The organism is Kamptonema formosum PCC 10802, from assembly GCF_000332335.1.
Lineage (GTDB): Bacteria > Cyanobacteriota > Cyanobacteriia > Cyanobacteriales > Oscillatoriaceae > Oscillatoria.
Genome location: NZ_KB235948.1, coordinates 675,512 through 869,782 on the forward strand (window position 1 = coordinate 675,512; position 194,271 = coordinate 869,782).

Annotated in this window: 170 protein-coding genes and 3 pseudogenes; 65 read left to right on the top strand and 108 right to left on the bottom strand. The window is 54.8% G+C overall.

What is annotated here, in order from left to right:
* Positions 1-135 carry a hypothetical protein gene (locus OSC10802_RS55405; RefSeq protein WP_017715296.1) on the bottom strand — a complete coding sequence of 45 codons (135 nt, stop codon included), beginning with the start codon at positions 133-135 and terminating at the stop codon, positions 1-3.
* A gap of 282 nt (positions 136-417) precedes the next feature.
* Here OSC10802_RS55405 and recQ point away from each other — a divergent pair, with 282 nt between their 5' ends.
* The 9 genes from recQ to OSC10802_RS38480 all read left to right on the top strand — a co-directional run bounded on the left by recQ (position 418) and on the right by OSC10802_RS38480 (position 12,287).
* The gene (recQ, locus tag OSC10802_RS0102960; protein WP_017715297.1) at positions 418-2,592 is read left to right on the top strand and encodes a DNA helicase RecQ; all 2,175 of its coding nucleotides are present in this window, start codon (positions 418-420) and stop codon (positions 2,590-2,592) included.
* A gap of 658 nt (positions 2,593-3,250) precedes the next feature.
* Positions 3,251-5,254: an AMP-binding protein gene (locus tag OSC10802_RS0102965; protein ID WP_026098118.1), complete on the top strand. Its 2,004-nt coding sequence runs from the start codon at positions 3,251-3,253 to the stop codon at positions 5,252-5,254.
* A 35-nt stretch (positions 5,255-5,289) separates the two neighbouring features.
* On the top strand, positions 5,290-5,739 hold the full coding sequence (locus OSC10802_RS0102970; RefSeq protein WP_017715299.1) for a YlqD family protein: 450 nt from the start codon (positions 5,290-5,292) through the stop codon (positions 5,737-5,739).
* Between the two features lie 235 nt (positions 5,740-5,974).
* Entirely contained in the window at positions 5,975-7,258 is a 1,284-nt protein-coding gene (locus tag OSC10802_RS0102975; protein WP_017715300.1) for a dihydrolipoamide acetyltransferase family protein, read from the top strand.
* Between the two features lie 227 nt (positions 7,259-7,485).
* On the top strand, positions 7,486-8,205 hold the full coding sequence (locus OSC10802_RS0102980; RefSeq protein ID WP_017715301.1) for an ROK family protein: 720 nt from the start codon (positions 7,486-7,488) through the stop codon (positions 8,203-8,205).
* 141 nt (positions 8,206-8,346) lie between these two features.
* Positions 8,347-9,345, top strand: coding sequence for a zinc-dependent alcohol dehydrogenase family protein (locus tag OSC10802_RS0102985; protein ID WP_017715302.1), 999 nt, complete (start codon positions 8,347-8,349; stop codon positions 9,343-9,345).
* Positions 9,346-9,735: 390 nt separating this feature from the next.
* A complete protein-coding gene (locus tag OSC10802_RS53985) occupies positions 9,736-10,011 on the top strand; it encodes a recombinase family protein (protein ID WP_232731606.1) in 276 nt (91 codons plus the stop codon).
* Positions 10,012-10,261: 250 nt separating this feature from the next.
* Complete coding sequence (locus tag OSC10802_RS38475; RefSeq protein WP_369797052.1) at positions 10,262-10,969, top strand: zinc ribbon domain-containing protein; 708 nt, start codon at positions 10,262-10,264, stop codon at positions 10,967-10,969.
* Positions 10,970-10,994: 25 nt separating this feature from the next.
* Positions 10,995-12,287, top strand: coding sequence for an ATP-binding protein (locus OSC10802_RS38480; RefSeq protein WP_017715304.1), 1,293 nt, complete (start codon positions 10,995-10,997; stop codon positions 12,285-12,287).
* A gap of 53 nt (positions 12,288-12,340) precedes the next feature.
* Here the strand turns inward: OSC10802_RS38480 and ilvN are convergent, their stop codons facing one another.
* A complete protein-coding gene (gene ilvN / locus OSC10802_RS0103000) occupies positions 12,341-12,862 on the bottom strand; it encodes an acetolactate synthase small subunit (protein WP_017715305.1) in 522 nt (173 codons plus the stop codon).
* A gap of 187 nt (positions 12,863-13,049) precedes the next feature.
* Between ilvN and OSC10802_RS0103005 the strand changes: the two genes are divergently transcribed.
* Positions 13,050-13,397 (top strand): BON domain-containing protein, encoded by a 348-nt coding sequence (locus tag OSC10802_RS0103005; protein ID WP_026098119.1) that lies wholly within the window; start codon positions 13,050-13,052, stop codon positions 13,395-13,397.
* 184 nt (positions 13,398-13,581) lie between these two features.
* Here the strand turns inward: OSC10802_RS0103005 and OSC10802_RS38485 are convergent, their stop codons facing one another.
* Together OSC10802_RS38485 and OSC10802_RS0103015 are read right to left on the bottom strand one after the other, a co-directional pair.
* On the bottom strand, positions 13,582-14,985 hold the full coding sequence (locus OSC10802_RS38485; protein WP_017715307.1) for a cation:proton antiporter: 1,404 nt from the start codon (positions 14,983-14,985) through the stop codon (positions 13,582-13,584).
* A gap of 209 nt (positions 14,986-15,194) precedes the next feature.
* Entirely contained in the window at positions 15,195-16,007 is an 813-nt protein-coding gene (locus OSC10802_RS0103015) for a carbon-nitrogen hydrolase family protein (protein WP_017715308.1), read from the bottom strand.
* Between the two features lie 95 nt (positions 16,008-16,102).
* Between OSC10802_RS0103015 and OSC10802_RS0103020 the strand changes: the two genes are divergently transcribed.
* The 3 genes from OSC10802_RS0103020 (at position 16,103) to OSC10802_RS0103035 (ending at position 17,407) form a co-directional block, all read left to right on the top strand.
* Positions 16,103-16,348, top strand: coding sequence for a hypothetical protein (locus OSC10802_RS0103020; protein ID WP_155967351.1), 246 nt, complete (start codon positions 16,103-16,105; stop codon positions 16,346-16,348).
* Positions 16,345-16,740 carry a nuclear transport factor 2 family protein gene (locus tag OSC10802_RS0103025; RefSeq protein WP_017715310.1) on the top strand — a complete coding sequence of 132 codons (396 nt, stop codon included), beginning with the start codon at positions 16,345-16,347 and terminating at the stop codon, positions 16,738-16,740. Before OSC10802_RS0103020 ends, OSC10802_RS0103025 begins: the two co-directional genes overlap by 4 nt.
* Positions 16,741-17,146: 406 nt before the next feature.
* Positions 17,147-17,407, top strand: a complete 261-nt coding sequence (locus OSC10802_RS0103035) for a nucleotidyltransferase family protein (protein WP_369797053.1) — start codon at positions 17,147-17,149, stop codon at positions 17,405-17,407.
* Positions 17,408-17,512: 105 nt separating this feature from the next.
* Here OSC10802_RS0103035 and OSC10802_RS48690 read toward each other — a convergent pair whose 3' ends face one another.
* Entirely contained in the window at positions 17,513-17,680 is a 168-nt protein-coding gene (locus OSC10802_RS48690) for a hypothetical protein (RefSeq protein ID WP_155967352.1), read from the bottom strand.
* A gap of 79 nt (positions 17,681-17,759) precedes the next feature.
* On the opposite strand from OSC10802_RS48690, the gene OSC10802_RS48695 reads away from it, so the two are divergent.
* Positions 17,760-17,957: a hypothetical protein gene (locus OSC10802_RS48695; RefSeq protein ID WP_017715313.1), complete on the top strand. Its 198-nt coding sequence runs from the start codon at positions 17,760-17,762 to the stop codon at positions 17,955-17,957.
* Positions 17,958-18,074: 117 nt separating this feature from the next.
* On the opposite strand, the gene OSC10802_RS0103045 is transcribed toward OSC10802_RS48695, so the two are convergent.
* Entirely contained in the window at positions 18,075-18,710 is a 636-nt protein-coding gene (locus tag OSC10802_RS0103045; RefSeq protein WP_017715314.1) for a hypothetical protein, read from the bottom strand.
* Between the two features lie 409 nt (positions 18,711-19,119).
* On the opposite strand from OSC10802_RS0103045, the gene OSC10802_RS0103050 reads away from it, so the two are divergent.
* The 3 genes from OSC10802_RS0103050 to OSC10802_RS0103060 all read left to right on the top strand — a co-directional run bounded on the left by OSC10802_RS0103050 (position 19,120) and on the right by OSC10802_RS0103060 (position 21,997).
* Positions 19,120-20,337 carry a M20 metallopeptidase family protein gene (locus OSC10802_RS0103050; RefSeq protein ID WP_017715315.1) on the top strand — a complete coding sequence of 406 codons (1,218 nt, stop codon included), beginning with the start codon at positions 19,120-19,122 and terminating at the stop codon, positions 20,335-20,337.
* A 109-nt stretch (positions 20,338-20,446) separates the two neighbouring features.
* Positions 20,447-21,046: a MiaE family protein gene (locus OSC10802_RS0103055; RefSeq protein ID WP_044170360.1), complete on the top strand. Its 600-nt coding sequence runs from the start codon at positions 20,447-20,449 to the stop codon at positions 21,044-21,046.
* Between the two features lie 465 nt (positions 21,047-21,511).
* Positions 21,512-21,997 carry a GNAT family N-acetyltransferase gene (locus OSC10802_RS0103060; protein WP_017715317.1) on the top strand — a complete coding sequence of 162 codons (486 nt, stop codon included), beginning with the start codon at positions 21,512-21,514 and terminating at the stop codon, positions 21,995-21,997.
* 172 nt (positions 21,998-22,169) lie between these two features.
* On the opposite strand, the gene OSC10802_RS0103065 is transcribed toward OSC10802_RS0103060, so the two are convergent.
* From OSC10802_RS0103065 to OSC10802_RS0103085, 5 genes are all read right to left on the bottom strand, one after another.
* Complete coding sequence (locus OSC10802_RS0103065; protein WP_017715318.1) at positions 22,170-22,913, bottom strand: Uma2 family endonuclease; 744 nt, start codon at positions 22,911-22,913, stop codon at positions 22,170-22,172.
* A 275-nt stretch (positions 22,914-23,188) separates the two neighbouring features.
* Positions 23,189-23,383: a heavy-metal-associated domain-containing protein gene (locus OSC10802_RS0103070; protein ID WP_017715319.1), complete on the bottom strand. Its 195-nt coding sequence runs from the start codon at positions 23,381-23,383 to the stop codon at positions 23,189-23,191.
* A 260-nt stretch (positions 23,384-23,643) separates the two neighbouring features.
* Positions 23,644-24,366: an ABC transporter ATP-binding protein gene (locus OSC10802_RS0103075; RefSeq protein WP_017715320.1), complete on the bottom strand. Its 723-nt coding sequence runs from the start codon at positions 24,364-24,366 to the stop codon at positions 23,644-23,646.
* 9 nt (positions 24,367-24,375) lie between these two features.
* Entirely contained in the window at positions 24,376-25,227 is an 852-nt protein-coding gene (locus OSC10802_RS0103080; protein ID WP_017715321.1) for an ABC transporter ATP-binding protein, read from the bottom strand.
* The gene (locus OSC10802_RS0103085; protein WP_017715322.1) at positions 25,224-26,171 is read right to left on the bottom strand and encodes a branched-chain amino acid ABC transporter permease; all 948 of its coding nucleotides are present in this window, start codon (positions 26,169-26,171) and stop codon (positions 25,224-25,226) included. Before OSC10802_RS0103085 ends, OSC10802_RS0103080 begins: the two co-directional genes overlap by 4 nt.
* Positions 26,172-26,224: 53 nt before the next feature.
* Between OSC10802_RS0103085 and OSC10802_RS0103090 the strand changes: the two genes are divergently transcribed.
* On the top strand, positions 26,225-26,536 hold the full coding sequence (locus tag OSC10802_RS0103090; protein WP_017715323.1) for a Uma2 family endonuclease: 312 nt from the start codon (positions 26,225-26,227) through the stop codon (positions 26,534-26,536).
* A gap of 21 nt (positions 26,537-26,557) precedes the next feature.
* Here the strand turns inward: OSC10802_RS0103090 and OSC10802_RS0103095 are convergent, their stop codons facing one another.
* The 8 genes from OSC10802_RS0103095 to OSC10802_RS48700 all read right to left on the bottom strand — a co-directional run bounded on the left by OSC10802_RS0103095 (position 26,558) and on the right by OSC10802_RS48700 (position 35,390).
* Positions 26,558-27,508, bottom strand: coding sequence for a branched-chain amino acid ABC transporter permease (locus OSC10802_RS0103095; protein ID WP_017715324.1), 951 nt, complete (start codon positions 27,506-27,508; stop codon positions 26,558-26,560).
* A gap of 350 nt (positions 27,509-27,858) precedes the next feature.
* Positions 27,859-29,010 (bottom strand): ABC transporter substrate-binding protein, encoded by a 1,152-nt coding sequence (locus OSC10802_RS0103100; protein ID WP_044170363.1) that lies wholly within the window; start codon positions 29,008-29,010, stop codon positions 27,859-27,861.
* A gap of 209 nt (positions 29,011-29,219) precedes the next feature.
* Positions 29,220-30,440, bottom strand: coding sequence for an ABC transporter substrate-binding protein (locus tag OSC10802_RS0103105; protein WP_017715326.1), 1,221 nt, complete (start codon positions 30,438-30,440; stop codon positions 29,220-29,222).
* A gap of 87 nt (positions 30,441-30,527) precedes the next feature.
* On the bottom strand, positions 30,528-32,102 hold the full coding sequence (gene trpE / locus OSC10802_RS0103110) for an anthranilate synthase component I (RefSeq protein ID WP_017715327.1): 1,575 nt from the start codon (positions 32,100-32,102) through the stop codon (positions 30,528-30,530).
* A 122-nt stretch (positions 32,103-32,224) separates the two neighbouring features.
* Positions 32,225-32,347 carry a hypothetical protein gene (locus tag OSC10802_RS55410; protein WP_255349113.1) on the bottom strand — a complete coding sequence of 41 codons (123 nt, stop codon included), beginning with the start codon at positions 32,345-32,347 and terminating at the stop codon, positions 32,225-32,227.
* 43 nt (positions 32,348-32,390) lie between these two features.
* Positions 32,391-32,819, bottom strand: coding sequence for a photosystem I reaction center subunit II PsaD (locus OSC10802_RS0103115; RefSeq protein WP_017715328.1), 429 nt, complete (start codon positions 32,817-32,819; stop codon positions 32,391-32,393).
* Positions 32,820-33,062: 243 nt separating this feature from the next.
* Positions 33,063-35,090, bottom strand: a complete 2,028-nt coding sequence (locus OSC10802_RS0103120; protein WP_017715329.1) for a DICT sensory domain-containing protein — start codon at positions 35,088-35,090, stop codon at positions 33,063-33,065.
* A 63-nt stretch (positions 35,091-35,153) separates the two neighbouring features.
* Complete coding sequence (locus OSC10802_RS48700; protein WP_198525052.1) at positions 35,154-35,390, bottom strand: hypothetical protein; 237 nt, start codon at positions 35,388-35,390, stop codon at positions 35,154-35,156.
* A 210-nt stretch (positions 35,391-35,600) separates the two neighbouring features.
* Between OSC10802_RS48700 and OSC10802_RS0103125 the strand changes: the two genes are divergently transcribed.
* The gene (locus tag OSC10802_RS0103125; protein ID WP_017715330.1) at positions 35,601-35,798 is read left to right on the top strand and encodes a hypothetical protein; all 198 of its coding nucleotides are present in this window, start codon (positions 35,601-35,603) and stop codon (positions 35,796-35,798) included.
* Positions 35,799-35,857: 59 nt separating this feature from the next.
* Entirely contained in the window at positions 35,858-36,331 is a 474-nt protein-coding gene (locus OSC10802_RS48705; protein ID WP_017715331.1) for a hypothetical protein, read from the top strand.
* A 312-nt stretch (positions 36,332-36,643) separates the two neighbouring features.
* Here the strand turns inward: OSC10802_RS48705 and OSC10802_RS48710 are convergent, their stop codons facing one another.
* Complete coding sequence (locus OSC10802_RS48710) at positions 36,644-37,153, bottom strand: ribosomal eL19 family protein (RefSeq protein ID WP_155967356.1); 510 nt, start codon at positions 37,151-37,153, stop codon at positions 36,644-36,646.
* A gap of 76 nt (positions 37,154-37,229) precedes the next feature.
* Between OSC10802_RS48710 and OSC10802_RS0103135 the strand changes: the two genes are divergently transcribed.
* The gene (locus OSC10802_RS0103135; RefSeq protein ID WP_017715332.1) at positions 37,230-37,823 is read left to right on the top strand and encodes an IS607 family transposase; all 594 of its coding nucleotides are present in this window, start codon (positions 37,230-37,232) and stop codon (positions 37,821-37,823) included.
* A 152-nt stretch (positions 37,824-37,975) separates the two neighbouring features.
* Positions 37,976-38,118: pseudogene (locus OSC10802_RS56305) on the top strand (RNA-guided endonuclease TnpB family protein); the annotation flags it as partial.
* Between the two features lie 256 nt (positions 38,119-38,374).
* On the opposite strand, the gene OSC10802_RS0103140 reads toward OSC10802_RS56305, so the two are convergent.
* Positions 38,375-40,204 (bottom strand): ABC transporter ATP-binding protein, encoded by a 1,830-nt coding sequence (locus tag OSC10802_RS0103140; protein WP_017715333.1) that lies wholly within the window; start codon positions 40,202-40,204, stop codon positions 38,375-38,377.
* Positions 40,205-40,865: 661 nt separating this feature from the next.
* Positions 40,866-41,003 (bottom strand): hypothetical protein, encoded by a 138-nt coding sequence (locus tag OSC10802_RS52550; protein WP_017715335.1) that lies wholly within the window; start codon positions 41,001-41,003, stop codon positions 40,866-40,868.
* 170 nt (positions 41,004-41,173) lie between these two features.
* On the opposite strand from OSC10802_RS52550, the gene rimO reads away from it, so the two are divergent.
* Together rimO and OSC10802_RS0103160 are read left to right on the top strand one after the other, a co-directional pair.
* On the top strand, positions 41,174-42,514 hold the full coding sequence (rimO, locus tag OSC10802_RS0103155) for a 30S ribosomal protein S12 methylthiotransferase RimO (protein ID WP_017715336.1): 1,341 nt from the start codon (positions 41,174-41,176) through the stop codon (positions 42,512-42,514).
* A gap of 412 nt (positions 42,515-42,926) precedes the next feature.
* Positions 42,927-44,375: a DEAD/DEAH box helicase gene (locus OSC10802_RS0103160; protein WP_017715337.1), complete on the top strand. Its 1,449-nt coding sequence runs from the start codon at positions 42,927-42,929 to the stop codon at positions 44,373-44,375.
* Between the two features lie 323 nt (positions 44,376-44,698).
* Here the strand turns inward: OSC10802_RS0103160 and OSC10802_RS0103165 are convergent, their stop codons facing one another.
* Positions 44,699-45,268 carry a hypothetical protein gene (locus tag OSC10802_RS0103165; RefSeq protein WP_017715338.1) on the bottom strand — a complete coding sequence of 190 codons (570 nt, stop codon included), beginning with the start codon at positions 45,266-45,268 and terminating at the stop codon, positions 44,699-44,701.
* 387 nt (positions 45,269-45,655) lie between these two features.
* Positions 45,656-45,922 carry a hypothetical protein gene (locus OSC10802_RS0103170; RefSeq protein ID WP_017715339.1) on the bottom strand — a complete coding sequence of 89 codons (267 nt, stop codon included), beginning with the start codon at positions 45,920-45,922 and terminating at the stop codon, positions 45,656-45,658.
* Positions 45,923-46,140: 218 nt separating this feature from the next.
* Here OSC10802_RS0103170 and OSC10802_RS48715 point away from each other — a divergent pair, with 218 nt between their 5' ends.
* Together OSC10802_RS48715 and OSC10802_RS0103180 are read left to right on the top strand one after the other, a co-directional pair.
* The gene (locus OSC10802_RS48715; RefSeq protein ID WP_155967357.1) at positions 46,141-46,281 is read left to right on the top strand and encodes a hypothetical protein; all 141 of its coding nucleotides are present in this window, start codon (positions 46,141-46,143) and stop codon (positions 46,279-46,281) included.
* Positions 46,282-46,488: 207 nt separating this feature from the next.
* Positions 46,489-47,004: a helix-turn-helix domain-containing protein gene (locus OSC10802_RS0103180; RefSeq protein ID WP_017715341.1), complete on the top strand. Its 516-nt coding sequence runs from the start codon at positions 46,489-46,491 to the stop codon at positions 47,002-47,004.
* On the opposite strand, the gene OSC10802_RS53990 is transcribed toward OSC10802_RS0103180, so the two are convergent.
* The 4 genes from OSC10802_RS53990 to OSC10802_RS48720 form a co-directional block, all read right to left on the bottom strand.
* Positions 46,957-47,205, bottom strand: a complete 249-nt coding sequence (locus OSC10802_RS53990; protein ID WP_232731608.1) for a hypothetical protein — start codon at positions 47,203-47,205, stop codon at positions 46,957-46,959. The genes OSC10802_RS0103180 and OSC10802_RS53990 overlap by 48 nt on opposite strands.
* A 46-nt stretch (positions 47,206-47,251) precedes the next feature.
* Positions 47,252-47,998, bottom strand: coding sequence for a PEP-CTERM sorting domain-containing protein (locus OSC10802_RS0103185; protein WP_017715342.1), 747 nt, complete (start codon positions 47,996-47,998; stop codon positions 47,252-47,254).
* A gap of 762 nt (positions 47,999-48,760) precedes the next feature.
* Positions 48,761-49,765 (bottom strand): DUF928 domain-containing protein, encoded by a 1,005-nt coding sequence (locus tag OSC10802_RS43890; RefSeq protein ID WP_017715345.1) that lies wholly within the window; start codon positions 49,763-49,765, stop codon positions 48,761-48,763.
* Between the two features lie 327 nt (positions 49,766-50,092).
* Positions 50,093-50,548: a hypothetical protein gene (locus OSC10802_RS48720; protein WP_155967358.1), complete on the bottom strand. Its 456-nt coding sequence runs from the start codon at positions 50,546-50,548 to the stop codon at positions 50,093-50,095.
* Between the two features lie 222 nt (positions 50,549-50,770).
* Between OSC10802_RS48720 and OSC10802_RS38505 the strand changes: the two genes are divergently transcribed.
* The 4 genes from OSC10802_RS38505 (at position 50,771) to OSC10802_RS0103225 (ending at position 53,735) form a co-directional block, all read left to right on the top strand.
* Positions 50,771-51,916: a MinD/ParA family ATP-binding protein gene (locus tag OSC10802_RS38505; protein WP_017715347.1), complete on the top strand. Its 1,146-nt coding sequence runs from the start codon at positions 50,771-50,773 to the stop codon at positions 51,914-51,916.
* On the top strand, positions 51,871-52,149 hold the full coding sequence (locus OSC10802_RS0103215) for a hypothetical protein (protein ID WP_017715348.1): 279 nt from the start codon (positions 51,871-51,873) through the stop codon (positions 52,147-52,149). Before OSC10802_RS38505 ends, OSC10802_RS0103215 begins: the two co-directional genes overlap by 46 nt.
* 475 nt (positions 52,150-52,624) lie before the next feature.
* Entirely contained in the window at positions 52,625-53,386 is a 762-nt protein-coding gene (locus OSC10802_RS0103220; protein ID WP_017715349.1) for a MinD/ParA family ATP-binding protein, read from the top strand.
* Positions 53,387-53,408: 22 nt separating this feature from the next.
* Positions 53,409-53,735: a FeoC-like transcriptional regulator gene (locus OSC10802_RS0103225; protein ID WP_017715350.1), complete on the top strand. Its 327-nt coding sequence runs from the start codon at positions 53,409-53,411 to the stop codon at positions 53,733-53,735.
* A gap of 84 nt (positions 53,736-53,819) precedes the next feature.
* On the opposite strand, the gene OSC10802_RS43895 is transcribed toward OSC10802_RS0103225, so the two are convergent.
* From OSC10802_RS43895 to nifJ, 34 genes and pseudogenes are all read right to left on the bottom strand, one after another.
* Positions 53,820-55,685 carry a SpoIIE family protein phosphatase gene (locus OSC10802_RS43895; RefSeq protein ID WP_052334290.1) on the bottom strand — a complete coding sequence of 622 codons (1,866 nt, stop codon included), beginning with the start codon at positions 55,683-55,685 and terminating at the stop codon, positions 53,820-53,822.
* Between the two features lie 117 nt (positions 55,686-55,802).
* On the bottom strand, positions 55,803-56,228 hold the full coding sequence (locus OSC10802_RS0103235; RefSeq protein ID WP_017715351.1) for an ATP-binding protein: 426 nt from the start codon (positions 56,226-56,228) through the stop codon (positions 55,803-55,805).
* A 61-nt stretch (positions 56,229-56,289) separates the two neighbouring features.
* The gene (locus OSC10802_RS48725; RefSeq protein WP_155967359.1) at positions 56,290-56,532 is read right to left on the bottom strand and encodes a hypothetical protein; all 243 of its coding nucleotides are present in this window, start codon (positions 56,530-56,532) and stop codon (positions 56,290-56,292) included.
* Between the two features lie 288 nt (positions 56,533-56,820).
* Positions 56,821-57,288 (bottom strand): ATP-binding protein, encoded by a 468-nt coding sequence (locus OSC10802_RS0103245; protein ID WP_017715353.1) that lies wholly within the window; start codon positions 57,286-57,288, stop codon positions 56,821-56,823.
* A gap of 99 nt (positions 57,289-57,387) precedes the next feature.
* Positions 57,388-57,705: an STAS domain-containing protein gene (locus OSC10802_RS0103250; protein WP_017715354.1), complete on the bottom strand. Its 318-nt coding sequence runs from the start codon at positions 57,703-57,705 to the stop codon at positions 57,388-57,390.
* A 107-nt stretch (positions 57,706-57,812) separates the two neighbouring features.
* Entirely contained in the window at positions 57,813-59,930 is a 2,118-nt protein-coding gene (gene glgX, locus OSC10802_RS0103255) for a glycogen debranching protein GlgX (protein WP_017715355.1), read from the bottom strand.
* An 83-nt stretch (positions 59,931-60,013) separates the two neighbouring features.
* Entirely contained in the window at positions 60,014-60,352 is a 339-nt protein-coding gene (locus OSC10802_RS0103260; protein ID WP_017715356.1) for an STAS domain-containing protein, read from the bottom strand.
* 134 nt (positions 60,353-60,486) lie between these two features.
* On the bottom strand, positions 60,487-62,301 hold the full coding sequence (locus OSC10802_RS0103265) for an AGE family epimerase/isomerase (RefSeq protein WP_017715357.1): 1,815 nt from the start codon (positions 62,299-62,301) through the stop codon (positions 60,487-60,489).
* A gap of 84 nt (positions 62,302-62,385) precedes the next feature.
* Positions 62,386-63,123, bottom strand: coding sequence for a TMEM175 family protein (locus OSC10802_RS38515; protein WP_155967360.1), 738 nt, complete (start codon positions 63,121-63,123; stop codon positions 62,386-62,388).
* A 57-nt stretch (positions 63,124-63,180) separates the two neighbouring features.
* Positions 63,181-63,621, bottom strand: a complete 441-nt coding sequence (locus OSC10802_RS0103275; protein WP_017715359.1) for a VOC family protein — start codon at positions 63,619-63,621, stop codon at positions 63,181-63,183.
* A 33-nt stretch (positions 63,622-63,654) separates the two neighbouring features.
* Entirely contained in the window at positions 63,655-64,224 is a 570-nt protein-coding gene (locus OSC10802_RS0103280; protein WP_017715360.1) for a DJ-1/PfpI family protein, read from the bottom strand.
* Between the two features lie 62 nt (positions 64,225-64,286).
* Positions 64,287-65,270 (bottom strand): zinc-binding dehydrogenase, encoded by a 984-nt coding sequence (locus OSC10802_RS0103285; protein WP_017715361.1) that lies wholly within the window; start codon positions 65,268-65,270, stop codon positions 64,287-64,289.
* 362 nt (positions 65,271-65,632) lie between these two features.
* Positions 65,633-65,872: a putative antibiotic biosynthesis monooxygenase gene (locus tag OSC10802_RS43900; protein ID WP_017715362.1), complete on the bottom strand. Its 240-nt coding sequence runs from the start codon at positions 65,870-65,872 to the stop codon at positions 65,633-65,635.
* Positions 65,873-66,023: 151 nt separating this feature from the next.
* Positions 66,024-66,323 (bottom strand): putative quinol monooxygenase, encoded by a 300-nt coding sequence (locus tag OSC10802_RS0103295; RefSeq protein WP_017715363.1) that lies wholly within the window; start codon positions 66,321-66,323, stop codon positions 66,024-66,026.
* Between the two features lie 133 nt (positions 66,324-66,456).
* Positions 66,457-66,849: a nuclear transport factor 2 family protein gene (locus tag OSC10802_RS0103300; protein WP_026098124.1), complete on the bottom strand. Its 393-nt coding sequence runs from the start codon at positions 66,847-66,849 to the stop codon at positions 66,457-66,459.
* A gap of 220 nt (positions 66,850-67,069) precedes the next feature.
* Positions 67,070-68,614: a GMC family oxidoreductase gene (locus tag OSC10802_RS0103305; RefSeq protein WP_017715365.1), complete on the bottom strand. Its 1,545-nt coding sequence runs from the start codon at positions 68,612-68,614 to the stop codon at positions 67,070-67,072.
* A 245-nt stretch (positions 68,615-68,859) separates the two neighbouring features.
* Positions 68,860-70,011, bottom strand: a complete 1,152-nt coding sequence (locus tag OSC10802_RS0103310) for an aldo/keto reductase (protein ID WP_017715367.1) — start codon at positions 70,009-70,011, stop codon at positions 68,860-68,862.
* A 59-nt stretch (positions 70,012-70,070) separates the two neighbouring features.
* Positions 70,071-70,511: a hypothetical protein gene (locus OSC10802_RS0103315; RefSeq protein ID WP_017715368.1), complete on the bottom strand. Its 441-nt coding sequence runs from the start codon at positions 70,509-70,511 to the stop codon at positions 70,071-70,073.
* A gap of 543 nt (positions 70,512-71,054) precedes the next feature.
* Positions 71,055-71,819, bottom strand: a complete 765-nt coding sequence (locus OSC10802_RS0103325) for an NHL repeat-containing protein (RefSeq protein WP_155967361.1) — start codon at positions 71,817-71,819, stop codon at positions 71,055-71,057.
* A 178-nt stretch (positions 71,820-71,997) separates the two neighbouring features.
* Positions 71,998-72,219 carry a hypothetical protein gene (locus OSC10802_RS0103330; protein ID WP_017715371.1) on the bottom strand — a complete coding sequence of 74 codons (222 nt, stop codon included), beginning with the start codon at positions 72,217-72,219 and terminating at the stop codon, positions 71,998-72,000.
* A 1,057-nt stretch (positions 72,220-73,276) separates the two neighbouring features.
* Positions 73,277-74,353 (bottom strand): hypothetical protein, encoded by a 1,077-nt coding sequence (locus OSC10802_RS0103350; protein ID WP_017715373.1) that lies wholly within the window; start codon positions 74,351-74,353, stop codon positions 73,277-73,279.
* A 94-nt stretch (positions 74,354-74,447) separates the two neighbouring features.
* The gene (locus OSC10802_RS0103355; protein WP_017715374.1) at positions 74,448-74,738 is read right to left on the bottom strand and encodes a YciI family protein; all 291 of its coding nucleotides are present in this window, start codon (positions 74,736-74,738) and stop codon (positions 74,448-74,450) included.
* 404 nt (positions 74,739-75,142) lie between these two features.
* Positions 75,143-75,394 carry a hypothetical protein gene (locus tag OSC10802_RS0103360; protein ID WP_017715375.1) on the bottom strand — a complete coding sequence of 84 codons (252 nt, stop codon included), beginning with the start codon at positions 75,392-75,394 and terminating at the stop codon, positions 75,143-75,145.
* A complete protein-coding gene (locus tag OSC10802_RS43905; protein ID WP_017715376.1) occupies positions 75,364-76,584 on the bottom strand; it encodes a nuclear transport factor 2 family protein in 1,221 nt (406 codons plus the stop codon). Before OSC10802_RS43905 ends, OSC10802_RS0103360 begins: the two co-directional genes overlap by 31 nt.
* A 174-nt stretch (positions 76,585-76,758) precedes the next feature.
* Complete coding sequence (locus OSC10802_RS0103375) at positions 76,759-78,465, bottom strand: thiamine pyrophosphate-binding protein (protein WP_017715378.1); 1,707 nt, start codon at positions 78,463-78,465, stop codon at positions 76,759-76,761.
* Positions 78,466-78,932: 467 nt separating this feature from the next.
* Positions 78,933-79,760: a type 1 glutamine amidotransferase domain-containing protein gene (locus OSC10802_RS0103380; protein WP_017715379.1), complete on the bottom strand. Its 828-nt coding sequence runs from the start codon at positions 79,758-79,760 to the stop codon at positions 78,933-78,935.
* 46 nt (positions 79,761-79,806) lie between these two features.
* Positions 79,807-79,968, bottom strand: a pseudogene (locus OSC10802_RS45755) (RNA-guided endonuclease TnpB family protein); the annotation flags it as partial.
* A gap of 406 nt (positions 79,969-80,374) precedes the next feature.
* Positions 80,375-82,234 carry an iron uptake porin gene (locus tag OSC10802_RS0103395; RefSeq protein WP_017715382.1) on the bottom strand — a complete coding sequence of 620 codons (1,860 nt, stop codon included), beginning with the start codon at positions 82,232-82,234 and terminating at the stop codon, positions 80,375-80,377.
* 978 nt (positions 82,235-83,212) lie between these two features.
* A complete protein-coding gene (locus OSC10802_RS0103405; RefSeq protein WP_026098125.1) occupies positions 83,213-85,471 on the bottom strand; it encodes a 6-phosphofructokinase in 2,259 nt (752 codons plus the stop codon).
* A 19-nt stretch (positions 85,472-85,490) separates the two neighbouring features.
* Positions 85,491-85,652: a hypothetical protein gene (locus OSC10802_RS48730; protein ID WP_017715385.1), complete on the bottom strand. Its 162-nt coding sequence runs from the start codon at positions 85,650-85,652 to the stop codon at positions 85,491-85,493.
* Between the two features lie 347 nt (positions 85,653-85,999).
* Positions 86,000-87,286 (bottom strand): serpin family protein, encoded by a 1,287-nt coding sequence (locus tag OSC10802_RS0103415; RefSeq protein ID WP_017715386.1) that lies wholly within the window; start codon positions 87,284-87,286, stop codon positions 86,000-86,002.
* Between the two features lie 167 nt (positions 87,287-87,453).
* Positions 87,454-88,674, bottom strand: coding sequence for an ATP-dependent 6-phosphofructokinase (locus tag OSC10802_RS0103420; protein WP_017715387.1), 1,221 nt, complete (start codon positions 88,672-88,674; stop codon positions 87,454-87,456).
* 244 nt (positions 88,675-88,918) lie between these two features.
* Positions 88,919-89,929, bottom strand: a complete 1,011-nt coding sequence (locus OSC10802_RS0103425; protein ID WP_017715388.1) for a dihydroorotate dehydrogenase-like protein — start codon at positions 89,927-89,929, stop codon at positions 88,919-88,921.
* Between the two features lie 333 nt (positions 89,930-90,262).
* On the bottom strand, positions 90,263-93,808 hold the full coding sequence (nifJ, locus tag OSC10802_RS0103430; RefSeq protein WP_017715389.1) for a pyruvate:ferredoxin (flavodoxin) oxidoreductase: 3,546 nt from the start codon (positions 93,806-93,808) through the stop codon (positions 90,263-90,265).
* Positions 93,809-93,855: 47 nt separating this feature from the next.
* Here nifJ and OSC10802_RS53995 point away from each other — a divergent pair, with 47 nt between their 5' ends.
* From OSC10802_RS53995 to OSC10802_RS0103445, 3 genes are all read left to right on the top strand, one after another.
* Entirely contained in the window at positions 93,856-94,224 is a 369-nt protein-coding gene (locus tag OSC10802_RS53995) for a hypothetical protein (RefSeq protein WP_017715390.1), read from the top strand.
* A gap of 538 nt (positions 94,225-94,762) precedes the next feature.
* On the top strand, positions 94,763-100,105 hold the full coding sequence (locus tag OSC10802_RS43910; RefSeq protein ID WP_017715391.1) for a PAS domain S-box protein: 5,343 nt from the start codon (positions 94,763-94,765) through the stop codon (positions 100,103-100,105).
* Positions 100,106-100,203: 98 nt separating this feature from the next.
* On the top strand, positions 100,204-101,343 hold the full coding sequence (locus tag OSC10802_RS0103445; RefSeq protein ID WP_017715392.1) for an ATP-binding protein: 1,140 nt from the start codon (positions 100,204-100,206) through the stop codon (positions 101,341-101,343).
* 87 nt (positions 101,344-101,430) lie between these two features.
* Here OSC10802_RS0103445 and OSC10802_RS0103450 read toward each other — a convergent pair whose 3' ends face one another.
* The 20 genes from OSC10802_RS0103450 to hypE form a co-directional block, all read right to left on the bottom strand.
* Positions 101,431-101,754 carry a HypC/HybG/HupF family hydrogenase formation chaperone gene (locus tag OSC10802_RS0103450; RefSeq protein WP_017715393.1) on the bottom strand — a complete coding sequence of 108 codons (324 nt, stop codon included), beginning with the start codon at positions 101,752-101,754 and terminating at the stop codon, positions 101,431-101,433.
* Positions 101,755-101,953: 199 nt separating this feature from the next.
* On the bottom strand, positions 101,954-104,422 hold the full coding sequence (gene hypF / locus OSC10802_RS0103460; RefSeq protein ID WP_017715394.1) for a carbamoyltransferase HypF: 2,469 nt from the start codon (positions 104,420-104,422) through the stop codon (positions 101,954-101,956).
* A 17-nt stretch (positions 104,423-104,439) separates the two neighbouring features.
* Positions 104,440-104,910 (bottom strand): hypothetical protein, encoded by a 471-nt coding sequence (locus OSC10802_RS0103465; protein ID WP_017715395.1) that lies wholly within the window; start codon positions 104,908-104,910, stop codon positions 104,440-104,442.
* Between the two features lie 139 nt (positions 104,911-105,049).
* Positions 105,050-105,412: an SH3 domain-containing protein gene (locus OSC10802_RS0103470; RefSeq protein WP_232731609.1), complete on the bottom strand. Its 363-nt coding sequence runs from the start codon at positions 105,410-105,412 to the stop codon at positions 105,050-105,052.
* A 236-nt stretch (positions 105,413-105,648) separates the two neighbouring features.
* The gene (locus OSC10802_RS0103475; protein ID WP_026098129.1) at positions 105,649-108,393 is read right to left on the bottom strand and encodes a bifunctional acetate--CoA ligase family protein/GNAT family N-acetyltransferase; all 2,745 of its coding nucleotides are present in this window, start codon (positions 108,391-108,393) and stop codon (positions 105,649-105,651) included.
* Positions 108,394-108,438: 45 nt separating this feature from the next.
* Positions 108,439-109,380 (bottom strand): hydrogenase nickel incorporation protein HypB, encoded by a 942-nt coding sequence (gene hypB / locus OSC10802_RS0103480; protein WP_017715398.1) that lies wholly within the window; start codon positions 109,378-109,380, stop codon positions 108,439-108,441.
* A gap of 2 nt (positions 109,381-109,382) precedes the next feature.
* A complete protein-coding gene (gene hypA / locus OSC10802_RS0103485; RefSeq protein ID WP_026098130.1) occupies positions 109,383-109,724 on the bottom strand; it encodes a hydrogenase maturation nickel metallochaperone HypA in 342 nt (113 codons plus the stop codon).
* Positions 109,725-109,883: 159 nt separating this feature from the next.
* Complete coding sequence (locus tag OSC10802_RS38535) at positions 109,884-110,153, bottom strand: VOC family protein (protein ID WP_232731610.1); 270 nt, start codon at positions 110,151-110,153, stop codon at positions 109,884-109,886.
* Between the two features lie 180 nt (positions 110,154-110,333).
* Positions 110,334-110,873 (bottom strand): hydrogenase maturation protease, encoded by a 540-nt coding sequence (locus tag OSC10802_RS0103495; RefSeq protein WP_017715400.1) that lies wholly within the window; start codon positions 110,871-110,873, stop codon positions 110,334-110,336.
* 20 nt (positions 110,874-110,893) lie between these two features.
* Entirely contained in the window at positions 110,894-112,090 is a 1,197-nt protein-coding gene (locus tag OSC10802_RS0103500) for a SpoIIE family protein phosphatase (protein WP_017715401.1), read from the bottom strand.
* Positions 112,091-112,135: 45 nt separating this feature from the next.
* The gene (locus OSC10802_RS0103505; protein WP_017715402.1) at positions 112,136-112,645 is read right to left on the bottom strand and encodes a PAS domain-containing protein; all 510 of its coding nucleotides are present in this window, start codon (positions 112,643-112,645) and stop codon (positions 112,136-112,138) included.
* A gap of 18 nt (positions 112,646-112,663) precedes the next feature.
* Positions 112,664-112,918, bottom strand: a complete 255-nt coding sequence (locus tag OSC10802_RS0103510; RefSeq protein WP_026098133.1) for a (2Fe-2S) ferredoxin domain-containing protein — start codon at positions 112,916-112,918, stop codon at positions 112,664-112,666.
* A gap of 384 nt (positions 112,919-113,302) precedes the next feature.
* Complete coding sequence (locus OSC10802_RS0103515) at positions 113,303-114,727, bottom strand: Ni/Fe hydrogenase subunit alpha (protein ID WP_017715405.1); 1,425 nt, start codon at positions 114,725-114,727, stop codon at positions 113,303-113,305.
* A 134-nt stretch (positions 114,728-114,861) separates the two neighbouring features.
* Positions 114,862-115,440 carry a thermonuclease family protein gene (locus tag OSC10802_RS0103520; RefSeq protein ID WP_017715406.1) on the bottom strand — a complete coding sequence of 193 codons (579 nt, stop codon included), beginning with the start codon at positions 115,438-115,440 and terminating at the stop codon, positions 114,862-114,864.
* An 84-nt stretch (positions 115,441-115,524) separates the two neighbouring features.
* Entirely contained in the window at positions 115,525-116,073 is a 549-nt protein-coding gene (locus OSC10802_RS0103525; protein ID WP_017715407.1) for an NADH-quinone oxidoreductase subunit B family protein, read from the bottom strand.
* Complete coding sequence (gene hoxU, locus OSC10802_RS0103530; protein WP_017715408.1) at positions 116,061-116,777, bottom strand: bidirectional hydrogenase complex protein HoxU; 717 nt, start codon at positions 116,775-116,777, stop codon at positions 116,061-116,063. Before hoxU ends, OSC10802_RS0103525 begins: the two co-directional genes overlap by 13 nt.
* Before the next feature lie 88 nt (positions 116,778-116,865).
* Positions 116,866-118,503 carry a NuoF family protein gene (locus OSC10802_RS0103535; RefSeq protein ID WP_017715409.1) on the bottom strand — a complete coding sequence of 546 codons (1,638 nt, stop codon included), beginning with the start codon at positions 118,501-118,503 and terminating at the stop codon, positions 116,866-116,868.
* A 176-nt stretch (positions 118,504-118,679) separates the two neighbouring features.
* The gene (gene hoxE, locus OSC10802_RS0103540) at positions 118,680-119,246 is read right to left on the bottom strand and encodes a bidirectional hydrogenase complex protein HoxE (RefSeq protein WP_017715410.1); all 567 of its coding nucleotides are present in this window, start codon (positions 119,244-119,246) and stop codon (positions 118,680-118,682) included.
* A 1,551-nt stretch (positions 119,247-120,797) separates the two neighbouring features.
* Positions 120,798-121,100 carry a Calvin cycle protein CP12 gene (locus OSC10802_RS0103545; protein ID WP_017715411.1) on the bottom strand — a complete coding sequence of 101 codons (303 nt, stop codon included), beginning with the start codon at positions 121,098-121,100 and terminating at the stop codon, positions 120,798-120,800.
* A gap of 186 nt (positions 121,101-121,286) precedes the next feature.
* Positions 121,287-122,339, bottom strand: coding sequence for a hydrogenase expression/formation protein HypE (gene hypE, locus OSC10802_RS0103550; protein ID WP_017715412.1), 1,053 nt, complete (start codon positions 122,337-122,339; stop codon positions 121,287-121,289).
* A gap of 355 nt (positions 122,340-122,694) precedes the next feature.
* Here hypE and OSC10802_RS0103555 point away from each other — a divergent pair, with 355 nt between their 5' ends.
* Together OSC10802_RS0103555 and OSC10802_RS0103560 are read left to right on the top strand one after the other, a co-directional pair.
* The gene (locus OSC10802_RS0103555; protein WP_017715413.1) at positions 122,695-124,122 is read left to right on the top strand and encodes an MBOAT family O-acyltransferase; all 1,428 of its coding nucleotides are present in this window, start codon (positions 122,695-122,697) and stop codon (positions 124,120-124,122) included.
* A gap of 99 nt (positions 124,123-124,221) precedes the next feature.
* Positions 124,222-125,145, top strand: coding sequence for an SGNH/GDSL hydrolase family protein (locus OSC10802_RS0103560; protein ID WP_232731611.1), 924 nt, complete (start codon positions 124,222-124,224; stop codon positions 125,143-125,145).
* A 482-nt stretch (positions 125,146-125,627) separates the two neighbouring features.
* Here the strand turns inward: OSC10802_RS0103560 and hypD are convergent, their stop codons facing one another.
* Positions 125,628-126,761 carry a hydrogenase formation protein HypD gene (gene hypD, locus OSC10802_RS0103565; protein WP_017715415.1) on the bottom strand — a complete coding sequence of 378 codons (1,134 nt, stop codon included), beginning with the start codon at positions 126,759-126,761 and terminating at the stop codon, positions 125,628-125,630.
* Positions 126,762-127,086: 325 nt separating this feature from the next.
* Between hypD and pflB the strand changes: the two genes are divergently transcribed.
* The 3 genes from pflB (at position 127,087) to adhE (ending at position 133,753) form a co-directional block, all read left to right on the top strand.
* A complete protein-coding gene (gene pflB, locus OSC10802_RS0103575; protein WP_017715417.1) occupies positions 127,087-129,315 on the top strand; it encodes a formate C-acetyltransferase in 2,229 nt (742 codons plus the stop codon).
* Positions 129,316-129,658: 343 nt separating this feature from the next.
* Positions 129,659-130,471, top strand: coding sequence for a pyruvate formate-lyase-activating protein (gene pflA, locus OSC10802_RS0103580; RefSeq protein WP_017715418.1), 813 nt, complete (start codon positions 129,659-129,661; stop codon positions 130,469-130,471).
* Positions 130,472-131,062: 591 nt separating this feature from the next.
* The gene (gene adhE, locus OSC10802_RS38540) at positions 131,063-133,753 is read left to right on the top strand and encodes a bifunctional acetaldehyde-CoA/alcohol dehydrogenase (RefSeq protein ID WP_017715420.1); all 2,691 of its coding nucleotides are present in this window, start codon (positions 131,063-131,065) and stop codon (positions 133,751-133,753) included.
* A gap of 298 nt (positions 133,754-134,051) precedes the next feature.
* On the opposite strand, the gene OSC10802_RS0103600 is transcribed toward adhE, so the two are convergent.
* Positions 134,052-134,531 (bottom strand): cupin domain-containing protein, encoded by a 480-nt coding sequence (locus tag OSC10802_RS0103600; RefSeq protein ID WP_017715422.1) that lies wholly within the window; start codon positions 134,529-134,531, stop codon positions 134,052-134,054.
* A 405-nt stretch (positions 134,532-134,936) separates the two neighbouring features.
* Here OSC10802_RS0103600 and OSC10802_RS0103605 point away from each other — a divergent pair, with 405 nt between their 5' ends.
* From OSC10802_RS0103605 to pckA, 3 genes are all read left to right on the top strand, one after another.
* Positions 134,937-135,278: a HepT-like ribonuclease domain-containing protein gene (locus OSC10802_RS0103605; RefSeq protein WP_017715423.1), complete on the top strand. Its 342-nt coding sequence runs from the start codon at positions 134,937-134,939 to the stop codon at positions 135,276-135,278.
* Positions 135,279-135,435: 157 nt separating this feature from the next.
* On the top strand, positions 135,436-136,017 hold the full coding sequence (locus tag OSC10802_RS0103610; protein ID WP_017715424.1) for an NADPH-dependent FMN reductase: 582 nt from the start codon (positions 135,436-135,438) through the stop codon (positions 136,015-136,017).
* Positions 136,018-136,602: 585 nt separating this feature from the next.
* Positions 136,603-138,303: a phosphoenolpyruvate carboxykinase (ATP) gene (gene pckA, locus OSC10802_RS0103615; RefSeq protein ID WP_017715425.1), complete on the top strand. Its 1,701-nt coding sequence runs from the start codon at positions 136,603-136,605 to the stop codon at positions 138,301-138,303.
* A 180-nt stretch (positions 138,304-138,483) separates the two neighbouring features.
* On the opposite strand, the gene OSC10802_RS48735 is transcribed toward pckA, so the two are convergent.
* Positions 138,484-138,660 carry a hypothetical protein gene (locus tag OSC10802_RS48735; protein WP_017715426.1) on the bottom strand — a complete coding sequence of 59 codons (177 nt, stop codon included), beginning with the start codon at positions 138,658-138,660 and terminating at the stop codon, positions 138,484-138,486.
* 250 nt (positions 138,661-138,910) lie between these two features.
* Between OSC10802_RS48735 and gap the strand changes: the two genes are divergently transcribed.
* On the top strand, positions 138,911-139,933 hold the full coding sequence (gene gap, locus OSC10802_RS0103625) for a type I glyceraldehyde-3-phosphate dehydrogenase (protein ID WP_017715427.1): 1,023 nt from the start codon (positions 138,911-138,913) through the stop codon (positions 139,931-139,933).
* A 412-nt stretch (positions 139,934-140,345) separates the two neighbouring features.
* Here the strand turns inward: gap and OSC10802_RS0103635 are convergent, their stop codons facing one another.
* A complete protein-coding gene (locus OSC10802_RS0103635; protein ID WP_017715429.1) occupies positions 140,346-141,341 on the bottom strand; it encodes an NAD-dependent epimerase/dehydratase family protein in 996 nt (331 codons plus the stop codon).
* 224 nt (positions 141,342-141,565) lie between these two features.
* Complete coding sequence (gene hemE / locus OSC10802_RS0103640) at positions 141,566-142,630, bottom strand: uroporphyrinogen decarboxylase (protein WP_026098136.1); 1,065 nt, start codon at positions 142,628-142,630, stop codon at positions 141,566-141,568.
* A gap of 33 nt (positions 142,631-142,663) precedes the next feature.
* Here hemE and OSC10802_RS55415 point away from each other — a divergent pair, with 33 nt between their 5' ends.
* From OSC10802_RS55415 to OSC10802_RS0103655, 4 genes are all read left to right on the top strand, one after another.
* A complete protein-coding gene (locus tag OSC10802_RS55415; RefSeq protein ID WP_255349114.1) occupies positions 142,664-142,795 on the top strand; it encodes a hypothetical protein in 132 nt (43 codons plus the stop codon).
* Between the two features lie 47 nt (positions 142,796-142,842).
* Entirely contained in the window at positions 142,843-143,049 is a 207-nt protein-coding gene (locus OSC10802_RS0103645; RefSeq protein WP_017715431.1) for a type II toxin-antitoxin system HicB family antitoxin, read from the top strand.
* On the top strand, positions 143,039-143,260 hold the full coding sequence (locus OSC10802_RS45760) for a type II toxin-antitoxin system HicA family toxin (protein WP_071593268.1): 222 nt from the start codon (positions 143,039-143,041) through the stop codon (positions 143,258-143,260). The genes OSC10802_RS0103645 and OSC10802_RS45760 overlap by 11 nt, the downstream gene beginning before the upstream one ends.
* A gap of 177 nt (positions 143,261-143,437) precedes the next feature.
* A complete protein-coding gene (locus OSC10802_RS0103655) occupies positions 143,438-144,214 on the top strand; it encodes an MBL fold metallo-hydrolase (RefSeq protein ID WP_017715432.1) in 777 nt (258 codons plus the stop codon).
* Positions 144,215-144,305: 91 nt separating this feature from the next.
* Here OSC10802_RS0103655 and OSC10802_RS0103660 read toward each other — a convergent pair whose 3' ends face one another.
* The 5 genes from OSC10802_RS0103660 to OSC10802_RS0103685 all read right to left on the bottom strand — a co-directional run bounded on the left by OSC10802_RS0103660 (position 144,306) and on the right by OSC10802_RS0103685 (position 154,074).
* The gene (locus OSC10802_RS0103660; RefSeq protein WP_017715433.1) at positions 144,306-145,391 is read right to left on the bottom strand and encodes a hybrid sensor histidine kinase/response regulator; all 1,086 of its coding nucleotides are present in this window, start codon (positions 145,389-145,391) and stop codon (positions 144,306-144,308) included.
* Positions 145,392-145,635: 244 nt separating this feature from the next.
* The gene (locus tag OSC10802_RS43915; protein ID WP_026098137.1) at positions 145,636-149,712 is read right to left on the bottom strand and encodes a PAS domain S-box protein; all 4,077 of its coding nucleotides are present in this window, start codon (positions 149,710-149,712) and stop codon (positions 145,636-145,638) included.
* Positions 149,713-150,519: 807 nt separating this feature from the next.
* On the bottom strand, positions 150,520-151,437 hold the full coding sequence (locus tag OSC10802_RS0103675; protein ID WP_017715436.1) for a S66 peptidase family protein: 918 nt from the start codon (positions 151,435-151,437) through the stop codon (positions 150,520-150,522).
* Between the two features lie 273 nt (positions 151,438-151,710).
* Entirely contained in the window at positions 151,711-152,721 is a 1,011-nt protein-coding gene (locus OSC10802_RS38550; RefSeq protein ID WP_232731612.1) for a HEAT repeat domain-containing protein, read from the bottom strand.
* A gap of 255 nt (positions 152,722-152,976) precedes the next feature.
* The gene (locus OSC10802_RS0103685) at positions 152,977-154,074 is read right to left on the bottom strand and encodes a DMT family transporter (protein WP_017715438.1); all 1,098 of its coding nucleotides are present in this window, start codon (positions 154,072-154,074) and stop codon (positions 152,977-152,979) included.
* 312 nt (positions 154,075-154,386) lie between these two features.
* On the opposite strand from OSC10802_RS0103685, the gene sppA reads away from it, so the two are divergent.
* Together sppA and aroH are read left to right on the top strand one after the other, a co-directional pair.
* A complete protein-coding gene (sppA, locus tag OSC10802_RS0103690) occupies positions 154,387-155,202 on the top strand; it encodes a signal peptide peptidase SppA (protein ID WP_017715439.1) in 816 nt (271 codons plus the stop codon).
* 122 nt (positions 155,203-155,324) lie between these two features.
* On the top strand, positions 155,325-155,738 hold the full coding sequence (aroH, locus tag OSC10802_RS38555; protein ID WP_198525054.1) for a chorismate mutase: 414 nt from the start codon (positions 155,325-155,327) through the stop codon (positions 155,736-155,738).
* Between the two features lie 271 nt (positions 155,739-156,009).
* Here aroH and OSC10802_RS54000 read toward each other — a convergent pair whose 3' ends face one another.
* Entirely contained in the window at positions 156,010-156,246 is a 237-nt protein-coding gene (locus OSC10802_RS54000; RefSeq protein WP_017715441.1) for a pentapeptide repeat-containing protein, read from the bottom strand.
* Between the two features lie 33 nt (positions 156,247-156,279).
* Positions 156,280-156,438: pseudogene (locus OSC10802_RS56310) on the bottom strand (pentapeptide repeat-containing protein); the annotation flags it as partial.
* A gap of 177 nt (positions 156,439-156,615) precedes the next feature.
* Between OSC10802_RS56310 and OSC10802_RS48740 the strand changes: the two are divergent.
* Entirely contained in the window at positions 156,616-156,810 is a 195-nt protein-coding gene (locus OSC10802_RS48740) for a hypothetical protein (RefSeq protein WP_155967363.1), read from the top strand.
* Positions 156,811-157,156: 346 nt separating this feature from the next.
* Here OSC10802_RS48740 and crtR read toward each other — a convergent pair whose 3' ends face one another.
* On the bottom strand, positions 157,157-158,071 hold the full coding sequence (gene crtR, locus OSC10802_RS0103705) for a beta-carotene hydroxylase (RefSeq protein ID WP_017715442.1): 915 nt from the start codon (positions 158,069-158,071) through the stop codon (positions 157,157-157,159).
* A gap of 682 nt (positions 158,072-158,753) precedes the next feature.
* Between crtR and OSC10802_RS38565 the strand changes: the two genes are divergently transcribed.
* Positions 158,754-160,997, top strand: coding sequence for a GAF domain-containing protein (locus OSC10802_RS38565; RefSeq protein WP_017715443.1), 2,244 nt, complete (start codon positions 158,754-158,756; stop codon positions 160,995-160,997).
* A 345-nt stretch (positions 160,998-161,342) separates the two neighbouring features.
* On the opposite strand, the gene OSC10802_RS38570 is transcribed toward OSC10802_RS38565, so the two are convergent.
* Positions 161,343-161,618, bottom strand: a complete 276-nt coding sequence (locus OSC10802_RS38570) for a hypothetical protein (RefSeq protein ID WP_044169946.1) — start codon at positions 161,616-161,618, stop codon at positions 161,343-161,345.
* 133 nt (positions 161,619-161,751) lie between these two features.
* Between OSC10802_RS38570 and OSC10802_RS0103720 the strand changes: the two genes are divergently transcribed.
* Entirely contained in the window at positions 161,752-165,060 is a 3,309-nt protein-coding gene (locus tag OSC10802_RS0103720) for a hypothetical protein (protein ID WP_017715445.1), read from the top strand.
* Positions 165,061-165,212: 152 nt separating this feature from the next.
* A complete protein-coding gene (locus OSC10802_RS0103725) occupies positions 165,213-166,784 on the top strand; it encodes an MBOAT family O-acyltransferase (protein WP_017715446.1) in 1,572 nt (523 codons plus the stop codon).
* A gap of 381 nt (positions 166,785-167,165) precedes the next feature.
* Here OSC10802_RS0103725 and OSC10802_RS54005 read toward each other — a convergent pair whose 3' ends face one another.
* Together OSC10802_RS54005 and OSC10802_RS38580 are read right to left on the bottom strand one after the other, a co-directional pair.
* Positions 167,166-167,492 carry a DUF433 domain-containing protein gene (locus OSC10802_RS54005; RefSeq protein ID WP_232731613.1) on the bottom strand — a complete coding sequence of 109 codons (327 nt, stop codon included), beginning with the start codon at positions 167,490-167,492 and terminating at the stop codon, positions 167,166-167,168.
* Positions 167,493-167,599: 107 nt separating this feature from the next.
* Positions 167,600-169,219 (bottom strand): pentapeptide repeat-containing protein, encoded by a 1,620-nt coding sequence (locus OSC10802_RS38580; protein WP_017715447.1) that lies wholly within the window; start codon positions 169,217-169,219, stop codon positions 167,600-167,602.
* A gap of 14 nt (positions 169,220-169,233) precedes the next feature.
* Here OSC10802_RS38580 and OSC10802_RS48745 point away from each other — a divergent pair, with 14 nt between their 5' ends.
* Complete coding sequence (locus tag OSC10802_RS48745; protein ID WP_155967364.1) at positions 169,234-169,494, top strand: hypothetical protein; 261 nt, start codon at positions 169,234-169,236, stop codon at positions 169,492-169,494.
* A gap of 181 nt (positions 169,495-169,675) precedes the next feature.
* Here the strand turns inward: OSC10802_RS48745 and OSC10802_RS0103745 are convergent, their stop codons facing one another.
* Together OSC10802_RS0103745 and OSC10802_RS0103750 are read right to left on the bottom strand one after the other, a co-directional pair.
* A complete protein-coding gene (locus OSC10802_RS0103745) occupies positions 169,676-169,882 on the bottom strand; it encodes an acetyltransferase (RefSeq protein ID WP_232731614.1) in 207 nt (68 codons plus the stop codon).
* Positions 169,883-170,136: 254 nt separating this feature from the next.
* The gene (locus OSC10802_RS0103750; RefSeq protein WP_017715449.1) at positions 170,137-170,961 is read right to left on the bottom strand and encodes a sulfurtransferase; all 825 of its coding nucleotides are present in this window, start codon (positions 170,959-170,961) and stop codon (positions 170,137-170,139) included.
* Between the two features lie 230 nt (positions 170,962-171,191).
* Here OSC10802_RS0103750 and OSC10802_RS0103755 point away from each other — a divergent pair, with 230 nt between their 5' ends.
* Positions 171,192-172,079, top strand: a complete 888-nt coding sequence (locus tag OSC10802_RS0103755) for a hypothetical protein (protein WP_017715450.1) — start codon at positions 171,192-171,194, stop codon at positions 172,077-172,079.
* A 179-nt stretch (positions 172,080-172,258) separates the two neighbouring features.
* Here OSC10802_RS0103755 and OSC10802_RS0103760 read toward each other — a convergent pair whose 3' ends face one another.
* Complete coding sequence (locus OSC10802_RS0103760; RefSeq protein ID WP_026098139.1) at positions 172,259-173,407, bottom strand: hypothetical protein; 1,149 nt, start codon at positions 173,405-173,407, stop codon at positions 172,259-172,261.
* 218 nt (positions 173,408-173,625) lie between these two features.
* Between OSC10802_RS0103760 and OSC10802_RS38585 the strand changes: the two genes are divergently transcribed.
* From OSC10802_RS38585 to OSC10802_RS47365, 4 genes are all read left to right on the top strand, one after another.
* Complete coding sequence (locus tag OSC10802_RS38585; protein WP_044170395.1) at positions 173,626-174,540, top strand: tRNA (5-methylaminomethyl-2-thiouridine)(34)-methyltransferase MnmD; 915 nt, start codon at positions 173,626-173,628, stop codon at positions 174,538-174,540.
* A 278-nt stretch (positions 174,541-174,818) separates the two neighbouring features.
* Positions 174,819-175,850 carry a response regulator gene (locus OSC10802_RS38590; RefSeq protein ID WP_082218235.1) on the top strand — a complete coding sequence of 344 codons (1,032 nt, stop codon included), beginning with the start codon at positions 174,819-174,821 and terminating at the stop codon, positions 175,848-175,850.
* A gap of 169 nt (positions 175,851-176,019) precedes the next feature.
* The gene (gene glmU, locus OSC10802_RS0103780) at positions 176,020-177,405 is read left to right on the top strand and encodes a bifunctional UDP-N-acetylglucosamine diphosphorylase/glucosamine-1-phosphate N-acetyltransferase GlmU (RefSeq protein WP_017715454.1); all 1,386 of its coding nucleotides are present in this window, start codon (positions 176,020-176,022) and stop codon (positions 177,403-177,405) included.
* Between the two features lie 529 nt (positions 177,406-177,934).
* Positions 177,935-179,701, top strand: a complete 1,767-nt coding sequence (locus OSC10802_RS47365; RefSeq protein WP_017715455.1) for an SUMF1/EgtB/PvdO family nonheme iron enzyme — start codon at positions 177,935-177,937, stop codon at positions 179,699-179,701.
* A 378-nt stretch (positions 179,702-180,079) separates the two neighbouring features.
* Here OSC10802_RS47365 and OSC10802_RS0103790 read toward each other — a convergent pair whose 3' ends face one another.
* Entirely contained in the window at positions 180,080-180,673 is a 594-nt protein-coding gene (locus OSC10802_RS0103790; RefSeq protein ID WP_017715456.1) for a COP23 domain-containing protein, read from the bottom strand.
* Positions 180,674-180,946: 273 nt separating this feature from the next.
* On the opposite strand from OSC10802_RS0103790, the gene OSC10802_RS48750 reads away from it, so the two are divergent.
* Positions 180,947-181,114 carry a hypothetical protein gene (locus OSC10802_RS48750; RefSeq protein WP_017715457.1) on the top strand — a complete coding sequence of 56 codons (168 nt, stop codon included), beginning with the start codon at positions 180,947-180,949 and terminating at the stop codon, positions 181,112-181,114.
* A 277-nt stretch (positions 181,115-181,391) separates the two neighbouring features.
* Here the strand turns inward: OSC10802_RS48750 and OSC10802_RS0103800 are convergent, their stop codons facing one another.
* A complete protein-coding gene (locus tag OSC10802_RS0103800) occupies positions 181,392-182,345 on the bottom strand; it encodes an isoaspartyl peptidase/L-asparaginase (protein ID WP_017715458.1) in 954 nt (317 codons plus the stop codon).
* Between the two features lie 214 nt (positions 182,346-182,559).
* Entirely contained in the window at positions 182,560-182,727 is a 168-nt protein-coding gene (locus OSC10802_RS45780; RefSeq protein ID WP_071593270.1) for a DUF2256 domain-containing protein, read from the bottom strand.
* Positions 182,728-182,975: 248 nt separating this feature from the next.
* On the opposite strand from OSC10802_RS45780, the gene OSC10802_RS0103805 reads away from it, so the two are divergent.
* The 3 genes from OSC10802_RS0103805 (at position 182,976) to OSC10802_RS0103815 (ending at position 186,050) form a co-directional block, all read left to right on the top strand.
* Positions 182,976-183,830 carry an RNA methyltransferase gene (locus tag OSC10802_RS0103805; protein ID WP_017715459.1) on the top strand — a complete coding sequence of 285 codons (855 nt, stop codon included), beginning with the start codon at positions 182,976-182,978 and terminating at the stop codon, positions 183,828-183,830.
* A 180-nt stretch (positions 183,831-184,010) separates the two neighbouring features.
* On the top strand, positions 184,011-184,208 hold the full coding sequence (locus tag OSC10802_RS0103810) for a hypothetical protein (RefSeq protein WP_017715460.1): 198 nt from the start codon (positions 184,011-184,013) through the stop codon (positions 184,206-184,208).
* 276 nt (positions 184,209-184,484) lie between these two features.
* Positions 184,485-186,050, top strand: a complete 1,566-nt coding sequence (locus tag OSC10802_RS0103815; protein ID WP_232731615.1) for a serine hydrolase — start codon at positions 184,485-184,487, stop codon at positions 186,048-186,050.
* Positions 186,051-186,156: 106 nt separating this feature from the next.
* Here the strand turns inward: OSC10802_RS0103815 and obgE are convergent, their stop codons facing one another.
* Together obgE and OSC10802_RS0103825 are read right to left on the bottom strand one after the other, a co-directional pair.
* Positions 186,157-187,176, bottom strand: a complete 1,020-nt coding sequence (gene obgE / locus OSC10802_RS0103820) for a GTPase ObgE (RefSeq protein WP_017715462.1) — start codon at positions 187,174-187,176, stop codon at positions 186,157-186,159.
* Between the two features lie 128 nt (positions 187,177-187,304).
* The gene (locus tag OSC10802_RS0103825; protein WP_017715463.1) at positions 187,305-188,018 is read right to left on the bottom strand and encodes a Mo-dependent nitrogenase C-terminal domain-containing protein; all 714 of its coding nucleotides are present in this window, start codon (positions 188,016-188,018) and stop codon (positions 187,305-187,307) included.
* Between the two features lie 406 nt (positions 188,019-188,424).
* Here OSC10802_RS0103825 and OSC10802_RS0103835 point away from each other — a divergent pair, with 406 nt between their 5' ends.
* Entirely contained in the window at positions 188,425-188,793 is a 369-nt protein-coding gene (locus OSC10802_RS0103835; protein ID WP_017715465.1) for an EamA family transporter, read from the top strand.
* 77 nt (positions 188,794-188,870) lie between these two features.
* On the opposite strand, the gene OSC10802_RS0103840 is transcribed toward OSC10802_RS0103835, so the two are convergent.
* Positions 188,871-189,974: a class I SAM-dependent methyltransferase gene (locus OSC10802_RS0103840; RefSeq protein ID WP_052334291.1), complete on the bottom strand. Its 1,104-nt coding sequence runs from the start codon at positions 189,972-189,974 to the stop codon at positions 188,871-188,873.
* A gap of 439 nt (positions 189,975-190,413) precedes the next feature.
* Positions 190,414-190,713, bottom strand: coding sequence for a 30S ribosomal protein PSRP-3 (locus OSC10802_RS0103850; RefSeq protein ID WP_017715468.1), 300 nt, complete (start codon positions 190,711-190,713; stop codon positions 190,414-190,416).
* A gap of 194 nt (positions 190,714-190,907) precedes the next feature.
* Between OSC10802_RS0103850 and OSC10802_RS0103855 the strand changes: the two genes are divergently transcribed.
* Complete coding sequence (locus OSC10802_RS0103855; RefSeq protein WP_017715469.1) at positions 190,908-191,771, top strand: TIGR01548 family HAD-type hydrolase; 864 nt, start codon at positions 190,908-190,910, stop codon at positions 191,769-191,771.
* A gap of 1,932 nt (positions 191,772-193,703) precedes the next feature.
* Positions 193,704-194,271, top strand: a 568-nt coding sequence (locus OSC10802_RS54010; RefSeq protein WP_232731616.1) for a hypothetical protein, incomplete at its 3' end; no start/stop codon positions are given.

A 194,271-nucleotide genomic window follows, 5' to 3' on the forward strand; every position in this document is an offset into this window, starting at 1 on the left:
TCACCCAACATTTTGCCCTAAGCGCAAGCGGAACGCAACAGCGTCCAGCGCCTGCAGCCAGTAAACCCCTCTCGCTGCGGAGTGCTGGGGAGAATTGTAGCTCCTGAACCGCCCTGCTGATATAGCCTTTCTCATATTAGTGAGGTACTGGGGAACCCGGTTTCTTTAAGAAACCGGGTTTCTGGGCCACAGTTCACCCAGCCGAGAAACGCTATAAACTAGGGGATATCTGCGTTAATATGGGGGTTTAGCCAATCCAACTGCCTCTAAAATCCAAGCCATCGGACTCAGACATTAAGCGGCTATTATAACATAAATATGCCCGCCGGTCGGGGGACAGCTGAAATAAAATTTTCTTGGGTGTGGCTGACCAAAAGCAGATAAAATAGGTGGGAGATAAACGAGTAATTCAGGGCAATGTCAGGAAACTTCCCGCCAGCGGCGCGAGAGCCGTCCTCTCTAGAGCAAGCACTCAAACAGTTTTTTGGCTACGACAGCTTCCGTCCGGGCCAGCAGCAAATCGTAGAAGACGCTCTGAACAGCCGGGATTTGCTGATTGTCATGCCCACCGGCGGGGGCAAGTCGCTGTGCTTTCAGCTGCCGGCGCTGCTAAAACCGGGCCTGACGGTAGTGGTGTCGCCGCTGATTGCCCTGATGCAAGACCAAGTGGAAGCGCTGCGCAATAACGGCATTGGGGCGACCTTTCTCAACAGCACCCTCAACTGGCAAGCGGAACTGCGAGCCAAAGAAGCCATCCTCAACGGTCGGGTGAAACTGCTCTACGTTGCCCCGGAACGCTTGCTGAGCGAGAGATTTATGCCGTTCCTCGAACAGGTGGACGCCGAGATCGGAATTAATGGCTTCGCCATCGACGAGGCCCACTGCGTGTCCGAGTGGGGTCACGACTTCCGCCCAGAGTACCGGCAGCTGCGGCAGCTGCGCCGGCGCTACCCAAAGGTGCCGCTGATGGCACTCACCGCCACCGCCACCGCTCGCGTCCGCACTGACATTACGCAGCAGCTGGCGCTGCGGCAGCCGGTCACTCACGTCGCCAGCTTCAACCGGCCCAACCTTTACTACGAAGTCCGCCCCAAGCACCGGCAGTCCTACTCAGAACTGTTGCAGATCGTCCGGACTGCCGGCGGCAGCGGGATTGTCTACTGCCTCAGCCGCAAGAAAGTGGACGAACTGGCATTGAGATTGCGAAACAGCAAGATTTCCGCCTTACCCTACCACGCAGGGATGAGCGACGAGGAGCGCAGCGTCAATCAAACCCGCTTCATTCGCGATGACGCCCAAGTCATGGTGGCCACAATTGCCTTTGGCATGGGCATCAACAAGCCAGACGTGCGCTTTGTCGTCCACTACGACTTGCCGCGCAATTTGGAAAGCTATTACCAAGAATCGGGACGCGCCGGCAGGGATGGGGAACAGGCATTGTGCACCCTGTTTTTCAGCTACGGCGATTTGAAGACCATTGAGTACCTTATCGACCAAAAACCGGACCCGCAAGAGCAGCGTATCGCCCGCCAGCAGCTGCGCCGCATGATTGACTACGCCGAAGGGACGGACTGCCGGCGCACCATCCAGCTGAGCTATTTCGGAGAGCAATTTCCTGGAAACTGCGGCAACTGCGATAACTGCCGGTATCCCAAGCCGGTAGAAGACAGGACCGTTGAGGCGCAGAAGTTTCTCTCCTGTGTGGCCAGGTGCGGGGAGCGGTTTGGGGTGACACACATTATCGACGTGCTGCGCGGCTGTAAAAATCAAAAAATTCAGCAGTACGAACACCACAACCTGTCTACTTACGGGATTGGCAAAGACAGGAGCGAGGACGACTGGAAGACGCTGGGGCGGACGCTGCTGCACCAGGGTTTGGTGGATGAAACCAGCGACGGCTACCGAGTTCTGAAGCTCAATGAGCGCAGCTGGGAAGTGATGCGCAAACAGCGCACCGTTTTGGTCGCCCGCACCTTGGCGGAAACCGCCATCCGGACAGAACGCTCCCTGCGCTCCGCTGAGGTGGAGATGCTGTTCGACCGGCTGCGAGCGCTGCGCAAAGAAATCGCCGACGAGCAATCCTTACCCCCCTATATGGTGTTTCAAGATTCCACCCTGCGGCTGATGGCGCAGCAACGGCCCCAAACCCTGGAGAAATTTGGCCAACTTAACGGCGTCGTCAATTACAAAGTGACTCAGTATGGCGAGCGGTTTGTTGCCGAAATCCGGGCTTACTGCCAAGAGCAGGGGGCGTCTGGAGGCCCGGCGGACAATCTGCCCTCCGACAGCCAGCAGCTGACACTCCAGCTGCACCGGCAAGGTTTGAGTCCGGCAGAAATTGCCCAAAAACGGCAGCTCAGCCCCAGCACCATTATCGAACACCTGACCCAGCTGATTGAGATGAAGCTGCCGGTGGATTTAAACCAGCTGGTGCCCTTTGAGCGCCAGGAGGTGATTTTGCAAGCTATCGAAACAGTGGGGGCTGAGTCCCTGAAGCCGATTTTTGAATATCTGGGAGAAAGCTACAGCTATGATGAAATCAAACTGGTGCGGGCTTGGGTGCGCAGCGGAAATGACACCTTGGGCTTTTGAGCAATAAATTCAACGTAAAAATTCACTCCGGGCCGCCGGCACGGCGAGCGAGAGGTTAGGCTTTTAATCTGCTTAGAGGAGGGGCGGTTGCGACAGACATAGCTAAAAAAAAAAGGCTATGTATGGTGCGGTGGGATAGAGATAAATAGCGCAAATTAAATGCAGAGTAGCCGCTTGCTGCGGCGTCAGCAGTGGGGTGAGGTCCCCTTGGGGACAGCACCCGACTGGCTGAGTGGAGCGGGGCAGGTGAGCTTTCTGCTTAAATTTATTTATGTCGTTTCAATCCCGTTTCCGGGATTCAGCTGGCCAAAGCTCTTCTCCTCCTGCAACCTGCTGAAATCATTGTCTCATTCATTTGGGCTTCTTTGCACAACCGGGATGCTCCCCGCAGCAACACCCCAACAGACCGGCAGGCAATCCGCGCTCCTGAGGAATCTCCGCCCCACCACCGCGCTTGCTGAAAGCGGGGAAGGCGGTTTTAAGGAAGGCGGGTTTTACCGGGGAAGCCGGTTTGGTCTCGTGCGGAAGGTTTTTCCTGACACCTCACACCTCACACGGGCCCAGAAAAAAGAGCCCGGTAAGAAAACTGTCCCGAGACTGGCACATTCAGTCCCCAATATCTCTGACACTAGACTTGTAGCGACATTTCCTCTTACGCATGAACCGCCCACCCTCTTCCAATGCCTACAACCCCACCAGTCAAGAACGAGCCGACTTGGCGCGGATGGTCGATTACAGCTCAGTGCAGTCGCTAGCGGAAATTTGGCCTCTGGCGAAAGAGCGCTTTGGCAGCGTGATTGCCCTGCAAGACCCGCACGCCAAGCCGCCGGTGCAGCTGACCTACGCGGCGCTGGCAGAGCAGATCCAGCAGTTTGCCGGCGGGCTGCAGGCACTGGGGTTGCAACCGCACAACGGGGACACCCCCCCGCGCGTCGCCCTGTTTTCTGACAACAGCCCCCGCTGGTTTATCGCCGATCAGGGGATTATCGCCGCCGGCGCTGCAGATGCGGTGCGCTCCTCACAAGCCGACAGGGATGAGCTGCTGTACATCCTGGAAAATAGCGGCAGCACCGGCTTGGTGGTGGAAAACCTGGCGGCGCTGAAAAAACTGCGCCCGCGCCTGGACGACCTGCCGGTGGAGTGGGTGGTGCTGCTGTCCGACGAACAGCCCCCCGATGAAGCCCTGCCGGTGCGCAACTTCTCCCAAGTGATGGCTCAAGGCGCTGGCAAATTCCAGCCGCCGCCACCGCCAAACCGGCAAACCCTGGCCACCCTGCTCTACACCTCCGGCACCACCGGCAAACCCAAAGGCGTCTCCCTCACCCACGGCAACCTGCTGCACCAGATCTCCACCTTGGGTGCCGTGATTCAGCCGCAACCGGGAGATCGAGCCCTCACCCTCCTCCCGACCTGGCACACCCTGGGGCGCACCGCCGAATACTTTCTCCTCTGCGCTGGCTGCACCCAGATATACACCAACATCCGCTACATCAAGCGAGACTTCAAAGACTTCAAACCCCAGTACCTGGTGGCGGTCCCCCGCCTGTGGGAGTCCATCTATGAAGGCGTCCAGAAACAGTTCCGCGAACAGCCCGAAAATAAGCAGCGCTTGGTAAAAACCTTCCTGAATCTCAGCCAGCGCTATATCGAAAACAAGCGCACCTGGCAGCAGCTGCAGTTGCAGCCCCAACCAAGCGCCCTTCCCGAAAGGCTGCTGGCGGGCATACAAGCCGCAGCCCTGTGGCCAATTCACGCCCTGGCAGGACGCCTGGTTTACTCGAAAATCCGGCAGGCGACCGGCGGCGAGCTCAAGTACGCCATCTGCGGCGGCGGCTCCTTGGCCATGCACTTGGAAAATTTCTTTGAGATTGTCGGGCTGCAACTGCTGGTGGGCTACGGCTTGACAGAAACCTCGCCGGTGCTGAGCGCACGGCGTTACTGGCACAACCTGCGGGGCTCCTCTGGCAAACCGATTCCCGGCACCGAAATCAAAATAGTCGATCTGGAAACCCGCAAAGAGCTTCCTGCCGGCCAGCGCGGCCTGGTTCTGGCGCGCGGACCCCAGCTGATGGCGGGCTACTATCAAAATTCGGAAGCCACGGCTAAGGCAATTGATAAAGATGGGTGGTTTGACACCGGCGACTTGGGCTGGGTGACGGCAGCGAACGATCTGGTGCTCACCGGGCGGGCGAAAGACACGATTGTGCTCACCAATGGGGAAAACATCGAGCCCCAGCCCATTGAAGACGCCTGCGCCCGCAGCCCTTATATTGACCAGATTGTGCTGGTAGGGCAAGATCAGAAAGCCCTCGGCGCACTGATTGTGCCCAATTTAGACGCCCTGCAAAAGTGGGCGGCGACCCAGAACATGCAGTTGCGCCTGCCGGCACCGATTGCCAGCCCGCCGGCGATGGTCCCAGGCCAAGCCGAAATGCCGGCGGCAGACCTCGATAGCAAGCCCGTCCAAGATTTGTTCCGGCAAGAATTGAATCGGGAGGTGCAAAACCGCCCCGGATACCGGCCCGACGACCGCATTGGCCCCTTCCGCCTGATTTTGGAGCCCTTTTCCACAGACAATGGCATGCTGACGCAAACCCTGAAAATCAAGCGACCTGTCGTGATGGAACGCTACCGCGATATGATCGACGGGATGTTTTCTTGATCCGGAAATTTTAAGCCAGAGCGAGAGCAAAGCTTATGGATATACCCACCTCCAAATTGTTCTTGAAACGATCCATTACGGTAAAAGCCGTCGTCACTCCCCGCTGGAAAGAAGAAGCTCAGCAGCAACTGCAAGCCCAAATCAACCAAATTGACAGTCAGCTGCAGCAGATGGAAATGCAGGCGCAGCGGATGATATCGGACATTCAAAGGCAAAGTCTGCAGCCCCCCGGACCTCAGGTGCTGCAGCAAATTGAGAATATTCAAGTCCAGGTGAATCAAAGGAAAAGTGAGCTGCTAGAGCAGAAAAATCAGATCCTGCAACAGCTGCAGCAAGTGCAGGTGCTGCAGCTGGAACAAGAGGTGAACCAGGGCCAGATTGAAAGCCTTTTCAGCATCGATCGGGGAGAAAACCTGGTAGAAAAGATGCAGGTAGAAATTCTGCTGCGGGATGGGGTGCTAGAGGAAATTCGCGGCGACCTTTAGGGACGATGCCTTCCGCCAGCGGGCCCGCACCGCCGGCCCTCAGGCGCGCGGGAAGGGTCCCGGGACTTGCAAAAACCGAGTTTGAGCGCGCTCACGGCGCTCTCGGGGCGCTTTCCTTGCGTCCAGAAACCTGGGAGCGGTGCCCGGCAAGTCCAAGGGCGCGAAATGCCCAGAACGGGATATAATGAAATGTTGCCTTGATGTAGTTTAATTTGTCGATTCGGATCGCCACGCTATGATTCACGAAGTTTTCATGCCCGCCCTCAGTTCCACGATGACCGAAGGCAAGATTGTGTCCTGGGAAAAGTCCCCAGGAGACAAGATTGAAAAAGGCGAAACAGTCGTGGTGGTCGAGTCGGACAAGGCAGACATGGATGTAGAGTCCTTTTATGAGGGCTATCTGGCTACGATCGTCGTGCCCGCCGGCGAAACGGCTGCTGTTGGCGCTGCTATCGCTCTGGTGGCGGAAACGGAAGCGGAAATAGAAACGGCCAAGCAGCAAGCGGCAGCGGCCAGCCAGCCGGCAGCCGAAAAGCCCGCCCCCGCCCCAGCCGCCCCAGAAGCCGCGCCCCAAGCCGCCCCCCAAGAAACCGCCAGCCGCCAGAATGGCAGGCTTGTCGTCTCTCCCCGCGCCAAGAAGCTGGCCAAGGAACTGGGGGTCGATTTGACCGGCCTGAAAGGCAGTGGCCCATCGGGGCGGATTGTCGCTGAGGATGTGGAAGCAGCAGCAGGGAAGGCCAAACCGCCCGCCGCCGCAGCGCCCGCACCGGCAGTGACGCCAGTGGCGCAACCAGTACCGGCAGCGCCGATCAAACCGGCACCGGCAGCACCGGCTGCAGTGCCGGCAGGTCAGGTGGTGCCCCTCAACACCCTGCAACAGGCTGTGGTGCGGAATATGGTGGCCAGTTTGCAGGTGCCGGCCTTCCGCGTCGCCTACACCATCACCACGGACAGCCTGGACAAGCTTTACAAGCAAGTGAAGTCTAAGGGCGTCACGATGACGGCACTGCTGGCTAAAGCAGTGGCAATCACCCTGCAAAAACACCCGCTGCTCAACGCCCGCTATACTGAACACGGGATTGAGTATCCCGCTGCGATTAATATCTCTATCGCAGTGGCGATGGAGGGCGGCGGGCTGATTACGCCGGTGTTGCAAAATGCCGACCGGGTTGATATCTACTCCCTGTCTCGCACTTGGAAGGATTTGGTTGAGCGCTCCCGCGTTAAGCAGCTGCAGCCGGCAGAGTATACCACAGGCACCTTCACTCTGTCAAATCTGGGGATGTATGGGGTGGACCGGTTTGACGCGATCTTGCCGCCCGGACAGGGATCTATCCTGGCGATCGGGGCGTCGCGGCCTCAAGTGGTGGCCACGGAAGACGGCATGCTGGGCGTGCGCCGGCAAATGCAGGTGAATATCACCTGCGATCACCGGGTTATCTACGGTGCCGATGCCGCTGCTTTCTTGCAGGATTTGGCGAAGTTGATAGAAACTGAGGCTCAATCTCTGACTCTTTAGGAAGAACTTGATGCTTGCCGGTGCGAGCAACTCCCAAAAAAACCCGGTTTCTTTGAGAAACCGGGTTCCTGAGTCGAAACCCGGTTTTTTTGAGAGACCGGATTTCTGGCAAAGGTTTCACCTAGAAGTTAGAACTGCTAGACTGATAAGGGACTGCCGAACTCCTCACTGTAAAACCGAACGTGTGAAGTCCTGATTGCAAACCTTTAACTACCTTTTCTACTGAAATGGTTAAAACCGATAAAGCTATGCGAACCTTATCCGTTGATATCGGCGGGAGTGGCATCAAGGCTCTTGTTCTGGACGCTGCAGGCGAGCCGGTGACGGAACGCAGCCGTGTGGATACGCCGCAACCCCCCAAACCGGAGGCCGTGATTGCGGCGATCGCAGATTTGGCAGCCGGTCTTGGGGAGTTTGACCGCGCCTCTGCCGGCTTTCCTGGCGTGGTGCGCCTCGGTGTTATTTATACGGCGGTGAATTTAGACCCGGACTGGGTGGGGTTTGATTTGGCAAAGGCGCTTCAAGAACGCTTGAATGTGCCGGTGCGGGTGGCAAATGATGCCGACATGCAGGGTATGGGGGCAATTTCTGGCAAGGGGGTTGAGCTGACAATCACTCTGGGCACCGGCTTTGGCTCGGGACTGTTTGTGGATGGGAAACTTGTGCCCAATCTGGAAATGGGTCACCACCCGTTTCGCAAGGGGGAAACCTATGAGCAGCAGCTGGGGCGGGCGGCTCTCGATGAGGCCGGCAGTAAAAAATGGAACAGCCGGCTTGAAAAGGCGATTGCCTCTCTCCAGCGCCTGTTCAATCCCGATTTTATTTATATCGGCGGCGGTGAGGCGAAAAAGGTGACTCTGGAACTGCCGGAAAATGTCAAGATTGTGCCGAATGTTAGCGGTCTGTTGGGCGGGATTGCTCTCTGGCAGGATGCGCGGGAAAGTTGAACCGCTAATCTGAATTTTGGATTTGGGATTTTGGATGCCAGGATGTGGCAAGAAACCGGGTTTCTTTGAGAAACCCGGTTTATACGCTCTCACAACTCAAATAGAAACGCTATATCAGGTAGTGCGAGAGGAAATGCAGCGATGAAAGCAGTGGTGATGACGGCAGCCGGCAACCCCGATGTCCTGCAAGTCCAGGAGGTGCCAGAACCGGCAATTGAAAAAGATACAGAAATAGTGGTGCGCTTGCGGGCTGCCGGTGTTAACCCTATCGATACGAAATTGCGCAAGCGGGGCACTTTTTATCCGGAGAGGACACCGGCAGTTTTGGGCTGCGACGGAGCCGGTGTGGTGGAAGCCACCGGCTCCGGGGTGACGCAGTTTCGCACGGGCGATGAGGTGTATTTCTGCAATGGCGGGCTGGGCGGACCGGCAGGCAATTATGCTGAATTCGCCGTCGTCGATGAGCGCTTTGCCGCGAGAAAACCGGCGTCTCTGAGCTTTGCGGAAGCTGCTGCTGCGCCGCTGGTGCTGATTACCGCTTGGGAGTCTCTCTATGACCGGGGAAGGCTGCAAGCTGGGCAAAAGGTGCTGGTTCATGCGGGTGCCGGTGGGGTGGGCCATGTGGCGGTTCAGCTGGCAAAACTGCAAGGTGCGGGGGTTTGCGCGACGGTTGGCTCCGAGGAAAAAGCTGAGTTTGTCCGCCAGTTGGGCGCGGAGTTGCCGATTTTGTACAAGCAAACGGATTTCGCACAAGCGGTTTTGGACTGGACTGGCGGAGAGGGGGTGGACCTGGGATTCGACACGGTGGGGGGAGAGACGTTTTACAAAACTGTCCCGGCGGTGCGGGTGTATGGAGATTTGGTGACGATTTTAGAGCCTGAACCCGATAAGGGAAATTTGAAAGCGGCTCGCATGCGCAACCTGCGAATCAGCCTGGAACTGATGCTGACGCCGATGCTGCAAGGGCTGGTGGAATACCAGCAGGAGCAGGCAAAAATACTGCAGCAGTGCGCCCGGATGATTGATGAGGGCCGGTTGAAGATTCACCTGAGCAAAATCTTCCCTTTGGCAGAGGCAGCCGAGGCTCACAAGCTGCTAGAAACTGGTTCGGTGACGGGTAAGATTGCTCTGACGATCTAGGTTTCCCACTCTTCGAGGAGGAAGCGTCGAGAAATAGGGTGCGTTCCCCTGGAACGCAGCCAAAGAGTTCCGTGATGATGGCTGTACCTGCTGGTATCAAACGTTGCAAGCAGCAGGGGTTGAGCCGGCAGCGCTCCTTCTCAGCCACACTGCTATTAACACAGTGCGTGAGGAGTGTCAAGGCTTTGATCGGGAAAGGTTGATCGACAGTGGCTCAATTGCTAACAGCCGCCAAAGTATGCTAACCTCTGCTCATGGCATACATTCCTCTCAGAAAAGCGGTCGAGTTTCTGGGATTGCACCCAAACACGCGCTCGAAAATATGCAGATGAAGGCAAAATCAAAAGCATCCGCACCCCAAATGGACAGCGCCTCTTTGACGCCGAATCATTGGGAGGGGATACAGCTAAAGCTGCCACTGTTTGCTACTGCCGAGTCAGCTCGGCCAAACAGCGAGACGATAGCGAAGCGGGACGCTATCGCGTCCTTCTCGCCCGCCAAGTCCAGTTCATGCGAGATCGCTATCCCCAAGCCGAAATCATCCAAGACATCGGATCGGGACTCAACTTCAAGCGAAAAGGACTGCAATCCCTACTGGTCAGACTTATGCGCGGCGATCAGCTCACGGTTGTGGTTGCCTGCCGTGACCGACTGTGCGGGTTTTGATTCGAGCTGTTCGAGTTCATGGTTCAACAAAACGGTGGGGGGCTCCTGGTTCTCGACCCATCTGCTCATTGCCGGGAATCCGAGCTCACAGCCGCAGCGTAGCGGCTCCGTTTGGAGCATCTTCTCGCCATCCTTCACGTCTGCCGCTTCGCTCAAGCAAGCTACAGCTGCAGGATGCAGGGGCGATTGCGCTACCGCTTGGCTATCTCGCAAGATCCGAATCTTCCTGAGCCCTGAACAGAAAGCGCTCTTGAAGCAATGGTTTGGCGTGTCCCGATATGTCTGCAACGCCACTATCAAGCACCTTCAGGAGCCAGGGACGAAAGCCAACTGGATGGCCGTTGCCCCCATTATTTTGGGGGCGCTGCCTGAATGGGCCTTTTTTTCCGAATCATCCTGCGGATGGATTGGCAATGACGCCAACTTGCGGATTCAGAAGCTCTGCTTCAAGCTAGATCGTCTTATCTCAAAAATTAGCAAGGCAAAATCGGCTCAGAAGCGGCGCTTGAAGAAGGCCGCCGATCGCATTCGGTGCAAAGTAGAGCACTTGGTGAAAGAACTGCATCACAAGACCGCTCGATTTCTGGTTGAGAACTTTGACGTGATTCTCCTGCCGGGCTTTGAATCCTCTCAAATGGCAGGCAAGTCACGGCGCAAAATAAAGTCAAAAACCGTGCGGCAGCTGCTGACTCTATCGCATTACCAGTTCAAGAAGCACTTGGAGTGGAAGGCTTGGGAGATGGGCAAAATTACCCTAACTGATATCAATAAAGCTTACACCTCAAAGACTGTCTCGTGGACTGGCGAAATCGTCAATCTCGGCGGATTGAGAACCATCAGATCGAAAATTGATGGGCGAGTCATGAATCGGGATCTAAATGGCGAGCGTGGGATCTTCCTGCGGGCATTGGTTGATACGCCTTGGTTGAGAGATGCTCTCAACTTATGTATTTGTTAGCATTTGTTAGCAAAAAAGTATCGGAGTGAAAGACTGCGCCATTATTATGCTTTCCCCCAGCGGACATACAGTCAGCTGGAATACCGGCGCTGAGCTTCTTACCGGCTATCTCGCCGAAGAGATTACTGGCCAGCACTTTTCCTGTTTCTATCTGGCGGAGGACGTGGAGCGTGGCAACCCCGAGCGAGCGCTGCTCTTGGCGGCAGAGAGCGGCCAGTTTGAGCAAATCACGTTTGCCAATCCGGCGGCTGCTAGAATGCTAGGCTGTGAGGTGGCAGAACTGATTGACCAGCCTTTGCGCGAGCTCGCTCACCTCTCGCACGCTGACGTCACCGGACCGGACCCGCCAGAAAGTTCTGTTTGCGGTGCCGAGATGTTTCAGGGAGCCCCTTCGGAAGTGGCTGAGCGGGTGAGGGAAGACGTGTTTTATCGCCGCGACGGAACGAGTTTCCCCGTAGAGTTCGTCTGCACCCCGATTCAAGAACAGGGCGAACTCGTAGGCGCGGTTGTGACTTTCAAAGACATTAGCGAGCGCAAAGCGGTGGAGCGGATGAAGCAGGAGTTTGTCTCGACGGTGAGCCACGAACTGCGCACGCCCCTGACCTCGATGCGCGGTGCCCTCGGTCTGATTGCCAGCGGGTTGCTGGTTTCCCAACCGGAAAAAGCCCACCGCATGCTGGAGATTGCCGTCTCCAACACCGACCGCTTGGTGCGGCTGATCAATGACATCCTGGATTTGGAGCGCATCGAGTCGGGCAAGATTGCGATGGACAAAAAGAACTGCGACGCCGCCGACTTGATGCTCCAGGCTGCAGAAACCATGCAGCCTATGGCCCAGAAGGCGGGCGTCACCCTGTCGCTGGTGCCGGTTGGAGGGCTCCCGCAAGGGGTGCCCCTGCAGGCTGACCCCGATCGCATCCTCCAGACCTTGACAAATTTGCTGAGTAATGCTATAAAGTTTTCTCCCCCAGGGTCTACCGTTTGGCTGACTGGGGAGATGCGGGAGGGGGGAGGGGCTAACACGGATTGTGACGTAGCACGAACGGATAACAACAGGTTAATTCATTCGTGTGCCGGCTGTCCGTGCGTGCTGATCGCTGTGAGGGACCAGGGGCGGGGCATACCGGCGGACAAGCTCGATAGTATCTTTGAGCGCTTCCTGCAGGTGGATGCCTCGGATGCGCGGGATAAGGGGGGAACCGGCCTGGGGCTGGCCATTTGCCGCACCATCGTGCAGCAGCACGGCGGGCGCATCTGGGCGGAGAGTGTGCTGGGTGAGGGCAGCACGTTCTACGTCAGCTTGCCGGTGAGCGAATAGAGAGAAGCAAAAAACCTCTTCTTGGCGTTCTTGGCGTCTTGGCGGTTCGTTCTTCAAGAAATCTTCGCTTCCAAAGACTTGAGGAACTCGGTATTGACGCCCGACTCGCGGGTGAGGGCAATTTTGCCGGTGCGGGCAATCTCGCGAATGCCAAATTTATTGAGCACCTGCACAAAAGCCACCATCTTGCCCGGATCGCCCACCACTTCGATGGTTACCGATTCCTCCGAGACATCCACCACCCGCGCCCGAAAAATCTGGGCCAGTTCGACAATTTCTGAGCGGTTGGCGCTGGTGGCGTTAACCTTGAGCAGCATTAACTCGCGCTCCACGCAGGGCGTTTCCGTGATGTCCTGCACCTTGAGGACGTTAATCAGCTTGTACAGCTGCTTGGTGAGCTGCTCGATCACGCGGTCATCCCCAGGCACGACCATTGTAATCCGAGAGATGCCCACTTGCTCCGCTGGGCCAACTGCTAGGCTCTCAATGTTAAAGCCCCGACGGGCAAACAGACCGGCAATCCGGGCGAGGACCCCGGCTTCGTCTTCGACGAGAACAGAAAGGGTGTGTTTCATGGCTTGCACCAAAAGCTGCCGGTGCGGTGAGCGGCTCGGCTTTCGACCGGCATAGGGTTGTCTAAGGCTTAATTTTATCTTTAATAACCGGACGTTCAGAAGTTTCTAACCATATCATAAGGTTTATTTGCCAGAATCCAAATTACTGGTGCACCTGCTCTGTCAAACCAAATTGGAGGAATTACCGATGGGTTGGTTACAAAGACTGTTTGGCCTGGAAAAGCCCCAGACTGAACCGGCGACTGTTGAGGGTTACTCCGTGCCGGCTGAACCGCAAAAGCCCGGTATCCCGCCAGAACGGCTGGGCTTGGAAGGGGAATATGACGACAGCGGGCTGGCGAAGCGCGTCGCTCTGGCCTTCGACCAAAATCCAGACGTGGCCAACCTCGACCGCGTGTGGGTGGCTCAAACCGGCTCTAAGGTGGTTTTGAAAGGGGATGTCCCCGATCTGGAGACGCTGAACAAGCTGGTTGACATCGCCTCGGGCGTTTACGGTGCCGGCGATGTCAATACCGATGGAGTGAACGTTGGTTAGAGGTGCCGGCTGATGGGTTTTGGGTTTTTTCTCGCTCCCGGGTGCTGCCCGGGGATGCTAGACTGTTAGATTTTTAATCTGCATGTTTCCTCAAGGAGGCAGAGCCTCCAGAGCAGCGTTCCCAGGCGGAGCCTGGGAACGAGGGTGATTCTTTCTGGATGCAAAGTAAGGAGAGATTGGCGCTTTACTTTATCTGCTGGGGAAGCTCAGCGCCCTTGGGTTCTTGAAAGACGACTCGCAACAGGGGCGGCGCTACAAAGGTTGTCAGGATCACCATCATAATTATCGCCGCATTCAGGGAATCTGAGAGGACGCCACTGGCGGTGCCAACACCGGCAAACACCAGCCCCACTTCGCCTCGGGGAATCATGCCGATGCCAATGGCCAAGCGGTTAATGTTGGGCTGGCCAAACACCGCCCAGCCGGTGACGACTTTACCGAGGATGGCAACGACTATTAAGAAGGTGGCAATAATCAGCCCTTCGCGATTGCTGGGAACCGCTGGGTTGAGGACGCCGAGGTTGGTTCTGGCACCGACGCTGACAAAGAAAATCGGCACCATTATATCAGCAATCGGTCTAATTTGCTTTTCCAGTTCTTTGCGCTTGTCGGTTTCGTCGAAGACTAAGCCGGCGGCAAAAGAGCCGAGGATGGCTTCCAAGCGGATGACGGCTCCAATGTAGGAGAGGACGAAGGCGAAGATCAGTGCCGGTATGACGAGTTCGCCGCGCGTCTTGAGTTTCTCGACAATTGCGATAAAGCTTTTGTTGAAAAAATTGCCCAGCAGGATTGCGCCGAGGAGGAAAATGCTGGAGCTGAGAATCAGGTAGATGACGTTGGTGACGTCCACAACGCCTGTTTTGGCCAAGCTAGCGACGACCGCCAGAACGATGATGCCCAGCACGTCGTCGATGACTGCAGCGCCAATGATAATCTGGCCCTCTCTTGTATTCAGGCGCTGGATTTCTGAGAGAACTTTGGAGGTGATGCCAATGCTGGTTGCAGTCAGCGCCGCCCCTGCAAAAATTGCCGGCACGGCGGGGGTGCCAAAGAGGGTCATCAGACCGGCAGTGCCGGCGGCAAAGGGCACCGCCACCCCGACGACTGCGACGACAGTGGCTTGGAAGCCGACTTCTATGAGCTGTTTTAAGTTGGATTCCAGACCGATTTCAAACAGGAGGATGATTACGCCGAGTTCGGCTAAGACGGAAATCACCTCGCTCTGGGCTTGAAAGGTGGCTTCGGCTGCGGCGGGGCTCAAACCGGCAGTGGCTTGCAGGAAGCTGATAATCACGGAGCTGGAACTATCGATCCCGGCTTCGGGAAACACCAGCAGGTGCAGGGCGGAGACGCCCACCACCACACCGCCCACCAGTTCGCCCAAGACAGGGGGGAAGCCGAGGGCGTTGGAGAGCTCTCCGCCTATTTTGCTGGCTAGGTAAATTACGACTAAGCTCAGCAGCACTCCCGCCAGCACCATTGAGCTTTCAGCTGCTTCGGCGGTGGCTAGCAGGGGCGGGATGGAGCCGGCGTCTGGGAATGAAACGCTGGGCATTAAGGAAGTCACCCAGATAATCGAATCGATCATTCGTTCCGCAGTAAATCTTCTATCCCAATGTACAAGTTTATTAGTAAAAGCCTGCAGGGCAAGCTTTGTTAAAAATCTATGACAGGGATAGAGATTAGCGGGTAGGGGGTGGGGGGTAGGGGTGAGGGGTGAGGGGTTGGGTAGGGGAGTGGGGGGAATTGCCAATGCCCCATGCCCGATGCCCCCATTGCCCGCTGCCCCCATGCCCTTCAGACAAAAACCCGGTGCTGCAAGCTGGGCATCTGCCGGCGGACTTGCTCCAGGCGTGCCGGCTTAATTTCTGCGATCGCCACTCCGGGGGTGTCACCGGCATCGGCGAGGATGACGCCCCAGGGGTCGATAATCATGGCGTGGCCATGTGTCTGGCGCAGGGCGTAGTGCCGCCCGGTTTGTGCCGGTGCGATGACGTAGCAGGTGTTTTCAATGGCTCTGGCTTGCAGGAGGATTTGCCAGTGGTCTTTGCCGGTGTAGGCGGTGAAGGCGGCTGGGACAAACAGGATTTGGGCTCCTTGGTGGGAGAGGTGCCGGTACAGTTCTGGGAAGCGGACATCGTAGCACACGGAGAGCCCTATGTTGCCCAGCTGTTGAGAGGAGTAGACTTGGGGGAGTTGGGTGCCGGCTTTGACGGTGCTGGACTCTTGATAGGTGTTGCCGTCTGGCAAGTTGACGTCAAACAGGTGGACTTTCTGGTAGCGGGCGAGTTCTGCGCCGGTGGGATCGATCAGCAGGGCGGTGTTGTAGACTTTGCCGGTGTCCACCGGCACGGGGAAGCCACCGCCCAAGACGGCGATCTGGAAGCGCTGGGCCACTGTTTTGAGGAATTTTTCACTCTGAGTGGCGATGGCTTCTGCTTGGGCGATTTTCTCTTTTTCTTCGCCCATGAAGGAAAAATTCTCTGGCAAGCACACCAACTCGGCACCGCGACGCACGGCTTGATCTATGAGTTCTTCTGCCTGAACCAGGTTTTTTTCCAGGTCAGCTGTGCTGGTCATTTGGATGGCGGCGGCGAGATAGGATTTCATGGATTGAATGGACTGACGGTTGAGCGAAAGTGAGAGGGGCAGTCTCGATGTTCGAGGGTGCCTCTGATCCACAATATCTTGCTTGTTACTGTTTTATGACTGTGTTGGGGGGGAAGCTGGGACAGGGAAGCGGGGGAGAGGCGAGGGACCGGCGAGGGACCGGCGAGGGACAGGGGGGACAGGCGGGACGCCTGTCCTACGTCTTGCGGGGCGGGACAGGGGCGGGACAGGGGCGGGACCGGCGGGGGACCGGCGGGGGACCGGCGTCCCGCCGGTCCTACGTCTTTTGGGGGGTGAGGTTTTGGGTTTGGAGATATTATATTAATAATAACATAGGATGAGCGATATGTCAATAGAATTGATTCAAAAAGTTATCACAGACTACTATGCTGCCACGCGGGCAATGGATGTGGGGGCGTGGTTGGCTACGATGGCGGAAGATGTGGCGAGTTACCAGCCGGTGGGGACGCCGGCACTCCAAGGGCACGAAACGCTGCGGCTGTTTTTTACGAACATTGTCAGTGCCTTTGAAACGGTGGGGCTGACGGAAGATTTTGTCCATATTTCGGATAATGAGGTGGCGGTGAAGTGGACGGGGAGGGGGATTGGGAAAAGCGGTCAGGAGGTGAGGTTTGAAGGGATTGATTTGTTTGAGATAGATGCGCGGGGGCTGATTCAAACGGTGCGGGCTTACTGGGACCCGACTGTGCTGATGGCTGAGTTGCAGGTTTAGTTGGGAATGGCACCGGCTTGCGGGGGAAGGGTTTGGTGGGGCGGGATGGGTGGGGCGATTTTGAGGTAGAATTTGAAGAGGTTTTTTGGGGGGGAAGTGGTGAGAGATGTCTACGCGGAGGGTAACAGTGGATTTGCCGGTATCGGTGTTCAGGCAGCTGGCGGAGATGGCGAAGCTGTCAAATAAATCGGTGGAAGAAGTTGCAGCGCAGGCGATAGCGAGCAATTTGCCACGAGACTGTTGGCGAATTAACGGGGGGTTAGACCTACAGCTAGTTCCTAGGCGATTAGCCAGGTTCCTGGCGATTGAAATCGCGGCTATACAGACGAAGCCCGCCTTCGCGGGCTAAGAGTAGAGCGAGACTCTCAAAATCTGCCCGGTTTTTCCTCCTGCAAGCTTGAGCATTGTGGCAGCACACCGGCAGCAATTGCGGGCAATGGGGGTGAAGTCGTTGGAGCTGTTTGGCTCAGTGGCGCGGGATGAGGCGAATGCAGACAGTGATGTGGACTTTTTGGTGGAGTTTGACCGGCCTGTTGGGCTGGGATTTTTCGAGGGGCAGGACTATTTAGAGGAGATTTTAGGCTGTTCTGTGGATTTGGGAACTAGGGAAGCGTTGAAGGAACATTTACGAGAGCCGGTGTTGACAGTCTGTTGCCGGATCTTGTAGGGTGCGTTCCCCAAAGGGGAACGCACCCTACTTCTATTTCGCCGGCTAAGAGTAGAGGGAGACTTTCAAAATAAACCACCGGCACAGAGTGTGAAGTTGACAAGCTTACTGCAGAAGGGTGCCGGCTTTTGGGGGTGGCTTTTTTAGCGGCTGTTTGCAGGGAGCACCGGCGTGAGGGGGTGCTTTGCAGCGGGTGCCGGTGAGGGCGAACCATGAGCCATCGTTCGGTAGAGAGGCGACTGGGCGTTCTGCAAACCGAGTTCGGAACTCCATCGTTCGAGTTCAGAGGTTCATCGTTCGAGCTCGGAAGATTGCCGGTGGTGCTGGGAGCAAAGAGTTTAAAGTGACTGAGATGTTCAAATACAACAATATTGGCCCCTTGAGACATCGCAAAATCTACAATGCGCCGGCTCACCCTGTGGGCTTCACACTCATCGATATGACGGAGCTTAGCCCACCAGGCTTTGTTATCCTGTTCGGCTTTGGCAATGATTCCGGTTTTTCGACGTTGAGTTGCCACCTTACCCAAACAGCGCTTCCTGCGGCGTGACAAGTCGGCTCCGCCCTTAATGAATCGCGTGGCTACTTGCTAGCCGTTGCTGTCAAGTATAGTGCAGACTGCTAAATGTTCGTTAATGTTTAGATCCAGATCGCAGATTCTAAAACCCTAGTTTTGAGCTTGTTTTAGTGCTTTTTGTGGGCGTTCAAACTCTAGTTCAATTGGAAAGTGAAGTTCAATTCTCTGACCTTTAATAACTGCGTGAGGACAGCCGCGCTTCCACCCATCAGGAATCTGTCTGCCCCGCAACTTGAATTTAACCCAAGCCCAGGAGGAACCTGTCCAGAGTTTGAGCATTATCGTGTTGCCGGTGTACTCTTTGTGCGTTCCTGAATAGAATGTGGGTTTCCAATTCCACTGTCGGGGAGGCACAGGGGGGCGTTCCGTGAATTTTTTGCCCTTGGCTAAACTGTCAGCCTTGCGCCGCTGCCACTTCTGATAGGTTGTGTGGAAAGACTTGGCTGCGCCATAAGCTTGATTGATGCAGGCCCGACGCAGAGGCATTGGAATGCTCCAGGGCAATAAGAATTCTGGTTCTGGCCGGTCTGTTCCTACGATGGTCAATCTTTCTAGTTCAGATAAAGCACTTTTTTGGCTCAAAGCAAGTAAATGGGTTTTGTCCAAAAGCAGCAGCAAATAGAAACCCGTCACTTGGTTGTATAAGTCCTCGGTGGACTTAAACCAATCGAGCTGACGAGATTCCAGGCGCTGAATAAGGGTTTTCGTCCTTTTGCTTTGAGCCATTGATGCTTAATCAACCAGAAAAATGCTACTAGCTGCAAAGTCTAGATTTATCTCACCACTTGTCTGATTAATAGCACAGAAGTCAGCACCCTGTCAAGCCCTTACCGGCTTGCCCAGAAGAACCCCAGAAAACCAAGGGGGATAGAGGGAAAGAGAAGAGTTCATCCCACGCGCTGCGCAGCGCCGGCACAACCCCACCGGCAAACTAAGTGAGGAGCACTCTGGCGCTCGCCCTCTGCGCCTGAACCGGCTCCCTTTTTCTCCTGGTTCGCGGACAGCCGCCGGCCAGCGATAAAATGCGATCGTCTGCTGACTTTTCTGGTATAATTCCGTATTTTTGCTCTGGGCGGAAACCTTACAAAAATGTTAATTTAGATAAACTCAAGTAAATTTTGTAAACAGTTACACAATGAGCGCTCCCTCCATCACTCCAACTTCTGTTAAGCTATGTCAGCTGCGACCGGCAGTTGAAAACTTGCAACAGCGCTTAGTCGAGTGGCGCAGACACCTGCACCAGCGCCCGGAACTCGGTTTCCAAGAGCAACTGACAGCGGAGTTTGTCTCGCAAAAGTTGCAAGAATGGGGCATCGAACACCAAACCGGCATCGCCAAAACGGGCATTGTGGCCACGATTGACAGCGGCCAGCCGGGACGGGTGCTGGCCATCCGAGCGGATATGGACGCCCTGCCGATTCAGGAAGAGAACGACGTGCCCTACCGCTCCGCCCACGACGGCATCATGCACGCCTGCGGGCACGACGGACACACTGCGATCGCCCTCGGCACGGCTTGCTATCTCTCCCAGCACCGGCACACCTTCACCGGCACGGTGAAAATCATCTTCCAGCCGGCAGAAGAAGGTCCCGGCGGCGCGAAGCCGATGATTGAAGCGGGGGTGCTGAGAAATCCAAATGCAGACGCTATCATTGGCTTGCACCTGTGGAACACTATTCCCGTCGGCACTGTAGGGGTTCGCAGCGGGGCGCTGATGGCAGCCACAGAAACGTTTTACTGCACAATTCAAGGGAAAGGCGGGCACGGAGCACTTCCCCACCAAACGGTTGACTCGATTGTGGTGGCGGCGCAAGTGGTAAACGCCTTGCAAACGATAGTCTCCCGCAATGTTGCTCCGCTAGAATCGGCAGTGGTGACGGTCGGGAAATTCCACGCCGGCACAGCGGTGAATGTGATTGCCGACACAGCGGAACTCGGCGGGACGGTGAGGTATTTCAACCCAGCATTAGGGAAACTCCTGCCGCAGCGACTGGAGCAGATTATTGCCGGTGTTTGCGCCAGCCAGGGGGCGAGTTACGAGCTAAAATACAAGCCGCTCTATCCGCCGGTGCTCAACGATCCGGCAATGGCGGAACTGGTGCGCAGTGTGGCGGCATCAGTGGTCGAAACTCCCGCCGGCATTGTGCCGGAATGCCAAACAATGGGCGGCGAGGACATGTCGTTCTTTTTGCAAGAAGTGCCCGGTTGCTATTTCTTCTTGGGGTCGGCAAACCTGTCGATGAATTTAAGCTACCCCCACCACCACCCCCGCTTTGATTTTGACGAAACAGCTCTCGGCATGGGGGTGGAAATCTTTGTCCGCTGCGTGGAAAAATTTCTGCAATTAGGATAGAATAGGGAATAGGGCATTGGGCATTGGGCATTGGGCATTGGGCATTGGGCATTGCCCAATGCCCATGTCCTAAACTTACTGTTTATTGCTATAACAGCGATTTGTGACCGTGGAATCTCCGACACTTCCAACGATAAAATTCCTGAAACAGCCCAGCTCACGGGAATGGCTTGAGCAAGCGATTGCCAACCCGAACCCTATCTTGCTGGATCACTCTCACTGCGAGCGCAAGGCTGCCGGTGTGGCGCTGAATTTGATGTTTCGCTATCCTTCTAATGCGAAGATGGTGCGGGTGCTGACCGCAATTGCGCGAGAGGAGCTGGAACATTTCGAGCAAGTTAACCAGTGGCTAGAGCGGCGGGGCGTTCCTCTCGGACCCCTGCAGCCCCCTCCTTACGGTGCCGGTTTGAATGCGCAAATTCGCCGGCAAGAACCGGGGCGTCTGCTGGATTCTTTGCTGGTTGCCGGTTTGATAGAAGCTCGCAGTCACGAACGCTTGGGACTTCTGGGCACCCACTGTCCCGACCCAGAACTGGCCAAGTTTTATCGCGGTTTGATGGCGTCTGAGGCGCGTCATTACGGGGCATACTGGATTTTGGCAACGACTTACTTTGAGCGAGAGGAAGTGACTCAGCGACTGGAAGAATTAGCCACAGTAGAAAGCCAGCTGCTGGCAACTTTGCACCCGCAACCGAGAATCCACAGTTAATTTTGGATTTTGGATTTTGGATTTTGGATTTTAGATTATGATATCATCTTACCCTCGTTCCGGGGCGGGCACGGGAAACACTGGTGTCAACTTAAGCTGTGTCCCGCAGTCTCTGGGCGGTTGAAACCGCAGCTACACAGACCAAACCCGCCTGCGCGGGTTTGAAAAGTCCCGCTCTTCTCTTAAGTCCGCGAAGGCGGACTTCGTTTGTATAGCCGCGATTTCAATCGCCAGGAGCTTAAGTTGACACCAATGGCACGGGGACCCGCCCCTACAGCCTGGGAACGCAGTTTTGGAGGCTCTGCCTCCTTTCTCCAAAAAGCAGCATTATAGCGTTTCTCATATTAGTGAGGTACTGAGAAACCCGGTTTCTTTAAGAAACCGGGTTTCTGGCCATAGTTCATCCAACTGAGAACCGCTATATTAGCCTAACAGCTTATCATCTTGACAAATTCCACACAGCTGATGAAAACAGATTATCGCGATTTTGTAATTCGTTCCTGGGAGGAGGGCGATCGCGCCCGCGCTGCGGAGGTGATTCGCTCTGTCCTCGCAGAGTATGGCTTGGGCTGGGAGGCTGCCGGTGCGGATATAGACGTGCTGGAGGTGGAGAAGTTCTATCAAGCCACCGGCGGCGAATTCTGGGTGATAGAACAGCAGGGATTGCTGGTGGGCACCGGCGCTTACTATCCGGTTTCGCGGGGCGAAAATGCTGTGGAAATCCGCAAGATGTACTTGCTCCCGCAGGTGAGGGGGCAAGGGTTGGGCCGGTTTTTGCTGCAACAGCTGGAGAGTGCGGTGGCAGCGCGTGGCTTCACCCATATCTGGATTGAAACCGCCAGCGTGCTCAAAGAAGCCGTGCTGCTGTATGAAAGCAGCGGATACCAGCCGGCGACGGGCGTGGAAACTCGCCGGTGCGATCGCGTTTATGTGAAATCTCTGGTAAGTTAGAAGCGAGAGAAAAGGAGCGAGAAAAATTATTCCACGCTTCTTATAGTTTTGTGCAATTGAATGATTTACTGGCGGGAAAAATACACTCTTAACCCCTGCCAGAAACCGGGTTTCTTGTGGGGCAATTACATGTCAACTGACCCAGTAAAAGAAACCCGGTTTCTTACCCTTTTCACTCGGGCAAATCCCCAAAGCGATCTCGATAGCGCTTCAACAACTCCTCCATTTCTGCCATCTGTTGCGCGGCTTGCTCGGCTCGCTGGCGTTCCTGCTCGGCTCGCTGGCGCTCCTGCTCGGCTCGCTGGCGTTCCTGCTCGGCTCGCTGTTGCTCCTGCTCTAGAAGCTTCTCAATCTCAAGGTAGGATAAAAATGGCGTTCCGTCAGGACGGTAAATCTGTAATTCCTCGCCAGATAAATCAAACCGAATCCCCAAGCGAGGACTCCCCCATGAATCCACTGACTCAATTAAATCCAAACCGGCTTCACCGCGCAGCCAAACCCTGAGCTGGTTGTTGGCGGGATTGTAAATGTAATACTCCTCCACGCCATACCGCTCGTAAAACACCAATTTCCTATCCATCTCATCCTGCGTGTTGCTGGGAGAGAGAATTTCAAACACAACTTGGGGGGCTACGTTACCTTCTTCCCACTGCTTGTAGGAGAGGCGTTTTCCCTTGGGGCGTCCCAACGCCACCATCACGTCGGGAGCGGTGAAAATTTTGCTGTTCCCCTGCACGGGATACCAAAACAAATCACCGGCTACGAATACGTTCGGATCGTCTGCATACAGCGATTCCAAATTCTGCTCGACCGCCACAAGCCAGCGAAATTGTTCGGTATTATTTGCCATTGGCTGTCCGTCACTGTCGGGGTAGATGACCTCTGGTTTTGTGGGAGATTCAATTTGCGAAACCATAACCAAAGAAGACCCATCGAATTGATGTTTCTATTCTAGCGCAAGGAGGAGCGATTGTGTTGTGCGGACAAAGGAGAGCTACCAAAATAGAATTCCCCCCACTAGAGCGCTTGTCGCTTAGTGGGGGGAATCCGTTATATCATGTCCGGTAGCACCGTTGTTGTGCCCTGGGTGGGGGCGGGTTTATTCATCTTCTGCATCTGTGCCAGAAATGTCTTGGCAGAACCCGCCCCTACAAGGTACGGCACACAAAACCCATGCAAGCGGACACGATATTACTCTACCGTGTGACCTGTAGCTACGATCGCCTGTTTAATTGACTCTTCCGAGACTTGAGATTCCACGGAAACAGTCTTTTGATCCAAATCCACATTCACACCGGCATCGGAGTCAACCGTTTTGATGGCTTTGGTAACGGTGTCCACACAGCCCTGACAGACCATCGAGGGGACTTTCAGTTCGAGTGCCATAAGCTAAACCTAGTTAGTGTGCTGAAAACGATTTTACATCTTAATGATACACTAAAGTTGGGGGATTGGGTATTGAGCATGGGGCATGGGGCATTGAGAATCGGCAGACCAGCGGTTGCAGTAGTTCAAGGACATGATATGATATACCGGGTACTAAAAAACCCGGTTTCTTTAAGAAACCGGGTTTCTGGCACACCGTTCTGGCAAACAGCCAGACGGGATAAATCGGAGATGGGATTTATCCCGTCTCTTCAACAGGCTCACCCCAGATACGCCTGCTTAACCCGCTCATCCTTGAGCAAGTCTTGCGCTGCGCCAGAGAGGGTGATGCCACCGGCTTCCAGAACATAGCCGCGATTGGCAATTTGCAAAGCGAGATTGGCATTTTGCTCAACCAGGAGAATCGTCACGCCGGTGGCGCGGAGATTTTCGATAATTGAGAAAATCTCGCGCACGATCGCCGGTGCCAAACCGAGACTGGGCTCATCGAGCAGTAACAATTTTGGCCGGCTCATCAGAGCGCGGGCGATCGCAAGCATTTGCTGCTCGCCGCCGCTGAGCGTTCCCGCCAGCTGGTGCCGGCGCTCTTTCAGACGCGGGAAAATCTCAAATTGGCGCTGCATATCCGCCCTCACCTCAGACGCATTCGAGCGGATGTAAGCCCCCAATTCCAAATTCACCTCGACAGTTTGCCGAGACAGGACTCGCCGCCCTTCAGGACTGTGGGCGATGCCCAATTTTACCACCTCGTGAGGTTGCCGGCGCGTGATGTCGCGCCCACTGTAAATAATTTTCCCGGCGCGCGGGGTGACGATTTTGGAAATAGCCCGCAGCGTCGTGCTTTTTCCCGCCCCGTTGGCACCAATCAGGGTAACAACCTCCCCAACATTGACCGCAATATTGATATTTTGCAGGGCTTCAATGCCGCCATAGCTGACAGAAAGGTTGGCAATCTCTAGCAGCGGTACAGGTTTTTCGTTCATCTGCGGTTCCTACTCATCTCCCAAATAGGCTTCAATCACAGCCGGGTCATTTCTCACCACAGAGGGCTCCCCCAAAGCAATCAGCTGGCCGAAATCCAAGACAGCAATGCGGTCGCACAAACCCATCACCAGGGGGACGTGATGCTCAATCAAGATAACCGTCAAATTGAATCGGTCCCGCACTTCCCGAATAAATTCACTCAGCTGGTGCTTCTCGCTGGGGTTCATACCGGCAGCCGGTTCATCGAGCAGCAAGACTTGCGGTTCTAGGGCGAGGGCGCGGGCAATTTCCAGCCGGCGCTGATCGCCGTAAGCAAAATTCTTGGCTTTTTCCTCAGCCCGATCGCGCAAGCCAACCAGTTCCAGCAACTCCAGGGCTTTCTGCTTCGTTTGTCGCTCCTCAAGGGGAGCCGGTGGCAAACCCAGCACCCCTTGCAACACCGTACTTTTAATGTGAGTGTGGCGGGCGATACTAACATTTTCCAGCGCCGAGAGTTCTCCGAACAGGCGAATATTTTGAAAGGTTCGCGCGATGCCTCTAGCGGCAATTTGGTGGGGGCGGAGCCGGGTAATTTTCTTGCCTTGATAGAGCAGCTTCCCGCTCGAAGGCTGGATTAGGCCGGTGATCGTATTAAACAGGGTTGTTTTCCCCGCGCCGTTCGGGCCAATCAGCCCAAATATCTCGTGCTTATGTACGGTGAAGGACACCTTATTCACAGCGACCAACCCCCCAAAGCGGCGAGTCAGCTCTTTCGCCTCCAGCAGGGGCGGGTTTTGCGCCGGCCCTTTCTTTTCCTCTGCTGAGGGCAATCGCTCACTCGCCCCAGCCGGGCTGTTTGTCGCGAAGTTTTCTTGGCTCATTTTTCTGCTTTAATCTGCTGTTTGTGGCTGCGATTGCGTTGTCTAAATAAATCGGGCGTTACCAAACCTTGGGGGAAAAAAATCGTTCCCAAGACGATCAGCACTCCGAAAACAATCAGGCGACCGTCCCGCAGGAATTGCGCCAGAGCGGTGGGCAAGTTTGGGGTGTCGGCGAGCCCTCGCAGCACTTCTGGAAGTGCGGTGAATGCCATCCCCCCCAAAACCGGTCCCAAAAACGTTCTGCTCCCACCAATCAGCACCGAAGTTAAGTAAACAATACTGGCGTCAAAGGTGCCTTGGCGGGCGTTCCAGGTATTGAGAAAGTGGGCGCTGAGAGCACCCACCACCCCCGCCAGGATAGCGCCCAGCGTGAATGCCAGTACCTTATAGTAAGTCGGATTGATACCCATCGCACCGGCAGCCAGCTCGTCCTCGCGAATCCCGATAAACGCTCGTCCCGCGCGGATGCGCTCCAGCCGGTAGAGGACAGCCATACTAGCCAGCAGCAAAGGAACCGCCACCCACAAATACTCGATAGGAGTTGCAAAGGGTTGGGGGATGCCGAAAATGCCAACCGCGCCGCCGGTGATCTCCAAATTGAGAGAGAGTACGCGCAGGACTTCCACAAAGGCAATCGTTGCGATCGCCAAATAAATCCCGCGCAATCGCAGTGCCGGTATCCCCACCACAACACCCAGCACACCGCAGACCGCACCGGCAGCCAGCATCTCCAAAAGCAGCAAAGTCAGGGGAAATTGACTGCCGGTGCTGGGGAAAACCTTGGTTGACAGAATTGCCGCAATGTACCCGCCCAAAGCATAGAAACCCGGACTGGCCAGAGACAGCTGCCCCGCCATCAGCGGCAAGTACAGGGACAGCCCCATGAGCGCCCCCAGCAGCATCGATACGATGAGAAAGCCGTAGGTTGACAAAAATCCATCCATAGCGATTCAGGGTACAAACTATAATAAAATTATCAGTTACTGCCAACGCTATCATGTCAGAGTACAACCCGCAACTCTACTGGCCCTCTGCGGAAGATTTACCCGATTCTGACGGCACTCCTTTGGGCAATCAACTGCAACATTTGATTCCCGGTCTGCTGGAAGCGATTCTGGCGCTCGTGTGGGCGAACCGCACCGATTGGTTTTTTGGCGCTAAAATGGGGCTTTACTATCACCCTGACAAACGCGCCATTGTCCCAGATGGCTTTCTCTCTTTGGGGGTGCCGCGTTTTATTGATGAGGAATTTGTCCCCCAAAAAGGCGTAGGACAGGCGTCTCGCCTGTCCCACCCAAAAATGACGTAGCACCGGCGTCTCGCCTGCCCACTACACCTTCTGAATCAGCTGGCGACCCAGCAAACCTTGGGGTCTGACTAACAGCATCACAAACAAAATTCCAAAGGCAACCGCATCCTTATATGCCGAGTAATCTGCCGGCACAAACGCTTCCACCAGCCCAATCGCCAAACCGCCCAGCACCGCACCGGGAATACTCCCCAAACCGCCCAGCACAATCACCGCCAAACCCTTCAGCCCAAAGGCAATCCCAAAATAGGGGCCGGCAATACTCACACTAGACCCGACCAAAGTCCCCGCCAGCCCAGCAAAGAAACTGCTGATAAAAAAAGTCAGCACAATATATAAATCCGTGTTGATGCCCAGCAAACACGCCGTGGTCGTATCTTCCGCAACAGCCTTCATCGCCTTGCCAAACTTGGTGGCGTTGATAAAATAAGTGAGGATTGCCAGACTCACCACACACACCCCAAAAATCACCACCTGCACGCTGCGGATGGGAATTGGTTTCTCCGCCGTGCCAAAATTAATCGCCGCCGGCAAATTCCCGTAAGTATTTGCTGGAAACGTGTAGCTTTCCGCGCCAACCAAATACTGGATAAGGTTGACAATAACCAGCGCCACACCCAAACTAGAAACCACCGTCAGCAGCGAGTCAGCACCCCTGCGCCGCAAAGGGCGAAAAGCAATCCGCTCAACCCCAACCCCAACCAACCCAGCCAGCGCACTGCCCAAAATCAGCGCCGGTGCGAATGGCAGCTGCACCGGCAGCGCGGCATTCGCCAGCAATCCATTAAACCCAAACTTCCCTCCCATCAGCGAGTAAGTGAAATACGCCCCCAGGGTAAAAATCGCCCCGTGAGCGAAATTAATAATCCCCAATATAGAGAATATCAGCGTGTATCCCAAGGCAAAAATGGCATAAACACTGCCAATCGACAAGCCATTTAGGAAGTTTTGCAAAAATATAGTTAGATCCATTTTACATTTTCAACCGCAAGTGAGTGCAGCGCGAGTCAAAATTAGCCCGCGCAGGCGGGCTTTGTTTGTATAGCTGCGATTTCAAGAGACTGTTGGCGTGCTTGATGTGGGGTAAGACCCCACCCCCAAGTTTCCTCGTTCCCAGCTCAAGCTGGGAGGATGAAAAACTGCGCAGATTGTGAGAGTCTCGCTCTACTCTTAGCCCGCGAAGGCGGGCTTCGTCTGTATAGCCGCGATTTCCAATCGCCAGGAACCTGGCCAACTCGCCAGAAGTCTAACCCCTCACCGATTCGCCAACAGTATTTTTCAATCGCCTGGAACCTAGCAGCTTACACCTTGACTCCCAGCCACTATTTTATCATAGCAAATTTCCCGCTCTTCCCATCCGCATCCATTTTAATCTGTGCCACATAGAACTCCTTCTGAATAACATCCCCCTCAGGGGTAAAAGCAATCTCACCCACCGGCGTCTCATACCTTCCCGCTAGCAACTGCTTGTTCAGTTCCACCCGCAGCTTATCCACCGGCATCTCAGAAATTGCCCCCTTCTCCCCCACAGCCTGCAGCGCTCCCACAAACACCTGAACAGCCGTAAAAGCTTGAGCGCTAAACTGCGGCGGGTCTTTTTTGTACTCATTCCTGTAAGCACTTCGGAACGCAGCATTAATCTCGCTCTCCCGCTCAGGACTGTAATACTGCGCAACCAGAATCCCTTCGCAGAGCTTCTCGCACACAGCAAATACATTAGAACTGTTGAACCCATTCCCCCCAACAATCAACCCCTTATAGCCCAGCTGTCGCAGCTGCTTCACCAAATTGCCCCCATTTACAGGATGACCGGCAATAATTGCCAGATCCGGTTGCCAATTGATAGCCGCCGTCGCCTGAGATTGGAAATCCGTATCCGCGCCCTGGTATTTTTGCACAGTTACCAGCTGCAGCCCCAGCTCCTTAACCGTTTTTTCAAACACCCCCGCCTCATAGACCAGCGCCTCTTGATCCTGAACATAAAACACCGCAACTTTCTTAATCTGCGGATTAATTTTCAGCGCTTGCTTAACTGCTTGAGGGACCACCATTTCCGGACCGGCAGTCACGCGAGAAACATACTCCCCAATCTCCGGAATCCCTTTGGCAATTGCAGACGGCGCGACAGCCGGCACTTTTGCCCGGTCCGCAACCGGCAAAGCGCTAAAACCCTGCTGGGAAGTTGTCGGACCGGCAATCCCCACAACTTTATCCTTAGCAATCAGCGCTTGGAAAGCATTCACCGCTCCCGCTTCATCGCCGCCGGTGTCTTGAAACACCAGTTTAATCGGCGTCCCATTTATCCCGCCGCGCTCATTAAAATACCGCTCAGCAATTTTCGCCCCAGCCACTTGTTCTTGACCGATGAGAGAGATATTGCTCGTTTGCGCCACCGCAATCCCAATAGGAATAGAAGTGACTTTGGGAGGCGTGCCGGTGTTCGCCTGACCGCAACCTGCTAGCAGAACTAACAAAAGACCCGCTCCGCCGGCTGACCTCCGTCCCCAGGCTCCGCCTGGAAACGAAGGTAAAACGAGGGGAAAACGAGGCGCAATTAGCCCGCGCAGGCGGGCTACCCTTCGGGAAGCCGCTGGCGCGTCTATGTCTGTATAGCCGCGATTTATAATCGCCAGGAAACTAGCAAGTTTGCACCTGTAATCCTGCATTTGCATCCCCTTATCCGCTACTTCAAAAAGGCAAATTTACCATTCTTTCCGTCCGCATCCACCTTCAGCTGCGCCACATAGAAATCCTTCTGGATGACTTCCCCCACCGGCGTGAAAGAAATCTCACCCAGAGGCGTATCGTACTTTCCAGCCAGCAGCTGCTTGTTCAGTTCTGTCCGCAGCTGCTCCAGCGGCATCTTGCTGACATCAGACTTCTTATCCAAAGCTTGCAGCGCCTCCACAAACACCTGAACCGCTGCGAAAGCTTGGGCGCTAAACTGCGGCGGTTCCTTCTTATACTCACTCACATAAGCTTCGCGGAACGCCTTATTAATCTCATTCGAGTGATCCGGGCTGTAAGCTTGCGCAACCAGAACCCCATCGCAGAGCGCCTTGCAGACGGCGAAAATATTAGAACTGTTCAAACCATTTCCGCCAACAATCACACCTTTATAACCCAGCTCCCGCAATTGCCGCACCAAGTTGCCGCCGTCTGCAGCCAACCCCGAAATAATCACCAAATCAGGATTCAGGTTCAGCGCGTTTGTCGCCTGGGTTTGGAAGTCCGTGTCAGTGGTTTGGAACTTCTGAACCGTTACTATTTCCAGTCCCTGATCCTTAACTGTTTGCTGAAATATTTCAGTCTCCGACTTGTTAAACGCATCGTTTTGTGCGTAGAAGACTGCAACTTTCTTAATCTGCGGGTTGAGTTTCAGCGCCGCTCTCACCGAATTGGGGGCGACGATAGACACCGGCGCGGAAACGCGAGCGATGTAATCCCCTATTTCCGGAATGCCTTTCGCCGTATTCGAGGCTCCGATCACCGGCACTTTTGCTCGCTCTGCAATCGGGTCAGCACTAAAGGCTTGCTGCGACAGGGTGGGGCCCACAATGCCAGCGACTTTACTTTGAGCGATCAGGGTTTGGAAGGCATTGATCGTGCCGGCTTCATCTCCTCCCGTATCCTGAATCACCAATTTAATCGGAGTGCCGTCAACACCGCCCTTATCATTAAAATATTTCTCAGCAATTTTAGCACCGGCTACCCCCTCCTGACCCAGCAGGGCGACGTTGCTGGTTTGCGCCAGGGCAACGCCTATGGGAATAGCCGTCTTAGAACCGGCACCTGTACCGGCAGCCGTGCTGGAACTTGTGCCGGTCTGACCCGAACCGCAGGCTCCCAGCAGCAAAGCCAAGCTAACGAATAATGCGGACGTGCGATCTGTAACTGTTTTCATAACCTATCTGCCAAATATCTGTGCACTATATTCCCTAGCCTTTTACAGAAACCCGGTTTCTTCAAGAAACCGGGTTTCTCATTTCACCTAAACTCCCTCCGGAACCGAAACCAAGCAGCGAATCGCTTCTAGCAAACCCCGGGCTTTGTTGAGGGTTTCCTCGTATTCTTTTTCGGGGTCTGAATCCGCCACCAAACCGGCACCGGCTTGGACTGAAACCGTATGCTTGTTACTGCCCTTGGCGCGAACAACCATCGTGCGAATCGCGATCGCCGTATTCAGCTGCCCTTCAAAATCGTAATAGCCGTAAGCTCCCGAATATGGGCCGCGCCGGCACCCTTCCAGCTCGTGGATAATCTCCATCGCCCGAATTTTGGGAGCGCCGCTCACCGTGCCGGCGGGGAAGCTAGCTTTCAGCAGATCCCAGGCGGTTTTCTCGGGGTCGAGCACGCCGCGCACATTGCTGACAATGTGCATGACGTGGGAGTATCGCTCGATCACCATTAATTCATCCACCCTCACCGAGCCCTTTTTGCAGACTCTCCCGAGATCGTTGCGCCCCAGATCCACCAGCATCACGTGTTCCGCCACTTCTTTGGGATCTGCCAGCAATTCTTTGGCCAGGGCTTCATCTTCTGCCGGCGTATTGCCCCGGCGGCGAGTGCCGGCAATCGGTCGCAGGGTGGCCAGTTTGGCCCCATCTGGGGTGCGGTCGGCTCTCACCATCACTTCCGGACTGGAGCCAATAATTTGCCAGTCGCCAAAGTTGAAGAAAGCCATATAAGGCGAGGGATTGATCAGGCGCAGGGAGCGGTAAAGCGCAAACGGATCGCCGGTGTACTCAGCTGCGAGTCGCTGCGAAAGAACCACTTGAAAAATATCGCCCGCTTTGATATAATCCTTTGCCTTTCGCACATTCTCGCAGAATTGCTCCTTGGAGGTGTTGCTGGTATAAACCAACTCTGGCTTTCCTGCTCCCCCGCTCCCCGGCTCCCCGGCTCCCCGGCTCTCTGGCGGCGTCCACTGCAACAGGGTGTCCTTGCTCGACAGGGGCATTTGGAGTTTGCTCACCAGGGTTTTTAGGCGCTGGCAAGCCGCCTCGTAAGCTGCAGCCGTGTCCCCACCGGCATCTCGCAAGTCGGCGTAGGAGACTGCCAAAATCTTGCGCTTCACCTGGTCAAAAATCAGCAGGCTGTCCACCTGCACCCACACCCCGTCCGGCAAATCTGTCTCAGCTAGCGGGTAAACCGGCACGCGGGGTTCAATCCAGCGAATCAGTTCGTACCCCCAGAACCCGAACAGCCCGCCCACGCCTGGGGGCAGTTGGGGGATTTGCACCGGCTGAATCGGTTTGAGGCAGTTTGCCAGAATCTCAAACGGGTTCCCCTCAAACACCTCCACCGCGCCGGTGCGGTGAGTTTGGGCTGTGCGGTTCCCCCGAGCTTCCAGAACCCAAAGCGGATCGCACCCCAGCAAACTGTAGCGCCCAATTTTCTCCCCGCCTTCTACCGATTCCAGCAGGAAGCTGTGGGGAATGCCGGCGCACACCTTGTACCAAGCCGACACCGGTGTATCCAAATCCGCTACCAGCTCCTGGCACACCGGCACAAAATTCCCCTCAAGGGCGAGCTGCGAAAATTGCGAAAAATCAGGAAAAATCATCTATCTCTCTCTTTCATCCGGTTGATTCCTGTTTTTAAACACGGGCCGCTCTCAACCTGAATCCCTTTTATCTTATTGCTTTTTGCGGGCTCTCACCCATTTTTAATCTAAACTTTAGCTTCTCAAATCCACAGGGGCGACCGGCGCTGCAACAGAGGTCGGGAGTTCACATCCGCCAGATGTCGCGCCTCCCCAAATGTAGAGACGCGACATGTCGCTTCTCCCCAAGTGTAGAGACGCGACATGTTGCTTCTCTAGATTAAGCGAGCCTGCTGGCTGTAGCGGGCGCTAGACTTCGTAAGTGCGCTGACCGCTGAACTTCACCGTTGCCGGTTGCGGGTTGCTGCCGATGTTGCGGTCTTTCTTGCCCACAGAGGCACGGCCTTCGTTCACCTTTTCGGGGAAGACGCCATCATTGGGGTGCAGGTACTGGATTTCGCCATTAGCATAAATCCGGTAAATTTTGTAGTCCTCAATTTTTGGCTTGAATTTTGTCCGCAGTTGAGCGCCCAAAGCCAGACACTGCTCCTTGCGGGCCAAGTAGAGCAGGTTTTGGCCCTGGTGCATGATGGCCGCCCCGCCGGTGGGCATTTCAAACACTTGCTCCTTGGAGCTAGTCCAAGTGATAGCGTATTTTTCTTCCACTTCAGCTTTGGTGAGCAAGCCGCCGGTGCTGCCGCCAAAAATCGGGGTTTGTCCAGTCAAGGGTTCGGTCATGGATACCTCTCGCGCGTGTAAAGCAATTTTTAAGGCATCGTATCATTCAGACCCCCCTATCTGAGCTTTTTGTCAAGAACTGTAACAGTTCTTTAGCTTTCGGCAAACTTTCGGCAAACTTTCGGCAAAATTTGCCTCCCTGTGGCCAATAAAACCCCCCCCCCTACCCCCTGCCCCTTATCCCCAGAGGGGGCCCCACCTTCCCCGCTTGGGGGGAGGGGGGAGAAAGAATTCTCACGCCGGCTAGCGGAGGGTGGCCCGCCGGCGGCCCGAACCGCCACCCCCCCGGTTGCGACCCCCGCGCGGCGGTGGTTGCGGGCCTGTTTCTCCGCTCACCTCCGCAACCGGCACAGTGAAGTGAAACTGACTGCCCTGATCCTTGCCGGCAGAGGTGGCCCAAATCTTCCCCCCCCAGCTGCTGACAATTTGCCGGCAAATGGCCAGCCCCAAGCCGGTGCCGCCTTGGGTGCGGCGCAGGGCACCTTCTTCTTGATAGAATCGGTCAAAGACGATATCGAGGCGGTCTGGGGTAATGCCGCGACCGGTATCGGCCACAAGCACTTCCACCTGCGAGCCGGTGCACTTCGCCTGGACCGTCACCAGTCCCGGAGGCTGGGTGAACTTGCAGGCATTGTCCAGCAGTTTGGCCAGCACCTCCACCAGCCACTCCCCGTCCGCCTGCACCAGCGGCAAGTCTTCGGGAACTTGGGCGGCAATCTGGATGGGCGCGGCCTCATCCGACCGGCGGGCGCGAATGCTGCTGAGGGCCAAATCCACACACTCTTGCAGCTGCAGCGGTTCTAGATTCCAGTCCACCCGCCCGCTTTCCAAGCGGGAGAGGGTGAGGAAGTCCTGCACCAGTTTCCGCAGCCGGTCGGCGTCTGCCAGAGCCGAGCTGAGCATGGCTTGGCGCAATTCTGGAGCCATGTCAGGCTCGCTGGAAAGACTTTCCAGGCAAATTTGAATCGTGGACAGAGGCGTGCGCAGTTCGTGGCCGGTGATCGCAATCAGGTTGCTGCGGGTGCGGTCGAGCGCTTCCAGCTGCTCGTTGAGTTCTTCGAGGTTGGCGTAGGCTTCGGCTTGAATAATGGCGACGCCGACTTGGGTGGCGATCGCATTCACCAGCGTCAGCTCTTCCGAGTCCCACTCGTGAGCGCACCCGCCGCAGTAGTGCAGCTCCACCATCCCCAGCAGCTGGTTTTGATACAGCACCGGCACCATCAGCCAAGAGGCTATCTCCCACTTTTGCGCCAGCGCCAAGGTGCCGGTGCCGGCAAGCAGGGAGTCTGTTTGGGCGTGCTCAACCCACACTCCCTCCCTGCGCCGCACCACTTCTTGAAACAGGGGATTGTCCTCCAGGGGCCAATTTTGGCCGGCCAGGGAGCCCGCCGAGTGGGCCAAAAACTCGTGGGCGATCGTCGCGCTTTCGTCCGTCGCTTTGCAGCGGTAAATCAGGCACCGGCACGCCAAGAGCGTCTGTCCCAGCTCTCGCACCGCCACTTGAAAAATCTCGGCAGGATTGAGCGATTGCCGAATGGTGGCGGTGATGGAATTCACCAAGCGCTCTTTGCGCTCTTGGGCGGCTAGCGAGCGGTATGTTTTGAGCAATTTGTGCTGTCCGACTTGCAGGTATGTTACCAAGCGCTGGGCGAAGGGTTCCGGATCGGCGCTGTGGAATCCAGGCGGCATTTCTATGAGGAATTGCGAGCGGGCAATTTCGATTTTCTCCGCCAGTTCGGGACGGTAGCAGAGAATCCGATCCAGCAACAGCTCCGCCGCCAAGCAGCTCACCTGCCGGTCAAACGTCCAAATTCCCTCAAACCGGCGCGCTTGATCCATCGCCGGCATATCCAGCCTCCGCTTGCCGGCGCTCCAGAAGTCGCTCACCGGCGCTGAGCGCTCTTGACAAATCAGGCAAGTTGTGTACGACCGAGCGATTGCCACCAAATGCCACTCTTGACTCAACCGGTCTTCCCGGTCGAAGGCTACTGTTTCGCAGATTTCGGAGGAGTTTTTGAAATCCGTCTCCGGTGCGGCCAGGACGTAAAGCTGATTCGTCCGCTCAGCAATCCGCCGGTAGCGGTGCGCCTCCTGCCGGTAGAAGCGCTCTCGCTGAAAGTTGGCAATCAGCAAAGGCGGATCGGACCCCGCCAGAACTTGATCTTCCATTGCGTGAGACAGAGCCGTCAGGGAAGATTTGAAATAAATTTGGGATCGCAGGTGGGGTAGGGCTTGCAGCAAGGCTTCGAGCACGGAAGTGGTTTTGCTCATCAGTCGTCTTTAGGCTTCGCCGGGGACACGGTTGGCTCTATTGAGCAATATGCTATCAGCCCACTATACAGTTTGTCGCTCCCCATGCGACAGGGAGACACCGGCTGCTTCCCCCTCCGATGCCTGAGTGCCAGGGGCAATTGAGCAGATATGCTCAAGCGGATTGCGCAACCCCCCTCGCCTTCCCAGGCGTGCCGGTGTTTTTTCGGAGAGGTGGTGCCGGTTACTGCTGCTGCGGTGCTGGGTGCGTTCCGCCTTCGTCAGCCCAGAAGTCGAGAGCGTCTGAGACATGGAACGCACCCTACTGCTTCCCAATGTAGGGTGCGTTCAGCATTCGCGAGCTTAGATGGGGGAAGGTGCGAAAACCGGAACGCACCCTGCAGCTCCTGCGGAAATGGCGATTGCCAGGCTCACACCTGAAGATAGATGAAATTTTAGGCAACTTCGCCTTATTAATATTAAAAGGATAGCTGTTCACGCAGAGCGGCAAGCTCCGTTCTAGCAAAAATTGTGACCCACTTTCAGGTTCCAGCAGAGCAAAACCCAGAGTTCTCGGCAGAATCCGCAACAGCGCCAGAACCAGATGCAGAAACCGGCTGGCTGCCAAAACCAGAACGGGCTGAAGAGCCCGACCCCGAAACCTCAGCCGGCAAAACTCTTCCTACCCTGCCACCCGAACTCGATCCAGAAGCCGCCGTCAGGGTTTGAGCGTTTGTCGCTCCCCGCCTTCTTTTCTCATTTTTATCGTTCCCAGGTCTTGCCTGAGAATGGGTTTTCAGTGGGCTGCTGCCGCTCGTTTATTAGAGTACCATTTTTCTCGTTTCCAGTGTACAGGCGATTGCCAATCTCCGGCCATCCCCGCCACCGATTCCCTTTTCGCCGGCAATCCCCGCTATCACTTCAAAGTAGAAACAAAACAGGAGGCAGAGCCTCCTTACGGACGTTCCCAGGCGGAGCCGGAGAACGAGATTAATCAGCACCGCTTCCGATACACCGGCACGCACCATAATGTTTGCCGGCTTGATATCCCCGTGCCGCAACTCCTTCTCGCGAGCAGCTTGCAGCGCTTCGCCAATCTGCCCGATCTAGCGCACCGCTTCGCTCTCCGATATGACGCTGCGATTGCTCAGGCGCTCCCACAAGTCTTCCCCTTCTACCTATTCCATTTCGATGCCAGGCAGCTGCCCCTCATAAACAGCATTTTCAATCTCTACGATATGGGGGAGCCGGCACAAAGATAGCAGCAGCGGTAACACCCAAATTTTGTCCCGGAACCAGGCAAACTGCGGGAAATTCAAACCTTCATCTTTAAGCGTCTTGATGACAGCTCGCTTCCCTGTTTTATTTTTTGCTAAATAGGGGAGCCCAATGCCACCCTACCCCAGCTGCCTGTCTATAATATCGCGACTCCCGTATAATTCCCGCCCTGCTGCCCACCCCATTACTCACAGACTCCAAAACGCTGGCATTTATTCTCGCACACCTCAGGGTGCCGGGAAGAATGCCGGTGTGTCTGACAAAAATCTACTTTCTGGATATTGACAAAGTTGCAGTTATATGGTAAAATAGAACGAGTGCGGGTTGATTCGTACAGACTGCCGGCTCAGTCGTACAGATTGCCGGTTGATTCGTACAGACTGCCGGCTCAGCCGTACCAAGTGCCGGCTCAGCCGTACCAAGTGCCGGCTCAGCCTTACAGATTGCCGGCTCAGCCGTACAGATTGCCGGTTGATTCGTACAGATGCCGGCTCAGCCGTACAGACTGCCGGCTCAGCCGTACCAAGTGCCGGCTCAGCCGTACCAAGTGCCGGCTCAGCCGTACCAAGTGCCGGCTCGTTCGTACCAAGTGCCGGCTCGTTCGTACCAAGTGCCGGCTCAGCCGTACCAAGTGCCGGCTCGTTCGTAGCAAGTGCCGGCTCGTTCGTACCCAGTGCCGGCTCGTTCGTACCAAGTGCCGGCTCGTTCGTACCCAGTGCCGGCTCGTTCGTACCAAGTGCCGGCGAGTGTCGGAAAGACTGCCGGTTGATTCGTACAGACTGCCGGTTGATCGGTAAAGGAGGCAAAATTTAATACGGGTTTCCCTAAACAAAGCCGGAGAATGTGATATAATACGGACAGCAGAGATTTGAGGAAGTCCCGTTGACCAAATATGTCAAACCGAAAGAAGCGGCAGAAGCCCTTGGAGTCCACGAGCGAACCCTCCGCCGGTGGGAGGGAGAGGGGCGAATTGAAGCCATCAGGACACCCTCAGGACAGCGCCGCTATAACATCGAGTCCTATACCACCAAATCTGGCAAGGACAACAGGAAAGTCGTCGCCTACGCCAGGGTTAGCAGCCGAGCCCAGCAGTCCGACCTCAACCGGCAAGTCGCAACGCTCAGCAGCCTCTACCCGCAAGCAGAAGTCATCGCCGAAATTGGAGGCGGGCTCAACTTCAAGCGAAAAAAGCTGCTCGCCCTACTGGAACAAATCCTGTCAGGCGATATCCGATTGGTTGTCGTTGCCCACAAAGACAGGCTGGCGAGATTCGGCTTTGACCTGTTTCGATGGCTCTGCGAGCAGAACGGGTGCGAGCTCGTGGTTCTCAACGAAACAAGTCTCAGTCCGGACCGAGAAATGGTTGAGGACATCCTTGCCATCCTCCACGGCTTCAGCTCCAGGCTCTACGGACTCCGAAAGTACAAAGCTCAGGTCAAGGAAGATCCGGATTTACCCAAGCTCGGAACTCAATAAAACCTGGAGAAAATGGCTCGCAGCCTGCCGGTACGGCTACAGCCAGGCCATCGCTTTGCAGCGGAGTGGCCTGCGCCGCACGCAAGCTGAAATTGCGCAGCGAAATAATGCCGGGCGACTTACCTTAATGGGTCAAAGAAACGCCCTGCCACATCCGGCAAAATGCGATTTTTGACGCTAGCCTGAGAGTGCGAGTCGAGATGCTAAGTTTAGAAGCAGCCGCGACACCTCTGGGTCCATCAAATTCAATGACGCCAATTTCTCTCAGGGAACCTGGTATCCAAAGTTAACCAAGGCGTAAAGGTATCAGAAACAAGTCAGCCCTTGTCATGCGGGCTTCGTCTTCCCTTGCGTGAATTTCCCATCACCGGCAATCCCCACCACCAGCTTCCTTTTCACCGGCTTTCCCCCGCCACCGGTTCAAACAAAAGAGGAGGCTGAGCCTCCTAACGGGCGTTCCCAGGCTCGGGCTGGGAACGAGAAAATTCCTTCTTCCTCCTCCTTCTTCTTCCCTCTTGGCGTTCCTTCACGGGGGCGGTTCATTATTAAACTTACCCCACCGCAAACGAGCCGGTTTCTTGCAGCGCGTGCAGCCGGTAGTAAATTCCCTTGTGGCGCAGCAACTCCTCGTGACTCCCCACTTCCGCAATCCGCCCCCGATCGAGCACCACAATCTTGTCCGCCTCCCGCACTGTACTGAGCCGGTGGGCAATAATAATCGTCGTGCGGGTGCCGAGAATACTGTTCATCGCCAGCTGAATCGAGCGCTCAGATTCATAATCTAAACTGGAAGTCGCTTCATCAAAAACCAGCACGTCTGGCTCCACCAAAAGCGCTCGCGCAATTCCCAGCCGCTGCTTCTGCCCGCCCGACAGCCGCACGCCCCGCTCCCCTATCACAGTGCAGTACCCTTTGTCAAGGTTGCGGATAAATTCATCCGCTCTGGCAATGCGGCAAGCGTCTTGCACCTGCTCGAAACTGGCATTTGGATTGCCATATTTCAGGTTATCGAGCAACGTTCCGTTGAAGATATCAACGTCTTGGTGGACGATAGCCAGCCGGCGGCGGTAGCAGGCGACATCCATCTGGCGGATGTCCGAACCATCCATGAAAATCTTGCCGCCATCGGGTTCAAAATAGCGGAACAGCAGCTTCACCAGCGTGGACTTGCCGGAACCCGACCGGCCCACCAGCGCCACCGTCTGGTACGGCTCAATCAGCAGGTTGATATCCTGCAAGACCGGGCGTGAGGAATTGTACCCAAAACTGATGTGGGAAAATTCTACTTTGCCGGTGAATTTGTAAGGCGTGAGCGCCAGTGGTTTCGGGGAAGCCGGTGTCAAATCCACCGCATCGCTGCCTGATGGGTGGCGCATAAATTCGTGGAATCGCATCATGGATGCGTACCTGCGGGCAAACATCTCCGCCAAGTTCGCGATCGGGCGCAACTCCGAATAAGCCATGCTGGCAAAACTAAACGTTGTGATAAAATGTCCGAGAGACATCACGCCGCTGACTGTCTCCAGCAGGGTAAACCCCAGCACTGCGAACAGACACACCTGAATCACCGTGGTTTGCCACATCGTCAGCACGGTGTAACTCATGTTGATGCGACCATCGATAACAGTAAACTCCCGCTCTATCCGCTGGCGCTGGCGCTTCAGTTCAGTCGCTTCTCTGGAAAAGGCTTTCACGGTTTTGATATTGGTGACAATTTCCGAGGTGCGGCTTTCGGTCTTTTCGATGTAGCGGTCTATTAATTCCTCTCGCTTTATTAACTCTGCCAAGCTTTTCAGGCTGAAGCCGAGGATAAAAAAGAACGAAACCATAAACAGCACGGCAATGCGCCATTCGATTAGCCAGACGATCGCAAAGATTCCCAGCAGCCGGCAGAGTTTGGGAATCAGCTGACCGGCGATTTCTGGGTAACTCCAGGTGTGGTTCCCCACCCCCCTGGCAATCCGCCCCGCAATCCGTCCGGCATTATTTTCCTCATAAAATTTCAGTGGCAGAGTCAGGATTTTTGCCAGAGCTTTTTGGTTGTAGTCGCGGCGGGTGCGCAGGGCAATATCCCAGTGAAACCAGAGTCCCAGCCAGGGTTGCACCGGCGCTCTCGCCACTGTGGCAAAAAAAATAAGCCCCATCAGGACTCCTAGGGAGAGGGGCTTACCGACAGTCAACCCTGTCAACTCCGCCACCGCCGCTATCAGATGTTGCGTTATGCTATCCACCGGCAAGTCTGAAAGCACGTTTAAAATCTGGCCTGTGGCGTAGGGCAGAATCAAATCCAGGATTTCAAAGGCGCAAGACGCCGCAATACTAAAAGTTGCTACCAGCCAGTACCGCCGGTAGTAGCTGACGAGATCGCGAAATTTTGTCATAAAAATTCTTTAAGCGCAGGTAGCCAAAATGGACACACCGTTTGCCAAACCCTGGGTTTGGCAGAAATCGAGTTTTTTGTCCAGCGGGTATAGCTCTACGTCAAAGCCGTTCCAAAATCCGGTTTTTCTTTCCGGAGATGATATAACCTTTTATTTTGTCCACCTACTTATCAGCTCCTCGCTGTTTTCAGTCCTGACACCGTACCTTAGCACAGGCCGGCTAGTCTGCGAGCGCCCCCATTCGGAAGTTGGCAGGAGAAACCCAGGACAAGGGAGGGGCTGCGGCTGGGGTGAATTTTAGCAAAGCAAGCCCTCATCCGCCACTCAGCCGGTTTGGGGAAAAAGGGAATCAAACCTTTGCCACTCCTTTGGGCCTTTTTCTTACTCCCCTTCTGCCCTTGTCGGAGAGGGGGCTAGGGCGTGAGGGGCTGGGGGGGATCGAGGCTCCCTCTGGGGATGGGGGGGAAGAGGGGCTTGCGGGAGCGCGGGTTGAGGGGTGAGGGGCTTGCGGGAGCGCGGGTTGAGGGGTGAGGGGCTTGCGAGCAATGAACTAGACATGATATAATATCTAAGCTCGCACGCCCCGCTTGAACCACTTTCTGGTGGCACAGGCAGGGGAGCCTGTGCCGGTCGGCGGTCAGTCAAAACAGTGTTTGCGGAATCAGACTGCGTAGGCTGACGTCAGCGCCCACACGATGAGGAGCGCTATCGCGCCCAGCACCACAATCGAGGTGATTGCGATCGCAGCGGGGCTGTCCGCCCCCTTGAATTTCATGATGCCACGGTCTAGATCGGACATAGCCCTGTTATAATTCCTCTGACAGAGAGCTACTTTACGTTAAATCATATTAATATATGGGAGTGGGGTGCCGCCGAAGGGCCAGCTAGTCAGCGCCTGAAAGGGTAAGATGAGCAGTCCCCACAATGTAAGGTAGCGCAGAGCAAGCCATCACGGATTCCAAACGCTGCATGGGCAAAAAGCCAACGATTGCCATTTCCCACCTGGGCTGTGAAAAAAATCGCATCGACACGGAACATATGCTGGGCCTGCTGGTGCGAGCGGGCTACGAGGTGGACACGAACGAAGAATTAGCGGATTACGTCATTGTTAACACTTGCAGCTTTATCCAAGCCGCACGGGAGGAGTCGGTGCGGACTCTGGTGGAGCTGGCAGAGGCCAACAAAAAAATCGTCATCGCCGGCTGCATGGCGCAGCACTTCCAAGAGCAACTGCTCGAGGAACTGCCAGAAGCAGTCGCCCTGGTGGGCACCGGCGACTACAGCAAAATCGTAGAGGTCATCGAGCGCGCTGAAGCGGGCGAGCGAGTTAAGGAGATAACACCGGAACCGACTTACATCGCCGACGAAACCACGCCCCGCTACCGCACGACAACCGAAGGGGTGGCCTACCTGCGAGTGGCGGAAGGGTGCGACTATCGCTGCGCCTTCTGCATTATCCCCCACCTGCGAGGCAACCAGCGCTCGCGCTCCATCGAGTCCATTGTGGCGGAAGCCAAACAGCTGGCCTCGGAGGGCGTTCAGGAAATTATCTTAATCTCGCAAATCACCACCAACTACGGCCTCGACCTGTACGGCGAGCCCAAGCTGGCGGAACTGCTGCGGGCCCTCGGCAAGGTGGACGTCCCCTGGATTCGCATGCACTACGCCTACCCCACAGGGCTGACTCCTAAAGTGATCGCCGCGATTCAGGAAACGCCCAACGTCCTGCCCTACCTCGATTTGCCCCTGCAGCACTCCCACCCGGACATCCTGCGGGCCATGAACCGGCCTTTCCAGGCGGGCGTGAACGACGCCATCATCGAGCGGATCGAGACGGCGATCCCCGATGCCGTTCTCAGGACAACTTTTATTGTCGGGTTTCCGGGGGAAACGGATAAACATTTTGAACATTTGCTACAATTTGTAAAGAAACATCAGTTCGACCACGCAGGAGTGTTTACATTTTCCCCGGAGGAAGGCACCCCGGCCCACAGCCTGCCCAACCAGCTGCCGCAAGACGTCATGGACGCCCGCAGGGACGCCCTGATGGAAGCGCAGCAGCCAATCTCGCTGAAGAAAAATCAAGCTGAGGTGGGCAAGGTGGTTTCGGTGCTGGTAGAGCAAGAAAATCCCGAGACGGGCGAGTTAATCGGTCGCTCGGCACGCTTCGCCCCAGAAGTGGATGGCTTGGTTTACGTTCAGGGAGAGGCTCGGCTGGGCTCTCTGGTGCCGGTGGCCATTACCGGGGCCGGTGTTTACGACCTGTACGGCCATGTGGCCACGGCGGCAGACGTCATCGGGGCCAAGTAACAGGCAAATGCGGAAAGTTTTGCGAAATTGTTGCGAGTTGCTTAACAAAAGTTTAATGTTGAGTTAATATTTCAGCAGAACGTTTGAGCGTGAGCGGAGGTCAGAAGGGGTCTAACCCCTCCAGGCATTCGCCCAAAAAAGAAAAGAGCTTTGGCCACTGCCCACTGGGCTCGCAGCCCGAGATGGGCCATAACAAATTACAGACCAGCCACTGCTCGAAAGCCGCCGCTCGCAGACAAATGATTCATTCGACACCCCCGCTGTTCAGCTCGGAGCTTGAATGGAAGCAGGTGTGATGAGCAGTGGCACAGGCACCCCGCCTGGAAGAGATCCTTTGTACAAGCGCTCAGACTGCTCGCAGTGCAGTTTGGCACGTCATGTACCGCAATGAAATAGGTTTATAGGAGATTAAATGGATTTGTCATTCAAAAACCTGGGTCTTTCTGAAGCTCGCGTCAGCCAATTAGAAAAACTGGGTTTCACCGCCCCGACAGCAATTCAAATGCAAGCGATTCCAGAGCTGCTGGCGGGACGGGATGTGGTGGGACAAGCGCAAACCGGCACCGGCAAGACGGCAGCGTTTTCCCTCCCCATTTTGGAGCGCATTGATTTCAACAAGCCGGCAGTGCAAGCCCTGATCCTGACCCCAACCCGGGAGCTGGCGCTGCAAGTGAGCAACGCCATCCGCGACTTTAGCGGCGACCGGCGCTTAGGCATTTTAGCAGTTTACGGCGGCTCAGCGATCGACCGGCAGATCCGCTCACTGCAGCGGGGCGTGCAAATTGTCGTGGGGACACCCGGGCGGATTATCGATTTGCTCGACCGGGGGAACCTGAAACTCGACCAGCTGACCTGGCTGGTGCTCGACGAAGCAGATGAAATGCTGAGCATGGGCTTTATTGATGATGTCGAGAAAATCCTCAGCCAAGCCCCATCCGACCGGCAGACGGCCTTTTTCTCGGCGACGATGGAGCCCTCGATCCGCCAGCTGGTGTCCAAGTTCCTGCGCGAGCCGGTCAACGTCAGCATCAAGCAGCAGAAAGCCACGCCGAAGCAGATCGACCAGCACGTTTATATGGTGCCGCGCGGCTGGACGAAAGCGAAAGCCCTGCAGCCGATTTTGGAACTGGAAGATCCGGAATCTGCGATTATCTTTGTGCGCACCCGGCGGGCGGCGGCTGAGCTGACGAGCGAACTGCAAGCAGCCGGTCACAGCGTGGACGAGTACCACGGCGACTTGAACCAAGCCCAGCGCGAGCGGTTGCTGAGCCGGTTCCGCCAGCAGCAAGTGCGGTGGATTGTGGCCACGGACATTGCGGCTCGCGGGCTGGACGTGGATCACCTGACGCATGTGATTAACTACGATTTGCCCGACAGCGTGGAAAGCTATGTGCACCGGATTGGGCGCACCGGGCGTGCCGGTAAAACAGGAACGGCCATTTCCCTGGTTCAGCCGTTTGACCGGCGCAAGCTGCAGCAAATTGAGCGCCATGTCCGCCAAACCCTGAAGATCAACTCGGTGCCAAGCCGGTCGCAAATCGAGTCGCGCCAGCTGGAGAAACTGCAAGCGCAAGTCCGGGCTGCCCTCACCGGCGAGCGTTTGGCCTCCTTCTTGCCGATTGTGTCTCAGCTCGGCGAGGAGTACGACGCACACGCCATCGCGGCGGCGGCCCTGCAAATGGCCTACGACCAAACCCGTCCGTCGTGGCTGCGTTCAGACGCGCCGGTGGAAGAGCTGCCGGCTTCTCCCAAGCCCAAGCTGATCAAGCGGGCTAAACCGTCTGTGGGCCAGCCTTCGATTTCGCCGAGCCCTGTCTCGCAGACTTCTGTGGGGCAAACCTCTATGTCGCAGAACGGCTAGTCCGGGGGATTTAGTGGTGTTCTGGTGGTAGTTGGGGCGTCTCACATTTGTGGGATGAACCCGGCACCCCCAACCCCCTCCCCGTGTACAGGGAGGGGGAGTAAAAGGGGTGCCACTACCGCCGGAAGTGCCGGTGATTTCCAGTGCGGATAAATTGCATAGAATAGAGACAGCGCCGGTAGCGTTTCGGCAGCGGCTGTAGTGGGTGTCCCGTCTGTGATTCTCACAGATGGTTCATCTGTTGTGTGCCGGTGCCGGTGTGCTGCCGGTGTCTGATCTGTCTGTGATTGTCACAGAAGTGCAAATATGTTGCTGACGATTTTCTAACGAGTTTCGGATACAAGATTGCTGCAAAGTTTTTCTTGAATAGGGTTATCTCTATGCAGGGGAAAAAACTGACGTATATGCCTGCCTGATTGTATCCCTACCACATAGATTGTTCCATCGAACAAACTCCGCCTACCCGTCACCTGACATTGATCTTTATCCCCCACGCGACTCAGGATGTCGCGATTATCACTGACAATCTTTCTGATGGCCTTTACGATGTCATCAACTTCCATGTCTGGATCGAGATCGGTTTGGTATTTTTTCTTGTCCCGTCGAAACCTGGGATGATGCCTGAGAAGAATGTGCCGCATGTCGTCTCTGTCCAAGAGAAATCTGACAGAACCAGCTCGAAAAGGCTGGGTTCCATAGTTTCTTAAAGCTTCGTTAAGATCGCCTTTTCTTTCGGTCGGGGGTTTTCTGACTAAAATTTGTTTGGCATCATCCTCTAAAACGGTAATATTATTTTTAGATATCTCCGGGCTGGATAGAGTTATTGCCTGAGATTGAAAATACAAGTTGTGCAAAATAAGTAAAGAGGCGGTAAGTCCCAAGAGTGCTTTCATAGCTGAAAGGTTATGATAATTAAACTAAAAGGGCTGATGTTTTGATAGGGTTGATGCCGGCGCTTCAACCCTGTGGAATTATCATTTCACCCAAAGCAGGGAGAGCGCAATTTTTTCCCCAGTGAGCCGGTTTTTAACTGCACTTTTCCCAAAAATACCACAGATTGAACCTCAGGTTCACCAGCAACCTTTGCTGACGATATGTTGTGGGAACCCGCCCCTCCTGCAGGCTGTGAGATTAGTGTGCAAATTAGATGCGGCGGGAGGGCGGGGCCAGGGGTGGGGGAGAAGTGCCGGTGTGGGGGAGAGGCGCTACAACAGGTAAGTCACGCCGACTTCGGGGCTGCAGGTGCTGAGACTGGGAAACTGTTTCTAAACCAACACACGCTAGTCTCTCATCAAACCCAAAGCAATCTGCACTGCAGTATTAATAGCAAATTTCTCACTGCTTCTATTTCCCCCTACCTTTTCACCATCCTTATCAGTTTCAGCCCACCACTCTATTTTACCATTGCTGCCAACTCCAACATGAAGACGCTCTTGTCCTTCACCGTTCTCAGGACGAGCGATAAATTCAAATGAACCGTCAGCGTTTTCCTTAGTAATCCTGATTAGATTACCATTTCCATCCGGGGCATAGCGTTTGTCTGGCATAGTGTGAAACTCCTAAAAATCAGTCAAAAATATCGGCGGGCGGCTCATGTCCACCCACTTGACTCGACCCAATGTCCTCTTTTCCAAGAAGATAACCCACTCGCTCAAAACTGACAAGCCGAAAAAAGTTGGAAAAAGTTGGATCTTTCTCAAATTGGTATAGAAAATGTGCCGACGCGGCCAAAAAGTTGGAAAAAGTTGGAAAAAGTTGGAAAAAGTTGGAAAAAGTTTGGTATAGTAACCACAGCGCTCTCACCGGCACACCTGTGGACACCCCTCAGATATTGGCTCTTCCTACGATTGGCCGGCAGCATGGAGATGGCCAGCCGGCAAAGTTGGAAACAGCTGGCTCTCTCTAAAATAGGGAGATATAGCACTAGCCAATAGCCACTTAGGGAACGGACGTAGGACAGGCGTTCCCTCCGCCCCTGTCCCTACTAGCAAGTGAGATGCCTTGTCCATTACAGAGGTGTCTATTGCTACAAAAGAGGTAGGCGCGGCAAAAAAGTTGCAAAAAGTGGGACAAAGTTTGGTATAGTAACCCCAGCGCTCTCACAGCCCCACCTATGGACATCCCTCAGATATTGCAATTTGTCGATGAAGCGGTCTGCGCCAAGACCGGCAAACATCTCAATGACTTGCAGCGGAGAATTATCACGGGAATACTGAAGGGCCAAAAGTATGCCGGCGTTGCAGAAACTTATGGGTATAGCGCCAAGCACATAAAAAAAGCCAGTCACGAGCTCTTGCGCATGCTATCTGATGTCTTTGGCGAAGACGTTAAGAAAAGAAATCTTGAATCAGTCCTAGACCGCCAAATCAATGTAAATATAACTTTTGGGACGAAAAATAACCCTCATCATAACGTTACAGGTATAGGCTACATCTACAGTTGCCCCGATTCCTCCACTTCTCCCCGAGATAAAAGTCAACCGGCAACTCCCGACTCGCACCCGGACATCCCGAAAATTAAAATAGAAACAGTTCAGAAATTGCGACACTTTGGCTTGCGCGACGAGCAAATAGCAGAGGCGCTAGAGCTCCCCTTGGAGGTAGTTAAGCAGGTGGACTTCGAGGAGTGAGAAAGCCCCAGTTGTTTCTCGCTCGCCACCGGCAGCGGAAGCGCCAAGACTTTTGTGCCGGCTTGCACTCTCACGGCGCATGCAATTTGTCCGCCGGCAGTTAAAAAAAGCCGGCTTGCCTAGAGGCAGCCAGCTTTTGGAGTGAGGAGTATGAATGCCGGCAGGATTTCTCAAGGCAGCCGGTGTGTTAAAAAGCCGCATTTTGATTTACTTTGAAGCGCTTGATATCACAATTGCCGGTGGAAAACTAGGCGTTCTGCTGAACTTTGCGACTGCGCAACCGGACCAAGATTGCGCCACCCAGCGCCAAACCGCCGAGAGTAGTGGGTTCGGGTACGGCGTCTGAACCGGCGAGCACTTTGTCACTTCCGCCACCAGCGTTCACCTGCTGGAAACGACCGGCAGCCTGCAGTGAGCCACCTTGAAAACCACTTTGGAATGAGCTTTCCACACCGGCAGCGGTGAGGTTCGCGCCGCTCAGCAAAAAGCTAACACTAGAAGATTGGCCGGCAGTCAAACCAGCTTGGGGATTGCCACCGACAAAGTTGCCAGAACCAGCGGAGCGAATGCCAACACTGAACGTATTTTGCGTTAAACCCGGTATAGAGACGCCGGTGTAAGTCTTTGTAAAGCCGCTTGAGCCTGGATTGTAAGTTGAAGCGCTGAAAGTGTATGCGCTGACGATAGTCGGCAGGTCGAACGCCACCCCAACCAGAGTTGCCGCAGTTGCCCCCAGCCCAGCTGAGCCGTTAGTGGTGTTTTTGATATCGAGGTTGAGCAGTACCTGCGCTCCCTGCTGGACAAAATTGAAGTCCAGCTTCGCTGTTGCGCCAGTGTTCTCGGTGCTGCCATACTGGGGAGCGATAGACAAGCCGAAAGCCTGTGCCGGCGCTGCAGTGAGCGCGGTTGATGCCAGGGCCATCCCGGCAGCCAGAGCGGTTGTGCCGGCGAGGGCGCGAGTGGAGAGAGCGGTTAAAAGATTACTATTTTTCATGTTCATTCCCACCCCCTAAGAGGAGAGATGCTAAACTTCTAGGAGAGATGGCTGAGTTTGTGAAACGTGCCGGTCTGTCCTTGTGGTTGACCGCTAATTTCATTGTGGCGCTCTCATACAGCAATTGTTAGCAGTTTGTCTATAGCTTTAACTAAAAATTTTTTTTGCCGGGGTTTTCTTAAAGATTGAGTGAAATCTCTCACTTTTCCGCACAATTGCGGTTGACAGCCGGCGTGCTGCATGCGTTTACCTCCCGCTCACTCCGCAAAATAACGGAAGGGAAATGGATAAACTTTTAATATATGTTAACAGGATAGTCTAGGGATAAAAAAGTTAATGGAAAATCTTTGCATGACCCCTGGGGTGGGGAGGCGCGGTCAGGGGTGGGGGGTTTCCCTGAGGCGAGAGCAAACAAGCAATTTAGGCCAGCTAGCCAGCTCGCCACAGACGCAGCCGGCAGGGAAAGAAGGTTTCAAGGCAGCAAGGCAGGAACGCTGTAATCTCCAAGCCCCCTGCAGGTGCCGGTGGCAACAGCAGGCAGGACCCGCTCGGGCAAAGGCAACCATCCGAGAAGCGGATGTACCACCGGCGGGCTACTGGCGGTGTTTTTGAGAAAGCAACCGACTCAAGTATCCCAGTGGGGAATGGCTGCAAGAGCGATCTGCCAATTGAGTTGGCAACTGCGGCAAGCGCCGGCGTGTCCAAAGAGCACATCGCTCTTAAGAGCGGAACAGTCAGTGGATAGCAATCGCCACGGAAAAACTAGGCATTCTGGCTAGCCTTGCGCCGGCGTGATGCCGCCAGAGCACCTGCGACTAAGCCCAAACCTGCCAAAGTTGCCGGTTCTGGCACTGATTGAACCGGCGGTTCAACCACCGGCTGAGCCAAATTCACAAAAGCTTCACTGCCACCGTTTGCAAAGCCCTGGACGTGGAAACCGACGCGCAGGTTGCTGCCGGCCAAATCATCAAAGACATTCTGCAGGGTTTTTCCTTGGCTCACATTGAACACAGCATAAAGGGCAGCCCTGTCGCGCCCTTGCGCCTTGTCTAATTTTGCTTTCAGGTCTGCGGACAGCTCAACCCGCTGAATCCATCCCTTTACGAAAGGATTTTCCGAATTCTCTTGAGGAGCGCAAATCACGCTGAAGCCCCACTGGTACTTCTTGCCAATTTCTAGAGGCTTTGACGCCGATCCAGCCGGCATGCCGATGCTCACAATACCTGGACGATAGCCGTCAATTGTGAGAGCGGTTGAGTAAACTTGATTTTCGGCTTCGTCTTTGAGAGTCAGCTCCGCTTTGGCTGCGAAAGTTGCGAGAAGATAAAAGAAGAATGTCGGATACCCGGAGCCCGTCAGCCCACCGGTTTTGTTTATTCTGTCTGGCACCAGGGCGGTTACGGGTGTCGCGCCGGTGAGGCAAAGGCAGGATACCCGCAGCAGATCGCCAATCGCGTCAAACAGGTGTTTAAAGTCGAGATTGACCTGGCCAAAAAGGAGCGCGAGGTGGCTGAGATCGCTGAGTCGGAATCCTTCAGGGAATTGCAGCGAAAAGCTCGCGAACTTCGGGCGCGGGAACGCCAAGATTCTCAAACCGGCGTCGCCCCACCGGCAGGCGAACCCGCCAGCCACCAGCACGCCGGCGCAGCTGATGATTAGTTCGGGCAGCTGCGCCAAAAAGGCAAGCAACTGCGGGCGAAAAACGCACCGGCACCCGCAAACCCGCCCTCCCCTATTGCGCCGGCTGCCGGTGCCCCCAACCAGCACAGCTCGCCGCAGCCACCGGCTTCTGAGAGTGCGGAGGACGATTACTTGCAGCAGTTGCGCTCAAAAGCGAAAAAGTTGAAGCATAGAGAAGATAAATCTGGCGATTGAATCTGCTCGGGTGCGCTGTGAGCGCACCCGAGCGCTTGGGACACTTGAATTGCCGAGCTGCAGGCCGGTTATTGTTTTGTGAAACCGCGCCAAGACGCGCCTGAGCGCCAAGGAGAGAGAAGGCAGAGGATTTCACAAAAGAATTACAAGGGCTACAGGTGGCACACTAAATAGATAGTCTCGGAGGTGCGGTGAGGTCAAAAAAATGGGGCGCAGTTATTAAGCAACCCTGCGGCTTGCAGGAGTTGAAATTTGGCGCATAATTTGCCTCAAGTCGCGCTCGTGACACCGGCAGCCGGTGCGCGCTTGAGTTAAAATGGGTGAAAGACAGCAGAATTGGGGAGGCACAGGCGAAACAGCTGCTCTGGGAATTGCGCCCTCGATAATTGACGCTCTCTCTCGATCTCGCGCCTGACGGCAGCCGCTGCGGAAAATGGCGAAACATCTCAGGCGTAAAGGGGAAAAATAGGGCCAGTACCCTGAGCCGGTGAATAGCCCGCGATCTCGTGTCCGCTTGCATCCGCGCTGATTGGGCTGGCCGCCAAGTCCTCCGTGGGGCGGGCCTGCCGGTGCCAAAATGGCGGCGACAAGCGCGAAGCGTCTCTCCTGAGAGAAGGAGCTAGGGTCAAGGGACGATTGCGCTCCCTGAATCCTAAACCGATTTTCCTGCCGCACAGGATTTCAAGGCGATTCGGGTCCCGCCCCTACCTGTTCTTGATTTTTTTAGAAAAAAATAAAAAAATGAACGCTATTTTGTACAGATATTATTATCCTCTGGAACTTAAAATGCTTTACGGCTGCCCTTTCCAATACCCAAGCAAAAATTACAAATTACAGAGGGGATGAGAGGGATGTCATTGAGTCAAGTTCATATCTACAATTAAAAGGTAGAATTTTATGGCTAAAATCGTCTGCGTCCACTCATTCCGCCACGGAACCGGCAAATCAAACGTGGTTGCTAACCTGGCGGCGATTATCGCTAGCTGCGGACAGCGTGCCGGCATCATCGACACGGATATCCCATCGCCCGGTCTGCATCTGCTTTTTGGCCTGGAGTCAGAACAGATAAACGCCACCCTCAATGACTACTTGTGGGGGGCTGCGGCGCTGGCAGATATCGCTTACAATGTTAGCGACACAGGCAGCACCTCGGACAGCCGCCGGTGGCCGGCAACCGCCACATCGCCTTCAAAGGGAGACATCTACCTGATCCCGGGCAACCTCAAGGCGAGTGAAATTCCCCGAGTGTGGGGCGGCGGATACAGCGTAGAGTTGCTGAGCGACAGCTTCGAGCTGCTGCTGCGCGATCTGAGACTGGACTATTTGTTGATTGACTCTCGTGCCGGCCTGGATGAAGAAACCCTGATTTCCATCGCCCTCTGTGATGTCTTGGTTTTGGTGGTGCGTTTAGACCGGCAGGACTTCCAGGGAACGGCTTTGATGGTGGAGTTAGCCCGGAAGTTGCAGGTGCCGCACATCTATCTGGCGGTCAACCAAGTGCTGCCCACCTACGATTTTGAGGCTGTGCGGCAACAGGTGGAGACGACTTACAGCGTGCCGGTGGCGGGCATCCTGCCTTTTTCTGAAACTCTCGTTGAACTGGGCAGCAGCGATCTGTTTTGCCTTCAGTATCCCAACCATCTCTTCACCGAGCAGTTGCGCGCCATCGCCGATAAAATCACCTGCTGCAAGGCTAGCCAGACGCGCCCGGAGATTGTCCTGGCACCGCCTTTGGAGATTCCCAATCACGAAGCAGGTGGGCTGCGGATGTTTGACTTCCTGATGCAGCACAACTCAGAGCGACAGCTGGCAAAATGGATATTGCAGCAGCGCAAGCCCGTCACCCTTGCTGAAGCAGTCGCTCACACCGGCACCGAAGAAATAGCTGTCCGCACTATGCTAGACACCCTGGTGGGAGAGGGCTGCTTGCTGGAGCTAGAAATGGCAGGTGAGCGGCGCTACCGGCCTCGCCTCGCCCCCAAAAAAGGACGCCAGCTTTGCAAGTATATCTGGGAGAAGATCGAGGGGAATGGGGCGGACTGACCGCCCTATATCCGGCTGTCGCGGGTTTGTGGCAATCACTGCTCCCCCACTCCGCGCCTGCGGCGGGTGAAACAGTTAAACTGCAAGCGCCATCCGGGGCTGAGGCCCGATTGAGAGTGGCACCGGCACCCGCACCGGCGCGCGAGCTGGCTGGCCTGCTGGGCTCTTTGCAGCGGCTGCTGTACACTGTAATGGGGGGTGCGCGCAGATCGGCACGCACCACTGCAGACTAATCGCGAAAAAATATTGCGAGCGTCCGATTTTCAGCAACTCTGAAGCAGCAGCAGCGCTAAAAGAGGGTGGTAATATTTCATTGTAGCATCACAAGCGAGCTGAAAGTCAAGATTCGGCCCCTTGCCGGTCTGCCTGTGCGGTTGTGCGCTGGGCTCAAGTGGGGAAATGTTTATAATAAGACGCGACATATCCCGTCTTTAAGCGTGCGAAATTTGCTCTCACCCCTGCCGTGTTGCGGATTTTGTGCCCCTGCAGCCTGTTGCGCCGCCTCGCCTGACGCATCTATCAGCCAGACTCCTGTCAGCGGCTGATGCCCAAGTCATTTCTGACAGCCGGTGACTCGCACAGCTAGCACCGCCCAATGAAAAACACACTCGCACTTCTAGAATTTGCAGAGAAAAACCAACTGCAAAGTTTTAATGGCTTGAGCCTGTGCGTCTGTTACAAAAATCAAAAGGTTTAGTGAGGTACGCAATGTCCAAAATCGTTTCAGTTCACTCCTTCCGTGGCGGCACCGGCAAATCGAACTCGACGGCTAATCTGGCCTCGATCGTCGCTCGTTACGGAAATCGGGTGGGCATCGTTGACACGGATATCCAATCTCCGGGGATTCACGTCCTTTTCGGTTTCGACGAGGAAAAGATAGATCGCTCCCTGAATGACTACCTGTGGGGGCGGTGCGCCATCGAAGAAACCGCCTACGACGTCACCTCGGTTCTCCAAGAAAAAGCGACTCCAAACAGCCGCATCTACCTGATTCCCTCCAGTCTCAGAGCTGGGGAAATTGCCAAGGTGCTGCGTGAGGGATACGATGTGGGGCTGCTCAATGAAGGCTTTCAAGAATTGATCGGTCGTCTGGAGCTGGACTACCTGTTTATTGACACCCACCCGGGACTCAACGAAGAAACCCTGCTTTCGATCACCATCTCCGACGTTCTGGTGCTGATCCTGCGTCCTGACCGGCAGGACTTCCAGGGAACCGCTGTCACGGTAGATGTGGCTCGCAAGTTGGAAGTGCCCAAGATGTTGCTCCTCGTTAACAAGGTGCTGACGTCCTTCGATTTCGAGGCCATGCGGGAACAGGTGTCGAAAACTTACAGCGCCACAGTCGCCGGTGTCTTGCCCCTGTCAGAAGATATGATTCAGCTGGCCAGCAGCGATCTGTTCTGCCTGCGCTACCCGGCTCATCCCTTCAGCCGGGAGATGGAAAAGGTCGCCCAGCAAATTATGGCCTGAACGTTGAATCCAGGAGGAAACTATGAGCGGAAAAGGATTCAATCTTTCGGGGGGAGGGGGAGCAGAAGGGGACAGCGCAGACGGTCTTAGCATGCTTGACGTTCTCACTTTACCTGACGACCAGCAGCAGGCGATCAACTGGTTGATGCGTCAGGGAAAGGTGAGTTTCGCTCAAGTGGTGGCTCACATGGGTGAGGATGAGACAGCCGCCCGCACGATGCTGGATACGCTGATGGCAAAAGGCTTCGTGCGCGAGACGCCGGTGGATGGGCAGCCACATTACCACACTCAGCTCGCCGGCAAAAAGAAACGCGAGCTGCCTCCAAAAATTTGGAAAGCTTTGGAGTAGCCGGTGAAAAAACTCGGTTTCTTTGAGAAACCGGGTTTCTGGTATCTGGGTGAAGAAACCCGGTTTATTCGGGTTTCTGGGCTCTCAATCTTTTGGCACCCGCCGCACGGCTAGCATAGTTATGTCGTCAAACTGGTCGGCGTCGGCGATGTACTCCCGCACCTGTGTTTCGATCAGCTCAACCAAACCCTTGGCTGAGGGGGGAGGAGACTCCAGTATAGCCAGCAATCTTTCGTCTGTGAACAGTGCCCCTGCGGGGCTGTGGGCTTCCGGAACGCCGTCGGTGTAGGTGAACAGGATATCGCCCGGTTCTAACTGAGCCTCCTGGATTTTGTAATTGACCTTTGGCATCATCCCCACAGCCGGCCCAGTCGTTTTCAGGCGCTGCTTGATGCCATTCGGACCGCAGATCACCGGCAGCTCGTGCCCGCCATTAATATAGAGCAACAAGCCCGTCGCCGGATCGAGCACGCCAAAGAACATGGTGGCGAACATATTCATCCGGCTGTGATTGTCTATCATGTAATTGTTGGTGATCTCCATCGCCTTTTTCAGCGACAGGGCACCGATTTTCAGCAGTATCTTCTTTTGGGCGGGATCTTCCGGGCGAGACTTGCGGGGGCTTTCATCGCCGAAGCCCTTCAAGAAGTCCGGAGAATAGGTCTGTTGAGCCAGAACCCGCAGCAAACTGCGAAGAAGGGCCATAAACATCGCCGGGCCAACCCCTTTGTCGCAGACGTCGGCGATGATCAAACCGACGCGGGTGTCATTGACCATCGTAAAGGCATCGTAGAAATCTCCTGCAACCTGGCGCGCGGGAGAGAAGCGGGCGGCGATTTCCCAGCCGGCTGGCTGCGGCAGGGTTTCGGGCAAGAAATCCGCCTGAATCATGCGGCCAATTTCTAATTCGCGCTGGCTTTTGAGGAACTTTGTTTGGCCTTCCAGCAGCAGCTGGTTGCTGAGGGCGACGGATGCCTGTGAGGCGAGAGATTCCACCACTTGCTGCTGGTAGGAGCTGAAGGGGACAATCTCGCTGCCCGTCGGGTTCTGGGCGTTGACCAGCTGCACGACGCCGATGACTTCACCGGCATTATTTTTCAAGGGGACGGCTAGACAGGATACCGAGCGGTAGCCGTCTTTTGTGTCGTAGGCTTTGTTTTCAGTAAAGTCAAAGCCCTCCGTCTGGTAGATGTCGGGAATGTTGCGCGAGGTGCCGGTGGCGGCGACATAGGCGGCGACAAAGGTGTCATTGGGTTTGCCGTCTGCGCCGAAAAGGGGCGCGGGGGGTAAGTCTATCTTTTGGCCGGTGGTTCCGCCCCAGGCGGCATTCAGCGAGTCGTTGCGCAAGATGGCAAACTTCAGGCAGTTATCCTCGCCGCGCAGGTACAGGATGCCCATATCAGCATTGCAGATTGACTTGGACTCGAGCACAATCCGCTCCAGGAGACGATCTAAGTCTTTTTCCGCCGACAGGGCAATGCCGAGGGGAAGGATGGTTTGCGTGAAATCAGTCGCTAGCTTTTCCATCGCTGCCAGTTTCAGCGACTGCGAGAGCAGCTCGTCTCGCAGCCGCCGCTTTTCCAGGCACTCACAGATGCGGGCTTTCAGCAACTGCGGGGTGAAGGGCGCAAGTAGGAAGTCTTCTGCGCCCATTGCCAGCGCTTTTTCAACCTGTTCACCGGCATTTGCGCCCCCCAGCGCCAGTATGGGGCGCTGGTGCAGCGTGTCCGCACGTTTTATCTGCTCGAGCAGCTGAAGTCCCTCCAGATCGGGCGTCTGAATGTCGAGGATCGCCAAGTCCACCGGCTTCTCCTCGAGCAGCTTCAACGCCCCCTCTCCGTCTTGCGCGACTGAAACTATATAGCCTAGCTCTTGCAAATCCCGGCACAGTGCATCGGGATTGATTTCGCTGCCGGCAGCGAGGAGCAGCTGGCTGTTTTCAGCTTCCATAGGTGTGGCCTCTTTTGTGGGTGAGCGCGTCAATTTTCTCGCCGCAGGGCGCGGTAATTTTCCCCAAACTAACAGGAAACAGGAAAAAATTTGCCTTTTACCTTTTTCCTGTTTGCTTTAACGAGCGGGTCGATTGACTGCAAAAATATTTCGATTCCGGTCTTCCAGACGTTCGTACATAAATTTATCAACCCCCTGAATAGTCAGGTACACTCCCAGCCCGCCCATTGGTTTTTGGTCTATTGGCAGGTCTACCGACAGCTCCTCCTGGGCCAATTTCTCGAAGGGATCGAAGGCTGCAGCCGTATCCTCGAGGACGATTGTCAGGGCGAGGTCGTCCATCTGGGCTTGCACGTCTACTGTCCCTTCGCTATTGGCTCCCTCGTAGCCGTACATAATAATATTGGTGGCGATTTCATCTACCGCCAGACGGAGGTTATAGGAGGCTTTCTTATCCAAACCGGCTTCTTTAGCAGCAGCCAGCACGTAGTCCGCGATCGGTTTCAAAGAGTCTAAGGTTCCGGGTACGGTTAAAGGTTCCATTGCAAAACGCCCCAAAGAAGAACTAAAAGAATTGTGTTAGTAGATCGTTGACTGACGGATTTCATTCACCCTCGAAGTGCTTCGCTTTCGGTCTGCCACTCAGATCGCAGATGAATTGACCGGCACCCTGAATCGCCAAAATCACTGCTAGCCCGCAGCCCGGGTTCGGGCCCGCCGGCAGGTCGGTTGCCGGCTTTTCCCAACTCCAAGTATACCGGCTAGCGCGTATCTGCCAGAAACCGGGTTTCTTAAAGAAACCCGGTTTCTTGAATGGGCTGAGAAGGAATGATTTTATGAACCGCAAGGGACCGCGACGGCGCAGAGGGAGGGCAAGAAGAGAGTTTGCTGGGGTTTGCTGTCACTCTTTATTTCCCACTCCCGCCGCCCCAAGATTATACCAAATTAAGATGTACAGTATTTTTGAATCGGGCTGAAAAGGCGTTCCCGCCATTTTTTCAATTCCATTATCTGGGCATCCAAAATCCCAAATTGGTATTAGAGCGCTGCCAAAGCTTCCAGACGGCCCGCTGCGGTCAAACCCCGCAAAAGGTCAAACCTGGCAAAACGCCCCTGTAACCCGCTCAGGGGCTCGCTAGGGGGCCCGCTCAGGGGACTGTGTTTGGCTGGCTGGAGGCCGGTCGGTCGGTCGATTCATCACAAAGATATTGCGGTTGCGGTCGCCAACCCGTTCGTACAGGAATTTATCGACACTCTCCACAACAAGAATAATTCCCCGCCCGGGAATTGTCTGCTGTTCAATTGGCAGCTGCAACATTTTCTTTTGCTGGGCGTACTTCAACAAGGGGTCGAAGGCTTCAGCGGTATCTTCTAAGGTGACGGTTAGGGTGTTTTCGCCCACCTCAGCTCGCAAGTCTACTGCTCCAGATCGACCGGCTTCTAGATAGCCGTAGGTAATAATATTGGTTGCTATTTCGTCTGCTGCCAAGCGGAGGTTGTAGCTGGCTTTTTTATCCAAGCCGGCTGCATCAGCAGCTGCCAGGACGTAGTTAGCAATCGCTTTCAAAGAGTCGAGAGTTCCGGGTACGGTTAAGGGCTGCATAGCAGAAGTCGCCAGTGAGGGACAGGTCTTCCAGAAACCGGGTTTCTTTAAAAAACCCGGTTTCTAGGATGAGTTTACCGACTTGACGCTTTCTATTTACTAAGCGTCATACTTGTCGAGCATAATCACAGCTTGGTCGAAACCCGTCTTTTCTATAGTGCCCTTTACCATCTCCTGAGTGCCAACCATATAGATGTCCGTAGCGGCCCCCATCTTTTGCTTGGCGAACATCAGTATCCGCAGACCGGCACTGGCCATATAGTCCAGCTTTTCCATCATCAGTATCAGGCGTTTCGGATTCGCGGCAGCGGCTTTTTCCACCACCTCTTTGAACGACTGCGCTGTGCTGGCATCGAGGTCTCCATCCAAGGTTATTTTAACGATTGTCTCGGTCGTAAGCGTTGCGGTGAGAGCCATAGTTAGTTGTTACGCGGTTTGCGCTATGGGAAACAGTTGAAAGAAAAAAATATGAAGAAAGTATGAAGCTCTGAGCTTACTGCACTTCACGCTTCATGCTTTACACCTTATTTGCCTGCCAGAATCACCACGGAGCGGTCGCCCAAGAGCAATCCGTGCTGATTTTCCAGCACCGGCTCCTGACCGGGTTCCCAGCTGTCCTCCGGTGAGGGAGCGCCGGTGTTGGCAAAGACGCCCCACTGCATCCCCGGTGGCAAGCCCGGGATTTCAAACCAGTGGCTTTCCCAGTGAGCGTTTATGGCGACGTAGATATAATTGTCCGTCACCGTGCCGGCTTTTGCGTGTTTGCCGCAGAGCATAAACGCCACGGTGCGGCTCTTGGGCGACCAGTCGGCGTTCCAGGCTTTGGTGCCGTGCCAGGTAATATCAGCATAGCCGCTGCCGGCATAATCCCGGTTCTGGAAGTGGTAGCGGTTTCTCAGCACCGGGTGAGCCTTGCGGAAGGCAATGCAGTGCTTGAAAAACTTAAATAGGTCAGCGTTGGTTTCCAGCAGGTTCCAGTCCTGCCAGTTGAGTTCATTATCGTGGCAGTAGGTGTTGTTGTTGCCGTGCTGGGTGCGCCCCATTTCATCTCCCATGAGAATCATCGGCACTCCCTGGCTCACCATTAGTATCGCCACGGCATTTTTAATCTGCCGCTTGCGCAGGGCGTTGATTCCCGGATCGTCGGTTGGGCCTTCCCAGCCGCAATTCCAGCTGTCGTTGTCGTTGGTGCCGTCGTTATTGTTTTCGCCGTTGGCTTCGTTGTGCTTGCCGTTGTACGACACCATGTCCATCAGCGTAAAACCGTCGTGGGCAGTGATGAAATTAATCGATGTCGCGGGCCCGCGACCCTCCCACGCATATAGGTCCGGCGAACCCTGCAGCCGCTGGGCGATGTCGCCAACTGTGCCATCCCCTTTGAGGAATTTGCGAATGCTGTCGCGGTACTTGCCGTTCCACTCCGCCCAGCGCCCGAAGGCGGGGAAAGATCCCACCTGGTAGAGTCCGCCGGCATCCCACGCTTCGGCAATTAATTTGCACTTCGCCAGAATCGGGTCAAAGGCTAGGGTTTCTAGCAGTGGCGGGTTTTGCAGGGGTGCGCCCCAGGGGTCGCGCCCCAGAATCGAGGCCAAATCAAAGCGGAAGCCGTCGATGTGATACTCAGCAGCCCAGTAGCGCAGGCAGTCGAGCACCATGTTGCGCACAATTGGGTTATTGCAGTTGAGGGTGTTGCCGCAACCGCTGAAGTTGAAATAGTACCCGTCCGGGGTTAGCATGTAATAGGTCTTGTTGTCAATCCCCCGGAAAGAGATATAAGGGCCGTTCTCGTTGCCTTCCGCTGTGTGGTTGAAAACAACGTCGAGAATGACTTCAATGCCGTTTTTGTGCAATTCTTTGACGAGGGTTTTGAACTCGTCCATCTGCATCCCCAGCTTGCCGGTGGCGGCGTAACCGGCTTTGGGGGCAAAGAAGCCAACGGTGCTGTAGCCCCAGTAATTCAGCAGCATCTCGCCCGGTTTCACGGGGTTGGGGCGGCTGTTTTCAAATTCATCAAACTCGTACACCGGCATCAATTCAACCGCATTGACGCCCAGCTCTTTGAGGTAAGGAATTTTTGCCCGGATGCCGGCAAAGGTGCCCGGATGCTTCACCCCGGAGGACGGGTGGCGGGTAAAGCTGCGGACATGCATTTCGTAGATAATCTGGTCTTCCGGGTCGATTTCCAGAGGGCGGTCATCTTCCCAGTCAAAATCGTCTAAGGCAATGCGAGCTCGGTGGTGGTAGATGTCGCTCCAATCTGGAGTTTTTCCCCAAATATCCCGCCCCCCAATCAGTTTGGCGTAGGGGTCGGTGAGAATTTTGCTGGAGTCAAACCACTGGCCTTCATTGAAATTGAAAGGCCCGTCCATGCGGTAGCCGTATTCGATGTTTTCGTAATCCAGGTCGAAGACGATCATGCTGAAGACATTCCCAATCCGGAATTCGTCCGGGAAGGGAATTTCTGCCATCGGTTGGGGCTCGCGCTTTTTGAAAAGCACCAGCGTGCAAGATTTGGCGTGGCTGGAAAAAATGGAGAAGTTGACGCCTCCTGGCACGATGGTGGCTCCGAAAGGAAGGGGCCGCCCCCGCCGCAGCTTGAAGTCGAGGTATTTGTGTGTGGGTTGACTGTCTATTCGCTCCATTGCGTACCCTTTTAATGAAGGATTAAGCGGGTTATTCCCCCGATTAATTCTGAAAAGTATCCAAGTTCATCCACTGGACGTATTTACGCGATTTTAAGCGCTTCTAATCCTGAAGCCTGCGTATCGCAAGTCGTAAAAAATTCCAGGAATCCGGTAATTTCCATCGTGTCTTTAATCTCCTCGGAAAGCCCCACCAGTACCAGTTGGGCCTCTTGGGCAGTCGCCTGCCGGTGCACCGACAGCAGCGCCCGCAAGCCGGCACTGGACATGTAGGGCACGTTGGTCATATCGATCAGAATCTTGGCCTCTGATACGGCCAGCGGCAAAACCTTCTCTTGCACCGGCGGTGCCGTATTTGCGTCTATGTCACCGACCAACTCGACCACGTTTATTTCTTCGAGCTTTGTGATAGTAATCTCCATCTTGACTTGTCCCAATATTAGCGAAACCTATATAGAACAGTGGGAGAAGGCGGCATCCCCCAACAGTTTTAAGTTTGGAGTGAGGGCGATAGCCTCACTCCCAGTTCAGGGCTAAAGCTCTTACTACAAACCTGCTATTGCGGGACAATAGTTACTTTGACTTTCACGCGCTCTTGCGTGTCTGGCAGCTTGACTGTCAGGGCGTCGGCGTCGTAGTCGGTATAGGGCTGCCCATCGATCTCGCAGCTCCCAATCTTGATGCTGCCTGGAGGCAGGATATCTGGCGACACCCGCAGGATGCTGTCCTTAAATCCTCCTGGCACCGGCTTGAAGTAGAAATCCATCGGCTGCTTGGTAATCAGCAGGTTGGTGTACACTGCTGACAGGTAGCACAGCTCCATTGAGTGATAGCCGCTCATCGAGTGGCTGCCTTTGAAGCGTTCGGTTCCCATCAAGAAAGGCAGCCCGCTGGCCAGCACGTTGAAGTAAACCCCGCCGTCGTCATGGTCGAGGAAGTGGGCGTTGTAGAAGGCTGCCGCTTCGCGGGCGTGCTTCAAGTATTCTTCTTTCTTGAACAAGCCGTGCAGGATCAGGTAGGCTAAAATCGCTTGCTCTTGCTGCCACCAAGCTTTGCGGTCGTGCCAGACAAAGCTGTGGAAATCTTCTCCTTCCTCCTTGATGCGCTCTACCACATCGTACCAGCCGCCGCGCTGCCGGTCGCTGCCGGCATCCGGCATCAGTGTGGCAATTTTTTCAGCAAAAGCCACATACTTCTCTTTGGGCGTCAGGCTTTGCATCCGCATCAGGTTCCAGGCAATTTTCAGGTTGTGCCCCACTACGGCGCGGTTTTGCTGCCAGCCCCAGGTTTGATCGGCGCTCCAGTCTTCCATGAATTTTTCCTGGACAAAGGGGCTGTTTTCGTAGTCCGGGAAATGCGCTTCAATGGTGTCGAAGGTGTACTCCAGCATGTCGGCGTATGCCTTTTCGCCGGTGGCCAGATACAAGTTGATCAGGTAGGCCGGTGCGTGATCTCCAACTGAGTTCCAGTTCTTGCGGGCGCGGTTGCGACCGAGGGATTCCGCGCGGGCGTCGAGGGTGATGGGGTCGATGTGGGAGAAATACCCGCCGAGTTCTTTATCTAGGTAGAATTTGTTAAACAAATCGATGGTCATCTCGGCATCTTTGAGGATGCGCGGATCGCCGCTCGCCCGGTAGGTTTGAACAGGGCCAGCCAGGGCGTAGATTTGTTCGTAGGCGGGGATGCAGTCGTAGTCGTCGCCAAACTCGGAAACCAGCAGTTTTTGCTCCCGGTTCCCCGTTACCTTGATGCCGTGATACCAGTAAATTAGGTCTTCATCGTGGTCGTAAAACCGCATGCGCTCGCGCAGGTATTCCGTGCCTTTTTCTGCGCCTTCCAGGAAGCGGTCTTCGCCGGTCATCAGGAAGGCTGAGGCAAACCCGTACACCAAGCGGGAAATGGTGTCGGTTTCTTGCAAAAAGTCGTCCTGCTTTTTGCTACCGGCCAGGTTCAGGAAGGTGCGGTACTCCCGATAGTCAATCGGCTCTTTTGGGTAGTTAAACTGCCATTTCAGGTACGAGTCCGCCAGCGACCGCACTTGCTCGATCCACCAATCCTGCTCTTCGTGCCGGTATTTGCCGGGGGCGTCACCCGGAAATACCATCGATTTGACTTCAAACTTGTACCCGTCTCCTTTTGGGTAGAAGGCCCCGTAGGCAAAGACGTGCTGGCCGGGGGTTAGCAATTCGTTAAACCGGGGAGTGGCGTCGATGTACCCCTCTTCCAAATTTTGGGCGATTCGCCCCCACGTTGTCGGAGACAGGTAAGCCTTATATTCCCGCCCATCTGAGGTCTTGATGCCAAAGGCTTTCTCAGCTCGGTTAAAGTAGGTGACGTACCCACCTATTGTGTCTGAGAAGGAAAAATTCATGTGCTCCACTGGAGGGCCTCCAAAACTGTAAGTAAGTCTGTCAGATTCCCATTCCTTTTCTGGTCTGCCATCCCTAAGGGATGTTTATTCGTTGAAACGTTTGGACATCTTTTTGTAGTGCCGCAGGTATAGGGGGTTGGGCAGGATGTAGAAAGCGGCTACCGCAAAGAAGACTAATTTGGCCAGATTGAGGTTTAAGAAAGAAAGAGCAATCGCCGCAAAATAGCAGGCGGGCGCTATCCGGTTGAAGGTGTGTACGAAGGCAATGAATTCTTGCTCTGTCCCCTCACTGACCAGATTGTGAGTGGTCGCGTACCACCAAATCAAGTCCAAGACTGTGCCGGTTGCAATCAGCACGCCGGCATACGCCAGCACCGAGATTTGCTGGTCAGGGTACTCGCCCAGCAGTGCTGTGGGAAAGGGGATCGATGCCACGCACATCAGGAACAGGGTATTCAGCCAGAGCAGTGTGTGGTTGTGGCGGGTGATGTACATGTATATGTTGTGATGAGCCACCCAGTAAATGCCCAGCACGAAAAAGCTCATGATATGGCTGATGAATTTCGGCAGTAAATCCGCCAGCTCATGGGCCAGTTCCGCTCCAACATCCGGCCCCCCTGCAATGTGGGGCACCTTCAGTTCCAGGACTAGCAGAGTGATGGTGATCGCAAAAACACCGTCACTAAAAAAAGTCAGCCTCTCATTGCCGTGGGCAGCCACGACCGGCTTTGCAGTTGAAGGTGGATTTTCTCCTCCCTTATTCTCAGGCATCACTTCAGCTCCTCCCGCACACACTTCCCTGACGGCAAATCGAGTTCTCACCTAGCATACTCTGGTGCCAGCCTTATTTGCCCGCATCGCTACAATTCTTTACAAACCCTATTCCTCGACAGGCGGTGGGCTATCTTCATCGGCGAATCCCTGGCTGATTTCCACAATATTGCCGTCCGGATCGGCAAGCCAAACTGTGCGCCACCCCGGAATGTAATCGTCAAAATTAAAAGGGCCGAGCGTAATTTTAGCGTCCTCGCCCATTTCCGCCAGCTTGGCATCTACGCTGTCAACTTTAAACCCGATTTGACGGACCGAGGGAAAATTGTAGCCATCGTTGGTGGCGGGCGGTATGGGAGATTCCTCTTTGGCCTTGAACAGTTCCAGGTAGAAGGCGCAGTCCATCATCTTGAGAAAGACAATCTGCTCCCCGTCTGGAAGTTTCGCCACCCGGGCCCTCTTGAAGCCAAAATACTTGCTGTAGAACTTTTCCGTAACAATCGGATCTTTACAGGTCAAGGCCAATTGAGAAAAGATTTGCAAACCCATCGCTCTCTCCTGAGTGTCTCCTGATAATCTGGACTATCTCTCTGCCAGCAATTCCACAATTTTTCGCGCAAACAGGTGGCAGTGGCCACCAGAACGCCCTGTCACTAAATCCTCATCCACCACTACGTCTTCGTTGGTATAGATGGCCCCCATGTTCTTGACATCGCCCAGCAAATTGTTGTGGGCGACAACTGGCCTCCCTCTCACCAGTTCCGGTGCCGGCGCGACCAGCCACATGCCGTGGCAGATAATCCCCTTGAGGATGCTTTTTTCCTCAAAAGCTCGCTTGAGAAACTCGGTTGCCGGTGGGAGTTTTTCGATGTCCTCAGTGTAGCGCAGCCGGTCAGACACCATGCCGGACGGCACGATGACAGCGGCGAAAGTCTTGAGGGTTTCGTCGTCTATATCCTCGAAGCTTTCGCGACACTCAAAGTTGGCCCGATACTCGTGGCCTTGAAAGGTTAGGGACGGCTGCCCCCACAAGCGGGTTATGAAATGAACTTCCGCTCCCTCTTCCTTAAAGCGACGCTCGTAGTAAAATATCTCGGGCTCGTAAAAGTCGCTTTCTATGAAAATAGCAATTTTTTTTCCTTGCAGTTTCATGCTTATTTCTCACCTTTACTCGAAACTCCTATCCGCTGCCGGCCCGCTGAGGGGCGCTCCACCTAAGGCAGTATTTTAGCGACAATCTTTCCCCGCACGTGCCGCTGAGAGAGCCGCACCAGGGCCTCGGGAATTTCTTCTAAACTGATGGACTCGGTTAGCAAGGTGTTAATTTTCTTTTCGCTGACCAGCGCTCCAAATTCCCTGCCAATTCGAGCCAAATCCTCCCGGGCTTTTTCATCTCCCAAAATATACGCCCCACCCAGAGCCACATCATGCACGGAAAGCCCTTTGCTGAAGGATTGCAGCCGGCTGAAATCCGGCAGTCCCACCACACAGGCGAGCCCGCCTCCAAATGCCAGCATGTCTAAACCGGCAGTCGCGCTTTCGGAACTGACATTATCTACAATAGCATCAACTCCTCGCCCGTTTGTGATTGACATCACTCTGGCAGTGACATCTTCTGTATTGTAGTCTATTACTTCTGTAGCGCCCAGCTGCAGGACAAATTCAAAGTTGCGCTTTGAACAAGTAGAAATCACTTTCAGTCCCTCCCGTGCTGCCAGCTGCACAGCAAACCCCCCCACACCGCCGGCACCCGCCTGGATCAGGATCGTTTGTTCGGGCCCGATGTGCAATTTGCGGTAGAGTGCCTGATAGGCGGTAAAGCCGGCGCAAGGCAAGGCAGCTGCTTCCTCAAACGACAGATTTTTCGGCACCGGCGCGATAGTTGTGGCCGTGGTTACGTGCCACTCGGCAAATCCGCCCGGTTTGGATAAATCTGCGTGATAGTACACCGCATCCCCGACCTTCCAGCCGGTGACATCTGGCCCGATCGCATCTATGGTTCCCGCCACATCCAGCCCGATAATACAGGGATACTTCCTGCCTGGAAATCCCCACGCCGCAAATTTATAATCCGCTGGATTCAGTCCCGCTGCGCGCACTTTAACCCGCACTTCACCAGACCCCGGTTGGGGCTCCGGCATCTCGGCAATATAAAGGGTTTCTGGACTGCCAGGCCGGTCGAGTACGACTGCTTTCATTGTCTCAGTTTCAGGTAGTTTTCCCTGGAAATTTCAGGCGACAGTACCTGACGGCACCATGCCCCGTTGTGGCAACACGCTTCCTGGGGGATTAAAGAATCAGGCAATCCCCATCCCCCCGCAGCTTAACATCCCCTTCACCCTGCCCTCATAATAATTGCCAGACTGCCGGTGAGCCTTTCTAGCAGAAATCCACAGGACAGTCGAACCGCACTCATTCTCTAAATGTTAATCTCTGAAAACCATTCTTCATAATTTTTAAGGAATCTCTCACAAGGCTTCACTCTAGAGTAGCAGTGTTTTAACCGGCTCTACCCAATCTTCCACTTTTTTTAATATTTTGGTTAGTTAAGTAATTTTACTCAGCTTGAGCGGCTGGGGCCGGCAGACAAGTTGCGCCCGGGCAGTAATTTAACTAACCGCTCCTTGACCTGTCTGGGAAGAGGCTTGCCAGGAGGGGTAAGCCCGACTTCCATCCCCGTCAGCATCTGAACATTAGCTCCACCTTGGACAAGCTGATTTGTCTTATCCAGCCCTTCTTGGCAAACGTCTGACTCAATCCACTTTTTCAAATTAGAATAGCGGTCAAACTTGAAAATCATAACGTATTCCGGCTGGACATTTTTTTTGCGGTCGGATTGGGCTGACGCCTAGATGCCCCTGGAACTGTCAGCGGCGGGTCAGAAACCGGGTTTCTACTCTGGGAAAGCTGAGTTTTCCGGCGGTCCGGCCCGAAGAAACCCGGTTTCTTCTCTAAGCTATCAGCGTATAGAAGCGAATATCTGGCGCAGCGGCTGTTATGCCATTCAGTTGAGCGCCAGCCTCCTGGAGATGGGGCGAATTCAAATGGGCGTCCAGCAACTCCCGACTCTCCCACGCCTCCACCACTGTAAAATCCGTTGCGTCATTCTGATTCTGCAAAACTTCGTAACTGATGCAGCCGGCCTCTTTGCGCGTTGGCTCCACTAGTCCAGTGACAATCGCTTTCACTTCTTCCAGTTTCTCTGGAAGCGCCACAACACGAGCCACCACCCGAACCTCTGTGTCAGACATGGTAATTAACTCCCTCACATTCAGCCTTACAGGAATCGAGATAATTGGCAATTTAAGTTCGCGGCCAATTCCTCGATAAAGAAACCGGGTTGGGCGAAAGAAACCCGGTTTCTGAGATTTCCAGACCGGCGCTCTAAGCTACGCTTCCATCCGGATACTGAGTCATGCCGGCAAAGTGAATCGCAATCTTGCCATCGCGCAAAACCCAGCTATCTGCAAACCGCATGGAGGCTTCCCCATCCGCAGTCTGCAATTTGATAGCTTCCACAATCATCAGCGTCGTTGGGTTTTCCGTTTCCGCCCAGAAAGCAATATCAACCTCCAGCCCCTCAATCCCCAAAATCCCTTTAAAGTGTTCTTTTAGCTCTTCCTGACCCCGGAAATATTTGGGCGTCTTTTCAAAACTGCTGATCAGAACAGCGTCATCCGTGTATTGAGCCAAGAGAGCGTCAATATCCTTTTTGAGGATTAACTCGATATGCTCTTTGTACATTCTTCCCAGGGCAGTATCAGGTGCGTGTCCCATTTTTAATTCCTCGAATTGGCAATGATTCAATTATATACCGGCAGGCAGGCAAACAAGATTAAACGCAGAGCTTTTTCCCCTCACCCAACCCCTCCCCTCCCCCCAGAAAACGCCGAAGCGCGTTCCTCTTGTGGCAGAGGCGCGATTTATCGCGTCTCAGACTTTTTTGCAAATAAATCGCGTCTCTCCGGGGCAAGGTTCAGAGAAGCGTTCAGCATCCTTAGCCCTTGGCGGCTAGAATCATATCCGCCGCCTTTTCGCCAATCATAACAGAAGGGGCGTTAGTGTTGCCGCTGGAAACGGTGGGCATAATCGAAGCGTCAGCTACTCGCAACCCTTCAACCCCATAAACTCGCAGCTGCGGGTCCACCACCGCCATCGCATCGCGACCCATCTTGCAGCTGCCGGCGGGGTGCCAAATAGTAGTAGCGTGACTGCGGATGTACTCTTCCACATTCCCACCGGCTCCCGGACAAATTTCACCATCATTAAACTCCGAGAACGCCTGAGTGTTCGCCATTTCGCGGCAGATTTCTACCCCCCGGATGTAAGCTTTGACATCCGTTTCGACTCCCAAGTAATTTGGGTTGACAACCGGCTTGTCTTGTGGGTTAGATGAGCGAAGCTTGACGTAACCCCGGCTTTGCGCCTGCACCAATATGGGCACAAAAATCGAGTGAGGGCCTTCAAAAGGAAATTCGGCAACGTCTACGAAACCAGGAATGCCGGCACTGAAGTTAATTTGCAAATCCGGAGAAGCAGCTTGCATGCCACTGCGAGATCGCGCGAAAAGCCCGACTTCAGCAACTGTAGTGGGAAGCGGCAATTCTGTCTTAGATTTGTAAGCCACCATCAGGCGCATGTGGTCTTGCAAATTTTGCCCCACACCAGGCAAATCCACAACCACAGAAATCCCGTGCGACTGCAAGTGATCTGCCGGTCCAATGCCGGACAGCATCAGGATTTTCGGCGAAAGAAAAGCGCCGGCACTCAGAATCACTTCCCGCTCAGCCCTCACCTGATGGGTTGCGCCATCCTGAATGTACTCAACGCCAACGGCGCGAGTTCCCTCAAACAGGACGCGGGTGACTTCCGCCTTAGTTTTAACCGTCAAATTCGGACGGTCTAGGACTGGCGTCAGAAACCCGTCAGCGGCGCTGCAGCGCTTGCCATCCTGCGTGAAATTATACTGCATAATTCCCGCTGCAGAGTGATCGGCAGCATTCAAATCCACATCGGGCCCGCTCTTGTAGCCCAGTTCAGCTGCAGCGTTCAAAAATCCATAAGCTGCCGGAGTGAGATCGGGGCATTTCATCCCCTTCATCCCACCGCCGGCACCGTGATATTCATCCGCGCCGCCTTCATAATCTTCAGATTTCTTGAAGTAGGGCAGCACGTCCTCATAACTCCACCCCTCGTTGCCGAGGAAGTTCCAGTGGTCGTAGTCGAGACGGTCGCCCCGCACATACATCATCGCGTGGACGGAACTGCCGCCACCGACAACTTTGCCCTGGATAATGCCAATTTTGCGACCCTTCAGACCGGACTGTTCTTCGGTTTCCAGCTGCCAGTCCACATCGGTTCCCCAGGTGTTTATGAAGCCATTAAAATAGTTGCGGGTGTGGATGAGGGGACTGTCATCCGAGGGACCTGCTTCCAGCACCAGCACGCTGGTGTCGGCGCTGGCGCTCAGGCGATTGGTCACCACGCATCCTGCCGCACCGGCACCTATTATGATGTAATCAAACGTTTGCTCAAAGTTCATAAGACCATCCTTAAATTATAATTTCCAAACATCTGCTTAATCTCGAAGCGCTCGAAATCCGCGCTTCTGCTATCCCCTCTCCGCCTGGGGTGCGTTCCCATGATACCAAGTTTGGATAGATAGTATTTTTTTGGATACCAAAAGGCTTTCCAGCAGCCTTTTTCAATCCAAAATCCAAACTCCAAACTCCAAAATTGGTATCAGAGGGCTGCGGTGAAGTGCCCGACGAGAACGCACCTTAATCTTTAACTTTGCGGTGGGTGGTATTTGTACGGTAAGGGGCGGCGGTGATTGAGGATTTTATACTCCACATTGCCGAATAGCAAAGCGCGGGAGTAGAAGTTCGGCAGCGCCGGCGAGCCAAATTCCAGCATGGGATAGGGATACGGGCCAACTTCTGGCATCACCGAATTAATCGCCGGCATGCTGGCTTTATCCAGCTTTTGCATTTGTTCTTCGGTGAGCTGGAAGTCGCACGCTCCTATATCTTCTTTGGCTTGCTCTACAGTTCGAGCGGAGAAAATAGGGATGTTGACAACCGGCTTCTGCATCAGCCAGCGCAAGCAAACCTGAACGGGTGGCTTGCCGATTTCGCCGGCAATTTTAATCACCTCATCCATAATTGCCAAATTGCGCTTCGTCGCCTCGCTCCAGAAAACGTTTTTATTGGGGTCAACATGCTCCACGAGCCGGTGTGGCTGGTTCGGGTCGAGATCGCCCCGGTTATATTTGCCTGTGACCAAACCGCCGGCGAGCGCAGACCAAGACACCAAACCGATGTCGAGTTCCTTCGACATGGGCAGAAATTCTGGCTCGCAAGAGCGCTCCACAATGCTATACTCTAATTGCGTGCCGATAAAAGGCGTCCAGCCTTGGAAATCCGCCATTGTATTCGCACGCGCCAGCCACCACGCCGGAAAATTCGACGCCCCCACATAGAGAACTTTCCCTTGGCTGACCAGATCGTTTAGCGCCCGCAGAATCTCGTCGATTGGCGTCGTGTAATCCTCAATGTGAATCCACAGCAAATCGATGTAATCTGTTTTCAGCCGCTTCAGAGAGCCTTCCACGGAGCGGAACATGTTCTTTCGGTGATTTCCGCACCCGTTGGGGTCTTTGCCCTCCGACATCCCGTCAAAGAGCGAGTATTTTGTCGCGATTACCAAAGAGTCGCGGTTGGGATGGATGAACTCCCCCAGAAATTGTTCTGACTGACTTTCCTGGTAGCGGTTGGACGTGTCAAGAAAGTTCCCCCCCGCTTCCACAAACGTATTAAAGATTTTCTGGCTTTCCTCTTTCTCGGAACCTATGGAACCCCAGATGGTGCCGAAAGTTCCGCATCCCAAGCACAGCTCAGAAACCCGCAGCCCACTCCTACCTAATAGCTTGTACAGCATGAAGTTTGTTTCTCTTGAATGTGCTATCGCTCAAATTGCCCGCCTTGCATGCAAAAGCATTAAAGTTTCGCGGAACCTTCGTAGTATTTGAGTTCGTCTACAATGTAGGTCAGCACAACCGGATTTCCTGTCTCGGGATCGGGCTGCACCTCCCAAGTTTGATAGGCGTCCAGAACAATCCGCTCGCTGAAGGGTGCCGGTGGCTTCCACACGGAAGCTTCCCACTTCACCACCACCTTCACCTCTGCCTTCCCGTCCTCTTTTGGGGTCACATTCACTTCCTTGACAGTGTGAACCTCATCAAAGAAGATATTGATCACCCGGTCGTACCAGCCTTTGAACCCATCTATGCCTTCCACTGTCGCCTCAGGGAAGACCATTTTTACCCCTTCTTTCGCCAGCATGGGCACAATCTCTTCCACCGGCGCGTGCACGTCCAGTTTCTTGTACCAAGCCACTGCCATTTCCTGGATTGCCGCCGGGCTTAAAGATTCGCTCATAATTCCCTTCCTTTTGTTAACTCTACAGTCTTAACACACTCGGTTCTGCCGAGAGACAAATTGACCTCTCCACTTTTAAGTTTTAACTCATCTTTTTCCCAAAAAAATGGAAGAAATTGTTAAGGATTTTCTGCAGCAATTTGCAATACAAACGGGTGGCTTTTCCCATGCCAAAATGCGGGCCTGGCGGGCGTCACAGGCCGCTATCTGGGATCTGTGCGGGGCGCGCCGCTCGTGGGCAGCCGCAGCGCTTGCCCACTGGCCGCTGGTAATTTCTTCCTAGACAGCAGCCCCCTACCGAAAAGTTCCACTATGCAATAACGATGCCCCCCAACTTAATATCATATCGATAAATCTGCCTTTTGGCAGGCGGCAGAAAAACTGGGCGTTGCACATTAACAGGATAAACCCTCTCTCGGCCCTCCCCCCTGGTGGGGGAGAGATCGGGGGGGTGAGGGGTGCGGCGATGCCAGAGCTATCGCAGGGGCGAGCCCCCCACAGAGACTGGCCGCGAGCCGGCCCTAGGGAGCCGGCTCTGGCGTCTTAGTAGAAGCGCTCGGCAATAAACAGCGGATCGGTTGGGCGCGACAGTCCATCCGTGTCGGCAGCCGCATCCGGCAGGCCCACTGAGATCGGAGTGCCGGCGGCCAAAATCACACCGCCGTCCGGGTTACTCGTCACCGTGCACTGCGTGACCGTACCAACAGCATCGTTGGTGGCCAGGATCAGTCCATCGGGACTGACGTCGATGTCACCGGCACCGGCAGCGCCGAGATCCACCTGCCCAGCAGCCCTTGGCGCTCCGTTGAGGGGGTGCGCACTGTCAATGTTGTAGGCCAGCATTTGGCTGTTGCCAGGAGCCACCGGATCTCCCGTCACTGGGTCAACGGGGTTCTCAATAGCGGAGGGGGCGTCAATGACGTAGAGCCGGCCATCAGGTCCGAATGCCAGAGAAGAAACAAAATTCAGACCTGTAATGCTGCGGGCAACGTCTTGTTCCCCCGTGTTCGGATTGTAGGCCCGGATCTGAGCTGACCCTAATTGAGGGGCCTCCACCTGGGCAGTGGCTGGGTCATCTGGGTTTGCCGGCGGGTTGACAGCCACATACAGGCGGCCATCTGGCCCGAAGGCAATATCAGTCAAGCGATCCGCAAGGGCGTCTCCATTGGAAGGCACAGCCATACCATCGGGCGTGCCGTCTTCATTGAAATCGTCCGTAACGAATGTCCCGTCAGACCGGTCGAACCGGAGGACGCGCTCATTCCCCGCGTCAATAACGTAGAGGTCGTTATTCGGCCCGAGAGTCATAGAGGTGGGCGAGTGGAGCGCCGTGCCGTCGAAGGTATAGCAGCAGTCATATTGGTTAGAACAATAGAAGCTTCGGGAGCTCTGGAGCAAGGGAGGCCGTCAGTCACTCCGCCGTTCTGGTCCCCACTGACTCCGTTCTTGCGCTCGCCAATGAATTCCCCAGAAACCCCGTCGAACTCTAAAAAGCCACATCCCCGCCAGCCAGTGCTGTCCACATCTGCTCGGCCACAGAGCGTGCCGTGGCTGGATCGAAAGTCTCATCAACAGGGGCCACCTCTCCTGTGAGGGTGTCATCCGCTGGGATCTCAGGTGCCCGTTGGCCGGCAATAGCTGCCGCTGCGGAATAGGTATTAAAGTAGCCATCCAGTGATGAAATTAGACCTTGCTCATTTACCGTCACCAGGTAGGTATAGCAGTAGTCATATTGGTTAGGACATCCCTGGCCTAGGGATAAAAGGCTTAGGGCAGGCGTTCCCTCCGTGCCCTCTCGATCTAATGTCCTAACCTAACTGGCTACTGCTATAGCCCTCTTCTGTCACTTTGGGGCAATTTGACGAATTTGCGCTATTTCAGGCAACGACAGATCCGGCTTTCACCCTTGTTTGACAAAAGAGGGATAGGCCAAATTCCAGAAACTGATCTATAGCAGTAGGCACTTAGGGAAAGGACTTGGGGTTTAACATGATGTAGGGGCGGGTTCACCCACAACCTGTGCCACACAGCTACAACACCGATAAACCCGCCCCTAACCTCTGATATAGCAGCAGATCCTATTGGGCCATAGCGTGTCCTAACCAATATGACTGCTGCTATAACAGGTCTTTGTCGATCGACCCGGCAAAATTCGCGTTGTTATTGCCGTAAATTTTTGAATCTAAAAATTCAGAAAAATTCCGCCCCTCATTTATCCCAAAAGTCTGCAATCGATCGGTCTGATGCTCGTATATCAAGCATGAAATATGCGTTGCTAGTTCGATAAAACTCTAAACTTACTGCTTACAAAGCCTTTCCCGCAGTCCTGAGGTTTCCACCTGTTCAACCAGCCCCTCTCTATCAAAGCCTGCTGCCTGCAAATCTGGGCAGGACGCGCCATAAAATATAGGTCTATTAGGAGATAAAATTTGCGGATCTCTTCCCCCCCCATTTCTGCAAATGCTCCAGCAGCTGGTGCTGTCAAGCCTGCTGCCGCTAAATCTGGGCTGTTCTCTGCAATCCCAAATCATAAAACAGCGGTGAAATTTATGAGATCATTGTTTTAGTCTTTGAAGCTAACCGCTAGTGGGTGCCTTTGCGCCTCCATTGCGAAAATATATAGCAGCAGTCATATTGGGCACGGACAGGAAAAGCGCGGGAGCTGGGGAGGGAGGGAGTCGGAATGTCCGAGGGTTGAGGCTGAACGCTTGCCCCTGAAGTTGGTTCTCACCTCCTTCTGTGAGCGACTTTCAAACACTGCGCCCTCAAGTTTGGCTCACCCTTCGGAGGTGGGCCAACTCAGGGGCTAGTAGGGGGCCAAAGTCCCGCCCTTCAGCGGCTCCCACCGCAACCAGGTGTTCAAAAAGTTTCTCTGGGGCATTTCCGAACGCTTCCAACAAGTCAGGATTCTTTGCTGCGTAAGCGTATAAATCCACTTGGGGGGAAAACCGCAGCCCCTGTCTTAACCCCGCCGTTTGCAAATGCTCGAATAACTGCTCGAATTCTCTCAACCCGGCTGCCTTTAGATCCGGGTTGCTATCCCCATAGAACCTTAAATCGACAAAGGGCGAAAACGCGCGCCCTTGATTGACACCAACACTTTGTAAATGCTCAAATAACTGCTGGCACTCCGTCAAACCGGCAGCCCTCAGATCCGGATTAGACGCCGCGTATAAATTTAAATCAATAAAAGGTGAAAACCGCCGGCCTTCCCGAAATCCCAACAGTTGCAAATGCCCTAACAGCTCTTCAGGTTCCGTCAAGCCTGCAGCCGCCAAGTCCGGATTGTGCGCCGCATAAAACTTTAAATCCACAAACGCCGAAAAGGACCGGCCTTCCGCCAGCCCACAAGTTCGCAAATGCCGGAATAACTCATCAGGTTCCGTCAAACCGGCAGCCGCCAAATCAGGATTCGCTGCCGCATAGAACTTTAAATCAACAAACCTAGAAAATTTGCGCCATTCATAAATTCCGCAAATTTGCAAATGCCGGAACAGCTGTTCTGGCTCCCTCAACCCGGCTGCAGCCAGTTCCGGGTTAGCTTCCGCATAGAACTTCAAATCCACAAACGGAGAAAAGAGCCGGCCTTCCTGAAGTCCACAGCATTGCAAATGCTCCAGCAACTGCTCGTCAGTCAAACCTGCCGCTTGCAAATCCGGGTTAGACAGCTCATAAAACGCTAAATCCACAAACGGAGAGAACTTGCGGCTTTCCGCCACCCCAAATGTTTTCAAATGCTCCAACAGCTGCTCAGCAGAAGTTAGCCCCGCTTCCCCTAGCTCAGGGCTGTTAGCAGCATAGTATGCCAGGTCGTAAAACAGTTCTGAAATAGGTTCACCCATCGTTTCCTACTTTTCGAGAGGCGCGATTAATCGCGTTTCTAATTTACCGGTTATCTAGCGCTATTAGCGCTACTTTGGGGAGCCGGCTCTACCCCTATTTAGCAAACAGAGTGCCGAGAGGCTTAAACGCTCCCAGAGGGATCAGGTCAAAATCCACCAAGCCGGCTTTCACCAAAGGAAGCGTGTCAATGACTTTCCGCGCTTCTTCAACCGACTCGCATTCCAGCATCACGACAGCACCGTTGCGGTCCGTGCGGAAGTACAGCTCGCGGAAAACCCCCTGATTGTGGAGTTCCCACGCATGGGCGGCTTCCTCCTTCAGAAGCGGATAGATTTTCTCTTCCGTAGCTCCTGGCAAAATCTTATCAATGGCCAGAATCTTCATATCTTCCCTCCCTTCTAACTAATCAGTGGTAGCAGACACTTTATAAAGAAAAGCCAAAATTTATAGGGTTTTAGCGATAATTGTGGTAAGCAGACCGCCCGAACGCCAGCAGTGCTGGATGCTTGCGAGAGAGTCGCTTCTGAGGCTATTGATGCATATTTTTTGCCAGATGTCAAGGTCGGTGAATTGTCTGGGGGGCGGGCTCACCCGAAAACTTTCCGGCACAGGAAGGATGTAGGGGCGGCCCCCCGTGGCACTGGTGTCAACTTAAAGCTACTGGGCGTTTAACATTATGTAGGGGCGGGTTCATCCACAGCCTGTGCCACACAGCTTATGCGCCGATAAACCCGCCCAAAACCTCTGATATCTCTTTTCTGGTTGAGCATTGGGGCGAAGGTACGTTCCTATCCTTCCCTAGGTGGGGGCGGGTTTATAAAAATTCTGGGCTTTCCCGATAGTATGCGGGTGAACCCGCCCCTACTGTCCTTGATAGCGACATAGAGGTCGTTGTTGGGCCCGGGGGCGACACCGGCAGGAAAGTCCAGACCGCTGCCCTCTGCGCTCGCTGCGCCGAAAACCCCAATAAACGCCCCCGTTAACCCATTAAACTCCAGCACTTGATCCGTCAGCTGACTGGCGACAAGGATATTGCCCATAGCTGCTGCGGCTGAAAAACATTCTGCTCTGCTGTCTGCAACTCAAACGAATCCGACACCCCTAAAGCGCTATTAGAAACGCCCGTATACAGCGGTGCAGTCGCAGCGCCTGACACACCAAAAAGTCCGCTATCATCAAAGCTGTCCGAAACCTGTGCCGTGTTTTGCTGTTGCGCCACTGCCTGCGTCCCCGCTCCAGAGAGTGAGCGAGCCAGACTCATGCCTGTGAGTGCGTCTCTTGACTGTGCCACCGCCGTATTTTCTCCTAAAAAGGCGGCCTCTGAGATAGCGCTGTCGAAGACACCTTCAAGTCGGGATATTTGGCCATCTGTCACCGTTATTAAATTATAAACCTCAATCGCATATTCACTGCCGTTTTCCTTGACTGTGAGGTCTTCATGTAACAGGGAGACAATCTGGCTTTCGCCCTGAAAAAAACCGCGAATCTCGAAGACATTGCTGGTGACGAACTCGTCTCTTGTGCTAAAGAATTCCAGTACGCCGTCACGACCCTCCCATTGGCCAGCGAACGGGATTATACTGCTATCTCCAGAAAAAGTCCAAACTGTATCCTCAGTCAGCAAGTCCTGGAAGCTTGTGTAGTCACCCCGTCCCAGCGATTCATACATTTGCCGCACGACCTGCAAGTCGATGTTCTCAGCACCAAAGCTTTCTTGGGAGCCCGAGCGTCCCTCAGCGAAACCGTAGGTGATTAGGTGTTCTAGCGCTCCTTCAAGAGAGCCCCCGACAGATTTATTGACATCCGGGTTAGCGGCCAAATACTCCTTCAAAAAATCTCGATTTTCGCCCCGCAAAAATACGCGATTCTCGTTTATTCCTTGCGCTATTAAGTGCTGGAACGCTCGCTCTTCATCTCCCCCAAATGCTTGATTGAGGTCGGCGTTATTTGCCAAGTAATATTTGAGATCGAATGCCTGTGAGAATCGCCGCCCCTCTCGCACTCCATTGTTTTCCAAATGAGTTAACAGGTCGGCGTAGTTAAAATTTTCCAGATCGGAGTAGCTATTTCGATAATAGTCCAAATCCACCCACGGCGAAAATTTCCGCCCTTCCAGCAACCCATATCTTTGGAAGTGGTCGCGCAATTCAGCTTCCGTATCGATCCCAGCAGCCGCCAAGTCCGGATTTTGGGCTGCATAATACTGAGCGTCAAATAAATCTATGGCCACAGTTCACTCCTCTTTTAACACCAGTTTTTGGTTGATTGGCCGCACCGGCTGGACAAACAGGCGAAAGCTGCGGTGTGAGGGGTGAAGAGTGAAATCTGGCTTTGTTTCACCCCTCACACTGCATCCCTGAATTTCCTCGAACTTTTAACAGCTTAGTGCCGTTCATTCAGCAGACTACTGTCCGCAGCGAACGCCAATCATATCCGGGCGAACATTAGCTTCCAAAACCACATCAATCAGGAACGGTCCCTTGTGCGACAGCGCCTGGTCAATCGCCGGCCCAATCTGCTCTGGCTTCTCCACCCGAACCGCAGGGACGCCCATCGCTCGGGACATTTCATCAAAGCGAATTTCTGGCTTCGACAAGTCAAAAGAAAGCGGAAAATCGTGTTCCGGTACGCCGATCTCTTTCCAGTAAGCCTGGATATTCAGCTGTAGCAGCCGGTAGGAGCGGTTGTTGCAGATTATAAACTTGGCGTCTACATTGTGGCGAGCCGCTGTCCACAGAGCCTGTATGGTGTACATGCTGCCGCCGTCGCCGGTGAAGCCAATCACGGTTTTGTCGGGATTGGCAAGTTTGGCCCCGATCGCTCCAGGAATCCCCACTCCCAAGGAACCGCCACGGGTTAGGAAATAGTGTTCAGGTTTGGTTGCCGGCTTGTACCTGACCACGGGTGGGGAACAGGTGAGCGCTTCATCAAAGATAATAACATCCTCTGGCAATTTCGGCGCGAACTCTTCCATAAACCGCGAGAAGTGCAGGGGAACTTCGTCCCGGATGGCTTTATCCGCCTCTATGGCTTTAGCCAATTTTTCTTCCTTGGCTTTGCCGATTTCCGCCACCCTCGCCTGAGCGGCGCTTTTCTGTTCCGGCGTCATTATCTGTTCCAGGGCAGTTGCCAGCTTGCCCAGGGTGAGTTTCGGATCGCTGACAGCACCGATATCAACCGGGTGATTCTTGGCAATCTCATACCCGTTCAAATCGATATGAATCACCTTGGCTCCCGGAGCGAACACTTTGCCGAGTTCGGGGAAAACCTCTGGCACAATGTAAGTGGCGCAAACCAGGTTCACATCCCCTTTTTGCAGGATGGGAAGGCTCTGGTAGCCAAACATGTGGCCGGTGGCTCCCTGATACAGGGGGTGAGTGTGGCTCATGTTGAGTTCGCCGTTGTCGCACTCCCACACTTCCGCACCCAAAAGTTCCGCGACTTTTGCCAGCTCTTCTTGCGCTCCAGAATACGCTATCCCGTCGCCAATAAAAATCATTGGCTTGCTAGCTGCAGCCAGCATGGCAGCCATTTCTTTGACTGTGCCGTCGTCTGGCGCTACGCGGGAGGAAGGGATAGAAGTGGGGAAGACATCTTCTACCACCGGCTCGTCTAAAATATCTTGCGGGAGACACACATATACCGGTCCCATTGGGGGAGTGGCGGCAATTTTAATCGCCCGCCGCAAAACGCGCAGTACAGATTTGGAGTCCATCACCATCGTTGACCACTTGGTGACCGGCTCTGCCATTGCCACCAAATCTCCCGCCATTTGGGCGTCCATTGCCTGATACTTAATCCCCGAATCTCCGCCAATCACCACCAGCGGGGAGTGACCGCGTTTTGCCTGGTAAAGCGCTCCAATGCCGTTTCCCACTCCAGGAGTGCTGTGCAGCTGCACCAGCGCCGGCTTTTTCGTCGCCCGCGCGTAACCGTCTGCTGCCATCACGGCAATCGACTCTTGCAACGTCAGGATGTACTTCATCTGCGGGTACTCCCACAGCGCATCCAAAAACCCCTGCTCTACGGTGCCCGGGTTGCCAAACATGTAGGTAATCCCATCCGCGAGCAGCTGTTCAATTATCGCAAAGCGTCCTGTTTTTACAGTCATTAAGTTTGTCTTCCTTTTCGGTTAATTTTTATCTTTTGCTCAAACTTAGTTCTATCCCTTTTGCTTGAACAATCCCTGAATATATTGAGGGCGGACAATCGAGAGTAACGGCAAAAAAAGAGTGCCAGTAAACCCCAACAATCTCTCTCCTTCTCTTCTCTTTGCGTTGTAAAACCGCCCCTACAAACAGGTGGGGCTAAAGCCCAACTACAAACGGGCTAAAGTAGGGGCGGGTTCACCCAAAATGTCTCTGCTCAGTTCAGATGTTAGTAAACTCGCCCCTACGAACTTTGGGCTAAAGCCCAACTACGAACTTTGGGCTAAAGCCCAACTACGAACTTTGGGCTAAAGCCCAACTACGAACTTTGGGCTAAAGCCCAACTACGAACTTTGGGCTAAAGCCCAACTACGAACTTTGGGCTAAAGCCCAACTACGAACTTTGGGCTAAAGCCCAACTACAAACAGTTTACCAGCCGTAGCGCGTCAGTCCTTTTTCCAAAGCTTCGACCATTTTTTCGCCTGTGAGATAGGAGTCGGGAGTGGAGCGTCCGGTGATAAATGGATAGTCCACAATCACCGAGGTTTCCTTCCCGAAGTTGCCAATGTATGCGCCATCGGGTCCGGTGGCGTCGCGGAGGATGTACTCCAGGGGATAGGGCGGCGGGCCCATGTTGAAGTCGGTGCCCATAAAGCCGGTGCCGTCGTGGTAGTCGTATTCTTTGCAGTGACCGGTGACGTGTTTGCCCCAGATGATGCTCTTGCGATTTTCCAGCTCGCGAGCGAAGGCGAGGCAAGCAACGCCGTAGCACTCGGCACCGATGGGTTTGTCGCGACGCAAAAAGCTGAGGATGATGTCGTGCACTCTCTGGTTGTTGGCGAGATCGACGATAGGGCCACTTCCCCCGACGATCAGCATGGCGTCGAATTTCGACAGAAATTCCGTCTCCGCCTTGTCGATTGCCTTGTAATAGCTCTCCAGATCCCGGATCAGGCTGCTGGAGCTAAAATAAGGCATCTCTGGCATAATTTCAGAGATATTCACCGGGCTGTCCAGTCTGGGTGAGGAATCGATTTCCTTCACCTTGTCCGCTACTTCCTGGGAAGTGACGCTGCGTCCCAGGGGTGGGTCGATGTAGTTGGGGTCCATGCTGGGGGGCAGGGCCACAGGACGCTTGCCGGTGGGAGTTGCGAAGGTGACTTCATACCCAGCCTTGTCAAAGGTTTCCAGAGGGCCAATCAGCTCCTCACCCCAGTAACCCCACTCGGACAAGATAATCAAAATCTTTTTGGTCATGCGATTGCCTTACCTCGTTAAAAGCTTTGCAAATTTGCTGATCCATTTACGCGACATTTGTCCGGGAATCTCCGGACAGTGCAACGATGGCACTATCACCATTCAAAGTGATAGAGGCGGTATCCCGCAGAGCTTTCAGGAAAATCCCAAAAGCGCCATTCCTGTCCCGCGATAGCCTAAAGCCGCAACTGGGACAATGGAAAACTTCACATATCTAGGAATAGGGCTGTCCTCAATTTTCTGTATGCATTATAACACATTATCTAGCTTTGTCGATAGAATCGACTATTAAATTTCGCCTTTCTTGAGGGATGCACGCCTTTCGGCTATTAGATAGCTAACACAGGGAACTTGAGGCTTCAGTAGGTACAATGTCGCACCGATAACATTGGGGTTTACGTAATTTCCTCAGTTCCTGTGAGCAAGTATGGCACTGCTCTCAGAATTGGCAAGGATTCTCAACATTTTCTTAATACTTATGGCAGCAGCTCCATCTTGAAAGGGGGTGCGTGCGGGGCGCAAGAGGGACTCGATCTCCTGGATAGAGGAGCAGAGAAAATTGAAAATAAGGAGAAATACTGAGGCTTCATCCGGGCTCCATGTTCCCCCCTAAGTTAAAACTCGAAGGTGGTTCTGAGGGTGCCAATAACTGCGTCCTCACTGTCGGCGTTTTGGTTGGGCGCAGTGAGCCAAATCACACCCGGGGTAATCGAGATATTATCTGTTACCTGATACTTGTAGAAGCCCTCGACGTGGAGCGGGACCTCACCAACTGCGCCCAAGTAGGGTTCCGCACCGACAACAATACCGCCCAGGTTGCCTTTCTTGCCCAAGTCGGGGAAGGTGAGGGTGAGGGCATAGTTCCAAACGTCAATCTCGCCGGAATATCCGTCTCCGATTGCCTGGACTTGGGTCGCGCCGATCCAGCCGCCAATGCCAAATTTGGGGCTGAGTTTCCAAAACACTTCGCCGCCGTAGGAGTTGGATACGGTTGCGTAGGGGAGGAATGTGTTGTACATGACGCCGGTGCCGGTGTACCCGGCAATGCCAAAGAAGGCGCTGTTGTCCCCAAAGGCGAAGTGGCCCGGGCCAAAGTAAGCGCGGTTGTAGGTGAGCGCTACGCCCAGGTTCTGGCTAGGCTTCCAGGTGAGCTGTGCGGTGGTCGAGGAGTCCCCATTAAACAAACCGTTCCCGGCGCTGGGGATTGACGCTTCTCCTGCCAAGTAGCCGGCACTGAGCTGGAGTGAGTCGCTCAGGGTGTAGAGGAACCCCACGCCCGATCCGCCGCCGAGGCGTTTAATCGGATTTCTCTGGGCAAAGATCGACAGCGTGGTCCTGCCGCCGTCAAAGTCCTCAAAGTGAGGGTTGACACTGGGGGCGTAATCTGCGTGAAGGCCGCCGTAAGCTTCCACAACGGTTAGCAACTTCTCTCCGACTGGAAACCAGTAGTGGAGCGTTACCAAGCCTACAATCTGGCTATTGTTCCAATCCCCGTACCACTGAGAGGCTTGGACGCCCTCGCGGGTGCCAAAATCTGGGAAGAAGCTGCCCGGGATTCTGAGCGTGTCGGCAAATTGGGGGGCGCGGCTGTTGCCGGTGGCGATGCGGGTGACGAGCAAGTCTTTGCCGGTGAAGCTGGTGTTGAGGGTGAGGCGAACTCGCTGCTGGAACACCGGAACGCTATCGCCACCCCCTTCGCCGATGGCGTCAGTGGCCACAAGATTCACTAACCCGTGCAGCTTGGTGGTGGTGGAGAATTGGTTAGCTTCCAGTTCGGCGGTGCGCGCTTCCAGGGTGTCGGCGCGACCCCGCAGTGCCGCCAGTTCTGCCTGAAACTCTTCTGCCAGCCTCTGCAGCGCGGCTAAATCCTGTTTTAAGGCGAGGTTGGACGTGTCGGTGGTTTGAAGCAGCTGAACGATTCTTTCCAGACAGGCGTTTAAACCGGCAGCGAATTCGTAGCGCGTCATGGCCCGATTTCCCCGGAAGGTGCCGTCAGGATAGCCGGCAATGCAGCCGTAGCGCTCCACCAGGTTCTGCAGGGCTTGGAACGCCCAGTCTGCCGGCTGTACGTCGGACAGCTGGGAGACGGAGGTGACTTGCGCCATCGGATCGCTGTCCCCGCTGGCATCTGTCTCGGGGCTGGCTGGCTCTGGCACCGGCGCTGCTGCCGGTGCCGGCAATTCCGCTGGCAGAGCCGGTGGCGCACCGGCCACCTCAGTGGCGCTGCCTGGAGCTGCCTGAGTGCTGGCGACGCCGGCTCTATCCGCTGCCGGCCATTCCGCAGGCAGTGCCGGTGGCGCAACTGTGGCCGACGGCACGGGCTCAGCTTCCGTCGCTTGTGGGGTTAGAGGCTGAGCCGGCGCGAATTTTCCGGTTTGGCCTGCGGGCTCTGCTATTTGCGCCAGCGCGACCCCACAGACCGCCAAGGTTGCGGCTGAAACTGCTGTACCGGCTAGAAAAAATTTCCACAACACCTGTACCCTCCATTTCAATCCTGTTGCCGGGATTCAGCTTGACAAAAGACTGTCTCCCCCGCTCACCCTGTGGCCCAAGCCGGCCCTGCTGACTTTTCAAGCTTCTCGGCTAATGAGGATAATCTCACGGGGTTTTCGCCCCGCTTCTGACAAGCCTAAGTCATCACTTGCTCTCAATCGTAATACAAGCGTTTCCTCTTGTCGAGGTTTTTCCGCTCCAGAACTGAGAGCTGATTTATAAAATAATTGTTAAGCTCCCCCTCGGGGCCAGAACCCGCGAATCTTGCTGCCGGAGGGCTCAGTTTGACCGCTGACCCAGCACAAAAAAAGCCAGTTTCTTGTGGCTTCACTTTTTCTTTATAAAGCAGCTGTGATACTTTTCCTGACGGAAAGGATATACTGTTTATTTTGGCTAGCTTTTTTTTCAATTACAGACATTTCACAGTTCGCGCCCGGGCTAGCCGGCAGCCTCAAACCACCCTACTGTGGGGAAACGGGGCTTGTCAGCGGCTGCGGCAGCAGTAGATATAATTTCCTATTGTCACCCCCTATTCTTGTTTACCGGCACTCTCGGGGAGCCAAAACACTGTCAGGCTCTGCCCATATCTGGCAGGATTCCGCTTGATTGCTTTTTTCTTCTAGCAGCAGCCACTTAGGGAGCGCACATTCCGGATCTCTGGAGGTCTGGAGCTCAGGAGCGGGGGATCGGGGGCGAAGGAGGCTGCGGCGTACCGCAAGCCCTAACACCCTGCAAGCGCTAACCCTATCAGCGATGAGATATCTGGAGCTGCCTGGGATGTCCTAAACTAACTGCCTAGGGCTATAAAAGTATAGTATTCACACGTATTTCTCAAGGGGAGGCTCTCCCTGAGAGGCGGTTTGTAAAGAGAATATGAAGGGGCGTGCTGGTGAGCGGAGCCCCCGCGCCCCCCTTGTTCAGGGGAGTTGGGGGGAGCTTGTTTTCTTTACAAACCGGCATTAAGAGTCGCAGACGCCGGCAGTCTGGCAAGCGCCGGCTGCCGGTTGGGAGAGAATTCGGGAAATCAGCTGCCAGTCCAGCCACCACTGGTGTTTGGGGCGCTGGCGCTCTTTGTCCACCATGCGGGGGAAGTCGCCGAGGTCGAAGAACTGGGTCTGACCTGCTTGCAACCCGATAAAGGCACTGGCGGGTGAAGCCTTTTGAGCTTCTTGGATGAGAAAGTCGAGGCTTTTGGCAGCGAATCGGGTAGCTTGGATGCGGTCGAAGGGCGAGGGGTCGCCTCCCTGCTGCAAGTGGCCCAAAATAGCTTTGCGGACTTGGAACACCTGCTGGCCTTCTTCTGCAAACAGAGCGCTAATGAAATCGGAATTGTAGACGGGATTGGCATTTTCGTTGCAAATCACCAAGCCCACCCGTTTGCCGCGCTTGAAGCCGTCGATCAGGTAGGACAAGTCGCGCTGCAGGTGAGAGAGGGTGATGCCCTCTTCGTTGAGGTAGACTTGCTCAGCGCCGGTGGCCAGACCGCTCATCAGGGCCAAATAGCCGCAGTAGCGGCCCATTACTTCAACGATAAAGCAGCGGTTGGAGGCGACAGCGGACTGCTTAATCTTGTCTACCGCTTGAGTGATATTGTTGAGAGCCGTATCGGCACCGACGCTGAGTTCGGAACCGGGGAGGTTGTTGTCGATACTCGCCGGCACGCAGAGGATGGGAATGCTGAAGGCGGGGAAGGTGTCCCGCTGGGCGTAGAGTTCGTAGGCCGCTTCGTACCCCACCCAGCCGCCAATGACCAGCAATCCTTGGATGTTGTGCGCTTCTATCTGTCGGGCGATCGCATAGAAATCTCTAGCTTTGGGAATTTTGCGGCTGGTTCCCAGTTCGGAGCCGCCGGTGGTGGCCCAGCCCCTGACGCTCAGCCAGTCGAGCTGTTTGATGTTGCCTTCCACCAGTCCCCGGAAACCGTGTTCGATTCCCAGGACAGTGTGGCCTTTGTCGATGCCGAGGCGCACGAATGCCCGCACTGCAGTGTTCATTCCTGGTGCGGCGGAGCCGGCGTTGAGCACGGCGAGGCGCAGGGATTTCTGGCCGGGTTGCGGGGGGCGCGGCTTGGCTTGCATCAGGGTCTGCAGGGTGTGGTAGGCTTCTTTGAAGCTGTTTCCCCGCAGTTCCATTGCTCTGTCGTACTCCCCCTTTGCGATCGCACCGGCGACGGCCTGAGTCCGCTCCACGCAGTGCATCAGGGGGGAGTGAAGGATGCGGTTCCCCCGCATGCCGGTGAGCACCGGCTCGGATTGCGGTGAGCCTTCCAGAATGTACTCGACGGCGGCGTGACCGAGCATGGTGCTCAAATTGCGGTCGAAGACGCTGGGCGCTCCGCCGCGCTGCACGTGACCCAAAATCGTGACGCGGGTGTCCTCATCGAGCCGGTCTTCCAGGAGTTCTTTGATAGACTGGGCGCTGATTGGATTCCCGTGCCGGTCTCTGGCACCTTCTGCGACAATCACAATACTGTCCCGCCGTCCCGACTCCCGTCCCGTTTTCAGCACCTGGCACATCTGCTCCTCCCAACTGTCATCCGGAGGAGGGGATTCGGGAATGAACACCCAGTCTGCGCCGGTGGCGAGCGCCCCCATGAGCGCCAAATAGCCGCAGTTGCGCCCCATGACTTCTACGACAAAGGTGCGCTGGTGGCTGGCGGCGGTGGAGGAAATGGCGTCAACTGCTTCGGTAATCCGGTGCAGGGCTGTGTCAGTGCCGAGGGTCATGTCGCTTCCGTACATGTCATTATCTATGGAAGCAGGCAGTCCGACAATCACCAGAGCGGGGTGACAGTCCGCTTCTTCCTGGGTAATCTCGCCGGCTTGCACCAGTTCCTTCAGCAGTTCTGGCCATTCGGACCGGAAGACATCTGCGCCGGTGAGACTCCCGTCTCCCCCGATCACGACTAAGGCGTCGATAGCGTATTGCAGGAGGTTGCGGGCTGCTTTCAGGCGTCCTTCCCGGGTGCGGAAAGCTTTGCAGCGAGCGGAGCCGATCGCTGTTCCGCCTTTGTGCAAGATGCCCCCCACGCTGTCCCAGCTCAGGAGGCAGATGCGATCGCCCCCCTCTACCATGCCTTGGTAGCCTTCATAGATAGCGCACACTTCGACTTGACGCTCTAGGGCGGTGCGCACGACCGACCTGACTGCTGCGTTCATTCCCGGCGAGTCGCCGCCGCTGGTTAACACGCCTATCCGTTTTGTACAATGCACTGCCATACGGTACCCGTTTTACACTCTATAGCGTTCGCTCGGCACGCCAAGCCGCAAATTTCTCCCGGGACAGTTCCAGCAAAACGCCCTTTTTTCCGCACTCGCTGCTGCCGTCTGGCTGCTGGCAAGGCCGGCACTTGCCCGGGAAAAGAATTTTTACCAAAACTAGGATAGAGGGTGCCGGCAAGTTGGGGTCTATTCTTTTAAGTTTTTTAACGATCTGCCCCCCAGTTCGCCTCCAGCAGCTGATATTGTAGAGTTGGGATTCATCGCCTTCCCGACAGTCTGCGCCATAAGGATGCCACCGGACATGATATCAGACAGGATTCAAGTCGTGATGGCAAACTGGGCGGTTCTGGCGGTTCGATGGGGTTAAGGGAGGATAAAGAAAAGGAAATGAGTGCGGGTGGGGTTCTCCCGCCCCTGCAAGGAATCAAAAATGCGATCGTTTCTTGACATTGAGGCCAATAAGCGGGCAGCATCCCACTTTGGTAAATAGGATATTGAGGTGGGTGACGCCCGCAGTACGCCACCCTACTGCGGCTCTACAATTGACCCCATTAACACAATGCTTCCCGTTCGATTGTCTACAATAGCACAAAAAAAAGGCCGGTCAGCAATCATCTGAAACCGTTTAGGAGGGGGTGAGACTTTCGACGCCGCTTTGGCTGTTCCGCGAGGGATTTCTGGTTCTTTGCTGGCTTTTTCGCTGACTGTCACAAAGGTTTTCTGTTGGATTCGGTCAAGAAAAACCTGGGGGGCCATATCAGAAAAGTCAGCCCGATCCCGCTCGAAGGCTACTCCCATCCCCAAGGCGGTCAGTGCTGTGTTAAGGTCGGTGTCAGATTCCAGTTTTAAGCGGGGCAGCTGGATCTGCCCCTGCTGGACGCTAAAGGACGTTATCCATTTTTGCCAGTTTTCCGGGGTGAGGTTTTTATAGAATTCCGCGAGACTTGACCCGGGCTTTGGCAGAAAGACTTGCAGGCTAAACCGGCGGTCGCCATAAGGCAAACTGACCGCTTGGAACTGCTCAGTTTCATAATAGCTGTACCACCCCTCTCCAGACATGACTGGGTGCTGCTTTTTGCGACCGTCAAGCAGCGTAAAGAAACGCTCTCCAGTCTCTAGCTTGTTCAAGGAATCCGCCCACACCCCCTGGAAGGAAACGGCGCTGGTGAGGAACAGCACGGTATCGGGCTGTATTGTGCCGGTGCCCCCACTGATTTTCCCCCGGGTGCAGTGCTTGAACCAGCTATCTATCGCAGGTTTTGTTTTGGCACCGGCAAAATCCACCCCTGTCACCTTGGCGCTGTAGAAATCGCGAGATTTCTGGATAAAGTCCTCTTTTAAAAGCACTCTCTGATTTGCCCAGAGGGCATTCCCCAGCGAGATAGCAATTTCCGGTTCGGCTCTCACCAGACCGGCTTGCCAGATGGCACTGGCTTGGTTTAGGGAGTTTGGGTCTGTAAGCTCTAACTCTAGAACCCTAGCCATTGCTTGTTGGGTTTCGCCACCGGCACCATTATAGAGCATCGAGAGTCCGAGCGCAATGCCGGCGGGCGAGACAAACACATTTTTGCCGCTGTTCTCTTTGAGGAGTTGTGAGAAGAGTTTGAAGCTAAACCGCGTGTTGGCAGCAACTAGCTTGGGGTCAACCGGTTTCTCGCTCATCCAGGACAGCGGTCGGCTGACTTGGCCAGTGCACTGCCAGGAGTCAATCGCTGGCTTAACAGCTGTCATGGCGAACCAGATTGAGATGCCCAGAAAGGCTGCCAGGGAGGCGGCGAGAGCTATTCTTTTTTTGGGCCGGCGATTTTTCATGCCGAGAGAGATTTGGCTTTTCTATGAAAGATTTGCATTTCTTAGTATAATCTATTCTGAAGGATATGACAAACCGGGTTTCTGAATCTACCTTTCGGGGGAGATGAAAAAGTTGTCACAGAAACCCGGTTTCTTGGGGGCGGGGGCTGAGAAACAGGGTTTCTGATTTAACATTTCGAGTTAGATGAAAAAGTTGTGATAGAAACCCGGTTTCTAGGTTCACCGTTGAGAGAGGGCGTCAAGTCCCCGACATAAATGCCGAGGGACCGCGCAGTTTGCACCATAAAGCCATTGGGGTTTACCGGCGACGGACAGCGATTTTCCCGATGGCACTTTCTCACTAAATCAATCACCTGATCTAGCGGTTCAGTCTGAACTTCTCCGTTTCGCCACACCACCAGCCGGTTGTACTCCTGATTGGCGATTAAATCCACCGCCGCTCTGCCAAAAGAGGTCGCCAGCAGCCTGTCTGCAGAGGTAGGAGTTCCGCTGCGCTGCAAGTGACCGAGAACCGTGACGCGAGTGTCCACCTCATCCATACCGCAGAACTGCTTGCGATCGAGAGCGCAGAGTTTGTTGCTGTAGTCTTTAATCTGCTTGGCTAAATACTCGCCTATCGACTTTTCTTTTTTCCCTTCGTAATTTTTGACGCCCTCCGCAACAACCACTAAGGCAAATTTGCGCTTTTCGTGACGGAATGAGGCAATTGTCTCGCAAATTTCCTCCAGCACAGCATCATTCAGGGTGGGAGTCAGTTCCGGAATCAAAATGATATCCGCCCCACCGGCAATCCCGGAGTGGAGCGCCAAGTGCCCCGCATCCCGCCCCATCACCTCAACCACCATGACGCGCTCGTGAGATGCTGCTGTGAAAGTTAGGTCGTAAAGCGCTTCTGTCACAGTGTCCACCGCCGTGTCGAATCCGACTGACCGCTCTGTAAACGGAACGTCGTTATCGATAGTTTTGGGGATTCCGATCAGGTTCCAGTTTCCTTTCTGTGCTAAATTGTAGATAATATCCAAACTCCCATCTCCCCCGATGGCAATTAAGCCATCCAGCTGCAAGAGTTCGTAGCCCTTAATAATATCGTCCGCAAACTTGTCCGTGTCTCCTTTGCTGAGGGAGCCGAGAACGCTACCGCTGAGGAATTGCAAGACATCTAGCCCCTGAAGCAATCCCGGAATATTGTAGCCGTGCTCTTTTAACTTCAGGTCTTCTGGCTTGGTGTTGGCTCTGGCTACTTCTATTAAGCCATCAGTTCCGTAGGGGATACCGTACACCTCCCAGCCTTGGCGCGTGGAACATTTGACGACTGAGCGGATTACGGCATTTAAACCCGGACAGTCCCCCCCACTGGTGAGGACACCGATTCGTTTTGGCCTGCTCATAACTTCCTCTTCCTAAGCTGGTTGAGTTTCTACTCTAGGTATAGACTTATTTTTGGAAATCGTCCAGGTGCCGGCGATACCAACTCGCTTAAATTTTTGTTAATTAACCAAGAAACCGGGTTTCTCAAGCCACCTTTCGGGTGGGATGCCAAGGGGATTCCAGAAACCCGGTTTCTGGGCTAGGTGGGCTAAGAAACCGGGTTTCGCCGAAGTTACCCGGTTTCTGGGCTGCGTTTCAGGACTCCTACACCGGCAAAAAATCTGGTTTGAAGCTTTCAATGGCTTTTACATATTGGGCCCGCTCGAAAGCCGAGGGTTCCGGACAGTTCACCTGCGACAGCGAACCTTGCAGCTGCCTCACAGAAGAATACTCATTTTCCCGCATCCAATCAACCATCTCCCCCTCCATGACGCGCAGGTAATCGATGCCGTGGCGCAGCAGCGCCGAGCAAACTTGCGTCACTTTCGCCCCAACCATCAGCATTTTCAGGGCGTCCTTTCCTTTCCCCACACCGCTTGTAGAGGCCAAATCCGCTTGAATCCGGCCATAGAGGATCGCAATCCAGCGCATGGGGAGGCGCATGGCTTCCGGCGTGCTTAATGACGCTTCTGGCTTGACTTCCAACTCCTCTAATGAGATGTTTGGCGCTTGGAAGCGATTAAACAATACTAACCCATTCGCACCGGCTCCGTCAAGCCGTTTCGCCATATTCGCCAGACTGGAAAAGTACGGGCTGAGCTTCACGGCGAGAGGAATCGTTATCTCTTCCCGCACCTCGCGAACAATAGCGATATACTCCTCCTCAACCTCAGTTGCGGTCATGTTGAGGTCAGCCGGCACCCAGTAAATATTCAGCTCAATCGCATCCGCACCGGCTTCCTGCATCAGGCGGGCGTACTCCGTCCAGCCGCCGCGCGAGTAGCCATTCAAACTAGCAATCACCGGAATGCTGACAGACTGTTTCGCCTTGCTGATATGATTGAGATAGAGTTCCGGGCCGGTGTGAAAAACTTCCGGCTCTGGAAAATAAGTAATCGCTTCAGCAAAACTTTCGGTTCCGTACTGCAAATGGTGGTGCAGCTCAAACTTTTCGCGAAGCAGCTGCTCCTCAAACAGCGAGTGCAGCACCACGGCACCGGCACCCGCATCCTCCATTCTTTTTACATTGTCAATATCTTCAGTCAGGGGCGCTGCTGCAGAAGGGACGAGCGGCGAGCGCAACTGCAATCCCAGATAGGTCGTACTCAGATCCATTTACTCATGTCTCCTGATATTAATCTACAGGCGTTGCCGGGATGAACCCCACCCCCCAACCCCCGATTGCCGGCTGCGGGGAGGGGGAGTGAGAGGGGGTTTTCCATGAGTGGAAAAAAGTTGAAATCATCTTTCTACCGTGCGACGCCAATCTGCTCTCAAGTTTTGTAGGACAGGCGTCTCGCCTGTCCTCTTGCAAACATAATCACAGTTGTCCTGGAGGCAGGGCGATCTCGTAGGGCTAAAGCCCAACTACAAACCTGTAGGGCTAAAGCCCAACTACAAACCTGTAGGGCTAAAGCTCAACTACAAACCTGTAGGGCTAAAGCTCAACTACAAACTTGTCGCTGCGGAACGCGCCGCCATGTACTCGTACAGCTTCCAGCGCTCATCAATATCTCGCTGGGCTTCTTTTTGCAGCCGCTTAGCCTCCTCAGGTTTAGTCTTCGTCAGCATCTTGAAGCGGTTTTCCGCCGCAAATGACTCCGCCACCGGCTTCTTGGGCGACCGGCTGTCCAGCTGCAGGGGATTCTTGCCAAGAGCCTTCAAATCTGGGTTATACCGGTACAGCAACCAGCGCCCTGACTCAACCACAGCCTTTTGCTGCTGCATAGAAGTTGTCATATTGATGCCGTGGGCGATGCAGGTGCTGTAGGCGATAATCAGAGATGGCCCGTCATAGGCTTCCGCTTCCAAAAACGCCTTGAGGGTGTGCTCGTCGCGCGCCCCCATTGCCACGCTGGCCACATAAACATTGCCATAGGTCATGGCGATCAGGCCCAGGTCTTTCTTGGCTGCGGGTTTGCCACCGGCAGCGAACTTCGCCACAGCAGCGCGCGGAGTGGATTTCGACATTTGCCCGCCAGTGTTCGAGTATACCTCGGTATCCAGCACCAAGATATTCACATTCCGCCCGGAAGCGATCACGTGATCCAAGCCGCCATATCCAATATCGTAAGCCCAGCCATCGCCGCCAATAATCCAGACACACTTCTTCACCAAATAGTCCGCCACACTCAGCAGCCGCTTGGCATCGGGCGAATCCAGAGTTTCTAGCTTGTCCTTGAGCTGACGCACCCGCTCGCGCTGCTCCCAAATATCGGCTTCCGACTTTTGGTCGGCGCTGAGAATGGCGCTGGCCAGACTGTCCCCAATCTCGCCGCCCAGCTTGTGTACCAGCTCAGCGGCAAACTGGGCGTGCTTGTCAATGGAGACGCGGAAGCCCATGCCGAACTCAGCATTGTCCTCAAACAGGGAGTTTGACCACGCCGGTCCTCGCCCGTCGGCGTTGTGCGTCCAGGGCGTTGTGGGCAAGTTGCCGCCGTAGATAGAGGAGCACCCGGTGGCGTTGGCGACGACTGTGCGGTCCCCGAAAAGCTGGCTCACCAGTTTGACGTAGGGGGTTTCCCCGCACCCGGCACACGCGCCTGAGAACTCAAACAGGGGTTCTTGCCACTGCTGCTGGCGGATGCGGTCGGTGTGGAGCCGCAGCCGGTCGGGATTTGGCAAGCTGAGGAAGAAATCCCAGTTGACCCGCTCTGTCTCGCGCAAAGGCAGCTGGGGTTCCATATTAATCGCCTTGCGCGACGGCATTGACTTGTTCTTCGCCGGACAGACGTCCACGCAGATGCCGCAGCCGGTGCAGTCTTCTGGCGCAACCTGAATGGTAAATTTCTCACCGGCAAAATCGTGGTCTTTGGTGCTGGCAAACTTAAACTCAGCCGGTGCGCCTTCCAGATATTTGCCGTCGTAAGACTTGCCGCGAATCACGGCGTGCGGGCAAACCATGACGCACTTGCCGCACTGCACGCACACGTCGGGGTCCCACACGGGAATGTCTTGGGCGATATTGCGCTTCTCCCACTTGGTGGTGCCGGTGGGGTAGGTGCCGTCAGCAGGCAGTGCGCTGACCGGCACACTGTCCCCGCACTTGGCAATCATCGCGCCGAGAACGTCCCGCACGAATGCCGGTGCGCTGTCGGGAACTGCGGGGCGCAGGTTAATTTCACTGCTCACTTCGCCCAGGGGCACTTCGTGCAGGTTCGCCAGCGCCGCATCGACGGCGTTGAGGTTCATCTGAACTATTTCAGCGCCTTTCTTGCCGTAGGTCTTTTTGATGGTTTTCTTGATCTGGGCTATTGCTTCCTCTCGCGGGAGCACGCCAGAAAGGGCGAAGAAGCAAACCTGCATGACGGTGTTGATGTACCCGCCCATGCCGCTTTCCCGCGCCACGCGGGTGGCGTTGATAACGTAGAATTTCAGCTGCTTGTCAGCCAGGGTTTGCTGCACCGGCACGGGCAGTTTGCCCCACACTTCTTCGGGTCCGTAGGGGCTGTTGAGCAGGAAGGTGCTGCCTTTAACGGCTGGGGCGAGCATCTCGAACTGTTCGAGGAACCCCCACTGGTGACAGGCGAGGAAGTTGGCTTCAGTTATCAGATAGGTGGAGCGTATGGGTTCGGGACCGAAGCGCAGGTGAGAGACGGTGACGGAACCGGATTTCTTGGAGTCGTAGACAAAGTAGCCTTGGGCGTAGTTGTCGGTTTCTTCGCCAATAATTTTAATGGAGTTCTTATTTGCGCCGACTGTGCCGTCGGAACCCAAACCGTAGAACATCGCCCGCACTACGCTGTCGGGTTCGGTGCTGAAACTGGGGTCGGAGTCGAGGCTGGTTTGGCTTACGTCGTCGTTAATGCCGGCGGTGAAGTGATTTTTGGGCTTGTCGGCGGCGAGGTTGTCGAAGACGGCTTTCACCATTGCCGGTGTGAATTCTTTGGAGGACAAGCCGTAGCGCCCGCCGACGACTTTGGGCATGGCTCCTGGCCACTCTTCGTGCAGGGCTGTCACTACATCGAGATAGAGGGGTTCGCCACCGGCACCGGGTTCTTTGGTGCGGTCGAGGACTGCTATCTTTTTGACGGTTGCCGGCAGGGCGGAGGCGAACCGCTTCATGTCAAAGGGGCGGTACAGGCGCACTTTCAGGACGCCGACTTTTTCGCCACGGGCGTTGAGACAGTCTGCGGTTTCGCCGGCGGCTTCGCAGCCGGAACCCATGAGCACAATGACTCTCTCGGCGTCGGGCGCGCCGTGATATTCGTAGAGCCGGTACTGGCGTCGGGTGCGGGAGGCGAAGAGGTCCATCGCGTTCTGCACGATGTCGGGACAGGCGCTGTAGAAGGGGTTGACGGTTTCCCGCGCTTGGAAGTAGACGTCGGGGTTTTGGGCGGTGCCGCGCAGGACGGGCCGGTCGGGGGTGAGGGCGCGGGACCTGTGGGCGAAGATGTGCCGGTCGTCGATCAGGGCTTGCAGGTCCTCGTCGGAAAGCAGTTCGACTTTCTGGACTTCGTGGGAGGTGCGGAAGCCGTCAAAGAAGTGGAGGAAGGGGATTCGGGATTCTAGGGTGGCGGCTTGGGCAATTAGGGCGAAGTCCTGGGCTTCTTGCACTGAGGCGGAGCACAGCAGGGCGCAGCCGGTTTGCCGGACTGCCATTACGTCTTGGTGGTCGCCGAAGATGGACAGCCCCTGGGCGGCGAGGGAGCGGGCGGCTATGTGGATCGCGCAGGGGGTCAGCTCGCCGGCGATTTTGTAGAGGTTGGGGATCATTAGCAGCAATCCCTGGGAGGCGGTGAAGGTTGTTGTTAGGGAGCCCGTCTGCAGCGCCCCGTGTACGGTGCCGGCTGCGCCGCCTTCACTCTGCATTTCTACCACGGAGGGAACGGTTCCCCAGAGGTTGGGTTTTCCTTCTGACGCCCAAGCATCCGCCCACTCACCCATCGGTGATGAGGGGGTGATGGGATAAATGGCAATGACTTCGTTGAGTTTGTAGGCAACGCGGGCGACCGCTTCGTTGCCGTCTAGTGTGGCAAAGATTTTTGTGTTCATTTTCCTCAATCCCCTGGAGATTCTACCAAGGTTTCGCACGAGCGTGCGTGCTTGATTACCTGTCCGTTCTGCGCCTCTTACAAGGCTCTCTCTTTTCTAGGATTCCCTTTGAGCTGAATCCTTTATTCACCGGCTTACTTAAACAAGTTCTGGGTTGTTTTTGTCAGCTCACTCTTGATGCCGAACCGAAACAACTTAGCTGTTGTTTTACTGACCTGGCAAAAAAGGGGATGCTGTCTGTCATAGCGGCTATTTCTTATGGTGTGTGGGGACTGCGGTCGGTTCTTCTCCATCTCCCCACATCACTGATTATAGCCGCTGCCAATCAAAAAAAACCGATTTTATTCTTGAATTTTAGCGGGCGCAAGTATTCTGCGGGTCGCGCCCGATCAGTGCCGGCTCTGGACAGCCGGTAAAGCTTTTTCTGATTGTGCTATTATACTGGATAAAATGGCAGGTGAATGCTAAAATAATATAAAGATTTAGGCCGGCCCCTGACCTGTCGCGCCGGGCGCGGGGCACAGGGCATGGCGCATGGGGCATTGGACGCCCGGATGCATGGATGCATGGATGCATGGATGCATGGATTGGGGATTGGGGATGGATTGCTTCTGCGCAATGCGATGATGCCCAATGTCCAGTGCGCAGCGCCCAGTGCCCAGCGCCCAGTGCCCAGCGCCCAGTTTGAGACGATTTTATCGGCAAGCCGTTCCGAAAGGCAGAAATTTTTGAGATAATAAGCAAGTAAATCGGGGTGCGCTTTGTTTGTGAGAAACCGGCACAGCGCACTGGGCATGGCGCATGGGGGATTGGATGCCTGGACCTACAGATTTTCGATTGGGATTCATTGCTCCTGCGCCATGCCCCATCGCCCAATCGCCCAATCGCCCAATCGCCCACTGCCCACTGCCCCATCCCCGATTTCCTTTGAACCGCCATAAAGCTAGATGAAATATGAGCGACTCTCAAGGTTCTCCCTCAAAAGGAACTATTTTAGTGGTAGACGATACCGCCTTAAATTTGACGCTTTTATCCAACCTCCTGTCAAAAGCCGGGTATAAAGTGCGGCTGGCACCGAATGGCGGGCTGGCCCTGATGAGCGTGCGGATGGAGCAGCCGGACCTGATTTTGCTGGACATTTTGATGCCGGAAATCAGTGGCTATGAAGTATGCTCCCAGTTGAAAGCTTCCCAGAGCACTCGGGATATCCCGGTTATTTTCTTGAGTTCGTTGCAGGAAGGATTTGATAAGGCGAGAGCCTTTGAGGTGGGGGGTGCGGATTATATCACAAAACCGTTTCAGGTGCAAGAAATTTTGGCGAGGATCGCGAACCAATTGAAGGTCAGCCGGCTGCACAAGCAACTGCTGGAACAAAATGCGCGGCTCTCTCAAGAAAGTCGCGACCGGCAGAACGCACAAGCCATGCTAGCATCAGCGTTTCGCGCCTGTCCCGACCCGCTCGGGATCGCCACTTTTCCAGAAGGGCGCGTGCTGGAAGTCAATGACAGCTTCTGTCGGTTTTTTGGGTGCTCTCGCTCAGAAGCGCTGGCAAAAAGCGATCTCTTTGTTAATATTTGCCTGAGTGTGGCTGACCGGGCTCGGTTTGTCAGGACGCTGAAGAAAGAAAGAGCGATTCACAACTGGGAGGTGGGGGTTTGCGGTGCCGGGGGGGAAATAAAGACCGTATTGCTGTCAGCGGAACTCATCGCTCTTGAGGGACAGGAGTGCGTGCTGGGCGCAGTTACGGACATTACAGAGCGCAAGCAAGCAGAAAATCAACTCCGCCTGCTGCTGGACACAGCCCGAGCCACCAGCCAGTGCCCGGACACAGACAGCGCTCTAGCAGTGATTTTGCAGTTAATTTGTGCGGCGATGGGCTGGGATTTTGCGGAGGCGTGGCTTCCTTCAAATGGCGGAACGGAGTTAAAATGCAGTTGGGGGTGGTACGGGCGCGACCCGAGTTTAGAAGAATTCCGGCGCTTCAGCGAACCCTTCGGCTTTGCAGCCGGTGCGGGACTTCCGGGACGGATTTGGCAATCTCAGCAGCCAGAGTGGATAGAAGATATTTCTGAAGTGAATGAGCCCCTTTTTCTGCGCGGGGAAATCGCTGGCAAAGTCGGGTTGAAAGCCGGCTTTGGTGTGCCAATTTTGGACGGAAAGCGAGTTTTGGCAGTTTTGGCTTTCTTTAAGCGCAGCAAAAGCCCTCCCGACCGGCGCATTCTGGATCTAGTCAGTGCGGTGGCGGCTCAGTTGGGTTCGCTCCTGGGGCGCAAGCAAGCGGAAACCGCTTTGCGCACCAGCGAAGAGCGATTGTTTTTGGCGCTGGAAGGCAGCGAACTGGGGATGTGGGACTGGAATATTGTGACGGGAGAAACCTATTTCGACCGGCAGTGGAAGAAAATGCTGGGGTATGAAGTAGAGGAGATAGAAAACAGTTACCAATCCTGGGCGCGGCTGCTCCATCCAGAGGACGAGCCGGCGGTGAAGGAAGCTTTGAGTGCCTATCTGGAAGGCAAGCTCGCTGTCTATGAAGTGGAATTTCGCATGCGCAGCAAATCAGGGGAGTGGAAGTGGATTCTGGAGCGCGGTAAAGTGTTTGAGCGGGATGCTGCCGGCGCGCCGGTGCGGATGACCGGCACGCACAGAGATATCACCGCGCGCAAAAAAGCGGAACAAGCTCTTTCTGAGAGCGAAGTGCGCTTCCGCAATTCCTTTGACTGCGCCGCTATTGGCATGGCGCTAGTCGGGTTGGATGGGCGCTGGCTGAAAGTGAATCAGGCTTTGTGCGAAATTGTTGGCTATTCCGAAGAAGAATTGCTAGCGACCACCTTCCAAGCTATCACTCCCCCCGACGACCTCGATGCCGATTTAAACTGCATGCGCCAGGTGCTCAGTGGCAAGATGCGCTACTATCATATGGAGAAGCGATATCTCCACAAGCAGGGGCGCGTCGTGTGGATTTTTCTGAGCTGCTCGCTGGTGAGAGACGAGGGGGGAAATCCCCTGTACTTCATCGCTCAAATTCAAGACATCAGCGCTCGCAAACAAGCCGAGCTGGAATTGCGGCGCGTCACCGAACGCCTGCGATACCTGCTGACCTCCAGCCCAGCCGCTATTTACAGCTGCCAGCTTTCAGAAGATTTTGCCATGACTTTTGTCAGCCAGAACATCAAAACTATGTTCGGCTACGAACCCCGAGAATTTATAGAAGATCCGGGGTTCTGGCAGAACCGCATCCACCCGGAAGATGCCGGTCGGGTCTTGGCTGGACTGGCCAACCTTTGTGAGAGAGGCGATCACTCTGAAGAATACCGCTTTTTGCACGCTGACGGAATGTATCGCTGGATCTACGACCAGGTGAGGGCGATCCGCGACACTTCAGGGCATCCGGCAGAGTGCGTCGGTTACTGGGCAGATATTACCGAGCTAAAAGCCGCAGAGGAAGCGTTGCGAGAAAGTCAGCGCCGGTACAGGACTCTAGCAGAAGCCTCGCCGGTCTGTATTTTCAACACCGATGCGTCGGGAAATTGTCTCTATGTCAATCAGTCCTGGAGCGAGATTACGGGACTCTCTCTAGAACACGCTGTGAGTGAGGGGTGGGCGAGTAACGTCCACCCAGAGGACCGGGAGCGAGTTTTTACCGAATGGTATAAAGCGGCTAGCGCTAAGGTTCCGTTTAAGTCGGAGTATCGCTTCCAGCATCCTGACGGGAAAATAAGCTGGGTCATCGGTCAGGCGGTGGCAGACATTGGAGAGGATGGAGAGGTAAAAGGCTATGTGGGCACGATTACAGATATCAGCGAGCGCAAGCTGGCAGAAGTTGCTTTGCAGCAGAAATTAAAGAGCGAGCGGCTGGTGGGGGCAATGCTGGAGCGAATCCGCTCCTCTCTCAACCTGCGAGAAGTTTTGCAAACCGCTGTGGGTGAAGTGCGGCAGTTTTTGGCAGCAGACCGCACGGTTATTTATCATTTTAACCCAGACTGGAATGGGGTTGTGCTTGTCGAGTCACTTGGCGAGGGGTGGGCCTCCGCTGTGGGGATGGAGATTCAAAACAGTTGCTTTCTAGAAAACTGCATCCCCCACTACCAGCACGGTCGCATTCGCACTATCGAGAATATTTACGAAGCCGGTTTGAGTGAGTGCCACCTGAATTTTCTCCGCCAGCTACAAGTAAAAGCGAGCGCCATTGTTCCCATTTCCCACAGCGACAGGGTGTGGGGGCTGCTGATCGCTCACCAGTGCGGGAGTTTTCGCCAGTGGCAGGCTTTTGAGGTTGAGTCGCTGCGGCAGCTTTGCCTGCAGCTGGCGATTGCCATCGGGCAATGCACTCTCTTCGAGCAAGCCAAAGCTGAAATCTTAGAGCGCAAACGGGTGGAAACCGCCCTCAGAGAGAGCGAAGAGCGCTTCCAGCTGGCAGTTTCAGGCACCAAGGATGGGATTTGGGATTGGGATTTGAGAACCGCTCGGGTTTATTACTCTCCCGTTTGGATGGAAATTCTCGGCTACCGGGAAGGGGAACTGCAGCAGGAATTCAACACTTGGGCGGAAAACGTGCATCCAGATGATTTCCCGGGCGCTCTAGCGGCTGTCTCCGGCCACATCGAAGGCAGCATCCCGGTTTATCAGCACACCCACCGCATGCGGCACAAAGATGGCCGGTGGGTGTGGGTGGAGGCGAGAGGGAAATGCGTGCGCAACAGGGCCGGCAAACCTTACCGAATCACCGGCACCCTCACGGATATCAGCGCCCGCAAACAAGAGGAGGAGGCTCTGCAAAAGGCAAAAGAAGCCGCCGATGCCGCCAACCGCGCCAAGAGCGAATTCCTGGCTAATATGAGCCACGAGTTGCGCACGCCACTCAACGCTATCCTGGGATTTACACAAGTGATGAGCGGGGACTCCTCCCTGAAAGCGGAACACCAGAAAAACCTGGCAATTATCAATCGCGCCGGCTCTCACCTGCTGGAACTGATCAACGACATTTTGGAAATGTCCAAAATCGAGGCCGGCAGGACGGCGCTCAAGGAAAGCAGTTTTGACCTGATTAGCCTGCTCGACACCCTGCGAGAAATCCTGAAATTGAAAGCCCAAGACAAAGGGTTAGCGCTGATTTTTGAGATCGGCGCAAGCGTCCCCCAATTCGTGCGTGCGGACGAGGGCCGGCTGCGCCAGGTTTTGCTGAATATCTTGGGCAACGCTATTAAGTTTACTCCTGCCGGCAGGGTGACGCTGCGGGTGAGAGCGGGGCATGGGGAACCGGGAAGCGAGCCAAATTGTCCATCCCCCATCTCTCAATCCGAAGTCCCAAATCCCCAATCCGAAGTCCCAAATCCCCAATCCAAAATCCAAAATCCAAAATCCAAAATCACCTTTGAAATAGAAGACACCGGCCCGGGGATTGCTCCAGAGGAATTCGACAAGCTGTTTGAATCGTTCGGACAGACAGAAACGGGCCGAAAATCCCAGCAAGGAACCGGTTTGGGTTTGCCGATCAGCCAAAAATTTGTGCGGCTGATGGGGGGAGAGATTCGCGTCAGCAGTGCGCTCGGTGAGGGAAGCACTTTTACCTTTGACGTCACAGTCCGGCTCGCCGAGGCGAGTGAAGTGAAAGCGACTGCGCCGCAGCGCAAAATTGTCTGCGTAGCGCCCGACGGGCCCAAGTATCGCATTTTGGTGGCTGACGACCGCCTGGAGAGCCGGTTGCTCCTGGTTCAAATTCTCACCTCCACCGGCTTTGAGGTGCGAGAAGCGCAGGACGGTCAAGAAGCGGTTGCGGTGTGGCGGAGTTGGGAGCCGCACTTGATTGTCATGGACATGCGGATGCCGGTGATGGACGGCTACGAGGCGACCAAACAGATTAAATCTTGCCTGAAAGGTCAGGCAACGGCGATTATTGCCCTTACCGCTAGCGCCTTCGAGGAAGACCGCTCGATCGTCCTGTCTGCCGGTTGCGATGACTTTATTCGCAAACCTTTCCAAAAAGAGGAGCTTTTGGAAAAAATCGGCCAGCATCTGGGGGCAGTGTATATCCGCGAGCAGGAGATCAGCCAGGAGCTTCCAGCCAAAAACCGAACGATTTCGCCCCCTGGCGACTTGAGCTGGCACCTGCAGCAAATGCCGCCCGACTGGGTGGCGCAGGTGTGCGGCGCAGCCGCTCAAGGCAGCGACGACCGGATTTTGGAGTTGCTGGAGCTGGTTCCTGCCGAAAATCAGCCGCTATCGGCAGCTTTAGCTGATTTAGCTTATAACTTCCAATTTGATAAAATTATCAAACTGACGCAAAAGCAGCGAGAGTGAGCCCAGTAGAGACGCCACATGTCGCGTCTCTACACACTAAAAGCGTTGCGCAGTTATTTCTAGTTTGATAAACTTAGCCAAATGACCGAAGAGGGAAAATGCATAGAGCGGGGGTTAACTTTTCAGAAAAACAGATTCTTATCGTTGACGATGCGCCGGATAATCTGCGCGTCCTGTCGTCTATGCTGACAAAGCAGGGGTACACTGTTCGCAAAGCCTTGCACGGAAAGATGGCTCTGACTGCGTGCGGGATATCCTTACCGGATCTGATTTTACTCGATATCAAAATGCCGGATATGAATGGCTATGAAGTCTGCCAGCACCTGAAAGCTTCTGAACACACTCGCGACGTGCCGGTTATTTTCTTGAGCGCTCTGGATGGGGCGCTGGACAAAGTGAAGGCGTTCAGTGCCGGTGGCGCGGACTACATTACCAAACCCTTTCAGGTTGAGGAAGTTCTAGCCCGGATCGAGAATCAGCTGACTGTAGGCCACCTCCAGCGCCAGCTGGCTGAGAAAAATGCGCGCCTGGAGCAGTTCAATCAAGAGCTGACGCGCTCCAACGCCGAATTAGAGAAATTCGCTTATATCGCTTCCCACGATTTGCAATCCCCCCTACAGGTTATTGTCGCCTGTGCCGATCTCTTATCCAGGAAATATGAGGACACGTTAGATGCAGACGCCGAACATGCCTTTCAGGAGATTCTTAATTCCTGCTTGAGGATGAAAAATCTAATTCACGAGTTGCTAACCTATTCCAGGGTGGGAAAGAACTCTCTAAAATTTGAACCGGCTGACTGCACAGCCGTGCTAGAAGAGGCGCTGGCTAATTTGCACGCCGACATTTCCTCCAGTGGCGCTTGCATTACCCACTCCCAGCTGCCAAAAGTAATGGGCAGTCGCACCCAACTGATGCAGCTCTTCCAAAACCTGATTAGCAATTCCATTAAGTTTCGCCGCCCCTCTGTTCCCCCTAAAATAGAAATTTCCGCACAAGCGCAGAAAAGCGGCGAATGGCTAATAGCCGTCCGCGACAATGGGATTGGCATAGCTCCCGAGAACTTCCACCGCCTTTTTGAGGCATTCCAGCGGCTGCACTCCTACAGCCAGTATCCCGGTTCTGGCTTGGGCATGGCCATCTGCAAGAAAATTGTCGATTGCCACGGAGGTCGGATCTGGGTGGAATCCCAGCAGGACGTGGGAACAACGATTTGCTTTACCATTCCTCCTGTGATATAATTTCTAGGGCAATTCTAGGAATTTCGGAAAACTACTTTCCCCTAGACTGAGTTGGCGTTTCCCATCAATCGGGTGTGGCTATAAACCTTATGAAACGCACATTTCTTGCAGATATTGTAAGGTCTGTTCGGCTTCTTTCTCATCAACGACGCTGAGGGCAAAGCCGACGTGAACAATAACGTAGTTGCCGACTTGGGCTTCGGGAACGTAGGCGAGACTCACTTCTTTGACGACGCCGCCAAAGCTGACGCTGCCGGTGCGTGTCAGGGAGGATTCACCACTGGCGTCACTGTTTTCATTAATCCGGACAATTTTACCAGGAACTGCTAGGCACATGAGATTTTGGATTTTGGATTTTGGATTTTGGATTTTGGATTTTGGATTTTGGATTGGGCCTTGGGCCTTGGACATGGGATTAATGATCAGCGGTTCTCCTAACCTTAACCCCTAACCTTTAACCCCTGAATGGATTTTGGACTGTCGCTATTTCTAGTGTAGCACAGGTGCCATCGATGGCGGCTTAAGAAAATGTTGATTTTGGTGAAGCTGGCCGGAACTGCCGGCACCCCAGCAACTGCTATAATGCAACCCAATTATCCCTCAATAAAAATCACCATCCCCCCCTAGCTGCGACAATTTGTCCGAGGGCAATGCCGCCATCATTCGGGGGAATTCTCTGGTGCCAGTAGGGGCGAAAGCCTTCCGAACTGAGGCGCAGCACCGCACGCTCGGTTAAATATTGGTTCTGAAAGCAGCCGCCGGTGAGCGCAACCCGATTTTCCCCAACACGCTTGGCAATAGCCACAATTGCTTCCACTAGGGTATTGTGAAATTTCGCCGATATTTTCCCCACCGGCACCTCTGCCGCCACATCCTCCAGTACGCCGAGCAGCATCGGTTTCCAGTTTACCACAATTGGATTGGCGATTGGGGGGGCCGGGATTGGGGGATTTGGGGATTGGGAAATGCTCTCTCGGGAACTTTTTACTAATTCAATGGGGTAGTTTTCATCAGTTTTAATGCCATGAAGGGCGAATTCTAACTCCATTGCAGCTTGACCTTCAAATGTGCAAATCTTGCGCAAACCGGCAATCCGCGCCACGCCATCAAAGAGCCGCCCCGCACTGGAAGTCACGGGCGCATTGATCTGGCGCTTAAACACAGTTTGCAGCAGCTTCAGTTCTGCCGGGAAAAAGTCGTGCAACAGAGCTGAGATTTGAGAATTTGGCAGTGGCGGCTCGCCAAATAGCTCGTCGCCAAACAGTTCGTAGAGCAACCCCAAAGCGACTCGCCGGGGCTCTTTTACAGCTCTGTCCCCACCGGCAAGCCGAAATGTGCTCAAATGCGCTATTCTTTGCCAAGAGTCAGGGCGAACGAGCAGGAATTCCCCGCCCCAAATTGTCCCATCCAGCCCGTAGCCGGTGCCATCCCACGCCACAGCCAGCACCGGTTCTCCCAACAGCTGGTTTTCCGCCATGCAGGCGAGAGCGTGAGCGAAATGGTGCTGCACCGGCACAACGGGCAAACCCAAATTCTGGGCAAATTGCGCAGAGCGATAATCGGGGTGAGCGTCGCACGCCACCGCCTCAGGTTCAAACTCATACAGCTGCTTAAAACTTTCAATCGCTCGCTCAAACGCCTCAAACGCTTGCGGGGTTTCCAAATCTCCGATATGCTGGCTGACAAAAACTTGAGAGCCGGTGGCAATAGCGATCGTATTCTTCAAATGCGCCCCGACAGCAAGAATTTTCGACGGGCATTCCCGCCCTTTTTTTAAGGAAGGCTCAGGTGCCGGCTCAATTTTCGACTGGGGGGCTATTTGCACCGGCAGGGGTGCGTACCCCCTAGCGCGGCGCACCACCATTTCTCGCCCCGCCACAACCCGCACCACGGAATCATCCACAGGGCGAACAATCGGGCGGTTGTGCACCAAAAATAGCTCAGCAATACCCGCCAACCGAACAATCGCCTCCCGCTGATCAATACAGATAGGCTCATCCGAAACATTCCCCGACGTGCACACCACCGGCACCCCCAACTCTGCCAGCAACAAATGGTGCAGCGGCGCGTAACCCAACATCACCCCCAAATACGGATTCCCCGGCGCAACCTCCGGCGCAACTCCCGTATTTTCTTGGCGCTCTTGGCTCAGGATCGGTTCACAATCCCCCCTCCTCCTCAACAGCACAATTGGAGCTTCCGGCGAGCGCAGCAATCTCTCCTGTGCCGGTGAAACCTCGCAGTGCGCTCTCACCCACTCTACAGAAGGCGACATCAGCGCAAATGGCTTCTCCTCCCGGCGCTTGCACCGGCGCAACTTTCTCACTGCTTCCCCACTGCTGGCGAGCACCATCAAATGAAAGCCTCCCAGCCCTTTTACCGCCACAATTTTTCCTTGACAAATTGCCTCAACTGTGCTAAGTAAAGCGCGATTGCCGGTGGCGAGCACCGTGCCGGTGCTATCCCACAATTCCAGATGGGGTCCGCAGGTGGGGCAGGCATTAGGCTGGGCGTGGAAGCGCCGGTCGAGGGGATTTTCATATTCCGACCGGCACTGCTCGCACATCTGGAAGCGCTTCATGGTAGTATTGCACCGATCGTAGGGCAGCGCTTCTATAATACTATAGCGGGGACCGCAGTTGGTGCAGTTGGTGAAGGGGTAGCGATAGCGGCGGTTGGTGGGGTCAAGGATTTCTCGCAGACAGTCGGAGCAGGTGGAAATATCCGGGAGGACGACAGCGGTTTTTTCACCGGCAGCGGAAGGGCGGATTTCAAAGGTGGTGTAGCCTGCCGGTTCGAGCCAGGAATATTCCAGACTGCCGATAGAGGAGCGGGGGGGCTTTTCTGGTTCGAGCCGGTGCAGGAAAGTTTGCAATTGCTGCGCAGTGCCTTCCACTTCAATAAACACGCCCTGAGCGGAGTTGTTCACCCAGCCTGTGAGCTGCAACTCTGCGGCGAGCCGGTAGATAAACGGGCGAAACCCCACCCCTTGAACGGCACCTCGTACAGTCAGGGAGAGGCGAGATTTAGGGGATGGGGTGCCGGCGCTTCCCCCCGGGGCTTTTGTGAGTCCTTTCATATCGTTTTGGTTAGCGTTCAGTACCCGCCCAACCAGCAAAATTCCTTAACAAACAGGTAAGCTTCCTTAGAATTAGCGATTTCTACGTAATGCCAGTCTTTGTGAAATTTTCTTTTCGGCCTCTCTAGCATGTATTGCAATCGGCCTATAAATTCGACGATACTCTTTCGAGGCCGGTTGATATAGAGCCGTTCCAGATTGTCGGCATTCAGGGCGACTATAACTTTATTTCTGGCTGTTTCTGCGGTTGGGTAAACGGTGAGAGCGACGCACTCACTAATTCTGCCGTCCCCGTCCCGAAACGGCGATCTGAAGTCCCAGCCATCCTCATAAATCCAGGGATTAAAATGGTCTTTTAAATCCCAGAGTCTTCTGGCAATTTCTCCCACCCCATTTTCATCAGCCCTTAGGAAGATATTCTGAATTTTAATTTCTTGCTCTTCGTCCATCAGCAGCTTGCCTTTAATGTCTTGACCGTCCGCCTTCATATTTGCTTATTTCAGGAGTTAATTTTTGTTAATTTTAGACGCGACATCTCGCAGCCTCTACAAGCTGTTTTCAGCTGCCTTTCCAAACTGGCAAGCGGGACGAGCCGAGGCATTCTGTCTTGCCAACCGGCTCTCGATTCTATTTCCGCCACCTGTCAAATTGATCTTCCGAGCATCCATTTATGTATTGATTGGACACCCATCCTTCAAAGGGTTCGATGCGCTCATCGTTACCGAAACCGTAAACCCGGGCAGCGATTTGTACCCAGTTTCCCTGACGGCTCACAGCTCTGACACCATCCCCCCTGTTGAGTTGAGTGACAGTGGCGTACTGGCTGCCGGGACCTTTGCGGATGTTAACTTTATTGACGTTAATAAAAGAACAGACGGTATTGTTCTGTATCTCCGTAATATGATCGGGGTTGGTGTTCGCTATAGGGCCCACACCCATCGGGCGGGCCTGAGCGGATAAAACCGGCGTCCCGCAAGCCAGGGAAGTCAAAATAGCGAGTCCTAAAGAAATAGGTAGATATTCTGGTCGGTGCCAGCCGAGCATAGGCTTAACCTGTTTTATAGAAATCTGCCATCCTTATAACATTTTAGAGCAAGTGCGGTGAATTGCCGGCAATTAATTTTTCAGGTGGCAGGAGTGGGGTGGCAGGTGGCAAGCCCTTCTTTTCTCCCCCTCCCCGCTAGCGGGGAGGGGGTTGGGGGGTGGGGTTCCCGGCTTGTCAACCGCTACAAATCAATCTCTGCTTTCACCACATCCGGGGTGCGGTGGAGGCGGAAGCCGAGTTTCTGGGAGATGTGCTGCATTTCCACATTTTCAAACAGGATGTCAGCCGTGATGCGGGTGAGTTTTTCGTCGCGCCCGACTTGCAGGATGCGGCGCAGCAACTCTGTGCCCAAACCCCGGTGCTGGTAGCGGTCGGTGACCAGAAGCCCGAACTCTCCCTCGTCGCTTCCGTGGGATTTAGTCAAGCGACCGAAGCCCAGAATTTCATTTTCGCCGGTGTCTGGGTTGGCGCACTCGGCCAGGAGAGCCATTTCGCGGTCGTAGTCGATGAAGCAGATGCGAGCCAGCCGCTCGTGGGAGATGCGCCGGCTCAGCTTGAGCAATTGGAAGTAGCGAAAATAAACGCTGCGGTCGCTGAGGCTTTCGTGGAACTTGACCACGAGGGGCTCATCTTCAGGACGGATGGGGCGAATGGTGACCGGCGTGCCGTCTTTTAGCTCCCACGAGGACACGTACTGGGACGGATAGGGGCGAATCGCCAGCTTGGGCAGTTGCTCTTGCGTCACCTCCGGTCCGTGCAGCACCACGCGGGCGTCGAGGGCGAGCAGCCGTTCGGGAGAGGCCAGCAGGGGGTTGATGTCAATCTCCTTAATCCAGGGCTGCTCGACAACCAGCTGGCTGAACTGCACCAACAGCTGTTCGAGGGCGGCGAGGTCCACCGGCGCGCGCCCGCGCACGCCTTTGAGAGCCTTGTAGATTTTGGTTTGCTCCATCATCCGCCGCGCCAGGGTGGAGTTGAGCGGCGGAAGCGCCAGAGAGCGGTCTTTGAAGACTTCCACCAGCTGTCCGCCGGTGCCGAACAGCAGCACGGGGCCAAATTGCGGGTCGAGGCTGCTGCCGATAATCAGTTCGTACCCCTCGAATTTGATCATTGGCTGGACCGTGACGCCTTGGAAGTGCTCCGCACCGGCTCTCTTCGCCACTGCAGTTTCAATCGCGTGATAAGCGCCGGCCACCTCTTGGGCGTCCATCAAATTCAGCCGCACGCCGCCGACATCGGTTTTGTGGGTGATGGTTTCGGAAAACAGCTTCAGAACCACGGGATAGCCGATCTCACCGGCAAATTCAACCGCCTGCTCCTGACTGGTGGCGATGCGAGTTTCCACAATCGGAATCCCATAAGCCGCCAGCAGCTGCTTGGATTCAAACTCGGTGAGAATTGTGCGACCGGCTTTAAGCGCCGTGTGAATAATCACCTCCGCCAGAGGGCGATCGCAGGTTGTTTCGCCGCAGCGCTCCGGCAGCACCGGCGTTTCGTACAGGCCGCGCAGGCTGTAGCTGTAGCGCCACATGTAGTTGAACACGTGGGCGGCGGTGTCCGGGTAGGGGAAGGTGAAGATATTGGCGCGGTTGAGAATCGCCTCACCCGCCGCCACGTCGGCTCCGCCCATCCAGCTGGCCAGCAGGGGCTTGCCGTCCAGTGCGCCGACGGCTGACTTCAGCTGCTCGGCGGTTTGGGTGGGGTCGGTCATGGATTGCGGCGTCAGGATCGCCAGCAAGCCGTCGCTGTTGGGGTCTTTGGCCGCGATCTGGAGCGCTTTGGCGTACCGTTCTGGATCGGCATCCCCGAGAATGTCAATCGGGTTGGAGTGACTCCAGTGCGGCGGGAGGAACTCGTTGAGCGCGGCAATGGTTTCTGGGGACAGTTCAGCCAGTTTGCCCTCTTCTGAAATCAGGGCGTCCGTTGCCAGCACCCCAGGACCGCCGGCATTGGTGAGGATCGTCAGGCGCTTTCCTTTGGGGCGCGGCTGCTTGGCGAGGACTTCCGCCATGTTGAACAGGTCGTCAATGGTGTTGACTCGCAGCACGCCGCAGCGCCGGAAGGCGGCGTCGAGCACTTCGTCACTGCCGGCCAGACTGCCGGTGTGCGATGCGGCGGCTTTTGCTGCCGCCTCGGTGCGACCGGCTTTGATGACAATGATCGGTTTAGTCAGCGCTACTTCCCGCGCGGCGGACAGGAAGGAGCGGGCGTTGCCGATCGATTCCATATAAATGACGATGCTCTGGGTGCGCGGATCGTCGCCGAGGTAGTATATCAGGTCGCCCCAGCCGACATCTAGCATCGAGCCGATGGACATGAAGGCGCTGAAGCCAACATTCTCGCGGAAGCTCCAGTCGAGAATGGCGGTGCACAGTGCCCCACTCTGGGAGATGAAGCCGACATTCCCCGGACGGGCCATCGTGCTGGAAAAGGTGGCGTTCAGTCCGGTGGGGGGGCTCATCACGCCCAAACAGTTGGGGCCAATGATGCGCATCTTGCCCCGCCGCGCCCGCTCCAGGACTTGCCGCTCCAGTTCGATGCCAGGAGCGCCGATTTCTTTGAAGCCGGCGGAGATGATAATGGCGGCTCTCACACCGGCATCGGCGCACTCGCTGATGATGCCAGGCACGGTGGGGGCCGGTGTGACGATGACGGCCAGCTCCACTTTTTCGGGCACTTGGGCGATGCTGGCATAGGCTTTGATGCCCAAGACGCTGTTTCGCTTGGGGTTGACCGGGAAGACTGTGCCGCCAAACTGACTGCTGATCAGGTTCCACAGGATGGTGCGCCCGACGCTGCCTTCTTTTTCTGTCGCGCCAATCACAGCGACGGTTGCCGGTGAGAAAAATGCGTCAAGGGGCTGGCGCTCGTAGCGCAGGATGTCCTGCGGTTTTGGGTAAGTGACCGGTGCGATTATATTTTGCATGGTTTTTTCTTTGCCATTCACTCTTGCTGCACAGCCAGCCTGACGTCAGGTTTCAGGGCTAACAAATGACGCCTGCTGGCTAATTTCTGAAAGCTTTTCTTGCAGATAGCGCTGCCAATTTTCCATCCCGGCACCCGTTCGCGCCGACACTTCAAAAATGGTCGCTTGTGGGGCTACTCGCCGAATGTTTCTCAGGGCTTTTTCGCGGTCAAATCCGGCGGCTCCGGCCATGTCGATTTTACTGACGATTACCGCATCTGCGGTTTTGAACATGGTAGGATATTTCAGCGGTTTGTCCTCTCCTTCCGTAACGGAAAGCAAGACTGCGCGCAAATTTTCTCCCAAATCGTAGGCGGCTGGGCAGACGAGATTGCCGACGTTTTCTATAACGAGGACATCCAGCGCGTCCAGGTTCAGCTTCCCGGCAGCCCGGGCCACCATTTCCGCTTCCAGGTGGCAGACGGTGCCGGTGGTGATTTGCACTGCTTCTGCGCCGGCACCCCGCAGGCGCACGGCGTCGTTTTCGGTTTCCAAGTCTCCGACAATTACCCCTATTTTTAGGCGGCTGGCGCTGTCAGCGACTGTCCGTTCCAGAAAGGCGGTTTTTCCAGATCCCGGAGAGGACAGCACGTTGAGCACCAGCAGTCCCTTGGCCATGAAATAGCCCCGGTTGCGCTCGGCGAGCCGGTCATTTTTGTCCAGTATCGATTGCGCAATCTCCACCGTCTTGCGCCCATTGCTATTGCTGTGGTGGTGACCGTGAGAGTGCCCGTGAGAGTGCCCGTGAGAGTGGTCGTGAGAGCGATCTTGCTCGTGAGAGTGCCCGTACTCATGAGAGTGCCCGCCATCGTGAGAGGAACCGCACTCATGAGAGTGCCCGCCATCGTGAGAGTGCCCGCTCTCGTGAGAGTGCTCGTGAGAGTGAGCCCCGGTATGGCTGTGGATGCCAATTTCTCCGACTTTACTGCATCCGCAATCTTTACACATCGTTAAGAAACCTCCAAAGATGTGAGTTCAATCTCTCGCCCACAGCGCACCTCAGTGCTGAGTTCGTGGCACTCTGGGCACTCATAGAATAGGGTATCGGGTTGAAACTCCTGCTTGCAGTTAACGCAGTAACAAATTACCGGTATTTTCTCCACTTCCAGGTTGGCCCCTTCGGCAATTGTCCCCTGCGTCACCACGTCAAAGGCAAATTCCAGCGCTTCCGGAACGACGCCCGACTGTTCGCCCACCCGCATCTTCAGCCGGTGGATTTTTTGCGCCCCTTGCCGGCTTGCGCAATCCAAGGCGATCTTTAGGGTACTTGACATTACGCTCACTTCGTGCATTGACTGCCCCGCACTTATCTGAAATACGATTAATTAATTCTTAATTAAAAGCCGGGTTGCCCATAGGGCACCGGGAGCTATATCCTTTATAGTGCGTTTTTCAAGCTCTGCGGCTCAATCTTAATAAAATATTAATCAATCGGATGTTTGCCGGTTGGCTTAGGGAGCGGGAGAGTGGCAGACGGCCTCGATGTGATGGCCATCAGGATCGAGAGCGAAGGCGGCGTAGTAGCTGGGGTGATAGTGGGGCCTTAAACCAGGCTGGCCATTGTCGGTTCCGCCGGCATGCAGCGCCGCCGCATGAAAAGCATCGACCGCCTGCCGGCTGGCCGCCTGGAAAGCAATGTGGGAGCCGGCACGGTAGTGCGGGGCGGCTGCCAAACTCGTCGCTCGAAGAGATCCAGAATACAGGTTTGCTGTCCGGGCCATAGCTGGCAAACTTGGCACCTTGGGGGCTTTCAGCTTTGAAGCACCGGCGGAAACCGAGTTCCGCCAGCACAGCATCGTGGAATGCCAAACTGCGGGAAAAGTCAGAGACGCCGAGGGAGATAGGGTCAATCATAAGTGTGAGGAATTGGGCATGGGGCATGGGGCATTGCTTCAGGGCAGCTATTGCGCCGCAACCTCAGTGGCGGATAGGGAGTTCCTAATCAGGTAATCAATCTCCTCAAGAGCGTCAGCCATTCCATTTTCGGCCACCGGCGAGAGCTCTTCTCCCAAATCGAAGTTGACCCCCGGTACAGTAACTAGCCAAGCTTGGGGTGCGTGACCGTAAAGAAGTCCAGCCAGGGCGAGCAGCGTGCGCGGATCGCTCGTATGCCCCCCAATGCTAGCATCCGCACCGGCAGGTTCCAGGGGGAGCACCCGCACGGATGGGCCATCTTCTCCCCCCCCATCAGCTGCTGGGGGAGCGGCAGGGGTGATACAAGCGTCCACAAAGATAGCCATTTCCGCTTCGGCGAGGGTTTCTGCCAGTTCCGGAGTCAGCTGGTGGACCGCCAGCGAGTGAACGGAAGGCACTCCCCAAGCTTGCACGGCGCGAGCGACTTGTGGCCCAATAGCGTCATCACTGCGCAGTTCATTTCCGTAGCCGATGACAGCGACAGAGTGGCGGAGGGATTGGAGCTTGGCCGTGAGATTGCAATTCATTGTCTTGACAGTTTGGCGTGCTAACAATATTCTAGCGTGACTTCTTTTTGCTTTTGCCGCAAAAAGTTTACTAAGTCTTCTACGAGGTTGCGGCGGATGGAAATGTTTTTGGGCAGCAGGGGGTTTTGATAGAACTCGTTGATGCTCTGGCCCACCAAAAATAGGATAGAGTCAGCTTGCAGGATTTCCTGCGCCAGCAAAACCGCACCGTTCCTGTCCGCCGGCAGCCGGGAGATATCAAAGTGACAGGCGCGCAGCACCTCCTGGCATTTGGAAATCGTGAGAATCCCTTCTGTGACCAAATCGATTTCGCTCAATTTGCCAATGGGGGGGAGTTCTTTTCGCATGGTGGAGATATCCATTTCTATCGTCTCGCCCAGATAGCTCGCTACAATATTGCCGGTGGTGCCCCCGCACACCACCTTGCGGCCCTCAAAATTTAATAGCCTTTCCACATACACGATATCCTTGTTTTCGTCAAGGGGAGGGCCGGTGAAAATCATTAAAGGGTTTCGCTGCCTGACATAGACGCCGACAAAGGTGGCGTCATCCCCAATTTTCCCCCGGTAAAGCGAGTGAGTTTCGGCAATCACACTCTGGACAATATTGCGGGCGGTGTGGCTCTGCCGGCTCAAAACCGATTCGATGTAGCTGGCAATCTTGTCCCACCCCCAGCCGAAATTCAAGGCCACGCCCAGACCGGCATAGAGGACCCCATCACTCGCCGCGCCCAGAAAATCACCTTTTTCCAGATACCCCTCCGAAAAGGTAATCTTTTTATCCAAGATATTTTCCGCCCGCGATTCCAGCTTGGACAGCTTCCCTTTCTTGAAATAGAAAACAGGAGGATTGTCAAAGTTAAGGACTTTAAACTGGTTGTTCTCGTGCTTGATTTGGATGATAGTAAAGGTGGAGTAGGCAATTTTTCGGACTTGACAGATAGGTAAGGTGCCGATCACCGTCTTGATCACTTCCTCCAGCGGGACATCGGCATTCAACATCGTGATGATAATTTCCGTGGTCAGGGTGGCGAGAATATTGGCTTTCACGCCACTCCCCAACCCGTCCGACAGCACAATAGTGGTTTTCCCGTCACTTTTGCGGAATTTAACCTTATCCCCGCACAGCTCTTCTCCCTTCTTATTCAAACTCAGGTCGAAAATATCGAGAAAATTGTCCGTCGCAACGGCATGCCTAACATCCTTAAGAACTGTCACTGTCTGCTTCCTCCTCAAAGGTCTGCGATGTCCTGCGGGCGCTGACTAAACAATATCGTGGTCAACCATTTTGATGATTTTCAACAAGCTGATTTTCGTTTCAGCCGTGGTTTCCCCCAGCAAACCGGCAATCTCCTGCACGACTTTCATTTGATTGTCCACCACCTCATTGACTTTGGCCACCGTCTCCGTCTTGAGTTTCATCATTTCTTTCTTTCGCTGCCATTCCTGGGTGATATCCACCATGATGCAAGCGATAATATTTTCATCCGGTATCGGAAAAATCACTCTCCTCAGATACAAGTTGTGAGCCGGATATTCTTTTTCTTTCCCCCTCAGCACTTCATTTTTGTCCCAAACTCTCTTAAAATCGTCTATATCCTCCAAAAGCTCTACAGCGGGATGGCCAATTATATCTTCAGCTTCCACCTGAAACATTTTGCAAAAGGCGGGATTGACCAGCTTGATATTGAAATCCGTATCCAGCACGATCAAGCCATTCGGGTCATACTCCCATAACAGCTTCCACAAATTTCTCTCAGCGGCATCCACCACAATACACCTCCTTTTCTTTTACTGGATAGTTGGCAAAATCTCTTGAATGAATTTCTGCTCAATGTTCTCGGGGCTAATCTGGGTAAAGACTTTATCCTTGAATTTCATCACAATTCCGTCGCTACAGGTTTCCAGACAAAAAGACCCCTTGAGTTCAACTCTGTCCTCTAGCTGATATTCGCCGATCATGCTTTGCAGTTTCGGCAAAACTTCATACACTCCCAATTGATGGCAAGCCGAACCCATGCATAAATATAAATTCTGTTTGGCCATCGGTTACTTCTCCTTTGTGATTTTGCCCTCGCGGAGCGTGCCGGTCCCGAGAGGAGCTGAGACAAAAGCTGGAACGAAACTGAGAAATCCGGTTTTGTTCGGCGCACGGCTGGGACATCTCAGGCCCCGGGTTTCTTTTGACTTTCCCTCCGAAAAATTGGTCGTTTAACCAATTCTATCAGGACTTAGGCAGGGACCTGAATTGTGTGGTGGGTTACGCTTCGCTAACCCACCCTACAGATAGAGGCTTTCGGGAAGTCCTGTATTCCAAAATCCGGGCATCCAAAATCCGGGCATCCAAAATTGGTATTTCCCGGAGAGAAAATCGGTTTCTTTCCCTCGATTTGTTTCGCCGGCAACCGGATTCCTCTAATCCGCGCTCACTTAATCTCGCCAGACTTCATCGAGAACCGTGCCATTTGCCCCAACCAATTCGATGTGCAGCGGCATAAGACCGGCAGCGTGAGTGGAGCAGCTGAGGCAGGGGTCAAACGCCCGAATGCCGGCTTCCACCCGGTTCAGCATCCCTTCGGGAATCTCATTCCCGTGGATGTAATGCTGGGCGATCTGAGTCACGGTTTTGTTCATCGCCAAATTATTTTGGCCGGTGGCGATAATCAAGTTCACCTTCTTAATCAGGCCATTTTCATCCACCTGATAGTGGTGGAACAGTGTGCCGCGCGGCGCTTCGCTGACGCCGACACCTTCCAGCTGGTTAATACCGGCAGTGGCGCGAGTCCGGGGCGAGACAATATCCGGGTCATTCACCAGCTGCTCAATATACTCCAGGGCGGCGAGAATCTCAATCAGGCGGGCGTAGTGATAGAAAAACGAGGAAGTGGCCACCCCACCGGCGCGGTCGCGGAACTCCAGCAACTCTCTGTCAGCCGCCTCTACTCCCATTTTAGAGCAAATGTTCAGTCTTGCCAGTGGCCCCACCCGATAGATCCCGTCCGGATAGCCCAGAGGTTTGTAATAGGGGAACTTCAAATAAGACCAAGGTTCCACCGCCTCGCCGAGAAATTCCCTGTAGTCATCCTCGCTGAGATTGTCAGCTACAATCTTGCCCTCGCTGTCGGTAAAGCGAATGTGACCGCCATAGTGCTCCCAGACACCATCTTTACCCACCAACCCCATAAACAGGGAGGGGAATTTCCCGAAAACATCCACCTCAGTCGCGAACTGATCCAGCAAGCGCTTAAACAGACCGAGCGCAGTGTTTATTGTATTAAACGACTCCGGAAGGCGCTCCCGTATCCACGTCCGCCCTTCTTCAGGGAGGGGAGAGCGCACGCCGCCGGGAACCGCCCAAGCGGGGTGAATTTTCTTCGCCCCCAACAATTCTATCACTTTCTGACCGAATTGGCGCAACCGAATCCCGCTGCGAGCCAAATCCGGGTCAGCCGACATCAGCCCAAACACATTTCGCGTGGCGGGATTGCTATCCCAGCCTAGCAGAAAATCCGGGCTGCTGAGGTGGAAGAAACTGAGAGCGTGGGACTGAGTAATCTGTCCCAGATTCATCATCCGCCGCAGCTTCTCTCCCGCTACAGGAACCTTTACTGCCTGAATTTTATCGCCGGTTTTTGCGGAAGCCAGCAAGTGACTGACCGGACAAATTCCGCAAATGCGGGCCGTTATTCCCGCCATTTCCGACATCGGCCTCTTCTCGCAGAATTTCTCAAACCCGCGAAATTCTACGACGTGGAAGCGGGCGTCCGACACTTCGCCGGCGTCATCCAGAAACACGGAGATTTTGGCGTGCCCCTCAATTCGCGTGACTGGATCGATAACAACTGTTTTAGGCATAGAACTCCTCTCTCATTAGTTTAGAACTCTGCACTTGCCGGTGCGTTCCGCACGAGCGGACGCCCACTAACATTGAAGGAGTTGCGAGCAGCGGAACGCACCCTGCGAGAGTTCGCATCAACCTATCCTTTTGTTTAACCAGGACACGGATGTGTTTCCCTGAATTGTGTCAGCGGTTGCTTGGGATTCCACACGCCCCGCCCCTCTCGCTTTGCCGCCGCCTCTGCGCTCAGGTAAGAATTTCGCGCCCCCGCACAATTCTCGAGATGCTGGCAGTAAATCACCGCTTTACCTTCTCGAACCATCTGCAAACTGACCGATTTCTTATTGACAAATACCTCACCTACAATCCGCTTGCCGTCGGGGGTAATGCTTCCCGTATCTCTTACCATTATAGCTGTTCCGGGAGGCGCTAGCGCTGCCAGCCGGTCTTTTGCCTGCTGGAAAAAAGGCTTTGCGTTCGCCTCGGGCGTGTCGATACAAGCCAGCTGAACCCTGCACTCTTGGGGGCTGCCGGTGGAGGGCAGCCGGCACCCAGCCATGCTGACATCCAGGGTGTCGCCGTCTACTATCTTAATAACAGTAGCCGGCAGCAAAGGTTGGGAAGCCTGGGAATTTAAGGCCGGCTGCCCGAACATTCCACCCAGAAGAATCAGCCCCAGCGCGGCGATGGCGAGTTGTAAAAAATTTAGTTTTCTTCGCTTCACAGACATAACCTCTCTCGCGTTCTGGCAGCGCAGACCCGCAAAGTTCTGCTGATTTGATCGTGAGTGGAATTATACACCCATCCTGTCCTGTTAGCCAAACTTGAGCATTTCCCGCCCTTCCATCCGGGGTTTCTCACCCTTGAGCATGGGCTCAACCGCCGCCCAAATCCGGTCAGCCGACGGCGGACATCCGGGCAAGAAAATATCCACCGGCACGACTTCGTGCACCGGCAGCACGCGGTCGAGCAGCGGCGGCACAATGCCCTCTTCCTTCGGGAGTTGGGGGTGCAAATCTCCCAGCTCCAGATAGCAGCGCTTCAGGACCGGATCGGCACCTTTGAGCATATTGCGCATCGCCGGCACATTTGCCGTCACAGCGCAATCCCCAAAAGAAACCAGCACCTTGCTGCGCTCCCTCACCTTGTGAATCAGTTCCAGATTTTCCTCATTGGCGACAGCACCCTCAACCAGCACCACATCGACGCCTTCCGGGTAGTTCTTCAAATCGCAACCCACCGGACTGTAAACCACCTCGGCATGAGCGGCGAGATCGAACAGCAACTCATCCAAATCCAGGAAGGACATGTGACAGCCAGAGCAGCCGCCCAGCCAAACCGTGGCTAGCTTTACTTTATCCATTGCTTCTTCTCCCGTGCGGTGATAATAAATTCCAATTTGGAGCGATCGTGAACCATTTCCGCCACCGTAGATCCCTTGCGGAAAATCGCGCCGGTGGGACAAGCCTCCACACACTTGCCGCAACTCGTACAGGCGTCCACCGCACCCCAAGGCTGGTTCAGCCCGGAAGTCACCTTAGCTGCAGCGCCGCGATAGGAAATATCCCAGACGTGAGCGCCTTCAATTTCGTCACAAACCCGCACGCACCGGGTGCACAGGACGCAGCGGTTGTGGTCAATCCCAAAACGCTCGTGAGAGATATCCACATCCCGTTCTGGAAAGCGGTAGGGGAAGCGGGAGTGATCCATCCCCACCTCAACAGCCAAATCTTGCAATTCGCAATGTTCATTCGCCACACACACCGCGCAGACGTGATTGCCCTCCGCAAAAAGCATCTCCACAATCATCTTGCGGTATTCCTTCAGCTGCTCGGTATTGGTGCGGACTTTCATCCCCTCCGCCACCTGAGTCGTGCAAGCCGTCAGCAGCTTATTGCTGCCTTCCACTTCCACCAGGCACAGCCGGCAAGCCCCCACATCAGTAACCCCTTCCAAATGGCACAGCGTCGGAATGCGAATCCCATTTTCTTGCGCCGCCTTCAATACAGTCGCGCCTTCCTCAATCGCGACATCCACACCATCAATGGTCAGCGTCTTTACCGACATAATCTCCCTCTCCTCTTCTCTTCTTGGCGTCCTACCCTGCGGGAAGCCGCTGGCGCGTCTATGGCGTCTTGGCGGTTCATATCCATACCTAACTCCTCACCGCCACTTGCTCCTGCGCACCAGCGCCCTTCCCATTGTGACTGCTGTGAATCAGCGCCAAATACTCATCGCGGAAATAGCGCAGAGTGCTGATCACCGGATTCGGTGCCGACTGTCCCAAACCGCACAAGCTAGTCGCCCTCACCATCAAGCACAGCTGCTCCAGCTTGTCCAAATCCCCCAAAGTCGCCTGTCCATTGAGGATTTTTGTGAGCGCCCCGTACATCTGCACGGTGCCGGCGCGACAGGGGATGCACTTGCCGCAAGTTTCGCCCCGGCAGAACTCCATATAGAAGTGAGCGATTTCCACCATGCTGGTGTCCTGGCCCATCACCACCATGCCGCCTGACCCCATCATGGAGCCGAGTTTGATCAGGGATTCGTAGTCCACCGGCGTGTCCAGCATGGACGCCGGGATGCAGCCGCCAGACGGTCCGCCGGTTTGCACGGCTTTGACTTCGCCACCCGGTACGCCGCCGCCCATTTCTTCGACAATCTCGCGCAGGGTGATGCCCATCGGCACTTCGATCAGTCCGTTGTTGCGGATTTTGCCGGTGAGGGCGAAGACTTTGGTGCCCTTGCTCTTTTCGGTGCCGATGCTGGCGTACCACTCGGCACCCTCGCGAATGATGGCGGCGATGTTGGCGAAGGTTTCTACGTTATTAATTAAGGTGGGCTTGTCCCACAAGCCCGACACCGCTGGGTAGGGGGGGCGGGGGTTGGGCATGCCGCGCTTGCCTTCAATGGACTCGATGAGGGCGGTTTCTTCGCCGCAGACGAAAGCACCGGCACCGATGCGGATGTCTATCTTGAAGTCAAAGGAGGAGTCGAAGATTTGACTGCCGAGGATGCCGTATCTTTTGGCCTGTTTGATGGCGATTTGCAGCCGGTCGATGGCCAGGGGGTATTCGGCGCGGACGTAGATGAAGCCTTCTGAGGCTCCCACTGCGTAAGCGGCGATGGCCATGCCTTCCAGGACGCGATGGGGGTCGCTTTCGAGGACGGAGCGATCCATGAAGGCACCGGGATCGCCTTCGTCGGCGTTGCAGATGACGTACTTCTGCCCGGGCGGCATTTTGGCTACGGTGGCCCACTTCAAGCCGGTGGGGTAGCCGCCGCCGCCGCGCCCCCGCAGTCCGCTTTTGGTGATTTCTTCGACCACCTCAGCTGGGGTCATGTCGTGGATGACTTTGTAGAGGGACTCGTAGCCGCCCTCGGCGATGTACTCTTCTATGCGTTCTGGGTCTATTTTGCCGCTGGTTTCGCGGACAATCCGCATTTGACGGGCAAAAAAGGGGTGGTGGGGGTCGCCTTCGATCGCGGTGGCGGTGCCGCCGTTGAGCGCTTCTATAATAGAGGCGGCTTGGTCAACCGTGACTTCCTCGTAGAGTGTTTCTTGCGGCTCGACTTGCACTAGGGGTCCGCGACCGCAGAACCCCATGCACCCGACGCCGACCACTTGCACGCGCTCGCCCAAACCGGCAGTTTTTACGGCTGCTTCCAGATTTTTCTTGATGCCGAGGGAGTTGGCGGCTTGGCAGCCGGTGGACGTGCAGCAGTGGACGCGGACCGGCTTGTGAGCTTGGCGCTCTTTTTGGGCAATTTGCCGCAATTCTGTTAAATCCATAGTTTTCTTTCCGATACTTTTTTGCTAACAACCTTTAACAGTCGCTAACAAATACATAAGCTCAGCGGCGGAATGCTCTCAAGGGCTGCTGCTGGCAGCCTCTGTCTCCGCAGCGGGGGGCGGGGAAAGCTGGTACTGTTCGCGCTCGCCGGAAATCCCGTAGGTCTAGCCCGCGCCTACAGGGTTGCTTCAGCCTCAGGGCTGCTGTTGAGCCATCCTTTGACTTTTTCAATCGCTTCGGGAGGCGTCACTTTGCCCGCGACCGTGCCGTCGAACACGACTGCCGGCGCGATGCCGCACGCGCCAATACACCGCGCCGTCATCACTGACAGCTGTCCGTCTGGGGTTGTCTCGCCTTGGTGGATGCCGGCCTGCTTCTCCAGCGCCGAGAGCACTTCGCCGCTGCCTTTGACGTAGCAAGCGGTGCCCAGGCACACCACGCAGGTGTGAGCCCCACCCGGTTTCAGCGAGAAGAGGTGGTAAAACGTGGCGACGCCATACACCCGCGACAGCGGCAGTTTCAGACCCCGCGCTATATAAATCAGTACGTCTTCTTCCAAGAAGCCAAAGGCTTCCTGCGCTTTGTGCAGCACTTCAATCAGCGCATCTGGGCGGTACTGGTTGCGCTTCATTGTCATGTCCAGCACTCGGAAGCGTTTGTCGCCGCTCGCATGCCCTTTCGCTGCTTCTTTTGTTCCTTTCTGTTTCTGTTCGACTGCCGGCTTAGCAGTGGAAGTTTCCATGTCTCTCATCCTTCCTGTTCTAGCAAAACAGCTTTGCGCCTTTCCTCTCCCGCCGCCCGCCGCCGGAGCTTTCTCTGAGCCGGTTCTCAGCTCAATCTGGAGTGGGCTGACTTTGTGATTCCCCCCTCAAATTTTACCTGCATAAATTTTTAAAGGTCTTGAACCTTCTCTGAAAATAGCCCCTTTTTGCGCTCGCGGTTGTTCCTCTCTATCTTTCAGGCTTGTTCTAGGTTAAATGGCGCTGCCCTATCTGGCTCTTCCCTCTCTACCCGTTCATTAATATAACGTATTTTCGGCGAAATGTAAATTCTCGTGCCGGCTGCTTTCCCGGTTACTAAAACAACCCCCCTGTTTTCAAAAGGCCGCCTGAAATAGCCCGGCAAAAAACACCTGGCAGATAGCTGCCTTGCGTGTTAATCCCGCCTCACCTCAAAGCACCAGTAACGAACTGAGCGGAAACCGCCATATTTTCGTTAAAGGGCTGAGTCCGGCCCGCACCGGCTTGCGGGCGTCCCGAGATAATTACCTATCTCAGACTAATACAGAAACGTTCTAGTTTGTCAATCCTGGATGCCAAAGATTTACAGAACTTAAAACAACGCAGAGGTTGCTTAAGCGCGGGCGGCGGACTGCACAAAATGTCACTCCAGTCTGTATTTTAAGATGCCAACCTCCTATTTTATTCAAAACTTTATTCCTAATAATATTTTAACATTTTCCCCGCCAGACGCCGGTACCAAAAAGGGGCGGGGAAAATCAAGAACCCGGCACCCGGCACCCTCGCGCCGTCGGGGGGGAGAGGGAGACGAAGAGTTCGCCCCCTCAGCCGAAAGCCCCCAACCCCTTTAGGTTGAGGGCGGGCAGCGCCCCCTCTCCTGCAAGGGAAGCGGGTTGGGGCGTGAGAGTTCATTTATAAAGAAAAACTGAAACCACTCAGCCGGCTTCCTGAGCCCTCCGGCATGAGCAACCCCGTTTCTGGCCCCCATTCAGGCTTAACTATTACTTTATAAATCAGCCCTCAGGGCGTCTCGGACAGTGAGCCGGATGAGATCTAGCAATAGACAGTCAGTTTAGGACAAAGGATTTCACTGGGGAGTAGGGACAGGAACAGGCGAGACGCCTGTCCTACGTCCTAACCTAAGTGCATACTGCTATATATAGGAGCAGTCATATTGGTTAAGACATTAATGACATGGCTTATGGGGCGTGGCGCATCGGGATCATGCTCATGGGAAAGACTCACAGCTTTTGCGTGATGCCATGCATGCGTGATGCCCATGTCCTAACCTAAGTGCATAGTGCTCTATAGCGGCTCTCAGTTGGATGAACGTGTTTGCCCAGAAACCCGGTTTCTTAAAGAAACCGGGTTTCTCAGTACCTCACAAAGGATGGGAAACGCTATAAAACGGGAAAAGGGAGAAGAGAGTATTCTGTGTCTCTTCTCCCTTCTCACTGGTGGGGCTCACCGGCACAAACCCGACAGCCGGCGCGCGATTGCTGTGCGGTTGCGGGTGATGCGTGCCGGCTGTGGGTCAAACAATCTTAACCTGCCTAAACGTCGAAAATCCGAGCTTCCAGGGCGTCCGGGTATTCCTCACAGTAGAGATCGAAATTGGTTTTGGGCTTCTTGGCTCGCTGGTGAGCTGCTTCAGCAAGCAACTCTTCCACCACATCCCAAGCCGCAGCTGCTTCTGCAGACACCGCGCCTCTGGTTTCAGTAACCATGCGTGCGTGCTCGCGAGCTTCTTCGATTCGCTCCTCCAGAGTCGGGATCGTTCCCCTGCCTGATGGCTGCGACTTTTTCGGGAGACGGATATCGAATACCGGACGAGAGCCTTGCGTAACTTTGACCATATTATTTCCTCCAAGAGCTGTGCCGCTGAGAGAGTCTGACCATATTTCCCAGCAGCGCTCCGCTTTGATACACCTTCAATCTATACTTTTTCTCCCTCCTTTGACTGGTTCGGATAGCCGAATCAAACACAATTTTGAATTTCTACACAAAGCTACATATTCTCCGCGCGGGCGCTCTGGATCTTGTCAGCAAATACGCGGAAGCTGTTCGCCGCTCAGCATGTCAACGATGCGACCGGCACCAATTAAGCTCCGCAAATTCACTAGCCCACTGCCGCTGCCGGTGACGCTGCCAATAATGCGGGCGTCAGTGCCGGCGGGGTGCGATCGCACGATCTCCAGCGCCCTCTCGGCAAAAGCCGGCGGCACAAAGGCGACAAACCGGCCTTCATTCGCCACATAGAGGGGATCGAACCCTAGAATCTCGCAAGCGCCCCGCACGTCTTCCCGCACGGGGATCGCACTTTCTTCAATCTGGATGCTGGCACCGGCAGCGGTGGCAATCTCGTTGAGCGCACTCGCCAAACCGCCGCGCGTCAGATCCCTCAGGCAGTGAATTTCCACACCGGCATCAAGGAGTTCCAGCACCAAACTCGCCACCGGCGCGGAATCACTCTCGATCGCCGTCTCGAACTCCAACCCCTCCCTAACCGCCATAATCGCGATCCCGTGACGCCCAATGTCCCCACTGAGCAGCAGCACATCCCCCCGGCGCACGCTTTGGGGCGCGATGGTTTGCGAGTGCGCGATTATCCCCACACCGGCAGTATTAATGAAAATTCCGTCGCCCTTGCCTTTATCCACGACTTTTGTGTCGCCGGTAACGATTCGCACCCCGGCGCTAAGGGCAGCTCGCTGCATGGACTGCACGACGCGCCAGAGAGTTTCCATAGCCAGCCCTTCTTCCAGGATGAAACCGGCGCTCAGGTAAAGGGGGCGAGCCCCGCTCATGGCCAGGTCGTTCACTGTACCGTGGACCGCCAGGGAGCCGATGTCGCCGCCGGGGAAGAACAGGGGGCGGATGACGTAGGAATCCGTGGTGAAGGCAATTTTGCCTGCCGGGAGGGTGAGCGCCACTGAGTCGTGGGGGACACTGCCCGGCGCGCCAAATGCCGGCAGAAACATTTTTTCAATCAGCTGGTTCATCAGCTTCCCGCCGCCGCCGTGCGCCAGCAGGACGTTGGGATACTGCTGAATTGGGATGGGACAGGACAGGCTAAAGTCTGCGATGTTTTCCATTGTTGGCGATCCCCTGGTTGTGGGGCGGACAGGTTTCAGATCGGATGATATTGACATTTTGCAGCAAAATACCTGATAATACCCATATTCCTAGGCGGCTCCCCCGATGCTTCGCCTGAGCGGGGCGCTGACAGGTGTGCCATGTTAATTTTTTTTACCGCCCCCGTGAGAGAGCGCCAAGGAAAAAGAAGGTAGAGAAGTTCACCAAGGGTTTATAATTGCTGTGGGGTTGGGGAAATTTATCTGTCCCCTCGCTGTCCCCTCGTTCCCAGGATCTGCCTGGGAACGCCACTTTGGAAGGCTCTGCCTCCAAAAGTTGCAACTTGGGTTATTCAATTTTCAGTAGCTTTTGTCCATGCTATTTCCAACGTATCAATTTTTGGTGTTTTTCCTGATTGTTTTCAGCGCCGCCATATTTTTGAAAGAAAAGGTGACGCCCTACAAGTGGTTTTTGCTGGCGGCGAGCCTAGTTTTCTATTCCTTTTGGAGCCCGACTTTTCTGGGGTTGCTGCTGGCGGACACTTCCGTCAATTACGTGGCGCTGCGGGCCATATCAGGTTTGAGCCAAGGGAAGAACAGGAAAAGGATATTATTCGCCGGGGTGGCGTTTAACATCCTTTACTTGGGCATTTTCAAATATTACAACTTTTTTGTAGATTCTCTCTTCTCCCTGCTGAACTCGATCAATATCCAAGCCAGCTTCCCAGTCCTGCAAATTCTTGCGCCGGCGGGCGTTTCATTCTACACCTTTAGAATGATCTCCCACTTAGTTGACCTCTATAACAGTAAAATTTCCTGCCCGAGTTTTTTGGATTATGCCGTCTACATAACCTATTTCCCCCAAATTGCTTCTGGCCCAATCGCCAGGGCCAAAGACTTCTACGCTCAGCTGAATAGCCCTACGAAATATGACTATGATACAGGAGAGGCGATCTCGCTGATCCTATCGGGACTGTTCAAAAAATACACCTTGTCCAGCTTTCTATTTGATTTCACTCAATCCCCCTTCAGTTTTCCCCAGCAATACAGCCGCACCGATCTGCTGCTGGCGGCACTCTCCTATTCCTGCTTGATTTATGCAGATTTTAGCGGCTATTCAGATTTGGCCAATGGAATTTCAAGTTTGCTCGGCTTCAAACCTGTCCCAAATTTTAATATGCCCTACCAGGCGCTAAGTTTGCAAGAGTTTTGGAAGCGGTGGCATATCAGTCTCTCGGAATGGTTGAGAGATTATCTGTACATCCCTTTGGGGGGGAACAGAGCGGGCAAAGTGAGGAAGTATATCAATTTACTTCTGACGATGCTGATAGGTGGCTTCTGGCATGGTGCCGGTGTGAATTTTATTGTGTGGGGCGGGCTGCATGGCTTGGGGTTAGTGGCCAACCACCTCTTTCAAGATTTAACCAAATCGATTCGGCTTAAACCGGGCTTTTTTGTAGGATATGCCCTCAAATCAGCTAGCTGGTCGATCACCTTTACCTCTGTCACCGTTTGCTGGATTTTCTTCAATACTAAAACTTGGGATAGCGCCGCAGCGTTCATCGCCGGTGCTGTCGCCGGCAGCGAAGTCCACACCGTCCAATTCAATTTTTGGCAACTGTACGCGGTGCTGGCGACTCTCATGGCCATGAATTTTTATGGGGACACATTTAGTAAGCTGTTCTGTCGCCTCTTCTCAGTTAATAATTTGTTATGGAGAGTGACATTTGTTTCCGCGATCCTGTATACTATCCTCATGCTCGGTCCGAGTACCGTACCCCCGTTTATCTACTTTAACTTCTGAAAGCCATTGAAAGCCATGAGAGATCGCGAATTTCTACTTCTCGCTGTTTTAGTCACGCTCGGGTTGATATCTTTCAATTTTCCTATATTCCTTAAGAACTTGGCCTCAAGTCAGTTCGCAACCGCCCCAATTAAAGAGGCAGCCCAGAAAGTCAAGGTGGAGGGGTTCCGAAAAAGGGAACAAGAGTTTTGGAGTGACATTAAAACAGTTAACTTTGACATTGACAGGGAGGAGGAAGAGCCAGAAGCTGATGCGGCAGAAAAAGCCCCAGAGAGCCAGCCCGAAAAACAGCCGGTAGCCCCTAAACAAACTGAAAAGCCAAAGCCCCAGCCGGCCCAAATTAAAGCTAAAGCGGAGAAACCTTATTCTCGCTTTTTATTTGTGGGAGATTCTATCATGTTTGACCTGGCAACAGCAGTCCAGTACAGCCTGCAAAAATCCTATAACATCACTCAGACGAAATTGGCTTACAAAGTATCTACAGGATTGAATCGCACAGATTATTACGACTGGTATGCGAGAACCGGCAAACTTCTCAAATCTTACAAGCCAGATGTGCTTGTGGTTATGTTTGGCGGGAATGACAACCAAGACATCCGAGATTTTCAGGGCAAATACCGAGTTATCCTTACAGACGACTGGAAAAAGGCTTATCGAGCAAGAGTGGACAAATATGCCAAATTAGTCTCCGCCTCGCCCTCCATCAGAAAAGTTTATTTTGTCGGGCACCCCAAAACTGGCAATGTTCGATACTACCGATTTTTTAATGCCATCAACCAGATTTACAGGGACGTGGCTAACTCTTACCCTAAAGTAGAATTTGTAGACGCTTGGAATGCGTTCTCTGTGGGGGGAAAATACGCTCCCATTGTTGCGGATAAATCAGGGCATAAGGGATATGTAAGGGTCAGTGATGGCGTACATTTCACAGCCCACGGGGCGAGAATAATGAGCGCTTTAGTTCTTGATAATATGAGTCAAGATAAAGTTTTAAAAGCGCCTAGCAAACCAGCTAAAAAATAAGAATCTGCCTTGTCTGTAACCCCTTTCCCCTCGTTCCCAGTTTAACGCCGCTCCCCTCGTTCCCAGGCACCCTGCGGGAAGCCTGCGGCTACAGCCTGGGAACGCCATCCAGGAGGCTCTGCCTCCTTCAGGCAGATAAGCAGATTAAACGCCTAACAGCTTAAACCAGACCCTACCGGAAAAAAGTCAAAGCGCCCCTAGATATAGCAGTATGCACTTAGATTAGGACACGCTCGTCAGAAAGGAACGCCTATCCTACAAGCTCCCGACGTAGGGCAGGCGTCTCGCCTGCCCTAACCTAAGTGGCTAGTGCTATATAAAGCCCAACTACAAACTTTGGGCTGAAGTAGGGGCGGGTTCACCCAAAATGTCTCTACGAAATTCAGATGTTAGTAAACCCGCCCCTACGAACTTTTGGGCTGAAGTAGGGGCGGGTTCACCCAAAATGTCTCTACGAAGTTCAGATGTTAGTAAACCCGCCCCTACGAACTTTTGGGCTGAAGCCCAACTGCGAACTTTTGGGCTGAAGCGGTTTGCTGCCGGTATCTGTAATATGCAGCACAAGCGCCTTCCGAGGAAACCATTGGAGCGCCGAGGGGGTGTTCCGGGGTGCACCGGCTGCCAAACGCGGGGCATTCATGAGGTTTCTTCACCCCCTGCAAAACCAGCCCGCTGACGCACTCCGGAGATTCCGCGCTGCGCACACCGCTGAGATCGAACCGGCGCAAGGCGTCAAATTGAGCGTATTTCTCCCGCAACCCGAAGCCGCTTTGAGAAATCTCGCCAATTCCCCGCCACTGGCGCGGCACAATCTCGAATATTTCCTGAATTAGCTGCTGTGCCGGCTCGTTGCCAAGCCGGCGCACCGACCGGCTGTACTGGTTTTCCACTTCCGCCCGCCCTTCTTGCAGCTGCTTGACGCACATATAAATGCCTTGCAGGATATCCACCGGCTCAAATCCCGCCACCACAATCGGAATGCGATATTTAGCGGCGATCGGCTCGTATTCGGTATAGCCCATCACAGTGCAGACGTGACCGGCTGCCAAAAACCCCTGCACGCGACAAGCGGGCGAGGAGAGAAGCGCGTCCATTGCCGGTGGCACGAGCACGTGAGACACCAGCAGGGAGAAGTTTTTCACCCCTTGCTGGTGCGCCTGGTGGACAGCCATCGCGGTTGCCGGTGCCGTCGTCTCAAACCCCACCGCGAAAAACACCACTTCTCTATCCGGATTGGCGCTGGCGATTCTCACGGCATCCACCGGCGAGTAGACGATGCGGACATCCCCGCCGTTCGCTTTAACCGCCAGCAGGTCTTTTTCTGTCCCCGGCACCCGCAGCATGTCCCCAAAGGAGCAAAAGATCGCCTCCGGGCGACTGGCGAGCTCCAGCGCTCGGTCTATCAGCCCCACCGGCGTCACGCACACGGGACACCCCGGTCCGTGGATCAGGGAGATCGTCTCGGGGAGCAGCTCGTCCACCCCGAACTTCACTATAGAATGCGTCTGCCCGCCGCAGATTTCCATGATTGTCCAGGGCTGGGTTGCCAGCTCGGAGATCGCTCGCGCATAGCGCTGCGCCGTGCCGGCGTCGCGGTACTCATCAATAAACTTCATCAGTTTGCTCAGAAAAGGTCTAACTTTTGTTATCCACACTACAGACCCCCTCTTTAATTATATACTAACCTTTCAATATATAGTTAAATTCAATGGTCGGATATCCCTCCTCAAACCTAGTAATAGCCGGCCATTCAAACAACCGCTCTATTGCTTTAGTCCGCTTTTCGCGTGTATTTGGGTTCCAGTGCCCCTTTCTGTAAAGGAATGTAAAGAAATATAAAAATCAGCCAAAAATCCTGCAACTTCTCCTCTGAGCTGTGTACAATAGGAGTGGCGCAGTAGGAAAAAGAGCTGCGCCCTAAAGACGGGGATATAAAGAACAATGCAAGAACATTGGCAAGATTTTGTGAGCGGGAAATGGATGGAAGCGATCGACGTGCGGGATTTCATCCAAAATAACTGCACCCCCTATGAAGGCGACGAATTGTTTTTGGCAGCCCCAACAGACCGGACTCAAACGCTCTGGGATAAAGTGAAATTTTTGATGCAGCTAGAGCGGGAGAAAGGGGTATTGGATACCGACACAAAAATTGTATCTGCCATCACCTCCCACGGTCCCGGTTACATTGCGCCCGACTTAGAGCAGATCGTTGGGCTGCAAACAGACAAGCCACTAAAGCGAGCCATCATGCCGTTTGGCGGTATCCGCGTGGTGAAAAGCTCGCTGGAAGCTTATGGCTACAAACTCGACCCGCAGACGGAAGAGATATTTACCAAGTATCGCAAAACCCACAACGAAGGCGTTTTTGACGGCTACACGCGCCCGATGAAAAAAGCGCGGCACTCCGGCATCGTCACCGGCTTGCCAGACGCTTACGGTCGGGGACGGATTATCGGCGATTACCGGCGAGTGGCTTTATATGGCACTGACCGGCTGGTGGCGGACAAGAAACAGCAGCTGGAATCGCTGGAAGTCGAAGAAATGACCGAGGCGGCTATCCTGCAGCGGGAGGAAATTTCCGAGCAAATTCGCGCCCTGAAAGAACTCAAAGAAATGGCCGCAGGCTATGGATTTGATATCAGCCAGCCGGCACGAAATGCCAGAGAAGCCGTACAGTGGACTTACTTCGGTTACCTGGGCGCAGTCAAAGAGCAGAACGGTGCCGCCATGTCCTTGGGGCGGGTTTCCACCTTCCTGGATATCTATTTCGAGCGCGACCTGAAAAACGGCACCCTAACCGAATCCGAGGCGCAGGAGATTCTCGACCATTTTGTGATGAAGCTGCGCATGGTGCGCTTCTTGCGGACGCCGGACTATAACGAACTGTTTTCAGGAGATCCCACCTGGGTGACAGAAGCGATTGGCGGCATGGCAGAAGATGGGCGAGCGCTGGTTACCAAAACCAGCTTCCGCTTCCTGCACACGCTGTACAACCTCGGACCGGCACCCGAACCCAACTTAACCGTCTTGTGGTCAGAAAACTTGCCCGCAGCCTTCAAGCGTTTCTGCGCCAAAGTGTCGGCTGACACCAGCTCGATCCAGTACCAAAATGACGACTTATTGCGGCGCTACTACGGCGATGACTACGGGATCGCTTGCTGCGTCTCCGCCATGCGCATTGGCAAGCAGATGCAGTTTTTTGGGGCCCGCGCCAACCTGGCCAAAGCGCTGCTGTATGCCATTAATGGCGGGAAAGATGAAAAATCGGGCGAACAAATTGGGCCTGTATTTGCGCCGGTGGCGTCGGAATACCTGGAGTATGGCGAGGTGAAGGCGAAATTTGACCGGCTGCTGGACTGGCTGGCCAACCTCTATGTCAGCACGCTGAATGTCATCCACTACATGCACGACAAATACTGCTACGAACGGCTGGAATTTGCCTTGCACGACCGGGATATCTTGCGGACAATGGCGTGCGGGATTGCCGGCATGTCTGTGGTGGCCGACGCCCTCTCAGCGATCAAGTATGCTAAAGTAAAAGTGATTCGCAACGAGAGCGGGCTAGCAGTTGACTATCAAGTCGAAGGCGACTATCCCAAATACGGGAATAATGACGACCGCGCTGACAGTATTGCCAGCGAGATCGTGGAAGATTTCATGAACAAACTCCGCCGGCAAAAAACGTACCGCAACGCGGTGCCAACCCAGTCCGTGCTCACCATTACTTCCAACGTCGTGTACGGCAAGAAAACCGGCAGCACGCCAGACGGGCGCAAAGCCGGCGAACCCTTTGCCCCGGGGGCGAACCCCATGCACGGACGCGATACCAAAGGCGCAATTGCCGCCCTCGCCTCCGTCGCCAAAATCCCTTACGAACACGCCCAGGATGGGATTTCTTACACCTTCTCTATCGTGCCGCAGGCGCTGGGCAAAACAGAGGAGGACAAACTCAATAACCTGGTGGGGATACTCGACGGTTATTTCCACGAGGGCGGGCATCACATGAATGTCAACGTCCTCAATCGCGAAACGCTTTTAGAAGCGATGGAACACCCTGAGAAATATCCCCAGCTGACTGTGCGGGTTTCTGGCTATGCCGTTAACTTCATCAAGCTGACGCGAGAGCAGCAGCTCGATGTCATCCACCGCACATTCCACGAGCGGCTCTAGGGGTTAAGCTGTTGCGCATTTTCCCTCGTTCCCAGCCTCCGCCTGGGAACGCCCCTCGGTCCGCTCTGCCTTGAAAAGGTTCGTAGTTGGGCTTTAGCCCTACCGGATCTCTCGCTGCCGGCCAAGTTTTCATTGGTGGCGGTGTGCGAAGTTCATCGTGACTGCCTCCTCTCTACAATAAGCATATGGGCTTGGCCCACCTGAGAGTTCACTTATAAACAATAAGTGAGGCCACAAGAAACCCGGTTTCTTTGAGCGAAGAAACCCGGTTTCTTCAAGAAACCCGGTTTCTGGATATCACCCACAGATCAATTCCACTTACAGGTAAGCAGGAGAATTTTTCATGTTAACTGAATCTCCTCTCTCCCAGTCGGAGCGGGCGCTGCTAGAGCGGTGCGCAACCGCGCAACCTTGCCTTCAAACTAGCAAGGTTTTTGGAAAAATTCACTCCATAGAAACCTGCGGGACAGTAGACGGGCCAGGTCTGCGATTTGTAATCTTCACTCAGGGCTGTCCCCTGCACTGCCTCTACTGCCACAATCCCGATTCCCGCAATTGCGCCGGCGGGAACGAGGTGACAGCTGGCGAGCTGATTGAGGAAATTCAGAAATATCGCTCCTATATGCGCTTCACCGGCGGGGGCGTCACAGTCAGCGGCGGTGAGCCTTTGAGGCAGCCTGAATTTGTCAGGGAAATCTTCAAGCGCTGCAAAGAACTCGGCATCCACACCGCACTCGACACCTCTGGCTTCGCCCGGTTGCATCTGGTGAGAGATGTGCTAGAATATGTAGATTTGGTGCTGCTCGATATTAAGTCTTTCGAGCCGGCAACCTACTTAAAGGTTACGGGCGTCGCTCTGGAACCTACAGTCAAGTTCGCCCAGTACCTGAGTGAAATAAATAAGCCGGTGTGGGTTCGGTTTGTATTGGTTCCTGGCCTGACGGACGCCCCGCAAAACGTTGAGGGTCTGGCCCAGTTTGTTGCCGGTTTGCGCAATGTCGAAAAAGTGGAAGTGCTGCCCTTTCACAAAATGGGCGAATACAAGTGGGATATGCTAGGATATGACTATCAGCTCAAGGACACAGAGCCGCCCTCCCCAGAATTAGTGCGTCAAACCGCAGACATTTTTAGACGCTACGGGCTGAAAGTCCAGTGAAGCTTAAGAAAGTCGGTTTCTTAAAGAAACCGGGTTTATGGGGCGCACTGTGCTTTACAAAATTTGACACGCACCCCCCCGGAACGCCACCGGCTTTCGTTCCCGGAGCGAGCCTAACCTCTCCCGCACACCCACTGAGCAGCAGTAACGGCAAAGGCCAGATGAATTGGCTTTCTAGTCCAGCCAGGTGCGTTCCGCGTTCAGAAGAGTCTGTACAGCACTCGCGCCCTCCTGAAGCAGAACGCACCTGCAAGCTGCCGCAAATATTAGGAATTGTTAAAATAAGGAGTGCTAGCTTGCAAGAAATGACACAAAGCAAAAAAGTTGGGTATAATGAGAGTGAGGAAGAAAAGTTGGGAGCATCCCAATGATGCAACTCCACTAAAATCAAGCGCGTTCCGCTCCCCCTGTTACGCTCTCCCCCCCCTCCCGGTAGCGCAAGATTTCTGCCCCACTCGGATGGGCGGGTAAATTCCCTGGGGTTTTCAGTAATGAGCAAGCAGGAGAACAGCAATCAGGGGCTTCAGAAGGGTTATTAATAGCTGGCGCTGTTCTCACAGGTTTTATAGAGTTTACCGTAAATAAAGAGTGATGAGAGTTACAAATCTCCAAGAACTGGAAGCGCTCGTTCAGCGAGTCAAGGCGGCTCAAGCCAAATATGCCACCTACACCCAAGAACAGGTGGATGCCATCTTCAAAAAAGCCGCCCTGGCCGCGAACGCCGCCCGCATCCCACTGGCCAAGATAGCCGTAGAAGAAACCGGCATGGGCGTGGTGGAAGACAAGGTGATTAAAAATCACTTTGCCTCGGAATACATCTACAACAAATACAAGCACGACAAGACCTGCGGCGTAATCGAAGAAGACAAATCCTTCGGCTTCCAGAAAATTGCCGAGCCGGTGGGTATCCTGGCGGGGATTGTGCCGACAACCAACCCCACCTCGACGACGGTATTCAAAGCTCTGATCGCGCTGAAAACCCGGAATGGGATTATCTTCTCCCCGCACCCCCGGGCGAAAGGCAGCACCATTGAAGCCGCGAAAATTGTCCTGAAAGCGGCAGTGGAAGCCGGCGCACCGGCAGACATCATCGGCTGGATTGACGAGCCCACCGTACCGCTGTCTCAAGCTCTGATGCAGCACCCTGACATCAAGCTGATTCTGGCCACCGGCGGTCCGGGAATGGTGAAAGCCGCTTACTCATCGGGACACCCCTCCCTCGGTGTGGGAGCAGGCAACACCCCCGCCGTGATTGATTCCAGCGCTCACATCAAAATGGCGGTGTCTTCCATCCTGCTGAGCAAGACATTCGACAACGGCATGATCTGCGCTTCCGAGCAGTCTGTGATCGTCGTCGATGATGTGTACGAGACTGTCAAGGAAGAGTTTGCAGAGCGGGGCGCATACTTCCTGACGCCCGAAGAGAGAGAAAAGCTGGCGAGCAAGATTATCGTCGGCGGACGCCTGAATGCTGAGATAGTTGGGCAGCCGGTGGAAAAGCTGGCTGATCTGGCGGGAATTTCAGTGCCGGCGAACACCCGAGTCCTGATTGGGGAAGTGGGAGAAATTGGTGCCGGTGAGCCGTTCTCCTACGAGAAACTGTCGCCCATTTTGGCAATGTACCGGGCGAAAGACTTTCACGAGGCTACAGACAAAGCCTCTCAACTGATTATCTTTGGGGGTCACGGTCACACCTCAGTCCTCTATACCGCGCCGTCGAACACGGAACACATCAAATACTTTGAGTCCAAAGTAGAAACGTCGCGCGTGCTGATTAATACGCCTTCGTCTCAAGGTGCCATTGGCGACCTGTACAACTTCCGCCTCGACCCGTCTCTGACGCTCGGTTGCGGCAGCTGGGGAGACAACTCCGTCTCGCAAAACGTCGGTCCCCAACACCTGCTGAACATCAAAACCCTCACCGAACGGCGGGAAAATATGCTCTGGTTCCGCATCCCTCCGAAAGTCTACTTCAAGTACGGCTGCTTGCCGGTGGCGCTGCGGGATCTGGAGGGCAAGAAGCGAGCATTTGTGATTACGGACAAGCCGCTCTTTGACTTGGGGGTAACGGAGAAAGTTACCGACGTTTTGGAGCAAATTGGCGTCAAGAGCCAAGTCTTTTATGATGTAGAGCCCGACCCATCGCTGACGACCGTCAATAAAGGGCTCGCGGCGATGAACGCCTTCAAACCCGACGCGATTATCGCCATTGGTGGCGGTTCGCCAATGGATGCCGCCAAAGTGATGTGGCTGATGTACGAGCATCCAGATATCGAGTTTGAAGGGCTGGCAATGCGGTTCATGGACATCCGCAAGCGCGTGTATGAATTGCCGGCTTTGGGTGCGAAAGCGATTATGGTGGCGATTCCCACAACATCGGGAACCGGCTCGGAAGTGACCCCATTTGCTGTGGTGACAGACGACCGCACGGGGATTAAATACCCCTTAGCCGATTACGCGCTGACGCCGAATATGGCTATTGTCGATCCGGAGTTAGTGCTCAATATGCCCAAAAAGCTCACCGCTTACGGCGGCATTGACGCCCTGACTCACGCGCTGGAAGCTTATGTGTCCGTGTGCGCCTCCGAGTTCACTAACGGGCTGGCGCTGGAAGCGATTCGCCTGCTGTTTAAGTATTTGCCGAGCTCTTATAAAAACGGCGCGAACGATCCCAAAGCTCGCGAAAAAGTTCACTATGCCGCCACGATTGCGGGGATGGCTTTTGCCAACGCTTTCCTGGGCGTTTGCCACTCAATGGCGCACAAGCTGGGGTCTACTTTCCACGTCCCGCACGGTTTGGCGAACGCGCTGATGATTTCTCACGTCATCCGCTACAACGCTACGGACGCGCCCTTGAAGCAAGCGATTTTCCCGCAGTACAAGTATCCTAACGCCAAATGGCGCTACGCCCGAATTGCCGATTATTTGGGTCTGGGCGGGAGCACTGAAGACGAGAAGGTTGAGAAGCTGATTGAGGCGGTAGAAAATCTCAAGCGCGAGCTGGATATTCCGCTGACGATTAAGGAAGCTCTGCCGGCACAGGAGAAAGCTTTCTACGAAGAAGTGGAAGAAATGGCAGAGCAGGCTTTCGACGACCAGTGCACCGGCGCGAACCCTCGCTATCCGCTGATTCGGGATCTCAAGGAACTGTACGTTTTGGCTTACCGTGGCTGTCGCGTGGAGTCGGCTCTTTACCAGACTCCCCCGCAGCAGGAAATCCTTGATGGCAGTGCGGAATCTGAGGTGCCGGCAAGCCTGCCGGTGCTGGCACAGTCCAGATAGTTCTGCCAATTTTGGATTTGGGATTTTGGATTGAAAAAGCCGGCAGTAAAGCTTTTTCAGCATCAGGAGAAAATCCCATTTATCCCAATTGGGGAGCGGGCGCAATAAATCAAACGCGCTCCTGCATTATACAAGAAAAAAGCCCGCCGGTGCGGGCTTTGTTTTTATAGCATTTTAATCTGCCTTTAATCTAAAGGAGGCAGAGCCTCCAGAGAAGCGTTCCCAGCCTGAGGCTGGGAACGAGGGAAAATGCACAAAAGCTTATCGCTAGCCAAACTTGGCGTCTTGGCAATTCGCCCTACTGGGTAGCAATTTCTAGACCGTACTTTGGAGCGGCTGCCAGAATTTTTTCCAGGTCTTCGCGAGTGACAGGAGGGGGCGGAGAAGACGGACTTTCCAGCTGCTGCCCCACTTCGGCTAGAAACTTTTCCAGCCCCGCTGGGATAACCCAGCACAGCATTCTTGCCGGCGTCGCTCCAATGTTTGTCAGCCGGTGCAGCTGTCCTTTTGGAGAGTGGAGAAACGTGCCGGCGGTGGCAATCAGGGTTTGTTCGTCCAGCTGGAACTCGACTTCTCCCTCCTGAATGTAGAACGCTTCGTCTTCCCACTGGTGCGTGTGGGGTGGCGTTCCGCACTGCGGTGGGACCACCAACTCAAATAGGGCATAGGCTTCACCAGTATTTTCGCCTACGGCCTTGAAGGTGTAGGAGACACCGGCTACCGAATATGAGGGGCCTTCGCCTGCGTGCAGCAACAGCCCGTTTTGATTGACTGTCATTGTGATTTTACTATTGAGATATTAAGTCTGTCAGCCTAATATAGCGTCTCTCCTATTAGTGAGGTACTGAGAGCCCCGGTTTCTTTAAGAAACCGGGTTTCTCAGGCGCAGTTCATCCAAGTGAGAACCGCTAGAGACACAGCCAGATAAATAGATGATAGACTTATTCCAACTCTCCAGGCTGCTAATTTTTACCGCTTCACAAAAATTTACCTGATCGGCTGTCTTTGGGAGCCTTTCCAGGGCGAACGCATTCCTGTCCTGACCGGCAGCCGGTGCGGTCGCGCCCGGGAATCTTGCGGCTGCCAGAAAGAGCTACAATAAAAGCAGTACAGCAGGGAGCAACCCAAAACGAGCCTGAACTGGATTGCCTCCCTTGAGATTCTGAGTATTGCAAAATTTTATATGTCGCAAGATAGCCAGACACTGCTCCACTTCGCCAAAGCCGCTCGGCTGCTCCTTGAATTCAAACAGGGGATAGATAAAACTGCTTTTCTCAACGATGTTAAAAAGCAATCAGCCATCCTGTATCAGTTTGTTATTTTAGGCGAAGCCGTTAAGCGCCTTTCCCAGGAGTTCCGCCACCGGCACCCAGATATTCCCTGGTCGTCGATTGCCGAAATGGGGGACAAGCTGATTTATAATTACGACTGGGTTAATCTCGATCGGGTTTGGGATATCGCTGAGGAAGATATTCCCAATTTTCTGGCGGCGATAGAACCGCTGCTGCGGGCGCAGGAGGCGTGAAGTGCCGGCACGGGCAAATGCTGCCGGTGGCAGCCAGAATGATTTATAGCGGTTCTCACCTGGATGAAGTACGCATCAGAACCCCGGTTTCTTCAAGAAACCGGGGTTCTGGGCACTCCAGTGCTAAGCTCAGAAAAAACCAACCGGACTATCACTTATGGCGCACACTCCCAGAATCTTGGCATTTGCCGGCAGCACCCGCACCGAATCCTACAACAAAAAGCTCGTGCGGGTTGCCGCCGCCGGCGCGAGGGCTGCCGGTGCCGAAGTCACCTACTTGGATCTGCGCGATATCCCCTTACCCCTCTTCGATCAAGACTTGGAAGCGGCTGAGGGACTGCCTGCCAACGCCCGCCAGCTCAAGGATTTGCTGCTGGCGCACGACGGGCTGCTGATTGCTTCCCCGGAGTACAACAGCTCCATTTCAGGCGTTCTCAAGAATGCCATCGACTGGGCGTCGCGCCCGCAACCGGGCGAACCGATGCTGGCGTGCTTTGCAGACAAGGTTGCGGCTATCATGAGCGCCTCGCCGGGAGGGCTGGGCGGTTTGCGCGGTTTGGTTCACCTGCGGTCAATCCTCGGCAATATTAAAGTGCTTGTCCTTCCGGATCAGGTATCCATCCCCAAGGCTTATGAAGCTTTCAACGCCGACGGCACCTTGAAAGATGCCAAACAGCAGGAGTCAGTCGAAGCGCTGGGCGCTTCCGTCGCCACGGTGGTGGCCAAGTTGAAAGCGTAAGTTTCATACCCACACCGGCAGGCTTGTGGGCCTAAGCCGGCACGAGCCGCAGGATGCCCTATTACCGCACCCTGCTGAGTTTTAATGCTTACCCCACCCGATAAAACTCTCGCGAATGTAAAGTTTTCTCGGTCCGAGTTCGAGGAAATTTAAAGTTTTTGACTTTTTTAGCCTGTTTCGGTATCGCTGTATACAATATTAGTTAGAAGTTGAGCTGCAAACTTCCCCGATCGCAGGCTGGCAAGGTCGCTCAGTCCAGGCAGCGGGGACTCGCTGGCGCTCCTCCAAAACAGAACAGGGAGTTTTGCTGTTTTCAGCCATTCTCTTAAATAAACCTCTGATCCCCATGCCGGTGTTGAGCGGGCCTCCCCGTAATAACACTTAAATTGGCAACCATTATGCCGGCAGTTTCAGTAGCTCGTTCAACTCCCCTCTGCAACAGGGATCTGCGAGCTGATTCGCCACGGGCAAATCAGCTCGCAACGACCGAAACACCGTTAAAATTGCGCCTCAATTGGGTTATATGTCACGGCGGCAGCCGGTGACAGGACTGAAGGGGCGGCCAAACATACAGGAGGTTCTGATATGGACAGTCAAAAGAAGGTGCACTGCCATTTGGATCGAGATGGGCGCATACCCCAGCTGCTCGAACAGACCTTGGCCCACAATGAAGGGGGGGCACACAACAGCCAAACATACGGGCTGGAGTCTCTGGGGATGAAAAACCTCTGCCGCGTGTACCGCAACCTGCCGGTGGCGAGGCTGGTGGAGCACGCTTTGGCGCGCGGAGAAGGCGTTTTGGCCGCTAATGGTGCTCTGGCGGTCAAAACCGGCAAATACACGGGCCGGTCGCCTAATGATAAATTTATTGTTGTCGAGCCTGAGAGCCGGGATGAAATCCACTGGAATAAGGTCAATATTCCCATCTCGGAGGAGAATTTTCACAAGCTGTACCGGCGGGTGATTTCCTATGTGCAGGGGCGCGACCTCTATATCTTTGATGGCTATGTCGGCGCTGACCCCAACTACCGTTTCGGCGTCAGGGTGATTAACGAGATGGCGTCGCAGAACCTTTTCGCCCAGCAGCTTTTCCTGCGACCGGCACCCGAAGAACTGGAGCGCCATCAGGCTGACTTCACGGTGATTGCAGTTCCAGGGCTGCACGGAGAGCCGGAAGACGATGGGATTAATTCAGAAGCTTTCATCGTTATTAACATCGGCAAAAAAATGGTGATTGTCGGGGGGTCTAAGTATGCCGGTGAAATCAAAAAATCGGTATTCTCCCTGATGAATTATTTCATGACAAAGCGGAACGTCCTCCCCATGCACTGTTCTGCAAACATGGATGACACCGGCCACACGGCTCTGTTCTTTGGCCTTTCGGGCACCGGCAAGACCACCCTCTCGGCAGATCCCAACCTGCACCTGATTGGGGATGACGAGCACGGCTGGTCGGATGATGGGGTGTTCAACTTCGAGGGCGGCTGCTACGCCAAGACGATTAAGCTTTCTAAGGAAAATGAGCCGCAGATCTGGGAGGCGATCCGGTTTGGGGCGATGATGGAAAACGTCGTCCTCGATCCGCAGACTCGCGTGCCGGATTATGATGACGGCAGCCTGACGGAGAATACCCGAGTGGCCTATCCGGTGGAGTATATTCCCAATTGCGTGATTCCGGGTGCCGGTGGCCATCCCAAGACGGTTATCTTCCTGACAGCGGACGCTTTTGGGGTTCTCCCGCCGATTGCCAAGCTGACGAAAGAGCAGGCGATGTACCACTTCCTGTCGGGCTACACTAGCAAGCTGGCGGGTACGGAGCGCGGGATTGCGGAACCGCAGGTGACGTTCTCGTCGTGTTTCGGCAAGCCGTTCCTGCCCCTGTCCGCAACGGTGTACGCCCAGATGCTGGGCGTTCGCCTCGAACACCACAAGGTGCCGGTGTATTTGGTGAATACCGGCTGGTCAGGCGGGCCCTATGGAGTTGGCCGCCGCATTCCGATAAAATATACGCGGGCGATGGTGAGTGCGGCGCTCAATGGCCATTTGGATGCGGTGAGGTTCCGCCCCCACCCTATATTTAAGATATTGGTGCCGGAGGCGGTGCCGGGGGTGCCCGGAGAAATCCTCGATCCGAGGCAGACTTGGAGCGATAAAGACGCTTATGACCGGCAGGCGCTGGATCTGGCGCAGCGGTTTGTGGACAACTTCAAGCAGTTTAAGAGCGCTTGCCTGGATATTGTCGGAGCCGGTGCTGCCGCTGAGGCGTGCTGTCTGATGGAAGTCTGACAAGCTGTTATCGCAGCAGACAGCTCAGTAAGGTACTGAGAAACCCGGTTTCTTTAAGAAACCGGGTTTCTGGGCAAATACGTTCATCCAACTCAGAACCGCTATACAAGGTATAGGCGTAGGGCAGGCGTCTCGCCTGCCCACCCTACTGTGACAGAAACTAAAACTTTCCTAAAGGCTTTACGGATGAGCCAATCGCGACAAAAGCTTTACCCTGACTTGCTTTGCAGGCATTTGGGCTTTGTTTTGACCGAAAGGGGCGACGGTATCATTCTTGATGACTGCTTCCTCCCTGACAGCTGTATGCCCTATCGCCACAGCTGGGGCGAGGTTATTGCCAGACAAAACGGACAGCATTCTTTATTCTTTGCCGGCTCTGCGGGAGCATCCCGAAGCAAGCAAAGACTGTCACCCTCACCCCCCTAACCCCCTCTCCCATGAAGGGAGAGGGGGGGAAATATCAAGAATTCTCCCCTCTCCCCTTGTGGGAGAGGGGCTGGGGGTGAGGGGGATTGCAAAAATGGGATGCTCCCGGCTCTGCTGCCGGTGGAAGACTGTCTGTTTCAAAGGTAGGGGCTGTCAAAAAAAACCAAAAGGAGCTTGTTTCATGGCAACCGTCAAGGTAGGCATCAATGGATTTGGTCGCATCGGGCGACTGGTGTTCCGTGCCGGACTCGATCATCCAGAAATTGAGTTTTGCTGCATTAATGACCTGGTGCCACCAGAGAGTATCGCTTATTTGTTGAAGTACGACTCAACGCACGGTCGTTTCAAAGGCACCGTTGAAGCCAAAGAAGACGGAATTGTGGTCAACGGGAAGTTTATCCCTGTGGTTTCAGTGAAAAACCCAGAGGAACTGCCTTGGGGTAAATACGGCGTGGAGTATGTTGTTGAGTCTACCGGTTTGTTTACCGATTATGAAGGGGCCTCAAAGCACCTGAAGGCGGGAGCGAAACGGGTAGTTATCTCCGCTCCTACGAAAGAAAAAGATCCCGAAAAAGTGCCAACCCTGCTGGTGGGTGTCAACCATCACACATACGACCCCAGCAAGCACACGGTCGTTTCCAACGCTAGCTGCACAACGAACTGTCTCGCTCCTGTTGCTAAAGTGATTCACGAAAACTTTGGCATGGCTGAGGGGCTGATGACGACTGTCCACGCCATGACGGCCACGCAGCCGACTGTGGACGGGCCCAGTAAAAAAGACCTGCGAGGCGGGCGCGGCGCTCCTCAGAATATCATCCCCGCTTCCACCGGCGCAGCGAAAGCTGTGACTCTGGTGCTGCCGGAACTGAAAGGCAAGCTCACCGGCATGGCATTGCGCGTGCCCACTCCCGATGTGTCGGTGGTGGATCTGACTTTCCGCACTGAAAAGGCAACCAGCTACAAAGAAATTTGTGCGGTTATGAAGGCGGCATCGGAAGGGGAGCTCAAAGGGATTCTGGGATATACCGAAGACGATGTGGTTTCCTCAGACTTCACGGGAGACACCCATTCTAGCATTTTTGATGCCGGTGCTGGAATTGAGCTAAACTCGAATTTCTTCAAAGTCGTCGCTTGGTACGACAATGAGTGGGGCTATTCGATGCGCATGATCGACCTGATTCTGGCAATGGCGGCTAAGGGTTAGTGCCAGCCGGTTTTCGCCACCTGAGAGATGAGGCTTATACCAATTTTGGATTTTGGATGCCCGGATTTTGGATTGAGAAAGGCAGCAGTAAAGCCTTTTCAGCCTCAGGAAAAAATACTGAGCTGTTGCGCATTAAATTTGCGCTATTCATCTCTATCACCTCGCTCCGGGGCGGCACTGGTGTCAACTTAAGCTCCTGGCGATTGAAATCGCGGCTACACAAACAAAGTCCGCCTACGCGGACTTAAGAGAATAGCTACAATCTTAAAACCCGCGCAGGCGGGTTTTGTCTGTATAGCTGCGGTTACCCGGCGGTTGTAGCCGCCAAGGGCGGCTACAACCGCCGGGAGACTATGGGACACAGCTTAAGTTGACACCAATAGTCCCCGTGCCCGCCCCGGAACGAGAGATATCACTCTTGCTCGCTCGGTGCGAGCTGAGCGGGAGTGGTGCGCCGGTCGGGAATCCGGCTGAGTTTCAGCACGTCTGTGAAAGTCCTGCAGTACGCCGGCAGGCCAAATGTTGCTGGGCTGACAGGATTTGTGTAAGTGAAATGCCGGTAGTTCAGGCAGAACCTGTCCCAGGGAGCGAGCTGAATTCGGAACAGCACAATTAAAATTTCCGCCAGCCAATGAGCCAAGGTCAGGCGAAAATAAATTTTTTTATTCAGATAGGCGCAAACTTCTTCCACTGCCTCGTTGACCGTTATTGGCTGATTTCCCAATACGAACTGTCTGGGAGCGTCGGGCTCTGGGGGATTTTTCAGCAGGTGGAGAACTACAGTGGCAATGTCTTTGCCGTGGATGAAATGGAAACTGCCGTCCGCTTGGAAAAAGCGAATCAGGTCAATCCATCTCGCCACATCTGGCAAACCTGAGGAAAGGTGGGAGTAGGGGTGCTGGCTGTCTCCCCCGAGTACCAGGGTGGGAAACAGGGTTGTAATCCGCTTGGCGAGCGGCAATCGAGACAGCTGGCCCAAGCATTCGTACTTGGAGCGGATGTAGTCCGTACCCAGCTGACCAGCTTCCTTGAGCAATTGGTTGTTTTGGTCAAGTACGCTGGCTGTGGAAAAGTAAATCACTTGCTCGCAGAGTTCTGGGTTGAGCAAGTTGATCAGGCGGACGGTTTTGCCGACATTGACATCAAACACCGCTTGGGCACCCCCCCAAGCGGTGGCTGCTAGAACGGCGGCATTCATGGTTCCGATCAGCTCGGCGTGGTACTCGATGTCCCGCAGATCGGCTTTGATAATGTTGATGCCGGGACGGGCTTTGCAATCAAATTGCAGTTTGTCCGGGTCCCTGACTAGCAGGAACAGTTCGTGCTTGGTTTCCCTAATCAGGGCTTGGGTGATGTAGTGACCAATGCAGCCACTAGCGCCAGTCACTAAAATCCGCTTCGAGGTCATGGGGCTTTTTAAACACCGGCTCTACCGGGCTTGGATACAGAGTGTTTTGAGTGCGAGCGAGGAGTTTTAGATCAGGGTTTAGGGGCGATTTCCTCGTTCCCCGCCTCTGCCTGGGAACGAGAACAGGGAGGCTCCGCCTCCCCCTTTATATGGGGATGCGAAGATGTCATCCCAACTCCCTTTGCCCCCAATCCGTCACTCCTTACTTTTCACTCCGCACTCTTCTAGGCATGGACAGACAGTAATTTGTCCGCCTGTTTGGCAGTTTCAAAGAAGTAAGCCGCATTTTCCTCTGGGGTTCCGGGTAAAATCCCGTGACCCAGGTTCAGGATGTGGCCCCGATTGCCGGCTTTGCGAATGGTGTCCAGGATGCGCTCGCGGATGAAGTCTTTGGAACCGAACAGGGCGCAGGGGTCGATATTCCCCTGCACGCCGACGTTGGGGCCCAAACGCTGCCGCGCCTCGGCCATATCGACGGTCCAGTCCACGCTGACGATATCCACTCCCGATTTGGGCATGCGATCCAGGATGCCGGCACTGCCATTAATGTATAGGATCAGGGGCGTTTCGGGGTGGGTGGCTTTGACCTGTTCTACGACTCGCCGCTGGTAGGGCAAGGCAAAGGTTTCGTAGTCTGTGGGACTCAGCTGGCCGGCCCAAGAGTCGAACATCTGCACCACTTGGGCACCAGAGTCTATCTGGTAGCGGACATACACGGCTATCGAATCTGCCAGTTTGGCCAGGAAGGCGTGCAGCATGGCCGACTCTTTGAAGGCCATGCCCTTAATCACGGTGTAGTCTTTGGAGGATTTGCCTTCAATGGCGTAGGCTGCTAGAGTCCAGGGGGCACCGACGAAGCCGAGGACTGTGGCTTTGTCCTCGACTTCCCGCCGCAGGGTTTGCAAGATTTCCCGGACGAAGGGGAGGGACTCTTCTGGATTCAGGGGGCGCAGCTGCTCGATTTGCTCCCAGCTGCGGATGGCCGGCTCAATGATCGGCCCTTTGCTTTCGATGATGTCGAAGGGAATGCCAATCCCAGGCAGGGGGGTGAGGATATCCGAGAACAGGATCACTCCATCTGGCTGAAAGGCCCGAAAGGGTTGCAGGGAGATTTCTACGGCCAGTTCCACGTTCTCTGAGCGTTCCCGAAATGAGGGATATTTCTCCCGCAGCTCCCGATATGCTTTCATGTAGCGACCGGCCTGTCTCATCATCCACACAGGAGGACGCTCTAATTTTTCACCGCGAGCTGCCCTTAATAGATAGGGAACCTGGGTTGACACTGCCATCTGGGCTTTACCTTATTTATATCTTGCACGGCAATGTCCAGCTTACCACCCAGCGATTCCCTCTCGATCGTTTACAATTCTTCACATTTGGGCCGGCTCCGGGGGGCGGGCCGGTGGGTGGCTGGGGGGCTGAAGCGCAGCACCGGCATGCTTGCCGGCAGTTGATGTGACATAATAAATATCAGAGACTGTGGTGGCAAAAGGAATCAGTTATGAAACAAACGTTTCCTGCAAGCGTGTGGCAAGAGGGTAAATGGTTTGTGGCGCAGTGTTTAGAGGTTGACATTGCCAGTCAGGGGGAAACAGAAGCTACAGCGCTGGCTAATCTGACTGAAGCTTTGGAACTGCATTTTGAGCCGCCTTGCGCTACTGTAGTGCCGCCGGTGCGGAAGGTAGAGGTGGAAGTCGGTGCCGCTTAGACCTTTCCCCTACCGTGAGGTTAAACGGAAATTAGAGGCTGCCGGCTTCACGGAAGTAGCACAAAAAGGGAGCCATGTCAAGTTTGCCATATACTTGCCTGATGGAACCCGCACCGCAACAGTGCCCTGTCATAAAGAGGTAGCAGTTGGCACACTTGGGAGTATTTTACGGCAAGTCGGGTTGAGTCCTGATGAGTTTGAAGCCTTGTGATTGGGCATTAGCTACTTTCCATAATAAGACCGCGCATTCATTTAACAATATTCTCAACCAGCTGAGATTCAACAGCTGAGAGCGGCTCCACCGGCACCCCCACCAGCCGGCACCCCCACATTGTAAATAAATGTAACAGCCGCTTACAATAAAATCAGCCATCATCCCACACGCACTATGCAACTGACCTGGTTAGACAGCAACTCTTGGCTGATTGACATGGCCGGACAGCGAGTCCTCCTTGACCCCTGGCTGACCGGCTCGTTAATCTTTGGAAACCTCCCCTGGCTGTTCAAAGGCGACAAGCGCAACCCGCGCCCGATTCCGGAAAACATCGACCATGTTCTCCTGTCGCAGGGATTGGAAGATCACGCCCACCCGCCCACCTTGCAGCTGCTGGACAAAACGATTCCCGTTGCCGGTTCTCCCAGCGCCGCCAAAGTTGCGCAACAGTTGGGTTACACCCGAGTTACGGCACTCGCGCACGGCGAAACCCTCACCCTCGCCAACAAACTGCAAATCAAAGCCACTCCCGGATCGCCACTTGGCCCGCAAGTCGTGGAAAATGGCTATCTGCTCAAGGATTTGGATGCCGGCACAACCCTTTATTACGAACCGCACGGGTATCACTCGCCATCATTGAAAGAAGAAGCGCCGGTGGATGCGGTTATCGCCCCGATTATCGACTTAGGGCTGCCTCTGGTAGGGCCAATTATCAGGGGCACCAAAAGTGCTCTAGAATTGGCTAAAATGCTCCAGCCCCAAGTGATGCTGCCCACGGCTGCCGGTGGGGATGTGGTTTATGAGGGATTGCTGGCGTCTGTGCTTCGGACTGCCGGAACTGTGGGTGAATTTCGCTCGTTGCTGCAACAGAACAATCTCTCGACGCGGGTGATTGAGCCTATCCCAGGCGAACCTTTTGAACTGCAACTGGAAAAGCGCGCCTTGGTTTAGCAAATAGCTCAAGAAACCGGGTTTCGCAGAAGTTACCCGGTTTCTGGCCGCCCGAAGCGTTCCCCCAAGAAGAAGAAACGCACCCACACGGTTAAATTTCCACAGTAAATACTGAGCCTTGAGGGTAATTGGATCCCACAAATATCTTGCCGCCGTGCGCTTCAATCACCATTTTACAGAAGGCCAAACCTAAGCCAATTTGAGAAACATCACTGGCTATATCTCCCACTTCATACTTTTCAAAAATACGCTGGTGGAGTTCTTCACTAATTCCCAAGCCTTGGTCGGAAATGCGAATCCTGGCTTGGGTTTCCCGCCCCACTGGGTAGTCTATTCGCACGAGGATTTGACTCCCGGGCTGGGAAAACTTGAGCGCATTTGAGAGCAAGTTATCGAAAACGCGGCGGAATAAATTGACGTCCAGTAAAATCCAGGTTCCCGGTTCGGGCAAATCGCTGACTAGCTCAATATTTTTCTGCTGGGCTATGTCTTGGAAATCTGAGATCGCTCGCTGAGCTAGATAGGAGATATCTACATCAACCCGGTTGAGGGTCAGTTTTCCCGCTTCCACCTTTGCCAGCATCAACAAATCGTCGGTGAGCGAAAGTAACTGCTGGCCTGAAGTGTGAATTTTATCCAGGTGATGTCGCTGCTTTTCTTGCAGGTCAGTCAGTAACATTAGCTGGCTGGAAGCTAAAATATTAGTGAGTGGATTTCTCATGTCGTGTACGACCATGTGCGACATGTCCTCCCTTAACTGTAGCGCCGCTTTGAGGGAGTTTAACGCGAGTTGCAGATCGTCATACTGTTTTTTGATACGCAGCATGGAACGGATTCTGGAGCGAAGTTCTAGGAAACTGACCGGCTTGCCGATAAAGTCATCCGCACCGGCTTCAATGCAGCGGGCCAAATCTTCTTTAGAGTTCAGTGACGTCACCATGATAATCGGGATGTGCCGCCAACTGGGATTGGCTTTAATCTGCCGGCAGACCTCCATCCCATCGAGTTCCGGCATCAGCAGGTCTAATAAAATAACATCCGGTTGATTGGACTCTAAAAGATTCAAGGTTTCACGGCCACTAGCGGCATAGCTCAAGTCATAACCTTCTCCTGACAGCAACAGCTCAATGACATCAAAATTTGTCAGTTCGTCATCTACAACTAAAACAGAACTCATAGGACTCGTTCCTCTAAAAGGGGGCAAATTTAACTAGCCGGAGGTCTATTATAGCACTAGCCAAAGTGGCAGCGGACATTGAGGGCCGGCGTTCCCTCCGACTGCGGAACTATCTCGCAGGGACAGATTTATCATGGCTTAAATCGGCAACAAAATAAACGCAGCCCAAAAATCGCATTTTCAGTAATAATGCGATCGATAAAAAAGAATATAGCGCAAATTCAAGGCGCAAAACCTTGAGTTTCTAGCTGTCCATGTAGTTCTTTCCCAACAAATCTTGAAGAGTTTTCACGAGCTGTTTGAAACTCACCGGCTTGATCATATAGGCGTCAGCCCCCGCCGCTAGGCATTTCTCTCTATCGCCGGGCATGGCTAGAGCGGTGAGGGCAATAATCGGAATGGTTGCCATGTCGCAGTGGGAGCGAATCTGAGCGGTGGCGCTCAAGCCATCCATCTCCGGCATTTGAATATCCATCAAAATTAGAGAGGGCTTGTGCTGTTGAGCCATGCTGATTGCTTCCCGGCCATTTTTAGCTAAAACTAGCCGGTATCCAGCAGAAAGCAAGTAATTTGAAATCGTCTCAATGTTCCCCTCGTTATCCTCCGCCAGTAAGATTAATGGGGAATCTGGCGCTCGCTCCCCACTTTCAGCGAGCTGGGCAGCAGAGCTGACCGCTGCTAGCTGGCAGCCGGTTACTGGGAGTGGGCGATCGGTGGATAGTGCTCTTTTCTGCCGGATGGCAGGAAGAGCCACGGTGAAGCGACTCCCCTTCCCCAGTTCGCTCTCGAAGCTGACACTCCCCTCGTGCAATTCTACAATCCGCCGCACCAGAGCCAGTCCCAAACCCGTCCCCTGATACCGGCGAGAGAGACTGCTATCAATCTGCACGAAAGGTTGGAACAATTTGCCCATATTTTCTGGGTCGATGCCAATGCCGGTATCGCTGACGCTGAACCTGACGAGCTGTTCTTCTGCATCCACCCCCACTTCAACAGTCACACGGCCACCCTCCCAAGTAAATTTTATGGCATTACTGAGCAGGTTGATCAGTACTTGCCGCATCCGGCGATCGTCCAGTTCAATTTGTGGCAGCCCTTCCGGAATGCGGGTGCTGAGCTTGATGTTTTTCTGATAAGCCTGCTGCTTGACAAACGTCAAGCTAGACTCCACAAGGCTAGTCACACCAACCGGCGCGATGTGCAGCTGCAGTTTTCCCGCTTCCATTTTAGCCAGATCGAGAATCTCGTTGATCAGCTCCAGCAAGTGCTTGCCACTTTTTTCAATCGTAGAGATCGCCTTGCGCTGCCTCTGAGTGAGAGGTCCGCACAGTTCCTCTAGCAAACCTTCCGACATGCCAAGAATGGCATTGAGCGGCGTTCGCAGTTCGTGACTCATGTTCGCCAGAAACTCGTCTTTCAGGCGAGTGGCGCGGGCTAATTCAGCATTGGTGGCGGCGAGAATTTCATTATTTTGGCGCAACGCCTCCTCCGCTTGTTTGAGCGCAGTCATATCGGAAGCAGCGCCCAAAATTTGCTTGGGCGTTCCGCCCGCAGTTCTGGCAAACACGGTATCCCAGCTGTAAAGCCAGCGCCACTCACCCAAGGCGTTCTTCATCCGGTACTCACTCTCCACGATCTCGCCATCTTTGGCTGTGGCAAATCGTTCGTGGTGCTTCAAGACTCTTGTCAAATCGTCGGGATGGACCAAATTTGGCACAAGCCCCGCTCCCATTTCGACAATTTCTTCCGGCGTGTAGCCGAGAACTTTGGCCACCTCTCGATTCGAGTAGATATTGCGCTTTTCTTCCAGGTCATAAATATATAACAGATTAGGAGTAGCGTCAGCGATTTGTCGAATAAACCGCTGGCTCTCCTCCAAGGCTTGCTCCGCTTTTTTGCGCGGGGTGATATCCAGCGCGGCGCAGGTGACACCCACAATCTCCCCGTCTGCATTCTGCAACGGATCGACACTCAAATCGTAGCATTTAATGTCCTCGTTATAGCCAATGACGACTTCTTCCCTTTTCCCGGCACCAGTGCTCAGCACTTCCCGCTTGATGGCTGCCAGCTTTTGCGCGTCCTCAGGCAGAAACAAGTCGGAGTCAAATTTTCCCACAACCTGGCTGGCATCGAACCCCAAAGCTGGATTGTAAATCCAGGTGTAGCGCAACTCAGTGTCTTGATTAAACACAACGATCGGTGAATTTTTCAGCGCAATCCGAAACCGCTCATCACTGTAGCGCAGCGCCTCCTCTGTCTGTACGCGGTGCGTAATGTCTCGAAAATACACAGACAGCCCATCCGCCGAGGGATAGGCGCGGACTTCAAACCAAATATTCACGGAGGGGTATAATTCCTCAAAGGAAACCGGCTTTTGTTCTGCGGCTGCTTGGCGATAGGCTCTCTCAAACTTCGTCCCGATTAACTCGGGAAACTCCTCCCAGATATTCTTGCCCAGCAGTTCTGATACGGGGCGCTGCAAGACAGGCTCTAACAGGGAGTTGACGTGGGTGAAGTTCCACTGCCGGTCGAGCGCGAAAAACCCCTCAGTTATGCTTTCTAAGATATTGTTCAGCTTGCGGTTAGCTTCTTGCAGCGCCAGTTCCGCTTGCTGGCGCTCTGCAATTTGCCGGTGCAATTCCTCAACTGCGCTGTCTAATTCCGCCGTTCGCTCCCGCACCCGCATTTCTAGCTTTTCGTTCAGCTGCTGCAAGGCGGCTTCCGCTCTCTGGCGCTGTTTAAGTTCCGTTTGAACTTGCTGCAAGGCTCTGGCTTGCTGAATGGCGATGGCAATTTGCACGCTCAGTTTCTCTAATAAGTCCAGCTCTTCCTGATGCCACTCCCTGGGATGAGCGCACTGGTGAGCGACTATCAAGCCCCACAACTGCTCGTTAATGACAATCCCTACAGCCAGAATTGCTCTCACATGGAAGCGCTCTAATAACTTTATGTGGCAGTCAGTTAAACCGGCTTGATAGATGTTCGCCGTTACTTGCCTGCGCCCTCGCAAATACTCACAGCCTTTAGTTTGCTGAAAGTAGCTATCTCGAATTTTAGTCCCCAGCACCGGCGGGAATCCTGCGACTGATTCGGCCAGAATTGTCCCTGTCCAGTCTGCCTCGAACTGATAGACTAAAACTCGGTCGCAATTTAGCAATTGCCGCACTTCTCGCACGGTGCAGTCAAAAATATCTTGCAGGTTTAGAGACTGGCGAATGCGCAGGGCAATTGCGTTCAAGAGCTGTTCCGGCTGCTGCTGCAGTTCGGCAGTGCGCAACTGAACGAGCTTTTCTATTTCGGCGTTGCGGCTTTGTAACAGTTCGTTTTTTTCGACTTCTAGCCTCTCAAGTTTTTGCTGCAATATCTCAACGCTGCGATACATTTCCACCGGCTCTAACAGTCGCAGCCCGCTGCTTTGGCCGATCGTCCCCAGCAGCTCCCCGCTTGCGCCCGTTACTGCCAGCAGCCTGACGTGCCGGCGCTGCATTTCTTGATGCGCCACCCACAGGCTGTCACTGGGGCTGAGACAAAAAACAAGCGGGCTGATCGCACCGGCAGCTGCCGTCCCAGCCATATCCAATTCTAGCGCCAAACACCTGACGATTTCTCTCTCCGTGACAATCCCACAGCAGGACAGGCTCGACGCCTGTCCTCCCCCTCCTTCCCCAAGCCTCCCGCCGGCACTGGGCTGGTATATTACCGCAAAACTGACATCCCGCTCTGCCATCAGCTGCGCTAAACTCAGTAGCGAGGCGTCCGCAGGAGCCCAAGCGACACCGGCATCCATTACCTCTCCCACACTTCGCAGTTTCTGCACACTCGCCGGTGGCAGCGCGCAACCCAGACTGGAGGGCTCAATCACCCCCACCAAATTCCCCAAACTATCCACCACCGGCAAACAGCAAATGTGCTTTTGCTCGAACAGGGAGATAATCGCAAACACATCCCAAAATTCACCCTGTTGGAGGATGTGCGCCGGCTCGCTCATCACTTCAGCAATCGCCACTCCAGCGAGATTTTTCCCCTGTGCCGCTAAGCGAACTGCGTCTCGCGCTGCGAACACTCCCACCGGCTTTAACCCTTCTGTCACCAGCACACAGTTCCTCAAAGGCTGAGTGTCAGGCGCGGGATTGCCAGATAAACCGCCATCGCACAGCGGAGAGTGCCTCCCCCAACTTCCGCTCATGCGAGCCAGAACTTCCGCCACTGGAGTTGCCGGTGCGACGGTTAAAGGATGGCGATCTGTGATGTCAGATAGCGTGGGAAAGCAGACTGGCTGTGCGCCAAATTGTCTGTTCAGCCTCGGTGGTGATGATTCCATATTCAGGAAATAACCCGAGCGAGTTAGTGTTTAGTTTTCCGGGGGACAGCGCCTCAGTTGAGGCTGCCCGGACTGCCCTGTTAAGGTGCCATATTTTCTGGGAAGCTGCTATCGGATTTAACAATCAAACAATACAGCGGGAAAGCCGGATGCGATAGCGCCAGGGCTCCCTTGGACTTTTGTCTCCCGCGCCGGCGGGTTTCCCTGCGGGAAACTGCCCTTGGGGCGGCTGCAATCGCCACTGGATCTTCACAGGCATGGGGACGGTTCCCGGATCTGCCCCTTACCAGGAGACCCTGTGCGATACGCCAGGAAGCTGCTGTTTTTCACAGCGGTCAGTCTGGCGCGCTTCCGGCGTGTCCGGCATTCGCCCCCCTGGCGGTGTCTCTTGCCTTGCGCCGCCACAATCGTTTCGTTTACTACTTTAATACACAGCCAGCTCAATTTCACTCACCGATAGCGAGTGCGGCACCCGTGCTCCCCACCTGCTTCCGGAGGGAGCGACATGTTGAGCGGAGAGCTGCGCCCGCTGGACACGGTTCTCCGGTGAAAAATTTTGCATAGGCTGCAGCTGGCTGCCACAGAACATCACCCGCCCCCTTGTGTAACGATTTATTAATAATCCAGCAAATAGGTCGATATACACTATTATATTAAAAAATTATAAAAAACAAGAACGGGTTTTTTCTCGCTCACAGACTTCTTATGGGAGATGGAGCGGGAGAGGGTGGGTGTGAGGTTCTTTTTCTGGTTTCTCGCTGCCGGTGCCGCAGGCGTCCCGCTTTGGGGGCCTGCGAACCAGGGCATTTATTCTGCGGGGGGCGCTGTCACGGCTAAGACGCCCTTATCCCCATCGAGGACAGCCGGCACCCCCACCGGCAGCGCCCCATTCTCCCCATCGTGTCCGAAAGGCAAGTCAGAGACAACCGGAATTCCCAAGTCGCCCAAACGGTCGCGCAGCACCTCTCCTACGGTAAAGCTAGGAATATTTTTGGGAGGCTCGCACTGGCTAAAGCGACCCAGGGCAATGCCCCGGACGCCTGTGAGCGCACCCGCCAGCCGCCACTGGGTCAGCATCCGGTCAATGCGGTAAGGAGCCTCGGAAACATCTTCGAGGGCCAGAATTGCGCCCTCTAGGGGGGGTTGCGCCGGCGTTGAGAGCAGGTGAGTCGCCACAGTCAGATTGGCCGGCAGCAGGTAGCCGCTGGCGGTTCCGCCCCCCCAGCCGGTGCCTTGCAAAGGTTGCAGGGGGCGACCTTCCACCCAGTCGAACAGCCGCGCCTGCGACCGAGCCGGCTCAGCCGCCAGGGTCGTCAGCAGTGGCCCGTGCACCCCTGAAACGCCCAGATTGCTCAGACTCCACAGCAGACTGGTGATGTCAGAAAAGCCAATCAGCCATTTGGCGGGTGCCGGTGGCCAAGTCCAATTTTCCAGAAGCCTCGCGCCGCCGTAACCGCCCCTAGCGCAGAGGATACCGCGACACTCCGGGTCCTTCCAGGCGTCCGCCAGCGCCGAGCGCCGGCACTCGTCTGTCCCCGCCAAATAGCCCCACCGGCTGTCAAAACCGGCGGACAGTTCCACGCGATAGCCGCGCTTTCGCCAAATTCCCACCCCTTTCTCAAAAGCATCCAATTCTCGCAGACAGCCGCTCGGAGCAATAACTCGCAGCAGGTCGCCCGGTTTCAGGGGTGATGGTGGCTGGCAGAGCTGAAATTTTGAATTCATAGCATAAAATTGATAATTTGTCAAGAAGCCGGCCAAACGGCGTAGGACAGGCGTCCCGCCTGTCCCCAAGACGGCGGTCAAGAAACAGTCAAGAAACCAGGTTTCTATACTGGGTAGCGCATCTGCGTTTATCAGCGTCCGGAAAGCGGTTGCCAGAATATAACAGCTATAAATGATTTGTGAGAACCCTCTCTCTTTTCTTTCCTTAGCCGTCTACCCTGCGGGAAGCCGCTTGCGCGTCTATGGAGTCTTGGCGGTTCATTTAAAAATGCCCTAGCTTTCCCAAGGCGATTTGTCGGGCGGTTTGTCCGAATTGGGCAAATTCGGTCGATTTTCCGCACCGGGCGGGATGCGAATCCGCTCTAGCTGGCCAAAGGCCCAGCGGGCTGTTTCCCGGACTTCCGGATCTGGGTCATCAGCCGCATGGCGCAACAGCTGGCTGATTTGAGCGAGCGAATCGTAAATCCGCGTCAAGTCGCGAATCGCATTTTTGCGCACCTCAGGGCTGTCATCTTGCAGCGAGACAGCCAAAGCCCGGCTCAGCGGCGTCAGGGTGCGGGTGCCAATTTCTGACAGCGCCGCCAAAATTAAGCCGCGCTGCTTTGAATCTGAATCAATCATCAAATTCACCAAAGGCTGCACCGCCCGCGAATCCCCTCGCTGTCCCAGATCCCAGATGGCTTTGCGCCGCGTTGCTGGATCTCTGGAGCGCAACTCTTTGACCAGTTCATCAATAATATCGATCTTGGCGAGACGAGTTGTTTCCCTGACAGCCAAAGCGTCCGGCGGTGGGGGAGCTGGCGGTTTTTCCTCCTTCTTGGGCTCTGGTGCGCTGAAAGCCGGTTCCCGGGAGCCGTTGCTCTCAGCGTACTGCTCTCGCGTGGCTGAATTGCCATCTGTCTCTTGGGGGCTGGCATTTTCAGACTCGTCTGGAGAGGCTTCCTCGGAGAGGCTTTCTGGCTCTAAATCCTCGTCGCTGTGGCCAGAACGGATTAGCAAGTAGAACAGCCCGCCGGCAACTGCAATAACAGCAACGGCCCCCAAGCCCAGCAACACCCACTTGATGGGAAAACCCGATTTCTTCTTAGATGGGTTGGGGGTTGGGGCGGTTTCAGTCTGGGCGAGAAGGGTGGCTTGCCGAGCGGGCAAATCCGCAGCTCTGTGCGGTTGCTCCTCGGTTTTTGCTGCTGCAGTGCGGTCTTTTTGTAAACCGGCTAAACCACTCGCTTCTGGGAAGGGTAAATTTCGCGTCTGTGCAATTAGGCTGTTTGCTGCCACCGGCACGGGCGTCCTCCAACCTGCCTCTGCTCGGGTTGAGTGAGTGAATCCTCTGGCGGCGCTGGGGGAAACAGCAACACAGCTAGCGCAGGCAAGGAGCAACACAGTGGAGCGGTGGGGCACCATAATCTCATGCAGGGGTGGGAGACGGAACTAGCGAGATCTGTTACGGTCGAATGGAGCTAGTTTAATCCTATCCGCTGTGCGCCTAAGAAGCTCGGCGCAAGGGTAAATTATTATTCCCGCCGCTGCAACAAAATGTTATATTTCCGGCTCAGATTCCCTGAGGCGGACTTCCACCGGCACTTTCACCTGCTTGGCCGGCGACTGCTGCAACAGCAGCCGGCGGCTTTCTGTGGCTGCTGTTTCGGCAGAGGGATTTATATCGCTAACTTTTCCCCCTATTTTCAGTTTTTGTGCTATAATGTCGCGCTGATTGATCAGGTAGATGCTGGCCAAGGTGAGGCAGACGCCGGCGGATTGCAGGGGGCTGAGGACTTCGGCGAGGAAGAGGTTGCCAAACAGGAGGGCGAAGACGGGAGTGAGGAAGGTGAGAGAGCTGAGGCTGGTGAGGCTGCCGAGTGAGGCGAAGTAGAAGAATAAGCCATAGGCAATGGCACTGCCAAAGAGGGTGGAGTACGCCAGCGCCGCCCACCCCGACAGGTCGATGTTAACCCACTGCTGGCTTTCTGTGGCAGCGGAGAGGGCGAACAGGGGCAGCCCGCCTAATATCATGTGCCAGCCGGTGGCGGCCACAGGGTCAGCGTGCCGGCACACGGCCCGAATTGTAACGGTTCCCACTGCCATTGACAGCGCCGCCAGCAGCATCAGCCACTGTCCGTTCTGGAACAGCAGCTCCAAGCCGGCTCGCACCGGCACTGGGTTTCCGCCCAGCAGCCCGAAGATCCACTCGTCTGGCAAGCCAATCAGGCTGATGCCGGAGACGCCGGCAGCCAGACCCAGCCAGCCCCACAGGCCAATGTGCTCCCCAAACAGCAACCGCGACAAAATGGCGACTGCCAGGGGTTGGGAGTCGATCATCACTGAGCCCAAACCCGCGCCGGTCCTGACTAATCCTTCTGCCAAGAAGCCTTGAAACATCGCCCCATCGACGAGGGCGAACAGGGCCACCCACAGCCACGCCGCCCAGCCTTTGGGTTGGGGTCTGCCTTGCAGCGCTGCGGCGATCGCCACCAGGATGCCGGCGGGCACCAAGCGCACCCCCGCCATGAACAGCGGCGTCGTGTGCGGGATAACGCCCTTCATGGCCACCATTGCTGTCCCCCAAAGGAAAAACGGCGCGATCAGTAGGGCCCAAGTGAGAGGGTGTTTCGATTCAGTCAGTTTCAGCTGCTGCATGGGTTTTAGCTGTTGCGGAACTAAGCCCGGGTCTGGGCGTGTTTAGGCCATCGCTCTGCGGCCAGAACTGCTGTGAGCGGTGAACTATGCTCTATCATTACATCAAATTGTGTACTTTTGTTAAGAAGTTAAGTGGTGCCGGTTCCGCGATCGCGGAACCGGCACTACTGCTGCCGGATGCCGCCGGCTTAAGATAGAAGTGAGCGCAACAGAAGTGGGGTGCCGCACTGCGAGGGAACGCACCCGACAAGCTCAACGATTGAAAATCTCAAACTACAGACAGCCGAGGCTACAGCCCAGATTTGACCGCCCATGATTTGGCCATTTAACAAGTTTCGCAAACAAATTGCGCGGATTGAAATCACCGGCGCGATTGCCGGCAGCACCCGCAAGCGGGTGCTAGAAGCCCTCAAAACAATAGAAGAGAAACGCTTTCCCGCCTTGCTGCTGCGGATTGACAGCCCCGGCGGTACAGTTGGCGATTCTCAGGAAATCTACAGCGCCTTAAAGCGCCTGCGAGAAAAAACCAAAATCGTGGCCAGCTTCGGGAATATCTCGGCGTCTGGGGGCGTGTATATCGGCATGGGAGCCGAACACATCATGGCCAACCCGGGCACGATTACCGGCAGCATTGGCGTGATTCTGCGGGGCAATAATATCGAGCGCCTGCTGGAAAAACTCGGGATATCTTTCAAGGTGATTAAATCTGGCCCGTACAAAGACATTTTGGCCTTTGACCGGGAGCTGACAGACCAGGAAAAGGACATCCTGCAGCAAATGATTGATACCAGCTACCAGCAGTTCGTGCAAACCGTGGCGGAAGCGCGCAACCTGGCGGTGGAAACGGTGAGGAGTTTTGCCGATGGCCGGATTTTTACTGGCCAGCAAGCCCTGGAGCTGGGGGTGGTTGACCGGCTGGGAACAGAAGAGGACGCCCGCCGGTGGGCGGCGGAACTCGCGGGACTCGACCCGGAAAAAACGCCAGTTTTTACTATCGAGGAGCGCAAACCCCTGCTGAGCCGGTTGATGGGGGGGAGCCAAATCACATCCTCCCTCAGTGCCGGCACCGACTGGATAGAGTTTGAACTGTCTACAAGTGGCCAGCCCTTGTGGATGTACCGGCCTTAATTTTCTATTTAGCACTCAGCTGTCAGCCGTCAGCTTAAGATGGTTGTCAGAGCAATAAATCGCACAAGCTTTCAGCTTGAGCGGGCGTGCTGACCGCTATGGAAACAAGGGAGGAAATTGGCGTGGACTGGAAAGTTAGGGCGATTCGCGGCGCAACAACCGCCGAGGCAAATACGGTGGGGGCGATTCGAGAAGCGGTCACGGAACTCCTGGACGAACTGGAGGCTTGGAATCATATCGATCCGGAGGAAATCATCAGCGTCACTTTTTCCGCCACCCGCGATTTGGATGCTATCTTTCCTGCGGCGATCGCCCGGTCGCGACCGGGCTGGAACAACGTGCCCCTGCTGGACGTTCAGCAAATGCACGTCGAGGGGAGTCTAGAGCGCTGCATCCGATTTTTAATTCACGTCAATGTTCCCGCGCCCCACCCCAAGTTTCACCACCCCTATCTGCGGGGAGCGAAAAATCTCCGGCCCGACTGGGGTTTCACACCGGCTCCTCCCGCGCCGCCGGTCGTTCAGTCCCATCACTGATTGCCGCTTGGGGGCTATTCCTGGCTGGCTAACTTTGTTTGCGGGGGTTTAGGTTAAGAAACGTTATGAAATCCTCAACCCCCACAGGTTTTATGCTTTAATAATAGACTGAGCAGTAGTGCCGGTTCCGCCTATCCCTACTAGCAAGTGAGATGCCTTGTCCATTCCTGAACTGTCTATTCCTATATAAGGGCAGGCGCGGGGCACTGCCCGTACTGTTGAAATGAAGGGCAAAGGAGGTAAAATAAGAAAGCGGGCGTTTGCTTTCGATTTACTCGTATGTCGTGCCATCCGGCATGATTGCGCCGGTGATATTTGCATCCTTCAGGTTAGCTCCAGCCAGGTTTGCACCCTTAAAATTCCCTTTTCCCAAATTGGCTACGGTTAAGTCTGCACCACGGAAATCGGCTGAAGTCAGGTTGGCCCCACTGAAGTTGGTTCTGATGAGATTGACTCCGCAGAAATTGAACCCGCTCAAATTTTGCCCACTCAGGTTTGCTTCTTTCAAGTAAACCCCAACCCAATTTATGCCTGTTAGGTTTGCGCCGCTTAGGTTTGCTCCCTGAAGGTTGGCTTTACTCAGCTTCGCTTTACTCAGGTCTGCCCCTGTTAGGTTAGCTTGTCCTAAACTTGTCTGTGCTAAAAAGAGGGGGAAGTCTGGGAAGCGCCCTGTGAACCTAGCGACAAACCTTGACGGCAAACCCCACTACACGAATCGCGCCGCACAGCAGTTATAGCAGTAGCCACTTAGGTTCGTACATTTCGGCTTCTTTTGCACCCCCGCACTCCAGCTCCTATTGTCCTAACCCATATTACTACTGGGATATCGACGTAGGCCAGCGTCTGGCTGCCCTCAAGGTCTAATGTTCTAACCTAAGTGCATACTGCTATCCTTGGCAAAGGAGTAGTAGCTGATGCTCAAATTGAGCAATTGACAGAGATTTATCAACTCTATATTGCCGGCACCTCTCAGATATACCCAGTCGAGCAACAGCCTATTGTGCGGGCGTTGAGAGGCGAAAGTACCAGCGTTGAGAATATGGAAATCCACCTGACAAGATTGTCCCTATAGAGGCTTGGGGAACCGCACAGCTGTTTCAAGATTGCCTGCGCCTCAATCCGGAGGACAAGCCGGCTCAAATCTATCTGGAACGCTGCCGGCAGCAGTAGGGTGCGTTCCCAAGGGGAACGCTACAATATCTTTTTCTTAATTAGCTTCGGGAGAAGGAGGCGGAGCCTCCAAATAGGCGTTCCCAGCCTGAGGCTGGGAACGAGGAATTGCTATAGCTTCGGGAGAAGGAGGCGGAGCCTCCAAATAAGCGTTTCCAGGCAGATCCTGGGAACGAGGAAACGAGGAATCTTTCTCCCCCTCCCCGCAAGCGGGGAAGGGGGTTGGGCGGTGGGGTTCATCCGGTAATTTAAGGGCGTAGCTGCTTGTGCGCCGGCACGTTGTGGTGGGAGTTGTGGTGGAAGCGAATTCCTATAAAAACGTCATAAACAAAACTCCAAAAACTTTCTTTTTCCAGCAGCCCTAGGGTTTGGGGGCTGCCTTTTGCGTCTAGCAAGGGTTTGGTCGCCCAGTAGGCTGCCTGGTAGTTATACCAGGGAATAGACGGCCATAAATGGTGGATTAAATGGTAATTTTGTCCCCCAATCAGGATATTGAGAATTGGGCTGGGGTAAACTCTGGCATTGGTCCAGCGATCTCGCTCTTGGAAGGGCCGGTGGGGGAGATAGTCAAAAAACAGTCCCAGCGCTAGCCCGACGACTAATGAGGGCAATCCCCAATAAGTGAGAAGATAGTCCAAATGGTCGTGCTGGCAGGCGAGATAGATCACCGCCACCAGGAACAGCCGGCTCAAAAACCATTCCAGCAACTCCCACTTGCGCCACAGACGCCGCTGGAAGAAGAATACCTCGTGGTAAAAAAACCTAGGCGCAATCAGCCACAGGGGTCCGCCGGTGGAAACGAAGTGATCCGGGTCGTTTTCCGGATCGTTGACGTGGGCGTGATGCTGCAGGTGAACGCGGGTAAACACGGGAAAGGCAAAGCCCAGCATCAGGGCGCTGCCGTGTCCCAACAGGGCATTGGCCACCCGGTTGGGGTGGGCCGCGTTGTGGCAGGCGTCGTGGATCACCGTCCCCGCCATGTGCAGGGCGATCGTATTGATACAAAAGCAGCACCAGTGTGGCCAGTTCCCAAACCAGAAGCCGAGGTGGGAGCTCAGCGTAAGGGCGACTGCCGCTAGAAACATCAGTAGCGTGGGATTCCAGTCGGCGGGAGGCCCGAGGAATTCTTTGGGAACTGTCAGAGGCTGCCGGGACTCCGACATTTTAGTCTCTACTCCTTGTGGTTGACTCTCGCGCAGTATACGATACAAAGGCGCAATAATAAAGTTTTGTTGCGGACTTCGCAGGCCTCTCGCGACTCTGTAAACAACCGTAAACGTCCCGCTGCGGTTCCCACCGACACCCTGCCGGTGCCAGGAGACAGGTGGGTCAGCGGAGGAGGGATGAGTCAGCAGGCTGTTTCAATCCCGTTTCCTTTGATTCGCTGGCCAAAAATCTTCTCCTCCCACCCCCGGCTGCAATCACTGTCGCATTGATATGGGCTACGCTCCCACCACCGGGATGCTCCCCTGTGGGTTTACCTCAAGAACGCCGGTTCACCACCTCTGCTATATAATTTCATCCCACCCTTGCAATCCGCTCACGATCCACTGTTCGCCGTGAACATTTTTTAGATCCTAAATCTTGTATGACTTCAAGAGTAGGTTTGACTTGAATTCGCGCACAACCGAATCAGATGCCTCTTTGCTTAGAACGTTGGATTTTAAAAGAGTTAAGTTCGATTAAATCTTGTCAAGATTTATATCGATCGCCATTGTGGCTGGTGAAATATCCAACTAAATTTCAAACCGAACTGTAGCGTGCTGGAAGCGCGCAGCCAATAACTGTGGGGTCTGGCCAGTCAGAGTAGGAATTGGGAATCGTGTTATTAAGTAATGTAATGTTATGGTGAGCGCTCAATCTTTGTTCCACAGGCTATCCTCGGCTTTTGCCTTCCCCAATGAAGTGCAACTCAGTCAGATTCGAGTTCCTGACAAGCAAAGCGCCCTGTTACGAAAAATTATTGACCGCATCCGCAACTCGCTGGAGATGAAAGTGGTGTTGCAGACGGCAGTGGATGAAGTGGCCACCCTGCTGAAGGTGGATCGCTGCTGTTTTCTGTGGTACTTCAACGATTCCCAGCGAGTGCAAGTGGTCTGCGAGCGGACTTGTGGCAATCAAAAACCCTCCCAGTTAGGGTACTACCCCCTGGAAAACTTTGGCTCCGCCGCAACCGCTATCGCTGAGGGTGCTTTAATCGTCAACTATGGCCCCCACTCCAACCCACAGGGCGTGGGTGCCATTGCCAGACTGATGTCCCGACTGCCGGTGCGCCCGCTTACTGCACCCCAGCCCTCACCGAGAAGCCAGTGCCAGACGCCGCCGCACCTGCTCGGCGCGCTCGCAAACCTGCTAGTGCCGGTAAAAAATCAAGGCGGCTGGACCGGCTTTATTGCCTGCCTCTGCGACCGGCCCCGGCAGTGGACAGCGGGCGAAATAGAATTCCTCCAGTCCATCGCCCAACAGCTAGAAATTGCCATTCGCCAAGCCCAACTTTACGAGCAAACCGAAAAACAAGCCCAGCGAGAGCGACTGATCAACCAAATCACCGCCCAAACCCGCCAGAGTTTGAATCTGGAAACCATTCTCAACTCGGCAATCGCCGGGCTGGTGGAAGCCCTCAAGGCAGAGCGGTGCCTCGTTCATTTAGTCGAAGATGGGGATTCGTGCTCGCACGCCCAACCGCTCTGGGAAGATGGCTTGGAGGCTGCAGCCTGCCAGATGGCCTTCCGACGCCGGCACCTGCTTGAGGTTTGCCGGGACACCTGCTCTCCTTCCATCGATGATTTTGACACTCACGGACCGATTACCCAGTGGGTGGTTGAGCACCGGCAAATGGTTGTGATCTCCGACGTCACCAAAGACCCCCGCATTGGCCCGAATAACCCGGAATACCTGAAGGCTAGCATCAAATCGTCCCTCGTCGTGCCGGTCTGTGCCGGCGATGAACTGCAGGCGATTCTGTATATCAACCAGTGCTTTTACACTCGCTACTGGTCTAAAAACGACCAGAAGTTAGCCCAATCCGTTGCTGACCAGCTGGCCATTTCCATTCAGCAGGCCAAGCTCTACTCCCGCGCCAAGGCTGCCGCTGCCAAAGCCACCGCTCAAGCTGTGCAGCTCACCCAGCTCCTGCACGATCTCAAGCAAAGCCAGATGCAATTAATTCAGACGGAAAAGATGTCCGCCCTTGGGGAGCTGGTTGCCGGTGTGGCGCACGAAATTAACAACCCTGTTAACTTTATTTACGGCAATCTCAACTACGCTGACAACTACATCCGAGAATTGCTCGACCTGGTGCGCCTCTACGAAAAACACTACCCCCACCCCGTCCCGGAAATCGAGGCTCACTGCGAAATCATTGACCTGGATTTTCTCAGTGAGGATTTGCCCAAACTCCTGTCGTCGATGAAAATAGGGGCTGAGCGAATTCGCGAAATTGTGCTTTCCCTGCGGAATTTCTCGCGCGTTGACCAAGCAGAAATGAAGCCGGTCAATTTGCACGAGGGAATTGACAGCACGCTGCTGATCCTGCAAAACCGGCTCAAGCCTAACGGCAGCCGTCCCGGCATTGCCATCGTTAAGGAATACGGCAATCTGCCGCCGGTGGAGTGCTACGCCGGACAGATCAATCAGGTATTTATGAATATTATCAGCAATGCCATTGACGCGCTGGAAGAAGCGAATGGGGCATCGGGCTTAGAGCGCCATAAAAACAAAAAATCACCCGTGACCCACGCCGCCAGCCCCATCCCCACCATTCGCATTCGCACAGAAGTAAAGCATCCCAATAGCGTAACGGTGCGGATTAGTGATAACGGCCCAGGAATGTCAGAATCTGTCAAAGCCCGACTGTTCAATCCGTTTTTCACCACCAAGCCGGTGGGAAAGGGTACGGGACTCGGACTCTCGATCAGCTATCAGATTGTGGCCGACAAGCACGGTGGGTGCCTCACCTGTCACTCCCAACCGGGACAGGGGACGGAATTCTGCATTGAAATCCCCCTGCGGCCAAACTTCCGCCACTGTGCCCCTGCGGTTGCGCCAAGCTCTGCCGTCCCAGCACCGGCAGCCGTCGCTTCCTGCTGAAGGCAGAATCCAGGGACAGGGGGGGTGGCGACTCTTTTGTCCGGTTTCCTGCTGCAAAACTCCCCCTGCGAGTAGATAACATACGTTAGATTACTTTTTAAAAATCCAGGGCGGTTAAACGCTGGGTCCCACAACGCCTGGCTGCTGCTTATCCTTTTATACATAGGCTCTTGCTGAGAGGGGCACAGCAGGTCTGCCGGATAGCCCGGTGGCGTTTTTAGCAAATAAATTTAACGGAAAGCGGAGAGTGTGAAAACCGGCAGCCGCTGTGCTATAATATAAAACCTGTAAAATGCCGGTGCGGCAGACGCTCCCCACTCCCGCCTCTCCCCCCGCTGTGGCGTATCAGTCCGGATCGGATGTGGGCTCGCCGGCAGCAGGGGCTGTGGGAAAATTCAGGACAGGGAGGCGCTGACCCCGAAACACTTCCTCGGACGCCTCACCGATGTCCCGCATCAAGGCGGTGAGGGCTTTCCCCCCCCACAAGCCGAGGACTGCAGGCACCGCCGCCAAGCTCAACAGCATGTCCGAGGGGAAGGCGGGGCTAGCCGGCGGGCTTTGCCTGTTTGAAGGGGTGTCAAATGCATTAGTTTCTGATACGGTTTGGCTAGGGAATAGCATCTGTAACTTCCATGCAACGCAAGGGTGGGAATTTCAAAGGCGCAAGCGCCCCTCTCACCAACAACTATGCCAAAAGACAGGGCAGGTGCGCTATTCCTAAGGATAGAAACGACTAGCAGGTACTGCGACGCTAATGTTGAAAGTGGATGAGCGTGTCGGGGCAAGCCAGCCCACCCTAAACGAGTGGGCGTCAAGGGCTTTAGGACTGCCAGAAGTGCGGGTGCAAGTCCGGCTGCGCGGGAATAACTTGTACCTCCTGTGTGAGGGCACCCCCTGTCCGGATGTGTCGTTCGCCGTGCGGGGGTTCGCCCGGGCACTGGCGGCCACCCCGCTGGAAACCCTCCGCCAGCCGGACCAGCCCCGGATATACCAGATATTTCTTTCCGGTCGGGAGTTTGGCCACAATCGCCCGGACTGGACGGTGCGGCTCGACCCCCACCAGCTAGACCGATATCTCGATCAAGACCCGCCTCCTGCGCCGGCAGAGATTTCAACGCCGGCTCCGGCACTAGCGATCCCAGCCCCAAGCTCCGCGCCGGCACTGCACGGACCTGACACTTCCGAACCCCACCAACTGCAGCCACCGGCAGCCACCGGCACCCCGGAGCCACCTCGCTCTGGCCAAGGAAAGGGCCGGAAGCGGGCCAGCCGGCCTCAAACCCCCGAAGCGCAAGCAGACGCTATCGCCCGCCATCTCAGCGAAAGCCTGACTCCATTGGGGATTGCGGTGCGGTGCAGCATCAAAGAGTTTGAGCCGGCCCCCACCGCGAAGCCGGACTCAGCACAAAGCTCCCTCGCACACCTCGCACAGCCAGCGCCACAGTCGCGCAAGCGCCTGTGGGTGGTGTGCGAGTCCGCCTACAGTCCGGAACCGTCCTTGCTAGAAGAACCGATTGTCAGGCGGTTGCGAGCCCTGCTAGACACGCCGGTCGGGGAATTTCTCAAAGAGTTCAAGTCGGCGTCGATCGTCGGGCGAGTCAGCGGTGAGGCGAAACCTGAGTGGGTGGTGCGCGTCAACCTGACTCCTGCTGAGGAACTCCTGAGAGCGTGGGCTCGCTGGGGTGACGTCCAGGCTATCGCAGCCCTGCTCAATCGCGCTCTAGCCTCCCAGAAAGTGGCCGTGAGAGCGGCGCTGCAGGAATCAACGCTACACCTGCTGTGCTCGGCGGGCGACCGCTCGCCCTCCCCTAGCGCAGGAGCGCCAGACAAGCACCCTGTCGTGGCGGCGGTGCTGCCGGTGCTGCAAAGCATCTCCCCTCAAGGCATCCACGCCACCACCATTTACGGCGTCAGAGCTTCTGAGCGTCACTCAGACAGCCAGCTGTTCATTTCCGCTGAAACCCTTCTGGCTCAAGAAGAGTCGCCGGTTTGGATACACTGGCTGGATTTGCCCGCAGCCAAAGACCCCGCCAAAGCAGAAACAGCCCTGGAACTGGCCAAGCGCGGAGATATAGCCGCTCTCACCTTTTTGCTCGACCGGGTGATCCATTCAAATTTAAATGCCAAACTGGCGACCGGCGGCATTCAGGTTCAAGTCCTGCAAAAAGGCGACTTGCTGCACGTGATCGCCGACGCCTCAGTCTGCCCCCAGCAAAGTCGCGTGGGCCCGCCGGTGGCCCGGTTCCTGCGCCAGCTGCAGCTTCCCGGAATTACTGGGCTGCGCGTCTACGGACGCCGTGCCGGTGCCAAGCTGCCCCTCTGGCGCTACGGCGCGGATTTTGTCGCCCGCCCCAATAAAGTAAAAGCTGAGCCACCAAAAGAGCTCGCCGCTCCAGTCACGGGTTCTGGCAATTTGCTGTCTGAACCGGGCGAGCTGGTTTTCCGCCCAGACCTCAAACCGGAAGAGAGCGATGCCGGTGAGAGCCCCACGCTCCCGGAGAAACTCGTTGAGGCGGTTCAGCTTGTCCTGGTTCGCTCGCAAGTGTTTGTTCCAAGCAACCCCCTAGCCCGTCAAGTCACTCCCCAAGGCGCTTGGGTTGCTTTAGTTTGGGGCACCCTGGGATTGCTCCTCACCCTGCAAACCGACTGGGCGATCGGCGCACTGCTGCGCTCCCGGTTCAATCAGGTTTCCCCAGAAGCGATAGCACAAAAACCGGGAAATGTCAACACCGACATGCCGGCACCAACCGTGTCCGTGCCCCTGCCCCAAATCGAACTGTCAAAATCCAAAACCGACGACCGGTCTGTGTTTAATGCCTCTGGCTTTACCGAGCAGGGCGAGAGCGAGGTCACAATTGCCGGCAACTGCCCGACCACAGGCGGCGATATCGACCCAGAGCGCTGCGTTCCGGAATCCTCCGACTACCCCAGCTTCAACAGCCGGCAGCTCGACGGGCAGGTGGCTATCTATCAGAAGTACCTCGAAGAAGTGGGGAAGCCAGATATCATGATTGTGGGCAGCTCCCGCGCCTTGCGGGGAGTCGATCCGCTGACGCTGCAAAAAACCCTGAACGAGCAGGGGTATCGGGGGCTGAAGATATTTAACTTCGGGATAAACGGCGCTACGGCGCAAGTGGTAGATTTGCTGCTCAGAGAAATCCTCCTGCCGGATCAGCTGCCGAAACTGGTCTTGTGGGCGGACGGAGCGCGAGCTCTCAACAGCGGTCGGGTCGATGTCACTTACAATGGCATCGCCCTTTCTGAAGGCTACAAAAAGCTGGCGAAAGGAAAGCGCCCCGTCGTCACTCCTCAAGGGGTGAAATCTTCTGATTCCGGGGAGTCTGCAGAAAGCGCGTCCGCCGGCAAGCCGGTGGCTGAGACATTTTGGCGGAGCAGCTATCAAGAAATCGGCGAGTGGCTCAATGAAAAACTGGCCGGCTTTTCTGCGACCTATCCCCGGCGCGACCTGCTGAAAGCCCTGCTGCAGCAGCAGCTGGCTCAGACGCTGACATCCAAGTCTCTCTCTCTAGCTCCCTCACCCGACGAGCCCGCTTCCCCACAAAAAGAAGCCTCAGACGCCGAAACCCCGGCGGGGAATCAGGTTGCTGTTTCGGTGGACAGCAACGGGTTCCTGCCGCTGCCGGTGCGCTTCAATCCCACCACTTATTATAAAAAACATCCCAGAGTCTCTGGCAGTTTTGACGCTGACTACGAGTCGTTCCAAGTGGCAGGCCGGCAAACCGCTGCTTTTAAAACTGTCCTGCAGTTTCTCAGCGAGCGCCAGATTCCCCTTGTCTTTGTCAATGTGCCGCTGACTGCAGACTACTTGGATGCCGCACGCCAGCAGTACGAACAGGAATTCCGCGAACACATGGTGCGCCTGTCAATGGAACAGAAATTTATTTTCCGCGACCTGTCAGAGCTGTGGCCGGCTCAGAATGAGTTCTTTTCTGACCCCAGCCACCTGAATCGCTACGGCGGTTACGAAGTTTCCAAACGACTGGGGCAAGACCCGATAATTCCCTGGCCTTCTGCTGACGGAGGAGTGGAGCGACGGGAGTAGGAACTGGTTTTTACCCTCCTTCCGGGGGCGCTAGGAGTGCCGGTGGCCCGCCCCTGCAGCCTGGGAACGCCTCCCTGGAGTGCTTCGCACTCTTTATTCCTCGCTCTCAAACGAGGGAATGTCCTGTTACCAGTGCCCAGTGACTCACTAGCATGGAATTTCTATCGCTTCCCTACGCACTTTTCTTTCTGAGCGTCCTCGGCGTTTACTGGTCAGTTCAGCAACAGCAATGGCGCTTGTGGCTGATTCTGTGCGCCAGTTTGGCTTTCTACGCTTCCCTGCAAATTCAGTACATCCCGCTGCTGCTGGTCAGCATTTTAATTAACTTCCGCTTGGGACGGGAGCTGGCAATTCTCGGCCCGGCTTCTCCCTCATCTACCTCACAAGAAGAGAGAATTAGAGTGAGAAGACCGCCCCTGCGGAAACCGGCGAGAAACAAGCGCCTCTCCGAGGGCGACTTGCTGGTGGCTGAGCAGCACTGGAATCGCCGGCGTCTGGCTGTTTTGTGCCTGGGGATTTTCCTGAATGTGGCGCTGCTGCTGGGGTTTAAGTATGTGCCCTTCCTGCTGTCCACAGTCGGGCAGCTGCTGAACTTGCCGCCGGCGCAAGAAAGCGCCAGCTGGTTCAAAGAAAATGTCCTGGCTCCCTTGGGCCTGAGCTTTTTCTCATTTGAGTGTGTCGCCTACTTAATAGACGTTTATCGGGGCGCACCGGCAAGCAAAGACTTTATCACCTTTGCCGCCTACAAATTCTTCTTTCCCAAGCTAATTTCCGGGCCGATTACCCGCTACCAATATTTTACCACACAGCTGGAAGGATTGCAATTTCCCACTCCCGATCAGCTGACCGAGGGACTTTGGCTGATTGCCAGCGGGGCGGTGAAAAAGGGGTTGCTGGCGGATAATTTGGGCCGGTTTGTCAGTGTCAGCTTTGAGAGTTTGCAGCGAGCCGGCAGCCAGGATATTTGGCTGGCCACTGTCGCGTATGGCTTGCAGCTGTATTTAGATTTCAGCGGCTATGTCGATATTGCCCGGGGCTGTGCGATGCTGCTGGGACTGAACCTGCCGGAAAATTTTGACTTCCCCTATTTTAGCACAAGCATTGCTGATTTTTGGCGCAGGTGGCACATGACTTTGGGGGATTGGCTGCGCAATTATTTGTATTTTCCTCTCGGCGGATCTCGCCAGGGGTTGAAGCGAACTTGCGTGAATTTGCTCATCGTAATGCTCGTGGCGGGGATTTGGCACGGTGCGGCTTGGGGATTTATTGTTTGGGGATTGCTGCACGGTGCCGCTTTGGTGGCTCACCGGCTCACAGAAGCGCTCTCCACTCGCGTCAGCGCCCTCAAAATCTGGTGGGAAAGCATTCCCGGTGTGGTGATGGCGTGGGCGCTGACTCAGGGGATGGTGTTTACTTCTTGGATTTGCTTCCGACTTCCTAATTTGAAAGATTCTGGTTGGGCGCTTTTGCACTTGTGGGGGCACGCAGCCGATCCGCAGTTCGCTCAAAAGGTGTATGTGGAGGGATTTGGTTTGCAGCGATTCCAGATGGCGTTGCTGCTGGAGGCAATAGTTGCGGCGATGGCGGTGTCTTTTGTGCTGCATCGCGGTTTGAAGTTGGAGCTGAATTCCCCTCTGAAGATTTTGCTCGTGCCGGTGTGCTTTTTCGCGGTTTGGCTGCTCGCTCCTGAGGGTACGCCGCCGTTTATTTACTTTGATTTTTAGCTCTCAATTGGCGAGTTTACAGGTATATTGCGCAAGTCGCGGGGCTAAGAAACCCGGTTTCTTAAAGAAACCGGGTTTCTGGCATCTGAAATATTTTCCAATCCAAAATCCCAAATCCAAAATCCAAAATTGATATTATAGCAGTAGCCAGTTAGATTAGGACACGCTCGATACGACGTATAGACGTAGGGCAGGCGTCTCGCCTGCCCTCAAAGTCTCTGGGACAGGCGAGACGCCTGTCCTACGTCCTAACCAATATGACTGCTGCTATGTATCCTACGGCGAGCCAGGAGACGGTCACGCACTCCTTCTGGGTCACACCGGGCTTCATTTTGCTTGCGGATTTCCTCCGCACGCTGTTGCCGGTGCTGCAAATACGCTTCAACCTCGTGCCGGTGCCGCAAGTAGAAACCAATCACAGCCATCAGCGAGATTCAAGGCGGGGTATTGATAGGCAATTTCCTCAGCGGTTGCGCCTTGATTGAAAGCAAATACAACTGTATCGAGAGTCACTCGCGTTCCGCCGGCTCGCACTGCGCCATCAGGACTCACTGCTAGGGGAATTGGGCCGGCTGCAATAGAAAGGGTCATCGCATTCTGGTTCTCGGTGATTCGTTTTCTATTATAGCAATAGACACTTAGGTTAGGACGTAGGACAGGCGTCTCGCCTGTCCCTATCCCTACTAGCAAGTGAGATGCCTTGTCCATTACTGAGCTGTCTATTGCTATATAAGGGCAGGCGCGGGGGCACTGCCCTTACTGTTGAAATGAAGGGCAAAGAAGGTAAAGTAAGAAAGCCGGTGTTTGCTTTCGATTTACTCGTGCGTCGTGCCATCCGGCATGATTGCGCCGGTGAGCTTTGCATCCTTCAGGTTTGCTCCTGCCAGGTTTGCTCCCTTCAGGTTAGCTTTTTCCAAGTTTGCACCTTCCAGATTTACGCCACGAAGGTCTGCGGAACTGAGGTTAGCCCCACTGAAGTTGGTTCTGATGAGGTTGACTCCGCAGAAATTGACCCCGCTCATGTTTTGCCCACTCAGGTTTGCTCCACAAAGGTTTACCGTCAGCCAACTTATCCCAGTCAGGTTAGCGCCACTTAGGTTTGCTTCCTCAAAGTTGGCTTTACTCAGCTTCGCTTCACTCAGGTCTGCCCCTGTTAGGTTAGCTTTTCCTAGGTTTGTCTGGAATAAGTTGGCACTACTCAGGTTTGCCGCAGTTAGGTTCGCAAAATTCAGCTTGGCTTCCCTTAAGTTGGCTTGACTCAGATTCGCCTGAATAAGTCTTGCCTCCTGCAATTGGGCACTGGTTAGGTTTGCCCCACTCAGGTTGGCTTCAATCAAGTCCGCTCTGTACAGGATCGTCCCACTCAGGTTTGCCCCTTGCAGGTTGGCCCCAGTCAGGTTTACTTGACGCAGGTCAGCACCGGCTAGGTTTGCATTTTCCAGTGAAGCGCAAGGGCCAATCCAAGAGGCACCGGCTTGAACCGGGTCAAAATCCTCAGGGAATACAGTCTCTGCGCTGTAAATCGATTGTTGGAAGTTGGCTCCCTCAAGGTTTGCCCCTTCCAGATTTGCCTCCAGCAAGCTGGCATTACTCAGATTGGCATTACTCAAGTCTGCCCCGCTCAGCTTTGCTTTCCTCAAGCATCCCCCAGTCACGTTGGCTCCATTGAGGTTTGCCTCACTCAAGTCTGCCGATGGCAGATTGGCTCCGATTAGATTTGCCTTTCTGAGTTTGGCCTTTCCTAGCTTGGCCTGAAGCAGTCTTGCTTGACGCAAGTCTGCATGGCTTAGGTTTGCCTCACTCAGGTTTGTGCTGTTCAACCCTGCCTTACAGAGTTCAGCGCCCCTGAGATTTGCACCGCTCAGGTTGAGCTGGCCCAAGGATTTCCCTCTCAGATTCAATCCCGCCAGGTTAATCCCACTAAAGTCCCGCTCTCCCTTCTCATACCGGCTGAAAAACTCCTCCGCACTAACCGCCGGCTCCTGACTTTCCTCAACAACCTCCTCCGCATCTCCCTCAACATCCCCACCACCGGCACTCCCTGCATCCTGAGCCGGTTTCACCGATTGTTGGCGGATTTGCTCCTCCAGGCGCTCGATACCCAGCCTCACGCTCTCCTCATCACCGGCACTCCCAAACGCCACATCGTTCTTACTTGCCGGTTCCTTAAAAGTGCCGGCACTCTCCAGCGAACCGCTCCCACTTCCTGCGACATTAACCCCCTCTTGCAGTTTCGCAATCTCCCCTCTCAAACTTTCCAGCTCCTGCGCAAAATTTGCCGGCGGTGTCTCTCCCCACCGGCTATTAAATCTGTCCGTCAGGACATCCAGCCGAAATTCCAGCTCCGCAATCGATTTCTTCAAAGCGATTTGCTGGGTTTCCAGCTGCAAAACCCTCGTTGCCAGGGACGCCACCTCGCGCTCTAAGTCAGACATCTTCTTCTAATCTCTTGCCGGTCACACTGATTCCCTCTGATCTTCTCACGTTTGGGGAGCGGGGAAAACCAGATTCCCAAATCCGGCTAATCACTCCTGCAATTGCCCGCCCTAACCGGCTTTATTTCTCCAGCGTCCGAATTTATTCTGCCGGCGCACCGGCAACCGCCCATCACTCGCCTACCGGCAATCCAGCCAATCACTCTCTCAACCCTCTCCCAAAGAGTCATGCAGCTGCCGGTGCTATAGCATTTCTCATATTAGTGAGGGACTGAAAAACCCGGTTACTTCGGCGAAACCGGGTTTCTGGCACGTCCTTCATCCAACTGCGAACCGCTATATATAAAACAGTACCCACCTTCAGGCCGGAAAAATCTACCCAAAGGAAGAGTGCGAACACCGGCAGAGTAACGCCAATTTTTCACCGCGCTATCCCACTTGCAGAGCCGCTACCCTTCAGGCACAGGCGTGTTGATAGTGCGCATCCACCCAGCAGCGCGGTAGCGCCTCCCCAGAAGGGAACATCAGTTCCGATTTGAGGTAGCTTTCCGGCTCTTGCATTTCTTCCCCTGCGTGCGACCGTGCGGTAATATAAGACTTGCACGGATCGTACATATCTTCCAGCGCCATCACTTCTAACAAATCGCAATTTTTTTTGTGCATTAAAAACATACTGTCTCCTTTGTTACCAAAAACCGACTCTATTTTTCTGGTAGCACAGATTTCCCCGGCCATGTGTTAGGAATTGTAAAGAAAATCGAGGTGAGCTTTACGCCATCTACCTCCAGACATACTGATACAGATTCCGTTGAATGACCTATCAAAACAAACAAGCCCCCGCGAGGGGGCGTCTTGCTTTTGTGCTGAATGATTTGCCGAAAGTGATAAGATTAGAACTGCCGGCGCTTTTCTGGGAGCTAAACCATATAGGAGCACCAGTCGCTCCAGCTGCCGGCATAGAGTTTGCCGGTGGGGATGCCGGCGATTTCTAGGGACAGCAGGTTGACGCAGGCTGTGACGCCGGAACCGCAGTAGACCATGATTTCCTCAGCTCCCTCCAAGTCTTTCCACCGCAGTTTTTGCTCGGATGCCGGTCGCACATTGCCCTGTGCGTCGGTGACTTCTTGCCAGAAGTAATTTACCGCTCCGGGAATGTGACCGGCAATGGGGTCAATTGGCTCTCGCTCGCCCCGGTAGCGGTCAGGCTCACGCGAATCCACCAGCGCCACTCCCGCCAAGTCTTTGCGGGCTCTCACATATTCGATATCCACCACTCGCTCCGGTTGCAGTTGGGGCGCAAAGTTCCCTCTCTCCGCCACCGGCACTTCCGCCGTTACGGGATACCCAGCCTTTTGCCAGCCGGTGAACCCCCCATCGAGCACGGCAACTCGGTCGTGTCCCAGGTGGCGCAGCAGCCACCACAGCCGCGCGGCGAAGGCCAACCGCGAATTGTCGTATGCAACAACCAGCGTTTCTTGGAAATTCACCCCGATGCCGGCGAGTGTCTCCGCCAGCTGAGCCGGATCGGGCCAGGGGTGACGCCCTCCGTGCCGGCTGACCGAACCGGAAAGATGCCGGTCTAAATCCAGATAGAAAGCTCCGGGAATGTGACTGTCGCTGTATTGGTTCTGGCCCAATTGCGGGTCGGCCAGGGAAAAGCGGCAATCGACGATGGCCACTTGCGGGTCATTGAGGTGTTGGGACAGCCACTGGAGGGAAACGACGCTATCTGTATTAGTCATGGGCAGCAGATGAAATCAACATGGCCATCCTACCCTCCGGGCACCCAACCGTTTTGTAAAATTTTGTTAACGCTTCCCACTTTTCCGTGCTAGTAAGCTACGCTAGTGAGCAACTGAGCTAAAGGCTGCTCTCCCCCCATTGGGGAACGGGACAGAGGTTAGTTCAGAGAAAAAAACGGGGACATTAGTCGTGTCCCCCCAAAAAAAACAAATAATACTTATAATCTACCATGAACTCGATAACTCAGTCAAATATCTCTAGCTCAGCAAATCAGTGGATTTTCGAGTCGAGCGCTTTTCCTCTCAACCTGGTCAACGCCGTCAAGGCCATTCTAGAGGATGTGGCCGAAAAGATTGAAGAAGTGCGAGTCATGGCGCACAATAAGTGCCCCTGGGCCCTGTACCTCAGCAAATCGGGCCACCGGTGCGCCCAGTTCATCGCCCGACGAAAATTCTCCGGACTTCATTTGAGCCTCTTGCTTGACGGCGCTATTATAACAGATTTGGCAACCGGCGAGCAGTATAGCGCCACCCCCCACAGCTGTACCTGCGATGACTTTATCAACTGGCACTGCGCCACCGGCGACAAATGCGAGCACATCATAAAGCTGGAGGAGCACACGGCTGAGTTAGTCCCAGCTGAAGCTGAAGCCCTCCCACCGGCACCGGCAGCGCCACAGGAGCGCGTTGAAATCGATTTAAACGACTTGCCGGCTAGCTGTGAGGCCATAGAGGCCACGGGCTGGGACGGATCTGCCCACCGGCAGTATTGGGTTTTTGCCGCAGACGAGAGCCGAAACACTCGCAGCAAGCGGGACATCGGGCGGATTTCCGAATGGCGCACCGGCACTGACATTCTAGCATATGTTCCAGACCAAATTGCCGGCGGGCGAAAGTTCAGCACCACTTTTGATGCCGTCGCCTTCCTGATGTACCGCTGCGGATTGCAGCCGTGTCGCCGCTGGACAGGAGAGTTTATCGAGCCAGAGGAAAAAGTATCGCCCGATCGGGATGAGGATTTGGACTATCACCTCAGTCCAGGAGATCGCCTCCCGCCCAGAAGGGCGTGGTCTGAAGGCTCGGAATATATGGACGATGACGGCTGTATTCCGTGGTGATTCCCATCCCGGGAGCATCCCCGTTGTGCAAAGAAGCCCAAATGAATGCGACAATGATTTCAGCAGGGGGTAGGAGCGGATGATTTTTGGCCAGCGAATCTTTGGAAACGGGATTGAAACATTCCCATCCCTGCCGGCACTGTCTCGTCGTCGGGTGCGGCTCCCTTGTGGGACGCACCTTATTCGGGGCGAGTTGCTGCTGCTTTCTGGGCGTATTCTAAATTGCTGCGGTATTCGCCGGCTTTTTTCTGCGCCAGGGCATAATTGGCACTTGATGCCGGCACCGCTTCCATCAGCGCTATCGCTTCCCGCCACTGACCGGCAACCAAATTCCAGTCTAACTTTGATTTGGCGGATTGAGTCAGCTGAGCCGCAATTGTCGCTTTATTAACCGCTTCTCGGAAGGCGTCAGGCTGTGGGGAAGACTCTGGGGAAGACTCTGGGGAAGACTCTGGGGAAGCTGTGCCGGCTGCCGGTCGGGAGGCTGCCGGTACAGACATAGCTTGCCGGATTTCTGGCAATTTTGCCAGCCCCCAACTGCCCGCAACACCCAACACAACTAGCAGCGATACCAGTGCGATTTTAGATGGCTTTGGCAGCTTTTGCGAATAGCTGGGAGCCGGTTTGACTGTCTGCGGCGGATTTGCCTTTCCTTTTTTAACCCGGGTCAGCCCCATCTCTCCCCGCAGCCGGTCAAGTTCTATATCTGTAGTGTCCACCGGCTTCTTGCCTGCCTGCCGGTGGGGTGCCAGTTTCGATTTGCGGGTCAAATGCCGGCGCACCAAAAATTCTACTTGGTAGAGATACGCCGCGCACAGCCACCAAATCGCTGGGGCTAGGTTGGATAGCCAAAACTCATAACTAGCGAACTCCGTCTCCCACATTTCCATGCAGGAATTTAACTGCCTCGGGTTTTGATAGTAACAGCTATCGAGCGGGAAGAACGGCACAAAAATTATGATAAGTGCTAGAGAGGAGAGCAGCATCACCGTTGGGGCGTAGAAGCCTTCCCACAAGCTTCTGGGGCTGGGCACCCCTGCCAGCCATCCTGGGGGCGAATTGCCAAATAGGAAGTGGTGAGTGTAGGAAAAGACCAGTGCGGACACCAGCAAAGCGATTCCCATAAACTTGAGCAATGGAACCGGATCGTCTGCCAGTACCGACACAAATAAGCCGGCAAAGAACCCCCAAAAGCCGGCAATTCTCAGAACAATCGCCATCCACAGAATTAAAGCGCATGTCCTCAGCCACGAGCTGGGATAGGGAAACCATGCTGGCCATTGGGATTTGCCGGTTCGCTCTGCCTTCTGTTCTGGTTTGTGTTCCATAATAGCTGCTCCTGATGGACTGTTACCCCAATCGCGGGAACGCAGTGCCAGCCCTGACTGCCAACCTTCCGCGCAGTTCCCTGACTTTATTGAGTTTCTATAAGAATAGTAGCACAATTGTTATAAAAATCAATAAAAATGGCAGCGCTGCCCCACCGGCATCCGGGCGCGGCTGCGGCATAATAGAAGAGGCGATCGCACCGGCATCCCTCACAACCATGCCTCCCACCGGCACCCTCACCCCCGAACAAACCGCAGACGGCTCTTTCACCTTTTTCTCGGCTGAATTTGGCGAAACCTTTCACTCTGTCCACGGAGCGCGACAGGAAGCGGAACTCAAATTTGTCGAGCCAACCGGCCTAGCACTGAAAGCTTTGCAGCCGGCAGTGCGAATCCTTGACATTTGTTATGGATTGGGGTATAATACAGCGGCAGCTCTCGCAACCATTTGGTCTGTAAATCCAGACTGCCGCGTCGAATGGGTGGGGCTTGAGCTAGACCCAGCCGTGCCCGAAGCGGCGATTGCCCACCACCTGCTCGACAGCTCACCGGCACCTATCCCCCAGCTCTTGACAGAACTGGCACAATCAGCAGAAATTCACACAGACCGGCTCGCCGCCCAGTTGCTTATTGGCGACGCCCGAGAAACTATTAGAGAAGTGTGCCAGTCTGGTTTCCAGGCAGACGCCCTTTTTCTAGACCCCTTTTCCCCGCCAACTTGCCCGCAGCTGTGGACCGTGGAATTTCTGGGGCTGGCCGGCCAATGCCTGAAGGCAGACGGGGTTTTGGCCACCTATTCCTGCTCGGCAGCTGTCCGCGCCGCCCTGATGGAGGCCGGGTTGCGGGTGGGCAGCAGCCCGCCGGTGGGCCGCCGGTCGCCCGGGACAGTGGCCAGTCTCACCGCCGCCGGCCTGCCGGCACTCTCGCCCCAAGAACAGGAGCACTTGCGGACTCGCGCCGCTATCCCCTACCGCGATCCGCAACTGCGCGACTCCGCTGAGGCCATTGTGCGCCGGCGCAAACAAGAGCAGCAGGCGTCCTCCCTGGAACCCACCTCCCACTGGAAAAAGCGCTGGCTCAACCGCGCCTTTTCCCCAGCGCAGACTGCCGGTGAAAATGTTACCGAAAGTTAAGAAATTGCTCCGCCACCGCAAAATTGTGCCAGTTTAGAATTAAATGAGTGGGAAATAGGGAGTGTTCCTTCAAGAGCGGCGGGCAGTTCAGACCGGCAAACTCCTCGATCCTTCTAACGCCTGTACGGCTAAAGCTTGTGCGCTGCTCCCCGGTTCCCCACAGAGAAGCTAAAAAAAATGTTAAAACCATATAAACAGACTTTCAAAGGCATAATTATCTGAGCCCGGATTTTGATGTATCAAGTACCTCTAGAGTTTGCAAAGCAAGGTGTGCCAGCGTGAGCTTCCTCGATTCAGAACAGCCAAAAGTTCTTGTTGTGGACGATCATCCAGCCAGCCGAATGACAGCTGTTGCCCTGCTGTCGGTGGAGGGCTACGACGTATTTGAAGCGGAAAGTGGGCCAGCAGCGCTCAACAGCATCGGCGAAACCAGTCCCGACGTGATTCTGCTGGACGTGATGATGCCGGGGATGGACGGGTTTGAGGTGTGCCGGCGTCTCAAGCAGGACGAACAGACGCGCTTGATTCCAGTGATATTTATAACGGCGCTCAATGACCGGCGATCGCGCATCAAAGGGATTGAGGTGGGAGGGGATGATTTTCTCACCAAACCCTTTGACCACCTGGAACTCGCCGCCCGGGTGAAATCGCTGGTGCGCCAGAAGCGCCTCAACGAAGACCTCGACCACGCCGAGCGCGTCCTGTTTTCCATCGCCCGCGCCGTGGAGAGCCGAGATCCCAACACCGGCGACCACTGCGAGCGCTTGGTGCAGCTGGGAAAGGCATTTGGGGAGTTCCTCGACCTGTCCCGCGCCGAAATTCGCACCCTGATGTGGGGGGGCTATCTCCACGATATCGGCAAAATCGGCGTTCCAGACGCAGTGCTGCTCAAGCGGGGCAGTTTAACCCCAGAAGAGTGGCAGATCATGAAGCAGCATGTGATCGTCGGGCAGCAGATCTGCCAGCCCCTGCGCACCATGCGCAGTGTGCTCCCCATCATTCGCCACCACCACGAGCGCTGGGACGGCACCGGCTATCCCGACGGGTTGGCCGGCTCGGAGATTCCCTACCTGGCGACGGTTTTTCAAATTATTGATATCTACGACGCCCTGATCAGCGAGCGCCCCTACAAACCGGCCTTCACGGTTGAGGAAGCTCTGGAGACGATCGCTGCCGAAACCAGAAAGGGCTGGCGCAATCCCAAACTGGCAGAGCAGTTTACGGAATTTATCCGCACCGCCGGCATTGAGCTGCCCCAGCCGGTGCCGGAGTCTTGCGAGCTGCCCCAAGTCGGTGCCTGGCGGGGGTGATAGGGCTTGTGTCAATTTTAGGTGGGGCACCGGACACAGCGCATGGATGTGAGATCTGTATCTGCAATCTAAAATTGACTCGCTGATGTTTGCTGCTGGTTCAAAAAACCGGAGGGTGAGGGCGCAATCGCGATATACTCCTTTCGGAGAGACTAGCGCAAAATAAAGAATGGTAGCGGTAGCGATTCTAGCAGCTGGGCGCGGCACGCGCATGAAATCTGACCTGCCCAAGGTCTTGCACCCTCTGGGAGGGAGAACTCTGGTGGAGCGAGTTCTCAACAGTTGTCTTTCGATTCAACCGTCCAGGCGGTTTGCAATTGTCGGGTATGGCAGTCATCTGGTAAGAGACGCTTTGCAGTCTGCAGCCGGTCTGGAGTTTGTGGAGCAAAAACAGCAGCTGGGCACGGGGCACGCTGTCCAGCAACTCCTGCCTCATCTGGAGGGGTTTGAGGGCGATTTGCTGGTTTTGAATGGGGATGTGCCCCTGCTGCGGGCCCCAACAATTAAATTGCTTCTGGAAACTCACAGAGAACATCAAAATGCAGCCACTCTGCTCACGGCTCACCTGCCCAACCCTCAGGGCTACGGGCGGGTGTTTTGCGACGGGAATAATATTCTCAAACAAATTGTTGAGGACAGGGACTGCACCCAAGCTCAGAAGCAAAATAGACGCATTAATGCCGGTGTTTACTGCTTTAACTGGCCGGCTTTGGCTGAGGTTCTGCCACAACTAAAGGCGGAAAATGACCAGCAGGAATATTATTTGACCGATGCGGTGAACTACCTCAAGCCGGTGATGGTGGTGGATGTGGAGGACTATCAGGAAATTCTCGGCATCAATGACCGCAAGCAACTGGCTTCAGCTTACCAGATATTGCAAACTAGAATTAAGGATGACTGGATGGCTGCCGGTGTGACTTTAATCGATCCCGACAGCACTACAATTGACGATACGGTGCGCTTACAGCCGGATGTGGTAATTGAACCGCAGACGCACTTGCGCGGCAATACCTCGATTGGGGCTGGCTGTCGCATAGGTCCCGGCAGTTTGATTGAAGATAGTCAAATTGGGGATAAGGTGACGGTACTCTATTCTGTAGTGTCGGACAGTACGGTGGCTGGCGGGACTCGAATTGGCCCCTACGCCCACCTGCGAGGGCATGCTGTGGTGGGCGAGAACTGCCGGTTGGGGAATTTTGTGGAGATTAAAAATAGCACCCTGGGCGATAAAACGAATGTGTCTCATTTGTCTTATTTGGGAGATGCTACTGTGGGCAACCGGGTTAATATTGGTGCGGGGACGATTACTGCCAATTATGATGGGGTGAATAAGCACGCGACGCAGATTGGGGACAATACTAAGGTGGGGTCTAATAGTGTTTTGGTTGCGCCGGTGACTCTGGAGGAAGGTGTTACGGTGGCGGCGGGTTCTGTGGTGACGGAGGATGTGCCGGCGGATTCTCTGGTTATTGCTCGCGCCCGTCAGGCAGTTAAGCCCGGTTGGCGCATGAAACAGAAGCCGGATGACTCATCTGAACCGGCAAATCCCAGCTGAAGAAGCGCCTGGATTGTCTTTGAGGTGGGGAGAAACCAATTGAGGGCAGGCGAGACGCCTGCCCTACGCCTAGATTTCCCAGCTGTAGGGTGGGTTGCCCTCTTAGGGCAACCCACCTCCCCAAGGCGCAATAGAAATACAGAGAAACTCTGAACAATTTCCCCCAAAGGGGTTGACAGCACCGGCACCTTGTTATATATTGGTAGTGTGGGAATCTGTGCCGGCATATAAGGTCGTGTTTGCGCCGGTTCGTAGTTGGGCTTCAGCCCAAAAAAGGTTCGTAAGTTCAGCGGAGCCCAAAAAAGGTTCGTAAGTTCAGCGGAGCCCAAAAAAGGTTCGTAAGTTCAGCGGAGCCCAAAGGAGGCAGATCCTCCAGAATAGCGTTCCCAGGCAGAGCCTGGGAACGAGGGAAAAACGAGAAAATTTCCCCCAAAAGGGGTTGACAGCACCGGCACCTTGTTCTATATTGGTATTGTGGGAAAATGTGCCGGCATATATATATAAGGTAGGTCAGCGGGTAGGGGGCACCATGAAGTATTGGCGGGGTTTGATTGCTTGTGGGGCTGTCGCACTGTCAGTAACCGGCTGTTGGGGGGAGAAGTCGCCTGACGAAATTCGCGCCGCCCTTGAGAAGGGAGTGGTGCTGATAAGCTACGGGGATAGGGGAGGGCATGGCACCGGCTTTGTGGTGGGGAGAAATAAGGGAGTCTGCACCGCACTCACCGCCGCCCATGTGTCAAATGCCAGCCAGCAGTTGCTGGTGCAAACGTATGATAAGAAGCTTTGGAATCGGGTTGAGGGAAAACCGCTTCCCGGGTTGGATTTGGCGGAAGTGAGGTTTGAGGTGAAAGCGGGAGATTGCCCGTATCCCGCACTGGTATTGGGGAATTCCGATAAACTCAAGTCGGGCGACAGGGTGCGGATATTTGGCTATCCACAAAGACTGGGTACGTCGGTGTTGGTGGCGCAATTCCCCGGCGGGGAAGTGACGGCGGTGGAAAATCCACCACTCCCAGAAGGCTACGCTATATCTTACGATGCTAGCACCTTCGGGGGGATGAGCGGCGGGCCGGTGGTTAATGCGGCGGGGGAAGTTGTGGCGGTGCACGGGTTAGCGGATTTGGTGAATATGTCGCCGCAACAGAAAGCTGATGTTGAGGGGAGATTGGGTGAGAATTTCCTGACGTTTCGCTGGGGGATTCCGATTAATGCTTATTTGGCGCGTTTCCCGGATGTTCGCGTCAGGGGTGCCGGCGATCTGGAATTGCCGGTACTCGGTGTGTGGCTGATTCTTTCTGGGGGAATTGCCGGTGGGCTTTTGTTGGGGGCGCGATTGTTTGGGTTTCGGAGTTCTCCCTTATCTGGGAATTCTTCTCCCCCAAAGGGAGTGAGTGCGCCCCAACCTCCGCAACCCCCATCTCAAGGAGGGGGGGTAAGAGGTTTGCCTCTCAATTCATTTGCCTTTGACACGGTGACAGTAGATGCGCGGGGGCGAGAAACCCACCGCAGTCGCCGGCAAGCTGAATTCTTCCCCGAAGACTTGGGAGGCGGGGTAATTCTGGAAATGGTTTCCATTCCGGGGGGAACTTTTGGCATGGGTTCGCCAGATTCGGAATCAGGGCGATATGACAGCGAAAGTCCGCAACACTGGGTGAAGGTGCAGCCCTTTTTTATGGGGAAGTACGCCGTAACTCAGGCGCAGTGGAAAGTTGTGGCAGCTTTGCCTAAAGTAAATTGCGACTTAAATCCAGATCCGTCTCATTTCAAAGGCGCAAACAGGCCGGTGGAGAATGTATCGTGGGACGATGCGATGGAATTTTGCGCCCGACTGTCCAAAAAGACTGGGCGCGACTACCGCTTACCCAGCGAAGCTGAATGGGAATACGCCTGTCGCGCGGGAACTACAACTCCGTTCCACTTCGGCGAGACGATTACGACTGATTTGGCTAACTACGACGGCGACTATACCTACGCCTCCGAACCGAAAGGCAAGTATCGCGGGGAAACAACGCCGGTGGGGAGTTTTCCGCCGAACGCCTTTGGTTTGTACGACATGCACGGAAATGTCTGGGAGTGGTGCGCCGATTATTGGCACGGGAATTATGACGGTGCGCCCTCCGATGGGAGTGTCTGGAATTCTGGCGGAAACGAAGATCGCCGATACCGGATGCAACGTGGGGGTTCTTGGAACGACGATCCCAGGGATTGCCGTGCGGCTAACCGCGACGGGTACGGGCCGGAGTTCAGGAATGACCTTATCGGGTTCCGCGCAGTCGTTTCTGCTGTCAGGACTTAATAGCCCTTTACCCTTTTCCCCTTTTGCCCTTTGCCCTTCTTTCCTTTTCCCTCTTCCCTCTCTCGCGCGAAGCGCGATCGCGATTTTTTTTTACAAAGCTGTTGGCGAATCCGTAAGCGGTTAAACCTTCTCACTCAGGAGTAAAGAGGGCGAAGCATTGGCGAAGCGAAATTTCGGGCGCAGTCGTAAAGATCCTCGCGCCAATGCTTCGCCCTTCCCTTATCGCTACCTGCAGACAAACCCAAAAAACTTCAGCCCAAAAATGTCCTAAGCGCGACTATTTGTGCAATCGGTGAAAGGATAACATTCGCTCATGCTTCGCCCTTCCCCTATCGCTACCCGCAGACAAACCCAAAAAACTTCAGCCCAAAAATGTCCTCAATCACCGGCTTCCCTATCCTCCTTAGCCAAATAATCCTTAAGAGGCACACTCAGCGGTTTAGGGGCGGGACAATTTGCCGGATTGCTGCACTGGTAACTGGGAGTACCCCCTGGTAAAAGCGCCCCAGCAACCTTTTGCAACTCCTCATAAGGATCGGCACCCACCTGCAGAGTCAAAACCAACTCACAGCTGTCGCCACCCAGTTTTGTTTTCGCGCAAATAACCCATTGCTTCTCCGTATTTGGATCGGCGCGATAACTCAATTCCTTCAAACCTTCCTCCCGCAACTTCTCCATGCGATCCGCAATTTCCAGACAGCGCTTCTGTGGCGTATAACCGCCCCCAAGGGTGTTAACCATCCTCAACCAAGGTTTCGTCTCGCTGTCATGTCGGTACATAACCGCGTACACATCCCCGCCTCGTTCGGAATCCGCTTGGATAGCGCAAGAAAACCGACTTTTAGGGCTAACCAGAAAAGTTTCTTTCGCCCAAAAGGAAAGGAAAGCCAATATGGCGAGTCCAAGAAGCATCCCCATATAGAAAATCTTCCTTTCCTGAGGATCTGGATTTTGCGGATAGGTAGGTGCCATTTTCCCAAATCTGAGCTTGCTAAGTTAAAGTGAAAGTTAGTTTCCGGGCGATTCGCCGAGATTCCAGGCAATTGGAAAGATGCCGGTGGCGAATTAACAGGGGGTTAAACCTACAGCTAGTTCGTCGGCGATTCGCCGGGGTTCCAGGCGATTGGAAATCGCGGCTATACAGACGAAGCCCGCCTGCGCGGGCTAAAGAGTATAGGGAGTTTCCCCAAGCGGTGGAATTCTCATTGTCAGGCAGAGGTTCCGCTTCCCCCTGTCCCACCCATTATGACCTTATATGCCGGCACGGATTCCCATGATAATAAGGTAACACAACCCCGCGCAACTGTCAACGGTTTGTCGAAAAATTTTTCCCACCGGCAAACCAATTTCAGAGGCGAGGTGCCGGCGAGATTCCCACAGCCCTATCGAGAGCCGGTGAATAAAAACGACTAACTCGTAGCGTTCCCTAAGAGGGAACGCACCCTACCCCTTCTGTGCCCCCGTGCCGGCCCAAAACCGACCTTATATGCCGGCACAGATTCCCATGATAATAAGGTAACACACCCCCGCGCAACTGTCAACCGTTTGTCGAAAAATTTTTCCCACCGGCAAACCAATTTCCGCGCCAGATGCCGGTGGGATTGGCAAGCCGAAATTGTCGGCACCGCCCACATGCCGGTGTTAGAATAAAGATAGACGTAGCACAGGCGTCTCGCCTGTGCTTAAACCCCTACAACCGGCAGCCGGTTTGGGCTGACTCGCTCAACTCCAGAGTGTCGCCCAACTGCGAGCCGGTGTGATAGGCAGCCAGCAAAACTTGACTGGTTTTCCCCCAGCCAATCGTGCCGGTGGCGTCAATCCCAATCGCGCCCAAATCGCGCTTATTCTTCTCAGCTTCCCCGAAAGAACGCTTAAAAGCTTCCTCCAAAGAAAAACCGTCCGTCACCCGCACCACAATCCGCGCCGCCAGACACTCCTCGATGATGTCCTCCCCAATGCCGGTGCAGCTAATCGCCGCATGAGACGTCGCGTAATTCCCCGCCGGCATCGCCGAATCGCTGACGCGCCCGATGCGCTCAAAACCCTTCCCGCCGGTGGAAGTTCCCGCAGCCAAACGCCCCTGAATATCCAGCGCCACCACCCCAATTGTGCCGCGCCCAGGTTCCCCAACCGGCTCATTTTCAGCCACCACCCCAGCAGCTTCCCGGACAAAATTCTCCTCACGTTCCTGCATCCACTCCTGCAAGCGGTTATCCGTCAGCGGATTGTAAATAGGAACTTGCAACTCCCGCAATAATTCCGCCGAACCGTAATCCGAAAGCACCCGATCTGGAGAAGTCTGCAAAGCAGAAGCTAAATCAATCGGGTGCTGGACTCGCGACACATTAATCACCCCGCTAAACCGCTGAGCGGAACCGTCCATAAGTGAAGCGCTCATGCGGATTTGACCGTCCGACTGCAGCACAGAACCCGTTCCCGCATTGAAGCGCGGATCGTCCTCCAGCAAATGGCAACCCCGAATAGCAGCTTCCCGGGCACTTGCGCCGGCAAGCAGCAGGGAGTAAACTTCTTCCAATACTTTATAGAGAGACTTGCGAACTGCCTCAACCCCGCCTTTCCCCTTGAGAGAACTGCCGGCCCCACCGTGGATAATAAGCTTGGGTTGTACTTGCCCAGCTGTCATAACTTAAACCTCTTGAACAAAATTTAACTGAAACCGACTCTGCGCTGAAAAACCAAGGCGTAGCACAGGCGTCTCGCCTGTGCACCCCCGGCGACAAAACGCCGCACCGGCATCTCGCCTGTACACTTCTAGTAATAAGACGTAGCACCGGCATCTCGCCTGTGCTACCTCGTGCGCCCCCGTGCCGGCTTGTAGGACAGGCGTCTCGCCTGCCCTACAATTGAGATCCGGGTGATGCCTGCGACCGGCGGCGACGACAGCGTTCAGAGCAATACTTCACATCATCCCAGCAATCGGCCCATTTTTTACGCCAGGTGAAAGGGCGCTGGCAAACCGGGCACATTTTCGCCGGCAAGTCAGATTTAGAGCGCTGGCGTGCCATGCTAATTTAGCAATAATTTGTCCCTTCAATTTTACGCAAAAGGGAGCCGGTGGGCTAAAGCCCAAAGGAGAACCTTTTTGGGCTTGAGCCCAACGGAGAACCTTTTTGGGCTAAAGCCCAACGGAGAACCTTTTTGGGCTGAAGCCCAACGGAGAACCTTTTTGGGCTGAAGCCCAACTGCGCAACCGGCTCGGCTGCTAGAGCGGTAAGATAAAATAGCATAAAAACTTGTATTTGTCAAGGGGGAAGTGCGAAAATTGATCAATCAGGCGGCATTAGAGAGAGTGCGGATTGTCCTAGTCGAGCCCGCAGGGGCGCTGAATGTGGGTGCGACAGCGCGGGTGATGAAAAACATGGGGCTGCACCGGCTCGTTCTGGTGAGCCCCCACTGCGATCACCTCTCAGAAGACGCCCGGAAAATGGCAGTGCACGCGGCGGATATCTTGCAAACCGCCCAAGTCGCCGACAGCTTGCCCGCCGCCCTGCAAGGGTGCCAGCGGGCAATGGCCACAACCGGTCGGGAGCGCTCCTCACCGGCACCCCTCGAAGAGCCCCGCGACAGCTTATCCTGGTTGCTGGAAGCCCCCGCCGCCTTAATTTTTGGCCCAGAAGACCGGGGGTTGAGCAATGACGAATTAAAATACGCCCAGAGATTTATCCGCATTCGCTCCAGTGACGTCTATCCCTCCCTGAATCTGGCTCAGGCAGTGGCCATTTGCTGCTACGAGCTGCACAAGCTCTCTCGCACAGCGCCCACTCCCGCCCCAAGCGCCGGCCTTCCCAGCGCTGCGCCACAGTCCGCCCCCATAGACCTTCTAGAGGGATACTACCAGCATCTGGAGGCGCTCCTGCTGAGAATTGGCTATCTCTACCCCCACACAGCAGAGAGTAGGATGGAAAAATTCCGGCGACTGTTCAACCGCGCTGGGCTTTCCGCCTCAGAGGTGGCCATGCTGCGGGGGGTTCTCTCCCAAGTGGAGTGGGCCTTAAGCCAGCAGCGGTTGCCTGATGATACCCTAGAGGCGTCAGGCGATTCTCCTGCCCTCCCCGGCACCTGTCCCGCTCCCGCGCCAGAGCCCCCCGAACAGCAGCCGGAGGCTTGACAGACGCCCGCCCCCTAAAAAAAAATGGAATGGCGCGTCTCGCAGCCCTCACACTCTGCTCTCCTGTGAAAAGATAAGGTATGAAGGATTGGGGATGAATTAAGATCGTTCGAGCGTGGCGAGCCGGTCTGGCTCCCTCTTGAGGCGCGGCTCCCACAAAGGAAGGGTGTGCAACATTTGATGACAGGCAAACAAGAGCAGAACCTGGTGAGCCGAAATTATAACAAACAGTCAGTCAGCGTTCAGGAAGAATTGGGACAGTTGCGGTTAGTTAGGGGAGTGGGGAAATGGAGTAGTTTGGGCAAAAAGGTGAGAATTTCCTTCGGAATAGGTCAAAATCTGTTGGGGCGGGCAAAAGGCCACCACAGCAAGATTTAAGCCCCAGTCAGGGCAGCAGCAGCCGGTGGAAATGTTCACGCAGCTCCCTGATGTCAGCCGGTCGGAGAGAATTAAACTGAAGTCAGTGCGGCGGGAAAGAACTGCCAGTAAACTGAGGGAGTGGGATAAATGTCTAGAATTTTAGAGACTATTCTCGCCGGTGGATATTGATAAAAGAGGCCGTCGGGAGGCGGCGTCGCCTGCATAGAAAAACCCTGTCGTTCGCGAAATATAAAGGAGTTCGGTGTGGCTCAGAGAACCCCCATTCGGAGATTTTTGTCGGCAGTACCCTCAAAGCCTGCGTCTGGCGAGACGCCAAAGGAGCAGCCTTCTGAAAGCGCTCCCATCCCGCCAGGAGCCTTGTCGCGCCGCCGGCGGGAGCGCCAGCCCCAAAAAAGCCAGCAGGGCGGACAGCCGCCCCAAAACCAGCAACAGCTCAGACCGCCGGCAGAGCGAACCGGCCCGCCGGGATCTGAGTTGCCCCACGCTGACAGGGCCAACCGCCGCAGCCGGCGTCAGCCGGCACCGCCACCCGAATCCCGACGCCGCCCGGCTCAGCCGGAAATGCTCAACCTGCGCCAGTTCCCCCTGAACAGCCCCCCCGATGCCGGCTTCGGCAGGGGGAGCAGCACCCCCACACCAGGAGCGCTGCCCCCCAGATCGCGCCCGGATGGTAATTTAAATGGGCAATCTAGCCCGCAGGCTGGAGCTGGCCGCCGCAGCCGGAAAGCAGCTCGCCCCAATCCCAGCCAAACGCCGGTGCAGCTAAATCCCCAAAATTCTGTCTCGGGACTGGCCAGATCCCCCCGAAAAGCACCGGCTCGCCAGACAGAGAAGTCCACCTCGCCGCTGGTGTACGGTTTGCGCCTGCTGATTCTGGGGGTGGGAATTGGGGTGATTGCCGGCACGCTGCTGTCGATGTTCGATCCCGCCAGCCGCTATTCGGGGGCGGTTTCTGACACATCCGGCAGCCAGCCCCAGCAGGAAGCCGCTAAGGAGGCGAGCGCAGTAGCGGCAGCAACCGCCGCGCCGGCGTTTCAGCTGACAGCGGAACTGACCGATTTGAAGATGCAACTGCAAGCCCTGGCAGCGCAAAATCCCGATCTGGCGGCGGGAGCTTTTTTCGCCGATCTCGATACCGGCGCTTATATTGACCTGAATGGCTCCCAAGCCTTACCCGCTGCCAGTACGATTAAGCTGCCGATTCTGATAGCTTTCTTCCAGGATGTGGATGCCGGTAAAATCAGCCTCGAAGAGCCCCTGACACTGCGGGAAGAGGATATCGCTGAAGGCTCCGGCGATATGCAGTACGACAATCCAGGCCGGAGTTACACCGCCCTGGAAACCGCCACCAAGATGATTGCGATCAGCGACAACACCGCTACCAATATGCTGATTGAGCGTTTGGGCGGCGCGGAAACCCTCAACCAGCGATTTGCCTCTTGGGGCTTGACAGAAACGGCAATTCGCAATAAACTTCCTGATTTGGAAGGGACGAACACCACCAGTCCCAAGGATCTGGGGAATTTGATGGCGCAGGTGAATCAGGGCGAGCTGGTGTCGCTGCGCAGCCGCGACCGCCTGCTGGGGATTATGCAGCGCACCGAGAATAATACCTTGCTGCCCCAAGGACTGGGAGAGGGAGCCACGATTGCCCACAAGACCGGCACGATTGCCTCTATGCTGGGTGACGCCGGCATCGTGGATTTGCCCACCGGCAAGCGCTACATTGCCGCTGTCATGGTCAAGCGCCCCGACAATGACCCCCGCGCCGAGGAGCTGATCCGCCAGTTTTCCCGCAAGGTTTACCTGTATTTCAGCAATCCCGGAGGCAAGTCCTAGTCTTGCGGGGTGATTCAGGCGCAGCACAGGCCAGAGCGCCTGTGCTGTCCTTTTGGGACAGGCGGGACGCCTGTCCTACGTCTTTCTGGGGCGATTCGGAACGCTCTCACGCGGCGCTCGCTGCAACCGCCATTTCGTCGAGGGTTTGCCAAATCTGCTGCAACACCGGCTCCAACCCGATTCGCGCCACCGCAGAAATTAGGAAAACTGGGGATTGACTTATTTGCTCAATTGTGCTTCGGATTTTCTCCACATCCTCGCTCTCTATATCCACGGCATCGATTTTATTGAGGGCGACGATTTGAGGCCGGTCCGCCAGCCCCCGTCCATAAGCGCCCAACTCATCCTGAATCGTCTGGAAATCAGCAACGGGATCTTCGCTGGTGGCGTCAACCAGGTGGAGCAGCACGCGAGTGCGCTCAATGTGGCGCAGGAACTCGTGTCCGAGACCGGCACCCGAGTGAGCGCCGGCAATCAGTCCGGGGATATCAGCAAAAACTGTACCGTCGCCGCTGGGTTTGCGCACCACGCCCAAATTTGGCACTAATGTGGTGAAGGGGTAGTCGGCGATTTTCGGTCGCGCCGCCGAGAGTACGGAAATCAGCGTCGATTTGCCGGCATTGGGTTTGCCAATAATCCCCACCTCCGCCAGCAGTTTTAATTCCAGGCGCAACCGCCGCACTTCTCCGGGAAGTCCGGGGAGAGCGTACTCAGGGGCGCGGTTGCTATTGCTGAGGAAGTGTTTGTTGCCCAAACCGCCTTTGCCGCCTTTGGCCACACAGAGAGTTTGGCCGGGCTCAACGAGATCGCCAAGAAGTTCGCCGGTGCCGGCATCGCAAACGGCGGTGCCGCAGGGAACTTGGACAAGCCGGTCGTCACCGTTCGCGCCGGTGCGATTGTTTGGCCCGCCCCGCAGGCCATCATCCGCCTTGAACTGGTGGGAGTACATGAAGTCCAGCAGCGTTTGCAGATTGGACGACGCCTGGAGAATCACAGAGCCGCCCTTTCCGCCATTCCCACCGGCAGGTCCGCCCGCCGGCACATATTTTTCCCGCAAAAAGGCGACAATCCCGTCACCGCCTTTGCCGGCTTGCACTTCAATTTCAGCTAAATCGATAAATTTCATAACTTTAACTTAGAAATTTTTATCTTTCCCTCGTTTGCCTCGTTTCCCTCGGACAGAGTTTCTGATATCAGAGAAACCGGGTTTCTTTAAGAAATCCGGTTTCTCTATCAGTTTCCCCGCCGGCTTATTTAAATGTAGGGCGACACATCCTCACCGCACTTATCCGCCAAATAGGAGAGGGAGCGGAAGCGCAAACCCACCAGCTGGTCGTAGAGAGGGTTCAGCTTGCACAGGGGGGGGATGTGCACGACTTTGTGGCCAAATAGCTTAATATCCCGCTCAAACGGGCACTGCGGCGGAATCATTTTGCACAAAAATCGCGCCAGCCTCGGATCGTGAATATCCAGACCGTCTAGCCAGTGGCGCACGGGTTCCAGCGGATCGAGGTGAGGTTTTTTGGGGGCCGGTTGCGCCACCGGCACCAGTTGAGCGGCAGTTCCTGTATCTGAATGTTTGTCCTCAACTTCGACGCGAGCGCACAGGGTGTAGCGCAGCGCCTCCAGCGCTTCCACTTTCACTCCTAACGCCTCACAAAACTGGTGCAATTTTGCATCTTCGCTGTCCGAATACACCCCATCCGCCACAGCCACCATCACCGCTGTTCTCAAGAAATTCTCTGCCATGCGCCGGTCAGAGCCCAAACCGGCAGCTAACTCTTCACCAGAAATCTGCTCAAATGACCCCAAATCCACTTGGGGAGCTAATTCTTCCTGAGTCAGCTCCGCAATCAAGACCTGCTCTTCTGGATCGAAGTGTCCGTCTGCCCAAGCGATGGTTAGCAATCCGCGCAGCCAGACAGAAATTTGCTCGCTCGTCAGGGGAGATTGAACTACACCAGTCATGAGAATTGTACCTGTTGAGTGTCTGCTGTTTCAAAAAAACTGGAAACCTTTCCCGCGTTTTTGTTTGTGGGTTTTCCCCACTGGGATAGCTGCATCCCCCGCGCCTGCGACTTTAAGGAGCCGCGCTTAAATTTTTTTCTGATTTTACCACTGTTTGTTAGAAATCGCCAACCCGGATTCGAGGCTGAAATTTATCTTAGCTTCTGGCCCTCGGACAGTACAGCCGGCACCCCAAGCCCCGATTTATCGCGGTTCTCAGTTGGGTGAAGTACGCCCTAGAACCCCGGGTTCTTTAAGAAACCGGGTTTCTCAGTCCCACACGAATATGAAAACCTCTATATTTACACCGCTGAAAGCCACCGGCTGTAAACTGAGATCCTGAGCCCTTGCGCAGGAGGAGAGGTCTGTGACGCCTCAAGAGTTTTGTTTGTTGGTTATCTCGATTCTAACGAGCGCTGTGGGGCAATTTTTCCTGAAATCCGGCGCATTGAAGATCGGAAAATCCCACACCGGCAATTTGGCCGGCTTTCTGGCGGGCGCGATAGCCAGCCCAGAACTGGTAGCTGGCCTCGCTTGCTACGGTTTGGGGGTCGTCGCCTATATTTTGCTGCTCTCTCGCGTGAAACTCAGCGTTGCCGGGCCGGCGCTCGCCTCGGGCTACGTTTTTTCCGTTCTCCTCGGCTACTTCGCATTTGGGGAAGCCATTCCCCTCAAGCGCGTCTTGGGTTTGGGTTTGATTGTTTTCGGGGTGATCTTAGTGCTGTGGAAAGAGTAACCTTTAATTATAACTTAAAAATTAAAAACTCAGGAGGGAGTTCTGAAATTTTTAATTTTTAAGTTATAATTTTGCCCTCACTGGCGTCTGTAAAGCAGCCACCGCAATTCCATCGGCGGTTCCCCACGGAGGACAGGGAACAAATCCCGACCGGTCGCCCACTGGTTGAACCAGCCGGTGGGAGGCCAAGCTTCTGCCGGCAGGTGCTGGCGCTCATATTCAAACACCGATTCATCGGAGACGAGTTCCAGGGGCAAGCCAAGGGTGGCGTCGGCCAACTCGGCGCGGGTGAAAATGCTGGACCAGGCCAGTTCAGACATCTCCCTGACGAGCTGGCTGGGATCGTAATCTTCTGCGGCGAGAAAGGTGTTAAACAGTAACAGTCCGCCCGGACGGAGGGTGACGCACATTTTAGCCAGCATTTGTTTCAGCTGCTGGACACTGCGAAAATGAGAGACGACCTCGACGGCGATGGCCAGTTTGTAGTGAGCCGGTGGCAGCGGAAGGTTGGGGTTGAGGATGTTAGCTTGAGTCACCATCACCGGCAATCCCTCGATTTGCACAGCAGAAAGCAGTTGCTGAGCCAGTGCCGGCGCTAGCTCGACAGTCTGAACGGGATGGCCCAGCCGTGCTAGCGGCAGGGTATTTCTGCCGGTGCCGGCTCCCACATCCAAAATCGCTGCGGTTTTGGGATCGCCGAGTTCAGCCGCCACGGCCATCACCTTGGCGTCGGGATGGCTGCCAAACAGAGGCGGCTCGCGGGTTTCAGTCCACTTCTTGTACTGGTCTGCCAGTGAGGAAGGGAGAACTGAGACGCTTACAGTTAAACGAACCGTCGGGAAGGAAGGGTACTTTTCTGACTCGTAGCGAACAATCAACCGGGAGTGGGGCGACGCCCGAAACCCTTCCTCAAGCTTGCGGGCGAGCAACTGGCGCAATTGCGCCAGTTCCTTTTCCGACCAGCTTTTGCCCATTGTGGAGAACAGCAGTGTCAGGCGCTGCATGTAATTGTCTGTCAGTGCTGGCGCACAAGGCAGGGAGAGTTCGCCACGGCCAACAATCCAAGAATCAATTCTTTTTGAGAGGGCGAGCTCGATGGTGGTGGAATCGGCTCTGTCCGGCTGTTCCATCCCAGACGGAGAGTTTTCAGAAGATGCGGAAGATGCCTGCAATAGATCCATAAGCAAGGGCAGGTGGCTGACGGTGAGTTTTAGCTAAACGATGGCCCAACTCGATAAGTGAGAGCGCGTTTATAATTTCAATCCCGTTTCCAAAGATTCAGCTGGCCAAAAATCATCCGCTCCTACCCCCTGCTGAAATCATTGTCGCATTCATTTGGGCTTCTTTGCACAACGGGGATGCTCCCCAATGTTAAACGGCAGAATAGGCGGAGGATCTCCCCCCCTGCCGGGGCGTGGCGGGACGCGCCCCCACAAAAGGGGAGAAGATCGGCCCCAGTAGGGGCGGCTGCATAGTGGCCGCCCCCAGGCCGGCGGAGACTGCCCTTTCAGGGCATCGCTGTTGGGGGCCGGCTCGGGCCATGATAAAGCAAGAAGCGGATGACCTCGCTCTCATAGAAGAAAAAGGCATCCGCTTTCAGGGAATTTTTTAAACTGCGGCTCAGCTGCTACCGGTAAAGGTAACTTCTGGGAACTTGGTCTGAGCTTCGGACATGGGCCGCTTCCGGCCTTCCTCTTGCCAATAGTTAATGACTTCCGTAGCTTTGTTGAGCAACTCGACGCGATCGGTTTCGGAAATCCAGTGTTTGGCTTCCAGCTCATTTTTTAGCTGTTCCCAGGCATCGTTACGAGGCCAGAAAAAGTAGGAAGTCAAAGGGCTTGTCCCTTTGCCAACCACCTGGTCAACCGCCAGCGCCACGTTTTCCTCTAGCCAGAGAACTTTGAGAATGAACTTGGACAATCACACCTCCAGGGCAGAGCCGGGATTGTTAAAAAACTGTACAGTCTTTCAGTTTAACACACATTTTTGTTTTTCACCGGCACAGGGGTGAGAAAATCGCACCCCGAGATCCTGGCCACCCGCACGCCGGTGGACATCAACGCCCGAGCGTGGTAAACGTAATAGAGGAAACGGTAGCTGGAAGGCGGAGGCGCATGGGGGCAGAGGGCGTGAGAGTGAATCCCGGTTTCGGGACTGAAAGAGAACCCACCACAGGAGCGAAGCCAGTCCTGGCTGTCGCGGTCTTTGACATTGACGGCGTAGTCCGCGATGTGAGCGGGTCTTACCGCCGCGCTCTAGCAGATACAGTAGAGCATTTCACCGGCGGTGGCTGCCGCCCCGATCAGGCGGACATCGACCGGCTGAAATCGGAAGGCATCTGGAACAACGACTGGCACGCTTCCCGCGAATTAATTTACCGCTACTTCGAGGCGCAAGGCCAGCCGCGAGCGCAAATTGCCCTGGACTACGACGCCCTCGTCGCTTTTTTCCAATCCCGCTATCGCGGCACAGACCCAATACACTGGAACGGGTACATCTGTCAAGAGCCTTTGCTGTTGCAGCCGGCCTATTTGCAGGGGCTGACGGCGGCGGGGATTCCTTGGGGCTTTTTCAGCGGTGCCACGCGGGGATCTGCGACCTATGTGCTGGAAGGACGCCTGGGGTTGAAGTCGCCGGTGCTCGTGGCGATGGAGGACGCCCCAGAAAAGCCTGACCCCACCGGTTTGTTAATAGCGGTGCTGCACCTCGAAGAGGGACAGCCGGCGAACTCGGATACGCCGGTGATCTATCTCGGAGACACCGTAGCTGACATGCACACTGTCCTGAAAGCCCAGCAGCTGCACCCGTCTCGCCGGTGGATTGGGGTCGGAGTTTTGCCGCCCCACGCACAGGAAACACCGGCACGTCAGGATGCCTATGCTGCTACCCTGCGGGGTGCCGGTGCTGTTGCCGTCTTGAGCAATGTCGAGGAACTCACGCCCCAGCTGATTGAGCAGTTGGTTATGGCCAAGGGCTAGTGGGTAATTTGTCAGCTAATGGGCAGCCCAATGGCCGGTAGTGCCTGAGCGGAAAAAATTGTCTGCCCAATGGTACACACAATGGCGGCGGAAATGTCAAGTGCGCTGCCGGTTGAGGAAGTGGAAAATCTGTTGCCCAATGGCCACGCCCATGGCTTTGTGTACCAATGGTACACACAATGGCGGCGGAAATGTCAAGTGCACTGCCGGTCGAGGAAGTGGAAAATCTGTTGCCCAATGGCCACGCTCATCACTTTGTGTACCAATGGTACACACAATGGCGGCGGAAATGTCAAGTGCGCTGTCGGTTTGGGAAGTGGAAAATGTATTGCCCAATGGCCACGCCAAGGGCTTTGTGTACCAATGGTACACACAATGGCGGCGGAAATGTCAAGTGCGCTGCCGGTTTGGGGAGTGGAAGATGTATTGCCCAATGGCCACGCCAAGGGCTTTGTGTACCAATGGTACACACAATGGCGGCGGAAATGTCAAGTGCACTGCCGGTCCTGGAAGTGGAAAATCTGTTGCCCAATGGCCACGCCAAGGGCTTTGTGTACCAATGGTACACACAATGGCGGCGGAAATGTCAAGTGCACTGCCGGTCCTGGAAGTGGGAAATGTATTGCCCAATGGCCACGCCAAGGGCTTTGTGTACCAATGGTACACACAATGGCGGCGGAAATGTCAAGTGCGCTGCCGGTCCTGGAAGTGGGAAATGTATTGCCCAATGGCCACGCCAAGGGCTTTGTGTACCAATGGTACACACAATGGCGGCGGAAATGTCAAGTGCGCTGCCGGTTTGGGAAGTGGGAAATGTGTTGCCCAATGGCCACGCCAAGGGCTTTGTGTACCAATGGTACACACAATGGCGGCGGAAATGTCAAGTGCGCTGCCGGTTTGGGGAGTGGAAATGTACTGGCCCAATGGCCGACGCCAAGGGCTTTGTGTACCAATGGTACACACAATGGCGGCGGAAATGTCAAGTGCGCTGCCGGTCCTGGAAGTGGAAAATCTGTTGCCCAATGGCCACGCCCATGGCTTTGTGTACCAATGGTACACACAATGGCGGCGGAAATGTCAAGTGCACTGCCGGTTTGGGGAGTGGAAGATGTATGGCCCAATGGCCACGCCCATGGCTTTGTGTACCAATGGTACACACAATGGCGGCGGAAATGTCAAGTGCGCTGCCGGTCCTGGAAGTGGAAGATGTATTGCCCAATGGCCACGCCCATGGCTTTGTGTACCAATGGTACACACAATGGCGGCGGAAATGTCAAGTGCGCTGCCGGTTTGGGAAGTGGAAAATGTATTGCCCAATGGCCACGCCAAGGGCTTTGTGTACCAATGGTACACACAATGGCGGCGGAAATGTCAAGTGCGCTGCCGGTCCTGGAAGTGGAAAATCTGTTGCCCAATGGCCACGCCAAGGGCTTTGTGTACCAATGGTACACACAATGGCGGCGGAAATGTCAAGTGCGCTGCTGGTCCTAGAAGTGGAAAATCTGTTGCCCAATGGCCACGCCAAGGGCTTTGTGTACCAATGGTACACACAATGGCGGCGGAAATGTCAAGTGCGCTGCCGGTTTGGGGAGTGGAAAATGTATGGCCCAATGGCCACGCCAAGGGCTTTGTGTACCAATGGTACACACAATGGCGGCGGAAATGTCAAGTGCGCTGCCGGTCCTGGAAGTGGAAAATGTATTGCCCAATGGCCACGCCAAGGGCTTTGTGTACCAATGGTACACACAATGGCGGCGGAAATGTCAAGTGCGCTGCCGGTCGAGGAAGTGGAAAATCTGTTGCCCAATGGCCACGCCCATGGCTTTGTGTACCAATGGTACACACAATGGCGGCGGAAATGTCAAGTGCGCTGCCGGTTTGGGAAGTGGAAAATGTATTGCCCAATGGCCACGCCCATGGCTTTGTGTACCAATGGTACACACAATGGCGGCGGAAATGTCAAGTGCGCTGCCGGTTTGGGAAGTGGGAAATGTGTTGCCCAATGGCCACGCCAAGGGCTTTGTGTACCAATGGTACACACAATGGCGGCGGAAATGTCAAGTGCGCTGCCGGTCCTGGAAGTGGAAGATGTATTGCCCAATGGCCACGCCCATGGCTTTGTGTACCAATGGTACACACAATGGCGGCGGAAATGTCAAGTGCGCTGCCGGTTTGGGAAGTGGAAAATGTATTGCCCAATGGCCACGCCAAGGGCTTTGTGTACCAATGGGACACACAATGGCGGCGGAAATGTCAAGTGCGCTGCCGGTCCTGGAAGTGGAAAATCTGTTGCCCAATGGCCACGCCAAGGGCTTTGTGTACCAATGGTACACACAATGGCGGCGGAAATGTCAAGTGCGCTGCCGGTTTGGGGAGTGGAAGATGTATTGCCCAATGGCCACGCCCATGGCTTTGTGTACCAATGGTACACACAATGGCGGCGGAAATGTCAAGTGCACTGCCGGTTTGGGGAGTGGAAGATGTATGGCCCAATGGCCAC

Excerpts from the sequence above, each read along its gene's own strand:
- OSC10802_RS55405 (WP_017715296.1), bottom strand. The coding sequence starts at position 135 with ATGAGAAAGGCTATATCAGCAGGGCGGTTCAGGAGCTACAATTCTCCC.
- recQ (WP_017715297.1), top strand. The coding sequence starts at position 418 with ATGTCAGGAAACTTCCCGCCAGCGGCGCGAGAGCCGTCCTCTCTAGAG.
- OSC10802_RS0102965 (WP_026098118.1), top strand. The coding sequence starts at position 3,251 with ATGAACCGCCCACCCTCTTCCAATGCCTACAACCCCACCAGTCAAGAA.
- OSC10802_RS0102970 (WP_017715299.1), top strand. The coding sequence starts at position 5,290 with ATGGATATACCCACCTCCAAATTGTTCTTGAAACGATCCATTACGGTA.
- OSC10802_RS0102975 (WP_017715300.1), top strand. The coding sequence starts at position 5,975 with ATGATTCACGAAGTTTTCATGCCCGCCCTCAGTTCCACGATGACCGAA.
- OSC10802_RS0102980 (WP_017715301.1), top strand. The coding sequence starts at position 7,486 with ATGGTTAAAACCGATAAAGCTATGCGAACCTTATCCGTTGATATCGGC.
- OSC10802_RS0102985 (WP_017715302.1), top strand. The coding sequence starts at position 8,347 with ATGAAAGCAGTGGTGATGACGGCAGCCGGCAACCCCGATGTCCTGCAA.
- ilvN (WP_017715305.1), bottom strand. The coding sequence starts at position 12,862 with ATGAAACACACCCTTTCTGTTCTCGTCGAAGACGAAGCCGGGGTCCTC.
- OSC10802_RS0103005 (WP_026098119.1), top strand. The coding sequence starts at position 13,050 with ATGGGTTGGTTACAAAGACTGTTTGGCCTGGAAAAGCCCCAGACTGAA.
- OSC10802_RS38485 (WP_017715307.1), bottom strand. The coding sequence starts at position 14,985 with ATGATCGATTCGATTATCTGGGTGACTTCCTTAATGCCCAGCGTTTCA.
- OSC10802_RS0103015 (WP_017715308.1), bottom strand. The coding sequence starts at position 16,007 with ATGAAATCCTATCTCGCCGCCGCCATCCAAATGACCAGCACAGCTGAC.
- OSC10802_RS0103020 (WP_155967351.1), top strand. The coding sequence starts at position 16,103 with ATGACTGTGTTGGGGGGGAAGCTGGGACAGGGAAGCGGGGGAGAGGCG.
- OSC10802_RS0103025 (WP_017715310.1), top strand. The coding sequence starts at position 16,345 with ATGAGCGATATGTCAATAGAATTGATTCAAAAAGTTATCACAGACTAC.
- OSC10802_RS48690 (WP_155967352.1), bottom strand. The coding sequence starts at position 17,680 with ATGGAGTTCCGAACTCGGTTTGCAGAACGCCCAGTCGCCTCTCTACCG.
- OSC10802_RS48695 (WP_017715313.1), top strand. The coding sequence starts at position 17,760 with ATGTTCAAATACAACAATATTGGCCCCTTGAGACATCGCAAAATCTAC.
- OSC10802_RS0103045 (WP_017715314.1), bottom strand. The coding sequence starts at position 18,710 with ATGGCTCAAAGCAAAAGGACGAAAACCCTTATTCAGCGCCTGGAATCT.
- OSC10802_RS0103050 (WP_017715315.1), top strand. The coding sequence starts at position 19,120 with ATGAGCGCTCCCTCCATCACTCCAACTTCTGTTAAGCTATGTCAGCTG.
- OSC10802_RS0103060 (WP_017715317.1), top strand. The coding sequence starts at position 21,512 with ATGAAAACAGATTATCGCGATTTTGTAATTCGTTCCTGGGAGGAGGGC.
- OSC10802_RS0103065 (WP_017715318.1), bottom strand. The coding sequence starts at position 22,913 with ATGGTTTCGCAAATTGAATCTCCCACAAAACCAGAGGTCATCTACCCC.
- OSC10802_RS0103070 (WP_017715319.1), bottom strand. The coding sequence starts at position 23,383 with ATGGCACTCGAACTGAAAGTCCCCTCGATGGTCTGTCAGGGCTGTGTG.
- OSC10802_RS0103075 (WP_017715320.1), bottom strand. The coding sequence starts at position 24,366 with ATGAACGAAAAACCTGTACCGCTGCTAGAGATTGCCAACCTTTCTGTC.
- OSC10802_RS0103080 (WP_017715321.1), bottom strand. The coding sequence starts at position 25,227 with ATGAGCCAAGAAAACTTCGCGACAAACAGCCCGGCTGGGGCGAGTGAG.
- OSC10802_RS0103085 (WP_017715322.1), bottom strand. The coding sequence starts at position 26,171 with ATGGATGGATTTTTGTCAACCTACGGCTTTCTCATCGTATCGATGCTG.
- OSC10802_RS0103090 (WP_017715323.1), top strand. The coding sequence starts at position 26,225 with ATGTCAGAGTACAACCCGCAACTCTACTGGCCCTCTGCGGAAGATTTA.
- OSC10802_RS0103095 (WP_017715324.1), bottom strand. The coding sequence starts at position 27,508 with ATGGATCTAACTATATTTTTGCAAAACTTCCTAAATGGCTTGTCGATT.
- OSC10802_RS0103105 (WP_017715326.1), bottom strand. The coding sequence starts at position 30,440 with ATGAAAACAGTTACAGATCGCACGTCCGCATTATTCGTTAGCTTGGCT.
- trpE (WP_017715327.1), bottom strand. The coding sequence starts at position 32,102 with ATGATTTTTCCTGATTTTTCGCAATTTTCGCAGCTCGCCCTTGAGGGG.
- OSC10802_RS55410 (WP_255349113.1), bottom strand. The coding sequence starts at position 32,347 with ATGTCGCGTCTCTACACTTGGGGAGAAGCGACATGTCGCGTCTCTACA.
- OSC10802_RS0103115 (WP_017715328.1), bottom strand. The coding sequence starts at position 32,819 with ATGACCGAACCCTTGACTGGACAAACCCCGATTTTTGGCGGCAGCACC.
- OSC10802_RS0103120 (WP_017715329.1), bottom strand. The coding sequence starts at position 35,090 with ATGAGCAAAACCACTTCCGTGCTCGAAGCCTTGCTGCAAGCCCTACCC.
- OSC10802_RS48705 (WP_017715331.1), top strand. The coding sequence starts at position 35,858 with ATGGGTTTTCAGTGGGCTGCTGCCGCTCGTTTATTAGAGTACCATTTT.
- OSC10802_RS0103140 (WP_017715333.1), bottom strand. The coding sequence starts at position 40,204 with ATGACAAAATTTCGCGATCTCGTCAGCTACTACCGGCGGTACTGGCTG.
- OSC10802_RS52550 (WP_017715335.1), bottom strand. The coding sequence starts at position 41,003 with ATGTCCGATCTAGACCGTGGCATCATGAAATTCAAGGGGGCGGACAGC.
- rimO (WP_017715336.1), top strand. The coding sequence starts at position 41,174 with ATGGGCAAAAAGCCAACGATTGCCATTTCCCACCTGGGCTGTGAAAAA.
- OSC10802_RS0103160 (WP_017715337.1), top strand. The coding sequence starts at position 42,927 with ATGGATTTGTCATTCAAAAACCTGGGTCTTTCTGAAGCTCGCGTCAGC.
- OSC10802_RS0103165 (WP_017715338.1), bottom strand. The coding sequence starts at position 45,268 with ATGAAAGCACTCTTGGGACTTACCGCCTCTTTACTTATTTTGCACAAC.
- OSC10802_RS0103170 (WP_017715339.1), bottom strand. The coding sequence starts at position 45,922 with ATGCCAGACAAACGCTATGCCCCGGATGGAAATGGTAATCTAATCAGG.
- OSC10802_RS0103180 (WP_017715341.1), top strand. The coding sequence starts at position 46,489 with ATGGACATCCCTCAGATATTGCAATTTGTCGATGAAGCGGTCTGCGCC.
- OSC10802_RS53990 (WP_232731608.1), bottom strand. The coding sequence starts at position 47,205 with ATGCGGCTTTTTAACACACCGGCTGCCTTGAGAAATCCTGCCGGCATT.
- OSC10802_RS0103185 (WP_017715342.1), bottom strand. The coding sequence starts at position 47,998 with ATGAAAAATAGTAATCTTTTAACCGCTCTCTCCACTCGCGCCCTCGCC.
- OSC10802_RS38505 (WP_017715347.1), top strand. The coding sequence starts at position 50,771 with ATGGCTAAAATCGTCTGCGTCCACTCATTCCGCCACGGAACCGGCAAA.
- OSC10802_RS0103220 (WP_017715349.1), top strand. The coding sequence starts at position 52,625 with ATGTCCAAAATCGTTTCAGTTCACTCCTTCCGTGGCGGCACCGGCAAA.
- OSC10802_RS0103225 (WP_017715350.1), top strand. The coding sequence starts at position 53,409 with ATGAGCGGAAAAGGATTCAATCTTTCGGGGGGAGGGGGAGCAGAAGGG.
- OSC10802_RS43895 (WP_052334290.1), bottom strand. The coding sequence starts at position 55,685 with ATGGAAGCTGAAAACAGCCAGCTGCTCCTCGCTGCCGGCAGCGAAATC.
- OSC10802_RS0103235 (WP_017715351.1), bottom strand. The coding sequence starts at position 56,228 with ATGGAACCTTTAACCGTACCCGGAACCTTAGACTCTTTGAAACCGATC.
- OSC10802_RS0103245 (WP_017715353.1), bottom strand. The coding sequence starts at position 57,288 with ATGCAGCCCTTAACCGTACCCGGAACTCTCGACTCTTTGAAAGCGATT.
- OSC10802_RS0103250 (WP_017715354.1), bottom strand. The coding sequence starts at position 57,705 with ATGGCTCTCACCGCAACGCTTACGACCGAGACAATCGTTAAAATAACC.
- glgX (WP_017715355.1), bottom strand. The coding sequence starts at position 59,930 with ATGGAGCGAATAGACAGTCAACCCACACACAAATACCTCGACTTCAAG.
- OSC10802_RS0103260 (WP_017715356.1), bottom strand. The coding sequence starts at position 60,352 with ATGGAGATTACTATCACAAAGCTCGAAGAAATAAACGTGGTCGAGTTG.
- OSC10802_RS0103265 (WP_017715357.1), bottom strand. The coding sequence starts at position 62,301 with ATGAATTTTTCCTTCTCAGACACAATAGGTGGGTACGTCACCTACTTT.
- OSC10802_RS0103275 (WP_017715359.1), bottom strand. The coding sequence starts at position 63,621 with ATGGGTTTGCAAATCTTTTCTCAATTGGCCTTGACCTGTAAAGATCCG.
- OSC10802_RS0103280 (WP_017715360.1), bottom strand. The coding sequence starts at position 64,224 with ATGAAACTGCAAGGAAAAAAAATTGCTATTTTCATAGAAAGCGACTTT.
- OSC10802_RS0103285 (WP_017715361.1), bottom strand. The coding sequence starts at position 65,270 with ATGAAAGCAGTCGTACTCGACCGGCCTGGCAGTCCAGAAACCCTTTAT.
- OSC10802_RS43900 (WP_017715362.1), bottom strand. The coding sequence starts at position 65,872 with ATGATTTTCAAGTTTGACCGCTATTCTAATTTGAAAAAGTGGATTGAG.
- OSC10802_RS0103295 (WP_017715363.1), bottom strand. The coding sequence starts at position 66,323 with ATGTCTGACACAGAGGTTCGGGTGGTGGCTCGTGTTGTGGCGCTTCCA.
- OSC10802_RS0103300 (WP_026098124.1), bottom strand. The coding sequence starts at position 66,849 with ATGGGACACGCACCTGATACTGCCCTGGGAAGAATGTACAAAGAGCAT.
- OSC10802_RS0103305 (WP_017715365.1), bottom strand. The coding sequence starts at position 68,614 with ATGAACTTTGAGCAAACGTTTGATTACATCATAATAGGTGCCGGTGCG.
- OSC10802_RS0103310 (WP_017715367.1), bottom strand. The coding sequence starts at position 70,011 with ATGCTGTACAAGCTATTAGGTAGGAGTGGGCTGCGGGTTTCTGAGCTG.
- OSC10802_RS0103315 (WP_017715368.1), bottom strand. The coding sequence starts at position 70,511 with ATGAGCGAATCTTTAAGCCCGGCGGCAATCCAGGAAATGGCAGTGGCT.
- OSC10802_RS0103325 (WP_155967361.1), bottom strand. The coding sequence starts at position 71,819 with ATGACTCTCGGGCCGAATAACGACCTCTACGTTATTGACGCGGGGAAT.
- OSC10802_RS0103350 (WP_017715373.1), bottom strand. The coding sequence starts at position 74,353 with ATGGGTGAACCTATTTCAGAACTGTTTTACGACCTGGCATACTATGCT.
- OSC10802_RS0103355 (WP_017715374.1), bottom strand. The coding sequence starts at position 74,738 with ATGAAGATTCTGGCCATTGATAAGATTTTGCCAGGAGCTACGGAAGAG.
- OSC10802_RS0103360 (WP_017715375.1), bottom strand. The coding sequence starts at position 75,394 with ATGGGCAATATCCTTGTCGCCAGTCAGCTGACGGATCAAGTGCTGGAG.
- OSC10802_RS0103375 (WP_017715378.1), bottom strand. The coding sequence starts at position 78,465 with ATGACTGTAAAAACAGGACGCTTTGCGATAATTGAACAGCTGCTCGCG.
- OSC10802_RS0103380 (WP_017715379.1), bottom strand. The coding sequence starts at position 79,760 with ATGACCAAAAAGATTTTGATTATCTTGTCCGAGTGGGGTTACTGGGGT.
- OSC10802_RS0103405 (WP_026098125.1), bottom strand. The coding sequence starts at position 85,471 with ATGGCAGTGCATTGTACAAAACGGATAGGCGTGTTAACCAGCGGCGGC.
- OSC10802_RS0103415 (WP_017715386.1), bottom strand. The coding sequence starts at position 87,286 with ATGAAAAATCGCCGGCCCAAAAAAAGAATAGCTCTCGCCGCCTCCCTG.
- OSC10802_RS0103420 (WP_017715387.1), bottom strand. The coding sequence starts at position 88,674 with ATGAGCAGGCCAAAACGAATCGGTGTCCTCACCAGTGGGGGGGACTGT.
- OSC10802_RS0103425 (WP_017715388.1), bottom strand. The coding sequence starts at position 89,929 with ATGGATCTGAGTACGACCTATCTGGGATTGCAGTTGCGCTCGCCGCTC.
- nifJ (WP_017715389.1), bottom strand. The coding sequence starts at position 93,808 with ATGAACACAAAAATCTTTGCCACACTAGACGGCAACGAAGCGGTCGCC.
- OSC10802_RS43910 (WP_017715391.1), top strand. The coding sequence starts at position 94,763 with ATGAGCGACTCTCAAGGTTCTCCCTCAAAAGGAACTATTTTAGTGGTA.
- OSC10802_RS0103445 (WP_017715392.1), top strand. The coding sequence starts at position 100,204 with ATGCATAGAGCGGGGGTTAACTTTTCAGAAAAACAGATTCTTATCGTT.
- OSC10802_RS0103450 (WP_017715393.1), bottom strand. The coding sequence starts at position 101,754 with ATGTCCAAGGCCCAAGGCCCAATCCAAAATCCAAAATCCAAAATCCAA.
- hypF (WP_017715394.1), bottom strand. The coding sequence starts at position 104,422 with ATGAAAGGACTCACAAAAGCCCCGGGGGGAAGCGCCGGCACCCCATCC.
- OSC10802_RS0103465 (WP_017715395.1), bottom strand. The coding sequence starts at position 104,910 with ATGAAGGCGGACGGTCAAGACATTAAAGGCAAGCTGCTGATGGACGAA.
- OSC10802_RS0103475 (WP_026098129.1), bottom strand. The coding sequence starts at position 108,393 with ATGCAAAATATAATCGCACCGGTCACTTACCCAAAACCGCAGGACATC.
- hypB (WP_017715398.1), bottom strand. The coding sequence starts at position 109,380 with ATGTGTAAAGATTGCGGATGCAGTAAAGTCGGAGAAATTGGCATCCAC.
- hypA (WP_026098130.1), bottom strand. The coding sequence starts at position 109,724 with ATGCACGAAGTGAGCGTAATGTCAAGTACCCTAAAGATCGCCTTGGAT.
- OSC10802_RS38535 (WP_232731610.1), bottom strand. The coding sequence starts at position 110,153 with ATGGCCCGGACAGCAAACCTGTATTCTGGATCTCTTCGAGCGACGAGT.
- OSC10802_RS0103495 (WP_017715400.1), bottom strand. The coding sequence starts at position 110,873 with ATGAATTGCAATCTCACGGCCAAGCTCCAATCCCTCCGCCACTCTGTC.
- OSC10802_RS0103510 (WP_026098133.1), bottom strand. The coding sequence starts at position 112,918 with ATGGCCAAACAGAATTTATATTTATGCATGGGTTCGGCTTGCCATCAA.
- OSC10802_RS0103515 (WP_017715405.1), bottom strand. The coding sequence starts at position 114,727 with ATGCCTAAAACAGTTGTTATCGATCCAGTCACGCGAATTGAGGGGCAC.
- OSC10802_RS0103520 (WP_017715406.1), bottom strand. The coding sequence starts at position 115,440 with ATGTCTGTGAAGCGAAGAAAACTAAATTTTTTACAACTCGCCATCGCC.
- OSC10802_RS0103525 (WP_017715407.1), bottom strand. The coding sequence starts at position 116,073 with ATGGATAAAGTAAAGCTAGCCACGGTTTGGCTGGGCGGCTGCTCTGGC.
- hoxU (WP_017715408.1), bottom strand. The coding sequence starts at position 116,777 with ATGTCGGTAAAGACGCTGACCATTGATGGTGTGGATGTCGCGATTGAG.
- OSC10802_RS0103535 (WP_017715409.1), bottom strand. The coding sequence starts at position 118,503 with ATGGATTTAACAGAATTGCGGCAAATTGCCCAAAAAGAGCGCCAAGCT.
- hoxE (WP_017715410.1), bottom strand. The coding sequence starts at position 119,246 with ATGGAAACTTCCACTGCTAAGCCGGCAGTCGAACAGAAACAGAAAGGA.
- OSC10802_RS0103545 (WP_017715411.1), bottom strand. The coding sequence starts at position 121,100 with ATGGTCAAAGTTACGCAAGGCTCTCGTCCGGTATTCGATATCCGTCTC.
- hypE (WP_017715412.1), bottom strand. The coding sequence starts at position 122,339 with ATGGAAAACATCGCAGACTTTAGCCTGTCCTGTCCCATCCCAATTCAG.
- OSC10802_RS0103555 (WP_017715413.1), top strand. The coding sequence starts at position 122,695 with ATGCTATTTCCAACGTATCAATTTTTGGTGTTTTTCCTGATTGTTTTC.
- hypD (WP_017715415.1), bottom strand. The coding sequence starts at position 126,761 with ATGAAGTTTATTGATGAGTACCGCGACGCCGGCACGGCGCAGCGCTAT.
- pflB (WP_017715417.1), top strand. The coding sequence starts at position 127,087 with ATGCAAGAACATTGGCAAGATTTTGTGAGCGGGAAATGGATGGAAGCG.
- pflA (WP_017715418.1), top strand. The coding sequence starts at position 129,659 with ATGTTAACTGAATCTCCTCTCTCCCAGTCGGAGCGGGCGCTGCTAGAG.
- adhE (WP_017715420.1), top strand. The coding sequence starts at position 131,063 with ATGAGAGTTACAAATCTCCAAGAACTGGAAGCGCTCGTTCAGCGAGTC.
- OSC10802_RS0103600 (WP_017715422.1), bottom strand. The coding sequence starts at position 134,531 with ATGACAGTCAATCAAAACGGGCTGTTGCTGCACGCAGGCGAAGGCCCC.
- OSC10802_RS0103605 (WP_017715423.1), top strand. The coding sequence starts at position 134,937 with ATGTCGCAAGATAGCCAGACACTGCTCCACTTCGCCAAAGCCGCTCGG.
- OSC10802_RS0103610 (WP_017715424.1), top strand. The coding sequence starts at position 135,436 with ATGGCGCACACTCCCAGAATCTTGGCATTTGCCGGCAGCACCCGCACC.
- pckA (WP_017715425.1), top strand. The coding sequence starts at position 136,603 with ATGGACAGTCAAAAGAAGGTGCACTGCCATTTGGATCGAGATGGGCGC.
- OSC10802_RS48735 (WP_017715426.1), bottom strand. The coding sequence starts at position 138,660 with ATGCTGTCCGTTTTGTCTGGCAATAACCTCGCCCCAGCTGTGGCGATA.
- gap (WP_017715427.1), top strand. The coding sequence starts at position 138,911 with ATGGCAACCGTCAAGGTAGGCATCAATGGATTTGGTCGCATCGGGCGA.
- OSC10802_RS0103635 (WP_017715429.1), bottom strand. The coding sequence starts at position 141,341 with ATGACCTCGAAGCGGATTTTAGTGACTGGCGCTAGTGGCTGCATTGGT.
- hemE (WP_026098136.1), bottom strand. The coding sequence starts at position 142,630 with ATGGCAGTGTCAACCCAGGTTCCCTATCTATTAAGGGCAGCTCGCGGT.
- OSC10802_RS55415 (WP_255349114.1), top strand. The coding sequence starts at position 142,664 with ATGTCCAGCTTACCACCCAGCGATTCCCTCTCGATCGTTTACAATTCT.
- OSC10802_RS0103645 (WP_017715431.1), top strand. The coding sequence starts at position 142,843 with ATGAAACAAACGTTTCCTGCAAGCGTGTGGCAAGAGGGTAAATGGTTT.
- OSC10802_RS0103655 (WP_017715432.1), top strand. The coding sequence starts at position 143,438 with ATGCAACTGACCTGGTTAGACAGCAACTCTTGGCTGATTGACATGGCC.
- OSC10802_RS0103660 (WP_017715433.1), bottom strand. The coding sequence starts at position 145,391 with ATGAGTTCTGTTTTAGTTGTAGATGACGAACTGACAAATTTTGATGTC.
- OSC10802_RS43915 (WP_026098137.1), bottom strand. The coding sequence starts at position 149,712 with ATGGAATCATCACCACCGAGGCTGAACAGACAATTTGGCGCACAGCCA.
- OSC10802_RS0103675 (WP_017715436.1), bottom strand. The coding sequence starts at position 151,437 with ATGAATTCAAAATTTCAGCTCTGCCAGCCACCATCACCCCTGAAACCG.
- OSC10802_RS0103685 (WP_017715438.1), bottom strand. The coding sequence starts at position 154,074 with ATGCAGCAGCTGAAACTGACTGAATCGAAACACCCTCTCACTTGGGCC.
- sppA (WP_017715439.1), top strand. The coding sequence starts at position 154,387 with ATGATTTGGCCATTTAACAAGTTTCGCAAACAAATTGCGCGGATTGAA.
- crtR (WP_017715442.1), bottom strand. The coding sequence starts at position 158,071 with ATGTCGGAGTCCCGGCAGCCTCTGACAGTTCCCAAAGAATTCCTCGGG.
- OSC10802_RS38565 (WP_017715443.1), top strand. The coding sequence starts at position 158,754 with ATGGTGAGCGCTCAATCTTTGTTCCACAGGCTATCCTCGGCTTTTGCC.
- OSC10802_RS38570 (WP_044169946.1), bottom strand. The coding sequence starts at position 161,618 with ATGCTATTCCCTAGCCAAACCGTATCAGAAACTAATGCATTTGACACC.
- OSC10802_RS0103720 (WP_017715445.1), top strand. The coding sequence starts at position 161,752 with ATGTTGAAAGTGGATGAGCGTGTCGGGGCAAGCCAGCCCACCCTAAAC.
- OSC10802_RS0103725 (WP_017715446.1), top strand. The coding sequence starts at position 165,213 with ATGGAATTTCTATCGCTTCCCTACGCACTTTTCTTTCTGAGCGTCCTC.
- OSC10802_RS54005 (WP_232731613.1), bottom strand. The coding sequence starts at position 167,492 with ATGGACAAGGCATCTCACTTGCTAGTAGGGATAGGGACAGGCGAGACG.
- OSC10802_RS38580 (WP_017715447.1), bottom strand. The coding sequence starts at position 169,219 with ATGTCTGACTTAGAGCGCGAGGTGGCGTCCCTGGCAACGAGGGTTTTG.
- OSC10802_RS0103745 (WP_232731614.1), bottom strand. The coding sequence starts at position 169,882 with ATGCACAAAAAAAATTGCGATTTGTTAGAAGTGATGGCGCTGGAAGAT.
- OSC10802_RS0103750 (WP_017715449.1), bottom strand. The coding sequence starts at position 170,961 with ATGACTAATACAGATAGCGTCGTTTCCCTCCAGTGGCTGTCCCAACAC.
- OSC10802_RS0103755 (WP_017715450.1), top strand. The coding sequence starts at position 171,192 with ATGAACTCGATAACTCAGTCAAATATCTCTAGCTCAGCAAATCAGTGG.
- OSC10802_RS0103760 (WP_026098139.1), bottom strand. The coding sequence starts at position 173,407 with ATGGAACACAAACCAGAACAGAAGGCAGAGCGAACCGGCAAATCCCAA.
- OSC10802_RS38585 (WP_044170395.1), top strand. The coding sequence starts at position 173,626 with ATGCCTCCCACCGGCACCCTCACCCCCGAACAAACCGCAGACGGCTCT.
- glmU (WP_017715454.1), top strand. The coding sequence starts at position 176,020 with ATGGTAGCGGTAGCGATTCTAGCAGCTGGGCGCGGCACGCGCATGAAA.
- OSC10802_RS47365 (WP_017715455.1), top strand. The coding sequence starts at position 177,935 with ATGAAGTATTGGCGGGGTTTGATTGCTTGTGGGGCTGTCGCACTGTCA.
- OSC10802_RS0103790 (WP_017715456.1), bottom strand. The coding sequence starts at position 180,673 with ATGGCACCTACCTATCCGCAAAATCCAGATCCTCAGGAAAGGAAGATT.
- OSC10802_RS48750 (WP_017715457.1), top strand. The coding sequence starts at position 180,947 with ATGACCTTATATGCCGGCACGGATTCCCATGATAATAAGGTAACACAA.
- OSC10802_RS0103800 (WP_017715458.1), bottom strand. The coding sequence starts at position 182,345 with ATGACAGCTGGGCAAGTACAACCCAAGCTTATTATCCACGGTGGGGCC.
- OSC10802_RS45780 (WP_071593270.1), bottom strand. The coding sequence starts at position 182,727 with ATGGCACGCCAGCGCTCTAAATCTGACTTGCCGGCGAAAATGTGCCCG.
- OSC10802_RS0103810 (WP_017715460.1), top strand. The coding sequence starts at position 184,011 with ATGACAGGCAAACAAGAGCAGAACCTGGTGAGCCGAAATTATAACAAA.
- obgE (WP_017715462.1), bottom strand. The coding sequence starts at position 187,176 with ATGAAATTTATCGATTTAGCTGAAATTGAAGTGCAAGCCGGCAAAGGC.
- OSC10802_RS0103825 (WP_017715463.1), bottom strand. The coding sequence starts at position 188,018 with ATGACTGGTGTAGTTCAATCTCCCCTGACGAGCGAGCAAATTTCTGTC.
- OSC10802_RS0103840 (WP_052334291.1), bottom strand. The coding sequence starts at position 189,974 with ATGGATCTATTGCAGGCATCTTCCGCATCTTCTGAAAACTCTCCGTCT.
- OSC10802_RS0103855 (WP_017715469.1), top strand. The coding sequence starts at position 190,908 with ATGGGGGCAGAGGGCGTGAGAGTGAATCCCGGTTTCGGGACTGAAAGA.